We start from the raw sequence: 230,686 nt of genomic DNA, 5'->3' as shown, positions 1-230,686 counted from the left end.
GGATATGGGGTTGTGGGCGCGGTCGCGTGCCGGCCAGGGCGTGGCCGGGCTGATTCACCACTCCGACCGCGGAGTGCAGTATCGAGCCATCCGCTACACCGAACGTCTCGCCGAAGCAGACGCAGTGACTTCTGTTGGCTCCAAGGGTGATTCGTACGACAATGCGATGGCCGAGGCGTTCAACTCGTTGTTCAAGGCCGAGTGTATCCGTAACCCAGTCATGCGCCCTCGCGGTGGCTGGGGCGGTGTCGGCGAGGTCGAGATCGCCGTCGCCGAGTACATCGACTGGTTCAACCACCGCCGCCTGCACGGCGAGATCGGGCACGTCCCACCCGTCGAGTACGAGACCACCTACTGGTCGACCCACACAGTCACCAGCTACCGTGAGAACCCGGTCCCGGCAGTCGCTGGAACCAAGTAAACGAGCCCCCAGCAAACCCGGGGCGATTCAGATTGCTTCGAGACCCTCGTTCCCGGCGCCCACGCCCGATGGCCACAGAATACGAAGGTGGTTAGTAGAAGTGGGGTGTGATGCGGGTGTGCTGAGGAGATGGTTGGGCATGACTGACGGTGTCGAGGTGCGGCGTGCGGGTCGGTTCGGCCCGCGCGGTCCTGCCCGTACGATCTCCCGTGCGGTGGGTCTTGCTGTGGTGATGTTTGAGGCGGTGGCCGCGTTCTGGCTGGTGATGCTGCTCCGAACGTCGGATCTCGTGCCATCCGACCCCCGCTCAGGAGTCGGGCGCGGTGATCCGGTTGAGCTGCGGGTGCTGACCGCTGTGGATGTGCACGACTGGGTGTCGGCTCTGAGTGCTGCGGCCTTCGCTGCGGGTGTGGCCGGTGCGCTGGTGGCGCGTCTACTCCCAGCAGTCAAGGGGCGCGCGACCGGTTGAGTAGTCGGGCCTGGGCCTCGCCGGAGTTTCCCTTGTCGGAGGGTTTCTATGGCTTAGGCTTTGGTGCCGCCGCCGCGGGTGTGGCGAGGTTTAAGGGTGAGGTATTCGCTGAGCACTTCACGCTCGGCGGGTGTCACGGTCTGGGCGAAGTGCATCAGTACTGCCGCGGAGTCCCCGCTGGCGTCGAGGACCTGACGCAAGGTGCGTGAGGTGGCCTCTTCACGGGTCTGCATGGGGAAGTACCGGTAGGCGCGGCTGACTTTTTCTCGACCGACGAACCCTTTTTTGTGCAGGTTGGTGACGACGGTGAGCACTGTGGTGTAGGCCGGTTCGCGGTCGTGGAGTTCCTCGACTAGGTCGTGCACCGACATCGCCGCACCGGCTGACCACAGCACGTCCATCACTGCGCGTTCCAGTGAACCCAGCCCAGTCATTTTCACCCACCATCTCTAGATGCGGGTCAATCTTACGACGGACTACCTCAGTTAGTAGCTTGGTCCCGTTGGAGCGCATCGGCAGCGCCGCGACGCGTGCGGTGTTTGAAGGCCACGGAGAATTCGGTTCCAGGGGTGCTGCGGTGGATGTGACGTCGGGTGGTGGTCGGCAACGTGATGGTGAAGGTGGCTCCGTGTCCGGCTCCCAGGCTTTCGGCGAGCAAGGTGCCCCCATGGTCTTCGACGATAGAGCGGGCGATGGTGAGGCCGATTCCGCTGCCGCCGGCGTCTCTGGTGCGTGAGGAGTCGGTGCGGTAGAAGCGGTCGAAGATGTGTGGAAGGTGTTGAGGGGGAATGCCGTCACCGCAGTCGACGACGCTGATGCGCACCGCGTGTGCCGGGGCGGTGTCGGCTTTCACTACGACTCGCTGGCCCGGGGAGCTGTGTCGCAGCGCGTTGGTGAGCAGATTGAGCAGTACTTGGCTCATTCGTTCGGCGTCGACATGGATGTGTACGCGCGCGGCGGTGGTGACGATGCCCAGCGTGACTTCGGCGTCGGTGAACAGGTCGGCGGCTTCTTCGTAGGTCGCGATGAGCAGTTCGTTGACAGTGATCGTCGCCGGGTGGAGGGGCATCTGATGCTCGTCGGTGCTGGATACGGTCGCGATGTCCTCGGCGAGACGCTGCAGGCGGGTGGTGGCGGTGCGCACGACGTCAAAGGTCTGTGAGTCGGGAGCCCGGATTCCGTCTTCGATGGCGTCGGTGATCGCGCCGATGGTGGTCAGTGGGGTGCGCAGTTCGTGGGCAAGGTCTGACAGCATCCGCTTACGGATGTCGTCTTGTGAATCCAGCCGTTGTGCAAGTTGAACCGTCCTGGGTCTGGTGGAGACCGTGATCTCACCAGGAGAATGCCGGTATGGGTGCACTGAGGAAGTTTGATCCAGAGACGCGTGAGCGGGCTGTGAGGATGTATCACGACCACCTCGCCGAGCATGGCGGCGGAAAGCTCGCCGCCCGGAAACACGTGGGCGCATTGCTCGATATCAACCAGGCGACGTTGCGGAACTGGATCGAGAAGGACCGGCCGATCGTGACTGCGCGGGGAACGATGACGGTGGGCGAGCAGGACGCCGAGTTGGCGGCGCTTCGCAAGGAGAACGCTGAATTGCGAAGGGCCAATGAGATTTTGAAGACAGCGTCGGCGTTTTTCGCCGCGGCGGAGGTCGACCGCCGACTGCGGTGATCGTTGATTACATCGACGCTCACAAGGGTCGGTTCGGGGTCGCCCCGATCTGCCGAGTGCTCACTGAGCACGGCGTGCAGATCGCCCCGTCCACCTACTACGCCCGCACGCAAGCGGGTCCGGTCTCGGTGACACGATTGGCCGAGGCGTACGACGCTCACGCGGTCTACCAGGCGTTTCATCGCAATCGTGGCGTGTACGGCGTCCGCAAAATCTGGCACACGATGCGCCGCGAGGGCCGTGAGATGGGCCGTGATCAGGTGGGCCGACTGATGGGGATCTGCGGGATCGCCGGAGTCACCCGCGGAAAACATCGCACGATCACGACCCAGCGCGATGATCGCGCGCCGCGGCATCCTGATCTGGTGGAGCGCAAGTGGTCATTGCCGGCCAGGCCAGATCAGTGGTGGGTGGCTGATTTCACCTACTGCTGGACCCTGGCAGGGTTCGTTTACACCGCGTTTCTCGTCGATGTGTACTCGCGTCGAATCCTCGGGTGGCGGGTGATGACGAGCAAGTCGACACCGTTGGTGACCAGCGTTCTCGAACAGGCCTTGTTCACCCGACGTAGAACCGACTTCTCGTTCACTGCAACAGGTTTGATTCATCACAGCGATGCCGGAAGTCAGTACACAGCGCTGGCGTTCACCGAAGCATTACGCGACTCCGGCTTGGCCGGATCGATCGGGTCGGTCGGCGATGCACTCGACAATGCGTTGATGGAATCAGCCATCGGGTTGTACAAGACCGAACTGATCGAGCGCCAGCGATCGTGGACCGGGCGCGCAGAAGTCGAGCGCGAGACCGCCGCCTGGGTGCACTGGTACAACACCGAGCGGCTGCACTCATCGATCGGCTACTGCCCGCCCATTGAGTACGAGAGGCGCTACCGTGAGACAGCCACCTCCGAGATGGCGGTGGCCTAAACGAGGTCTCCATCCGATCCAGGACGGTTCAGCGCGTACTCGTTCGGCCGATACGCGCATCGCGGCGGTGTTCCCCGATGGCCCCGCTCGCTACTACGGAACCATTTACAACGATGAGTACTGCCGCGCTCACGACCTGATCGGCGCCCCGGCGCCGCCCACTGAACCCCGCACCATCAGCGATCCGCTCACTCAGGTCGCGAGCAGCTGGACGCGGTGCCCTACCATCATCGACCCCACTTGCGTGCCGCACGCCGAGCCCACGAGCTGATCTATGCGACGCATCTACCGCAGTTTCCGCAGCTTCGATCGCCCCAGCCAAGTGCTGATGGTCAATCAGTTCACCATCAATCTCGGCTTCTACATGCTCATGCCCTACCTCGCCGCCTACCTCGCCGGCCCGCTGGCCCTGGCCGCATGGGCAGTGGGCCTGGTCCTGGGGATACGCAACTTCTCCCAACAGGGCATGTTCCTGATCGGGGGAACACTCGCTGACCGCTGGGGTTACAAACCGCTCATCATCGCCGGATGCCTGATGAGGGTCATCGGATTCGTCCTACTGGCCCTGGTCAGTTCGCTGCCGGCGATCCTGATCGCCTCGGCGGCAACGGGATTCGCCGGGGCGCTGTTCAACCCCGCCGTACGGGCCTACCTGGCCGCCGACGCCGGTGAGCGGCGCATCGAAGCATTCGCCGTGTTCAACGTCTTCTACCAGGCCGGGATCCTGCTCGGGCCGCTGGTCGGACTAGCCCTGACCGCCCTGGACTTCCGGCTCACCTCTCTCTGTGCGGCAGCAGTTTTCGCGGTCCTGACCCTCGTGCAGATCAAAGCGCTACCCGCAACAGCACCGGCCCCGAGCAGCACCTCAATCATTCAGGACTGGCGCAGCGTCGTCCGTAACCGGCGATTCCTGCTCTTCGCTGCGGCGATGGCCAGCTCTTACGTGCTGTCCTTCCAGGTCTACCTCGCCCTGCCCCTACATGCCGACCGCATAGCAGACAACCCCACCCTCGCCACCAGTGTTGTCACCGCAATGTTCGTGGTGACCGGTCTGGTGGCCATCGCCGGCCAGCTACGCATCACCACATGGTTCGGCAACCGCTGGGGCAGCACCGGCAGCCTGAGCGTGGGAATGACGCTGATGGCTGCAGCTTTCCTGCCCCTAGTCGCCAGCACCGCAACGCATCAGCGCAACATCGCCCTCAACATCGCCGCCCTGCTACTCACCGCAGCTCTGCTCGCCGCCGCCACCGCAGCAGTGTTCCCATTCGAAATGGACACGGTGGTGGGACTGGCCCGCGGCACGCTTGTCGCCACCCACTACGGGCTCTACAACACCATCGTCGGGATCGGGATTCTGCTCGGCAACGCCGCGACCGGGTGGCTGTTCAGCGCGGCCACCACCCGCGACATGCCCGAACTGGTGTGGATCGCTCTAGTCCTCACCGGCATGGCGGCGGCGTCTGCCCTGTTGCTGTTGCACCGCCGCGGATGGCTCAGTGTCGCCGCCCCCACCGAAGCTCAGCCCACCACAACCCATTGATTACCCTAGGGGGGTAAGGTATAACGGTGGTGTGGCGAGACGCCACAGCGACAGACCCCCTGAGGGTCGTTGGCACCACTGCTGTACCGAAAGGGCACATCTCATGAGCACATCGACAGTGATCGTCTCCGGAATGACGTGTGGGCACTGCGCGGCGTCGGTGCGTGAAGAAGTCGGCGCACTGGCCGGCGTAACTGACGTCGACGTCGACGTGGCCAGCGGGCGAGTCACCATCTCTAGCTCGGCCCCGATCGAGGCCGACGCGATCCGCGGCGCGATCGAAGAGGCCGGCTACCACCTGGCGCAGTAGCCGACGAGGGGCTGAAGTGTCTGCCCCACTGGCGACTTCAGCCTCTCCCGGGCGGCGTGGGTGTCGCCACCACCGATGACAGGAATCCAACGATGAATGTTCCAACCAAGCTCGGCGTCTTCGCCGCGGCCCTGCTGATAGTTTTCGCTGCGGCGTACGCCATCGCCGCTGGTGTCGCTCCCGACAGGGCGTCGACCTCCCCGGCTGAGTCCGCCCATGCCGATCACAATGCTGCACCACAGTCGCGAACATCCGCCTCGTCTCCGGGGGCCGATCAGGTTCGCGGAGTTTCGATGGCAGCAGCCGGCTTCATCCTGGGGAATGTGGTGGCACCCCATGCGTCCGGGGTGCAGGCTCCATTGAGCTTTGAGATCCTCGATGCCGCCGGGACCGCGGTCACCGACTTCGCCACCGAGCACGACAAGCAGCTGCACCTGATCGTCGTCCGCGCGGATGGCACCCACTTCCGACACGTGCACCCCACCCTCTCGCCCGAAGGGCGCTGGACGCTGCCCTGGCAGTGGGCGACGGGAGGCAGCTACCGGATCTACGCCGACTTCGTGCCCGCCGCCACCGGCCAACCCCTCACCCTCACCAGCACCGTCGAAGTCAGCGGTGACTACCAGCCGGCCCCACCCACCGCCGAATCACGACAGTCATCCGTCGACGGGTTCGACATCGAGCTGGCCGGTCATCTGCGCGCGGGCGCCGAGTCCGAACTGACCGTCACCGTGCGCCGAGCAGGACAACCGGTTACCACCCTGCAGCCGTATCTGGGCGCTTTCGGTCACTTGGTGGCCCTGCGTCAAGGCGACCTGGCCTACCTGCATGTTCACCCTGAGGGCGTGGCACCGACCGCCGGTCAACTAGCGGGACCACAGGTCCGCTTCGCCACCACCGCCCCCACCCCGGGCCGCTATCTGCTCTACCTCGACTTCCAGGTCGACGGCGCTGTGCACACCGCCACCTTCGTTCTCGATGCCCCCACCGGCACCCCTGCCCCGACACCTGACTCCACGGCCCCCTCGGCCGATCCGCACGCCGGACACTAACTCGCTGACCAGCGCCACCCCGGGGCATTGCGCCGAGGCATTCACCCACGAGGAACTCCCCCATGACCACCTCAGCTCCGATCCACCCACCTGCGGCCACCGCCGAGCAGACAGGCGCCGTCGATGTCGAACTCGCCGTGTCGGGCATGACGTGTGCATCGTGCGCGGCACGCATCGAACGCACACTGAACAAACTCGACGGAGTGAGCGCCTCGGTGAACTACGCCACCGAAAAAGCTCACGTCAGCGCACCCGCCGGTGTCGACCCACACCTGCTGATCGAGACCATCGAACAGGCCGGATACCACGCTGCGCTGCCCGCCACTCCCACCAAAGGTGCCGCCCCCGACGATGACCCTTCGGACGACGACGGGGAGCTCGTGGCCTTGCGTCACCGACTGATCGGTGCGGTGGTTCTCTCGGTACCGGTGATCGCGCTGGCAATGGTCCCGGCGTTGCAGTTCACCTACTGGCAGTGGGCGTCGTTGACGTTGGCCGCGCCAGTGATCGTGTGGGCGGCATGGCCGTTTCATCGCGCCGCGTTGCTCAACCTGCGCCACGGTGCGGCCACCATGGACACCCTCATCTCGGTCGGCACCACCGCGGCGCTGTTGTGGTCGTTGTATGCGTTGTTCTTCGGCACCGCCGGACAACCAGGCATGACCCACGGATTCACCCTGACGGTCAGCGCCTCTGACGGTGCAGGCAACATCTACCTCGAGGTCGCCGCGGGGGTCACGATGTTCGTCCTGGCCGGCCGATACTTCGAGAAGCGGTCCAAACGGCAAGCCGGTGCGGCGTTGCGGGCCTTGTTGGAGCTGGGCGCCAAAGACGTCACAGTGATCAGGGACGGCCACCAGCATCGGATCCCGATCGGCGAGCTCGCCATTGACGACGAGTTCAATGTGCGCCCCGGCGAGAAGATCGCCAGCGACGGTGTGGTGGTGTCCGGCACCTCGGCAGTCGATGCCAGCATGGTCACCGGCGAGTCGATGCCAGTCCAGGTCGCCCCCGCCGACACCGTGACCGGCGGGACAGTCAACGCCGGCGGGCACCTGCGGGTGCGGGCGACCCGCGTGGGAGCGGACACCCAACTCGCGCAAATGGCCGCGATGGTCGAACGCGCCCAGACCGGCAAAGCCCACGCCCAGCGACTGGCCGACCGGATCTCAAGCGTCTTCGTGCCGGTGGTCATCGCCGTCGCCATCGCAGTCCTCGGCGCGTGGATCGGCGCCGGCTATCCCCTGCAAGCGGCGTTCACCGCCGCGGTCGCTGTGCTGATCATCGCCTGCCCCTGCGCGCTGGGACTGGCCACCCCGACCGCACTGCTGGTCGGTACCGGCCGCGGAGCCCAACTCGGCATCGTGATCAAAGGCCCCGAAGTCCTGGAATCCACCCGAACCATCGACACCGTTGTCCTCGACAAAACCGGCACGGTCACCACGGGCCAGATGACACTCGTCCAGGTCACCACCTCCCCCACCACCACTCGCGCCGACGTGCTCGCCCTCGCTGGAGCGGTGGAAAATGCCTCCGAGCACCCCGTCGCGGCCGCCATCGCTGCTGGTGCAGCCGCCGAAGTCGGACAGCTCGACGAGGTCGAAGACTTCCGCAGCTTCGAAGGTCGAGGCGTGCGCGGCACGGTCCAGGGACGTGTGGTCACCGTCGGGCGTCCGACGCTGCTGGCCGAACACGGCATCGCCGTGGATGACCCCCACCTCAACGAGGCGCAGACCGCCGCCGAAGAAGCCGGACAGACCGCCGTACTCGTCGCCTGGGACGGCCGCGCCCATGCGGTCCTGGCGGTCGCCGATGCGATCAAACCCACCAGCGCACACGCCATCGCCCGGCTCGCCGCACTGGGTATGACGCCCATCCTGTTGACCGGCGACAACCAGACCGTCGCCGACACCGTCGCCGCTGAGGTCGGGATCGACACCGTCATCGCCAACGTCTTGCCGGCCGACAAAGCCGCCGTCATCACCGACCTGCAATCCGACGGCAAGGTTGTGGCCATGATCGGCGACGGCGTCAACGACGCCGCTGCCCTGGCCCACGCCGATCTCGGGCTGGCGATGGGCACCGGCACCGACGCCGCCATGCATGCCGCCGACATCACCCTGGTCCGCGGCGACCTCAACGCTGCCGCCGACGCGATCGCCTTGGCACGCACCACTCTGAAAACGATCAAAATGAACCTGTTCTGGGCATTCGCCTACAACGTCGCCGCGATACCGCTGGCCGCGCTGGGACTGCTCAACCCCATGCTGGCTGGGGCCGCCATGGCGTTGTCCAGCGTGTTCGTCGTCAGCAACAGCCTGCGGCTGCGCGCCTTCACCAGCCCGCCCCACTCATCGTCCACAGTTCCACCCACCAACCCCTCGACGTATACCCCCCAGGGGTATAAGGTAGCGGCATGAACGAGCACTCTTCCCCTGAGCACGTCGGTCACGACGCCGCCGATGAACGCCACCACGGCCAACTCGCCGCAGCGTCACACAACCACCACGATCACCATGCTGAGCGCGCCCGCGCAGACCATGATCACGCTGGGCATGGGGGGCATGGTGATCACGTCGGGCAGTTCCGGCGGCTGTTCTGGATCATGCTGGCCCTGGCTGTGCCGGTCGTGGCCTTTTCGCCCATGTTCGCGATGCTCATCGGCTATGACCTACCCGATGGTGAAGTGTTGAAGTGGGTCTCACCGGTGCTGGGTACGGTGATGTACTGCTGGGGTGGGCGGCCGTTCCTGGTAGGCGCCTCTGCAGAACTGCGGTCGCGCGCACCGGGAATGATGCTGTTGATCGCCTTGGCGATCACGGTGGCCTTCGTGGCGTCCTGGGGTGCGAGCATCGGTGTGTTGCACCACGAACTGGACTTCTGGTGGGAACTGGCCCTGCTCATCGTGATCATGCTGTTGGGGCATTGGATCGAGATGCGGTCGCTGGCCCAGACAACCTCGGCCCTGGACTCGCTGGCCGCGCTGCTGCCCGATGAGGCCGAACGCGTCGAGGGCGACCACATCACCACCGTTGCTCCCAGTGAGCTGCAGGTCGGAGATGTGGTGATCGTGCGCCCCGGGGGCCAGCGTCCCGGCCGACGGTCGCGTCGTAGACGGCTCGGCCGAGCTCGATGAATCCATGGTCACCGGAGAATCGCGCACGGTGCGCCGCGGCATCGGCGATCAGGTGGTGGCCGGCACGGTGGCCACCGACTCGGGGCTGCGGGTCCAGATCACCGCCACCGGCGACGACACGGCGCTGGCCGGGATTCAGCGCCTGGTGGCAGACGCGCAGAACTCCACCTCCCGCGCCCAGCGGCTGGCCGATTCCGCCGCAGCGCTGCTGTTCTGGTTCGCGCTCGGCTCAGCGATCATCACCGCCATCGTGTGGACGGTCATCGGCCAACCCGACCAGGCGGTGATTCGAACCATCACCGTGCTGGTCATCGCCTGCCCGCACGCACTCGGCTTGGCTATCCCCCTGGTGGTGGCCATTGCCACAGAACGCGCCGCCCGCGGCGGCGTGCTGGTCAAAGACCGGTTGGCACTTGAGGCCATGCGCACTGTGGATGCGGTGCTGTTCGACAAGACCGGAACCCTGACCAAGGGTGAGCCCACCGTCATCGAGATCGCGGCCGCCGACGGCGTCGATGAGGACACCGTGCTCACCCTGGCCGCCAGCGCCGAAGCCGACAGCGAGCACCCGCTGGCGCGAGCAATTGTCGCAGCGGCCGGCGACCGCGCCCAGCCGGTTCCCGCGGCCACCGACTTCACCTCGTCACCGGCGGTCGGTGTGACCGCTCGCGTCGAGGGCGCCACAGTGCGGGTGGGCGGGCCCCGCATGCTCGAGGAACAGGGCCATCAGGAACTGGCCATCGCTGATCGCTGGCGCGCCGACGGCGCAATCATCCTGCATGTCACCCGCGACACTGAGCTGATCGGAGCTGTCAAACTCGCTGATGAGGTGCGCGGGGAATCCCGCCAAGCCGTCGAGGCGCTGCACGCCCGCGGGGTCGAGGTCGTGATGATCACCGGCGACGCCGAAGCAGTGGCGCACACCGTCGCTCACGACCTCGGTATCGACCGGGTGTTCGCCGGTGTACGCCCGGAAGACAAAGCCAGCAAGGTGGCCGAACTGCAGCACGAAGGACGCAAGGTGGCGATGGTGGGCGACGGCGTCAACGACGCCCCCGCCCTGGCCCAAGCCGATGTGGGCATCGCGATCGGGGCCGGCACCGACGTCGCGATCGCCTCGGCGGGGGTCATCCTCGCCAGCGACGACCCCCGCTCGGTGCTGTCGGTCATCGAGCTGTCGGACGCCAGCTACCGAAAAATGAAGCAGAACCTGTGGTGGGCAGCGGGATACAACCTGATCTCGGTACCGCTGGCCGCCGGAATTCTCGCGCCCATCGGGTTCGTCCTGCCGATGTCGGTCGGAGCGATCCTGATGTCAGCCTCGACGGTCGTGGTCGCACTCAACGCGCAACTGTTACGCCGACTCGACCTGCACCCAGGCGCGAGTACAGTGCGTGCACTGCAGCACAACCGACCGCGATCCACTGAGAAGGTGAGTCCATGACCGCTGCGTCCGCACCGGGACAATCCTCCACCCCGGAAGAATCCTCTGCCTCGGAACACTCTTCCCACGGTTACATCAGCGACAAGGGCAAATACCTGGCCCGCCTCAAGCGCATCGAGGGGCAATCCCGAGGTATCTATCGGATGGTCGACGAGGAGCAGTACTGCATCGACATCCTGACCCAGATTTCGGCGCTGACCAAGGCGCTGGAGGGGGTCGCGCTGGGTTTGCTCGACGACCATCTCACCCACTGTGTGCTCGATGCCGCCCACGCCGGCGGGGACGAGGCGCAGGAGAAGATCGCTGAAGCCTCGGCGGCCATCGCTCGCCTCGTTCGTTCCTGACCCACCACACCGGGTTCGTCACAGGCGTGGTTCGCCGACCCACTGCGGCACCACCGGCCCCGGCGCGCGGGCGTCGGCATCAGCGGCCATCGCCAGAACCACCCCACGATCGGCCAGCCACTGTGCCGGATCAACGTTGACTCCCGTCGGGTCGAGAACCTCGAAATGCAGATGCGGGCCGGTCGACACCCCACGGTTGCCCACCGTGGCGATCGATTGCCCCATCCGTACTCGCGCGCCCTGCTCGAGCAGATTCTCGTCGTTGTGGCCGTAGGTGGTGATCGTGCCGTCATCGTGCCGGATCCGCATCCACAACCCGAACCCCTCGGCAGGTCCGGAGGTGATGACCTCCCCGTCAGCCACAGCGACAATCGGCGCACCCAGATCATTGCCGATATCAATGCCCTGATGGCCCCGTCCGTCACCGAAGGTGGACGTGATCTCACCCGCAGTCGGCGCCACCGCACCGCCACTACCGGGCAGCAGCGGCGTCGGCGTTCCGGGTTCCTGCGGCTGGGGGCCATGCGGCTCGTTCGGATCGTGCGGCACGATCGCGGCGATCAGGGTGGCCACCAGCCGAGCCAGCGGTAACGCGTCGATGATCCGGAACCCGTCTATCGGATCAATGAGCGAAAACGTTCCGAAGCACTGCAGCGCGGCCACACTGCCCGCATCGCCGACACTGCCCGACTGGGCCTGAGCGCCCAGGCAGGACGCCGCCTGCGTGATCGGCTTCCCCAAATTCGCCGCCGCGGCACCACCCAAAGCGGCCTTCACCGAGTCCTGCACGATCGCGATCAACTCCCCGGCCACATGTCCATCGGTCGAGGCCGCCGCCGGTGCGGTGGCAATCACAGGCGCAACGCCCACGCACACCGCCGCTGCCACCCCCAGCGCTTTGGGGCCCCACTGCTGCCCCGCCTTGACCCGTAGCGATGTCAACACCATCTGCATGCGGTCGGACCTTTCCCGCGGACGTCGTAGACCCACGCACGAGTGCCATGCGTGTACCCGCGAGATCACACCACAAGTCACTTGTGCCCCACCAGTCACACGCGGCTCCACTACGAAGCGAACTAATCAGGCATTAGCGGCTTTGTTTGCGCAGTTCACCGCCCGTTTTGTGGGTGCCGGGCAGGCGACTAACTACTATCGGTGTTAGTAGAATTGTTATCGAAGCGCCGCCGGGCGGTGGCGAAGTATCACTCTTGAGGAGGAGATCGATGAGAGTCACACGAACGGGTGTCGTCGTTGCTGCCGCGGCGGCTGTTCTGACAGTGGTGGCCGCGTGTTCGGACACCTCGACTGAGGATCATTCCTCGATGTCGGGGATGGGTACCAGCGCGGCCAGTACCGAATCCTCAGCGGCGGCCACTGCCGAACACAACAGCGCGGACATCTCGTTCGCCCAGCAGATGATCCCGCACCACACCCAGGCGATCATGATGAGCGACATCCTGTTGGAGAAGGACAACATCAACCCCCAGGTCGTCAGTCTGGCCCAGCAGATCAAAGACGCTCAGCAGCCTGAGATCGAGCAGATGCAGTCGTGGCTGAAGCAATGGGGAGCCCCACTCGAGGGCCAGGGACACAACATGGACATGGGTACGTCGATGGCGCCGGGTTCCTCCCCGATGCCGTCGATGATGGGCATGATGTCGCCAGAACAGATGCAGCAGCTACGCGACGCGCAAGGAGCCGAGGCGTCGCGCCTGTTCCTGACCCAGATGATCGAACACCATCGCGGCGCCATCGCCATGGCCAAGACCGAGATTCAAGACGGCCAATCGCCCGAGGCGATCGCTCTGGCACGTCAGATCGTCACTGATCAGGAGAGCGAAATTGCGAGGATGCAGCAGCTTCTCAACAACCCCTAGCGGTCGGACCTGCCCGGGTCGGTCTCGGCTACACACACATCGCGATCACCATCGCCGAGACGACACCGGACACCGCCAGCGTGGTCGGCACCGCCACCACACCAGCCACCGCCGCGGCAGCACCCACATGATGACGTCGCGACCGGCACCGGTGACCGGAGTCCAAGCGGCTCAACCGAGGCCCCACCGACGACGAATCGCTGATCGACAACACACCCACCGGGCCCGCTACAGGTCCCGAACGGGCCAACGTTCCCAACGCCGAGCAGACCGCCCGCGCACCCACCAGCTGGGCCGCGCGGGCATCGGCGGCTTGCTCGACCAAGCCGGCGACCTCACGGCCCGCGCGGCTGAACAACGGAATCAGCGGGAACGCACGCCCGAGAGCGCGGGCCGCCAACACCACGGTGTGATGACGTTGCCGCCGGTGTGCGCGCTCATGAGCAACGACGGCATCGAGTTCCTCACCGGACAACGCCGCCTGCAACCCGGTCGTGGCGGCAATGCCGGCATCCTTGCCCGGCAGACAAAACGCCATCGGCCGCCCGTCGGCGAGCCACCACACATCGGGATAGCGCTCACTGCGGGCGCCCACCAACCGCAACGACTGCAGATACTCCTCACGAGCACCACGCATCCGCACCGCCGATCGCACCGCGATCGTCACCGCTCGGACAATCGCTGCCCCGGTCACCACCGCCAGCACGCCACCGGAGATCGCCTCCACCCGCGGGGATGCGCCGTGTGACAACACCCGCAGACACGACACCACCTCGGACAACGAATGGATGCCGAAATGGCCGGGAACCGCCAGCGTCACAACAGCTCCCACCCACAACATCGCAAACACGACCTGCGCGGCCGGCCAGGCCACCAACACCCAACGAGCATCGATACGGCCCTGCACCCGAACCATCCATCGAGGCCACAACCAGCCCAGCACACCCGCGGCAACAACTAACACCACCGCTGCACTCATGGATGCTCACCCATCGTTCGCCTCGATCCTCGACGCCCCGCCGTCAGCTCGCTGAGACCCACACTCAACACACCTTCCCGGCGACCCACCACCTGCACCACCAGCCAGTATGCCCCAGAAGTTCGTCGGTGACGCCGCAACTCAGGCACCGACCGCGCCGCCAATTACTAGGTTTTATAGTAGTTAGTTGACGCGGGTTGACCCGGCCTGCGCGTACCAGTCCGAGGAATGCGCCGTGACCGAGAACCCGAAGGAGACGCACTCGCCCCCCGACGACCACCGTCGTCAGTATCTGCATGCCATGCGAGACGTCTACCGAGCACCCACGCCATACTCGACCCACCAGTTTTTCCACCGCGCCCACCACCTCAGCGTCACCTCGAACCGACGCCGCCACCTCGCCGCACACATCGGTCTCGTCCGCCACCTCGCTGCGATCGGCGACCTCTCCGGGGCACGTCACCACCTCGGCAACGTCCTCATCTCCCTCGTCCTCCAAAAGCATTGCGGCCAAAAGCCTTCACAGCCTTCCACCCCCATCCAGAAGTCGTGACCACGACACCCCCAGAGGGTTAGGGCGGCTCCTACCCGGTCTCGCCACCACCCCGATCACCACACCACCCACGCCCGAACTCAGTCCTACCCACACGAAAGTCCTAGCCGCTTGCCTGCCTCAACCCCGTCCAACCGCACCGCTGCGGTCGTCCTCGCAGTCATCGCCACGCTGATTGTGCTAACCGGCTGCTCCACCCGGGAACAACCCACATCCCCACCACCGTCGGCAACCTCAGCAGAGAGCGCAACACTGACCCCAGAACTCGACCACCTCCACGCCCTGCACATCCGCGCCGACGGCACTATCCTCGCCGGAACTCACACCGGCGTAATCGCCCTCACCGCAGATGGAACCACCAGCCGGGTCGGCGTCTCCGACGACGACTTCATGGGACTGGCCGGGGTAACCGGCTCTGATCGGATCTTCGCCTCCGGCCATCCCGGCCCGCGGAGCTCGGCACCCAACCCGCTGGGACTCGTCGCCAGCGAAGATGGCGGGCAGACATGGACACCGAGATCGGTGGCCGGCGACATCGACTTCCACGCGCTCGCCACCAACGGACAACTACTCGTAGGCTTCGACGGAATCAACGGCCTGCTCGTATCGACCGATGACGGGAGAAGCTGGACCCCCGGCGCGCCCCTGGCCGCAGCAGCACTCGCGATCACCGACCGCGGCGTATGGGCGACTACCCCAGATGGCCTGCAACACAGCACCGACGACGCCCAGACCTTCACAACCGTTCCCGATGCGCCGGCCCTAGCTCTCCTGGCGGCCGCACCCGATGGCACGCTCTGGGGCATCGACACCGCCGACACCGTCTGGCGCAGCCCAGACGGCACACACTGGGAACAACGCAGCACCATCAATAGTGTCAACGCGCTGGTCGCCAGAAACGCCGAAAATGCATACGCCGCAAACGAACAATTGCTCTACACGCTCAGCTAACGGACTCGTGTGGAGCAACGAAGGAAGGAGGCGACTCAGATCCGGACGCGCTTTTGATCACGTCCACTCCACCCACTCCACGAGCAGGATCTGACAGACGGTGGCACCCGGCCGACCTGGGTGGTCACTCTCGACCACCTGACGGCACCCAGAAACGCCACGTCTTCGAGACGTCACTGTCGTTATCGATGAGACGAGCAGCCCCGACTACCCCACGAACTTGCTGCGCGTGTCACAGCTGCGTGAGCACACCGAACCCGCGACCTCAAAGATCGCCTTGGGCGGGGACGGTTATCGAAGGCCGCCGGCTTCGGGCTGTGGATGCGAGTGCTGCAAGACGACGGCACGATCGGCGTGTATGGGCACATCAGCGAGACACTGGTGAGCGTCTGGCAGCGAGTCCTGGCCGGCGCGCAGATCGCAACGGTAGGAAACCGCGGCTACTCCACCGGCCCACACCTGCACTACAAGGTGTGGCAGCAAGATGGACCCAAACTCGATCCTGCACCGTGGTTGAGAACCCGGGGAGTCTACGTCGTCGGACGACCCGCCTTATCGGCGCGCGGGAGGTATGAGGACGAGTGGTCCCGCAGGTGTCGCGAGAGTTGTCGCACCACGGCCCCGACGTCGGCGAGCGGTGGCGAACACGCATCGGCGGGGACTACCTGTGGGGTGTCGCCACACGGCAATAATGAGGTCGACGTGACCGCTCGGCGGTCGCCCACCACGAAGACGTTTCGAACCTTCTCTCGCGCTGTGCAGCGGGTAGAGGAGCGCACAGCATTCAACTACTATCGTGGATAGTAAACCTAGTCCAGGCGCCGAGTGAGAGGGTTCGCCACAATCGATGGGCCGCGTAAGAAGGACTCGAGCTATCGAAGAGCCACGTGATCTCTTGGCGGCTTACGGTGCGCAGCCGCAGTGCTCGAGCGCTCGTGGATGCCGCGGGTCGGTCCGGGCAGGTATTCCGCGACTGCTGATGCTCGCAGCCCTGACGGCTGTGGTGATGTTATTGACCTCGTGCAGCTCAACCGGAGGCGCCGCCTACAGCAACGAGATTCAGGCCGTTGACAGCTTCGCCGACATCGCACAGCCTTCCATTGCTGTGGCCACCGAAGGTGGCGGTCGACTCGCGCCCAACGCGGTTGTCGAACCTGGGCTTCCTATTGTTGTCACGGCCAGCCGCGGCGCGTTGACAAACGTCCGTATCCCCACAGCCAGCGGCCGTCCCTTGGCGGGCTCACTGAGCGAGGACGGCTCAACGTGGACAAGCACCCAACCCCTGGGATATTCGAAGCGGTATTCCGTTCAAGCCGAGGCCGTGGGCGTGGGCGGTCGATCGGTCGTCTCGCAGCGCTTCACCACGACCTCACCGGAGTCACTGACCAGCGCTGCCATCCTCGGCGAGAAAACCGTCGGGATCGCCCACACAGTCGGGGTGCGGTTCGCCGATCCCATCCCCGACCGAAAGAAGGCACAGGCGGCGATCACCGTGTCGTCTGACCCCCAGATGCGGGGTGCGTTCTATTGGATCAGCGACTCCGAAGTCCGGTGGAGGCCCGAACGCTTCTGGACGCCGGGCACCAAAGTCAGTGTCGCCGTCAACATTTACGGAGTCGACCTCGGCGACGGGCTCTACGGCGACGAGAACTTGTCCTACGACTTCACGATTGGCCGAGCTCAGGAAATCGTTGCCGACGACAACACCAAAACGATAGTCGTCAAACGAGACGGCAAGGTCATCCGCACGATGCCGACCTCGTTCGGCAAAGACAGCACTCCGACGCCCCGCGGTATCTACATGATCGGAGATCGCGTCGAGCACATCATCATGGACTCGTCCACCTACGGAGTGCCTGTCGAGTCCGCAGCGGGATACCGCACACCCGTTCAATGGGCGGTGCAAATGTCCTACAGCGGCATTTACATGCACGGCGCACCGTGGTCGATGTCGGCGCAAGGCAGCAGCAACGTCAGCAACGGTTGCCCAAACCTGAGTCCCACTGACGCGGAATGGCTCGTGAAGAACACCCTGCGCGGTGACCCCGTCACGGTCAAGAACACCAACGCCGACACACTGCCGGGAGTTGATGGACTCGGCGATTGGAACATCCCGTGGCCACAATGGAAGAACGGCAACGCAGACACCTAGGCGCCCCCGCCTGGCTGGAGTTCGTCGACGCTCAGCACGTTCTTCCGACCATGCACGGCCGGGGCGAGTTCACGACGGGCTCACCCGCTCACTGTCTCAGGCGCTTCTCGCGGTGTACAGAACTTCGCTCGAATGCAGCACACCACCACTCGCGACGAGTGCTACTACCGGTCACCCACTGAGCCAGGGGTTAATTCACGAGGGCCGTTGGTCAGTCATGTCGAGACCCTGTGCGGGCGAACCGGTGCCGTGAGGATCAACATCAATAACGAGCAGCGGCGGCATAGCGTCCGTCGGTACTACCTGTGCGAGGCGAGGCTGATCTGGCCGCGTGGGACGACAACCACGCCGCGCGCCGTTCGGGTCTTCTTGGCCGATCCCGGCGTTCGTTTGGCCGGCGGACCGTGCACGGAGTGTCGTCAGAGACGTCAACCCGCACTTCGCCACCTTCGGTGCCAGCTCCCTTGCGGTTACCAACATTCTCGCCGACCCGCACGTCGACACCATCGACGACGACCCTACGGTCGATCCACCGCGCTACCTCTGATGGCCGAGCATTTCGGAGAGGACCCTAAAGACCTTGTTGTTGATGCGGTCGATGACCGGTGCGGCGATGGGCTAACCCCACTTTCCGGCTTCATATCCAGCATCCGCCCAAATGTCCATAATAGGTTCGTTGACAGGATGTGCGCCAGTTGTGGGGTAAATGAGCCATTCTGAAACGAATTAAAGCGACCTTTGCCGTCCGGTGTCACGATCTCATCGGAGTCTGGGTAGGCCAGGTATCCGCACTGAGCTTCGAGGCCACCCGCCGTGGCTTCTACGTCAGTACTGATCGACTCGGCATCCGCCGCCGCACCCACCACGAGGGCGTGAGCGCCACGAGATGCGCCCACTTTCAAAGACGACGTTGTGCTGCCGCGACACCGAGCCCTACCGCGGCCCGCGTCGCTCCCGCACAATCACCTTTACGTTGGAGTACGTCCGGGGCGGTCGCCTCGGACGCTCGTCCGCGGTTCGGGGCGTGGCTCGACAATCACCTGTGTGCCCTCGGTGGCTCGGCGTGGAAGGCCACCCCGGACCGTGACGGGTCGTTTCGGCCGCTGATTGAGAAGTGTTCGCGAACTTGTCGCTGTGTAAAGGTGCGCCGGCGAAACAACCCCTGACGAGGTCAACAGGTTCGAGCAGAGAGGTTCATGTGGTCGAAACAATCTGGGTAGGAATCGATGTCGGCCGTCACGCACACCACGCCGCCGCTGTGGACGACGCGGGGACGGTGCTGTGGTCACGTCGGGTACCGAACGATCAGGCGGCCATCGAAGCGATTGTGGACCAGGCGTGCCGTGTCGAATCGGTGGTGTGGGCGATCGACATGACCGCGCCGGAATCGGCCCTCCTCCGAGGGGTGTTGTCCCGCCGCGGCCAACACATTCGCTATGTACCTGGTCGCGTTGTGCACAGCATGACCGGCGCTTTCGCCGGCGAAGGCAAAACCGACGCCCGCGACGCGGTGGTGATCGCCCAGACCGCGCGCCTGCGTGGTGATCTCGCGACGGTCGCGGTCCCTGATGACGTCGCGATCGAACTCGACCTGTTGACCGGGCATCGCCGCGACTTGGTCACCGAACGCACACGAGGCATCAATCGACTGCGCGGCCTGCTGACCCGCATCTTCCCCGGTCTCGAACGGTGCTTCGACTACTCGACGTTGACTGGTTTGGCGTTCGTCACCCGCTTCACCACACCGTCGGCGATTGATGGGGTCTCCGACGAGGAGATTTACGACCACCTACGCGGTCAAGGAGTCCGCCGGCCGACCATCCCGAAGATGATCAGCAAGGCGCGTGCCGCCGCGGCCGCGCAGACCGTCGCTCTGCCTGGTGAGGCGACCACGGCATTGCTGGTGCAGCAGGCGGCTACCTCGCTGATGGCGCTCACTCGCCAGATCACCTACCTGGATAAACAGATCGCCGAGGTGTTCCGCCGAGACCGCCACGCCCGGATTCTTGAATCCGTACCCGGTATCGGCACCCGAAGTGGTGCCGAACTCATCGCGTTCACTGGTGGCGACCTCACGTCGTTCGGCTCGGCTGCCAAACTGGCTGCCTACGCCGGTCTTGCTCCCGTCCCGCATGATTCAGGTAACCGGCGGGGCACATTGCGTAGACCGCAGCGCTACCACCGGGGTCTGCGGAAGGTGTTCTACATGGCCGCACTCAACAGCTCGCAACGCGACGGACCATCACGGGAGTTCTACCAGCGCAAACGACGCGAGAACCGCTCTCACGTGCATGCGCTCATCTCGCTGGCCAGACGGTTGATTGATGTTGTGTGGGCACTCATCCGTGATGGCCGAGAATGGACTCCGAGGGGCGCCGGCCCGCCCATCGCGGAGGCTGCCGCCTAGCCCCTGAGATCATTCAGACGCCGCTGCACGCACCGCCGCGGTGAGGTCGTCGATCGTGTTCGGTTGTAGCCGATTCTCGTCGAGGAAGAATGTGGGGGTGCCTTGGACCCCGAGAGCCAGACCGTCAGCGACGTCGGCGCGGATCCGTTCGAGCGTGGCCGGGCTGTTGTAGACCGTGTCGAAGGCCGCCATATCGAGATCGAGGTCGACGGCGAAGCTACGGAACAGGTCGTCAGCGGGGACTTGCTGTTCGCCCCAATGGGTTTGGGTGGTGAACATGCGCTGGTACATCTGCTCGAACCGCCCCTGCTGGGCGGCGGCTTCGACCGCGCGAGCAGCACGTTCGGCGTTGAAGTGTCCGGGCATCGGAAAGTAGCGGACGACGAACGTAACGCGGTCGCCGTAGGTTCGCCGCAGATCCTCGATGACCGGGTAGATGGCTCCGCAGGCTTCGCACTCGAAGTCCAGGAACTCGACGAATTGCGCCCGGCTCTGCGCAGGCGACGTCAGCCGATGACTGTCGGGCCGGGTCACCAGATCAGACACCGCGGCGGTATCGGACGGGGCGGGTGTGGAAGTGTCCTGATCGACGAGGACGGCGACTCCGATACCGACGATAATGGTTACGAAGAACGCCCACGCGAACTTGGTTGGTCTGGTCATACGTTCAACGTAGAGGCGATGTCGGCGGGAATGAGGATCGGTCTCATCAGGCCGGGGGTTGCCTTCGGGGTAGCGCCCGGAATGTATGAACCTGATGTCTGTTCTCAGTCTTCATGGGTGCGCGCTACAAGCGGATCAGATTCTGTATCCGGCAGCGAGGAGTCTCTGGCGTTTCCTCTGGGAGCGGACCATCGAGACTCCGGGCAGACGGTGAGCCGGGCAGTGACCAGCGCGGCCAGCCGGGCCCTGCGCCGGATCGGGGGGGGGTCAGCGCTCGGGTGAATGCTGCGCTCGTTCGTCGGGACTCCTGAATGCGGTGAGGGTGATCAAGATGGCAGCGCCGCCGACGATGAATGTGTCAGCGAGGTTGAACGTTGGCCACCAACCGGTGTGGAGATAGTCAGTGACCACTCCGTCGGGGAACCGATCGATGAGATTGGCGCTTGCCCCGCCGAGGATCGCTGCTAACCCCAGCCGCCCGAGGTGCCCGGTGCCTGGCGCCATCCGCCAGGAGGTGACCGCGACGATGAAGGTGATGATTCCGGTGACTGTGGGCAGCACCCATGCCGGGGCATCGGCGGCGATCGAAAACGCCGCGCCCGGATTGAATGCCAGCCGCAGCTGCACCGGCCCCGTTCCGATGACTGCGCCGTCCGCGAGCGCGCTTGTGGCCCATGCCTTGACGGCCAGATCGGTGGCCGCGAGTCCGACAGCGACGGCCAGCAGCCCGCACCGCCGTGTGAGGCGTACGCGGCGGTGCGCCACCGGAACCGCGGTGATCACTGCCCGACCGTCACTACGGACGGAGTCCGCTGGCCAGTTCCGGTCCTCGCCCGGGCTAGCGCTTTGACCCGGCCGGCGCGGACTCCGTTGGCGATGACGACGATCTCGGCGAGTTCGTGGACGGCGACGACGGCGGCGAGGCCGAGTATCCCGAACAGCGCGAGAGGGATGAGGATCGCGATCAGGGCGAGGGACAGGCCGACGTTCTGCAGCATGATCTTCCGGGCGCGGCGGGCGTGATCGAGTGCCTGCGGGAGGGTGCGGAGGTCTTCGCCCATGAGGGCGACGTCGGCGGTTTCGATCGCTACGTCCGATCCCATTGCGCCCATGGCGATGCCGAGGTCGGCGGTGGCCAGGGCGGGAGCGTCGTTGATGCCGTCGCCGACCATCGCGGTGAACGAGTTCGTTCGGAGGTCGCCGATGATGCGGGCCTTGTCTTCGGGGCGGAGGTCGGCGTGTACGTCGTCGATGCCGGCGATCTTCGCCAGCGCGTTGGCGGTGGCGGTGTTGTCGCCGGTGAGCATCGCGACCGTGGCGCCGATGCGGTGCAGGTGCTCGATTACCGCGCCGGCTTCGGGGCGAAGCTCGTCACGGACGGCGACCGCGCCGATGACCTGACCGTCGTGTTCGATCAGGACGGCGGTGGCGCCGTCGGCCTGCATGGCCGCGACCCGCTCATCGAGCGGGCCGGGCTCGATCCAGTCGGGACGGCCCAGCCGCGCGGGCCGTCCGTCGACGAGGCCGGTCAGGCCGGCCCCGGGAACAGCCTGCACATCGCGCGCGGCGGTGGTCTCGCCGTGGGCGGCGAGGATCGCGCGGGCGAGCGGGTGTTCGCTGTGCGCTTCCAGCGCCGCGGCGACGGCGAGCACCCGCTCCTGGCCCGGAGTGCGGTCGCCCAGGCTGCTCCCGGTGCTAGGAGCAGCGGTGTCGGTGGGGGTGGTGGCGATGTCGACGACGGTGGGCCGGTTCGCGGTCAGAGTGCCGGTCTTGTCGAGGGCGACGGTGCGGACCCGGCCGAGGGCTTCGAGGGCGGCACCTCCTTTGACCAGGACGCCGATCTTGCTGGCGGCGCCGATCGCCGCGACCACGGTCACCGGCACAGAGATCGCCAGCGCACACGGCGACGCGGCGACGAGCACGACCAGGGCCCGTTCGATCCACGTGGCCGGGTCACCGAGCAGGGAGCCGAGGATCGCAATGGCGGCGGCGAAGATCATGATCGCCGGTACCAGGGGCTTGGCGATCCGGTCGGCGAGGCGTTGCGCGTCGCCCTTGCGGGACTGTTCGGCCTCGACGATCTGCACGATCTTGGCCAGCGAGTTGTTCTCCGCCGTGCTGGTGACATGCACGCTCAGGGCGCCGGTGCTGTTGATCGACCCGGCGTAGACCTGCGTGCCGGGTCCGGCTTCGACAGGCACGGATTCGCCGGTGATCGCCGAAACATCCAGTGCGGTGCGGCCTTCGGTGATGGTGCCGTCGGTGGCGATCCGCTCGCCGGGTTTGACCAACATCTGGTCCCCGACGGCCAATTCCGCCGGGGAGACGGTGACCGGGGTGCCGTCGCGGAGCACGGTCGCGGAGTCCGGGACCAGATTTAGTAGCGCCCGCAGCCCGCGGCGGGTGCGGGCGACGGCGTACTCCTCAAGGCCTTCGCTGATGGAGAACAGCACAGCGAGCATCGCGGCTTCGCCGACCTCGCCGAGGATCACCGCGCCGACCGCAGCAATCGTCATCAGGGTGCCGACGCCAATTTTGCCCTTCGCCAACCGGCTCAGGGTCGAGGGGACGAATGTCCACGCCCCGATCAGCAGCGCCACCCACTCCAGGGCGAGCGCGACCGGTTCGGGGCCGCCGGACCAGCTGGTGATGTACGCGGCGAGCAGGAACACCGCGGCCGCGGCGGCAGCCTGCAGCTCCCGCACCTGCCACCAGTGCTCCGGAGCCTGCTCGTCCTCACTGGCCGGTTCGTCGTGCCCGCATCCGCATGCGTCGCTCATCGCCGCACCCCCGCCTTCGTGTCGCCCGTTGTGCAGCAGGAGGTGGTGGCGTCGGTGCCGTAGTTCGGGCACAACACAACCGCGTTTCCGGTCGCTGCCAGGAGGGTTTCGGCGGCGGCGAGCACGTCCATCAGCTCCGGTCGGGCCAGGCTGTAGAACACCTGCCGCCCCTGCGGGCGGCCTTCGACGAGCCCACAGTCCCGTAAGCACGCCACGTGCGCGGAGACCGTCGATTGCGCCAACCCCAGCTCCGCCATCAGATCCGCCACCCGGGCCTCGCCACCGTGCGCGAGGCGGGTTGCGATTGCCAGACGGGTCCCATCGGAGAGGCTGTGGAACAACGCCACCGCGGGATCGAGGTCCGCCCCAGTCGCCACCGAGCACTCATTCATCGTCATATGACGATGATAGCGGCATTGTGTGCTGTAATCGAATCATCACGAAGAAGTGGCAGCAGGCGCGGCCGGGCGAGATGGTGGGAGCTGTTGGTATGCCGTCGATGTCGACGATCGAGTCTCTGTTCTGCCGCAGCGCACCGTGGCAGGCGGCCACCGGCAGGTGGGTACTCCCGTGGGCGCTGCAAGGCATCCATCCCCGAGGCCGGGTCCTTGAAATCGGTGGCGGCGCCGGCGCGATGACCGAACAGATCCTCACCACCAACCCCGACGAACTCGTGGATGTGACCGTCACCGACTTCGACCCGGTCATGGTCGCCGCCGCCAGCGATCGGCTGCAGGGTTTCGGGGCCCGCGCTCACGCCCAGGTCGCCGACGCCACAGCCCTGCCGTTCGAGGACGGAAGCTTCGACACCGTCGTCTCGTTCATCATGTTGCACCACGTCATCGACTGGGAACGCGCACTCGCCGAGGCCGCCCGAGTGCTCGCGCCCGGCGGAATGCTGGTCGGCTACGACCTGCTCGGCAGCGCACCGGCGCGGCTGCTGCACAACCTCGAAGGGGCACCGCACCGGTTCATCCCCCGTGGCGAACTCCGCCTGCGCCTGACGTCTTTGCCTCTGACCGACATCACGGTCCGCGAGAACCCTGCGCTCGCCCGGTTCCGTGCCCGCCGTGCCGGTGACCGATGACCACGCCACCACTGCACGGGCATCACCATGGCCCTCCCTCGGACGAGCTCGCCGAGCTCGAGCAGCGTGACGTCGCGGTGGCGTTCGTCGACCTCGCCGGATACAGCGTGTTCACCGAGTTCTGCGGCGACCAGGAAGCCGCAGAACTGGCCATACGGTTGGCCTCTCAGACCTGGCAGGCAGGCTCTACGACCGGGCACGCGGCTGGTCAAGGCCATCGGCGATGCGGTGATGCTCACCGCCGACGCCCCCCAAGTGATCCTCGCCACGATCACCGCCCCCGCGGCCGCGGCCGCCGGTCAAGACGGATTCATCGCCCTACGCGCCGGGATCGATCCACTACGGCAGCGCAGTCGTCCGCGACGGAGACCTGTTCGGGCACGCGGTCAGCGTCGCCGCCCGCATCACCGCCCTCGCTGGCGCCGGCCACGCCGTGATCACCGATCCGATCTGCCCGCCACCAGCCGAGCTGGATTGCTCGCCATGCTCGCTGACCTGCTGAAAGACACCGGAGTTGGCCTGCCAAAAGGACACCCGGATAAGGCTCGCTCAGTTCGTGCCGTCGCCGTTCAACAGCAACCCGTCGTAGCGCTGAGAACGTTGCGTAGTGCTTCCAACGAGTCCGGTTGCGCTCGGTAGTAGACGTTCATGCCGCGGCGCTCGGGGGTGACCATGCCGGCTTTGCGGAGCTGCCCCAGGTGGTGACTGGTGGTGGCTTCGGTGAGGCCGACCGCGGTCGCGAGGTCGCAGGTGCAGGTCCCGTCACCGGTGTCGGTAAGCAGGATTGAGACGAGCTTGATCCGAACGGGATCGGCAAGCGCCTTGAGCCGCAACGCGATCTGCAGCGCGGTGTCGTCATCGAGCGGTGCCGCCGATACCGGTGCGCAGCAGATCGGGGCGCTGATGTCGACCATCGGCAAGGGCTTCGGCATGACCAGATCGTACGCCCCTACTTGACATATGTCGAAAAGGTGGCACCCTGCATGTGTCAGTAGTTCGATATATGTCTCACAGGTGAAGGTGATGGTCATGTCCCGTATGCAGCTCGCGCTCAACGTCGATGATCTCGATACCGCGATCGAGTTCTACTCCAAGCTGTTCAACACCACCCCGGCCAAACGCAAGCCGGGATACGCCAACTTCGCGATCGTCGAGCCGCCCCTGAAACTGGTGCTGCTAGAGAACCCCGGCCAGGGCGGCACGATCAACCACCTCGGCGTCGAGGTCGAATCGAGCGAGAAGGTGCACGCCGAGATCGCCAGGCTGTCCGGGGAGGGCCTGTTCACCCAGGAGGAGATCAACTCCACCTGCTGTTTCGCAACCCAGGACAAGGTCTGGGTGACCGGACCGGCGAACGAGAAGTGGGAGGTCTACACCGTGCTCGCCGACTCCGACACGTTCGGGACCAGCCCGAAACTGTTGGAGCAGAACGCCAACGATGACGTCGAGCAGGGTTCGGTGTGCTGCGGTGGCAGCGCCGCCGAACCGGCTGAGGTGCGCACTGCTTGCTGCTGAGGGGTCGTGGCTTGCGCTCTCGCCTACCGCGCGATGCGGTCGGCGAGGGCGCGGATCCGGTTGGTGATGTCGTCGCGGATTAGTCGCATCCGTTCGATGCCGTCGATGACCCGTTCGGAGGGTTCGTCGGTGTTCCACACTTCGAGGGCGACGCCGTCGGGTGGGGTGACGTCGGCGGTGCCGACCACCACGACGAGATCTGCAGTTTGCATCAGTTCGTCGGTGAGTTGGCGCGGCTGATGTCCGTCCACGGTGGCGCCGACTTCGGCGAGCGCCTGGGCGGACAGGTCGTTGACCTGGCCGCCGATTTTCGCGCTGGTGCCGGCCGAGGATGGGGTGATCCGGGCGGTGACTGTCGGTGTGAGATGTTCGGCCATCACCGATTTGCCGCGATTGGACACGCACACGAACAGCACCTGCGGTGTCGTGCTCACCGGCCGACCTGCTGGTCGGCGGGTACGAGTTCGTCGAGGAGGTCCTCGACGAGTCCGCGGATCTGATCGCGGATCGGGCGGACCGCGTCAATGCCTTGGCCGGCTGGGTCGTCGAGGGCCCAGTCGCGGTACCTGACGCCGGGGAATACTGGACATGCATCGCCACAGCCCATGGTGATCACCACGTCGGAGGATTCGACCGTGTCGGGGGTGAGGATCTTCGGTGACTGCGCGGAGATGTCGATACCGACTTCGGCCATCGCCGCGACAGCGGCGGGATTGATTGAGTCGGCGGGAGCAGATCCGGCGGAGCGGACCTCGACACTGCCCTGGCTCAGAGCGGTGAGGAACCCCGCGGCCATCTGTGAGCGGCCAGCATTGTGGACGCACACGAACAGCACGCTAGGTCGAGAGGAAGACATGAAACACAGGCCCTTTCAGCTGTGGAGGAAAGCTCGGAAAGTCACACACGGTCGGCCGTGAGCTCGGCAAGGAGCTCGCGAACCCGGGCATCAAGGTCATCGCGGATGGCGCGAACCTCGCCTAGTGGACGGCCTTCAGGATCGGAGACCGTCCAGTCGAGATACCGCTTACCGGGATAGATCGGACACGCGTCGCCGCAACCCATCGCTACGACCACGTCGGCGGCGGCGACCACATCGTCGGTTAGCGGTTTGGGGTACTGCGTACCCAAGTCGACGCCGATCTCGCTCATTGCTTCGACGACGGTCGGGTTGATCGAGTGCGCGGGTGTTGACCCGGCTGAGCGCACGTGTACCCGCCCAGCGGCGTGATGGGTCAACAATCCTGCGGCCATCTGCGAGCGGCCGGCGTTCTGCACGCAGATGAAGAGAACCTCGGGCACATCCTTGGGCACCGCGCCCTCAGCCTGGGCGAGGGCGCGTAACCGATCAGCCGCGAACCGGCCCGCCAAGGTCGTCAGATGCGTATGCACCCGGGAGGTACGCCGTAACACGGTGTAGGACTCGAAGACACAGCGTTCTACCGTCTGGCGAGACACCACCCCTTCGTACTTGGCGGCCAAGTCGGCGGCGGTACGGGCCAACACGGTATGAGGCATCAACAGTTCGGGCTGCTCGCGGTGTTCACCGCGACGTAGGTGTTCGTCCAACGCATTCTCAGACATCGCGAGCAGGCTCCTTCGACACATCTAGGCTAGAAGCAGTGGGAGTTGTGAAGCGTTTCCGCAACGCCAGGGACACATAGACGAGGGCGACGAGAACCGGGACCTCGATCAGTGGCCCGATGACCCCGGCGAGAGCCTGGCCGGAGGTCGCACCATAGGTCGCGATCGCGACGGCGATGGCGAGTTCGAAGTTGTTGCCGGCGGCGGTGAACGCCAGCGTGGTGGTCCGTGCGTAACCCAGCCCCATCGCGGCGCCGAGGACGAATCCGCCACCCCACATCACCGCGAAGTAGATCAGCAGCGGCAGCGCGATCCGCACGACGTCCCACGGGTGAGAGGTGATCTGCTCCCCCTGCAAGGCGAACAGGATGACGATGGTGAACAGCAGACCGTAGAGGGCCCACGGCCCCAATCGCGGGAGGAACGAGGATTCGTACCATTCGCGGCCTCTGGCCCGTTCGCCGATGCGGCGGGTGAGATAGCCGGCGATCAACGGGATTCCGAGGAAGATCAGCACCGACTTCGCGATCTGCCACGGCGAGGTGTCGATGGTCGTCTGTTCCAGGCCGAGCCATCCGGGTAGCACCGAAAGGTAGAACCAGCCCAGCACGGCGAACATGATCACCTGGAACACCGAGTTCAGTGCGACGAGGACGGCAGCCGCCTCGCGGTCGCCGCACGCCAGGTCGTTCCAGATGATGACCATCGCGATACAGCGCGCCAGACCGACGATGATCAGTCCGGTCCGGTATTCCGGTAGGTCCGGGAGCAGAAGCCAGGCCAGCGCGAACATCAACGCGGGTCCGACGATCCAGTTCAGCAGGAGCGATCCCAGGAGCAGGCGACGATCGCCAGTGACCGAGTCGAGTCGGTCGTAGCGCACCTTGGCCAGCACCGGATACATCATGATCAGCAGTCCGAGAGCGATTGGCAGCGAGATGCCGTCGATCTCCACGGCCGCCAGGGCGTCACCCAGGCCGGGAACGGTGCGGCCCAGCATCAGGCCCGCGACCATTGCTGCGCCGATCCACACCGGCAGGAACCGGTCGAGCATCGACAACTTCGCCGCGACCGCGGTGTCGGTGGTGGTCACTGGTCGGCCTCGCACGAACGAGTTTCCCCCACAACCATGGCGAGATCGCCCAGCAGGACCGACAGTTGTTGCAGTGCTTCGGTGTTCACACGGTAGTACACCCAGGTCGCGCGGCGTTCGCTCGTCACCAGACCCGCCTGACGCAGCACCTTGAGATGATGCGAGATCGTCGGCTGCGACAGCTCGAACGGCCCGGAGATGTCGCACACGCACGCCTCACCTCCCGGATGCGCGGCGACCTCCGACAGCAACCGCAGCCGAACCGGATCCGCGAGCGCCTTCAGCAGCGGGGTAACCGCTCCGGTCTCGTCACCACTCAGGCCGCGGCCTGGCAAGAGAAGCAAGTTCTTATTCGACACCCGTCAATATTGACATACATCGATTCAACGGGACAAGGCCCTCCGATACCCGGGAGCGCACTTGCGTTCCCGCATTGAGATCCCCGACTGCGGGGTTGCGTCCGGTGTGGTTACGTCGAGCCTGACTGCTGGCAGTACGGCAGTACGGCACGAGACTGCCGGCTACGCCGACACCTGATCGGAAGCGGCTACGCCGCGCTGTGAAAAGCGTGGTCCCGGATCGCTTTGCACCTCCGAGCCTATGGCTTCCAGCCCCCGCCACCAAGGCGCGAGATTCTTTTCGCCGCAAGCGGTTCACAGGGCGCGAGCGCCCCGAAAACAATCACGCTTTCCTCCTTGGTGTCGGTGACCTCCAGCCAGAGTCCTCCGGTAGCAAAGCGATCCCGCACACTCAAAGGAGCGACCATGCACCGCACACTCACCACCGAAGCCCTCATCGCAGCGATCCCCGGCCTGCTCGGATTCGTCCCCGCCGAGTCGATCGTCGTCATCGGCGCCGAGCTGGCTGTCACCTGCCGCCACGACATTGCCGAGACCGCCGACGCTGCCGAAATCATCGCCGAAGCTCTGCGCACCAACAACATCCCCTCCGCCTCCGTCGTCGCGATCTCCGAAAACCTCGAGGTTGCAGACGCAGCGGCCGGCACGATGAGCGACACCCTCGTTCGCCACGGCATCGAGACCGACCACCGTATCCTCATCGCCCGCTGTGACCAGCCCGCCGTCTACCACGACCTGATCGCCGGGGAGTTCGGCGTCAGCGACGACTACCGCGACAGCTTCGCCAGCGCCGCCCGAGTGGCCGCAGGGGCACCCATCACCGCGACCCGCGACGCCGCGCGCGACACCCTGGCCACCACCGACCCCATCACCACCCACGGCGTCGAGCTGCAACCCGACCTTGCCGCCAAGGCCGTCGTCTCAGCCATGGTGCACTGGCCCACCGAGGTCCCGCGCGAATTGTCCGCCCAGGTCGCCGCCATGATCGGCAACCACCCGGTCTACCGAGACGCATTCCTGCGCACCGCCGCCTACAACCCGCGCTCCGCCGCCGCCGTATTCACCGAACTGTCCCGCCCGCTCCGAGGCCGCGACCGGGCGAACGTACTCACCCTCGCCGCCGCCTGCCACTACATCGGCGGAAACGGCGCAATGGCCGGAATCATCTTCGACCACATCGCCGAAACCGACGCCCTGCCGAACCTCGCGAAGCTGCTCAACCAGTCGCTACAGGCCGGGACGCACCCCCACCGCCTGGTCGGCATGATCCCCGCCGCCGAGACCGTCGACGAACTGTTCGGCGGACACTTCCCCACCCCCGACGACGTGTAGCGCGGTGGGTCGGAGGCTCAGGTCAGAGAATCTGAGCCTCCACCCCCGGCGGCATCGCCTCCCGCCACCACAGATCAGTGCGCGGCGCGTCAGGACCCGACACCGCCCGCCCCTCGGCGACCGCTGCCACCTCAGACACCAGCGGCACCCACAGATCAGCCAACGCGCGCTCCACAGAAGACATACCCACCACGGTAACGGCCACCACAGCGGAACGGCTACGCCGAACAGCCCTGTTGGCCGAGCTGCGCCCGGCGCACTAGATCGACCGGCCTGCCGGCCGGACTCGATACCTGTGCGCGGCTGCGCCGCACACGAACGGGGGTTTGTTGCCCCCTTCCATTCTCGTACCTCTGGTCGGCCCGGCGACAAGGGCCGCGAAAAACTAATCCGCCCTACGGGTTTGCAGGGCTGCGCCCCGGATGACTTTTTCGCTGTGAACACCCTTGCACCGACCTCCCGCCGGCAACGAGATGGCAGGTGTCACACAAACCACCCGGCCGCAGGAGGAACCCACGATGGCACGCCAGACCCGCAACGGCACCCAGCGCGACGTCTTTACCCGCGCCAGCCGCGCACACCAGAACCGCCACACCATCCGCGCCGCCAAGCGCCAGGCCAACCGCCAGGACCGCGCCGCCGCCAGCCGCGCCCTGCACACCCACCACTGATCAACCGATACCCCCAAACCCGAAGGAGCACAACATGACCACCAGCCGCGCCGCACTGAGCACCATCCCCGCAACCCTCAACGACGGCACCATTGCCCACGTCGTTGGCCGCGTCGACGCCTCCCCGGGCACCCCGACCCCGGCACCCCGGTCGAACCGCTCACCACCGGCACCGGCGAGCCGGTCACCGACCACGACGGCCCGCTGTTCGCGCTCGTGTCGGTGACGTGGGCAACCGAGCTGACCACCATCAACGCCGACACCGGCACCTCGCGCACTGAGTACGTGCCCGGCCTGCTCGGCAACCCATCCGGTACCAGCTGGTACCTCTCTCCCGTCACCCCAGGCCAGCACGGTTTCACCCTCACCGGCCGCCACGCCGCCGGACACCGCACCGCGACCCTGCCCGCCCTGGACGGCATCGACGCTCCCCGACAGGTGAAAGTCCACGACCACCTGCTGCGGTGAGCGCCCGCAGCTCCACAACCCGCCACACCCACCACCCGGGAAGGACCCGACCCATGACCGCCACCCTCACCACACCCGACACCTACAGCCCCGCCGTCGTGCCCGCCGACTACGCCGCCACCCGAGCCGGCTTCCTCTGGACCGCCGCGAACCTCGCCGCCGACACCCGCCGCCGCACCGGTCACCGCATGCTCCTCGACGTCGACCTACTCGCCTGGACCCTCGACACCCTCACCGAGCACTACCCGCGCCGGGAACGCACCCTCACCAGGACCTACCCCGAGGTGTGCGCCGCAGCACGACGCGCCGCCGCCACCAGCAACCGCCACCTCACCCCGGCGCTACACGGGCCCGCCGGCGCCTGGATGAGCTGGCAGCAGGCCGTCATCGCCCACGCCCGCGCCGACCACCACCACCCCGGCCCCCAGCTGTGGGAGATCTTCGCCCGCGCCGCCACCGCCGCCAGCCAACCCGGCGACCTCACCGAGGGACTGACCCCAGGCCGCTGGCCCGACATCGACCGACACCGCCCCAACCACGCCCACTAACCCACCCCTCACCCCTCCACCACACCGGCCGGGAAGGCACATCATGACCACGATCGACATCACCCACACCGCCGCCGACGGCACCCTCGCCGACGGCATGATCCGAGGCGATGGCACCTACGAAATACTGCGCGCGAACGGGTTTCGCTGGTTCCGCTCCCTGGGCATGATGGGGATCCAGTCCAGCCGAGACCGCCAACCCAACGAGTACAAGATCAACCGCGCCGCCCGCGCCCTCACCGAAGCCGGCCACACCGTCACCGTCGAGATCGACCGCACCCACCGCGACCCCGCCCAGGCCGAAACCGACCGCGCCAACCGCCAAGCCGACCGGGTCGCCGCACTCGAGAACAAAGCCGCCCGCCGCGCCGCCGACGCCGAGGCCGCATGGACCGCCGAACAACGGGCAACGGCCGCACTCCCCCCGGGCGGCGAGCCGATCAAGGTCGGACACCACAGCGAAGGCCGGCACCGCCGCGCGATCGACCGCGCCCACAACGCCCTCACCGAAGCCGTAGCCGCCGACCGAGAAGCCGACCACGCCGCCCAGCGCGCCGAATCCGCCGCCCGCACCACCGCACTACGCAACAGCCCGGTCACCGTCGCCAACCGGATCCAGAAACTCGAAACCGAGCAGCGCGCCGATCAACGCGCCCTCGATGGGCACACCCGAACCCTGTTCACCGACGCCCGAGGGATGAAGCACACCGAGGAAACCACGGCCGCAACCGGCGAGTACCGCGAACGCCTCATCGCCCGCATGGCCGAACGCGCCGCGAACATCACCTACTGGCAGGGCATCCGCGACGCCCAGATCGCCGACGGCACCGCCGGCGACTACAGCCCCGACACCATCACCGCCGGTGACCTGGTCAAGGTCCGTCACCAAGGATGGACGCCCGTGCTGCGCACTAACAAAAAGACCGTCAGCGTCGAAACGCCAGCACCGTTCGGCGGCCGCATGATCCGCCACACCGTGCCCTACCCCGAGATTCAGGGCCACCGCCCCCAGAGCGAGACCACCGACACCGCCGAAGACGCCGCCACGGCCTGACGAGCCAGCCCGGACCCACCCCGCGCAGGCGGGGCGAGTCCGGTGCTTCGGGCATCGAACCCGAAGCACCGCAGGGCGCTACGCGCCCACCGCCCACCAGTGCGCCCCGCAACCAGCCATCCGCGAGTCACGTCCGAAAACCTCACAGCATCAGCCATTTCCGGCGGGGGCCCGTCGCTCGTTCCACTCACCTTCCGGGGCTTTGCCTGGCCTGCCGAATTGTCATGGCGCCCAACCGGACCGCGTCAAATCCATTTCGGTAACAACTCGCCACGCGCTCTGCCTCGCTCCCGCTCGGCGCCGCTTATATCGCGGCGACTTCTTCCCTGCACTCCATTGACACCCCCCGGCCGGGCGTATGGGCGGCAGATATCAGGAAAAGCACCACCACCAGACACCCTGAAAACAGACTGTGAACAGCGTAAATCGTTGTGCAGCAACGTAATACGCGGTACAATAGACGCACAGACCAGCACTCGCGACGACACCAGAGAAGGGCCGACATCATGAACGAGAACACCACGATCACCGTCTACACCAAGCCCGCGTGCGTGCAGTGCAACGCCACCTACAAAGCCCTCGACAAGCAGGGCCTGACCTACCAGGTGGTCGACATCAGCACCGACGACACCGCGCGTGACTACGTGATGAGCCTGGGCTACCTGCAAGCCCCCGTCGTGGTCGCCGGCGACGACCACTGGTCAGGATTCCGTCCCGACCGCATCAAAGCACTCGCCCAACAGGATTTATTGTCATCGGATGCATCATTGGCGGGGTGACGGGATTGGCCTTCTAGCTGGCTTTCCCGCCGGATGTTAACGAATGTGTCCGTGAATGTGCCGGTAGAGCCGCCTACCTTGTGTGCATCAATGATGCATCTGATACAACGGTGGTGTGACGGGTGAAGATGTAGCCGGTGCGCGAAAGGTGCTGGCATCAAATGTTGTAGAGCTTGATCCTGAACGGTCGGTGTTCGAGGCGATGGTGCAGGGTTGGGCTCAGCAACAGCGGGCACGGTTCTTGCGCGAGGCGACGATCAGGCCGCGGGTCCGGTTGGTCCAGCGCTTTGCTGAGTATACCGGGTTGTATCCGTGGCAGTGGACTCCTGAGGAGGGCGAGGCGTGGGTCAGTGACTTGCGTTCGGGGGCTACTCCTCTGCGGTTTTCGACGGTCCGCGGCTACGAGGTCGAGATCGGTCTGTTCTGCTCCTATCTGATCGACCCTCGGTACGGATGGATCTCTGAGTGCACCAGCCGGTTTGGTCGGGCGCCGTTGCAGGTCTTCCATGAAGACAACTCCATCATTCACGTGGGTGAGTACGAGGGCGATGAGGGCCGGCGGCCGATGACCTACGACGAGACCCAGGCGTTGTTTGATGCTGCTGACGGTCGGGTGGCTCAGATCCGGGCCCGCCGCCGCAAGGGTGCGCTACCCGCGCTGCGGGACGCGGTTGCGCTGAAGTACTGCTACGCCTACGGAATGCGTCGCAATGAGGTTTCGCGGTCCGATGTTGTTGATCTGCGCCGAAACTCCAAGTTCCCCGCGTTCGGGCGGTTCGGTGCGGTGACCGTGCGGTCCGGCAAGGCCTCCCGTGGTGGGCCACCGAAGCGGCGAACTGTGCTCACGGTCCCGGAGATGAGCTGGATCGTCGAGATCCTGGATCACTACCTCACCGAGATCCGTTGCGAGTTCGACCACAACAAGCACCCGGCTCTGTTTCTGACCGAGCGCGGCAGCCGCCTGGGCGTACGCGCCATCAATGCCGCATTTGCTGCTGCCCGCGATGCCGCCGGCCTCGATCCCGCGCTGGACTTGCATTCGCTACGCCACTCTTATGTCACCCATCTCGTCGAGTTCGACTACCCCGAACGGTTCATCCAAGAGCAGGTCGGGCATGCATTCTCCTCGACCACCGCGGTGTACGTCGGAGTCAGCAACGAATACCGCAACGGCCTGCTCATGCAATCGATCCATGCCCGCTATGGGCACCACTTCGACGACAGGACCACTCCATGAAACAGATCGACTACCTCTGGCACTTGCGTACCAAGATGGCTGAGCAGGGGATGTTTTCCACGACCGACCTGCAACCACACCTGGCCGACCGCGGCATCACGTTGTCACGCGAACAGGTGTACCGGCTGGTGACCGGTCAGCCGCAGCGACTGAGCATGCACACCCTGGTAGCCCTGTGCGACATCCTCGACTGCACCCCTAACGATCTGATTGAACCCCGCATCATCGACGCCGCAGTGAAGAAGACTGCCGGTCGTGATGCAGGTGTCACCCCTATCGCGGCGCGTCGCACCACGATCCGGCGTCCCCATACCGAATCATGAGCGTCGCTGTACCTCCGAAATACCCATGCTCTGACTGCGGGCGGATAGCCGCCCGGGTCAAACGGACTCCCGAGGGCGGGCTGTGCCGCCGCTGCTACAACGCCCGCCGCCACGAGAAGTGCAGCAGCTGCGGCAAACAGAAGCTGCCGTCCACGCGGACCGCCGCGGGTGAGCCGTTGTGTGTGCATTGTTCACGGCCCAAACGGCGCTGTGCCGGATGCGGCCGCGCCGACCACATCAAAGCCACCAATGAGGTAGGTGAGCTGTGCCAACGCTGCTACACCGCCCCCTCGCGCCGGTGCGGACAGTGTGGGACCCCCGCACCGATCGCGATCCGGGCCCGCGCTGGCACCGTGGATCTGTGCCATCGCTGCGCGAGCACCCCGGCGAAGGTATGTGGAATCTGCGCGCAGTCGCGCCCAGTCCACACTCAGTGGCCGCTGGGCCCGGTCTGCCAGCGGTGCTACCGGACAACCCTGTACCACCCAGGGCGGTGCGCGCAATGCAGTGACGATCGTGCGCTGATCGGGAGAAATGCTGCCGGGCAGCCGATATGTGGCCCGTGCGCTGGGTCGGAGGTCGGCTACGTGTGTAGCGTCTGCGGTCATGCGGGACCGCACCATTTTGCCCAGACGTGTCACCGATGTTCGATCATCCGGCTCACCCGTGAACTGCTGACCGGTCCCCACGGATCGGTACCAGTGGGCCTTGAGCCGCTGCCCAACTATCTAGCGGATCGGGGCCAACCGCACTCGACGCTGCGGTGGCTGAGCAAACCCACCACCTCGGCACTGCTCACCCGTCTGGCGTTGATCGACGAACCCTTGAGCCACCGGACACTGGACCAGTGCCCTCCGTCGTGGGGACGGCACCACCTGCGTGAGTTGCTCGTCGATGCCCGACTCCTGCCGGTGCGCGATGAACCACTAGAACGGCTCGAGACGTGGATAACCGAAACCGCTGCTGCTCTGCCGCCCCATCAGAGCTCTCTGATCGGGCCCTATGGACACTGGGCCATCTTGCGCCGTGCCCGCCGCAGATCCCGTCGCCGACGATTTACCCACGCTGCCGCCGACAACGCGCGTAGCCGGATCCGCACCGCCGTCCTGCTGCTAGTACACCTCGATGAATCTGGTTGTACAATAGACGATCTCACGCAGCCGATGCTGGACGCCTGGACCGGCGGCCGGCACCAGCGCACCAACAACATTGCCGGTTTCATCGGTTGGCTCACCTACCGCGGGCTGGCTAACAACCTGTCGGTCAGCCGTTATATCAACCCGCCTCCGTCGCAGACCGGCGACGAAAACGATCACCAGCGAGCGATCGCGGCCCTACTGTCGGGGGACACGTCGGCTGATCTGTCCATTCGCGTGGCTGGGTTGCTTGTCCTGCTCTACGGCGCGCGATTATCCCAGCTACAGAATCTGACCACCTCGTCGCTGACGAGCCGAAAGGCCCGCCGCTACATCACCGTGGCGCGCCACCCTGTGGAACTGCCCGATCGCCTCGCCGACCTCATCGATCAGCTCGCCGAGACGGTGTCAGCCAACCCGAACGCCCTCACCAGAGACGGCCGCGGCCATTACCTCTTTCCCGGAAGCCGGGCGCACCATCCGCTGCATCTAGCCACTCTGAGCCGAAAGCTCACCGCCGCAGACGTTCCCAGCCGCATTAGCCGCAACCATGCCATGCTCGTCCTGGGCGCTGATCTACCGGCCGCCGTCATCGCCACCCAACTGGGGCTGAGCGCCACCACCACCACCGGTTGGGCCGCACTCGCCGGGCGCGACTACACCGCCTACCTCCACAGCCACGACACGGACCGCAGACCACATGTTCGCGAGCACGGGCGCCTAGAAACCTGAGCCAGGCACCAGGGCGCTCGATCACACTAGAACAGGCCGGTTGCAACTCTACCCTCCGGTAAGGGTAGAGTCATGAATCGAAGTCGGGCAGTGCGCACTGAGCGCTTGTCGCCAGAAGCGCATTCGGCTTTCTGACAGTCCTTTGCACGCAACGACGCGTGTGCCCAAGACATCTATCGCCGCCATTGCATACCGCGCGGCGTGAGAACGGAGCCGGTGGTGGTCTCTCTACCCACGTCCTTATCGAAGTCTGTGGCCGACGAGCACTCGGTGCTCGCCGCGCTGCGCTCGCCCCGCCGTCTGCGCACCGAGGTACTCGCCGGCCTCGTGGTGGCCTTGGCCTTGATCCCCGAAGCCATCTCGTTTTCTATCATCGCCGGGGTAGATCCACGGGTCGGCCTCTTTGCGTCCTTCACCATGGCCGTCACGATCGCCATCGTCGGCGGGCGCCGCGCCATGATCTCCGCAGCCACCGGCGCGGTCGCTCTGGTCGTCGCCCCGCTGGTCGAGAGCCACGGCCTGGATTACCTGATCGCTGCGGTGATTCTCGCCGGCATCTTCCAACTCCTCCTGGGCGGCCTGGGAGTCGCGCGACTGATGCGATTCATCCCCCGCAGCGTCATGGTCGGCTTCGTCAACGCCCTGGCCATCTTGATTTTCATCTCCCAGCTCACGCACCTCATCGACGTGCCCTGGCTGGTGTACCCGCTGGTCGCCATCGGTATCGCCATCATGGTGCTGCTCCCCAAACTCTCCACCATCGTCCCGGCCCCGCTCGTGGCGATCGTGCTATTGACGGCCGCCACACTGACGTTCGGGTTCACCGTGCCCAATGTGGGCGACGAGGGCGACCTGCCCTCGAGCCTGCCCACCTTCCTGATCCCGGATGTCCCGATGACCCTGGACACCCTGACCATCATCGCCCCGTACGCCTTCACCATGGCGATCGTCGGACTCCTCGAATCACTGATGACCGCCAAGTTCGTCGACGACATCACCGACACCCACTCCAACAAAACCCGCGAAGCCACCGGACAAGGGGTGGCCAACGTCGTCACCGGCTTCTTCGGCGGCCTAGGCGGCTGCGCCATGATCGGCCAGACCATGATCAACGTCAAGGTCTCCGGCGCACGCACCCGCATCTCCACGTTCCTCTCCGGCGTGTTCCTGCTGATTCTTGTTGTCGGACTGGGCGATATCGTCGCCAAGATCCCCATGGCCGCTCTGGTGGCCGTCATGATCATGGTGGCGGTCGGCACCATGGACTGGCACAGCATCACCCCACGCACGTTGCGGCACATGCCCAAGAGCGAGACCACGGTCATGGCCCTGACCGTCCTGGTCACCGTCCTTACCCACAACCTGGCCTACGGTGTGGCCGTCGGCGTCATCGCGGCTATGGTCCTGTTCGCCCGCCGCGTCGCACACCTGACCACCGTCACCGACATCGCCCACCCCGACGATCACACCCGCGTCTACGCCGTAGAAGGGGAGTTGTTCTTCGCCTCCAGCAACGACCTGGTCTACCAGTTCGACTACGCCGGCGACCCGGACAACATCGTCATCGACATGAGCCGCTCGCACATCTGGGATGCCTCGACCGTCGCCTCCCTCGACGCGATCACCACCAAGTACGCCGCCAAAGGCAAGACGGTCACCATCACTGGTATGAACGACAACAGCGCGCAGCGACACCAGCAGCTGAGCGGACAACTCACCGGCTCGCACTAGCGGTATCGGGAAAGGGCAGCACCACGTGAGCACCGACATCGACGATGGCCACCTGCAGATCGGGGAGGTCGCCACACGAACCGAGTTGTCGGTCAAAACCATTCGCCACTACGACGAAGTCGGTTTGGTGACCCCCTCAGCACGTTCGGCCGGGGGGTTTCGCCTCTACACCACCAGTGACATCGAGCGGCTCCTGGCGATCCGCCGGATGAAACCCCTAGGCTTCACCCTCGAGGAGATGCGCGAACTCCTTCAAGCGCTCGAGACCATCGCGGAACCCACCTCCACCAAGACGCAACAGACCGCCGCGGCGACCTATCTGGCGGACTGCCACACACGGGCCGAACAGGCATGCGCCAAACTCACCAAACAACTGGCCTACGCGCGCGAACTCACCACCCAGCTCGCCGAGTACGCACCGCCAGCACCGAAGAATTGATAAGAGACCGTCGTCCAGCAGATGGTCAGAGCCATCGGTCAGGGCCGCACTAACGGCATTGCCCGCTGTACTGGGTTTCTGCTCGCACCATTTCGTCTCTTAGGGCCGGTTTCGCGGACACTGGTAGAACGGCAAGGTGTCTCTCCGCTGCACCCCCCACATCGTGCGTAGCTTCTGATGGGCTAATTGTTCTACGTGCCGTCTTCTGGACCAAAGAGACACCCGGAACACCAGTCAAGGCGACAGCGAAGTTATGCCAGCGCCAAGAACAATTTTTCCAGTTCGGCCTCGGTGAGCGGGGCCTGCCCCTCGTCGGCGCCGTTGATGCACTGGCGCATTCCCGAGGCGACAATTTTGAACCCGGCACGATCGAGCGCTCGAGACACGGCGGCGAGCTGGGTCACGACATCTTTGCAGTCGCGGCCAGCCTCGATCATCGTGATCACGCCAGCTAATTGGCCTTGCGCCCGGCGCAGCCTGTTGAGCACCGCAGTCATCGCTTCTTCATCTCCGGCCACTGGATGCGCCCCTTCCTGTTTGAATCAATCTACCCGAGGGTACCCCCTGGGGTATCAAGCCACGAACGCTACACGGTTGACATAAATACCCTAGGGGGTATCGTCTCGAGACATAGATCGATACCCATGGGGGTATACCACAGTGAAAGGAGCGCTACTGCGATGACCGACACCAGATCGACCACGACCACTGTCGGAGTTCTGGGCCGCTGGGGTGCGTCGATGGCCGGCCGGTCGCGCGTGGTCTTCGGGGTCTGGCTGCTGGTGCTGATCGGTTTGGGGGCCATCGCGCCGTCGGTGTTTTCCTCGTTAGCCGGGGCCGGGTGGCAGGCGAATGGCTCGGAGTCGGTGCAGGTCCGTGAGCTGGCGCAGCAGCACTTCGGCGGGAACTCGTCGGCGGCGGTGCAGGTCGTCATCCATTCAGACCGCGACACCGTCGACGGCCCGGCGATGCAGGAAACGATTGCGGCCGCGGCGGCGGTGTTCGACGGTGACTCCCGGTTCGGTGAGGTGCTGGCCCCACAGCCGGGGATGACGATCAGCCCGGATCAGCACACAGCCATCCTGATCGCGGGTGCGAATGCGAACACCGACGACATGGTCCGGGCGGTCGACGATGTCAAGGGACAGCTCACCGGACTCTCGGGTGATGATGTGCAGGTGTATCCGACGGGTGCGTCGGCGCTGTGGAGCGATTTCAACAAGGCCAACCACGACGCGATGATCAAGGCTGAACTGTTCTCCTGGCCGGTCACCCTGGCCATCATGGTGCTGGCATTCGGTTCGCTGGTGGCCGCCGGGTTGCCCCTGTTGCTGACCATCGCAGGGTTGGTGGCCTCAGCCGGTGGCCTGGTCCTTCTCAATCAGGTCACTCCGATATCGGTGTGGGCGATGAATTTTGCGATGATGTTCGCCCTCGCCCTGGGGATCGACTACGCGCTGTTCATCGTCTCCCGTTTTCGTGACGCCCTGAACAACCACAGCACCAGGTCGGGTGCGGTCGCTGAGACCATGGACACCGCAGGCAAAGCGGTGGTTCTGTCCGGGATCACGGTGTTGGTGAGTTTGTCGGCGGTCTTGTTGGTGCCGGCACCTGCGGTGCGGACGATGGCGGTGGGCATCATGCTTGCGGTGACGTTCGTCCTGGCGGCCACGTTGACATTGCTTCCGGCCACCCTGGGCGCTCTGGGCCCGAAGGTCAACGCGGCATCGCTCCCGTATGCCAAACGCCAGCAGCATCGTTCGCCGCTGTTCGAACGGTGGGGAAAGGCCCTGCACGACCATCCGTGGCCGTTTGCGGTCGGCTCGCTGATCGTGCTGGTAGCGCTGGCCCTTCCAGTGATCGGACTCAAGGTAGCCATGCCCTCGATCTCGGTGGTGCCCGAAGATGCGCCGGTGCGGCAGGGCTATGAACTGGTCCAGCAGCAGATGGGTGAAGGTGCTCCCGGCATGCTGCAGATCATCGCGCCTGCTGCCCAGGCGCAACAGGCGGCCACCACAGCTGCGCAAACTCCCGGCATCAACATGGTCACCCCGCCGCAACCGGCCGGCGACGGCACCGATTATGTGATGGTGCAAGCACTGCCGTCGGTGGACCCCTCCGATGCCCGCATGGCCACCGTCGTTGATGACCTGCGTACCGCCTTGCCCGCAGATGTTCTGGTCGGCGGCGCTCCGACGGAGAACCTCGATCTGCAACAGGCCCTCAACGACTACTTCCCGCTGATCGTCGGCATCATCTTGGTCCTGGGGTTCGTGCTGCTGTTGCTTGCACTGCAAGCACCGCTGATAGCGGTGATCGGCACCCTGGTGAGCCTGTTGTCGACAGCAGCAGCATTCGGGGTGGCAAAGCTGATCTTCCAGGACGGCCACCTGTCGGGGGTCCTGGGATTTACCCCGCAAGGTTTCCTCGACGGCTGGGGGCCGGTGTTCTTCTTCGCCATGATCTTCGCCATCGCGATGGACTACACCGTCTTCCTGCTGGCCACCGCCAAAGAACACTACGAACGCACCGGTGACCCCGACCGCGCGCAGATCGACGGCATGGCCCATTCGGGACGAATTATCTTCGCCGCCGCAGCGGTGATGGTCGCAGTGTTCTTCACCTTCGCCCTTGCTGACCCGTTGCCACCCAAAGAGATGGGGATCATCCTGGGTGTGGCGGTGCTGCTGGATGCGGTTCTGATCCGATTGATGCTGCTACCGGCGTTGCTGCGCCTGACCGGCCGGGCCGCATGGTGGTCCCCGGCGTGGCTGCGCCGAGTTCTGCCCTCCATCAAGTTCTCGCACTGACCGACGATCGACCAGGCACCATAGACAATGGCTGCCCGCGAAGTACACCACCACTGAAAAGGAAAACTCGTTATGGCTCTCGCTATTTCGACCGTTCTGAATCTTCCCTTCGACCAAGCTGTCTCATCAGTTCGAGATGCTCTGGCCGACCAGGGATTTGGTGTCCTCACCGAAATCAACGTCACCGACACCCTCAAAGCGAAACTCGACGAAGACATGGAAAACTACCTGATCCTCGGCGCGTGCAATCCAGCGTTGGCCCACCGCGCACTCGGGGTGGATCGCCAGATCGGGTTGCTGCTGCCCTGCAACGTCGTCGTGCGCACCGACCCCGAAGATCCCTCGAACTCGATCGTCGAAGCGATGAACCCCAACCTCATGGTCGAGGTTTCCGGGGAGCCCGAGCTCACCCCGATCGCCGACGATGCCACCGTCAAACTCACCGCCGCAATCGCCTCACTCGAAGCCGCGGCCTCCAAGTAGCCAGCAAATAGCCCATCTTGTCCCATCCCTAGGAGGATCTATGACCGCCGTTCGGTTCTACTTCGACCCTGCCTGCCCTTTCGCGTGGGCTGCCTCCCGGTGGCTTGTCGGCGCCACCGCACACCGCGATGTCGACATCGAGTGGCGCCAAATGAGTTTGGCCGTGCTCAACGAAGGAACAGATGTCCCCGAGCCGCAGCGTCACCACATGGATGTCTCCCGCAAACTGGGACGCGTCCTGGCCTCCGCGCATGATCACGTCGGCGACGCAGCGTTGGGACCGCTCTACACAGCATTAGGTCAGCGCGTGCACCACCAGGATGAACCGGTGACCACCGTGATGGTTGCCGCCGCTCTCACCGACAGCGGCCTGGACCCGAGCATGGCGACCAGCATCGACGACCCCACCTACGACAGTTCTGTACGCGTGGCACACCAGGAGAGCCAAGACAACCTCGGCGACACAGGCGGCAGCCCGATCATCTGCATCGACGGACACTGCTTTCTAGGACCGGTACTGACCGCCATCCCCGCACCAGCCGAGGGCGACAAACTGTTCGACGCCCTGGTCACCGTGGCAGCCACCGACGCCTTCGCCCAACTTCAACGCCCGCACAGCGGACCACCGACCTTTCCTGCCCACTGAGCCACCCCAGCCGGATCAGCGCACGCACCGGTGGGCCCGCGCGGCCACCAGGGTTACCACACCGCGGGGCGGGGTAGGCGCTGTGTAAGTACCGACCAATGTGGGGGTTGATCTCATGAACACTCGTCTGAACAGGCAGGGCACGCACGACACAGCCCGATCGCTGGCAGTGCCGGGCATCGTGCTCGGGGTAGGTCTCGGCGGATTCGTCGACGGCATCTTGCTCCATCAGATCCTGCAGTGGCACCACATGCTGACCAGCACCAACGACGACCGCATCGGCGTGGACTACTACCCCAACAACACCGTCCACGGCCTCGAGATCAACACCCTGTGGGACGGGCTCTTTCACACCTTCACCTGGCTCGCCGTGCTCATCGGACTGGCGCTTTTGTACTCACGGGTCACCACGCACCGTCGCCGCCTCTGGACCTCGAGGGCCCTATGGGGATGGGTACTCGTCGGGTGGGGCCTGTTCAACCTGGTCGAAGGCATCATCGACCACCACATCCTCGGGATCCACCACGTGCGCAGCGGTGAACACCAAGCACTCTGGGACATCGGCTTCCTCATCTTCGGAGCGCTCCTCGTGCTCGGCGGGTGGGCGCTGCAACGCACAGCCCGCCCCTTGACCCCCGCCCTCAACGACCCAGACACCTCCACCGCACCACCACGATGACGACAGCGCACGGCGACTCCGCGGCGCACAGCGTGCCCCTGGAGACGATCATCGGATGGGTGCTCCTGGCCGGCGTCGCCGCCGCCTACCTGATAGCGGCCTACCTACGAGGACGCGAACCCGCAGGATGGAACCACTGGCGCACGACCAGCTTCGTCGCCGGTATCGCAGTGCTCGGCGCAGCACTGCAACCCTCCGACTCGCCGACCTTCAGCGATCACATGCTCGGGCACCTGCTCATCGGGATGTTCGCACCGCTGGCCATGATGCTCGGGGCACCGCTGACCCTCACCTTGCGCTCAACACCCCCGCACGTAGGGCGATCGCTGGTACACCTCATGCGCTCGAGACCAGCACGTCTGCTCACCTGGGCACCTCTTCTCCTCCTGGCGAACCTGGGAGGACTAGCGGCGCTGTACTTCACTCCGCTGTTCGCGCTCTCCGAGCGCCACGAGATCCTTCATACGGCAATCCACCTGCACTTCTTCGTTGCCGGATACCTGTTCGCGTGGATGATCGCCGGACCAGACCCCGGCCCGGACAGACCGACAGTGCGTGCCCGGCTCGTCATCCTCGGTATCGCCATCGCCGGCCACGCCGCCATAGCCCAACTTCTCTACGCCGGGCTGTTTGTTCACGTCGACGCCCCATCCGGCGAACTCCGGGCCGGCGGAACCCTCATGTACTACTGGGGCGACATCGCCGAAATACTCCTCGCACTGGCCCTGCTCCTGACATGGAAACCCGACTACCGGGCCACACGCTCATCACGACTCCCAACCACCAGTGCCCACACGGCCGCCGCCCGATCAACGACCCGGTAATACAGAAGATCTGGGCGCGCTGAATCGCCGCGCCACGAGGCCACGCCACGTCGACAACCGGCCACGCCCGAGAAACCGAACAATCGAGCCCAGCGACCACACCTGGGCCTTTCACAGCAAGCGGTCACCTGGAGACCGCTGCCGTCGCGCGGACTGGTCTGTCCACCCGCAACGAACCCGCCGATCGGATCCAAGCGATTATTGAAGGGACCTGCCCGTTTCGTTTCGTTTCGTTTCGAGCATTGACGACGCCGATTGCTCTGCTACCGCCTGTGCCGGCAAAGTACCTACATCCACGTGATCAGTTGTTCGGCAAATGATTTGCCCGCTGCCTTCGCACACCCGCGACATCGGTACGCAATCCCGCCGGGGCGTCACACGCAACCGACAGTTTGGGCAGTCGTTCCTGATGGGCCGATTGTTCTACGTGCCACCCGCAGGGCCAAGAGACGACCGTCACGAGGCCCCACGCGCTGCGCTTATTTCGCGGCACCTCGTGACGTCTGCTTCTTGGCCCTGCGGCCCGCACGCACATGCGGCCAGGTATCGGGAAATGACTCACTTTGAACCCCCCCCGGTTAGTGGCACCAATCCCCACGGGCAATATCGTTACAAGACAACGTAATTAGGAAATTGATACGTGAAAATGGTTGCATCCCAATATAATAACTACTAGAATGAAGTAAGGAGGTGGCGGGATAATGCACACAGGAATATCGACACTCCACCAGCCTCTACGGCCGCGTGACTGGGAAAGGGGCCGAGACTCATGCCTTCCATTGACTACGCGCAGCGTGCCGTGGCCTATTGGGCCAAGTCTGAACGGGCCTACGCCGAAGGTGACCCCCGCTACGGCGCCGACCTCGCCGAACTGGCCGCCCAATGCGAACAGTGGGCGTACGAAGACCTCACCGGCGTCCGCAGCGACGTCGCCTAAACCACCGACACGCACGAGGAGACAGCAGGTGATCGTCATGGCCGACAAACCCGAGGTCACACCCTGCGATGTGCCGCAGCCGCCGGCCACCGCGATCGAACCGCTGCCCGAACTGGAAACCGTCACCGCCGCAGACGACCTCACCCTCACCGGCACCATCGGGGACGACACCGCCGAGGTCGACAACACCCTCGCCCTGGAGCTGGACATGCTCACCGCACTGTTGTGGGCACCACCGACCCGAGCCCGCCACGTCGTCGAAGCGTTGATCGGGTCGCGCGCCGACCGCGACGCCGGCACCACCACCACGGTGCTTCCCGCCGGCAGTGTGATGTTCCTCAGTGCTGTGCACCAGGACGTGTTCGACACCGTCGTTGCGTTGCTCGACGAAGGTAGCCCCGCCACACCGGTGCTGGTCAATGCGCGGTTTGCCGATCGAGGACTGACTACCCGCACTCGCAGCGTCATGCTCGAGATCGCTTCCCCGCGGCACGGCCGCCCCGTCGCCGACAGCGCCGACCTACCCCACCTCGCCGCTGCCCTCATCGACGGCTGGTACCGCCGCGGCTACCGAGCCTTGCTGGCCCGCATGACCCACGTGACCGCCGAACGCCCCACCGCCGAACTCGCGGGCCACTGGACGGCCCTCACCGGACACCAGCAGGCCGCCGAAACCCGGTGGCTCGCCATCCGCGACACCCTCGCCCGCATCTGAACGGAAAGACCACGCCGTGATGACTGACGACGACCCCGACGCCCAGGACCGCGAAATCGGCGACCTCGCCGCCGACATGCGCGAGCACGGCCGCAGCTGGGCCGACATCGCCCACGACCTCGCCCTACCCGAGGCCACCGTCAAACGCGCCGCCGACCAAGCCCACCAGCGTGCCGCCGAACTCGCCGCCCGCGACCAAATCGCGCTGTTCTGATCACGCACCCCGAGGTCGGGAGAAGCGTCTCCACCGTGGGAGAGCCGATGATCGGTAAACTGAGTACGACGAGACATCCAGGAAAGGCAGGTGCGGCGATGATCGAGTCACGATGGATCACCCGCTGGCCGGAGTTGTTCGCCGGTCTCACCGACACCCAGGTCCGTGGTGTCGTGCAGGCAATCGACAACAACGTCCTTGAGGGGTGGGACCCGCAACGCGCCGACGTGGACCTGCTCACTCGGTCGGCGCGCGGCGAACTGACCGACGCCGAAGTGATCGCCGAAGCCGTCGCCATGGCGACAGGCTCACGAGCGGCACACGCCCTCGGCTGACCGCGCACAAACTGTGGAGTTGTTCACGACGGCACCGCCTCGTCGAGGTGGTGCCGTCGGCGTGTCTGGAAGGTGAGGTTGAGTGACCGCACAGGAGGACTGGGACGCCACGTTCATCCCTGGCACCACCGTGTTGGCCAACAAACTCGGCATCACCGATCCCGACGCGCTCGCCGCGGCCGAATACACGATCACTGCGCACCGCGAAGCGATGATCGTTGACGGGCAGATCCCGATCGCCCGCACCTACGACGCCGAGCATTTGCACGCCATCCACGCCGCGTTGTTCTCCCCGATCTATGAGTGGGCCGGCGTTCCGCGCACCTATCCGTTGAGCAAAGACGGCCTGCCGTTTGCTGAGCCGAACCAGATCGGCCGGTACCTCGACCACGCCCGCGACCACATCGCCGCCGTCGACTGGACCGACCTGGACCACGGTGGGTTCGCCGTCGAGGCCGCCACCGTCTACGCCTCGATCAACATGAGCCACCCCTACCGAGAAGGCAACGGCCGCGCGGCCAAGGTGTTCATGTCCCAACTCGCCGCCGATGCCGGCTACCGACTCGACTACGGCCGCGTCACACCGCAACAGTGGGTCAACGCCGCCATGCTCTCCCACCCCGACCGCGGCGCGTTCGAGCCCGTACCCGACACCATGGTCCCGGTGTTCGCGAGGATCGCCGAACCACTCACACCACCCCAAGCCGCCGCGGCCGAGCGTGAGACCGATGCGCAGCGCGCGGCCCGGATCGCTGGCCGCGGCATGTCTCGGCAGTCCCCGGCTGCGGGCGCTACCCCAACGACCTACCGCCGCCCGCCGTTCGGCGTTCCGAGCAGCCATGGCCGACGGCCCGGCGCTGGGTACGAACACTGATGCGTCACCTCGGTTTATAGGTGCATTGCGTCTGGCCTTGATCGGTCAATCCAAATTCTGCGCGGCAGCACAGTCGCTATGCCCGGCCAGACAATCTGTGTGTTCACCACTTGATTCGCGCAAAGGCCGAAGTACTTCTGCGCACCCGCGAGCGCGATCGTCAACGCCTGAGGTTTTCTATTCCCTGGGACGTCGATGCCGAGCGATTGCAGAGGGACGAGCCGGTCGGGGTTGTCGTTAAGTCGCTGCGCTACAGGAGAGACCCAACGGTCGCCTTCTGCGTTGCTCTCGTCAACCACTTCGATGTGCGGATAGCGATCGGAAGTGTCGCCCGCGAGCCGTGCGATGGCCGCCCGTTCCCGGTCTAGTTCCATGTGTGCTGCTGCCTTATCGTCGCTAGCTGGTTGGTCCGAGAGGTGTTCCCATTGCACCTCTGCCGTGCGCAGCGAAGCGATGTGGTCGTCAGTCAGGTGGGTGAGGATTTGCCCGGTAGCGCGAAGCGTTTCGAACTCCTGCCACAGGACGTCGAACCGGGTTTCGCTCACTGCGAGTGCTTCGCTCAGCAGTGTCGCGAACCGTTCCCGTGCGGCGTCGACAAATGCTGGCTCAAGCCTGGCGTGAACGGAGTTCCATCCGAGAGTCACGCAAGCCGGCACCCGCCGCCGATGCGTCGCGGTCGCGGTCGTCGGGAGCGCGAAGAGTTCGGCGAGGAGGGCGTAGCGTTTGGCTGCGGTCGCGGCGATGCCCGCTGCGTAGAACAACCGCACACCAGCGAGAAGGGGCGTGTCTAGGAGATCGTTGAAGCCGCCGCGGTCGATGCTGCGTGACCATTGTTCAACTGCGGGGAGCCACCACCCGTCGGTGGTTTCGTTCCCCCAATAGGTCAGCGTCGCGATTGCGGCCGCTGACACTCGGCAGCGTTCATCGACCTGTTCCACGATGGTCTGGTAGGTGCCTAGGATCAGCTCGGAATGGTAGTTGCTGATGTCCAGTGCCGGGGTGGTGTCGAGGGTCGCCAGTTCGGTCGTGAGGGTGTCGTGGGCGGTGATGGCCGGGTGCTGGTTGGTGAGGTCGCGTTTGATGCGATCGACGGCGACGGTCGGCGTGAGCGGATGACGAGCTTCGCGTCGGCGCATGGCGATCACCGCGTCAGACAGGCGTACGAATGCGCCGTCGGCGGTGTCATGCAACACGCGAGCACCGAGGAGCCGCGCGAGTTCGTCAGCCTTGGGGCCGAGTCGGCCGGGGTTGATCCACCCGGGTGTGTAGAAGCGGCGGTGCGCGCGACCCAGGATCGCCCGCAGTGCATGGTCGTGCTCCGCCGACCACCCCGCGATCAACAGCCCGTGCGAAGAGGCGATTTGAGCGAGCAGCTGTTGCATGTGCGGCTGGTAGCCGCTGAGTTCGGTGCCGGTGTTGAGCATCGAGGCGGGGTCGCGGTAGTCGCCGTGCAAATGCACAACAAGGTGATCGATGGTGTGCAGTGGCGCCAGCCCGGCGGCATCGCTGTCGGTGCGCACGATCACGGGGTCGATGTGCCGTTCGCTCAACGCGTCCTCGAAGAGGTGGTCGAAGTTCATCGTGACGACCACGCGGAGAGTTCCGGCCACCATCATGTCGGCGATCGCGTGGTGTGCCGCTGACGGTGCGTGGCGCTGCGCAGCGCCATCGGGGCCACTGTGTGGTTCGAAGAATCGCCGCAGCACCGCCTCTCGTTCGTGGGGAGTGTCGGCGACTTGTTCGAGGATGCCGCTGTAGGTGAGTGGTTTGTTGTAGGTCTCGACGTACCAGTCTTCGACGTTGGTGGGCGTCAGCAACTCGGCCCGGTCGGGGTCGTCTGGTCGGCAAAGTTGTTGTGCGAGATCGACAACGATGTCCCACGCGGTGGGGAGCTTCGCTCCCATCGACACACCGGCGCCGGCCAGTACCGCGTAGGCACCGGGTGTGGAGTACATCGAGAACGCTAGCGGCAGATACAGATCGTCAGTCGAGGTAGTCGGCGCAACCATGCATGCACCTTACGGACCGCCCCGACACCTTCCCGGTGCCGGGCGCGCTGCGCAACCAGGCCCCTAGGCCACCGCTGTCCCCAGCCGACGTTTCGCCACCAGCCGGCGAACGGTGGGCCGCCGTCTCCGCGGCGGAGAACGACCACGCTGCGCGTGGACTCGGTAGCCCCGCGCGCACGCGCGCTCGCACTTAAAAGCACCCGTGTCGCGGGAGCAAGCTATCGTTTAGGTGCCCTAAACCTTGCTCACCGTCCCTGTCGTCGGTACGGTGAGGGGCACAGACTCGGGTCTGTGCGGTAGTCCCCACTGGTGGGGTCGCTGCGCTGGGCTGACCGGCCAGGCCGGGAACGATGCAGGAGAAGGGAACGCGAGATGGCAGAGCCAGACAACGCTCATCGCGCGTTCGGCCGGCGTCGGCGCCGCAACCACCCGGGCGGGCGGGATGCACGCATCGTGGTGCGAGTCAACGCTGTTGAGGACCAGGAGCTGCGCAACCGAGGCCACGCTGGAGGCGATCTCCGGCGCTGCCTGGCGGCTGGCTCGCACGGCACCGGCACTACTGCCCGAACTAAATGTGCCCACGGTGGCCCTGATCCGCTCGCTGCTTCTGAATGCAGCAGCGACGGGAGGTTCCCCCTCAGAGAGCAATCTCGTGGCTGTGATCGAGAAGTACATCGATGACAACATCCGCGACTCGTCCATGTCGCCGGCCACGATCGCAGCGGCGCACCACATCTCGGTGCGGCAGTTGTACAAGATCTGGCCCGCCGACAACACGACGGTCTCGTCCTACATCACCCGTCGGCGTGTTGAGTCTGCCTGCGCCGCTTTGGTGTCCGAGCCCAACCTCTCGATAGCCGCTCTCGCTCACCGGCACGGCTTCGTCGACCCCACCCACTTCGCACGCCGGTTCCGCGAGGCGTACGGCACGACACCCAGTCGTTTCCGCGCGGACAACCGCCGGGCCCAGCTCCCCCGCTAGCGAACCGGTTGTCGAGGTCTTCCCCCGGGGCACTCAGCTCGCTGCGGCCGATCGGGTCGCGGGTGATCGTCGCCCCGCCGCCCGAACCTCTCGGTGCTCCGGTCGCCGACAGCCCTTAGATGGCCTAACATTCCTACGACTCGAGGGTACACAGCGCACGCCTGCATCATTGCGGGCGACGCCCCTCACATGACAACGCCGTTGGGACAAGGGGATCGAACTGATGCAGGATTTGACGAGGCGAGGGTTCCTCGGATTTGCCGGCGCTTCCGTGGCGGGAGCGGTGGGTCTCGTGACGGCCCAGACCGGCTCTGCGTCACCGCTTCCGGGAACCCGCTCGCCCCGCGTCGACCCGACCGTGTGGCGTGAATACGGCGAACCATTGGTACGCCCGAGCGGCGTCGGGATCCTGCAGGGCAAGTCCGTTGCGGTGAAGGATCTCTACACGATCAAGGGACACCGGGTCGGCGCGGGCAACGAGCAATGGTTGCGAGAATCACAGCCCTCGAGGACGACGGCGCGCTCGGTGGCAGCGCTACTGGCGGCGGGTGCGTCTGTCGCAGGCATCAGTCGCACAGACGAGTTCGCATACAGTCTGGCCGGTACCAACGGCCACTACGGAACTCCGCCCAATCCGAAAGCGTCGAACCGCATTCCGGGCGGCTCCTCGTCGGGTTCGGCGAGTGCGGTCGCGCTCGGCCAGGCGACCATCGGGTTGGGCACCGACACCGGCGGATCGATCCGAATCCCGTCGTCGTACCAGGGTCTGTATGGAATCCGCACGACCCACGGTGCGGTGTCCCGTGACGGTCTCCTGCCCCTCGCGCCATCGTTCGACACCGTGGGGTGGATGACCCGTTCGCGGGCCGACCTGGTCGCGACCACGAGCGTGCTCATGCCAGGACTCCCCTCACGCGTCGACTTCCCGATCACCTACTCCGACGACATCATCGACCTCGCGAGTCCCGACGTGGCCGCCGCCGTGCGAGCCGGGATCAAGCGGTTGGGCAGCCAGATGCCGCTGCGCGCGATCCGGTTCGATACGGCTGTGCTGCCTCTGTGGGTCAAGGCATTTCAGACCCGGCAAGGGTGGGAGGCATGGCGGGCTCACGGTGAATGGGTGTCGCGGCACTGGGATTCGCTCAACCCCGACGTCCGATCGAGGTTCGAGACTGCCTCGAAGGTCACCGCATCCGACCTGGCCGCAGCCGACCGGACACTTTCCACAGCGCGCAACCGGATCAACAGCGCGCTCGGTGAGACGATCCTGCTGCTGCCGTCTGCGTCGTCGACCGCTCCCACCCGCGCGAGTGCCGCGCTTGGCGGCTCGGTCATCGAGGACACTCGAGCACGCACGTTCCAGCTCACATGCCTTGCCGGAATCACCGGTCGTCCCGCGGTGAGCAATCCACTCCCTGTTGGTGGACCACCGGTGGGTCTCTGCGCGGTCGGACCCCGTGGCTCCGACCTCGCTTTGGCGACACTCCCGGTCGTCTGAGAACGGGCGACGCGATCCGACGCCGCCCCGCTGCAGCTTGAATGATGTTCATCAGAACGTTCGGGTAAATGTCGGTGGCGAATCCGCCATCCTTTACCCCGCCGACAGGATGACGAGCGGATCGAGGAGGGCGGATTCTGTAGGGGTCCGAGGAGGCCCCGCAATCTGCACGTCATCGAATTGTGTAGACCAGTCCCAGACCGTCGTCAGCGAGGGCGACCATGAAGTCTTGTGCCCGGCGGAGAAACGCATTGGCATAGTCGGCGCTCGAGTACGGCACTGCCTCGATGATGTCGGTCTTCGTGATCGGCTCGACCATGACAATGTCTTTCGCAACCTCTTCGACCACGTCGGGAGGTAACACGTGAACGAACCCGACGTGAGCACCGTATTGCCCCACCGGGGTCACGTTTCCTTTGACGAGCTCCAAGGAGATGCGCGGCTGTAGCCGGCCGTCAGTCACAGCGAAAATGTGTTGGAGCTCTCGCCACGCCTTGTCGAGATACAGCATCCGGGGGCGGTCTTCCTCCGGTCCCCATGCATCCATGAGCGGGTCAGCCGAGAGGAACGGATACGGATTCCGTCGAGCCGCGTCCACATCACTCGGCTGCAACGGGTAGGCGTAGTAGCGAATTCCCATGTGCGGAATACTGACAGGGGAACCGGCTCGTGAACGGAGGTCGGACCCCGGTGTGGAGAACTCCAAGTGTGGCCGACGCCTTGTGGAGTGCCACCGGGGTTGATCTTCGGCGTGGATTTCTGGGTTGGTGGCTGCCGGACACATGAGGGAGAGTGGTTCCTATGTCTCACAACGAGTCACGCTTCGACCGGTCGTCGATAGCAGACATGGTCGCGCAGACCACCGGCCGGGCGATCCGTGCTGCACGCGCCTACGACTCCGAGGCGTTCGATGCCACCACCGACCTGCTTGCGTTGCACCCCGAGTCGCGTGAGGTGCATGCGCTGATGCTGCGGGAACTACTCGAGACCGCCTTCCCAGATGGGCTCACCGGCGAGGATGTGTCCGAGGTGATGACCAACACGAGCCGGGCTGTCGCATCATGGAATCCCGCAGTCAGTCCCGCAGCTCTGGCGCTGGTGCTGACCGGCGCGTTGGGAGTCGGCGATACCGCTGACTCCCATGCGCTGTCGTCCGCCGGCCCGTTGGACACCGAGACCACCGCCGCTGCACTGGTGGTCATCGCCGACCTCGCCGCGCGTGCCGAGGTCGACCCGGCAGCGTACTTGACCCGGGCTGTGGAGGAGATCCGTCGCGCCCAGACGATGGAGATGCCTTGATCGGTGGTCACCCGCAGTTGTCAACCGGGTTTGCCCACCAGCCTGACTAGAGCCCGCGCTGTCATTCGCCGGCAACGCGGACCACGATCTTGCCCCGCACATGACCGGACTGGCTGCTCTCGTGGGCACCGGCGGCGTCGGCCAGGTCGAACACCTCGGCGATCTCCGGATTGAGGTCGCCGGCGTCGCCGAGGCGGGCCAGCGCCGCGAGGTCGCCGGAGTCGGGCCGCACCCACACGTAGTGACCGCCGAAGTCGTCTCGTGCGCGTGCGTCGGTGATCGAGGCGACCGTCCCGCCGTCCCTCAGCACATCTGGCACCGAGTCGAGTGCGTCGCCACCGACGTAGTCGAGCACGACGTCGACGCCGCCGGGTGCGAGTGCGCGTACCCGGTCGGCCAGACCCTCCCCGTATGTGGTGGGCTCGGCCCCGAGGGTCCGGAGATAGTCGTGATTGGATTCTGAGGCGGTGCCGATCACTCGTGCGCCGAGAGAGCGTGCGACCTGGACCGCGAAGGATCCGACGCCGCCCGCGGCAGCATGGACCAACACTGTGTGGTCTGCCTGGACTCCCGCCCGGCGAATGGTCTGATACGCCGTGAGGCCGGCGAGGGGAACAGCGGCAGCCTCCTCGAACGACCAGCTCGACGGTTTGTGGGCGAGAGTGCGCACCGGTGCGGCGACCAGCTCGGCGAAGGTTCCGCCCGCCACTTCCCCTCCGACGACGTCTTTCCGGACATAACCGAACACCTCGTCGCCGACCTTGAACTCGGGCGTGTCCAGGCCGACCTGTTCGACCACGCCCGCGACATCCCAGCCCGGAACCACCGGGAAAACGGTGTCCATGATCTCGGCGAGGTAGCCCTCGCGGACCTTCCAGCCCACCGGATTGACACTCGAGGCCCGGACGCGCACCAGCACGGAATCGGGGCCGACCTTGGGCGTGGGGAGGTCGGTCAGTTGCAGGACATCAGGACCGCCGAAGCGGTCGTAGGTGATAGCTCGCATGGTGGCACCAACGGGTGTCTCGACAGAATGATTCCAACAGCACTGTGACTTCTGCCGGCGTCAGATCGTGACGATCGTGATGCGCGCCCGCCATCCGGCGGGAGAGGGACGTGGTCCGACGCGGCAACGACCAGTGCAAATCCAGGCCCAAAGCTGCGGGACGGAGCCCGGTCGCGGAATGAAAGATATTGTCCCGTAGTGTATTCACCCGTGAATCTCGCTGCTGCCGATGCCATCGTGACCGACTCCACTGCCCGCGCCTGCGTGTGGTGCTCATCCAGCGACGACATCGCAGAACTCCGCGGCGAACCGCGGTGCGGGCGCTGCCGAGGGGCAGAACAGATCATCGCGGCGGCCCGTGAGTTCGTCGGCTTCTATGGTCTACGACCCTTGGGCGCGTCATTGACGTCCGATGACGACGAAGAACGCGAACACCGGGTGGCGGCTCGTGAAGCCTGGGCAGTGCTGAACCGGACCCGCACACAGCCCCCGCTGCGCGCCCGGTCCGGGCAGCGCGGCATCGCACGATCCGCATCCACCACCACAAGGACAGGCGGACACACGACAGCCCCCAAGGCCAAGAACGCCGTGTCCGGAAACGCCCGGCCGGCGGATGTCTCCCGACCCGACCGCGAGGAACTCATGAGCCGCGCCCAGTCGTTGCTGGGGCAGCTGACAGAGATCGAGGAACGGCTGGCCGTCGCGCAGGCTGACCCCGGCCTGAGCGGCAAGGCGAAGGTGTCCGACTTGACCGCCAAGCGCGATTCGGTGCTGCGTACGCTGGCCGCATTGGAAAAGGCCAAGCGGGCCCTGGAGCCTGCCTGACATTTCGCGCGCCAGGACCGTTGTGTTCTCACCGCCACAGCGACACGATCAGGACGAGAATGAGCAGCTTCAGGGCCCAGTCCCCCAGGTGTACTGCTGCTGTTGATATCGCAGCTCCCTCGTGAAACACCGCGCCGGCGAGCAGCACGAGCGGAATGAGGAACAGCCCCGCAGCGAGCAACAGTGCGCCGGTGAAATCCGGATCGAGCTGCGCGACCAGGCCGGCGACGAGCACCACGAGCACAGCGTTTCGGGCCAGTTCGACGACCGGCGTCGCCCAGGTCGGCCGGTGAACCTCTGCCGTAGCCGGTGCGCCCAGAACGCTGTAGTACAGGGCGCTCGCCACGAATGCAGCGACGACCGCGACTACGCACGCCCATACGTTGACGTTGCTCATTCTTCATCCGATCGTGTGTGTGCGAAGTCTGACCACACCACCTGACGAAACTCATCGCCGGCCCCCTGGCGGCGGCGCCGCCGCGAACAGCCGGTGGGCCCCGACCAACCACGAGAATGGTGCTCGCCTCGACGAGAGCCGTGTCGACTAGGGACTGGCGGTCGGGGAAATGGCGGTGCAGGGTGCTGCGGCTGACGTCGGCACGCACGGCGATGTCGCCGAGGGCCTGTGTCAATCTAGAACTCGTATGTACCACTCCGGAGGGCTTGTCCGATGACGACTTCGATATCCACTGCCGATCCCGGGCAGACCCCGGACATGCCGATGCGCGCCAAACTGGCGATCCTCTGGTCGTACATGCGCCCGAACCGCGGGCTCCTCGCGCTGGGTGTCTTCCTCGGATTGCTCGCTACCGCAGCCGAACTCGCAACCCCCCTGGTCACCAAGTGGGTACTCGACGGGCTGGCGGTCTCGGAATCGCTGGCGGCGCCGATCACCGTCCTGGCCGTTCTGCTCGTCGCCGGATCGGTGATCAGTCTGATCCAGACGATCATGCTGGGCACACTGGCCGAACGCATCATCCTGGCCACCCGGACCGGCCTGATCGGTCACCTCCTACGTGTCGAGATCCCCGAACTCGGCCGGAGACCGAGCGGCGAGATGGTAGCGCGCGTCACCTCCGACACCCTGCTGATCCGTGAAGCGACGACATCGAGCATCGTCAATGGTGTCAACGGCTCGGTCGGGATGGTCGGGGCGCTCGTTCTCATGGCGGTTCTGGACCTCCCGCTGTTCGCGACCACGATGGCCGTCGTCATCATGGTCGGTGCCGCCGCAGCAGTGCTGATGCCCGGACTGGCCAAGGCGCAGCAAGACGCGCAAGCCGAGATCGGTTTCCTCGGTGGCCGATTGGAGGGCGTCCTCCGCTCGATCCGCACGGTCAAGGCAAGTCGCGCCGAGGCGCGAGAATCCGCCCGGATCGGCGAATTCGCGCACCGCTCGGCGAGCAAGGGTATCCGGGCCGTCCGCATCGAGGCCTGGGCGTGGACGATCACCGGCGGCGGAATCAATCTGGCGGTGATGATCGTCCTGGCGTTCGGCGCCTGGCGTGTCGCGGACGGTTCGATGAGCGTCAGCACCCTGATTGCTTTCCTGCTCTATGCATTTCAGCTGATGATGCCGGTCTCGCTGCTGACCATGAGTGTCACTGCGCTGCAGTCGGGGCTGGCCGCCGCCGCGCGAATCTCCGAGATCTCCGACCTCCGAACGGAATCTGACGATGCGGTGATCGGATCCTCACCGGCGCACGTCGACCGGACCGCCGCCGCGCTCGAACTCCACGACGTGGTGTACCGCTACGCGCCCGACGCCCCAGCCGCGCTCAACGGCATCGATCTGGTGATTCCGCGCCGCGGGCATACCGCCATCGTCGGACCGTCGGGCGCCGGGAAGACGACCATCTTCTCCCTCTTCCTGAAGTTCCTACGGCCCGATCGGGGAGAGATCCTGCTCGACGGCCGGCCGCTGGACCAGTGGACACTCAACGACTTGCGCGCCCGTATCGCCTACGTCGAACAGGACACCCCGCTCGTTCCAGGGACGGTGCGCGACAATCTGGTCTACGCGGCACCCGAGGCCTCTGACGACGACGTGTGGCGTGCCCTGGCGGCCGTGCGGATGGATGACCGGGTCCGCTCCATGCCCGATGGTCTCCTGACCGATGTCACCGCATCCACGCTGTCCGGCGGGGAACGGCAACGAATCGCACTCGCCCGAGCACTGGTCGTCGACCCCGAACTCCTCCTTCTCGACGAGGTGACCGCCCAACTCGACGGGCTCACCGAGGCGTCGGTGGCCGACGGCATCCGACGACAAGCGGCCCGCGGAGCAGTCGTCACCATCGCCCATCGGCTCTCCACCATCATGGACGCCGACCAGATCGTGGTCCTCGAAGCCGGACGGGTGCGTGCGGTCGGCAACCATCGGAGCCTGCTCGCCACCGACGAGCTCTATCGGGAACTGGTGGCCGCCATGCGTATCGACACCGACGTCGACCCCGCCGAAGCCGGTTGAATCGACACTCGCCCACCCGGATGTGCCCGGGTGGGCGAGGTCGGCTCAGAACCTGCCGGCCACCACGTTGGTGGTCTGGACTCGCGCGCGGCAGTCGCCGTCGGTGAACCGGACCCGGACGAACACCTCGTCGGCGCCGTCCCGGTCCTCGTCGAGAACCGAACTGGGAACCACGAACTGGCGGAGGTATTCGAGTCCACGGTCGGACGCCCGCAAGAATCCGTCGGTACCCACTGATGTGCCCGGGAAGTTGCGATCGTAGAGGTACTGCTCCTTCCCGTCGTCTCCCAGCACGATGTAGTGCATGCCACCGCAGCCCCGATCGTTGATGTGCGTGACGAATCCGACTGCGTCCGCCCGGGTCATCGGGTACAGACCCTGGATGATGATGCGGTTCTTGCCGGCGCCGGTGATGTTCTGATCGACGATCGTCAGCGTCGCGCCCGGGGTGCGGGCGGGTGCTGCCGATGCAGTCGTCACGAGAGGTGCCGCCACACCGACGGCTGCGGCGATCGCTGTCACCGCACCGAGGCGCGTGATGACCGTGCTGCGTCTGCGAGGAGCGTTCACGACCGCACCGCCTCGACCACCCGGTACTTCCAGTCGATCGAGATCCCGCCGGGCACCGGCTGCTGGTGGGACTCGGCGAGCGTGATCAGGTCGGCTCGCAGTGCCTGACTGCCGTCCTCGTCGAGTTTCGACGCGGCGGCGAACGTCGGGCCGTAGTAGCCCAGGAACAGGTCCGCGAACGCGGCCGCGTCCACGAATCGAACGGTCAGCGCCTCGGTGTGCGAACCGACCGATTGCACGCGATCACCGAACAACGACGCGACGTAGTCCTGATCGCCCCATCGAGTGGCGGGACGTGCGCCGGGAGGCGGGGTCACGTGGCGGCCGACGGTGGCGAGCATTCCGCCGACGAAGCCGTCCGCAGTCCAGCTGGTGACCACGATCCTCCCTCCCGGTCGGACGACGCGGGTCAGTTCACGCGCGGCCAGTTCGTGATCGGCGGCGAACATGATGCCGATCGTCGAGATGCCGGTGTCGAATACCGCGTTGCCGAACGGCAAGACCTCCGCCGGGGCTTCGACGAACTCGACGTCGAGATGCTCTGCGTCGGCACGGGTGCGGGCGATGTCGAGAAGCGCCGGCACATAGTCGATCGCGGTGACGTCGCCGCCCTGCCGAGCCGCGGCGAGTGCGGAATGACCGGTGCCGGTCGCGACGTCGAGGACCCGGTCACCGGGAATGACCGACGCCGCGGTCACGGTCGCTTCGTTGACCGGCACGGTCAGCGCGGCGATACGGTTGTAATCGCCGCTGCTCCAGACCTTCTGCTGCTTGTCGCGCAACGAGACGAGGTCCGGGGTGATGGATGTCGTCATTGGATTGTCCATTCTGTGTGTGGGACGACTTGACGTCGGTGACCGATTCGGTACCGGCGCACTGACAACAGTCGGTCACCGGGCGTAGGGGCGACATCGGTGAGGACCTCCCATCTTTCGTCGAGCGTCCTGTCCATGAATGGGTAGACCCACCTATTCGACCGTTCCGCGGCCTACACTCGGACGGTGCGTTTGTTGGAGAGAGCCGAGCAGTTGTCGCAGATCAGGGCGGCATTTGCCCGGTTTCCGACCGGCTCGGCATTCTCGGTCGCCGGCGAGAGCGGCGCGGGCAAGACGGCGCTGGTCACCCAGGTGTGTGCGACCGCCCGCGATGTGCGGGTTCTCCGAGTGGCTTGCGATCCGCTCGACACCCCGCGCCCCCTCGGACCCGTCAAAGATCTCGGTATCGGCCTCGAGCCGATGACGCTGGCAGAGGTCTGCGAAGCAACCTTCGCCCATCTCGGTGCCGAACCGTCACTGCTGGTGGTGGAAGATCTGCACTGGGTCGACGCGGCGTCGACCGATGTGCTGCGGTTCCTGTGCCGTCGTATCGAGTCGATGCCCTTGGTCCTGCTCCTGACACATCGAGACCTCGAACCGCAGGCATCGGCGCGTGCGCTCCTCGCCGAGGACGTTTGCCGCATCGAATTGCCGCCGCTCAGCGTCGCGGCGATCGCCGAGTTGGTCGAGGGTACGGGTCTCGATCCCACGCTGGTGCACGCCGCGACCGGCGGCAATCCGTACTTCGCGACCGAGGTCTCCCGCGAACCAGACCTGCCGATCCCCTCGTCGGTGCGTGACGCCGTGCTGGCGCGGACGACGAAGGTCAGCGCGACAGACTTCGAAGCACTCCAGCTGATAGCGGCGTCCCCGGAACGCGTCGCCGACACCGCGTTGCCCGTCCTGGGGATCGACTACCCCACGCTCCAGCGTCTCGCCGACACCGGACTCCTGGAGTGGCGATCCGATGGCATCGTCTTTCGACATGAGTTGGCGCGCCGGGCAATCGAATCCACCATCCCACCGGGTGGGGTCGCGCACCTGCATGCACAGCTGCTGGAGGCGCTCGAGCAGTTGGGCACCGTGCACCCGTCCGTGTTGACCCATCACGCGGTTGCCGCCCGAGACTCGGGCCGCGCCATCCGATATGCCGTCGCGGCGGCCGAGGACGCCATCCGCGGCGGCGCGCACACGGAAGCCGTGGCGTACTACGAAATCGCGAAGCGGCACCAGCGCAACGCTTCGGCGCGTGAGCGTGCGGAGTTGCTGCTGGCGCTGGCCAACGAGCAGTACATGGTCAGCCGACTCCGCGATGCGATAGCCACTGTCAACGAGACGTTCCCGCTGTGGACGGAACTGGGCGACGACACCGGTGTGGCGACAGCTCATGTCGCCGTCGGTGTCTATGAGTACTACAGTGCGCACCGGCAACGCGCCGAGTCACACCTGACCCGTGCGGCAGAGATCGCGTACGGCACCGGGGCGACCACGGTGTACAGCCAGGCCCAGATCCAGCGCGCCTTTCTGGCGTTCATGCGGGGCGACGTGTCGGGGACCGCGACTCTGTTGGCCGACACCACCTCCGCAACCGACGACGAACTGCGCCTGTGGAATCAGGTCGTCTCGGATTCGGCCGCCCTGTCCAGCGGCGAAGAACATTCGCGGACCAGGCTTCTCGCGCACATGGAAGCCGCTCGCACACTCGGTTTCGACGAACTCGCCTCGACCGTCTATTCGCAGGTGGCCAGCCTCGACGTCGAACAGGGCAGGTACCGTGCGGCCGACCGGATCCTCGACGCCGGTCTCCCGTTCACGGTCGAGCGCGACATCCAGATCTGTCGGCACTGGCAGACCGCGGTGCGGAGCCGACTGCAGCTGACGCGTGGCCACTGGAACGGTGCCCTCGAGGACGCCGGAGCTGTCATCGAAGCCGACGGGATGCCGATCGCCACGTTGTGGCCGCGCCTGGTCACGGCGCTGGTGCCGCTCCGGTGTGGCGCTCCGTTCGATGTCCACGAGATCGAGAAAGCGTGGACCCTGGCCGGTCAGATCGACGAACCTCTCCGGCGACTCGCGGTCCTGGCCGCTCTCGCGGAGATCAGCTGGATGACCGGTGCCGAGGATGCGCGGGTCGTCGCGGCGGACACTCTCGACGACGACGGAACCGAGTGGGCATCGGGAAGCGTCGCCGTCTGGCGGTCCCGACTGGGCATGTCGACCCAGACCGGTCCGATCGCGGAGCCGTATCAGTTGTCCATCGACGGCCGGCACGCCGACGCCGCCCGGTGGTGGACGGACGCCGGCGACCCGTTCTCGGCGGCGTTGTGCTGGATCGACTCCGACGATCCCGGACGCGGTGTGACGATGCTCGACGGTCTCGGCGCGGTGGGTACCGCAGATCGCGCGCGAGCGATGTTGCGCGAACGCGGCTGCGACACAGTCCCCCAGCGCCCCCGTTCGACAACCCGCGTGAACCCCGGTGGCCTGACGAACCGGCAACTGGAGGTCGCGCGTCTGGTGGCAGAGGGGTTGTCGAACACGGAGATCGCCCGGCGGTTGTACATCTCGTCGAAGACCGCGGACCATCACGTGTCGGCGGTGCTGTCCAAGCTGGGCATGACCTCGCGTCGCGAAATCCTCGCTCGGGGTGTGGAGTTGGGGCTGCGATAGTTCGAAGGCCCCGGTTGTTGCGAGAACTTGTATGACGTCGAACCCGGAATCCGGGCTCATCGTCATACGGATCGAGAAAAACAGTGGCGGCCCTCGTCGGACGGTGCTAGCGTCAGCCGCGCTGTCCGACAATGGACAGCTCGAGACCTGGAGGTGTGTCGATGGTTGCCGTCGAGATCGCTGTCGTCGACAGCAGCATCCGAGCCATCCCCAATTCTCCAGCCCGTCTCCGACCCTCGTAATCTGTTCCCTCACAGGCGACTCTGTCGCAGCACTGGGGAACTTCCGGGGTCGCGGGCTCATCCCGAAGGTCTCCACAGTGAATTCTCCAGATCATTCGTCCTCCCCTATCGAGCTCACCAGCATCGGCTGGGACGAGCATTTCTCGACTCTGTTCGCCGATCACGCTGCCGACGATGATGTGCCTGCTCGCGTCGTGCGAGTGGATCGCGGCGGGTGCGACACCCTGACAGCAGCGGGTCCGGTCCGGGCCGTCCGCAGCTCCCACCACATCGGCGACCGCGAACTGGCCGTGTGCACCGGTGACTGGGTCGTGCTGCGCCGTGACGATGAGCGGGCCCAGGTCGTGGGCGTCCTGCCGCGGCGGACGGCGATCGCGCGCGCGAGCTCGGACCGGACTTCGGAACGGCAGGTGCTCGCCGCCAACGTCGACACGGTGATCATCGCGGTGTCGGTGGCGCACCGGGTGAACGTCGGCCGGATCGAGCGCCTGCTGACGCTGGCCTACGACGCCGGCACTCGACCGGTCATCGCGCTGACCAAGTCCGACCTGGTCGACGACACCCTCGCCGGCGAAGCCGCGGTCACCGCGGTCGCCCCGGGCGCCGAGATCGTGACGACGAGCACGGTCAGCGGCGTCGGTATCGATCTGCTCGCCTCGGCCATCACCGGTACCGCCGTTCTCCTGGGTTCTTCCGGTGCCGGCAAGTCGAGCCTGGCCAACGCGCTGCTTGGACGAGAGCACATGGCGGCCAGGCAGATTCGCTCGGTCGACGGCAAGGGCAGGCACACCACGGCGCACCGTGAGCTGCTGCCTCTCCCGGGGAGCAAGGTGCTCATCGACACCCCCGGTCTGCGCGGGATCGGGGTGCAGGATGTTGCGGACGCGGCCGGCCGGACCTTCGCCGAGATCGAAGAGTTGTCCCGCGACTGCGGATTCCGCGACTGCGAGCACCGCAGCGAGCCCAGATGCGCGGTGCAGGAGGCAATCCGAGAAGGCCGGCTCGATGCCGGTCGATTGGAGCGCTACCGCAAACTGCTACGCGAAAGCGAGTGGTCGGCGGCTCGGGGCGATGCCCGTCGGTCGAGTAAGCGAAACAAGAGGGACAAGGCCATCACGCGAGACATCCGCGCGATGTACCGGTTTCGGGACCGGCAGGGCTGAGGCGACCCAGCCGGCCAGTCGTCAGTCGTCGTCGCCGGGACCGTCCAGGTGTGCGAGGGCGGCCCGCGCGGCTTCGAGTTCCTGACTGAGCTCCTCGATGCGACGCTGGGCGGCGGATCGTGCGGACTCGATCACGGCGTCGACTGCCGCGATCGCGGTCTCGTCGTCCAGCTCTCGCATCGCTCGTGCCACCCGATCCGCCGTGACCTCGGCAGGTTTCCCCTGCTTTCGGGTCCCGTGCGCAACTGACACCGTCCAGGTGCTCTCCCCCGACGCGGTGATCGTGACGGTCGTCGGCGCGGTCGACGCCTTCGACTTTCGCGGCGGTTTGCTCGTCGCGGGTGGGGGCGTCGGCTCCACCGCTTTCGGTTGTGTGTCCGACGCGGGCCGTGACTTCTTGGGTGCGTCAGCGGGAACTGTCGGGGTCACAGCAGGTTTGGCGACCGGGGCGGGATCGTCCTGGGCGGGTGCCCGCTTCGGTGTGCGCCCGCGAGCGGCCGTCGTCGTGCCCGGCGCCGGCCGGTTCCGCCGCAATTCGTCGGCCTCGAACGGTAACTGGTCGTCGATGCCTCTCGGGCTCACCGTCACTGTCGAACCGTCGATCGACACGACCCGCGCCGAGGCGCCGGCCTCCAGATTCAACGACGGCATCGCGTCGCGCAGATACACCGTGGCCCGTTTGCCGGAGGCGAGTGCGGCGGACAGCGACTCCAGATCTCCGGGCGTCAGTCCGGCTCTTGTCTGAGAACTCACCGAGACATTGTCGCACATGCGTGCGAACGGCTGCCGCGGGATCGGGGCGTTCAGACTGCGATCTCCGCAGCCTGAGTGGATTTCAAACCTACGGAGAGATGACCGTTACGAATTCGTTATCTTGTGCATCGGTGCGGCGTCGACCGGCGGCACCAGGGGAATCCCGAACGTTCGCGGCCCTAATGTTCTCAGGGACGGTATCGGGTCATCGGAGGGAAATCTTGTGACGAAGGCGAGTACCACAGCAGATGTCTCGACAGGCGCGCGCGAAGTCCCGATAGCCGATCATGCTCGTGCCGGCGTGACGATCGCCGCGCTGCTGTGTGTCACCTCGGCGGCGACCTTTCTCACCCTCTTCCCCTGACTCGTTCGTCCCCAAGACTCCGAGTGGAAAGCACCACAAGTGCTCCTTGCCGGTGTGTCACCTGCGTCGACTGCGGTCCGCAGGTGGCACACACCACTTAGCCGATCGAGAGTCATCGCGAGGTCTGATCGTCAGCTCGCCCTCACGCGGGTCAATTGTTCAGAGACCTCCCACAGCCGTGTCGCCGCCCCGTGATCACGGAACGGCCCCCAGAGTGGATGCGCGCCGGGTGGACCGCCCGCGTTCCCCGGCCACTGGGGTCCGTAGAACGCACCGTCGGGCACCTCGGGCGTTGTGGCGGCCATCAGCGCTGGGAGAGAAGCGGTTTCGACCGTTCCGACCCCCAGGCCATGTCGCGACAACCACTCGATGATCCGCCGGCCGCCGGTTGACGCCGTCCTGCCGACCTCCGGCCTGGCCGCGAGAAGACTGGTCGGAGCGACCCCGGGATGCGAGATCGTGCTCGTCACATCCCAACCCGCGGCGTGGCTGCGGCGTCCGAGTTCGAGGCCGAACAGCGCACACGCGATCTTGGACTGGCGGTATGCGCTCATCCCGTCGTAGTCGTGCTCCCAATTCAGGTCGTCCCACTGTATCGAGCCCCGCTTCGCGGCGATGCTCGTCTGCGAAGTAACCCGCGCCTTTCCGGCACGGAGTACCGGCAGCAGCGCGACGGTGAGCGCGAAATGCCCGAGGTGATTGGTGCCGAACTGGACTTCGAACCCATCGGACGTGGTCATCCGTTCCGGCGGAGTCATCACACCGGCGTTGTTGACCAGGATGTTGATCGGTGTGCCGTCGGCGCGGAGCCGTGCGGCGAGCGACTCGACGGAGGCCAGCTCGGACAGGTCGACGTGCTCGAGGGTGAGGGTGGCCGCGGGGTGTCGGTCGCGAATGCGTGTGGCGGCCGCCGCACCCTTGCTCGGATTGCGTACCGGCATGACCACTTCCGCACCGGCTCCGGCGAGGGCCGCCGCGATCTCCCAGCCGATCCCGTCGCTGGCGCCGGTCACCACCGCTCGTCGACCGGTGAGATCCGGAATGGTCAGGGTGTATCTGCTGCCTGGTGACATCTGAGCTCCTCGTCGGGCCGGGTTCGTTCTCACGTCTCCGAGTGTCGCGGCCTACCGCACCGTTAACCACGGCCTGTCGATCCGTGGCTGAGCGGTACCCGTGCACGGAACAATGGCCACATGATCGATCGACCGGGCCTCGCAGACTTTCTCCGGGTGAGGCGCGCCGCGCTGCAACCCGAAGACGTGGGACTGCCGCGTGGACAACGGCGTCGCACAGGTGGCCTCCGTCGCGAGGAGGTCGCGGCGTTGAGTCACATGTCCACCGACTACTACTCGCGGCTCGAACGAGAGCGCGGCCCGCAGCCGTCGCCGCAGATGATCGCCGCCATCGCCCAGGGTTTGCACCTCTCGCGCGCGGAGCGAGACCATCTGTTCCTCCTCGCCGGCCACCAGCCGCCGATTGCGGGCTCCGACCGCGAGCACGTCGCCCCGGGCATGATGCGCATTTTCGACCGACTCGACGACACTCCGGCCGAGATCGTCACCGAACTCGGTGAAACGTTGCGCCAGAACCGTCTCGGGGTCGCCCTCGTCGGCGACCTCACGCGGTTCGACGGTCCCGCGCGAAGCATCGGCTATCGGTGGTTCACCGACGCCGGTTGTCGCCGGTTGCACCCTGCCGAGGACCATCAGTTCTACTCGCGGATGTACGTGTCGGGGCTCCGCGGAGTCATGGCGCTCCGTGGCCCTGATTCCTACGCGGCGTCACTGGCGGAACGACTCCGCGCCGAGAGCGAGGAGTTCCGCGACATCTGGGCATGGCACGAAGTGGGCATCGCACCTCGGGAGCTCAAGCGGTACGAGCACCCCGAGGTCGGGTTCCTGGAGCTGAGTTGCCAGATCCTCGTCGACCCGCGGTGTTCGCACTCACTCCTCGTCTACACCGCGACACCGGGTAGCGCGAGCGCGGAGAAGCTCCGGCTGCTCTCCGTCGTCGCCGCACCGACAGCGACCTGAGCGGTCCTCAGGGTAGCCGGGAGACCCCAGGGAGAGCGCTCAGAAGTCGAATCCACCGCCGAAGTCGCCGCCGCCGAAATCGCTTCCTCCACCGCCGAAGTCGCCGGAATCACCGCCTCCGGAATCGCCACCGCCGAAGTCGCCGGAGTCGCCGCCGCCCTCGAGCGCACCCGCTTCGGAACCGTCGCCGGCGCCGCTCTCGAATCCCTGCGCGTCGTAGGGCACGCCCGCCATCCCGGAGAACATCGCCGAGAACAAGAACATCGACCCGAGTCCCCAGGCGCCGGCCACCAGAGCCGGTTTCCACCACGGCTCCGAGTACCAACCGGCGGGAACCGGCCGACCCGCGACACGACCGCCGGGGTAGTAATTCGGGGTCTGCGCCGACGGATTCGGCGATGCCGCGACTTGTCGTCCCTCGAACTCCACGGTGCGATCCTCGGTGACCGCACCCGCACTCTTCTGACCGTCGAGTTCGGGGATGGCCGGTCCGGGGTCGAGATTCATCGCCGCGCGGGCGGCCCGGATGTAATAGAGACCCTCGATCGCGGTCTGCTTGGCCAGCCGGGCCTGCGTCGGCGAGTTGGCCTGCTCGATCTGGGACCCTGCCGCGGTGTAGCGCTCCCCCGCGTCGGCGAGCGCTTGCTTCGACGCCGGGCCGTCGCCGACCAGCATGAACACCTGTCCCCCGAGTCGTTCGATGGCTTGCCGCGCGTCGGCCTTCGCGTCGTCCAGTGTGCGGGCCGCGTTGGCGCCGGAACGCTGCTGTGCGAAGACCACCACCCCGACGACGATCACGACGATGACGGCAATCAGTATCAGTGCTTCCATGCTTCCCTCCGGTTTGCGTGTCCGCGGCCCGCCGTTGTCGTCATCAGACCGACAATTCGGTCACCATCGAGCCTACCGATTCCCGGCATCGCGACGGCCGCGTCGCCGAGTGGGCGACGCTACCTCCGACGGTGTCCATTCTCGTCGCGGAACCCGATCGACGCCGCGCCTTCACCGGAGTGAAACGCGCGTGGCCGGGCGAGAACGTGGCGTCGTCGTACGGCGGACGCGGAACATCGGTCACCCTTGGGGGGTGACCGATCGGGACGGAGTGGGAATACACCGCTGTCGAAGCGCGGAACAAGTGGCCGAACTTCGGTGGGAGTGGGCGCGCGAGACCGATGCCACAGTCGGACCATGGCAGGGCGACGTGGACTTCGTCGCCGCGGTCGCGACCTGGCTCGGCGACGACCGGCGAACGGTCTGGACCGCCGGCACACATGAACTCGCAATCGGAATGGTGTGCTTGACCGAGCACATCCGGATGCCCAGTCCGCGCCGGGCCGCCGGCGGCCGATGGGGCTACCTCGGCCACCTGTATGTCCGGCCGACGTTCCGCGGGTCCGGGATCGGAGAGGAACTGGTGCTGCGCACACGTCCAGTCGCCGCCGGGATCTCTACCATGGCGGTGTGTTCTTCTTGTTCGGATATGGCCGTAGGCAAAAGCATCTCGGCGCGGGTCAGACCCGCGCGTGTCCCCGCTGCCACAACACCACCCAGTGGGCGAGGATGCGTGAGTACTCACAGTTCAGTGTCTTCTTCATTCCGATCGCCCGGTGGAATCGACGCAACTTCGAGGCGTGCGGCATCTGTGGCGCGGCACTGGCTGTCTGACGGCCGTCCGAGGCCGGCGAACCGGACGGTTCCGACCGCGCACCCGGTTTGCCGATGGCGAAACTGGTTACCCTCGGTAGGGTGTCCGCCTCTCCTGATTCCCCCGCACGCACGAGTGCCGCGATCGCCGGCTTCAAGCGCACTTTCGTCGATGCGCTGACGCCACTCACCGTGCCGTGGCAGGGCGCCGATGCACCCGCACCGCGCCTGCTGGTCGTCAACGAGGCACTCGCTGCCGACCTCGAGCTCGACACCGACGCCCTCCGAACCGACGACGGCATCGCGCTCCTGGCGGGTGCGGCCGCCCCTGTCGACGCCGTCCCCGTCGCGACGGCTTACTCCGGGCACCAGTTCGGCGGTTACACCCCACTTCTCGGCGACGGTCGGGCCTTGCTGTTGGGAGAGCTCGTCGATCGCCACGGTCGACGAGTGGACCTGCAGCTCAAGGGTTCTGGGCGCACTCCGTTCTCTCGAGGCGGCGACGGGTTCGCCGTGGTGGGGCCGATGCTGCGCGAGTACCTCGTCAGTGAGGCGATGCATGCGCTGGGCATCCCGACGACGCGCTCGCTGTCGGTCGTGGCCACCGGGCGCGACATCCAGCGCACCGGTGCCGAACCCGGCGCGGTGCTGGCCCGGATCGCCGCCAGCCATCTCCGCGTGGGAACCTTCGAATACGCCGCGCGTAACACCGACCTGACGCAGCAACTGGCCGATTACGCGATCGACCGTCACTATCCGGAACTCGCCGCGGCGTCGGAACCCGGCGACCACAGCCGCTACGTCGCGTTCTTCGAAGCCGTTCTCGAACGTCAGGCGGCCCTGGTGGCCCAGTGGATGCTCGTCGGCTTCGTCCACGGGGTGATGAACACCGACAACACCACGATCTCCGGAGAGACCATCGACTACGGCCCCTGCGCCTTCCTCGATGCGTTCGATCCGTCAGCGGTGTTCAGCTCGATCGACCATGCCGGTCGATACGCATACGGGAATCAGCCCGCCGTCCTGAAGTGGAACCTGGCCCGGTTCGCCGAAACCCTGCTCAGGTTCATGGCGCCGACGCCCGACGACGCGATCACTGCGGCGACCGAGGTGCTGACCACCTACGAGGCGCGCTACGAACGACATTTCATCACCGGCATGGCGTCGAAGATCGGACTGGACGATGTGTCTGCCGAACCCGACCTGATCGCCGACCTTCTGACCCTGATGCGCGACCAGCGCGCCGACTGGACGGGCACCTTCCGGGCGCTGGCCGACGAGCTCCGCGGCGACCAGGTCCCGATCACCAGCCTCATTCCCCGCGAGCACATCGGTCCATGGCTCGAACGGTGGCGAGGTGCACTGGCCGGTGCCGGCCGCGAGCCCGAGGCGGTCGCCGCGGCGATGGACCGTGTCAACCCGGTCTACATCCCACGGAATCACCAGGTCGATGCTGCCCTGCGTGCCGCGACCGAGGGAGATCTGGAACCGTTCGGCCGGTTGCTGACCGCGGTCACGCATCCGTTCGAACGTCGCATGGACTGGGCTCACTACGCGGCACCGGCCCCGCAGGCGTTCAGCGACACCTTCCAGACCTTCTGCGGTACCTGAGCGAGACGCCGTCGGATGGGCGCACTGTGAACCCGAGTGAGGACGTCGACTCCCGCGATGCACTGGTCGCCGAGAGGGAACGTACCGCCGCACTGATCGAGTCGTTGTCGACCCGCCTTGCTGCCGTCCTCGAGGCGACGAGCGACGCGGCAGCCGACGACGAGCACGATCCGGAGGGTTCGACGCTGGCGGTCGAACGCGGACACCTGGTTGCCCAGTTGGAACGATCGCGGGTTCGGCTCGACGAGATCGGTGCCGCGCTGGATCGTGTCGGCTCCGGTGCGTACGGGCGTTGCGAGACATGCGGCGCACCGATCGGTGCCGAGCGCCTCGAGGTGCTGCCGGCCGCCCGGCAGTGCGTACGCTGTGCGGCTCGGAGCCCGTCGCGGCGATGGTGAGATCCGACCAGGAATTCATGTCCGGTTCGCCGTAGACCCATGCGCGTCTGGCCATACGGGGGTAGACCGGAGGGCGGGAGAGCACGCGAACTACTCGAACCGAAGGGTGTCCGGCATGAAAGCAATCCAGATCATCAAGCCAGGAAGTCCGCCAGAGCTCCGTGAGGTCGACAAGCCGACACCCGGTCCCGGACAGGTGCTCCTGAAGGTGACCGCTGCCGGTGCATGCCACTCCGACGATTTCGTGCTCAACATGCCCGCAGAGGGTTTCCCTTATCCGTTGCCGATGACGCTCGGGCATGAGGGCGCAGGCGTGGTCGCCGAAATCGGTAGTGGCGTCACGACACTCACCGAGGGGACGGCGGTCGCGGTCTACGGCCCGTGGGGTTGCGGTGTCTGCCATTTCTGTTCGCGGGGGCTCGAGAACTACTGCACTCGCGCCGCCGAACTCGGCATCGCCCCACCCGGACTCGGCAACGAGGGCGCGATGGCGGAGTACATGATCGTCGACGACGCTCGTCATCTCGTGCCGCTCGGTGATCTCGACCCGATCGCGGCGGTCCCGCTCACGGATGCCGGGCTCACCCCCTACCACGCGATCAGACCATCGCTGCCGAAGCTCGTCGGCGGCACAACGGCGGTCGTGATCGGTGCCGGCGGTCTGGGACACATCGGGATTCAGCTGCTGAGGCACCTGACCCCGGCGCGGATCATCGCTCTCGATGTCAGCGAGGACAAGCTCGCGTTCGCGCGCGAGGTGGGCGCCCATGAGACAGTCCTCAGCGATGCCGACGCCGTGGCGAATGTCCGGTCGATCACCGGAAACGACGGGGCCACAGCCGTATTCGACTTCGTCGGACTCCAACCGACGCTCGACACCGCGATGGGGGTCGTCGGCACGATGGGTGACGTCGTGATCGTGGGCATCGGTGACGGCGTCGCCGCTGCCAAGGTGGGATTCTTCTCGCAGCCGTACGAGGTGTCGGTGCGCGCCCCCTACTGGGGCGCTCGGGATGAGCTGATCGAGGTACTCGACCTCGCTCGCGACGGTGTGCTGGAGGTCGCCGTGGAGAAGTTCTCCCTCGACGACGGGCTCGAGGCGTACCGACGACTCGCTGCGAATGAGTTGCGCGGACGGGCGGTCGTCGTCCCGGACTGACCAGAACCGCATCGCGCCGTCACAACCTACGGTACCGTAACTTAGGTGAGAGTCGAGCTGTCCGAGTCGCAGGCTGTGTACGAGCACTACCTCGTCCATCAGCAGGACCGAACCCGGGCGCGGATGATGTACGGCGTGCTCGCCGCCCGGATTCGGCCGGTCGTTCGCTTTCGCTCGCGGGACCGGCTCAGCCGCACCGTCCGCACCGGGGTGCCGATGCTCATTGCGGCCAACCACGTCTCCGAGCGGGACCCGTTGGTCCTCGCCGCAGCCGGGTTCCGCTCACCCTTGCGACGGCGGATCGGCAGTCTGCGGGTCCTCGCGAAGGACGAATTGTTCGAGGATCCGGAGCAGCGTAGGAAGATCGACACCCTGGGCGGGATCCCGGTCTTCCGCAGCAAGGACCACGGGGTGCGCGCGGCCGCGGATGCGGGGCGTCGGATGATCGGCGTCTGCGTCGAACGGATGGCCCGCGGTGACAGCATCGCGGTGTTCCCGGAGGGAACCTGCAACGAGGGTGACCCCACCCAGGTTCAGCGACTCGGTACCGGGATCGGGCACATCGCCCATCGCGCCCTGCGGAACGACGTCGAGGTGTGGATGGTGTCCGCGGGTATCGCCTATCCGAGCGGAGGCGGACGCCCCGTCGTCGCGTTGGGCGACCCGATGGACCTCCGCGCTCATCGCGACGAGACGCCGGCTGCGGTGACGCGGTGGATCCAGCGTGATCTGCAACGTGCGGTCGACGACGCGTGCGCCCTCGCGCGCTGACCCCGAACGCCCGGTGGGGGTTGACGACGTCGATCGGGTTTGGCTTGCGTGCCCGAGGGATATGCGCAGGAGATGCAACGAGATGACGCCGCCGACCCAGCTGAGCGAGATCCGGTCGCGGGCGACCGGGACGTTCGCGACGACCCCGATTCGGCCGATCCCGACGACCCGCGTAAGCCGGACTCGCCGACCGACCTGACCAAGCCGTCGATGCTCTTCGTACTGAAGAAGACCGCTCGCGAGTTCTCTCGCGACCAGTGCACCGACCTCGCCGCGGCGTTGACGTACTACTCGGTGCTGTCGCTGTTCCCGGCGCTGCTCGCGCTGGTCTCGCTGCTCGGCGTGTTCGGCCAGGGCGAGAAGACGACCGACGCAGTCCTGCAGATGGTCGACGACATCGGCCCGTCGTCGGCGGTGGACACGTTGCGAGGGCCCGTCGAACAACTCGTCGCCGCGCCCAGCGCCGGTTTCGCACTCGTGCTCGGTCTGCTCGGCGCGCTGTGGTCCGCATCGGGATACGTGGGAGCCTTCGGCCGCGCCATGAACCGCATGTACGAGATCGACGAGGGCCGCCCCATCTGGAAGTTGCGTCCCATCATGCTGCTGGTGACACTCGTGGCGCTTGTTCTCGCGGCGGCGGTGGCACTGATGCTCGCGATCAGCGGGCCGATCGCGAAATCGATCGGTGACGCCGTCGGGCTCGGCGACACCGCGCTCACCGTGTGGAACATCGTTCGGTGGCCCATCCTGCTGCTGTTCGTCATCCTGATCGTCGCGATCCTGTACTGGGCGACGCCGAACGTGCAGCAGCCGAAGTTCCGTTGGATCAGTGCCGGTGCGGTGCTCGCCATCGTGACGTGGATCGTCGCGTCGGCCGCGTTTGCGCTGTATGTGTCGAACTTCGGCAGCTACAACAAGACCTACGGGGCACTCGCCGGGGTCATCGTGTTCCTGCTGTGGTTGTGGCTGACGAACCTCGCCCTGCTGTTCGGCGCCGAGTTCGACTCGGAACTCGAGCGCGGCCGGCAGCTCCAGGCGGGTATGCCCGCCGAGGAGCACCTGCAACTGCCGCCGCGGGACACCACGGCCTCGGACAAGAACGATGAGAAGGATCAGAAGTTCATCGAACAGGCGCGGGCGCTTCGCAACTCGCAGGGGAACTGAGCCGTCGGGTGGCACCCCGTAACGTCAATGGGACCGGCCGGGCACGAGCTCGGTCGATCGGCGGAAGGGACGTGGCACGATGAGCCGCAATCAAGTGACCGGCGCGGTGGACCGCGCCACCGACAGCCCGTGGTTCGAGCGCCTCGCCCGCGCCGGGCACGCGGTCAGCGGGCTGCTCCATCTGCTGATCGCCTACATCGTCCTTCGCCTCGCCTTCGGCGGGGGTGGAAACGCCGACCAGTCAGGGGCCCTGGGCATCTTCGCCGACTCGTCGGGTGGGCGAATCGTGCTGTGGGTCGCCGCGGTTGCGTTCGCCGCCCTCGCCCTGTGGCGACTCGCCGAGGCCATTGTGGGGCCACACGCGACCGAACCGGGCGAGGACAGCGACGGTGCCGAGCAGTGGTTCGACCGCGGAAAGGCGCTGTCGCTGGCCGTCGTCTACGTCGGTTTCGCTTGGTCGGCAATCCGTTTCGCGACAGGTCAGGGGAAGTCGAGCGGTCAGGAGAACGCCGGTCTGACAGCTCGGCTCCTGCAGTCGGGCGGAGGCAAATTCGTTCTCGTCGCAGCCGGCCTGATCATCATTGGGGTCGGGATCTACCACGTGTACAAGGGAGCCAGCCGATCGTTCCTCGACGATCTCACCATCTCCGGCGACAAGGCTGCGACGGTTGCCGGCGTGGTCGGCTACTGCGGCAAAGGTGTCGTCCTCGCCGGTACCGGCATCCTGGTGATCGTCGCGGTCGCGACCGCAGATCCCTCGAAGGCCACGGGGATCGACGGTGCGGTCAAATCTCTCGCGGGCCTGCCGGCGGGCCAGGTCTTGATGGTGTTGGCAGCGGTGGGTATCGCCGCGTACGGCGTGTACTGCTACTGGCTGGCGCGGTACGCACGGATGTGATCCACACGGATGTGATCCACCTGAACCGCGAGGAGGGGGTCAGGCACCGAAGACGTTCTGCCCCTCCAGCGCCGACGCGAGGTCGCAATTGTTGGTCATGTAGCCGACGAGGGTGATCGTGTCCACGCCCTCGGCCCGCAGCCACTCGGCGAGGTCGGTGCCGCCGAACACGCTTCCGACGTTCATGTGCACCGACTTCCAACTCGGATCGACCCGTCGGGCGACCTCGGGATGCAATTGCCAGGCATCGCTCCCCTCGGCGAACACCGGAGCCTCTGACGGCAGCGTGTGGCGGACGACGACGACCGGGACGGCGTTCGCGACCGCATGGTCGATGATTCGCGCGATGTTGCGCACGCTCGTCTCGCGCGGCGGGTACTGGGTACATCGCCATCTACGCCTTCGACGGCGTATCGAGCTTCCATCTGGCCGCACCCCAGCTGGTGTTCGGCGAAGTGCGCCGGGTGTCGCCACGTACGCCGTGGACGACCACGCTGTGGAGTTTCACCGAGAATGCGGTCACCCTCGCCGAGGGCTACCGCCTGAGTGGACTGTCCGGTCCCGACGCCGCCGCCACGGCGGACATCGTCGTGGTGCCGTCCTGGCCGGAGGATCTGCCGGAGCTCGACGCCCGTCTCGACGAACTGCTGACCGCGGCGCACGCCCGCGGCGCCACCATCGTGGGCTTGTGCCTCGGGGCCGTGGCCGTTGCGGACTCGGGTCTCCTGGCCGGCCGGACCGCGGTGACCCACTGGGCTGCGATGGAGGCGCTCAAGTCCCGGCACTCCGACATTGACCTCGACTCGTTGGTCCTGTACGTCGATCACGGCGACGTGATGACTTCTGCGGGAACGGTTTCCGCGGTGGACGCATGCCTGCACCTGGTGCGGGAGCGGCTCGGCGCCGACGTCGCCAACGACGTGGCGCGCAGTCTCGTGGTGGCCCCACATCGTGACGGTGGGCAGGCCCAGTACACCCGGCGTCCCGTGCCCACGACCCCTGCGGACAACCCGATCGGTGATGTGATCGCCTGGGCGCTGGGGCATCTCGACGAATCGCTGACCGTCGAGCGATTGGCCGCACACGCATGCATGAGTACGCGGAGCTTCGTTCGCAACTTCAAGATCGCGACCGGCGCCACCCCCGCACAGTGGGTCCTCACCCAGCGACTCGACGCGGCGCGCGTGCTGCTGGAGACCACGGACCTGGCCGTCGACACCATCGCCCGTCGCTGCGGATTCGGGAGCAGCGTCACGATGCGGCAGAACTTCGCGACCGCGTTCGCGACGTCACCAGCGAGGTACCGGCAACAGTTCCGACGGACATAGCCGTCGGACGTGGCCGTCAGCCCGATGTCCGCCGCGCGTCGGCCGCGGAGTTCTCACGCGCGGCCGCGGAAGCCGCGGAATCGCGAGCGACCGCCTGGCCCAGGAGTTGTCCGCCGCTGGTGAGGAGCGCTCGGCGCCACGGAAGTACCCCTTCGATCTCGATCTGGATGGACATCGACAGCACGGTCCGGATCACGACGATGATCCCCAGGATCAGCGCGTCCTCGATGGAGGGTTTGGAGGTGATGGTGCGGATGAGGTCGGCGGCGACCAATACCTCGAGTCCGAGCAGGATGGCTGCGCCCAGGGTGTTGCGGAGTACGGAGAACGCCACCCCTCCGCCTTCGTGACGGAGCAGGGATCGCGCTCCCAGGACGATCGCGACGACGAACCCGATGATCATCGCGAGCGCACCGACCGCCTCGAACACCACGGCCACCACGGTGAAGGTCTCCTCGAACTCCATGCGGTCAGCGTACGGTCCCGAACTCGCCGGCACCGTTCTTCCGACACGGGGTCAGGACGACGGCGCAGCCGTGGTCGCCGAAACGGTTCGGTCCCCCGCCACAGCGAATCGCAGATTGTCGTCGGCCACGTGGCCGCGGAGCAGGCGACGGTCGGTGTAGTAGCTCATGGACATGACCCACGGCGCTTCCGGACCCTGCTTGGGCAGGGTGTCGAGCGCTCGTTGCACGTAGCCCGCGCCGAAGTCGAGGAGTGGCCGGGTCGGCATGTCCGGGTCGGCCACCGCCCAGACCGTGTCGTACCCCGCGGCGTCCATGTGCGCGAGGAGCTTGCAGAAGTACTCGCAGATGAGGCCGATCTTGAGCGTCCACGACGAGTTCGTGTACCCGATGGCGAGTGCGAAGTTGGGCACCCCGGACAGCATCATTCCCCGATAGACGACGGTGTCGGGCAGTGACACCCGCTCGCCGTCGACGCTGAGGTCGATTCCGCCGATGATCTTGATGTTGAGACCGGTTGCGGTGACGATGATGTCGGCGGCGAGCTCCTCGCCGCTCTCCAGCCTGATCCCGGTCTCGGTGAACGTCTCGACGCGGTCGGTGACGATGGAGGCCTTGCCCGACCGGATCGTCCGGAACAGGTCGGCATCGGGGACGACGCACAACCGCTGATCCCAGGGGTTGTACGGCGGGTTGAAATGGGTGTCCACCGGATAGTCGTCCGGTAGCTGAGATTGATTGATCTTTCGGATGATCCGGCGGGCGGTTTTCGGGAACCGTTGGCACAGTTCGAACAGCACCCGCTGCTGGGCGACGTTCTTCTGCCGCGTCAACGCGTAACCGCGTTCGTCGCCCAACACCTTCTTCAGGGTGTTCGCGATCGCGTCCTCGCGTGGCAACGGGATGATGTAGGTGGGTGTCCGTTGCAGCATCGTCACGTGCGCGGCACGCTCAGCCATCGCCGGCAGCAGCGTCACAGCAGTGGCACCGCTGCCGATCACCACGACCCGCTTGTCCGTGTAGTCGAGGTCCTCCGGCCAGTGCTGAGGATGCACGATCTGTCCCTGGAACCGCTCGCGCGCGGTGAAGTCCGGGCTGAACCCTTCGTCGTAGTCGTAATAACCGGACCCGCAGAAGATCCACCGCGCACTGATCTGGATGTGTTCACCGGTGTCGGTGCGCTCGACGGTGACCGACCAGCGTGCGTCGGCGGACGACCACGACGCCGCGATCACCCGATGGCCGTAGCAGATGTGCGGCGCGAGGTCGTTCTCCTCGATCGTCTCGTGCAGGTAGTCGAGTATCCGGGGTGCGTCGGCGATGGCCTGCTTGTCGGTCCACGGCTTGAACGCGTAGCCGAAGGTGTGGAGGTCGGAGTCCGACCGTATTCCCGGGTACCGGAACAGATCCCACGTGCCACCCGCCGACTCTCTGGCCTCGACGATGACGATCGTCCTGCCCGGGTGCTCGGTTCGCAGGTACCGGGCGGCCCCGATACCCGATATGCCTGCGCCGATGATGAGGACATCGACATTGTCCGGCGTCGTCGTCACCCGGTACTCCTCTGGTCGACTATGGTGTGCAGTCTCCAGGATGCACCACGGACGTCAGGTCGAGGTCTCGACCTCGCGCCCGGCCTGCTGACCAGGACTCACGGGGCGCTGTCGACCAGGCTCATGCCTTGTCCGCGACGCCGCCCAGTCTGTCCTCGGGCGCAAATCCGGACGGAACGCGCCCTGCGACAACGGCCTCGGCGAGCGCTTCACCGATCACGGGTGCGTGTTTGAACATGTTGTGGCCCGCCACCGCGACGACAGGTCCGGTACGCCAGAGCGCGACACCGTCGTCACCCCACGGGAGAGTGGTCACCCAGCAGTGCACGATGTCGCGAGGTGTGGGATCGAGGCCCGGCAGTGCAGTCGCCACATAGCGGCCGGCTGCTTCCGCGAGCTCACCCAACCGAGTCGCGTCGTCGAGGGTTCCGTCGTCGTGTGCGTCGATGTCGTCGGCGATGCCCAGCCCATACGCCGACCGGTCCGGATATCCCGCGGCGTAGACGGCGTCCGCACCGAAGTGTCCGCTGCCGTCCTGAAGCGTCGGGAGCCGAAGGTCGCTGTCCCGCACCGCGAACGAGACCCGAACGTGCGCGCCCAATCGGACCGGGATCGCCACACCGAGGCCCCGGGCCAGTGGTGCGGTTCCGCGTCCCGCGCACATCACCGCCGCACCATGCTCCCCCACTGTCGTCGGTGTCCTGATGGTGACGGTGCCACCGTCGGAATGCGCCGCGAGAACCTCCTCGTGGACGAAGGTCCCGGACAACCGGCCGCTCAGTGCCGCGATCGCGGAGCGCGTGTCGATGGAACCCCCGTCGACATCGAGCATCGCCTCGCCCTGATAGTCCGCCAGCACGGGCATCACCTCCCGAAGCCCTTGGGCGTCGAGCGGAACGACCGTCACTCCGGCCCGTTCGAGCAGACCGCGACGGCGAGGGACCGCATCGCCGAGCATCACGGCACCGTCGGGCGAGATCAGCGGGATCCCGAACTCGTCGGACCAGACGTCCCAGTGGTGCCGGGCCCGGACGGCCAGATCGACCAGGCGCCGGTCGTCGTGCGCGTGCCGGAAGATCCGCGACTGCCCCGCCGACTGGCCGTAACCCGGCCGGCCCACGTCGTACACGGTGACCGAAAGACCCTGCCGGACAAGACGATAAGCGGACGACAGGCCGATGATCCCGGCACCGACGACTGCGACGTCGGAGACCCTGGGCACTACTTCCCTCCGTGCCAGACCGCGTCGAAGGGGGCCTGCGAGGCCAGGCGACCGACGATGCCGTCGTGCGTGAACTGCTTGGCGGTCCGGATCGCGTCCAGTACGTCGACCCCCTTGGTGAGCTCGGCGGTCATGGCCGCGGCGAACACACACCCGGCCCCGGAGACACGCTCGTTGCCGACCTTCGGGGCGCGCAACACGGTGACGTCCGTGCCGTCGAAGACGACATCGATCGCCTCGTCGCCGGGGAGTCCGACCCCACCCTTCACGACGACGACCTTCGGCCCCAGGTCGTGGATGCGGTGAGCCGCCTCGCCGAGATCGTCGATCGACGTCAGCTCGTCCATGCCGGCCAGAGTCGCGGCCTCGAACAGATTCGGGGTCACCACGGAGGCCAGCGGCAGGATCTCCGAACGCAGAGCGTTGTCGGTGTCGAGTGCGGCCCCCGGCTCCTGGCCTTTGCAGATGAGCACAGGGTCGACGACGACCTCGCGCCACGGTCGCGAGGCCAGGGCCGCCGCGACGGTGGAGATCGTGGCCGGGGTACCCAGCATGCCGATCTTCACGACATCGGGCTCGTGCGCAGCGGTTGCCACCTCGATCTGATCGGCGATCACCTCGGACTCGACGGGTACGAAGCGATGCGCCCAGTCGTTGTTCGGGTCGAAGGACACGATGCAGGTGATGGTCCCCACCCCGTAGGTACCGAGCTGCGCGAAAGTGCGCAGGTCGGCCTGGATGCCCGCTCCCCCGCTGGCCTCCGACCCGGCGATCACATAGGACACCACTGACATCGACATCTCCTCCTGCAGACTGTCCTGGGCTCGGGTTCCTTTTGTACACCCCTGCCCGTGACACCGGTCTTCTCGCGCAGTGTCTCCAGCGCGATTAGTCCCGCGGACGCCGGGGTATCCGGCAGCGCATGAGCCAAGACACAATGCGAGCGATGGTCTACCGCGGGCCCTACAAGGTCCGCGTCGAGGAGAAGCCTGTACCGCAGATCGAACACCCCAACGACGCCATCGTCCGGGTGACCCATGCCGCGATCTGCGGCTCGGACCTGCACCTGTATCACGGGATGATGCCCGACACCCGCCCGGGGATGACCTTCGGACACGAGTTCGTCGGGGTCGTCGAGGCGGTCGGCGGCTCGGTCCAGAACGTGGGTGTCGGCGACCGGGTCATGGTCCCGTTCAACATCTACTGCGGAACGTGCTACTTCTGCGCGCGGGGCCTGTACTCCAACTGCCACAACGTGAATCCGAACGCCACCGCCGTCGGCGGGATCTACGGCTATTCGCACACCTGTGGTGGATACGACGGCGGACAGGCCGAGTTCGTGCGTGTTCCGTTCGCCGATGTCGGACCCAGCGTCATACCGGACTGGATGGACCCGGAGGATGCGCTCATGCTGACCGACGCCCTCCCCACCGGGTACTTCGGAGCCCAGCTCGCCGACATCCGGCAGGGCGAGACCGTCATCGTGTTCGGCGCCGGACCGGTCGGTCTGTACGCCGCGCGGTCCGCCTGGTTCATGGGCGCGGGACGGGTCATCGTCATCGATCACCTGCAGTATCGCCTGGACCAGGCCGCGCAGTTCGCCCACGCCGAGACCTACAACTTCGCGGAGTACGACGACATCATCGTCCACCTCAAGGAGATCACCGACAACATCGGCGCGGATCGCGTCATCGACGCCGTGGGCGCCGAGGCCGACGGCAATTTCCTCCAGCACGTGACCGCGGCCAAGTTCAAGCTCCAGGGCGGATCGCCGATAGCCCTCAATTGGGCCATCGACTCGGTCCGCAAAGGCGGGACCGTCTCGGTCATGGGCGCCTACGGCCCGATGTTCAGTGCGGTGAAGTTCGGCGACGCCATGAACAAAGGACTCACTCTCAACATGAACCAATGTCCGGTGAAACGTCAGTGGCCCAGATTGTTCGACCACATACGCAACGGCTACTTCAAGCCGAATGACATTGTCACCCATCGCATACCGCTCGAGCACATCGCAGAGGGTTATCACATCTTCTCGGCGAAGCTCGATGACTGCATCAAGCCCATCATCGTCGCCGACGCCGGCTGAGGAGGAACCGTGCCCGCATATCCCGCAGACCGCCCGAACGATCCCGACACCTCCGCCCTCGTCGACCGGATCCCGGGCTGGGGCGTCGATCTGGACACCGCGAACCGTCCGGCGGTTCCGCGCGAACTGCCCGTCGAACCGGCCCCCGGCGTCCACTGGACCGTCCCGGACGACCAGCCCGAGCGTCGACCTCGCGAACGGTCCAACGAACACGCCTTCCTCACACCGGTTTTCGGTACATCGACGCCACCGCGCGGGCTGTCCGGCGCGATCCGGCGATCTGCCTACCGCTACAGCGAAGGTCGCGCGGCGCACTGGCTGATCCTCCTCGGCGCCGACCGTGTGGCGTCGATCGAAGCGCACCTCGCGTCCCTGGCGACCGCCCGACCGGACAACCCACTGACCGAGACCGGCATCGCGTCTGAGTTCACCCACCACGGCTGGTCATCGCGCCATGGCCGCACCCGTGTCGACGGCAGTCATGCCTGGATCGATCCGCTGCTCGTGGGCGGGCCGTGGGTGGTCACCGGCGCGGTCGCCGGTGTCGCGGTTCGCCGACTGGTCCGCTCTGCTCGACGGTCTCGTCGATGACCACGGTTGGCAGGCATCGTGAATCCCGGAGCAAAGACGACGCATGTCGGCGCGGCTGAGTTCGTCCCCGACTTGCACGACCTCGACGACCTCGCATCGGCGGCGCGCGCCTGTCGTGGGTGCGACCTCTACCGCGACGCCGACCAGACCGTGTTCGGCGCGGGCGATCCCGGATCGACGATCATGTTCGTCGGCGAGCAGCCCGGTGACCAGGAGGATCGTGCCGGTGAACCGTTCGTCGGTCCGGCCGGCCGCGTGTTCGACCGCGCACTCGAGGCCGCCGGCATCGACCGCGAGATCACCTATGTCACGAACGCGGTGAAACACTTCAAGTTCACCCGGGCAGCGGGTCAGAAGCGACGAATTCACGAGAAGCCGAACCGCGGTGAGGTCGTCGCGTGCCGGCCCTGGCTGTTGGCCGAACTCGACGCGGTCTCGCCCCGCATCGTCGTGTGTCTGGGCGCCACAGCCGCACAGGCGTTGCTGGGCACCGGTTTTCGACTCACCAAGCACCGCGGCGAACGCTTCGACCTCGGAGCCGACGGAGATGTCGGTCCCGACCATTCCGAGTCCGTGGTGGCGACCGTTCATCCCTCGTCGATTCTCCGCGGACCCGCAGAACAGCGCGATCAGGCGTTCGACGCCTTCGTCGCCGATCTCCGCGTCGTCCGGGATCTCGCGAGCACCAGCTGACCGATCACGCAGCACAGCGGAAATCGCTGACAGGCGTCTGGACTGGTGTCTATAGTCGTCGACGAGGAAGCCCGCGACCGCGGGACACCTCGGCACAGCGGAGATCGACCGACTGGAGAACGATGGATCTGCAAGAGATCAGCGACCGGTTCGGCATCGCGGACACGCTGTACAGGTACTCACGCGCCATCGACACCAGGGACTGGGAACTGTGGCGTTCGGTGTTCACCCCGGAAGCGGTGGTCGACTACTCGTCGACGCCATTCGGTCAGGCGGGCACCCGGGACGAGATCGCGAGGTGGCTCGAGGAGAGTTTCGCGTTCGTGTCGGTGAGTCAGCACTTCATCACCAACATCGAGTACACCTTCGCCCACTCCGGCGAGGGTGATCGTGCCGACGTGCGTGCGATGTTCTACAACCCGATGCGTTTTGTGGGCATGCCCGAACTGAGCACGTGCGGCGGAAACTATCACCATTCGATGGTCCGGACCGCCGACGGATGGAAGAGCGCCGGGCTCGTGGAAGAGTGCCTGTGGTTCGAGAACTCGCCGGCGGGAGCGGATGACGGCTCACCGGCCGACGGCTGATGCGGGTCGGTCACGTGCCCTGTGCATCGCGTCGTTACCGAACCGTGGCCGCAGAGAACGATCCGGCACCGACCCTGCCGATCGGGCGGCACGACGCGAACACTCTCCATAGCCTGGGAAGCACATCCCAGAGCAGAGGAGTCAGGTGGACGAGTCGCGAACCTGTCTGGTCACCGGAGCGACCGGCTATGTCGGCGGCCGGTTGGCACCGCGGTTGCTGGCACGCGGACACAGCGTTCGCGCGCTGGCGCGGACGCCGGAGAAGCTGTCCGGCGCACCGTGGTTGTCCGAGCCGGGAGCCGAGGTGGTCGAAGGCGATCTGTCCGATCGCGATTCGCTGGTGAAGGCTTTCGCGGGCGTCGACGTCGTCTACCACCTGGTGCATTCCATGAGCACCGATGCCGACTTCGCTGTCGAGGAACGACGTGCCGCGGAGAACGTCGTCGCCGCGGCACAGCAGAACGGGGTCTCCCGGATCGTCTACCTGGGCGGCCTGCACCCGTCCGGCACCGAGCTCTCCGAACACCTCGCATCCCGTGCCGAGGTCGGAGACATCCTGATCGACTCGCCGATCGAAACCGTCGCGTTGCAGGCGGGCACCTTGATCGGATCGGGGTCGGCCTCGTTCGAACTGATCCGGCACCTCACCGAGCGTCTACCGGCGATGACCACACCTCGGTGGGTGCACAACAAGATCCAGCCGATCGCCGTCGACGATGCGCTGCACTACCTCGTCAAGGCGGCCACCGCGACCGTCCCGTCGTCCAGAACCTGGGACATCGGTGGGCCCGACGTCCTGGAATACGGCGACATGATGCAGGTGTATGCAGAGGTCGCGGGCCTGCGTCCGCGGATCATGGTGGTCCTGCCGTACCTCACCCCGGCCCTGGCCAGCCGGTGGGTACGGTTCGTCACGCCGATTCGCGGCAAGATCGCACGACCGCTGATCGAATCGCTCGAATGCGACGCGGTGTGCCGCGACCGTGCGGTCGACGCGATCATCGATCGTCCGGACGGCGGCCTGACCCCCTACTCGCGGGCGGTGGCACTCACCCTCGAACGGTCCGCGCGCGGCGACGGGCCGGCCTCCTGGGCCAACGCCTCCGCCGATGTGTCCCCCGCCGAGCCCCTGCCCACCGACCCGGAATGGGCCGGCGAGGAGATGTTCGAAACCGTCACCCGCAGCAGCGAGCAGGCGAGCCGCACGACGGTCTGGGACCGGCTCGAACGGGACGCGCGGCACCGCGGCGAGATCGCACATGCGCGACGGCCGGACTTCCTCCGAGTGCGCCTGCGCGACAACAGGTTCGGTAGGTCGTATCGCGAACAGCAGATCCAGGACGTCGACGGCTCGCGCGGCGTCGTGGAGACCACGACCACGGAACGCTTCTTCCCACGTGGTCTGGCCGGTCTCGCCTATTGGCGTCTAGGGCTCCCGTTCCGGGCACTCGGCATCCCCGGCGCTGATCCATTTCGGTGAATCGCCGATCCGATGGCGTGTCGGACAATCAGGCCGCGTGCGGGTTACAGTCGGCACCACTGTGGTAACTCCCGGTAAATGACTCGTTCGACTGAGCGAGAAGCGCGGACGATCCGTCGAGGAGGAATGAACGGGTGTCGTTGACCGAGCGGGTCGACCGGTTCCAGCGGGACCATCCGGCGACGGGTTTTCCACTCGCCGTCATCTACAAGTTCGTCGACGATCAGGGCGCGTACCTGGCGGCACTGTGCGCTTATTACGCCTTCATCTCGCTGTTCCCGCTGTTGCTGCTCTTCGCGACCGTGTTGGGGATCGTCCTGGCAGACAATCCCGACCTCCAGGAACGGATTCTGGACTCGGCGATGAGCCAGATCCCGGTCATCGGCGGACAACTCGAGGAGCCCGAGAAACTCAGTGGCGGTGTCACTGCGATCGTCATCGGGGTCGTGGTGTCGCTGTACGGCGGCCTCGGAGTGGCCGTCGCCGCCCAGAACGCGATGAACACGATCTGGGCGGTCCCGCGCAACGAGCGCCCGGATCCGATCGTCGCCCGCCTACGTGGACTGTTGTTGCTGTCGACGATCGGCGTCGCGGTGATAGGTCTGACCGTCGTCAACGGCGTCTCGGCCGCCTTCGAGCTCGGGATCGTCGGGCGGTGGCTCGCGATCCTCGGGTCGGTGGCCCTGAGCACGCTGGTGTTCACGGTCGCGTTCCGGATCGGCACCGCCCGGAATGTGTCGGTGCGGGACGTGCTGCCAGGTGCTTTCGCAGCAGCGGTCGGCTGGCAGATCATCCAGACCTTCGGTGCGGTCTACGTGCAGCACGTCATCGGGAACGCGAGTTCCACCAACGGCGTCTTCGCGATCGTGCTGGGCCTGCTGGCGTTCCTGTACGTGGCGTCGATCGTGATCGTGTTGTGCCTGGAGACCAATTCGGTGCGGGTCGATCACCTCTACCCACGGTCGCTGTTGACGCCGTTCACCGACAACGTCAGCCTGACGAAGGGCGATGAGGCAGCGTACTCGGCGCAGGTTCTCGCGCAGCGCAACAAGGGTTTCCAGGAGATCGACGTCTCATTCGACAATCCACGCGACGTCGAGTCCGACGTCGAGATGGACGTGCGCTCCCCCGATTCCGAACGCGGCTGACCTGTTGTGGCCCCCAGCGGGGACATTCTCCGAGCCGGAGGTCAGTGCAGCGCACCGAGTTCGACGAGGAGCACTCCGACGATGATGACGCCGATACCGGCGACCATTCGACGGGTGAGCCGCTCGCGGAACAGGAAGTGTGCCGCGACAGCCGTTGCCGCGACGCCGGCGGCGGCCCAGATACCGTAGGCGACACCGAGCGGCACACCGTTCCTCAGCCCGAATGTCAACGCGACGAACGCCGTCAGATATCCGGCCACGACGACTGCGTAGAAACGCCGACGGCCGGTTGCGGCGGCGCGCAATGCGAGGGTGCCGGTGACCTCGGCGACGATCGCCGCGACGATGAACAGATATCCCACGGTCAGGCCTCCGTGGTGCCGGCGTCGACGGGTGGCCGGTGACCGGTCTCGACCAGGACCACCCCGATCACGATGCACACGATGCCGATCCCCATCACGATCCCGAAGGGTTCGTCGAAGATCCAGGTCGCCAGAACCGCGGTGAGGGCCACACCCGACGCCGACCAGATCCCGTAGGCCACCCCGATCCCCATGCCGCGCTTGAGGACTCCGGCGAGGAGTGCGAACGCCAGCATGTACCCGACGGCGACCACGACGTACAGCGCAGGTTCTGTTTGTGCACCCTTGAGCGACAACGTCGCCGCCACCTCGGAGGCGATCGCCGCGATCAGCATCAGCCAGGTCATTTCTCTCATTCCGCTCGGCACCCTGACGGGGACTGTATGTCAACGACGCAGCGCCCCGGCCGAACGGGTCCGGGGCGTTGCGTCGTCAGCGGAGCGAGCGGGCCGTCAGCGCGTGGATCCCGCGAGTTCGCGCGACCGGGAGACGTCGGCGGCCAGCCAGCTGACCTTCGAGCCCAGTGCGGCGTCGACGCTGAAACGCCCGGCGCCGATGACTGCCAGGATCAGTGCGCCGGCCCCGAGGGCGAGGACCAACTCGTAGCCGCCGTCGGAGACCCAGATGCCGTTGTCCACGTGTGCGATGAACAGTGCGCCGATCATGTTCAGGGTCAGCAGCGCGGCGATGATCGGGGTCAGCAGTCCGATGATCAGCGCGATGCCACCCAGGATCTCGAGCCACGTGACGACGAACGCCGAGAACGATGCGGCCGGGACGCCCATCATGTCGAATCCCGTCTGCGGTCCCGTCCAGCCGTTCTGCTGGAACTTCTGCAGGCCGTGGGCCAGGAAGATGACGCCGAGAGCGACGCGTCCGAGGAGGATGCCCGCGCTGCGGACGATGGGGTTGGTCATGACTGAGCCGCCTCACTGAGAGTGTGTTCTGACTTGATGAATCAAGTGAAGGCTAGGCTATGACACTTGACGCGTCAACCTGATCACGGATGTGTTCACTTCATATACACTGCGCAGGTGTCGACTGCCCCCGAGCCGAATTGGCTCGACGACGAGGAAATGGACGCCTGGATCCAGGTGGCAACCGCGCTGGCCCACCTCCCCCACGCGCTCGACGCCCAGCTCCTCCGCGACGCCCAGATCACACACTTCGAGTACGAGGTGATGGCTGCTCTGTCCGAGGCGCCGGACCACACCTTGCGGATGAGCCAGCTCGCCGAACTGTCCTACGGTTCGCTGTCGCGGCTGTCGCATGTGGTCTCCAGACTCGAGAAGCGTGGGTGGGTTGTGCGCCACCCCTGCCCGGAGAACGGGCGGTTCACCAATGCCGTTCTCACCGAGTCGGGTTGGGAGAAGGTGGTCGCCACCGCGCCCGGGTATGTGGCCAATGTGCGCGAACTCGTCATCGATCGGCTGACGCGTGCGCAGCTTCGGCAGGTGTCCGCGATCGGCAGGCGGATCAACACGCGTCCGACCGGTTCGCCGTAGTCCCACCGCGATGCGCGCTGTCGCAGCGGCCGTCGGCGCGCGTCACGGGCCGGACCGTCAGCGCGGGTCGAGCCGGAGCTGCTGGGTGCCGAGAACGTTGAGCAACTCGATCTTTCCGGCCGCGTCGGTCCTCGGTGCCGCCGTCAGCACGAGCAGGACCTGGGTCTCGTCCTCGGTGAACAACGCCTGGCAATCCACCTCGATCGCGCCGACCTCGGGATGGAGCAGGATCTTGTGGTCCTCGAAGCGTCGACTCACCATGTGGGTGTCCCAGAGTGCGGTGAACTCGCTGCTGCGGCGCCGGAGCTCTGCCACCATCGCTCCGGCTCGTGACTCCGCACCCATCACACCGTACGCAGCCCGCAGTGAGGCGACCTGTGCCCGGCTCTGCCGTTCGTGGTCGTCGGCCGGATAGCGGGCGCGCTCGTCGTCGGGGTGCACGAACCACCGGTAGATGGCGCTGCGTTCCATTCCGGTGAGGTGGTCGGTGTCGCCGAACAACGCTCTCGCGCAATCGTTCTGGATCAACGTCTCCCCCAGCGCCGAGAGGATGAGGGCGGGCGTGCCGGTCAGTCGGTCCAGGACGCGCAGAAGTCCGGGTGCGATGTGGTCCGACGCAGCCACCCGGTCCGGTGCGCTGTGCCCGGCGACCCGGAACAGGTAGTCCCGCTCATCGGCGGTGAGGCGTAGGGCGCGAGCGAGCGCCGACAGCATCTGCGTGCTCGGTTGTGGGCCGCGGCGCTGCTCGAGTCGGGTGTAGTAGTCCGTGGACATCGTCGCGAGCTGAGCGACCTCCTCACGACGCAGACCCGTCGTGCGTCGCCGGGCGCCAGCCGGGATACCCACATCCGACGGTTGCAGACTGTTGCGTCGGCTCACGAGGAACCCGGCCAGCGCATCGCGATCCATCTCGTCAGTATCGCGGCGCCGGTACCGCGTTGCCAGGGATCGGCGATCCCCCGATGAGCGCGCTCTGGATCGTGCCCCTGCCGGATCGGAGACTCGAGGGCATGAACCTCACCGGAAACACCATTTTCATCCCCGGCGCGACCAGCGGAATCGGTCTGGCCCTTGCCACCCGGCTGCACGACGAGGGCAACACCGTCATCGTCGGTGGGCGGCGCACCGAACTCCTGGACCGAATCCGTGCCGAGCACCCCGGGCTGCACACGATGGAGATCGACGTCGCCGACCCGGACAGTGTCGATGTGGCCGCACGACAGGTCATCGCCGAGCACCCTGATCTCGACGTGCTCGTCGCGATGGCCGGGATCATGCGCATCGAGGACTGGTCGTCACCTGCGGGCTTCCTCGACACCGCCGAAGCGACCGTCACCACCAACCTGCTGGGCCCGATCCGTCTGATCGCCTCGTTCATCGAACACCTGCAGGCGCGGCCGGCCGCCACGATCATGACCGTGTCCTCCGGCCTGGCGTTCGCCCCGCTTCGGGTGACACCGACCTACAACGCCACCAAGGCCGCCATCCACATGCTGAGCGAGTCGTTGCGCCTCCAATTCGCCGGCACATCGGTGGACGTCGTCGAACTCGTACCGCCGGCGGTACGCACCGATCTGTTGCCCGGGCAGCGTGACAGCGACATCGCCATGCCACTCGACGAATTCGTCGACGAGGTGGTCGACCTCATCGGCTCACAGCCCACCGCCACCGAACTGCTCGTCGAGCGGGTGAAGTTCCTGCGGTGGGGCGAAGCGCGCGGCGACTATGCCGAGGTCGTCGCGACGCTGAACGAGCGCGACCCGCACGGTTCCTGAACTCGTTCGGAGCGTGATCAGCCGAGCCGGGTGATCGTATCGACGGCCGACTCCTCGACGGCGTCGCGGAACCCGGTCCCGGCCCAGAGGTTGATGCCGTCGGGATCGTTGGCGGCGGCGCGCCGGATGCCGCCGGTCAACGTGTTGACTGCCGGGTATTCGGCCACCGCGACGTCGGAGAACCTGTCGGTGAACAGGTTTCGCAGTGCGCGGGCAGGTCGGCCGCTGAACGCCCACGTGACCACGGACTCGGTTCGTTCCGGATCGGCGAGTGCGGCCGCATGGGCGGGCTTGGTACCGGCCTCGCTGGTTCTCAGCAGAACGGTACCGACCTGTACCGCAACGGGTCCCAGGGATCGGATCTCGTCGGCCCGGGCCGCCGTCGAGATCCCGCCCGCCGCGACGATCGGCAGTTTCACCCGATCGGCCACCTCGCCGATCAAGTCAGGCAGAGGCAGTGTGGGAGGGCTGGTCCGACGGTCGAAGACCGATCGATGACCGCCGGCGTCCGGACCCTGCACAATGAGCCAGTCGGCCCCGGCCTGCCCGGCGATCTCGGCATCCGCGGCCGTGGTCACCGTGACCCCGACGCTGCACCCATGCCGGTGTAGCTCGGCGAAGACCTCAGGCCGGGGACACCCGAAAGCGAAGGAGACAAGCGGGATCCGCTCGTCGCACATCAGCCGGATCTTGGCGTCGAAATGGTCGTCGTCGTCGCCCAGGTCGTCGACGTCGGGAAGGGTCACACCCAGATTTCGCGCATACGGCACCAGTTCGGCACGGTAGCGGGCGAGGGCGTCGGGGTCCACCGGCTCCGATTCCGGAACGAAGATGTTGACGCCGAAGACCTCGGTGCCCGCCGCCCGCACGGCCGTGATGTCGGCGCGCACCCTGTCGGGGCTCAGGTAGCCGGCGGCAAGCTGGCCGACACCGCCGGCCGACGCCGCCGCCACCACCAGCTCCGGGGTGGTCGGACCACCGGCCATGGGGGCGGCGACAACGCGGCGCGAGAGTTCGCGGAGATCGAACATTCAGCCCTTGTCCTTCGCCGCGCGGACCGCGGTGAACTGTGAGAGTCGCGCGTCTGCGACCGAATCCATCTGCTCGAGCTCCATACCCTTGGTCTCCTCGACCTTCCGGAAGACGTAGAAGAACGATGCCGCGGCGCAGAAGGCGAAGAACCCGTAGATGATCCCCAAGCCCACTGCTTCGGTCATCGGCGGGAACAGCATCGAGATGGTGAAGTTCGCGACCCAGTTGACCGCCGTGCAGACGCCCAGGGCGACGCCGCGGATCCGGTTCGGGAACATCTCCCCCAGCATCACCCACATCACCGGGCCCCAGGTCGCCGCGAAGGCGACCACAAAGAGGTTGGCGCCGATCAGTGCGACCACACCCCAGGGGTCGGGCAGCGTGATGTTCTCGCCCTCACCGATCTGCTGAGTGAACGCGATACACGCCATGAGCAGACCGATGAACATGCCCACCGATCCGCCGAGCAGCAGCCTCCGGCGTCCGAGGCGGTCGACGAACAAGATCGCCACGAAGGTCATCACGACGTTGATGACGGCGGTGATGACCGACGTCTTGAACGAGTCGGCCTCGGAGAAGCCGACGGACTGCCACAGGGTGGTCGAGTAGTAGAAGATCGCGTTGATACCGACGAACTGCTGGAAGATCGCCAGCCAGATGCCCACCCAGACGAGCGGGTGAAGTCCGAACGACGGCCCCGTGATGTCCTTGATCGACGACTTCGCCTCACGCTTGACCGTCAGCTTGATCTCTCTGACCCGCTCGAGCGGATTCTCCTCGCCGGTCACCTCCTGCAGGATCCGTGCCGCCTCGGCATCGCGGTTGCGGCCCACCAGGTATCGCGGCGACTCCGGGATCAGGAGCGCCAGCACACCGTAGACGACCGCGGGCACGACGCCGACGAGGAACATCCACCGCCACGCCTCCAGACCCCACCAGAAGTCGCTCGACGCGCTCCCGGCACTGTCGGCGAGCAGGGCGTCGGAGAGCAACGCCGCGAAGATTCCCAGTGTGATCGCCAGCTGCTGCATGGAGGCGAGGGCCCCGCGGTATCGGGCCGGTGCGATCTCGGAGATGTAGGCCGGCGCGATGACCGAGGCGATACCGATGCCGATGCCGCCGAGGACACGCCACAGCAGCAGGTCGGGAATCGTCTGGGTGAAACCGGTCCCGATCGCCGAGATGATGAAAAGTGCGGAGCCGAGCAGCATCACGCGCTTGCGACCCCAGACGTCGGCCAACCGGCCGGCGAACCAGGCGCCGAGCGCGCAACCGAGCAGTGCGATCGCGACGGTGAAGCCGGTCATCAGCTTGCCCAGTCCGAAATCCGCTTCGATCGAGTCGACCGCGCCGTTGACGACCGAACTGTCGAAACCGAACAGGAATCCGCCGACCGCGGCGGCGACCGTGACGCCGATGACCTTGGCAGTGTGTTGTTCGGCGACTTCGCGCTGCTGGTCGGTCATGGCGTCGTCCCGACCGTCGGAGAAGCCCACCGCAGAATGTGTGTCATGTCCGTGACCTCGCTGTCCGGTTGCATGGACGCCGGGTAATCGACGTTGGCGCTCAATCTACTCGCGTGAGTCGCCCTGACTGACGCTATCGGACACAGACGAACACGGATCGCAGGCGCGCGCCGGTGGTCTCGTGTCGCAGTATGGGGGGCAGTCGACGCGTGCCTGGGACAGGTCAGGCGGTCTCCCAGACACCGGGATTCGGACGGATCCGGAGTCCGGACGCGATCACCTCCGCCAGCGGAGCCGGGCGGCCGAAATGGTATCCCTGGGCCAGGTCGCACCCGACCTCGGCGACGATCGCGGCCTGCGACTCCGTTTCCACTCCCTCAGCGACGACCCGCATCCCGGCGGCGTGCGCCATCGTCACGATGCCGGCGAGGATCGACTTCGCGCTCGGATGTTCATCGAGGGCGTCGACGAAGGACTTCGCGGTTTTCAACACGCTGACCGGTAGGCGGTAGAACTCGCTCAGCGACGACGCGCCGGTGCCGAAATCGTCGAGCGACACCTGTGTTCCGAGCTCGCGTACGTCCCGCAAGAGGGTGAGCAGGTCCCCGTCGAGTGGGTCGAGTGCACTCTCGGTGATCTCCAGACAGAACGCGGCGGGGTCCAGGCCGGACCGGGTGATCGTGTCCCGGAGCCGGTCCGGGAACTGCCCGTTGGTGAGTTCGCGCCGGGAGACGTTGATGCACAACATCACCCGGCGCAGTTCGGGGACGGCCGCCACCTCGGCGGCGGCGGTCTCCAGGACGTAGTTCCCCACCCGGTCGATGAGGTTGGACCCTTCTGCGAGCGGGATGAACTCGGTCGGTGAGATGGAGCCCAGCTCCGGGTGGTGCCAGCGCAGGAGGCCTTCGAGTCCGACGAGGGTGCCGTCACCGGTCGACACGATGGGCTGATAGTGGACCTCGAGCTGGTCGGTGTCGGCGTCGAGAACGCGTCGCAGTTCCTCTTCGATTCGCTGCTGGCGCTGGAGTTCTTCCCGGTGCTGGGTCTGGAACCGTACGTAGCTGGCTCGAGAAGCCTTGCGCGCCCGGTGCAGCGCGATGTCGGCGTCGCGCAGGAGATCGGCGGCTGTGAATTCGTCCCCGGCGTTGACGGTCGCAACGCCGATACTCGCCCGGACAGTGAGCGGTTCGGACCGGGAAGTCACCGTGACGGGTTCGTCCACCGTTCCGCGGATCTTGTCGATCTGCGCCTCGATCTCGTCAGCGGAGCACGCTGTTCCGAGGGTGGATACGAGCACGAACTCGTCGCCACCCAGACGTCCCACCGCGGCGCAGTCGGGTGTGATCAGCGCCAGCCGTTGTGCGACGGTGTGCAACACCTCGTCGCCCACGGCATGACCGAGTGAGTCGTTGACCAGTTTGAAGTTGTCGAGATCGATGTAGAAGATCGCGACACAGCACGAGTCGTCCTCGACTTCCGCTTCGAGTCCTTCCATGTGCGATTCGAGCTCACGGATGATCCCGGAGCGGTTGTACAAGCCTGTCAACGGGTCGCGGACAGGGCCCCACGCGAGGTCGGTTCGTTCCCGGAAGTCGTCGGTGACATCGACAAACGACACGAGGGCGACCACGTCGGTGCCGTCGTCGGGGATCGGTCGGCAGCTGCATGACAACCAGCGTGCCCCGACGGATGTCGTGACCTTCGCGGTCGTGTTGGTGACCGGCTCGCGGGTGCGCAGACACTGCGTGATCGGGGACTCGCCCTCGGCGAACTCCAGTTTCAGCTCGTCTATCCCCGATCCCGGGACCGCCTCCTGGCCCAGCAGCATCGCCGCGGCCGGGTTCGCGAGTTCGATGTCGCCGTCCTCGCGCACGACGATCACCGCCTGATGGAGTGCATCGAGAACGACACCGAGACGCTCGACGAAGGAACGGTGCGTCGGTTCGACGACGACGAGAAAGCCGTCGTCCATGGTCGTCACCGACGTCCGGGTCGGAAACGATCGTCCGTTGTCGTAACGGCGGTGCTGCTGATCCACCGCTCTGCCGAGCGAGACCGCCGTCTGCAGATCGACGTGGACGCCGACCACGTCGTCGAGATTCCGTCCGATCGCCTCGGAGGCGAGGCGGCCGTACATCCGCTCTGCGGCAGGGTTCCACGACAGGACGGTCAACTGGTCGTCGACGGCAACCACCGCGTTGCTCACATGCTCGATGAGTATCGCGTGCCGGCGGAGAGCCGACTCGACCGCCTTGTGCGCGGAGACGTCGCGCAGGATGACCTGGTAGGCCGGGGAGTCGTGCCACACGGTGCGAACCGAGATGACCTCCATCGGTCGCGAGACACCGTGGGCGTCCACCATCACGACTTCTTCGGGTTTCGTCGCGGCACCTGGCACATCGCTCATGGCCGCGATCCGCTCGACCATCCGGGGCAACTCGTCTGGATGGACGAACTCGGCGATCGGACGGCCGAGCATTGCCTCGCGGTCGTCGATGCGCGCGAAAGCGAGCGCAGCAGAGTTGACATAGACGATCAAGCCGTCCCGGTGCACGGCGATCGCGTCGGGGCTCAGTTCGAGTAGGAGGCGATGACGTTCGGCAACGGCGGCGTCGCCGGGTGTTTCCCCAGCGCCGGGAACGACTCCGGCGGGCATCCCCGCGGACCCGTGGTCGTCACCTGCGGATCGTGCCATCGAGTCACCCCTCCCGCCTCCGGGATCATCCTCCCCCACACCACCACGGAATTTATGCGCTGCGCGGTGAAAGAATGTGTCCATCGGGGAATTTGCCCCGGTCGCCGCCTGAATTACCCGAATCGCGGAGTTCTCGTCGACCGCCCGCCATGTCGCTGACGTTGAGACGGGTGGCCGTCGTCGGGGACGCCATGAGTGCGGATGTCCGGGCGGGACCTGCGGGCCCGGCCCCAAAGAAATGTGAGGCGAATTGTCGTAGTGCGCTGCGGATTGCCTCGTCGCGCCTCACAATTCAGCAATGAGCGATGATCCGACTCCGCCGGTGGCCGACTCGACGCGGACCGATCCACCGCCGACGTCGGGCGCACGGCACGCATTGACGCTGTTCCTCAACTCGCCGTTCGCGGGTATGTCCCCGTGGATCCTCATGGCGCTGCTCGCGGGGCCCGGCCGGTTCGAGGAGGCCGCGGCGTCGGCGTTCGCGCTGTCGCTCCTGCTGGTGATCGGCGGTCACAAGCGTGGCACGAGTGTGAAGCTCCTCGAAGTCTTCGACGTCACCTACTTCGGCACGATGGCGATCATCGCGTTGTTCGCCTCCGACGGCGTCATCGACTGGCTGGAGCGCTGGGGCGGGGAGATGACCAACATCGCTCTGGTCTCGTTCGCGCTCGGGTCGATCCTCGTGCGTCAGCCGTTCACCCTCCAGTACGCGCGGGAGACCACCGAGAAGGAATTCTGGGACAGCCCGCTGTTCATCCACATCAACTACGTCATCACCTGGGCATGGGTGGCCGGGTTCGGTGTCGCCGCGATATCGGGCGCGTTCGGCGATCTGGTGCTCGACGACCCGAACAACTTCTGGACCGGGTGGATCATCCAGATCGGTGGCACGATCTTCGCGATCGCGTTCACCGAGTTCTATCCCGACTACGCGACCTACCGTGCTGCGATTCGGGAGGGATGGGCCACCGACGAGAAACCGGAGAGCATCCTGCATTTGTTCGGCTGGGTGCCGATCTACGTTCTCGCGATCGGCATCTCCGGGTTGGTCACCGACTCACTCGGCACCGTCGCGGGAGTCGTCCTCATCGTCGCGGGGGTCGTCGCGATCAACCTGTTCAAGCGGATGACCGCCGCGATGGACGCGCGGCTGGAGGCGGCGGCGGGTCGACCGGCGAACAGCTGAGCCGGATTCGACCGTCGCCACAACCCGATCACTCGATCGGTAGTGTCGAGGGCATGAAATTCGACGGCGTAGGAATCTGGAGTTCACCGCTACGGTACGGAGACACCGGGGAGGCCGCCGAAGCCGCGGCCGAGCTCGACGAATTGGGTTACACAGGCCTGTGGATCCCCGATGTGGGCGGTCCGGTCCTCGATGCGGTCGAGAACCTGCTCGGTGCCACCCGCAACGCCGTGATCGCCACCGGAATCCTCAACATGTGGATGCATGAGCCGCATGACGTCGCGGCGGCCCACGCGCGCTTCAGCGAGCAGTTCGGCCCCCGGTTCCTTCTCGGCCTCGGCATCAGCCACGCACCGCTGATCGACGCGCAGGAAGCCGGACGCTACAAGAAGCCGCTCGCGACCACCAAGGCGTTCCTCGACGGCCTGGACGACGCGCCGCAGCCGGTGCCGGCCGGTGCCCGGGTGCTGGCCGCGCTCGGACCGAAGATGCTCCAGCTCTCGGCCGACCGGACTGCCGGAGCCCACCCCTACCTGGTGACCCCGGAACACACCTCGATCGCCCGCGACACTCTCGGCGACAGGCCGCTGCTCGCGCCGGAGCAGACGGCGATCTTCGCCGCCGACCGCGACGAGGCACGCGCGATCGGCACGAAGTGGCTCAAGGGCTACCTCGCGATGCCGAACTACGCCAACAATCTTCGGCGTCTCGGGTTCTCCGAGGAGGACCTGACCTCGGCGAGCGACCGACTCTTCGACGCTCTGATCGTCTGGGGCGACGAGGCCGCGATCCGCAAGCGGATCGACGAGCACCGTGCGGCCGGCGCGGACCATGTGTGCGTGCAGGTTCTGCAGGCCGACCACCGAGGCTTCCCGCGCGAGCAGTGGCGCCGCCTTGCGGCAGCCCTGGGCTGATTTCCTGCTCCCTGAGGTGTGAGGAGCGAAAGCGTGAATTTCCGTTGCTCCCTGAGGTGTGAGGAGCGAAAGCGACGAGCCACGAAGGGGCTGGCGAGACACGTTGCGAGGCCCTTCGTGGCTCGCTTCGCTCGCACCTCAGGGATCATTGGTTGGGTTCGCTCCGCAGGGATCATTGGTTGGGCTCGCACCTCAGGGGTCAGTAGTTGGGCTTGCACCCCAGGGTGCGTCTATGGCACGTCCCGCCGCCGGAACCCGGCGAACCCGAGTACGACCAGCAACACCACGACCACCCCCACCCCACACAGCCCCCACCAGTCGGGTTGCGCGGCAGAGACATCCGGCACGTGGTGGAACGGGCTGACTCCCAGCGCCCACTCCGGGAGCTTGAAGCTCGGGCCCAGGATCGTCAGCACGAACGACACCAGGACGCCCAACCAGATCGCGGGCCGCATGTGGGGTCGGGCGCCGATCACGGCGACCGCGATGCCGACGACGGCCCAGACCGCCGGGATCGTGGCAATCGACTGGACGAAGACGTCGCCGAAACCGATGTCGAGATCCGTTGTCGAGGCGAAGATCCCGATGACCGAGCCGGCGACGGTGACGAGAACGGCGGGGACGACGAGTGCGACCCCGGTGGTGGCGCCGAAGTAGCTCGGCCGGCTGACGGAGGTGGCGAGTACCGCCTCCGCGCGGTCGTCGAGCTCCTCGGTACGGATTCGGTTGACGATCTGTACGCCGGCGACGGACGCGATGATCCCCACCAGACCGAGAATCGTCGTGACGAATGCCGACACCAGGTCCGCGGGCGACGCGGCGCCGGAAGCGAAGATCTGGGCCATCGCCGGATTAGCGGTCAGGAGACCGCGAACCGACCTGGTGAAGTAGCCGAAGACGACGCCGAGTCCGACGAAGGCGAGTGCCCACGACACGATCGGCGCGCGGTTGAGGCGGAACGCAAGAGACAGTGGCGAGCCGACGCGGCCCCGTGACGGACCAGGTCGCGCCGGAACGAGTCCCTGACCGAAGTCCCGCGCGCTCTGCAATACGAAAGCCGCCGCTCCCACGACGACCACGAAGACCACCCCGAGCAGCAGAGGCCACCAGTGATCTCCGGTTGCCGGTCGGGTCTCCTGAACCCATCCCAGCGGATTGATCCACGTGGTCCACGCCGGTGCGTTCACCGAGAAGAGGAAGCCCCTCAGCACGAACAGCACGCCGAGAAGCGACACCGCGATCGTGGTGGCGGCCCGCGCGTCCGAGCCCACCTGGGCACTCACCGCCGCGACGGCGCCGAACATCCAGCCGGTGACGGTGAAACCGAATCCCAGCAGAAACGACGATTCCCAGTCCCCGCCGCTCAGCGACGTCGCGAGACCCGCGACGACTCCGACGGCGATCGAGCACAAGCCGGCCATGATCAGCGCGGTCGACAGTCGCGCGGCGCGCCCGAGCACACCTGCGGCGAGGAGTTCCGCCTGTCCGGAGTCCTCCTGTCCGCGCGCGGCTTTGACCACGATGAAGATCGCTGCGAGGGCCGCGACGAATCCGCCGAGCGCGAGGCTGCGCCACGCGACGAAACCGTCGACGGTGGACAGGTCGTAGGCGGGCCCGAAGATGAGGCCCAGCGCGGGATTCGAGCCGATGGTCGCGGCGAACGCGGAGCGTTCCGCGGCGTCGGGAAACAACAACGGATACGCGATGACCGAGGACACGGCGAGGGCGGTCGGCAGCACGATCCACGGCAGGAAGCTGCGACCCTCGTGGTGCAGGGAGGCCCGCAACAGCGGGGCGGTGCCGATCGTCGACGCCGTCATTGCCTCACCGTTCGCCTCGGGGAAGATCGCCCGTCTCGTACAGCGACAGGAACAGACTCTCCAGCGACGGTGGTTCGACCGTCAGGGCACGCAGGCCGCAGGATGGCAGCACCGCCATGACCGATCCGATCCGATCCGAGTCCACGGTCGCGCTCAGGCGATGCCCTCCGGAACCGGTCTCGCGCACGTCGACGTCGTGCAGCTGCGCCAGGACATCCGGATCCGGAAGCGAATCCAGCTGCGCACGAACCGAAGTGCGGGTGTGTCCGCGAAGCTCGGCTAGCGTGCCGGTCGCCACGACGGCCCCGTCGCGGATGATGGAGAGCCGGTCGGCGAGGGTTTCGGCCTCGGCAAGGATGTGACTCGACAGCAGCACGGTGGTACCCCGGTCGGTGGCCTCGCGCACGACTTCCTGGAATACGTTCTCCATCAACGGGTCCAGCCCGGACGTCGGCTCGTCGAGGATGAGCAACTCGACATCGGACGCCAACGCGGCCACGATCGCGACCTTCTGCCTGTTGCCCTTGGAGTACTGCCGCCCGCGCTTGGTCGTGTCGAGTTCGAACCTCGCCACAAGATCGGCACGACGCTCCTCGTCGAGACCGCCTCGCATCGAGCCGAGCAGATCGATCATCTCGCCGCCGGTCATCGTCGGCCACAGCGCGACGTCGCCGGGTACGTATGCCAGTCGCCGATGTAGCTCCACGACATCACGCCAGGGGTCGCCGTCCAGCAGTCGGACCTCTCCCCCGTCCGCTCGCAACAAACCCAGCAGGACGCGGATCGTCGTCGACTTGCCTGCGCCGTTGGGACCGAGGAAACCGTGGACCTCGCCGCGGGCGACTTGGAGGTCGAGCCCCCGTAGCGCCTCGAACTTGCCGAAGTTCTTGCGCAGCCCCCGGACATCGATGACCGGATCGGTTCCCTGATGGTTCTCGGAGCGTTCCACGCCCATGCGTACCTCCGGCTCGACACGACCTGATGATCGTTCCACAGCAAGCGATCCGACAGGTGCGGTTCGCGCTGGTCGCCCAGCCCAGTTGAGCGGGCGGCGGAGGTTTGACCGTCGTCGCCGGCGGGGCACTCTGCGGCCATGGCGATCAAGAAGAACGACACCGTGCGCTGGAACACGTCTCAGGGCGAGACCGAGGGCACGGCCGAGGAGAAGCGGACCAAGGAATTCACCTTCGAGGGCCAGAAATTCAAGGCCAGCGAGGACGAGCCGTACTGGATCGTCAAGTCGTCGAAGACGGGTTCGAAGGCGGCGCACAAGGAGTCGTCGCTGTCCAAGAAATAGCTGTCGCAGAGATACCCGGAAGGCCTCGATCGAGTCGGCCCCATACCTAGAGCTGCTATGCTCCTTGTAGTTCTAGGTATAGGGGTTCTATGTATATCGAGAAAGACCTGGTGGCCGCTTCCGCGACGCCGCTGGTGCTCGGCATTCTCGCCGAGGGTGAGTCCTACGGGTACGCGATCCTGAAGCGCGTCCGCGAGATGTCCGGTGGCCGGATGGAATGGACCGACGGCATGCTCTACCCGTTGCTCCACCGGCTCGAGCGTGCCGGCCATGTCGAGGCGACCTGGGGCAAGGCCGACACCGGCAGACGGCGTAAGCACTACACGATCACGCCGTCGGGGCTGGCCGCCCTCGCCGAGCGCAGGTCCCAATGGGAAGTCGTGGCCGACGCGCTCGATCAGGTGTGGCGGACGGTCGCCCTGCCGCCCACCGCGGAGGGCCTGGCGTGAGCGCGGACACCGAACTCGAGAGCCAGATCGACCGGTGGCGCGGATATGTCCTGCGCCATCAGGCCATTGCCACCACCGACGCCGATGAGATGGAAGACCACCTGCGCGGTCAGATCGCCGACCTCGCCGCCGGCGGTCTCGACGACGACGAAGCGTTCCTGGTCGCCGTCAAGCGAATGGGACGAGTCGATGCGCTCTCGCGCGAGTTCGCCCGCGAGCATTCCGACAGGTTGTGGAAACAGCTGGTCCTGACCGCGGAACCGGCCGGGGATCTGGGCCGAAGACGTCACGAGCTCGGCGTCGTGATCGGTCTCGTCGTCGCGGCGGCCGCCACGGTCCGCATCGCGCTGGAGGTCATGCCCGAATGGGTTCTCGTCCGCAATGCGACTCTGCTCGTGTTGCCGTTCCTGGCAGTGTATTTCGGCTGGAAACGCCGGGTCTCGACACGAACCGCGCTCGCGGTGGCCGCCGCATTCGTCGTGACCGGCGTGGCCGTCAACATCTATCCCTTCGTCGACGAGGGGCCGACGCAGGTCATCGTCGCGATCCACGCGCCGATCGTCCTGTGGTTCCTGGTGGGCGTGACGTACGTCGGCGGCCGATGGAGATCGGGTCCCCGGCGCATGGACTTCATCCGCTTCACCGGCGAATGGGTGGTGTATGCAACGCTTCTCGGCCTGGGCGCGGCTGTGCTCACGGGACTGACCGCTGGCGCCTTCGGTGCCCTCGACATCGACGTCGACGCCGTGATCTCCCAGTGGCTGGCGCCGATCGCCGCGACCGGGATCGTGCTGCTCGCCGCCTGGTTGGTCGAAGCGAAGCAGAGCGTGGTCGAGAACATCGCACCGGTGTTGACCAAGGTGTTCACGCCGGTCACCGCGGTGATGCTCGTCGTGTTGCTGGTCGCGATGGTGACCAGCGGCGACGTCGTGGACGTCGACCGCGAGTTGCTGATCCTCGTCGACCTGATCCTCGTCCTCGTTCTCGGCCTGCTGCTGTACGCGATCTCGGCGCGCGATCCGCATCTGCGCCCGGAGCTCTTCGACCGTCTGCAGCTGGTACTGGTGGTGACCGCGCTCGCGGTCGACGCGGTCATGCTGACGATCATGGCCTCGCGTATCGCGGAGTTCGGGTTCACCGCCAACAAGACCGTGGCCCTGGGCCTCAACCTCGTTCTGCTGGTGAACCTGTCGTGGGCTGCGTATCTGCTCTTCGGTTTCGTGCGTCGCCGCCGCGGGTTCGACGCCACGGAGCGGTGGCAGACGGACTACCTGCCGGTGTTCGGGGTCTGGGCGGCCGCGGTGGTCGTCGCGGTGCCGCCGCTGTTCGACTTCTCCTGACGGCGCCGGGAGCGAAGCGAGCGGGCCGAAGGGGCGACGGCGCCGGGAGCGAAGCGAGCGGGCCGAATCGATGGACGGCGCCGGGAGCGGAGCGAGCGGGCCGAATGGAATGCAGCCGCGTAGACTGCGCGACCATGGCCATCGTCAACCGAGGGTTCGTGGGACGCCGCGACCGCGATGCGCGGCGTCTCCCACCAGGGCAGTACACGACACTCGATTTCCCGGTCCTGTCCTCCGAGCCGACACCCTCCGTCGCCCCGGAGGGTTGGATGCTGGCCGTGCAGTCGGCAGACCATCGGGCGGCCACGTTCACCTGGGAGCAGTTCCAGGATCTGCCGCACGACGACATCACCACCGACATCCACTGCGTCACACGGTGGTCGAAGTTCGACACGCGGTGGCGCGGAGTCTCGTTCGACACGCTGCTGCAGGCGCTGCCGTGGGAGCCCGCACCGTATGTGATGGCGCACTGCCACGGCGGCTACACCGCCAATGTGCCGCTCGCCGATCTCGTCGGCGGGCGCGGCTGGATCGCCGACACCTACGACGGCGAACCGCTCGCCGCCGAGCACGGCGGTCCGGCACGACTCCTGGTGCCGCACCTGTACTTCTGGAAAAGTGCCAAATGGGTTCGGCGACTTCGGTTCATGACCGAGGACGCACCCGGTTTCTGGGAGGAGCGCGGATACCACATGTACGGCGACCCCTGGCGCGAGCAGCGCTACTCGTGACGACCTGGCATCTCACGACGGTCACCTCGGTTGTCGACATCACCCCGACCGCGCGGACGCTGCGCCTCGCCCTTCCCGAGGCCATCCACGCGCTGCCCGGCCAACACGTCGACATCCGCCTGACCGCCGAAGACGGCTACTCCACCGCGCGGGCCTACTCGCTGTCCGACGTCCGCGAGACCCGCTCGGTCGAGGTCACCGTCGAACGACTCCATGACGGCGAGGTGTCGCCGTACCTGGTCGACGTCGTCGAGCCCGGTGACCCGCTGGAGATCAGCGATCCGCACGGATTCTGGTTCACGTGGCCGTCCGGCGACGACCGCCCCGTCCAGCTGATCGGCGGCGGCTCCGGTATCGCGCCGCTCATGTCGATGATCCGCAGTCGCGAGGTCGAGGCGCCGCAGACGCCGTTCTCACTCGTCTACTCCGTCCGTAGTCCCGACCGCGTCTACTACCGGGACGAGTTCCGGCAGCTGATCGACCACCGGCGCATGGATGTTCACCTCATCCACACCCGCGTCGGGCCCGAGGAGGCGACGCGACCCCCGGGCCGCCTCACCGCGGACGAACTGGCCGGACTCACGCTCGATCCCGCGACGTCGCCGACGGTGTTCATCTGTGGGCCGAACCGCTTCGTCGAGAACTGCGCCCAGTGGATGGTCGACGCCGGCCACGACCGGACCCGCATCCGGACGGAACGCTTCGGGGAGTGATCCGAAGTCCTTCGACGGTTCTCCCGAGCAAGTGCTTGATCGGCACGTAGCGTAGGGTCATGACCTCTGCGTACGACTTCACCGCCACCGGTATCGACGGCAACCCCGTCGAACTCTCGGAATTCCAGGGCAGTCCCCTGCTCATCGTGAACACCGCCTCGCAGTGCGGATTCACCCCGCAGTACCGCGGTCTGGAGGCCTTGCACCGCGACTACGCCGACAAGGGGCTGCGCGTCCTCGGCTTTCCCTGCGATCAGTTCGGGCACCAGGAGCCCGGTGACGAGGACGAGATCAAGAACTTCTGCTCGCTGACCTACGACGTGACGTTCCCGATGTTCGCGAAGGTCGACGTGAACGGTCCCGACGCCCACCCGCTGTTCGCATGGCTGCGGGACCAGAAGTCCGGCGTCCTCGGCGGGCGCATCAAATGGAACTTCACCAAGTTCCTGATCGACCGGGACGGGTCGGTCGTCGCGCGGTATGCCCCGACCACCAAGCCGGAGAAACTCGCCGGGTCCATCGAAGAACAGCTGTGACCGAGTGGACACGCCCGTGAGCACCGACACCGCCATCAGTCGCACCGGTTCGTTCGTCCGCGTCACCCTCGCCTATGTGATCGCCTTTGCCGTCGCCGCGGCCTGGCTGATCTGGGGTCCGGCCACCGGCCACCTGTGGCTCGACACGTTGATCGCCGATCTGCTGGCCACGCTGGTGATCTTCGCGTTCAGCAGGTACTACGGCAATTCCAGCTTCTACGACGCCTATTGGAGTGTGGTGCCGCCCGCGCTCCTCATCTACTGGTGGGCGGCAGGCGACCTCGGGATCGACGCGGTGCACTGTTGGGTCATCGCCGTCGTCGTCGGTGCCTGGGCGATTCGTCTCACCGCCAACTGGGCGATCGGCTGGCCGGGTCTGCAGCACGAGGACTGGCGCTATCCGATGCTCAAATCCGGGGCCGGACGCGCGGAGTTGCCCGTCGACCTGATGGCGATCCACGTCTTCCCCACCGTCCAGGTGTTCCTCGGCATGATCCCGGTCTACGTGGCGGTCACCCACACCGGCGGCGTCGTGGCATGGCTGACCGCCGTGGCGGCCGTCGTCGGACTCGCCGCCACACTGCTCGAGTACGTCGCCGACGGGCAACTGCGTCGGTTCGCCGCTCACCGGACGCCGGGCGCCGTCCTGGACACGGGCATATGGGCGTGGTCGCGCCACCCGAATTACTTCGGGGAGGTCATGTTCTGGGTGTCGATGGCCCTGTTCGGGCTCGCCGCCTCACCCGGTGACTGGTGGTGGCTGTTCGTGGGAGCGGTGCTGATGCTGGCGATGTTCCTCGGTGCGAGCATCCCGATGATGGAGAAGCGGAGTCTCGAGCGACGCCCCGGCTATCAGGACGTCATCGACCGGGTACCGCGCTTCGTCCCACGCCCGCCACGCTCGGCCGCGCACCCGCCGGATCAGGTCTCTGCGTGAGCCGACCGCGGGTCGTCGTCGCCGGTCTCGGTGACTCCGGAGTGCTGACCGCGATCCACCTCGCCTCGCACGTCGATGTCGTGGGGATCTCGTCGAAGCCGGGACTCGTCAGCGGGCAGGAACTCGGTCTGCGGATCAGCCGGCCCGACGCCTGGGCACGTGATTACCGAATCCCGTTCGGACGCTTCCGCAAACTCGACGATATCCGGACAGTCCACGGCACGCTGACGGCCGCCGATCTCGACAACCGCACCGTCACCGTCGTCGATGCCGCCGGCTCCGAGAGCGTCGAGGGTTTCGATGCGCTGGTCATCTCCACCGGGGTCCGCAACGGCTTCTGGCGACAACCGGACCTGCAGTCCGCCGCGGACATCGACGCCGACCTACGGTCGTCGCACGAGCGGTTCGCCGAGGCCGCCTCCATCGCCGTCATCGGTGGCGGGGCGGCTGCGGTGAGTGCCGCCGCCAACCTGGCGCGGACCTGGCCGGACAAGAGCATCGATCTCTATCACCCGGGCGAACGCGCCCTCCCACACCATCATCCGCGGACCTGGGCCACGGTCCTCGCGCGGCTGCGCCGGCTCGGGGTCGGCGTGCACGGCGGCCACCGCGCGGCCGTGCCCGACGGATTCGGCTGCGACGAGATCACGCCGGGGCCGGTGAGCTTCTCGACCGGGCAACCGGCGGTCGAGGCCGACGCCGTGCTGTGGGCCATCGGCCGGGTCACGCCGAACACGGAATGGCTGCCGCCGGATGTCCTCGACCCGTCGGGCTTCGTCCGTGTGACGGCCGAACTACGGATCCCCGGTGTCGAATTCGTGTACGCGATCGGCGACGTCGCGGCGACCGACGACCTCCGCAGCTCGGCCCGCAACCGGGCCGATCGCCTGCTCGCGCACAACATCCGCGCCGACCTCGCCGGACGGCCCGACCGGGTGCGGAGCTACGTTCCGCCGCGGCGAAGGTGGGGTTCGGTGCTCGGGGTGCAGGCCGACGGTCTGCAGGTGTTCGCGCCCAACGGCCGCCCGTTCCGCTTCCCCGCCTGGTCGGTCGACACGATCCTGCAGCCATGGATCGTCCGTCGCGGCATCTACGGCGGCATCCGTAAGGCGGAGTGACCGTGCCGCTCTTCTCGGCGGTCAGCTCGCCACCCGCGCATAGACTCGGCCCATGAGCAACGAACCGTTCTCGGCGAATCCATCCGGACATCCCCCGACGCCGGGTGGACCGGGACAGCCGTCGTCAGGTGCGTACCCGCCGGGAGCGGTGCCGCCCGCCGGGTCGCCACCGGGAACCACTCCTTCGTCCGCCTCGTATCCCGTCGGGAGCGAGCCCGGTACGGCGCCGGCGACCGACCCGACGACAGACGCGACGCCGGTCAAGCCGACCGCGGGCGAACGCGCGAACGCCGTCGTCAAGAAGGTGGTGATCGGACTCGTCATCGCTGCGCTGCTCGTGGTCACCTATTTCATTCTCGAGGCATTCCTGCCCCGCTGGTGGGCCGGTCAGATCGGACAGCGTGTCGAGGGTTCGTTCAGTCGCGGCATCGGCACCGGCCTGGTCCTCGGGATCGTCTGCACCTTTGTGCCGGTGCTGTTCTTCACGCTGTCCTTCGTCTACCGCGGTCGGATGAAGAACGTCCCGACGATCATGTTCGCTGTTCTCGGCGTGATCGTCGCGGTCCCCAATCTGCTCACCCTCACCGTGGTCGCCGGTGGCGGGAACGGCGCCCATGCCGGTGAGCGCATCTTCGACGTCGAGGCGCCCGGTTTCCGTGCCGCCACCGCGTGGGGCGTGATCATCGGCGCGGTTCTCGCGGTCGGCGTCGGCTACTTCATCTGGCGCTACCGGCGCCGTGGCCGCCAGCTTCGAGAGATCAAGCACCCCACCACAGATCGGACGTAGACAGATGACCGAGCAGCGGATCGTCGTGGACATCGACGACGCGGGGGTCGCCACCGCGACCCTCAACCGAGCCGACAAGCACAACGCTCTCGACCCGGCGATGTTCGACGCCCTCATCGAGGTGACCGGCACCCTGGCCGAGGACAAGCGCGTCCGCGCCGTCGTGGTCCACGGTTCGGGCAAGAGCTTCTGCTCCGGACTGGACGTGTCGAGTCTGGGTCAGGGCGGCAGCGTGAACTCGCTACTGGAGCGCGAACCGGGCGTGCTCGGCAACCACGCGCAGCGAGTGTCGCTGGACTGGGGCCGGATCCCGGCGCCGGTGATCGCCGCCATCACCGGCAACTGCTTCGGCGGTGGCCTGCAGATCGCGCTGGGCGCCGACATCCGGTACTCGACCCCCGACGCGCGGCTGTCCATCATGGAGGTCAAGTGGGGTCTGGTGCCCGACATGGGCATCACCCAGACGTTGCCGCGACTCGTGTCCGCGGATGTGGCAAAGGAACTCACGTTCACCGGCCGGATCATCGACGGCACCGAGGCCCATCGGCTCGGCCTGGTCACTCGCGTCGTCGACGATCCGCTCACCGCCGCACTCGACCTCGCGCACGAGATCGCGTCGAAGTCGCCGCACGCTGTCCGCGCCGCCAAGCGGCTCTACGACGAGTCGTGGGCGGGCACGGACCCGGCGGGAGCGCTGATGCTGGAGAGCCGACTCCAGGTCGGTCTGATGGGGTCACCCAATCAGATGGAAGCGGTACACGCCGGGATGTCGCGACGCGAAGCGCGCTTCGCCGACCCCGAGTGACTCGCTCCCGGGCCCAGTCGATTCACCGGGCCCGGGTCGGTCACGCCGCCGGGACGAAGACCGTTCAGTCGGCCAGACCGGCGTCCTTGCTGCCGTAGGCCTCCCGCAGTCGTGGTTTGACGACCTTGCCGCCGGCGTTGCGCGGGAGTTCGCCGATGATCACCAGATCCTTCGGATGCTTGAACCGGGCGAGGTTCTCGTTCAGATGCGGTTCGAGCTCGGCCAGGGTGAGATCCTCGACGCCCTCGGCCAACACCACCACCGCTACCGGCACCTCGCCCCACTTCTCGTCTGCCCGGCCGATGATCGCCGCCTCGCTGACACTGGGGTGTCCATAGAGGACGTTTTCGACCTCGGCGCAGTAGATGTTCTCCCCACCAGAGATGATCATGTCCTTCGCGCGGTCGACGACATAGAGGAAGCCCTCCTCGTCCTGGCGCACCAGGTCGCCCGAGTGGAACCAGCCGCCGCGGAAGGCTTCTGCGGTCGCTTCGGGCTTGTTCCAGTAGCCGATCATCATGTTGGGCCCGCGGTAGACGATCTCCCCCACCTCGCCGGGTTTGACGTCGTTCATCAGTGGGTCGACGATGCGCGCGGTGACGGCCGGGACGACCTTGCCGATGGAACCAAGCTTGCGCAGCGCATCCTTGCCCTCGAGGATCGTGGTCACCGGCGACATCTCGGTCTGTCCGAACGCGGTCATGTTCGCGGCGTCGGGGAAGGACTCGTTCATCGCGTTGAGGATGGTGTCCGACGCCGGTGCCGCGCCCCAGCTCATGGTGCGCAGCTTGAGGTTGCGCGGCCGCGCCTTCTGCGCGGCGCACACCGCCTGCCACTGGGCCGGCACCATGAAGATCGACGTGACGCCCTCGCGTTCGAGTGTGTCGAGCATGGTGTCGGGGTCGAACGCGCCGAGCGGATGCAGGACCGCGCGCACCCCGCGGTAGAAGATCGGTGCGAACCCGCCGATCCCGGCGATGTGGAAGAGCGGCGGCACGATCGAGGCGACATCGTCGGATTGGCCGTTGGTGGTGGCGATCGTCGTCACCGCCTGCGCCTGGATGTTCTGATGGGTGAGCATGGCGCCCTTGGGTTTTCCCGTGGTTCCCGAGGTGTACATGATGACCGCCACGGTGTCCTCGGGTACGTCGACCTCCGGCAGGTCAGCAGCGTCCTCGGCGAGAAGGGTCTCGAAGTCGAGATGGGACTCGTTGTTGCTGCCACCGACGACGATGATGGTGTCGATCTGCCCGGTCGACCCGGCGACCGCGTCGGCGACTGGCGCGAGCAGGGTCTCGGTGACAACGATCTTCGCTCCGCTGTCGGTGACCAGGTAGGCGACCTCGGCCGGACTCATCCGGATGTTCACCGGTACCGGGATGGCACCGATCAGCGTCGCCCCGAGAATCGCCTCGATGTACTCGGTGCGATTGAGCAGGGCCATCAGGACACGATCACCGAACCGGACACCCCGCCGATGGAGTGCCGCACCGAAGGCGCGTGACCGATCGTCGAGCTCTTTCCATGTCGTGTTGGTGTCGAGGTAGGTGATCGCGGTGTTGTCCGGGGTCATCATCGCGTGCCGGCGAACCTGGTTGTTCCAGTGATTGCGTCGCGAGCGATACGGCTCGGTGGTCAAATTGCTGGCGACCTCGGCACTTGCAGTCATGACTGCCTCCCATTCGTCGAGCGGACTCGACCCGTAGTGAACGCCCTCGGCGAGGGTCCGGCACTGTTGTGTCCCGTGTCACACATTAGGTCGTCGGCGTTGCCAGATTCAGGCATTCCCGCGGTTCGGGTGGTGGACGCATCCGTTGACTGTGCGTCACATTGCGTTGACTGTGCGTTTGTCCATGGCCGTGGTGAACTCCAGTCACATCCATTTCGCGTTTCGCTTGGACGCAACTCAGTGCCTGGGCGCAATTGCTGCGGCGCGACGGCCCTGTGCGGATCGGGTGGCGGCGGGGCCGGTCGGATGTGCACAGTCGATGCAGGTCGACGCACAGTCGACGTGAAGGCCTACCCAGTCGACGGAAGAGCCTGCCCAGTCGACGGAAATGCCTACCCAGTCAGCGAAGTTCGTGACTCACGGCAACCGCGCGTCACGTGCACGTCGTCGAAGATATTCGTTCGCGCGTTTGTCGCGAGTGACCGCTGCCGCCTGCTCGTAGTGCTTTCGCGCCGCATCGTACGAACCGGCCCGAACGAGCAGATCGGCTTGCGCGGCATGGAACGGTCCGAAGTCGGCGACTCCCGGTTCGCCGTCCAGACGCTCGAGGAGTGCGAGCCCGTCCTGTGGCGAACTCGCCCGTCCGACGATCGCTGCGTGGGCGGTGCGCGCACCGAGTGTCGGCGCAATCGCGACGAGGGCGGCTGCCAACGACTCCAACGACACCCAATCCACAACACCGGTGCGAGCGCGGTCGGCGTGCACGGACTGCATCGCCGCCTCGAGTTGGAACCGACCGTGCGGTCGGCCGAACGACGACGCCCGTCGGAGCATCGCTTCGCCGTCACGGATGAGCGCCGCGTCCCAGGTCGCGGGATCTTGCTCTTCAAGCGGGACGAACGGACCGGTTCGCGCCGGGGCACGTGACAGCGACAGCGCGATCAGCGCGGCGAGACCCCATGCCTCCGGTTCGTCGAGCAGCGAGGCGAGCGTGACGGCCAGGTAGAGCGACTCCCCCGCCATCGATTCGACGGTGTCGGGATCGGCCCCGTCCGCATCGTTCCACGCGATTGCGAAACACCCGTAGACGGCTTCGAGAACGGCGGGCAGCCGTTCCGGCATGGCCTCCCGGTCGGGAACGACGAACGGGATCCGCGCGTCGCGGATCCGGCGTTTGGCGCGTACGAGGCGCTGCGACATCGTCGCCGGTGCGACCGCAAAGGCGTCCGCGATGTCGGCGGCCTCGAAGTTGAGGACCGACTGCAGCATCAGCGGAGTGCGGGCGGCAGCGTCGATGGCCGGATGAGCACAGGTGAACAGCAACTCGAGCCGCTTGTCGGGGATGGCGTCGGGGTCCACGTCGTCGAACGGGGTCACGGCGGTCGCTCCATGAGAGATGGTGTCGTCGAGGACCGTCGACGTGCGGTGCGCTGCCGACTTCCAGGCGTCACGCTGCTGATTGCGCCCGACGGTGAGCAGCCAGCCCTCCGGATTCGCCGGCACCCCGTCCGACGGCCAGGTGACGAGTGCCCGTTCGAAGGCGGTGCCCAGCGCATCCTCCGCGAGAGCGAGGTCCCCGGAGGATGCGGCGAGAAGCGCCACCAGTCGCGAATACGATTCGCGGGCAGCGTGTTCGGCAGCGGTGTGCGCTTCTCGTCCGGTCACGTGTTGGGGGTCCACGATCCTTCGACGGTGTAGGTCGCGCCCGGCCTGATCTCGACGACTCCCCATTCGATCGGCGGTGCCTGACCTGCCCACTCGATGGCGGCGTCGAGGTCGGCGACGTCGATGACGACGGTTCCGCCGAGTTGCTCTTTGGTGTCGGCGAACGGACCGTCCTGCACGACGAGCCGGCCGTCGACCTTGCGCAGCGTCGTGGTGACCTCCGAGGGCTGCAGGACTTCGGCGCTCACGAGCACGCCGGCGTCTTGGAGCGCGCGGGTGTAGGCGGAGAAGGCCGCCTGGCCTTGGGCGAGGGCCTCCTCACCGAGGGTTGCGGCATCCATCTCCGGGTAGTGCAGCAGAAGCGAGTAGTGCATGATCTGACCTCTCGTCCAGCGGGCCGCTCATCGGTCCGTGTGCAGTGATGACGACCGTGCCGCGCGCCATTCGACATCTTTCCGAAGTTTCTCCGTCGTCCCTACCGCTCCCCGCCTCTTGAGGGAGGCCGGGAGCTTGCGGAGGGCCGTGCCCCCGCTCCCTGAGGAGGCCCGGAGCTTGCGGACGGTGGACCCCTCCCCGCCCCCTGAGGAGGCCCGGAGCTTGCGGACGGCCGTACTCCCCGTCCCCTGAGGAGGCCCGGAGCTTGCGGAGGGCCGTCACGAAGGGTCACCCCAACCGATCGGCACGGGCCGCCGCGTCGGGCCACATCGCGGGACATGGCAGGCCGGGGACGGTGGCGATCTCGAAGTGCCACCACTCGTTGGCGAAGGTTCGACACAGGCCCCAGCGGTGACCGGTGCGTTCGAGCCAGGCGGCGCCTCCTCGTGGGCCGACGTCGATGGCCTTGCCGCGCACGTGCGGCGATTGCTCGGGCGGCAGAACCCAGCGTCGTGCGGCTGCCGGGCTGCCGTAGGTCGCGATCGCGTCCCGCCACATCTGGCGCTGCTGGGCGTGTGTTCGCTTCCCGGAGGTGATCCACAGCGGAACCCCCTGCGCGCGAGCAGAGTTCGACGCTTGCTGGTAGGCCGTCGCCAGTACTGGATCGAGGCCGGCAGTGGGAGGTGCGGCCGTCGCCGGGCCGGGACCGAGTCCTGCGATCAGCAGGGCACCAAACACGGCGGTACAGATGATCGCCAATCGGCGGGTGGTTACGTCCATCAACCTCATGACCGCAGTAAACCGTACGACCGACACTCATCGCATCAAGCCGTGAAAAGGGGTTACCGTGTGACCCGGGTGGGCCGCGCGCGAGCCTGTGGAGGGTCGGAAAAATGAAGAAGCGTCTGGTGGTCTGTTGTGACGGCACGTGGAAGTCGTCGAAAGACCCGAGAATTTCGAATGTCGAGAAGATCGCCCGAGCCGTCACCACCGATGCCGACGACGGCGCGGTCCAGCTGGTCCACTACGTCAACGGCGTCGGTACCGGGTCGAGTTGGTCCGACCGTGTCATCGGCGGGGCTTTCGGGCGGGGTCTCGATGCCAACCTGATCGATGCCTACCGCTTTCTCGCTCTCAACTACGAGCCCGGCGACGAGATCTTCGTCTTCGGCTTCAGCCGCGGCGCGTACACCGCCCGGAGTCTCGCCGGGATGATCTGGCACGTCGGCCTGGTCACGCCGCTCGAACTTGCCGAGAACCCGACGGAGAATCTGTTCGAAACGGTCCTGCGGTACTACCGGATGAAGCGAGAGAACCGACCGGCATCTACCCCGGGCACCCGGGTGCCGGTCAAATTCATCGGCGTCTTCGACACCGTCGGTGCGCTCGGCGTCCCTGGTATCACTCGTGTGAAGCACAAGTTCCACGATGTGAACCTGGGCAGGAACGTCGAAGTGGCCCGGCAGGCACTCGCCATCGACGAACGCCGGCTGACGTTCGACCCCTGCGTCTGGGAGGTCAAGGACGAGGATCAGGGCAAGATCGATGTCAAGCAGGTGTGGTTCGAGGGCGTCCACTCAGACATCGGCGGGGGTCTGGCGATCACCGAGCCGTCGGAACTGAGTCTGTCCTGGATGGTGCGCGAGGCGACGCTCGCCGGTTTGCAGTTTTCGTACGACCGGTTCACCCCGATCCGATACCCCATCGACCCCGCGGATCGGAAATACACCACGAACAAGTCGATGAACGCCATGTACGGCATCGTCAACGTGTTCAAGCTCGCGTTCGGCCCGCTCCGCATGCGCGGCAAGACCATTCGCCACAAAGGTCAGTCACGTCTGCTCGAGGCGAAAGCGAACGATCGTGCCGCCCCGCTGTACATCGCCGCTCCTGCGTTGACTCGGTGGAACGACAACGTCGGGTCCCGCAAGAAGAAGGCAACGAACATCGGCGCGTGGACCGCTGTGGTTGAGAAGTCACAGCTGAAGTTGCCATACCGCGTGGTCGAGATACCTCCGCTCGAAGCGCCGGCCGGGCAGGCTCAACTGCCTGTTGCGCCGGTCGACACGGCACCGCCGCTGGCTACTCAGCAGTAGTCACTGCGGGGCAACGTCTTTCGTTGCAGCGATCTGGATGAGGTTGCCGCACGTGTCGTCGAAGACCGCGACAACCGCAGGTCCGATGTCGGTGGGTTCCTGGGTGAACTCCACACCGAGGCCGCGTAGTCTCTCGTACTCGGCCTGAACATCGTCGACGGCGAACTGCGCCAACGGAATTCCATCTTCGATGAGCGCATCGCGGTAGGGCTTGACCGCGGGGTGGCCGGACGGTTCGAGGAGGAGCTCCATGCCCTCGGGGTCCTCGGGTGAGACCACGGTGAGCCACCACGTGTTCTCCCCCATCGGGATGTCGTGTCGCGTGGTGAATCCCAGTATCTGGGTGTAGAACTCGTGCGCCTTGCGCTGGTCGTCTACGAAGACGGACATCAGTGTGAGCCTCATGGGAGGTCCTTTCGAGGGGTGGGCCATCGGTCGGTGATCTCGCCGAGCGGTGCGGGGTCGAAGTAGTGGAATTTGGAGCGTCCACGTTTCTCGGTGTGAACGAGTCCGGCGGACTCCAGGACGCCCAGATGCTGCGAGATCGCCTGCCGGCTCAGGTTCAGCCCACGCCGCGATGTGAGACGACCGCAGATCTCGAACAACGTCTGGCCGTCGCGCTCGACCAGCTCGTCGAGGATTGCCCGCCTCGTCGAGTCATCGAGTGCATGGAACACATCGGCCACACCTGACAATAGGCAAGTCGCCACTTGCATGTCAATGGAGAGATGCGGGCCTTCTAAGTGATCGTGCCCGGAATGGCACTCGACAAAGGGCCGCGAGAATTGGAGGGCGATATCCGAGGTTGGGCACGTCAGCCGGGTCGGCGGGCCGGCCGATAGGCATTCCGACCGCTCGTGAGCAGTGGCGAGCCCGTCAACCCTCTGCTTCGGGTCGCGGGACGTCAGTCTCCCACCTCTGCCGGCGCTCCTCGTCGCTCTGCTCCCACCACGGGGTACCGCGCTCCCCGAGCGCAACCTTCGCGGCCTGGACGCCTTGGCGTGACTCGGGTGCGCCTTTCGTCCGTTTCACGTCCCGACGCCACGCCATGAGGATCGACTGCAGTTCGGCTCGGCGTTCGTCCGGGATCAACGGATCCGTCGCCCGCCACTTCCGGCCGTTGACGATGATGTGGTGGCCGTCGGGGGTGTGTTCGGGATCGGGCATGGTTCAACGGTGCCACGGCGGAGATCGGCGGGTGTGACCCAGATCTCTCTGGGCGTGTGAACTGCGATTCTGCGGACGATGAGCGAGCACTCTCAGGGTCCGCTTATGTCTGCGTGGGTAACCTCGCCGTGTCCTTGCCGATACCGAACCGTTACCCAACCTGAGATGGACAACGCTGTGCCTCAACACCGCCTGAACGCCCAGACCACGACGCGCCCCGCCACCCGCGCCCTGCTCGACTCGACGCCGCGCGCGTCGGGGCCCGGGCGTCATCGCGCCGCCTCGCGCTCGACCACCCGCACGGCTGTGCGAACCGGCGCCTTCGCCGCGTTCGTCGGTGCTGTCAGCCTGACGGCCGGTACCGCAGCGCAGGCGACGGCCCAGCCCGCTCCCCCGCCTGCGCCGAAGATCGCTCTGCCCGACAACGTCAAGCTGCCGGCCGGCCTGGTTCTGCCGCCCGAGATCGACGACTTGGCTCGCGACGTCCTGCCGCCGTCGGTGTTCGGTCCCGGCAACCCCGGTATTCCTGGCATCAAGAAGGCTGTGAAGCCTGTCAGTGGCACCGTGACCTCCGGCTACGGCCCGCGATGGGGAACCCACCACAATGGAGTCGACATCGCCAACAAGGTCGGAACCCCCATCTATGCCGTGACCGATGGTGTCGTCCTCGAGTCCGGCCCCGCCTCCGGGTTCGGCCAGTGGGTCCGGGTGAAGCAGGACGACGGCACCGTCGGCGTCTTCGGGCATGTCGACCAGAGCTTCGTCCGTCCCGGCCAGAAGGTTCGCGCCGGTGAGAAGATCGCGACCGTCGGCAACCGCGGCCAGTCCACCGGACCTCACCTCCACTACGAGGTCTGGGACGCGAACGGCACCAAGATCGATCCGCAGGCGTGGCTCAACAAGCGAGGGGTTCATCCGTGATTGACGCCTGACCCTGCTACACAGACGATCCCCCCGACATGTCGGTGGGATCGTCTGTGTTGTATCACCTGTCGGCGTTCCGATCGGATGTGATTCGACGGTCCGAACGATCCGCTCGGCATCGTCGCTCCCGCTGGTTCCTCCGAGCCACCCGCTACCCCGGTGTCGTGCTGGGTTCAACATCGGCACGTTCGCCGCGGGCGGGACCGCACCGTGCGTGGCGGCCCAACTCGTCGGATCGACCGGGAACCTCGCCGGTTAGTGTGTGGTCAGTCGGGACCAGATCTGAGAGGACGTCCCGCGGTCGAGTCGTCATCGGCCATCGATCTCCGCATGGTGCTGCACCGGTCAGAGTTCTCAACAATGGTGCCGATGCAGGCCGCACTGCCAGGGAACGCCCTCGTAGAGTCGGTACTGCGACGCCTAGTTCGGTGATAAGGGCTTGCCCCAGGCTCCGCTCGGGCTGCCGTCGAAAGAGTAGCGCTCGGCGGTTTCCCGGTCGCGGATCACGACGAAGGAATCCGGAATCATCTCGATGTCGCCGTTACGAGTGGTCTCGCCAAGAGCAACGCCGAGAGGCTCCGAGTGGTCGAACACAAACATTGCCGCCCAAGGTGTCTCCTTCACCTCGAGGAGGGAGACTCGCCCGGTGGCAACTCGGACAGTCGCGACCTTGCCTGACACTTGAATGGACGGCGGAAATGGCTCGTCGACGGACTCGACTGTCAGCCTGACTGTGGCTGAGACCTCGCTGTAAATGCGCAAGCAAGTTTCGTCGTCGAAATGAACAAGTACGGGCCAAAATGTCTCGAACAGCGCGGAAGCAAGAGAAAGCAGTGTGCGGACGACGTCACAGACGCGGAAAGAGGCCTTCGACGAATGTTTCCGTGTCAGTGGGCGCATCCACGCGTGCGCTGATCTCTGCCAGAACCATCGTCTGCTCGTCGGAGAAAATCCAGAAGGCCTTACTGGACGACTCATTCAACTGGTCCAGCGCCCAGCTCGAGAGTTCCGTCCATCCGTAGTACCCGCCCTCGAACCTGGCCAGTCTGAGAACGATTGCATCGCGTGCAGACTCGGTTCGGACGGCGAACTTCACCGACGCAACCAAGTCCGGATCCCCGACGATGAAACCGTCGTCGAGTCGGTCCATGAGCGGCAAAAGCGATCGATGCGCGATGCTGACCCGCCACCAGTCATTCGCGAAGTGCTCTGCGGCCACGCCCCACGCCGACGAAAGCGGTAACGGACGAATGACTTCGATGGTGTCGAAGTATCGCCCATCGATCCATCCGATCACGCCGTGGTCATCGACTGTGAGGAATCGCGACGACTCGTTGACCACAGCGTGGGCGACACAGGTATAACGGTGTCCTTCGGTCAGCGCGAATGCGGCAGTGCCGCTGAGGGCGTCAGGACGGTAGAGGTCGTTACAGACGAGAATCATCGAGCACCGCCTCGAAATCTGAGAAGAGCGATCCGATCAGTTGCTGATTCGGATCTCGATTCCTATATAGACACACCGCGTTCTCGATTCCGATCTCCGCCCAGGTCTCCCAGAGGTCGTAGTACCGCGGCCAGCCGGCGTCGCCGAGGGCATTGACGGCCGATTCCAGTCGCCAGGCGAGGCGGTCAAGAGACAGACTGCCCGCTGTGTACGCCGCGACCAGCGAACGGGCCTCGTCGATCAGGATCGGCACTACTTCCGCTGTCGAATCAAGCACCGGCGACTCCGTCAATGGCTTGGCGGGCATCTCGAGGCTCGAGTGGTAAGCCCACGATGGAGACGCCTGCTGCGCGATTGCTGATGAACCAGGGGGCTCGTCCGGCATCGGACGTCACAATGACGCGATGCTCGTCGCTGAACTCAAAGACGCACTGGCGGGCTGAGTATCGGATGCGTTCTAGCTGCATGCCGATAGCCGCGGGCGCCGGGCCGGCGAGATGGCGGGCGTGCCCCACCGGTGGATCGACCTGCCAGGGGCACGCGACGACAACGGTCCACTCGTCGGTTGACACCGACCATCCCGGCGGGAAGCTCCGCACGCCACGCACTTCGCCGAGGCCATCGAGCTCTCCGGGTTCGACCACCCGCGTTGTGGTGCGGACATGCTCGATCTCGGACGGTGAACTTCCGATCAAGAGGATGCCCGGCACCCGCATCGTCCAGGGTTCGTACGGATCGTTCGGGTCTGCTGTTAGCGAGATCCGGATGCCCTCGTCCAGCGAGAACCTGGGATCGTCCATGTCGTTGTTCGATTCGACGACCGTCACTGTCGTGCCGATCAGTCGACTAGCCAGTTCTTCGAGTTCGCTCGGTGCGGAGTCGTCGCTGAACTCCCCCTCAGCCGTGTCGATCGCATACGGACACGTGGTGTTCAGATGCCACTCCATGCCACCGATGTGCAAGCTGTAGTCGTTCAGCTCGCATCGCGTTATGCGCAGCGGCAGTGCGTGTCGGACGATCTCGAGGGTCGTCACGGGGCGCCACACGCGCTGAGGGACGTATGCCGGATTACGGTGGCGATGGATCGGTGCACCTGCGGAACCGTCCTCCTGGTATCGCGGATGAAGTAGCGAACTATGGTGCGTCAGATGTGGCGTCGAGTCCATCGAATAGAACCGCGATGGTGCTCGTACCCGATCGTGTGAAGCGCACACGGAGTGACCATCTCTCCTGCTCGCGGTCGATCAACGGCACGTGCAGCGGTGAACCGCTGTCAATGGACCGAAGTGCCTCGGCTACCAGCACGCGGACGTCCGTCACAGGTTCGACCGGCGTCGACGGGCGCTGAATCATGCCGACGATGTCTTCGCCCGACATGTCAGTGGATGCGCGAATCATGAACAAGGCGTTCGCATCGCCGTCCGAGATGGCCTCGACGACATCGGTCACCCGCTTGACGAGCTGCCCTTGGACGTCCGGTTCTCGCCACCGTAACCACTCGGACATTTCGTCGATCGTTGCCGAAACAATCAGTGACTCGTCCGCGTCGAGGCCCGACATGCCCCGTTGAAGACATCTAGCGAGAAGCTCTACGCGGTCGGGGGTCCATCTCGGTGAGAAATGCTGTCAACGGCCAGTTTGATGTCCCCGCTGGTGGCCAGGTAAAAGTCCCCACCCTGTGCGGGATGTTCTAGGTGGGTGGCACCTCCGTTCGGTGTGTCATGCGGTAGGAGTCGCCGTCGGTGATGACGATGGTGGCGTGGTGTAGGAGCCGGTCGAGGATGCTGGCGGCGGTGGTGTGTTCGGGCAGGAATCGTCCCCATTGTTCGAAGGGCCAGTGGCTGGCGATCGCGAGAGATCGGCGTTCGTAGGCGCCGGCGACGAGCCGGAACAGTAGTTGGGTGCCGGTGTCGTCGAGTGGTGCGAATCCGATCTCGTCGAGGATGAGCAGATCTTGGCGTAGCAGGGTGTCGATGGTTCTGCCGACGGTGTTGTCGGCCAGTCCGCGATACAGGGTCTCCACGAGGTCGGCGGCGGTGAAGTACCGCACTTTGTGTCCGGCGTGTACTGCGGCGATCCCCAGCCCGATCAGGGTGTGACTCTTACCCGTCCCGGCTGGGCCGATCAAGGCCAGATTGTGTTGGGCTCGAACCCATTCCAGTGAGGATAGGTATTCGAAGGTATTGGCCGGGATGGAGGATGCGGCCACGTCGAACGATTCCAAGGTTTTGGTGACCGGGAACCCGGCAGCTTTTAGTCGGTTGCGGATGTTGGAGGCATCACGAGCGGCGATCTCGGCTTCGACCAGGGTTCGCAGTACTTCTTCGGGTGTCCATCGCTGGGTTTTCGCGGTGAGCAGGACCTCGGGTGCGGTGCGGCGGATCGAGGCGAGCTTCAATCGGCGTAGCGCTTGGTCGAGGTCGGCCGGTAGTGGCGGCACTGTCTGAGGTGCAACGGGTGTCGATGTTGTGGTGGTCATGACACCTCCTTGTCGCCGGCGCCGAGCTTGTAGGCATCCAGCGAGCGGGTGGGCGCGGTAGGCAGGTGCCCGAGCAGTGCTGTGCCGGCCGGTCGCGGGTTGGGGGTGCCGGCTCCGGCATCGAGGATCGAGCGCACATCGGCGGCCTTGAACCGTCGGAATGCCACCGCCCTGGTCAGGGCGGTGAGCACCTGTTCGTGGCCGTGGGAGGTGACGAGCCCGAGGATGTCGTCGAGTTCACCGCCCAGGCGGGTGTTCCCGATGGCCGCGGCACCGACCAGGAACTGCTCAGCAACCTCACCGAGATCGCAGAACTGCTTCTCTGCTGCGGTTTTGGGTCGTGGTGCACGACTGGGCGGGGTGCGTGGCCCCCCGTAGTGGGCATCGTTGAGGACGACCTCTCCGGGTGCGGCCAACAGATGATCGGCGACCACCTCACCGGAGGTAGGTTCGGCGATCAGGAGCCGTTCACCGTCCTGGATGAGGGTCACGGTGGTGCCGATGAGCCGGTTGGGTACCGAGTAGCGGGCCGAGGCGTACCGGATACAGGAGAGGCGATCGACCTTACGGGTGACCGGCGGTGGACCGACCTGGGCCCGCAGAGACGGCAACGGGCTCAATGTGTCTCGTTCGATCGTGAGTTGGTCAGCAGGCACGCACAGTGTGTCGCTGTGACGGCGGGTGTTGACCTCGACACACCAGTCCCGCGCGGCCCGGTTCGCTGCGTGCACATCCAGCTGCACGTCGTCACGACCAGCAGCGATCTTGGCTTCGGTCCACAACGGCTGCGCCAGATCCGACTGCGCGTACCCGCAGAGGTTCTCCACGATCCCTTTCGATTCCGGATCGGCGCCGTGACAGAAGTCCGGGGAAAACCCGTAGTGGGTGGCAAACCGCACATACGTGGGGGTGGGTACGACGACGTTGGCGACGACTCCACCTTTGAGGCAACCCATCCGATCAGCGAGTACCTTGTTGGGCACTCCACCGATCTCTTCTAACGCTTCGGCGATGAATCCGAGTGTGGTGATGGATGTTTCGTTGGTGGCGAACCGAACGAACCGCCACCGCGAGAACGCCAACACCGCGCAGAACATGTGCAGCCCGCCGATTACGGCCCAATCGATGACCAGGTAGTCACCCGGAGCCCACACCGCCGGGCGGCGGCCACGATGATGATCACGGCGCCACTGTGTTTTCTCCTGGGCGACGAGACGACGGAAGTTGCGGGCCGAGCCCTCATAGCCCGCGGCACGTGCTACCGGCAGCAGTCGCTTGGCGGTGATCCGGCCGTGTGACCGCTCGACTCGCTCAGCGACCAACTCGGCGACCGCATCGTAGTTGCGGGCCCGTTCCTTGCGGTCGGGTGGTTGATCGTCGGCCTCGAACCGGTCGACCACACGCTTGACGGTCTTGTGGGTGGTGCCGCACACCTCGGCTGCGGCGCGATAGCTTCCGAGTTCTCGGTAAGCAGAAATGATGTCCATACGGTCCTTCGCAGACTTCAATGGAACTCCCAGGCGGTGATGGTGATCGGTTGGCACCTTCACCGTCATCGCCTGGGCCCTCAGTTCCGGGTCGACACGACGAACACAGGGTGGGGACTTTTATCTGGCCACCAGCGGGGACCTCGACCTGGCCACCAATGGGGACTTTCTCATGGCCATGGACAAATGCTTACGAGGGTCGATGGTGTCGAGCTCCTCGGCTGACGCCCCGTGCGTCTGAATGTGGTCTTCTGCCTCGATTGGGTTGCTAGTCGTCAATCCCGGAACGACCATCGACCACCAGTGGGTGGCTACCGGGTCTCTTGAGGAGTTGTCGCGCCACTCCGCGATGCTCGCCAGGTCGACAGCCCATCGTCCGGTCTCGTCGGTGAGGTCCGCGATGGCAAGAAGACTCAGACCCCTCATTTCCGCGGGGTCAGAATCCGATGGCAGTGCCAAGATCAGTTGTCGACCCTCCGCCGCCGCAGTGGAGCGGTTCACGGCCCCGGCGAGAAGTTGATCCGCGATCGTATGTGCGGGTGACGTCGGAGTACCGTCGCCCGTCTGGACATCGTGCGAATCTTTCACTGTGGCGAAACCTCGGACAGCCAGGTGCCGACGCGCTCCAGCAGGCGGACCGTGTTTGATCGCGATACGCAACCGGTGACAGGTGCGTTCTCGAGCGCGATGTAGAGCGCTTCGGAGAGCATCCGGAAGCTGTCGTAGTCGCCGTGGAGGAACGGCCGGTCGGCGTACAGCACCGTCGCTTCAGGGGCGACGTCCGGTAGTTCCGTCACCCATCGGTCGCCGTCGGGGGCATCCAGGAGCGTGATCGTCCACTGTCTGTCGAGCGGTGAGGCCATCGGCTCGGCACGACGGTCGAGGCGACTCGGTGTGCGGCTTCGCTGTTGGTTGACGTGAGCGTGCGCGTACAGCTGCAGGTAGCAGTCCAGCCGTGCCGGCTCACCGCCCGAGAGAACGAGGGCGCGGCTCACCGCGTCCATGGTCGAGTCTGCAGTCCACCGATTGGCGCGAAGGCCCTCCGCCATCTGGGCGCATGCGGCCACCGTCGAATCCGTGAGCTCGGTCATCGGATGCCGTCGAGGGCGTTCTGCACCCAATCACACAGCAGGCCGGCGTCGTATCGGCCCAACACCTCCGTCACCTCCTCCGCGCTCAATAGGTCGAGTACGTCGCGAAGGACGTTGGCATCCAACTCCCCCAACAACAGTCGATCGCGGGGGTTCTCCAGGCGTGCCCACTGGCGATCTGAGGCTGGTGCGCCGACCCGCGACGCCAGGGTCACTGCCTGGGCTTCGGTCAACCCGGTCAACGCCACCACCTGTTGCGCATCGTCGCTTGTTTTTGGGGGGATGTCGCCCACGTTCTGCCCCAATGGGTCACCGTCTTTCATGTCGATGCGATCCCGTCCGAATCGCTGCACGGGTGGGTCTGTCGTTGCGCAAGTGTCTGCGACGCACAGTCGCGGACCCACTCATCGTCGTCCTGAGTCAGCAGCACCAGTAGGTGTGGACTGAGCTTCGGATTCTTCGCGAGCGCTGCTCGGATAGCCGGATCGAGATCCGAAGCAAGGACACCAGCCAGCTCGTCATCTTCGCCGACGGCGCGTCGCATCGCCAGGGTCAACCGGACCTCGCGATCGTCATCCTCGACCAGAACCCGAAGAACTTCGCGGGGGATGGTCTTGTTGCGTGCAACGAAGTGCCTGTATTGCGGAAGATCGGAGACTATTTCGAGCCAGAGATCCAGTAACGCCGAGTCGCGGACTGCGCGATTCTGATCTATGACCAGGTCGCTCTCGATAAGAGTCTCGTACTCACCCCGTGACTCGATCATCATCCTCCTCGTCCACCAAGGTCTGATAACCCGGGATCAACAATTCGCACTGTTATGCATACTGCTCTCGTCAACGTCATGGCATGCCCGGAGGACGGGGTGGAGACTCCGCTGCCAAGTCGAAGACCGGACCGTCGACGTCAATCACCATCGTGGGAGTGGGGCTGCCATCTCGGGCGTGTTCCTCGAGTGCGCAGATTACTTCAGCGAACATGTGCGCGATCGACCTTTCGAGCGCCTTCTGTCGTACCCGGCCTTGGTGTTCTGAGCTCAACCGTCCGGTCCAGTGCACGAACAACGTGCTGCTCGGTTGATTACCGAGGGCTCCCACGAGAAGTGCGTGGCGCAGGTCCTTTTGAGTCTCCGCCTGGGCGGCGGGATCGACGAGACCGCACTCGACAAGCCGTGTCGTGCACTCGCCGAATTCTTCACAGCCGGTGAGGTCAAGGGAGTAGTGCAGTTCTGGTCGTTGAGGATTGCCCGCCATGGCCTGTCGCGCGAATCCGACCGTGGCAACACAATCGGACGGCATCTCGACTGACTCGGCCGAGCCAGTCGAGGTTCCCTGCAGGAACGTTATTGCTATCTCCGGGAGAGGCTCTCGGTTCGGGGGGAACTCGTCGACGTACCAGCCGACCATGGCTTCATCCACTGCGGAAAAGGAGATTCGCGACAGCATCTGCCAGAACTCGCTATTTGATTGCTTCAGAGCAGTCCAGTTTCGGAGGACTGCTCTAACCGAGTCCTCCTCATCACGCAACCCTTCCGCAAACGAATCCTCGAACGCGTCGAGAGACTGCACCGGTGACGGTGGATTCAGGGGAAGGGTGGACAGATCGCGGCGCAGGTCGTCGATCGGTTGTCCGAGATCGATGTCCCAAAGGCGTGACTGCCGATTCGCGCCTGCACGTGGCCGGTTGTATCTGATCGACGACCCTAGCCAGGGCTCGCTCACCAAGTCTGGCAATTCAGACTCCCGGCCAGTCGCCGTGAAAGTTCGGTCTGCGACGACACTGGCGTTCTCGAACATGTGATGGTGGTCGCCTGTGTAGCGAGCGCGCATCCGAAGTGCCTCTCCGTGCCCGCTGCGGCACGACTGTTCGGTCCGTCACTCTCCACCGTCATTGTCCGTACTCTGTGAGAAGACCTCGAGTTCGTGACCGTTCTTCGCTCTCGCCCTGCTTGTTATCGGGGTGTTGGGAATGACGAAGAATCGAACCCACCCTTCTCTGTAAAGGCGATGAACACTGGTTGTCTCGAAGTCGAGGTCGGTTCCCTCTATCGTGATTGTGAACAGATCTGCATCGACAAGGGCTCCTGAGGGTTTTATCGTGAATCCCCATCCGTATCCTAAGTCGGCGTGTATTCGACATTCGTCGAGGATCTCTACAGACTCGAGTGCCAGATACGAGTCGAGCCCCCTACCCCTCGGTACGTCCGGTAGCTCCATCCAAATCACAGTCGAGGTCGAGTACGTTTCGAAAAACTTGGTGAGGGCCGCACTAGACACTTCGCACAGATGCCTATTCACTAGACGGATCCCGCCTCGGTAGGGCGAGATCCGCCAGTTTCGGGTGGAGGTCACGCAAACCGGCGCCTCGCTCATCACGCAGTGTTCTGACAATGGGGGCGCCCGCGACCACGGAGAACCGCACGAAACCCTTAGCGTAAGAGCGATCCATACTCGATGATCTGAAGCGCACGTTGTTGCCTTCGATGGTCAGCATGGAGAGATCGTCGGTCAGGATCGCGGCGGTCGGGTGAATCGAGAACCCCCACGTAAACCCAAGGTCAGCGTACAGTTCGTCAGTGTTGCGAACATCGACGGAGTCAAGAAAGAAGTAGCTGTCCAGCGTCTTTCCACGATCGCTGCCAGGGATTTCCACATATATGACGGTCGACTTGGAGTAGGTGTCGAAGAATGCAAGGAGAGATTGGCGCGCGAGTTCGCACACTTGGTTGATCAACTTCGACGCCTCTGTAGTGGTCGCTCTTCGTCGCACTTCGATCGAATCAGTGTCATGAGGACACTTCGAAGGCTACGTTGCCGAAGTCGTACCAAAACCGAACCTCTTGGGACTCGAGCAGTATGTGATGACCGGCCACGTTCAGAGTCAAACCTCGGTCGTTGAGTCGAAAGTCCGTGGGTATCAATGTCAAAGTCAGGCCATACCCCAACCCGATCTCAATGCGTGGTCCGTGTGTGTCTGTGTTTTCGAGCGTGTAGTAGTTGTCATACGGTTTGCCAAAGTACCCATCTGGCAACCTCAGGGTAATAACTGATGACGCGTGTATGCCGAAGAAGGTCTCGATTGCCCGCCTTGCGGATTCGGCAGTCGAGACGGTCATTCGGCCGTTCGTGTTTCGTCAGAGACTCTTCTGGCCAGAGTGATATGGAGCCGTTCCGCTGCTGGACAGCGATCTCGACGAGCCCACTGAACGGCCCCCCGTCGCGAACGCACGGGCCGGTGGGCCGACCCGCCCGTCGCTGACTTCTCTCTCATCGCTACTCCCCGCAGTCATCACCGTGTCCGGTCAATGCTAAGTCGTAAAGCCGTACTTCCCTGCTAGGTATCCACATGGACTGTGGTGGCATCGTCTCCGACGCGCGGCTTGTTTCCTGGTTGACGCACAACCAAGTTCACTCGAGTAGCTTGCGAACTTCTGTGCGCACCTCCTCGATGCTCGAGTATGGCGTCGAACCGCCCATCTTGTACAGCGACAGGACGAAGATCAGTTCCTCGTAGGCGTCGTCTTCGTACAGGTCGCGCTTCAGAATCTCGGCCTCGAGATCGGCGACCGCAAGTGGGTTTTCGGGCTCCAGCAGGACGTCGGACATCGCCCGAGTCAGTTGTGGATCGTGGATTGGCTTGTTCTGGTCGATGTGATCACACCCTCCCACCAGTCGTGACTGCCAAGCGATCTCGTAGGTTGCGCGTTCAGTACCTGACATGGGCTTGCCACCCTGCCGCATGACGTGCTGGATTGCGAAGCGTGCCACGGTGCTGCAAGCGGAATCGGCGTCTTGGAACGCCGACCACCCTTTCCGCTGTCCCCGAACCCACGAACTGGCATCTCAATCCTGGAACGGCGAGTGCGCAAGGATCTTCGTGATCTCGCGTGACGTTCGCGACCCCCATTCGGCGTCCTGGGATGCGACCAGCTCGCGCCACAAAGGGAACCACACACGACGCGGATCGGTAGCTTCGTTGTATTCTTTGGTTTTGGCTGCGGCACGCTTTGCGAGCGAACGCGCAACGTCGTCGACCACCCAGTAAACAAGTTCGTCAGGATCCCTGGTCTGTTTGTGCATCACCACTCGGCCCCTGTCCCGCGCCTCGTAAACGAGGGTTCCGTCAGCCTCGTCGTGAAAGAATGCTGATCCTTCGTCATTGTTCTGTTCGCTACCCGGCACGAAGACGCTCGAGGACGACACTCCGGCGTTGTCCGCCATCGATTCGACACAACTGTCAATAAAGTCGGATATGGCCCTTAAAAGGTGCCACCCGCTGCCGGTGAATTCCTGCCTACTCATAGTCGAATACCTCCTTGAAAAAACCCTGATTCTCGAGGTCCGTCACCCTGCCCGGGAGTTCATACTGTATTCCTCCACCTGGTTGCCCAAACGCCGGACCGGTAAGTCCTGCTTTGACGTCGAATGGCTTAAGGACTTCGAAAACCCGGTATTGAAGCATTTCGGCGCCGGCCCGCATTGCCCGCTTGGGAATAGGTGTGCCTACGTCTGCGACGAAGTAGCCATACTCGTGGCCGAACCGGTCAAAGCGTTGACCTGGTTGCATTGTGAACCGCGCCGGCGGATGCATAAATCCGTCGTTTGACGGCCAGGGCGATCGTGCAATCTCCGTTGAATGTCGATGTTCAGGAGCGGCCGGAGTTTCACATCCCTCGGTGGGTGCGAGCCCGAAGGGATCTGCGCACCCCACGGGGTTGCCTGGATAGGCGTGCGGGTTAGGTGCGGGAGTCAGTCCCAGCGGGTCCGGGCTCAGGTACCTCCCGGTCCCCGGATGGTAGTAGCGGAAACGATTGTAGTGCAGACCGCTCTCGGGGTCGGCGTATTGACCAGGGAACGCCCACGGCGTCGAGGAGCCAACCCACGTGCTCTCGCCGTAAAGTGTCCTCGCTGAGTGTCCTGCGACCTCTCCAGTTAGCGGGTCAACGAGTGCAGTTGGTGTCGCGATCTGATCAGTCACGATCGCGAAGAACTCTCGGTCGACTTCGGTCTGCGTCCAGTCTCGCGGTGCACGCGGCGTGGGCGCCGGTGAGCCCAGGTTGAGGCTCACCTCGCCGTCAGATGCGCCGTCCTCGAACTCAAGGCCTTCGGACGGCGTGATCGATTTCGTACTGCGCGTCTGCGCTAGAGGCGTGTACGCGTAGGGCGCGAACGTCCAGGTAGTGGCATTGAGGCCATCGCTGGGCTCGGCGTCCGGCATACCAGCCGTCGACTCGGTTTGCTCGACCATCTGCTCGCCGTGCCAGTGGAACCGAGTGACCGCCCCGGTTGCCGTATTGGTCTTGCTGAGTCGACGGCCCAAGTGGTCGTAGGTGTAGGTCCAGGTCGTTCCATCGGGGGTTGCCACGCTGCGCAGTCGATCGTGAGCGTCCCAGACGTAATGCCACACATCAGGTTTCCGCGACAGTCGTCGACGACTCATCGAGGTGAGGCGACCCGCGGGATCGTACCGGTACGACGTCCGTCCGTCGTCGACGAGCAGGGTGCCGGAGTATCGCCAGCGGGGGCCCTTCGAGGCTCGGCTAGCGCCTCGCACCTCAGGGATCGGAGGCGGCTGGCTAGCGCCTCGCACCTCAGGGAGCGGAGGCTGGCTGGCGCCCCGTACCCCAGGGGGCGGAGGCTGACTGCCGCTTCGCACCTCAGGGAACGGAGGTCGGCCGGTGTCTTGCGCATCAGGAGACGTGATCGCTGAGGTCCCGTACTCGGTGATGTTGCCCGTCGCGTCGTAGGTGAGTTGCTCCGAGCCGGTAGGGCTGATTGCCGCAGTTATCCGACCGAGCACGTCGACTCTGTAGTCGGTCCGGCCGCGACCGGCCAGGGTCGTCGTCGAAGCTGTCAGAATTCCGTCGGCGCGGTAGTTGTACTCGGCTCGTGCGACGGTACGCTCCGGTGCCCCACCGCCTGCACCGCTCGGACCGAGGTTCAGCGTCGCCGGATTCGCAGAGACTGTCGCAACCGACCGTCCCACCAGCCGTCCGACTGGGTCCCACGACGAGTCGATCGCCGTGCCCTCGAACCTTCGACGCTGCTCGCGGCCCGTGGCTGAGGTGGTGATGTCGCAGGTACGGCCAGCGGTCGAGATGAAGTCGAGCACTCCGCGCGGGTCGTACCCGTAGCGGGTGTGAACCGCCGTCGGCGATGTCACCGACGCCAGCCGACCCGCACCCGTCCACCCCGACGCGATCATCCAATCGGTGGATCCGTCGTTCACGCCGGTCAGTTGCGGCAATCCCGCTGCCGTGTAGGTAGAGTGCCACTGCCCGAAAACACCGACGACACTCTCGGGCCGTCCTGCGGAGTCGTAGCTGTACCCAGTGACCTCGCCATCGAACTCAGGGTTGGGCGGGTCGGCGCACCGTTCAGCGACTACACGACCAGCCGCGTCGTATTCGAACGCCACGGTCTGCCCGGCGGCGTTCGTCCGCGTGGCGAGTCGTCCGCCCGCGTCGTAGGCGTACGTGGTTGTCGCGCCGTTGAAGTCGGTCTCGGACTGCAACGACCCGTCCGCGTTGTAGGAATAGCTCCACACCAGACCGTCAGGGTTGGTGACCGCGACGAGTCTGCGTGCGGTGTCGTAGGTGAACGCGGTTCGCGATCCGTCGGCGTCGACCCGGGCGATCGGTAGGTCGTAGTGGCCGTACTCCCAACGAGTGGTCGCGCCAACGGGATCGACGTAGGCGACGCAGTTACCTTCGCCGTCGTACTCCCAACGCGACTGTCCACCATCGGGAGCGACGAGACTAGTCCTGTTCCCGATCGCGTCGTACCCGACGACCGTGATGGCACCCTCGGCGTCGACGACCTCGACCGGCCGCCCGAACGCGTCGTACGCGATCCGTGTTGTGTTGCCGAGCATGTCCGTGATCTCAGTCGGCAATCCGGCCAAGTTGTTGCGGTACCGAACCATCAGACCGTCGGGATCCGTGTGTGAGGTCAGTGCACCGTGTTCGTCGTAGGTGTATGACGTGACCCCGCCGGCATTGTCGGTCACTGTCAGCGGACTTCCGTTGTCGGTGTAGGTGATACGCGTGGTGATCGGACCTGGTTCGACGACCCTGTCCGGGCGCCCCGGACCTGCGTAAATCACCTCCGTCACTGCGCCGTCGGGGCCGACGATCCGCTCGACATCGCCGAAGGCGTTGTAGTGCAGCCGCGTCGGAGGTCCATCCGGACTGGTGAGCACCATCGGTTGCCGACTGTCGTTGTAGTCGGTCCGGGTTATCCGGCCCAGCGGATCGATCTCCTGCCGCACTCGATTGTCTGCGTCGATGCCGTACAACGTCGTTGCGCCGACGGCATCGGTGTAGGTCGTCATCGACCCCGGACCTGCCGTTCGGAGCTGGTAGTCGAACCGCCCCGACCACACTCCGTTCATGCCGGACTGGATGGTCACGCGGCCGAGGTCGTCGTACCGGTTCCAATACTCCATCCCGATCGAGTCGCGCCACCAGGTCATTCGCCCGGCGTCGTCGTAGCCGAAACGTGTTGTCGCGCCGACGGCGTTGGTCGACGCTGCGAAATGGCCGCGATGGTAGGCGAAGGTGCACAGCTGCTGGTCGACGGGGGCGCCGTCCACCCCGGCGACCAGGCGGTACCCGAGGATCCGTGCGCCGTCGCACTGGACGTCGATGCGATACCCGGCGGAATGTTCGACGGCCGAGGGCCTTCCGTGCTCGTCGAAGACGAAGCGGATCCGGTTGCGATGCCGGTCGGTCAGGGCTGAGACCGCGATGCTCCCCGCCCGCACATCGACGCCGTCCAGTTCCGGGATCGGAATGAAGAACCAGCTGACGAGCGTCCGGATGTGGGTCAGTTGATACCCGTCCGTGGCCGTCGCACGCAGCTCCCAGTCTGTGTCGTTGACACTTCGTGACACCGAGTTAGCGTGTGGCCTGGGGAAATTCGTCATGGTGCCGTCGGCGTCGACGATGGTCACCAGATCGTCAGCGACGATTGCACGGGCGTCGAAGGCGGACGGCGTCGTCGGTCCGAGCCACCGTCCCCACCGGTAACGCGAACGATGTCGATGGGTCAGACGGAGCGGAAGAACTCCGGGGAGGTCGACGTCGGTCAGCGGGAGGAAGTACTCGCCCGTCGCGACATTGACCGGTTCGCCGTTGCTGCGGCACTGCTCGGGCGACTCGTTGCCCTCGCTGGTGTCGGCGCGTTCGGTCGAGCCTGAGTCGGTGCGATCTGGATGCCCAGGGTCGTGTGGTTGGCCGGTGTCGTTGTCCGGGGTGGAGTTGGTGCCGTCGGGGTTGTCGCTACCGGGCCGGTCCGACGGATCGGGGTCGCGCGGGGACGACGGCGCGTCCGGGCCCGCCGGCCGTGGGTTGGCCGCAGCGGGGCGTTCCGGTGTGAACGGGCGGTCCGGAATCACGGCCGGCGGGATCGGCCGATCGTCGGGGCCGCTGCGAGGCGAGGGAGTGGTTTCCGGCGCGTTCCGGACGGTTGGTTCGGGGACATGATGGGTGTTCGTCGGCACCGGACGTCCGCGGTCGATGTCGCGCGGTGTGGTGGATTCCGGTGTGGTGCGCGCAGGAGGCGTGCGGTCCGGGGTGTGGTCGGAAGTGCGCGGAGGGGCCGCTGGAGCATCTGCCCGGCTCGGAGCGCCGGGACTGGTTGGCGTCGCGCTTGGCTTCGGTTGCGCGGCATCCGGTGTGGCATGCGGCGTCGACACCGGATGATGCCCGCCGACCGGCGCGATGGGGCCGGTTGCGGGTGTGTCTGCCTGGTCAGGCGTACGCGTTGGGGCGTCGACGGTGTCGGGTCGGGTTGTCGGCGCATCCGGGTGCGTCGAAGTCGGTGACGGACGTGGACCAGGCGCGTCTGTGTCTGGTCGCGCATGAGGTGTCGCCGGCGTGGCTTCGTCGGCTTTTGGCGGGTGGCCGCCGGCCGGCTCGTCATGCCGTATCGGGGTCCGGTCGACGACGGGCTCGTCGGGTTTGGCCGGCGACGGTTCGTGGTGCGTCGGGCTCGGTGCGGCGTCGCGGTCGACCGTGTTGGTGCCGGGAGTGGATTGGCCGGGTGAATGGTCGCCACCGGGCGCGGCCGCGGGCGTGGTGGTGTCGCCGCGGTTGGGTCCGGGCGGGTCGTCGTCGCCCAGGATTCTTGGTCCGGATGGATTGTCCGCGGGTCCCGGCGTCTGCGATCCCGGCCCGTCCGCAACAGGCGACGGCGCGGGCTCGGGTTTCGGCGCGGGGGCGGCAGTGTCGGGATTGGGGGCATGTGGGCCGAAGCCGTCGACAGGTCCGCCGGCGACGGGCTGGTCCGGGGACGCAGCGTCACGGCGTGGTGCAGGCGATTCAGGTGATCCCCCGCTGGGCGGAGTGTCGACGGCTCCTGCCGGTGGCGCAGACGAATCGGGCGTGGGAGCCGGATTCGGCGAGCTGGCCGGTGACGGGGGCTCGGCGGCCGGAGCCTCCGGGGCGGGACCGTCGGCCCTGGGAACTGGAGGCGCGTCGTGATCGACGGGGATGTCGGGACCGTGCCGCCCCGGCAGCTCGGCACTGGGACTGGCACCAGGCGTGTTCGGCGACGACCCGTGTGGCGCGGGCGTCGGGTGCGGCGACGCTGGCGGGGCGTCTGGGCGATGTGAAGTCGGGCTGATATGTGGAGTCGGCGGCGTCGTCGGGAGGTTGCGGCCTGACTTCGCGAGCCCGGTTATCAGGCTGCCGCCCTTGGGTCCCGGCGCGATCATCATGACCGTATTGCCGATGACGTTGCCCAGCGCCTGGGACGGATCCGTCGACCATCCGGACCCGGCGAAGTTTCGAACGAACTCGTCGGGGTGGGCGACCTGGTGCACGATCCCGGTGACCATGGTCGCCGAGTTGCGCATGTACTGGTGGGGGTTCGCGATGTTGTAAGGGTTCTGCGGGCTCAGCATGTTGAGCCCCTTGACGACCTCGGTGACCGACCCGATAAGGCCCGCTTCGAAGTGGTTGAAGCCGGTTAGCCCGGCAGTCCCGACGTCGCTGGCAGTCATGCGTGCCTGGTCGAACGCAGACGGCATGGGTGGTGCCATGTTCGCGGCGCCGCTGAGTTCGGCCTTGACCCCCGGGGCCGACGAGTTGCGATGGTCGCGTCCGACTTTCAGAACTCGCTCCGCCTCGGCTTTGTATCCGGGCCATGGGTCGGGCCCCGGATGTGTCGGCGGGGTGTCGCGACGATCGTTCTTGTAGTCGTCGAGCTCGTCGTTGTAGATGTTCGCCTTGGTGACCCACTCGTCCCGTTTGCGCTCTCCCTCTTCCCAGATGCGGACGGCCTCTGCGGCCTTCTGCTGCGCGAAAGTGACGACGCCGGCCCAACCAGAGAGCGCTGCAGCCGCTTTGGAGGCGGCGTCGCCGGCTGCGAACCACTGCGGGACCTGGCGTCCAGTGGCATCGCGGAATTCCACTGCGCCGGTGCCGGACCAGTCACCGACCGAGATCCCTCGTAAACCTTCACCCGCCGCGACGAAGTTGCCGGCAAAGCCCGTGAACTTCTCGGCGAGAGCGGTGATCCCGGGAGGGTCGCCGAGGATGAGTTCCTTGGGGTCTTTGGTTTCGTCGAGATTCTTCTCGTCGGGCATGGCGCCCAGCGAGTTCGCGACGTCGTCGCCGAAGTCCTCGACGCCGGTGGCGATGCTGTCGAGGCCGACGGCGCGCAAACCGCCGCCGAGTATCTCGGTAGCACCGTCGACCAGTCCCCCGAGCACTTCCTTGCCGCCCTCGAGGGCGTCGAAGAGGCCCACCTACTTGGCCGGTTTGTCAGCCGGCTCGGACTCGGCGCTGCTCGGCGGATCCGCGATGAATCCGTCACGCTCGAAGCCGTCGATCGTGTCGGTGACAAGTGTCGACGGGTCGACCTGGTGGCGGGCGATGGTCTCGAGGTCCTCGATCAGTGTTCCTCTGAGTTCCTGGCCCAACTGCCGATGCGCTGCCATCTCCTCGGGCGTCAGGGCCCACTGCGGGTCGGTGATGGCGTTCTTGTTGTGCTCCCACAGCTCGCCCCACGACTTGTCTTTGACGACCTCCGCCGTGAGGCTCGGGTCACCGATCAGGTCCATCGTGAAATTCTTGAGCTGGTCGCCCGCCCATTTCTCTTCACGCTCGTAGTGACTCGCTCCGAGTCCGAGGCCCTTCGAGATCTCTGCCGCGCCGGTGACGAGCGCCCGTACGCCCCATTCCCAGCGAGCGCAGTACTCCTCGAGTCCGCTCTTGGGGTCGGCGTGTCCGATGGTGCGGCCGTCTAGGTCGAGGTCGCCGTATCCGCGACCGAGCGCAGCGCTGTAGTCCGACCCGACGCCGGTGTCGGCGAGCCCGTCGATGACGCCGTTGATACCGGCGCTGGCCTTGTCGAGGGCTGAGGGCTCGACATGCAAATTGTCGGTCATCGGACTACTTCACCCTCGTCGTCGTAGTAGCAGTGCGGCGTCAGCTCGCGGCTCGGCGGAAACGTCATCGTCGACGGTGTCGCGGGGTCGACGACGAGCCCGGTGGGTTCGGGCGCCTGGTCGAGGACGCGGTCAATGAGCGCGTGACCGGGAACGTCGAGGTAGCGGACCTCGGCTAGGTCGCGGTCGGTGAACTCAGCGAACTCGCGCAGACGTTCAGGCGTTGTGAACGCCAGCATCCAGGGGATACCGGCTTCAACCAGCGTGAACAGGCGGCCGTTGAGATCGAGTGGAACGGCTAGGGTGGCATCGCGGAGGGCATCGTAGAGCCGAGGTGGATCACCGAAACCGGACAAATACGCCCGAACCTCATCGACATATGTCGTCATCACCGGACTCCCCCGCAGTCATCACCGTGCCGGTTGATGCTAGATGATGGAACTTCGATTCTCGCGGTGGTGTCCACAGGTCAGTTGACAGACGGCAGGCCACGCCAGTCTCCGCGCCAGTTCTTGTGCCTGACGGTCGTGTTTCGGCAGTGACCCCGGAGCTTCTCGGCTGGACATTCCGTTGCCGTACACGCCGGACCTGCCCGAAGTCTGGGTGAGTCCCTCCACAACTCGACAGCCCCCATCACAATTGGTGCTCGTCGTACTAGTCTGTTCGACGAGCCGGGCCCAGCACGGGTCTGCTACCGGGAGGGGGCCCCTTGAGCACGCCATTCGCCGACGACTCGTTGCTACCCAAGGCTGTCCCAGAAATGCCGGTGGGCCCGCACGGGCGAGGTATGGTTCTGCGATCTGAGCGTGCTGACTGGGAGCGTCGGGCTGCTGTGGCAGAGCAGGTGACTAGCGACCTGACCTCTGCGCTAGAGGCGCTCAACGGCATTGTTCGTTCAAACTATTTCGGCGATTGTCGCGAAGGTGAGAGCGTCTTCGCGGGGTTGACCCGGGCGACGGCTCAGCTGTCGAGCGAACTTACCCGCGGAGTGCACAGGACCTCGGCTCTCGGCGAACGATGCCGTGCGGCCGCGGCAACAATCGAGGAAGTCGATGTGGAGGGTGCGGCCGAGATTGCGACTTAGAAAGGGTGCGGTTGTTGTTGCGACCGCTGCACTGGCCGGTCTCGTGTTAATCGCGTGCACGGTACCTGGATCACCCGTTCCAGTCCCTTCGTCCGCCAATTCGTCGTCCAGCGTCCATTCACTACCTCGACAAACCGACGATGACGGACGGATACTGCCGTTCGAGACGAAGTTTCAAAACCGCTGGAGCATAAACAACGATGGCACTCGGTACGAACCCTGCACTCAGGTTCCCGTGTCTGTTGTCCGCGAGTTCGGTCTAGAGGAGTCCACGGTTTCGGACGTCGCTGCGTCGGACTTTCAGACCGCACGCGGATGCAGGTGGAGGTTCCAGGATGACCGCCTTTCTTCCCTCGCCCAGTCAGTAGGTAACTTGACCCGGCCATCGGAGGGTCTCGGTGGCTATAAGGCGATGTACGCGTCGAGTACGGCATGGTTTGCGGATACGGAAGTTGCTGGCCGACCCGTCCTAGTTGGGTCGTATATGGACGCAGAGTGCGGTGCCGTAGTTCGTTCGGGCAACGCCGTCGTCATCACATCGGTTCTTCGGTTGCAATCGGACCCACCGCCGACTCGCGAAACTTGCGCCGTGGCTGTCGAATTCCTGCGTGCGACAATCAACCAGATTCCGGTTTGAAACCTCCCAGCAGCCCAATCCGGGCAGCGACTGGAGCGCTCTGGCTGGAATCACACAGGGTTGGCGGGCGATCCGACTCGGATCGTCGCAGGACGGTCAAGCGTTAGCTGTTTGCGGCGCAGGCAGTGCACTTCGAACCTGCACCTCCGATGCGACTCTTCAGCATCCGTTCTCAGAAGGGGTTTCGCACTGTGCAGAGGAAACTGTCGCTGCGAGCAAATCGCCCTACCGTCGCCGCATGAGCACTGACGCGAACGGTAGGCAAAGACTGTCAAGATCACGCTCCGCGTCCACACCGTCCACGGTGTGGCTAGCCACCGGACTGATGATCACCGGAGCGAGCATCCAGCTCATCGGCATGTTCCACGCGCTCTCGTTGGTCGACGCAGCTAGGGAAGAAGCGTGTCTGCGGCAGTCCGTTCGCCTCGGTGACGGATCGACTTATTGTCCATGGCCATGAGAAAGTCCCCATTGGTGGCCAGGTCGAGGTCCCCGCTGGTGGCCAGATAAAAGTCCCCACCCTGTGTTCGTCGTGTCGACCCGGAACTGAGGGCCCAGGCGATGACGGTGAAGGTGCCAACCGATCACCATCACCGCCTGGGAGTTCCATTGAAGTCTGCGAAGGACCGTATGGACATCATTTCTGCTTACCGAGAACTCGGAAGCTATCGCGCCGCAGCCGAGGTGTGCGGCACCACCCACAAGACCGTCAAGCGTGTGGTCGACCGGTTCGAGGCCGACGATCAACCACCCGACCGCAAGGAACGGGCCCGCAACTACGATGCGGTCGCCGAGTTGGTCGCTGAGCGAGTCGAGCGGTCACACGGCCGGATCACCGCCAAGCGACTGCTGCCGGTAGCACGTGCCGCGGGCTATGAGGGCTCGGCCCGCAACTTCCGTCGTCTCGTCGCCCAGGAGAAAACACAGTGGCGCCGTGATCATCATCGTGGCCGCCGCCCGGCGGTGTGGGCTCCGGGTGACTACCTGGTCATCGATTGGGCCGTAATCGGCGGGCTGCACATGTTCTGCGCGGTGTTGGCGTTCTCGCGGTGGCGGTTCGTTCGGTTCGCCACCAACGAAACATCCATCACCACACTCGGATTCATCGCCGAAGCGTTAGAAGAGATCGGTGGAGTGCCCAACAAGGTACTCGCTGATCGGATGGGTTGCCTCAAAGGTGGAGTCGTCGCCAACGTCGTCGTACCCACCCCCACGTATGTGCGGTTTGCCACCCACTACGGGTTTTCCCCGGACTTCTGTCACGGCGCCGATCCGGAATCGAAAGGGATCGTGGAGAACCTCTGCGGGTACGCGCAGTCGGATCTGGCGCAGCCGTTGTGGACCGAAGCCAAGATCGCTGCTGGTCGTGACGACGTGCAGCTGGATGTGCACGCAGCGAACCGGGCCGCGCGGGACTGGTGTGTCGAGGTCAACACCCGCCGTCACAGCGACACACTGTGCGTGCCTGCTGACCAACTCACGATCGAACGAGACACATTGAGCCCGTTGCCGTCTCTGCGGGCCCAGGTCGGTCCACCGCCGGTCACCCGTAAGGTCGATCGCCTCTCCTGTATCCGGTACGCCTCGGCCCGCTACTCGGTACCCAACCGGCTCATCGGCACCACCGTGACCCTCATCCAGGACGGTGAACGGCTCCTGATCGCCGAACCTACCTCCGGTGAGGTGGTCGCCGATCATCTGTTGGCCGCACCCGGAGAGGTCGTCCTCAACGATGCCCACTACGGGGGGCCACGCACCCCGCCCAGTCGTGCACCACGACCCAAAACCGCAGCAGAGAAGCAGTTCTGCGATCTCGGTGAGGTTGCTGAGCAGTTCCTGGTCGGTGCCGCGGCCATCGGGAACACCCGCCTGGGCGGTGAACTCGACGACATCCTCGGGCTCGTCACCTCCCACGGCCACGAACAGGTGCTCACCGCCCTGACCAGGGCGGTGGCATTCCGACGGTTCAAGGCCGCCGATGTGCGCTCGATCCTCGATGCCGGAGCCGGCACCCCCAACCCGCGACCGGCCGGCACAGCACTGCTCGGGCACCTGCCTACCGCGCCCACCCGCTCGCTGGATGCCTACAAGCTCGGCGCCGGCGACAAGGAGGTGTCATGACCACCACAACATCGACACCCGTTGCACCTCGAGACAGTGCCGCCACTACCGGCCGACCTCGACCAAGCGCTACGCCGATTGAAGCTCGCCTCGATCCGCCGCACCGCACCCGAGGTCCTGCTCACCGCGAAAACCCAGCGATGGACACCCGAAGAAGTACTGCGAACCCTGGTCGAAGCCGAGATCGCCGCTCGTGATGCCTCCAACATCCGCAACCGACTAAAAGCTGCCGGGTTCCCGGTCACCAAAACCTTGGAATCGTTCGACGTGGCCGCATCCTCCATCCCGGCCAATACCTTCGAATACCTATCCTCACTGGAATGGGTTCGAGCCCAACACAATCTGGCCTTGATCGGCCCAGCCGGGACGGGTAAGAGTCACACCCTGATCGGGCTGGGGATCGCCGCAGTACACGCCGGACACAAAGTGCGGTACTTCACCGCCGCCGACCTCGTGGAGACCCTGTATCGCGGACTGGCCGACAACACCGTCGGCAGAACCATCGACACCCTGCTACGCCAAGATCTGCTCATCCTCGACGAGATCGGATTCGCACCACTCGACGACACCGGCACCCAACTACTGTTCCGGCTCGTCGCCGGCGCCTACGAACGCCGATCTCTCGCGATCGCCAGCCACTGGCCCTTCGAACAATGGGGACGATTCCTGCCCGAACACACCACCGCCGCCAGCATCCTCGACCGGCTCCTACACCACGCCACCATCGTCATCACCGACGGCGACTCCTACCGCATGACACACCGAACGGAGGTGCCACCCACCTAGAACATCCCGCACAGGGTGGGGACTTTTACCTGGCCACCAGCGGGGACATCAAACTGGCCGTTGACACTTATCGGAGCTCTGACGCACTAGATGTCGCGAGCGAGACCGGGACCAACGTCGCGACCGGTTTGATCGTCGCGTCCTGCCTCGCTCTTGCCGGACTCTGGCTACTGCTTGCGTACGCCAACCTGGGCGGTTTCCGCTGGGCACGTGTGACGGCTACGGTCATCGGCGCGGCAGGCATCGTCTCCGGGTTAGTGTCCGTCGCAACCTATGACAAGTCGATAACCGGCACGCTCGACGTGCTGCTGCTGGTGATCGAAGTAGCCGTACTGAGTCTCCTATGGCTTCCTCGCTCAACCGCCTATTTCCGGCAGGTTTCGGCGTCGGGGTGAAGTAGCAGCGCGAGCCGGTCATCCGCTGCCCGCTGGCGAATCGATGCTTCCAGGGACGTTTGGCAGAATGCGGGCATGGTCGAACAGAGCATCTGGATGCAGAAGTCCGCCGAGGATCCCAACCACTCAAGCTGGTACGTCGAACGCTTCCGCACCCTGGCACGCGAGGGCAACGACCTGGTCGGCGAGGCTCGGCTCATCGACACGATGTCGGCGCGCGGGTCCCGCATCCTTGACGCCGGATGCGGCCCGGGGCGCGTGGGCGGGTACCTCGCCGAGGTGGGACACGACGTCGTCGGCGTCGACGTCGACCCGGTCCTCATCCAAGCCGCCGAAGAAGACCACCCAGGCCCACGCTGGCTGGTGAACGACCTCGCCGAACTCGACCTCCCGGCCCGCGGCATCTACGAGCCGTTCGACCTCATCGTCTCCGCCGGCAACGTGATGGCGTTCCTCGCGCCGAGCACCCGAGTGACCGTCCTCGAGCGACTGCGCGCGCATCTTAGTGACGACGGCCGTGCTGTCGTCGGGTTCGGCGCTGGTCGGGACTACTCGTTCGACGAGTTCCTCCAGAACGCAGCCACAGCCGGCTTCGCTCAGGACCTCTTGCTCGAATCGTGGGACGTCCGGCCGTTCACAGACAAGTCGGAGTTCCTCGTGGCGGTCCTGCGAGTCGCGTAATCGGTTGCGTGGGAACGCTACTGTCGACGCGAGCAGCACGACCACGGTATCTCCGGCGGGTTCGGTTTGTTCAATCCTCCCCGACGAACGTCCCCTCGGTGATCTCGACGTTCCGACGATAGTTGCTGCCGCATCCGCCAGCGCTCGGTCAGCCGGGACGCGGCGATCTTCCACTCGCCGATCGGGGTTGGTGGGTGACACGGCGGGCGAACAGCAACCGCAAAGACGCTAGCGGACTCCGTGCGGCCACAGAGCTCGCTGGTTCGGCAGTCCTCTGTCGATTGAGCTCCGCTCGCCCTCCATGCCGCGTCATAATGTCCGAGCGGACCCGTACACGCTCCGGACCAGCGATGGACGTGGGTGCCGAAGCCTACAGACACGTCTACCGGGAGATGGTCCTCATGCGATTTGTTGGCATCGGAGTTGCGACGGCCGCAGTGTTCTGTGCACATAGCCCTGGAATCGCGGAGGCGTTGCCATCGTCGGTGCACCGCGACGGCGGTCCCAGCTATGAACACGAGCTAGGCAAAGACTCAGCCGACGGGCAGCTCTACTGCTCAGGACTGACTGCCTCCAGGACGAGTAAGGCACTGACGCGCGCGCCGAGCGTCCAACTTGGAACACCATGCGCCAAGTTGGGCGACCGGGCCCACCGACTTCAGACCGACAGCGTCGCCACTTGCCGGCACACGCCGCAAGGGCGGCGTTGGCAATGACAGACGACGGTGGGCGCCGGCGGGCCAGTAATCGGGACGAGGCGCTCGAGATGTCCTGGTCGCAACTGCTGACCGGACCCCGACGCACGCCCGATGTAACGGCTTCCGAAGCTGCCGGCACCGGCGTGTACGCGTGGTGGGGCTCTGAGTACCTACCCTGGCCACCTGACTTCACGCCAACGTCGATCACCATCCCACTGTATGTAGGTTTGGCCGCATCCCAGACTGTGGGCAAGCGGATTGCCAAAAACCATCTGAGCTCAACACGCCGGTCAGCACTCCGGCGCAGTCTCACCGCTCTGCTTGTCGACGACCTCAAACTCCGGCCGCACGTCGAGCGCTTACAAGCCCCCGGAAAGTTCACCCTTGCTCCCCTCGGCGAGCGAGCCCTCACCGATTGGATGCGGGAGCACCTGTCGGTCTCCTGGCTCGCGACCAACAGACCCGGACCGGTGGAGGCGGCGGTGATCGCGGAACTCCTTCCTCCGCTGAATGATGTCCACGCGACTGGATCTCCCTATCGAAAAGGACTTCGGGAACTGCGCGCTAGAATCTGCACAGATGTTGAGGACTAGCTCCAAGCAGTCGCATGTGACTCCGGATTCGTAGGTTCACAACAACATCCGACTCAAGACGGCTTCGGGCAGAGCCTGACTGCTCGTTGCGCTGAAGGCCTTCAGTCGAAGGTAATTGGTTGAAGATGCGGCGCCGACGTATCACTGAGTCTGACAATGAGGTCAGGGCTTCTTCGCCGATTGAACAGCGACAGCAAACCGGCACGTGAGTGCGCTACGGGAGTACTGCCGACATAACGGACGGCGGATGTCGCTTACGCCCCACGGTCGCCTTCTCGGACTAGGCGGCACCATCGTCTGCGCGGACGGATTCGGTCGTACGCAGATGGGCCGTGGCAGGGCGGGTCTACGGCCGCGACGAGCGGTCGCGGATTCGTGGGTAACAAGCCCGGGCCGGGGACGCGGATCGCCGATGTCTCGCCCAGGATGTCCGGATTACGTGATCTACTCCATCTGTGTCCGATGACCTGTCTCCCGGAATCTACGAATCCGTTCTGACGGAGCGCTTAACGAATCGCTTGGCTTCAACGGGCCTTGTGCCAGAGTTCGCCGATATCTCGCCGGCATCCGAGCCGCACGTCTACGCACGACATGTCGCGGGTGTCGTCGAACGACATCTCAGCAGCTTGCCGGAGAGCGCGCGGCAGGAAGCGGCTAACGCCATCCTGAATCACCTCACTGCTGAGGACGACGAGGCGATCTCGCGCACAGAGATGCTGGCATCGCTGCGTGCGGCGGGTACATCAGCCCCGACCCGTCCGGCAACGCCGTTGTCCGAGGTCGCGCTTCTGACCAACCGTCGTGACGAGCCCAACATGGCGAGCGAGATATCACGCGAACTCGCCAGCGCGGATCGTGTCGACCTTCTCTGTGCTTTCATCCGGTTTGCTGGCATCGCGGTCATTGGACATGAGCTGGAAGCGCTACGTGCGCGGGGCGTGCCCCTGCGAGTCATCACTACGACGTATCGTGGCGCTACCGAACGACGCGCAGTCGACGAACTCGTCACGAAGTACGGCGCCGACGTTCGCGTCCGCTACGACACTGCTACTACCCGATTACACGCTAAGGCCTGGCTCTTCCGCCGAGAGTCCGGATTCGACACCGGGTACGTGGGCAGCTCCAACCTCTCTCGATCGGCGATGGTCGACGGACTGGAGTGGAACGTCCGAATCTCGGGTATCAGCACGCCCACCCTCATTCGAAAGTTCGAAGGCGTCTTCGACACCTACTGGCACGACCCGGCATTCAAGCCGTACGACCCAGCAACGGATGCCACAACGCTCGACCAAGCCCTATTCGAGGCCGGCGGCGGCAAGAGCGGTAGGGAGACAATTACCGTCTCAGGGCTAGAGGTGCAGCCATGGCCGCACCAGGAGCGCGTTCTGGAAGCTCTCGAGGCAGCTCGCGAAGTGCACGACCACCACCGCAATCTCATCGTTGCGGCTACCGGAACCGGCAAGACCGTGATCGCTGCCCTCGACTACAAGCGCCTGTGCGAACAGGCCGGCAAGCCGCTGACCTTACTGTTCGTCGCACACCGCAAGGAGATCCTGGAGCAGTCCCTACGGAAGTATCGCGAGGTTCTCGGGGACGGAAGTTTCGGGGAGCTGTACGTCGACGGGCACCGACCGACCGACTGGCAACACGTTTTCGCCAGTATCCAATCACTCAGCGGCCGTGGCGGCGACAGCGTCGACGCGACCGCGTTCGATGTTGTCGTCGTCGACGAGTTTCACCACGCCGCCGCAGGCACATACACATCGCTGCTGCAACGAATTGCGCCTTCGGAGCTGCTGGGCCTCACCGCAACTCCCGAACGCACCGATACCCTCGACATCCTCCACTGGTTCGGCGGCCGACCTACGTACGAACTCCGGTTGTGGGACGCTCTCGAACAAGACCTACTGTGCCCCTTCCACTACTACGGTCTCGCCGACAACACAGACCTTCGTGACCTGACGTGGTCCCGCGGCGACTACCGAATCACTGACCTCGAGAATGTGTACACGGGAAACGACGCGCGGACACTCCTCATACTCAACGCCGTGCGTGACTACGTGTCCGACCCGTTCACAATGCGAGCACTTGGCTTCTGCGTTTCGATCGCCCACGCCAAGTACATGGCCGACGCCTTCTCCAAGCAGGGCATCCCCGCGTTCGCGGTATCGGCCGAGACGCCCAGCGCCGTTCGAGCGCAGGCGTTTTCCGATCTCCGAACGGGTGCCGTCGCTTGTCTCTTTGCAGTCGACCTCTTCAACGAAGGCCTGGATCTTCCCGATGTAGACACCCTGCTGATGCTTCGGCCCACTCAGAGCGCCACTATCTTTCTCCAACAGCTTGGGCGTGGGTTGCGTCGCAGTAGGCGGAAAGCGGTTCTCACGGTGCTCGACTTCATCGGCCACCACCGCGCGGAGTTCAACTTCGCTCCCCGGTTCAGCGCACTAACCGGGACACGTGGAAACCGCCTGCTCGACGAAATCTCAGAGGGCTTTCCATTCCTACCCGGCGCTAGCCGGATCGTCATGGATCGGCAGGCCCAAGAGATCGTCCTCGAGTCGATCAAACGAGCGTTGCCCACCAATCGCCGCTCGGCACTGATCGCGATGGTGAAAGAAGCGAACACTAGTGATCTAAGCGATTTTCTCGCGCAGACGGATAGCGATCTCTCGATCGTGTACTCAGGTAGCGGAACTCGGGCGTGGACGCCGCTCCTGCGCGATGCTGGACTACCGACACTGCCATCAGGTCCAGACGAGGACTCGCTTGCCAAGCGCGTCCGAGCACTCGCTCATGTCGACGACCTGGAGCGCGCAGACGTCTATCGCCGGCTGGCCGCTCCTGACGGGCCCACCTATCACGAACTCTCGCCGCGCGAGCAGACTCTCGCACGGATGCTGTTCTTCACTCTGTGGTCCGATCGGGGAGGTTTCACCAGCTACGACGCCGGGTTTAACTTCCTACGCGCACACAAGGCGATCTGTGCGGAGATCGGCCAGCTACTCGACATCACCTCTGCCGGGATCCATCACGTGCCGCGCACCGTCGACGGTCTCCCCCTTCAGACTCACGCTCAGTACCGGCGTGAGGAAGTGTTGGCTGCCGTCGGCTTCGCCAACTGGGAACGTAAGGCGCGAGGACAAGCTGGCGGCGTCACCTGGAGTGGCGATATCGGTGCGCTATTCGTGAACCTGCACAAGGACGAGCGAGAGTTCAGTCCTTCTACGATGTACCGCGACTACCCCATCTCCCGGGACACCTTTCATTGGGAGTCGCCGAACAACACAGCCGTCGACTCCCCTATGGGTCGGCGATACGTGGAGCAGCGCAACAACGGATGTGAGATCCTGCTGTTCGTTCGCGACCGACCCAATGGTGCGTTCGGTGCGGAGCCGTTCATTTTCCTGGGGCCCGTGGACTATGTCAGTCACCGCGGCGAACGTCCGATCGCAATCACTTGGAAGCTGCGTCGTCCGATGCCGATGGATGTGTTTGAGAGTGGTTCGGTGGTGGCGAGTTAACTCCTTGCCGAGCAGATTCGAGCAATACGATGCCGGAGTCTGCCATATCCACTGCACGTTCCCGCCACGGAAAGCTACGGCGGAGTGTTCAGTCAACCCTCCTATCGGGGTGGACCCTAAAACCGTCAGGTAACGGCTTAAAATCTGGCTTATCTGACGTGACGGGAGCCGAGGTGTGGAACTGACGTAGTTTCTTAATGGCGACATCACCAACGACGAAGTAACTATGTGTACCCCCGGTGAGGCGGACCACGTCGCGCCTGTACGACTCCCTCATCGGAGCACGAATCCGCGAGTCTCCATACCCCAAGCAATTCGCCTGAGCTATATATGCATGAAGATCCAGAGCGGAAGATTCGACAAGTGACTCAAAAGAGTGAACATCTCTGTTCCATTCAGGAACGATGAGTGCGTCGACCGATCCTCTTAATGCCGCCCGGTGCTCAATATTCGTCAATTCACTGCAGATGAGAAGCGAAAATCTAAATCCGTCGTGGAGGATCACAGGAGGAATCGACCAAGGGACGTCAGGCACAAGGGTCAATCCGTTAGGTTCTAGAATCTTGGACTTTTCCGGAACTGCGGGACACTGCTTATCCTGGCGATAAACACTATATTGAGAGCCGAAGTTTCGTATCGGCAACGCACACCACACCTGATTGGTAACGGAGCCCGGAGGGCCAACACGAGAAGGCTGGTGTTCAATCCCTGAAATCAACCCAATATCAGACCGACGGAGAACGGTTGCAAGGTCGCTGAACCACTTGCTAGGAATTGCAATTTCGGGAAGGACAAGATAATCGGGCCGACTTGGATGTTTCGCAACCGAAATGGCTAGTTTGTACAGGTCATCGAAACGGTCCAGCGAATCGTTTGGCAGCCCTCGAGCAGCATTAAAGGCATCAGTTTCATCCAGTTCTAGCATCGCCACTGCAATGCGGACGGAATCGCGAGATTTAAATGTGCTGCTTACGATAGAGGGTGGTCGTCCGGCAGTCCGCTTGAGCCACATTCGGGGATAACCAGGTGCACCCCGCAAACCTAGGATAACTCGCTGAATGATTCCGGATGGCGCGAGTCCATATACCCCAGGACGAGTTAGAGCGAGGCATGTCTCGAGCTCTGAGATAGTCGGAGGCCTGGTGGGGAGGACGACACCGAGGTTTCGAGAGCCATCAATTTGGAGGCCCACTAGACGAGGCACTTGCGATTTGGAGTTGAAGTCACTTCGCCGCGGAAGGGCCCGTAGGGCCTTAACCAGAAGGTCTGCTCCTTCAGATAGTTCCTCGGGAAGCACGAGGTCGTCTGATGTCGCCGGATCAAGGTCAGGAGCATTTTTGATATTGAGCAGAGACCATCTGTATGGTCTGTGAGAAAGGTCGCGTCGCATCATTTCGAGCTGATACTTTCGAACAGTTGCGATCGTCTTAAGCGGCCGTTGATCACTCTCGAAATGTTGCCTAAATAGGCCGCGAATTACATCCCAACTTTTCGTAGACAAGCGTGCAGGCCACGCAGAAATGACGGACTCAACAAGGTGGTCTCGGTAATCCTCTGACCAACGAACCAGCAGAGACTGCATCTGCAACTGACCGCGCGGCTCCGTCACTGGTACACGGCCAGCCTGCGGTCCGGAAAGTCTCATATCACAAGTTTCGCGGACTAATGTAACCGTCGTCTTTAAGACGTCCAGGATAACGCCAAGACTATCAGTATCCGCGCATGCTGCTGCTAGCGAAATCAACCGAACACTGTAGGGCTCTAGTTCAAAGAATCTCGGTAGCGTTAGCGACGCCTCCGAAATAGCGCGAATAGACTCGAGTCGCTCTTTCGCCCATCGATTCGCCGGTAGATTGCGTTCGTAAACGCTTAGGTCACGGAGTCTCAGAGACAGAGCTTGCCTACGGCCCGAAGTTAAGTCGAAATCACGCAGCTTAGTAGCAACGTTTGTTGTTGCGAAAGCGAGGGCATTAGATACTCGATCACCCACCTCCGGGAGCGGCGAGAAGGACCGCCATTCACTGGTCCTGTCCTGTAGATTCAAGCGGATAGACTCAATTACCGCTTGGCCGCTCGCGCCACTTAAGTGAAATATCTTGTTCTTAGAGTTCCCGAAGTGAATTTGAGAGGATGCCAAGTAGTGCGGAATAAATGAAAGAGATCCGGCAGATTCGTCCATTTTAGCGCTGGCACCGTCTATCACATCCCCCCGCAATCGTATGAGGCCGTCGCTCCGCTCGACTATCCATGACGAAAGGCTGCTTGGATCTGAAAATTCCTCTGTGGTTTCAATTGCGAGAAGAATGTCATCGACATACCTACCGTAGTAGACAGGATTAGTGTTGAGTGCGATCCTGTCGAGTTCAATTAAGGCCAGGTTTGCGACGACAGCGGAAGCCGGCAAACCAACAGGTATACCAACCATTGAGGAGCCCACCGTTTGTCCGGTCTGCCGTGACCATTCGATTAGAGCGGCGGTGAAGAGGCGATTCAATTTGTCCTGATAGGGACTTAATTCAAGATTGAGAATTTCTCGAACGAACGAATCATTCAAGAGGAACTCCGGGTTAAGGCGGTGGTAGTAGGACGAAATATCAGCCGTAACGGCTACTACCTCTTTGCCTTCTGCTACAGACTTCGCCATTGCACGGATACCGCCATCGCGCCATTCCTGATAGGCGAACTGGTAGGGTTGAAAGCTACCGACACCCAGCTGGTTGATACCCGCTCTGTTGGATTTCCTTAGCCTGTTTCCGCGAGAGTGGAAGGAGAGTCTACGATCCATCGCAGACCCAACGTGTAGCATCCATAGTGTAGATAAGACGTGGAAGTCGATACTACACTTCGACATGATCCTGAACTCGGCCAACGGCCTCTCGCCCTGGTTGCTGGCAACAGAACGCCATGCTTGGTTCGGGTCCGAATGGATGACCGCTTGGCGACTGGGGTCGTACTTGAGAGTTTTGGGCGCTAACGTAAAGGTGCCGACAAATCTTGAATCCTGGACCCAGGATTCACTACTCGAATTGATTCGACGACTCAATTCGTTTAGGTTCTGGTTTAGGTTTCGTTCGTAGCGAACTAGATCGGTTCTGCGAGGATTTGAAGAGTAATAGAGGTCGACCTTGGCTTTTCGGTAGGCAGTGGTTAGTTCCGCAAGTTCTGTACCGAGCATATGGTCCTGCCTCTGTTCCTCGTTGGGCAAATGGACGACTCTGGGTAGATGTCGGCCTGTATAATTCGCACCCGCTCGGCTGTGTGCATCACTGTTCGTGCGCGAGGACGGCAGAAGGTGCTAGGAACCGTAGCCGGTTGACGGGGCGTCGGTTCAATCCACAAAGCAATCTTGACTGCGCATCAATTGGCAGCACCCTGTGGCTCATCGCTCCGGTCTACAGCTGCCTCATAGAAAGCATCCGCGAGCGCCATAATGACGCCATTGACGGCGGGCCCTTCGCTAAAGAAGTAGTCGGCCATGGTGTTGTGTGCTCCTTGGTTGTCGATGACGGCTTCGGTCACCGCGGTCTGAAAGTCCTGCGACTCCATAAATTGCTTCTTTGAGTTAACCGCAGTCTGGTTGACCAGGTCCGGGTAGGCAAGCAATCGCTGGACCAGCCCTTGAACGAATTCGCGGATCTGCGACTCTGTGAACGCCTCAGCACCGAAGAGGTCGTTCATCTTGTCGATGACTACCTGCAGCGCAACGTATTTTGGCTCCTTCCGGGCGCCACTGCCAGCGGCACTGATGCCCTTCAGTTCACCGTCACCCGTCAGCGAGATGTCCGTTCTGGGTCTCGACGTGTGCTTGACGCCCACCAAAACCACGTCCGAAAGGTCTACTTCCGCCGCCCATGACGAGTCAGCAATAACCTTTTCCAACAACCGCAAGAAGATCGATAGCATCTCCATGTAGGGGTCGCCGTAGTCGACGATCTGGCTCATGAAGTCGTAAAGCCGGACGTAGGTGGAAATATCCTTGCGGAAAAGGTCGAGTTCGTTGAGGGTGACTTTGTCGTCAGTCTCGAGTGCTGCCCCGTAGCGCCGCGCAAAGTCGTGCTTGGGCGGGCTGATCGCGGCAGAGAGTGCGTTGTTGCCCTTGCGGGTCACCCAGAGTTCGGCGACCTCACGTACCTGCTCCGGCGTGTAGATCCCGGCCTGGTCGAGCTTGGTCGCGAGGTGGACCACGACGTACGGGTCGGTCTCGGTCTCCAGGGTGGCGTCCGTGAAGTACGGCTCGAACGCAGCCCGGATGTCCTCAGGCTTGTTCACAAAGTCGATGACGAACGTCTTGCGCTTCTGCTCTCCACTCGCCGTACGGTGGGTGCGGTTGAGCCGAGAGAGCGTCTGCACCGCAGTGACTCCGGAGAGCTTCTTGTCGACGTACATCGCCGAGAGCAACGGCTGATCGAACCCGGTCTGGAACTTGTTGGCAACCAGCATGATCGTGTACGTCGTGCCCTTGAACGCAGCTGCCAGGTCCGAGCCGGCGCCAGGGTTAAGGTTCGCCTCGGTGAACTCGTCGTCCTTGCCCGGCTGCGGCCCCCAATCCGCCGCCCACCCCTCGTTCTCGTCCATCGTGACTGAGCTGGAGAAGGCGACCAGGGTGCGGTAGTTGTACGAGTCGTCCAGCGCGGCTCGTTTGGCGATGTAGGCGTCGATCGCCTTCTTGTACTTCACCGCCGCCTTGCGGGAGTCAGTCACGACCATCGCCTTCGCCTTGCCCTCGAGCAGGTGGGCGACATTGGTGTGGAAGTGCTCGACGATAATTTGAACCTTTTGGCTGATGTTTGTCGGGTGCAGTTTCACCCACCGCATCAGCCCTTTGCGGGCTGCGGACTCGTCCACTTCGCCACTGTCGCCGCTTTCCGCCTTGCCGGCGATCTTCAGTGCGGTGTCATAGGTTTGATAACCCTTCAGCACATCGAGGATGTAGCCTTCCTCGATCGCCTGGCGCATCGAGTAGAGATGGAACTCAGCCGGTTTCCCGTCGGAACCTTTTCGGCCGAACAGTTCCAGGGTCTTGTTTTTCGGCGTCGCGGTGAACGCGAGGTATGAGATGTTCTCAGACTCGGCTCGCTGGGTCATCTCGGCGGCCAGAACTGCCTCTACGTCGACCGAACCTCCCTCCTCAATCTCCTTGACCTCTTCTGCCGTCAGGACGGCCTTGAGCCTGGAGGAAATCTGGCCGGATTGCGAAGAGTGCGCCTCATCGGCGATTACCGCGAACCGGCGCCCCTTCAGTGACGAGTCTTTCCGGATCTCGTCGAGAGCGAACGGGAAGGTCTGCACCGTCACCGCGATGATCAGCTCCCCGTTCTTGAGCGCGGTCGCCAGCAGTCCGGATTTCGACTTCGCGCCCGCCTTGCGGACATCCTCCGGGCTGATCGTGGCCACGATCTTCCCCGAGCCGTCGATCTGGCGGATCGCTTCCTGGAGCTGCCCGTCCAAGACAGTGCGGTCCACGACGACGATCACCGAGTCGAACACCTTCTTGTTGTCGACGTGCAGTCGGGCGAGTCGGTGGGCCGTCCACGCGATGGTGTTCGTCTTTCCCGATCCGGCCGAGTGCTCGATCAGATACCGCTGCCCGACCCCTTCGTCGCGGACCGCAGCGACGATATTCGTCACCGCCTCCCACTGGTGGAACCGCGGAAACAGCATGCTCGTCCGCGACACCGACGTCCCGGTGGCGACGTCCCACTCATGCTTGGTCTCCACGATCATCAGCCGGCCGATGATGCCGAGCCAGGAGTCCTTGTCCCACACCCGTTCCCACAGGTACGCCGTCGCCGACCGCCCGTCGGTACCGGGCGGGTTACCCGCGCCATGGTCGTGGCCGATGTTGAACGGCAAGAAGTGAGTCTTCTCACCCTCGAGGCGGGTAGTCATCGCCGCCAGATCGTTGGACACCGCGAAATGCACCAGCGCCCGGTGTCCGAACGACAGCAGCGGCTCCAGACGGCCGTTGGTCAGCGGATGCCGGTTCTTGCGGTACTGGTTGATCGCGTCATCGAGGGACTGGGTGAAATCGGTCTTCAATTCGACGGTGGCCACCGGGAGACCATTGACGAAAAACACCAGGTCGATGCTGCGCCGGTCAGCGGTGGAAAAATGCACCTGCCGCATCACCCGCACCCGCATCGCCGCGTACTGCTCGTTGGTGGTCGCGTTCAGACTGGTCTCGGGGCGGAACTGCGCCATCTTCAAACGGCCACCGCCGATGTAGGGCACCCCGTTACGCAGGATGTTCAGGGTCCCGCCACCATGCTCGAGCGGTTTGTCGAGCGCGGTGGTCAGCACGTCGAGGAACTTCGCCCCCGACCCCGCCGCCTTCAACGCCTTCTCGTACGCCGCCTGCTGGGTGTCCTCCAGCCACGCGAACAGATCCTCGGGGAACAGCGCCCGCTCCCGGTCGTACCCGGTGTCGTTCGCCGAGTACAGCCACCCGTGGGACTCCAGGTACGCGCAGATCTCGGACTCGAACACGACCTCGTTGTGAGCGGCCATCACACCATCTCCCGCACGTCGATCTGACCCGTCACTGCAGCCGTGATCAACGCAGCCCGCCGCTCACGTGACAGGTCGATGAGCCGCTCGGATTCCGCGATGAGAGTGTCGATCTTTCTGGTCTGGTCGTTGAGATACGTCGCAATGCGCTGCTGCTCAGCAACCGGCGGGAGCGGGACTCGAAACGCGGCAGCCGTCGGCTGGTAGATCGTCTTGTGAGTGGATCCAATCATCAGCGACTGGATCTCGTTCCGCATCGCCCGGAACGTCCACATCAGGTACTCCGCGATGAGGCGGTCGCCCGGGATCCAGTTCCAGAAATCCTGACTGGTTGCCATCTCAACTGGCATGATTCCGCTGAATCCGACGGAGGCCGTGCGCGAAAGCACGACTGTCCCTGCTGGCAGCAACTCGGCAGAGGAGTTGGCGAGACCGACTTCACTGATGAGATTGACCGTTTCGCCGAGATAGGTCTGCCGGCCGTCCCGCAACTGCCACACGTCCGCAAGAGTGAACCAGGGGATGGTGCAGTCGACCCAGTACTCCGGCTTACTCCGACTCGGAGTGTGCCCCGTCTTCATAGTCGCGACCTTGCGAATGTTCGCAACTGTCCAGTGCTGAGGGACCTCGGTTGTCCAGAACAACCCACTAGATTGCATCGGAGCTGCCGGGTCCAACCCACGCCCAACGGCAGACTCGATGACAGCCTGACGTCGCGCGTGGAGCATCTCAATCAGACGCTGCTGCTCCTCGATGAGCGTGTCGATACGGGCGGACTCGCGGTCGAGGTGGTCGGCGATAGCGCGCTGCTCTTCTGCCGACACGGCGGGGACCGTCATTGACTGCAGGTCGCTGACGTTCAGCCGGGGAGTTCGGACGTTTCCGGCCTCAGTACCGCCGATGCCCCGAACCAAGCTCGCCATCGTCGCTACAGTGAATTCACTGGAGAGGAAGTAGTTCAGCCACCGCTTGTCGACCGTCGGGTCGACTCGCAGCACCGCGTAGTCCGGGCTCACTACCCCATCCTCTGGGGCGATTCCGAGCGCGCCTTGAAACGCCCGCATCCGGTTGATGACGAGGTCGCCCGCCCGGCAGAGCTTGTAGTTGGACAGATCCTCGGCCGCTGCCCGGGTGGTCGTGTCCGACGACTCACGACGTCGGACGCCCCAGCTGATCGAGACCGACAAGAGCGGAAGCGTTCCGGCTTCCAACCCCGCTCGGGCGTCGGATTCCGTAAGCAGCCACTTGAGGCGGACGGAGTCGGTCATCCCTCCACCTCGCGCAGTAGGTCGAGGATCTTGGCGACCTGCTTCTCCAGGTCGGCGTCGATCTCGGCGAGGGGGCGTGGTGGGACGTACTTGTAGAAGTGACGGGTGAACGGGATCTCGTAGCCGGTCTTGACCTTGCCCCAGTCGATCCAGGCGTCGGGGACGTGCGGGGCCACTTCGGCGTCGAAGTACGCCTGGATGACCTTGGTCTTGCCTGCAGCGCCGGCGGTGGAGCCACCGTAGGTGAAGGGGACGTTCTCGGTGTCGCGCTTCTTTGAGTCCGACTTGGGCTTGCCCTTGCGGTCCACGACTGGGTTCTCGTCCTCGTCCAACAACGGACGCTCGACGGTGATGGTCCAGTAGCCGAACTCGTCGGTGCGCAGCACCTTGGAGTAGTCCGGGTCGGCGTCGGTGAAGTCGTCGTACAACTTCACGACCTCGGCGCGGTCGTCGTCGCTAATCTCGCGGCCCTTGGAGCCGAGGTTCTTACGCATCTTGGTCCAGAACGAGGTGCCGTCGATGAGCTGGACCAGGCCCTTGCGGTCGGGGTGCTTGGTGTTGTCGAGGATCCAGATGTAGGTGGCGATACCGGTGTTGAAGAACATGTTGGTCGGCAGCGCGACGATCGCCTCGACCAGGTCATTCTCCAGCAGCCACTTACGGATGTTGGAGGGACCGGACTCGGCGGCACCGTTGAACAGTGGTGAGCCGTTCATGACGATGCCGACCCGGCCGCCGCCGTCCTCCGGCCCCCGCATCTTGTGGGCCAGATGGAGTAGGAAGAGCATCTGCCCATCCGACGTCGCCGGCAGTCCAGGGGCGAACCGACCGAAGGGGCCGGCCTCGTCGCGCTCCTTCATGACCGCCTTGGCGTACTGCTTCCAGTCGACACCGTAGGGCGGGTTCGACATGCAGAAATCGAAATGGCGGCCCTTGAACGCGTCGTCGGTGAGGGTATTGCCGAAGACGATGTTGGTGGCATCGTGCCCCTTCGCGAGCAGGTCGGACTTGCAGATCGCGTACGACTGACCGTTGTACTCCTGGCCGTACAGGCTCAGCTTCGCGTCTGGGTTTTGCTCTAGGAGGTGTTCCTCGGCGAGGGCGAGCATGCCGCCGGTGCCGGCGGTGGGGTCGTATAAAGTGCGGACGATGCCGGCTTCGGTTAGGTCGGCGTCCTTTTCGGCGAAGAGCAGGTCGACGAGCAGTCGGATCGCGTCTCGCGGGGTGTAGTGGTCTCCGGAGGTTTCGTTCGCGGCCTCGTTGAACTTGCGGATGATGTACTCGAACGCGTCGCCCATGTCGGCGTTGGACACGACGTCGGGATGCAGGTCGATGCCTTTGAACGAGGTGACGACCTCGCGTAGGAGTTCCGCCTTGTCGAGGGTGAGGATTTCCTTCTTGAAGTCGAAGTACTCGAAGACGTCGACGTCGGGGGAGAAGCGGTCGATGTAGTCGGCCAGGTTGTCCGCGAGGCCGTCAGCGTCGGCCAGCAGGTTCGCGAAAGAGTAGTTGGAGGTGTTGTAGAACGGTCGTCCGGTGGCTTTCTTGACCTCGACCTTGAGCCGGTTGGGGTTGTCGTACTTCGCTGCGAGCTCGCGGACCGTGTCTCGGTCGGGCTCGAGGATGCAGTCGAGGCGGCGCAGGATCGTAAGTGGGAGGATTACGGTGCCGTACTGATTGGGGCGGTAGGGGCCTCGAAGTTGGTCGGCGATTGACCAGATGAAGCTACCTAGGCTGCTCACAGCACTCCTCTAACGTCCATTGACCAAGAAACTCCTGCTGTAGTGGTAGCAGGTTGCGACCCTGAGGGTAGCTGGGGACGAGGAATCGTCCTGCGTGGCACGGGTCCGTCACATCAACCCTCAGAGTGTCGTGCGTCGTTGCTCGGCGTCGGCTGTACGGCGGAGTTCCACGATCTCGATCGGAGGTGGGATCGCGGAGTTGCCGCACGCAGTTGCGACGCGATCGATCCTCGATCGCGAGTGTCCCGCGGAACGCTTTGATTCAGCACACCGGCACCTGCCGGTACGCGCTGGAGCCTCGGCTTGCGCAGCGTCGACACCGTCACGATCCGGTACTCCGAGACCGAAGGCCCGGCTGAAGCATCGCGCAGCGAGTGTCTAAGCCCATCACGTATGCCCTCACACCGACAACTGACTCGCCGACCGCCTCAGCTCCGAGAACGCCTTAATCCCCGTTGATGTAGCGGTAGCCACCGGCCGCAACTCCGGCCCGGCCTCCGTCTTCGACACCATCACCACGTTGTCCACGTACGGCTGGATCGTGCTGGTGTTCTGCACCGTGGCCACGATGATCAGCTGGAACCCGAACTTGCGGAACGCACTCAACGCCTGCTGCGCGAACTGCGGGTCGGACTTGGAGAACGCCTCGTCGAGCATCAGCTGCGCGAAGATGGGTCGGTTGTCGTTGCCGTGGGGGCTGGCCAGGTTGAAGCTCAACGCACCCGCGAGGCAGAACGCCATCAGCTTTTCCTGCTCGCCGCCGGAGTTGTCGCCGGCGTTCGAGTAGGTGCGGATGGTCTCCCCCGACTCGGCGTCGTGCTCCTCGCAGTAGAAGTCGAAGCGGTTGCGCACATCGAGCGCGTCACGTGTCCACTGGCGGTCCTCCGGGGTGTTGCCGGCGAGGCGTTCGCGCAGCAGCAGGATGTCGGAGTACTGCTCGAGGATCGCCTGCTCATCGCCGAAGCTGACCGCAGTGGCACGGTTGGAGATCTGGCGGGCCTTCTCGGTCAGCTCCTCGACCGCGGCGAGCTTCTTGCGTCCCGGTCGCAGCCGCAGGCGTGTACCGCGGTTAAAGGCAACCGCGCCGAGGCCGGTGTTGACGCGCTCGATCTGCTCGACGATGCGTCGTTCCTCGGCGTCGGCGGCCATGTGCAGACCGAGGATCGCGCCCGGCGCCTGCTCGGTGATGAGACGGCGCATCCGCTCGTAGGCGGCGGGCAGTTCACGCTCGTCGATGCGGCGGCAGACGGCGACGTAGTCATGGAGACGTTCGTCAAAGTCGTCGCTGTCGTTCGGGATGGCGTCGGGGAACTCCTCGTCGTAGGTGTCGAGGATGCGGGCCAGCTCATCGCGGGAGCGTCGGGCGTCGGACCGCATGCGGTCGCGCTCACGGCTGGCTGCCTTGACGATTTCCTGGCGGTACGGCTCCGGATTGAGCACGTCGAGCGTCGCGGAAAGATCCTCCCGGAAACCGTCGAGGGTCTTCTCCGCCTGGGCGGGAACGTCTTCGGGCTTCAATCGGTCGATGAGGTCGAGGAGCTGGGTGCGCCGCGAGTCCTGGCGGGCGATCTTGTCCTTGACCAACGCAGCCTGCGAAATCGCGTTGCGCACCTGCTCCCACAGGTCTTCGGCCTTGCGCTGGAGGGCTTCGACGTCGGGGTTCTCTTCGATGAGCAGGTCGTACTGGTCGGTGAGCTGATCGACCCGGTCATCGACAGAGTCGACATCGATCTCGTTCCACTGCGTGAACTGCTCGCACACACGGCGATACGCATCGCGGCGTCGTTCCTTGGCGCTTCGCTCACGATCGAGCTCGGCGCAGTCCTGGCGGGCGTCCTCGAACGCCCGCTCCTCGTAGTCGAGTTCGTCGCGAAGCGCGGCGATCTTCGACGCGACGTCGCCGACGAAGATGTACTGCGACCGGCGCAACTGCTGGCGGTCGTCCTTCACCGCGAGCTTCGCCGAATCCTTACGCAGACCCTGGTCAGTGACGGCCTTCGCGTACTGGGAGAACTCGCCGGGACTGTCGACACACATGTGGCTGCCCAGCTTCGACAGGACAGTCATCGCCTCGGCGGCGCACGGGTGCGAGGCGTCGACGGGACGCAGCTTCGAGGCCAGGGTCCCCGGCTCCAGAACGGGCATCGGTCGGGAATCGGCCTGGTGCAGCTGGATCCGGCCGCGCATGTCGTGCGAGTTCACGAAGCGCAGGGCGGCGCGGAAGTGCTTGTCCGGCACCAGCAGACGAAGACCGACGTTCCGCAGCACCTTCTCCACGGCCAGACGCCAACGCTCTTCGTCGGGATCGAGTTCGACGAGTTCGGCGACGTACTTCAGCTCGGACTCGTCGATCTGCAGTCCGTGGGCGATGGCGCGGCGCATCTCGTGTTCGGTGCGCGGGAGTGCGGAGCCGGCGTTCTCGACGCGGCCGAGTTCCTCCATCGCGGCGTCGCGGCGGGTACGGGCGGCGACCTCGCTGGCCAGCGCCTCCGCGTAGTGCGCGCGACCGGCGTCGAGCTGGCCGTCGATCTTGGCGGCTTCCTCGGTGAGTTCCTCGCGGAGCAACCAGAATCCCTCGGCCCGGGTGGGCGGAGTGAAGCCGAGCGCGGAGACCTTGTCCTCGTACGCGTTGCGTCGGGCGGTGACCTCGGTACTGAGTTTCTGTGCGCCGCCGAGCTGTTCGCGGAGCGGGGCGAGATCGCCGGTGGAGGTGGCGATCCGCGACAGCAACAGGCTGTGGTCCTGGCGGAGCTGGTCGTGCTGGGTGGTCAGCGCGGCGAGATCGCCGTCGAGGCGGGTGATCTGGTCGTCGAGGTCGGCGACCTCGGGCTCCGCGTTGCGGATCCGCAGGTTGTTGACGTAGCTGCGGATGGTGGTGTTGTCGATGGTGTCGAGGACGGAGAACGTGGCCGCCTCCCCCGCGTACCGCTCGTGCACCTCCTCGATATTGCCGAGAATGGTGCGCTTGCGGCGCGCGACGTCGAGCAGTTCGCGCGCTTCGACGAGCGGGTCGATCTGGTCAAGGGCGTCAGCGATGCCGACGATGCTGGTCGGGGCGTCCAGCATGAACTCCCGCACGAACTGCGCGAGACCGCCGACGCTCTTGAGCGACTTGGCCTTTCCGAGAAGCTGCTGCGCGGCGTCGGAGCCGCGGATCCCGATGAGCGAGTACAGCGTCGAGAGGTACTTGCCCTCACCGGGTCCGCCACGCCAGCCGCGGTCGCGGAACTTGGCCGAGTTGTAGTTATTGGCAGCCCAGTCGTTGCAGGCCTCGACGATGTCGGCGTCGCCGTCGTAGATGAAGTACGAGCTGTGCGCGTCGGTCATCTTGCCCGCGGCAAGCCATTTCAAGACGAGACCGGTGATGGCCTCGCCGGAGCTGGAGGTGTACGTGACTGCGATGGCCGCCCACGCCGGGCCGGTGCCGCGCAGGTACATGATCTCGCGGTGCGCGTTGGTACCGTCGCGCCGCTCACCCCACGCGCCGCGCACGTACTTGCCGACCGTGCGCTTGCCGCTGGAGGAGCCGGCCGCCGTCGCATCACCCGAGGCGTTGAAGTTGCGCCGATGGTCGGGCAGGAACGCCAGCGAGATCGCGTCGAGCAACGACGACTTGCCGCTACCCGACGACCCGGTGATCAGAGAACCGTTGGGACTGAACGGGATCGAGTGATACCCGTCGAACACGCCCCAGTTGATCAGCTGCAACCGGGACAGGTGGTACTGGTCGACCTGCCCGCTCACCAGTCGTCTCCTTCGTCATTCTCGCCATATGCTCCGTCGAGGTCGGCCGCGTCGTCGTCGCGCTCGGTCGGCTCGTAGGCAAGGTCCTCCGGCGGTATCTCGCCGGTGTCACCGGATCCGATGAACTGCTCGAATTGCCGTTGTAGGTCGGTGATCACCGACGCCGTCATGACCGCGGAGATCACCGGGCTCACGATGAAAGTGTCGGCGTCGTCGCGCTGCTTGCGCAGGAACTCGAGCTCTTCCATCTTGTCGAGCGCGCGTTCGATGCGCTTGTCGAAGAGTGCGAGGTCGCGGTCGATGGTGTTGGTGACGCCGGCGAACAGCTCGTGGATCTCCTCGCGGGTGATCAGGACCGGCTCGTCGCGAGCGGCGCGCACGTACTTGGCCAGGTGCAACGCCAGGATGGCGTCGTAGGTGTGGATCGTCTCGCGCTTGAGAATCTTTCGGCCCCAGCGGGAGTCGTAACCCGCCTGCTCGACGAACGCGACCTGCAGTTCGTCGACGATGCGCAGCCGGAGGTCGAGTTCGGAGAGGCGGCCGCGCAACACGTCCTGGTACTCGGAGACCCACGACCACAGCTGCGGCTGCCGGTCACCGCTGATGTAGCGGCGGGTCAACAGGTTCTGCAGCGCCCAGCACGCGCGGTCGGGCAGCTCGCTGACGTCGCCGTCGAAGCGGGGTGCGTCCGGCGTGTGGGTAGCCGCGCGGTTCGCGACGGTGGGCAGGTCGTCGAAGCCGGCGAATTCGTCGGGGGTGCCCTTCGTGGCTCGCTCCGCTCGCACCTCAGGGGGCAGAGAATCGGCGTCGCTCGCAGGGGGCAGAGCGCCCTTCGTGGCTCGCTTCGCTCGCACCTCAGGGGGCAGAGGGCCGGCCTCAGGGGGCAAAGATGTCATTCGGCGTCGACCTCCGCAGTCGGAATCGGTTCGGTGAAGGTCAGGTCGGGCACTTCGATGGCGTGGTCGTCTCCGATGAGGGACCGGAATCGCACGGTGGTCATCGGCACCTTCTCCCCCGCCGCTTGCTGTTTGGAGGCCCACGACCACAGGACGATGACGTGCGCGAGATACGGCTCCTCGAGTCCGTCGATGACGTCGGCGAGGGCGACCGGCCCGGTGGCGACCGCGGCGTTCACGGTGTCGGTGAGTTCGGTGGTGTCGACCTGGCCGGACAGCGACGCGAACGACGTGAGGTCGGCGTCGACGACGGCCGGGAGCGCCGGTGCGGGCGGTATGTGTTCGCGGATCTCGAAGGCGAGTCGGCCGATGGAGTTCACCGTCGGCGCGGCGAGGGGCAGCTCGTAGCCGATACGACGGTCGGCCAGGGACGTCTTCAGCAATTCGTTGGCCGTGGCGAGGGCGTCGTTGAGCTGACGGGCCAGGCCGCGGCTCTGCTCGAGGGTTCCCGACGCCACAAAGCGTCGGATACGGCGTGCGCAGCGCTGCCTCGTGCGTCCGACTTCGGCCATCTGCTGGGTGACGAGGCCGAAGAAGTTGTCCATCACCGACCGCAGGCCCGCGTCCATGGCTGGGAAGTTGTCGACGATCGTCTCGATGTCGTGTTTGAGGCGGGCCCGACGCTCTGGGTCCTGGATCATCTGCGAGAACGCCTGGTACGACGCGGACTGCGGCGAGTCGAGAAGCGCCTCGTAGTCGTCGAAGAGCTGCCGCTGACGGTCGCGGTAGGCGAGGTCGGAGTCGCCCGGGTCGTCGAGCAGGGCGGTGGTGATGCGGTCGAGCATCGTGCCGTACTGGCCGATGTCGGAGATGATCTGCTCCATCTGGTAGCCGATGGTGCGCGCGGCATCCTCGGCGACGCGCAGGTCGACGGGCGGGCGTCGGCCGGCGTCGAGGTCGGCGAGCTCGGCGTCGAGGTCGGACATCTGCGCCTCGATCTCCGAGCGGATCTGGTCGGGATCGTTGCTGACCTGGCCGGCGACTCGTCGGAGCTCGGCGGCGATCCCGGTGATGGATCCGCCGGTGGCGATCGAATCCTCACGACGCTGCCGGCGCATGAAGTCCAGGACCGACCGCGCCTCGCTGGTCAGATGGCACAGGTTGGGGGCGTTCGGGTCGGTGGTGTCGGTGACGCGGTGCAGCCAGCCCTGCCGGGCCCAGAGTTTGACCAGCTCGAGACCGGTGGCCTGATCGGTGAGGTCGAGGTCGGTGAGGTCGCGGTCGAGGCGCACCGACAGCTCGGTCTCCGACAGTTTGGTGCCGTAGTCGAGGTGGCGTTCCATCAAGGTGACGTAGAGGGCCGAGTTGGTGGCCGCGAAGAGCCGACCCACCGCCGACTTCTGGATCGAGCGGTTCGTTTCCCACGCGTCGGCCAGTGTGAGCTGCACGGACTCGGGGCCGCTCGACGCGCCGGGGGCCTCGACCGGAGCCGGGAAGGCTGAGAACTCCATCGCCGCCTCACGGGGATCTCGGGGACTAGAGGACCCGGGTAGTCTGCCACGCCTGGCGGCCGCGGCCCCACCCGGTGGTCGCGTGTCCAGTTTGAGGTGGATGCTCGTTTGAAGGCGACTGAGCTTGATCTCGGCTTCCGTAGCGACGAATATGTCGCAGCTGCGGTTGACCATCGAGGACTGAGCCCCGGACGGCTACTTCTTACCGCACCAGGCGACTGTCGACGGACATGATTGGGACGGTCTTAGACTTCACCGAGCGCGCGAGTGTTGCGGTAGCGCCCCATAGAGTGGTGTAACTCGGTGGCCGAGTTCGTTATCGACGTCGTGTCGTTAACGGATGCAGAGCGGCCACCGCGTGATCCTTCGAGTCAACCTTCCACAGAATCCTCGAGGAGTCATCGCGATGACCGCACCCCACATTGTCGACCCTGCAGGCCTTCTTGGCCAAGCCCTGGCCGAGGCATCACCAGATCTGATGCGTGAGCTGCTGCAAACCATGATCAACGCGCTGCTGTCGGCCGATGCCGACGCGGTCTGCGGAGCCGAATGGAACCAACGCACACCAGAGCGCACCAACCACCGCAACGGCTACCGCCACCGGCCACTGGATACCCGCGTCGGGACCGTCGATATCGCGGTACCCAAACTACGTTCGGGCAGCTACTTCCCCGAATGGCTCCTCGAACGCCGCAAGCGGGCCGAGTCAGCACTGATCACCGTCGTGGCCGACTGCTACCTCGCTGGAGTCTCGACCCGCCGGATGGACAAGCTGGTCAAAACTCTCGGCATCGACTCGCTGTCGAAGTCACAGGTCTCACGCATGGCCACCGACCTCGACGAGCAGGTCACAGCGTTCCGCCATCGTCGCCTCGACGAGGTCGGGCCGTTCACCTTCGTCACCGCAGATGCCCTGACGATCAAAGTCCGCGAGAACAAGCAGGTCGTCAAAGCCGTTGTCCTGCTGGCCACCGGCGTCAACGGCGATGGCCACCGTGAAGTGTTGGGCATGCAAGTAGCGACCAGCGAAACCAAAGCCTCCTGGAACACCTTCTTCGCCGATCTGGTCGCCCGCGGGCTGGGCGGGGTGCGTCTGGTGACCTCTGATGCCCACGCCGGACTGGTCGAGGCGATCGCGGCGAACCTGCCCGGCGCCGTGTGGCAACGGTGCCGTACCCACTACGCGGCCAACCTCATGGCGGTGTGCCCCAAGTCCATGTGGCCGGCGGTCAAAGCGATGCTGCACAGCGTTTATGACCAGCCCACCGCCACCGCCGTGCACGAGCAGTTCGACCGACTCCTGGAATACACCGAAGGCAGACTCCCCAAGGTTGCTGACCATCTCGGTGACGCTCGAGAGGACCTGTTGGCCTTCACAGGCTTCCCCGATGACGTGTGGCGACAGATCTGGTCCAACAACCCCACCGAACGACTCAACCGCGAAATCCGCCGCCGCACTGACGTTGTGGGTATCTTCCCCAACCGTGACGCCATCATCCGACTCATCGGCGCGGTCCTGGCCGAGCAGACCGACGAGTGGGCCGAAGGCCGCCGATACCTCGGCCTCGAGGTCCTCAACCGATGCCGACTGACCCTGACCACCGACACCACCACAACAACGGAGGCCACTACCGACCCGCTGATCGAACTGCCTGCCTGAAAGCCCGACGAAGGATCAGAAACGAGTTACACCACTACTTGGGACTTGACCAGTGTTGCGCTCGAGTTTGTGTTGCGCTCGCTGTTTCGCGGTCGCGCGGGCGACCGGTGGTGCGTCGTTCCGTGCGTCAGCAATGTGCTGCCAACTGTCACTGTGCGGCAGTCGATACCGTTGCCAGGGGAATGTTTCGCGGCGGTCAACCTCGCGAGCCAAGAACCCAGCAAGAGAGAGAAACCACTGTCCGATTACGCTCGCGTCTGGCGGCGGTACGAAAACCGTGCCATCAGATGGGATCAGCATTCCGCGACCTAAGACAACTACTCGGTCGACGTGGGCGGTCGGAAGCGTCAGCTCGTCGCAGGAGTCCCGGACTCTCAGCATCTCCTTCATCGCCCAGTCGTCCTCTGAAAGATCTGAGCGAAACGCCAGCACCGTCGAGAAGATTCTTGGTAGTCCGTCATCGGCGTGCTGGCCTCCTCGACGAGCGCTCGTCCACGGAGCGTCCCAAGGCCGGAGCTCGCGGAGCTTTATTGCCGACCCAATCGCGCGGTTGGTCTCTACTTTGGTCAGAGTTGACTTGACCTCTACTACAGCAAGAAGAGCCTCGGCAGGAAGGGTCACGACCTGATCAGCAATAGACAAGGGGCGCGTGTTGGAGTCGTCATAGATGATCACGTCAGTCTGGCCAGAGCAGTTGCCTGCTGCGTCTATCACTTCACCCGCGGCGACGGCAAACCGCGATGGAAGCTGATCCCGCAGGAAGTCCCGGACCGCAGATTCACGCGCTCCACCTCGATCTCCCATGTGCTGGTAGGCCTCTTCGGACTTCTTAAACGCTGTCTGGAGCGATTGGTCGGCCAAGCTGAACAGCCGCTCCGCGCGTGCGTGACCGGTCCTGGGTTGTCCTGTCGCCACACTCACACCTTCTGTAATCAAGCCAGCAATCCCCAGCCGCGCACAACCAGCTAGATTCTCGACTTCGACGGAGTTATCGAAGCGCGGGTAGAAGCAGGAGCCACATCGCTCACGGCGGTAGACAGTGATCTACATCATTCGCGTCGACCGAAGCAAGTCGCTCCGAGTCTGCGTCGAGAGACATGTGAAGTCGTGATCCTTGTCCAAACATCTAATCCAACGACTGCGCCTGTCGAGGCTTGAGTTACCCATCGTGCGTCCAGCCGCACATCGGCACTCTCGTTACCCTGGGCGGCATGGTGATGGCTGATCGTCCGGAGGTCCAGACCGCGTCGGCGCCGGTGACCGCGCTGACGGTCGTCGGCCTCGCGCAGAGCATGATCAACGGCCTCGCGCGGGTGCCGTTCCGCAAGCCCTGGTCGGGTCCGTCCGGATTGCTCGACAACGTCGGCCAGTCCGTCACCCGCCAGACCATCCGCGCGTTCATGGGCTACTCGATGGGACTGCCGATCGAGGAGTTCCGGTCGATGGAGAAGATCCTCGACGACCTGTGCCGCATCGTGATGCCGCCCTTCGTCGAGCTGACCGACGGCGTCGAACTCACCGACGACATCGTCGGCGGGGTCCCCGGGCTGTGGTGTCGCGCCAAGGCCAGCTCCGACGCCTACGTCGACGACGAGAAGGACAAGGAAGAGATCGGCGCGACGATCCTCTACCTGCACGGCGGCGGATACATCGGCACCTCGCCGATGATGTACTCCGCCTTCGCGGCGTCGCTGGTGCGCATCGCCGGACACGAGGTGTTCATCGCCGACTACCGGATGGCCCCCGAATTCCCTTTTCCCGCAGGTGTTCACGACGCCGCCGACGTGTACCGGGGGTTGCTGGGCCGCGGCGTCGACCCGGACCACATCATCGTCGCCGGTGACTCCGGCGGAGGTGGGCTCGCGGCGTCGCTGGTCGCTTACCTTCACGACCACGACCTGCCTCGTCCAGGCGCACTCGCATTGTTCTCCCCCGAGATCGATCTCGACCTCGACCACCCGTCGATCACCGAGAACGCCCAATACGACATCCTGCCCTGGAGCATCCCGGTCACTCCCTACCTGCACGGTGTCCAGCCGAACGACGCGCGGGTCTCACCCGTCAACGCCGAACCCGACCCGTCGTGGTTCCCGCCCACCTTCGTCTGCTGGGGTGGCAGCGAGATGTTCCGCGACGGGATACGCGACTTCGCGGCACGGCTCGAGGCATCGGAGGTGCCGACACACGCCATCGAAGAACCCGGCATGTTCCACGTCTTCCCCATCCTCATGCCATGGGCCGAGGCGTCGAAGCGCGTGTTCCGGGCGTTGTCGGAACTGGCGGACGGGCACGTCGAAGGTGATCCGGACGCTGCGCAGACGCACTGAGTTTGCCGCGCGGATCGTCGAGGCGTCGTCGTCGCCGGGTGTCGTGGGGAGCGAACGTAGCCCGGCCGAGATCCCTGGTCGCCGCCTCCCGGGCGGGCGGATCGTGACAGCGGTTTATGTTGGACGAACCAAGAGCCTCAACGGACCTCCGCCGTGGATACGGCCGATGTGGTGACCGACGCTGAGAAGAGGGGACAGACATGCCGTATCTCGGGCTGATCTACCTGCTGATCCTGGTGGTCGCGCTGATCGACATCATCAAGACCGACGACGCCGCCGTGCGCGGGCTGCCCAAGTTCGCCTGGGTGGTCCTGGTGGTGATGATCCCACTGGCCGGCGCGCTGGTATGGCTGGCGGTCGGACGCCCCACCGCTGACGAACGACCGCGCCGGCAGTCGGCCGCGGCCGGTGAGTTCCCGGAATACGATCACCCCAGTCGCTACATTCCGCGGGACCCGGAGGCGGACCAGGAGTTCCTCCGGCAGGTGCGAGAACGCGCCGAACAGCAACGTCGGACCGCGCGCGAGCAGCAACGAGCCGCCGACAGGACCGACCGCACCGACGACCAAGGTCTGCCACCGACCACGACGTAGCAAGCAGAGGCACGGAGGCAGAGTTGAGGTACGGCACCGCGTCGGGGGCCATGACGGTCCGCCTGAGGAAGCGGTGGGCACAGTCACCCGAGCACGAAGGCGAGCAGGAAGCCACCGGCGGTCGCGAGGCCGACCCACCATCCGCCCTCGCGGTATGCCTCCGGCATCAGCGAGTTTGCAAGCACTCCAAGCGTCGCGCCGCCGGCGAACGCCTGCACCACGCTGATCGCGGTCGGTGAGATGGCGTCGGCCACCGCGTACCCGCCCACCGTGACCGCAACCAGGACGACGGCGGTGAACAACCACATCGCCAGCGCCGAGCGGATCGAGGCGTCGTGCTCGCGACGCATCAACGACGCTCCGCTCACCGCTTCAGGGACGTTGCCGACCGCGATCGCCACCACCAGTACGAGCGAACCGCCCGCGGTGAGCGAGACACCGAGCGCGGTGTTCTCCGGGACGCCGTCGAGGAACACGCCGATCATCAGCGCGGGTCCGATGGCCGACGACCCGAGCTTGGTTTCGACGAGCCGGTCGGCGACGACGTAGACCGCGGTGCCGGAGAACAGCGCCATCGCCGCGACCCCGGTGCCGGCCTGGGTGAAAGCCGGTTCGAACAGTTCGGTCGAGACCGCCGCGATCATCGTCCCGGCGCCGAACGCCATCAGGGTCGCGAGGATCGGATTCGGCAGATTCCAGCGCAGCCCGATTGCAGCGCCGACTGCGATGGGAACGGCGGTCGCGAGACCGTACAGAACCGCGGTGAGCATGAGGACAAGGTTGCCTCGTGCATCGGTCGATAGCGAGTGGGGTGCGGAGTTTCCGGCGCGGCTTGCGTGGACCCTTCGTGGCTCGTCGCTTGCGCTCCTCGCACCTCAGGGAGCAATGGGGGGTCGGTTCTTTTGGATTGGCGAGTGGGGCACGCGGGAGTGGTGATTGTGGGTTGCGGCGCCCTTCGTGGCTCGTCGCTAGCGCTCCTCGCACCTCAGGGAGCAAATGGTGGTCCCTCGCACCTCAGGGAGCAATGGGGGGTCGCTTCTTTTCGATTGGAGAGCGCGGGTGGTCGCTTCGCTCCCCCAACATCAGCGAGCAAGAGGCGATGAAGGATCTGTAATCCAACAGGTCACAGAATTGCGGATACCTCGATGGACCGTGCTGGGGCGCGAGGGATACACTGTGTATGTCCGACGAACCGGTCAGACCCCCGACCCGACCGGTTCGTCGGACATTTTTGTCTGCTCAGCCGGGCATGCGTGTCGGTCGACCGACCAGGGTCGTGTTACACGATTCGGCGGTTTCTTTATTCCGCCGGAAACCATTCGGTAATCGGTGGCGAGTGAACTGAGTGTCGTAGCGAGCAATCGCTACTCGATAAGACCGGATCTTCGGTCGAACCACTCCGGGCAATGATGCCCGATCCCACCTTCGCACGTCGAGCCGCCTTGCGGCCGAACACTTGCAGACACCGTCTCGCCATCCCAGGAGTTCTTGTGCCCTCTTTCGACGAAACCATCACCGAGAACATCGCCGCGTCGCTGGCGGAGATCCCGCACCCCTCACTTCCCAAGGGCTCGAACATCTATGGCGGTACCAAGATCTTCCCGGACTACCAGGCCGAGAACGGTGAGTCCTACTTCACCCTCGTGCACGGCATCGCACACGAGTCGTCGGTGTCCTTCGTGGCCGTTCTTCAGGCCACACGCGCACTTCGCAAGGGCTTCGAGTCGGCCATGTACTTCTACGGTCCGGGGGCCATCAATTGCCTTGCCACACGCGGATTCCCGACGACCGGCGACTCAGGGTTCCCCGGCGAGCAGAACATCAACAACTCGCTGGAGACCTTCATCTCCGAGGGCGGCACCGTGTTCTGCTGTCGCTTCGGCCTCGCACTGCACGGCGGACGCGAGGAGGACCTGATCGAAGGTGTCATCCCGGCACACCCGCTCGACGTGCAGGACGCGCTGATCCACTACGCCCGCAAGGGCGCAATCATCAACTCCACCTACATGGTCTGAGGATCCGAAACACATGACCACCATCGGAACCGTCGCGGCGAACTTCACCCGCGACCTCGAGCAGAACTACGCGACGATCGAACAGTACGTCGGCGAAGCACGAACGCGGGGAGTCGACCTCCTGGTGTTCCCGGAAGCGGCGATCGGCGGATACCTGTCGTCGCTGGGCAACCACGGCGACACCCGGAAGAACAGCGCCCAGTCGTTGCCGCCGGCGATCTCCCTCGACGGACCCGAGATCGCTCGGGTGCAGTCCATCGTCGGCGATCTGGTGGTGGCGATCGGATTCTGCGAACTCGGCGAGGACGGCGAGACCCGCTACAACGCGGCCGCCGTCCTCGACGGGAACCACATCTTCGGCAGCTACCGCAAGGTGCACCAGCCGCTCGGCGAGAACATGTCGTACTCGTCGGGCGACGGATACGGCGTCTTCGACACTCCGGTCGGACGTATCGGTCTCCAAATCTGTTACGACAAGGCCTTTCCCGAGGCTGCCCGGATCATGGCACTCAAGGGTGCCGAGATCATCGCCAGCCTGTCCGCATGGCCGGCCGCACGGACCGCGACCGCCGAGAACCTCCAAGACGATCGGTGGACCTACCGGTTCAACCTCTTCGACACCGCGCGGGCCCTGGAGAACCAGGTGTTCTGGGTGGCTTCTAATCAAAGCGGGACATTCGGGTCGCTGCGCTACGTCGGCAACGCCAAGATCGTCGACCCGGGCGGAAACATCCTCGACACAACGCTTCTCGGGAGCGGACTGGCCGTCGCCGAGGTGGACATCGCGGAGAGCTTCACCGCCATGCGTGCCGGGATGTTCCACCTGCGGGACCGTCGGCCCGAGGTGTACGGCATGCTCGTCGAAGCCGACAGCGATTCCGACGCCGGCGCCGATTTCGCCTGGCGGGACCTCGCTCATGCCTGAGATGACCGTCCAGGTGCGCTGGCCCGACGGGCTGTTCCGCCAGTACTACTCCCCCAGCCTCGTGCTGCACGACCATCTCGCGCCAGGTACCTACCGCGTCGACGACTTCCGGTCGCGTGCCACCACCGCACTCGACGAGGCCAGCGCACGGGTCCGCGCCAAGTACGGCTTCGCCTGCACGTCCGCGGCGGCGTCGGCCGAGGAGATCTCCATCGACGCCGCTCGGCACCCCGATTCCGCAGAGGTCGAGGTGGTCTCGATGTACCCGCCGTTGCCGGGTGCGGAAGTGGTTTCGACACGGGGCGTCGCTTCGCTCCGGCCCGGCTCAACCAGCGGAGGGGACGCGGGCGTCGCTTCGCTCCGGCCCGGCTCAACCAGCGGAGGGGACGCGGGCGTCGCTTCGCTCCGGCCCGGCTCAACCAGCGGTGGAACCAGCAGTGAGGAGCTCTCATGAACGCACACGTGCCGGTTGTGGTCATCGGCGGCGGACAGGCCGGGCTCTCGGTCAGCTGGTACCTCGGACAGGCCGGCGTCGAGCATCTGGTCGTCGAAGCCGATACCGCAGTGCATGCGTGGGCCGACAAGCGCTGGGACAACTTCACCCTCGTGACGCCGAACTGGCATTGCAAACTCCCGGGTTACGCCTACGAAGGTCCGGATCCGGACGGGTTCATGACCCGCGACGAGGTCGTGGAGTGGCTGCACGGGTGGTTGCAGACGTTCGAACCGCCGCTCGTCGAACACACGAAAGTCACTCGGCTACAGCGGTTGTCCGGTGATCGGTTCGAGCTGACACTCGACGGCCCCGACGGGATCCATTCGATCACCTGCGACCACGCCGTGATCGCGACGGGTGGATACCCACTGCCGGTGGTGCCGCCGTTCGCGCCGTCGCTGGATCCGGCAGTGCACCAAGTGCACTCTGAGGAGTACTTCAATCCCGAACAACTCCCCGACGGTGCTGTGCTGGTCGTCGGGTCGGGCCAATCGGGCACGCAGATCGCTGAAGACCTGCACCTCGCCGGCCGGCAGGTACACCTCGCGATCGGGAATGCGCCGCGGGTCGCACGCTTCTACCGCGGCCGCGACTGCATGACATGGCTGTCGGACATGGGCCTCTACGACACCCCGACCCAGGAGTACCCGGGCGGACGTGCCGCACAGGAGAAGACCAACCACTACGTCACCGGACGCGATGGTGGTCGCGACATCGACCTACGACGATTCGCCGTCGAGGGCATGAAGCTCTACGGCGTCCTCACCGACGGCAAGGACTCGACGCTGCGGTTCGCGCCGACCCTGACCGCTGCTCTCGACCGCGCCGACGCCGTGTACAACTCGATCTGCGGCGACATCGACCGTCACATCGACAAGCACGGCATCGACGCGCCCAAGGGTTCTCGATACGAACCGGTGTGGGTTCCGGACGTGGATCCGGTCGAACTCGACCTCGCCGCCGAGGGCGTCACGTCCATCATCTGGGCGATCGGCTACCGGCCGGACTACCGGTGGATCGAGGCCAGCGCCTTCGACGGCGGCGGTCGGCCCATGCAGACCCGCGGGATCACGGAGGTTCCCGGACTCAGCTTCGTCGGGTTGCCGTGGATGCACACCTGGGGGTCCGGACGGTTCCTCGGTATCGATCGCGACGCGCGGCATGTGGCGGAGCACGTTGTCGAGGTGGTACGGAGTGGGCAGCCGTATCTGGCTGCTGCGCAGTGATTTTGGTTCAGATTGTCGCGGGGGTTCACGGGACCCTTCGTGGCTCGTCGCTAGCGCTCCTCGCACCTCAGGGAGCAGAGGGGCGTCGCGCTCACCGGCGAGCGGACAGTTCATTCTTCTAAGGAGTACCCATGACGGTATCCACACGAGTCGACCTGGCGTTGCTCGGTATTCGCGGTGACCCGCCGTTGCAGCGCAGTGGCGGTGCGGGGCCCAGCGACGACGGTCACCTGATGGTCGACGGCTTGCACGCCGCGATTCCGCGGAACCCGCAGAGTCCGTTCGTCTTCGACGGTGACCGAGTGTTGTACGACGGGGTCGACATCGGTGTCGAGGTCAGCGCCATCGGACGTCCGCGGTTCTACGACCTGCAGACCGCCGAGGGCGTCAGCTACGAGAAGATCGCCCGCCTGCACGGCCGCAACGTGCTGGCCACGACTGTTCTGCAGACCTGCATCCGCTACGCCGAAGATCAGCGCTGCCGGTTCTGCTCGATCGAGGAGTCGCTGAAGTCGGGCTCGACGATCGCGGTGAAGAAACCCGAGCAGCTCGCCGAAGTCGCCCGTGCGGCGGTCGATCTCGACGGCGTCACCCAGATGGTCATGACCACCGGCACCAGCGGCGGGCGCGATCGCGGAGCCCGCCACCTCGCCCGGTGCGTCCGAGCCATCAAGGAGGCGGTGCCGGAACTGCCGATCCAGGTCCAATGCGAGCCGCCTGCGGACCTCGCCGTCCTGACCGAACTCCGCGAGGCCGGCGCCGACGCCATCGGGATTCACGTCGAATCGCTCGACGACGACGTGCGGCGCCGCTGGATGCCCGGCAAGTCGACGGTACCGATGGCGGAGTACCGCGCGGCCTGGGCCGAGGCGGTCCGGGTGTTCGGCCGCAACCAGGTGTCGACCTACCTGCTGGTCGGTCTCGGCGAGGACACCGACGAGATGATCGCCGGCGCCAAGGAACTGGCCGACTTGGGGGTGTACCCGTTCATCGTGCCGTTCCGTCGTCACGCGGGGACCCTGGCCGTCGACGTCGACGATGCTCCCGCACCCGATCCCGCGATCGTCGAGAAGATCAGCCGTGAGGTCGCGGGCCATCTGAGCTTCATTGGCATGTCCGGGTCGGAGCAGCGGGCGGGTTGCGCGGCGTGTGGTGCGTGCAGCGTGCTGCCGACGGTCGGAGGCTGAGATGCTGTCCATCCCCCGCGGTTCGTCCGCGACTCCGCTGCCGGGCGAACTGTCGATCCTGTCCGGGCTGCCGCGAACGACTCCCCGGTCCGAGTTCCTCATCACCGTTGCGGACAGCCCCCGGGAGCTGGCGGCGTATCGGGCGCTGCGACACCGCGAATTCGTCGAGCGCCAGGCACTTTTCGAGCACACCGATCTCGACGACACCGACGAGGACCCACGGACCGCCGTCCTCGTCGCGACCCTGCCCGACGGGACGATCGCGGGCGGGGTGCGGGTTGCCCCCACACCGTGGGCGGGCTCGGCACACGCCGACATCGGCTGGTGGTTCGGGAGTCGTCTCGTCGTCGCCGAGGCGGGGCACACCGCCGGACTGGGCGCAGCACTCGTCCGGGCGGCGTGCGCGCACGTCGAGCAGCTCGGTGCACTGCGGTTCGACGCCACCGTCCAGGATCGGTACGCACCGATGTTCGTCCGCCTCGGCTGGCGGGATCACGGTCCCGGGCCGCAGATCGAGGGTCGGTCACATCGGGAGATGCGCTACCCGGTCGACCGAGTTCAACGCACGGTCGACGGGACGAAAGCAGTTCTCGCCGAGGCGCTCGCGCCGTTCGCGGAGATGCCCGGCGGACTGGGATCCGCCGGATTCCGCGGCGACGACGGCGTTCCGCTGCCCGGCACCGACGTGATCGCTGCTTGTGACGCCATCGTTCCGTCGATGATCGAACGCGATCCCGAATGGGCCGGCTGGTGTTCGGTGCTCGTCAACATCAACGACCTCAGCGCCATGGGTGCTCGACCACTCGGTCTGCTCGACGCCGTCGGGGCGCCCACGACGTCACACCTGACCCGCATCATCCGGGGCATCAGCTCGGCCGCGGCGGCGTGGCGAACACCCGTTCTCGGCGGACACACCCAGGTCGGCGTGCCGTCGGCGCTGTCGGTGACCGCACTGGGCACGACGGACCGTCCGCTGCGAGCCGGAGGCGGCGCCGTCGGCGACACCGTGACCCTCCATGCCGACCTCGGCGGCTCCTGGCGACCGGGTTATCACGACCGCCAATGGGACTCGACGAGCTCCCGCAGCAGCGACGAACTGTGCGCCATGGCGTCGCACCTGGCGAACGTCCGACCCGCGTCGGCCAAGGACGTCAGCATGGCCGGCATCGTCGGAACACTGGGCATGCTCGCCGAAGCGTCGGGAACCGGGGCCGAACTGGATGTGACGGCGGTGCCGCGACCCGACGATGCCTCGATGGGCGCGTGGCTCACCTGCTTCCCCGGTTACGCCATGCTCAGCACCAACCGTGCCGGCGCCCGATCCGCGGTCCCCGCGCCTGACCCGGTGACGACTGCCGACTGCGGCCGGCTGACCTCCGAACCCGGCGTGCGGCTGCGGTGGCCCGACGGTGAGACGACCGTCGCCGTCGCGTCGACCGTCACCGGGCTGGGCAGCGCATGAGTCCACACCCGGTATCGGACCCCAGCGGTACAGTTCGCCCATGAGGACGGTCACCCTCGGCGCCCTCGCCGCGCACTTCGGACGCGACGTGGAACGCGGTGTCGCCAAAGCGGTCGGCATCATCGAATCCGCCGCACGCGACGGCGTCGACCTCCTCGTCTTCCCCGACGCCTCGCTCGGCGGTTACCTCGGCGACCTGCGCCATCCCGACCCGGCCGAGCTGCCGCCCCCTCTCCACCCCGACGCTCCCGAACTCGCCGCGATCGCCGCCGCCGCCGGCGACATGACGGTGTGTATCGGTTACACCGAAGCCGTCGACGACCAGCGGTTCAACACCGCCGTCTGCGTCAACGGAGACGGAATTCTCGGTACGCACCGCAAAGTCCATCAGCCCGCGGGCGAGGAACTCGCATACGCGGCCGGTGACCGGTTCGGCGCCTTCGACACCCCGGTCGGCCGCCTCGGCATGCTGATCGACTACGACAAGACGTTCCCGGAGTCGGCGCGCACGCTGGCCCTCGACGGGGCGCGGATCATCGCGGCGCTGTCCGCGTGGCCCGCCAGCGTCACCGACCGTGCCGCTCGGCTGCCCGCCGACCGACAGTCACGCCTGTTCGACCTCTACGACTGCGCCCGAGCTGCGGAGAACCAGGTCTTCGTCGTGTCGTCGAACCAGACGGGGGTGATGGGTTCGCTGCGCTTCCTCGGACAGGCGAAGGTCGTCGGACCAGGCGGCGACGTCTTGGCCACCACCCGATCGAAGGGTGGATTGGCCACGGCAACAGTCGATGTCGATGCCGAGGTCGACCGCGCCCGACGGGTCCTGAGTCATCTCGGCGAACTCCGGCCGGACACCTACCGGTCGACGACGTCGGCGGACCAGCGATGACCGGGGCGTCGAATCCGTCACTGCGCGTCGCACTGCTCACCTACTCGACGAAACCCCGTGGCGGCGTGGTCCACACGCTGAACCTGGCCGAGGCGATGGCCCGGCTCGGCGTCGATGTCACGGTGTGGTCATTGGCCCGCGGCGGCGACGAGGGCTTCTTTCGTGCCGTCGATCCGGCTGTCCGGGTGCGGCTCGTCACCTTCCCTGATCGCGAGAACGAGACGATCACCGAACGCATCGTCCGGTCCATCGACACCCTGCGGGCTGCGTTCGATCCCGGTGCCTACGACATCGTGCACGCGCAGGACTGCATCAGCGCCAACGCCGTTGGGACGTGTATCCGTACCATTCATCATCTCGACCAGTTCACGACGCCCATCCTCGTCGACTGCCACGAGAAGGCCGTGGTCGATCCGTATGCGCGGATCTGTGTGTCGCGCGCGGTCGCCGACGAGGTCGAATCGGGCTGGGGCCTCACCCCGACTGTGATCCCGAACGGCGTTGCGTATGAACGCTTTGCCGGCGCTGCGTCGGATGATACCGATGCCTCCGAAGCGCGCCGACGCTGGTCGGATCGGCTCGGCGACTACGTGTTGGCCGTCGGCGGGATCGAACCGCGCAAGGGCAGCATCGACCTGCTCGACGCGTATGCCGTTCTGCGCACAGCACATCCGGAACTGACGCTCGTCTTCGCCGGTGGCGAGACCCTGTTCGACTACCGGGACTACCGTGCCGACTTCGACCGTCGGCGCGCGGAACTCGACGTCGAACCGCTCGTGCTCGGCAACGTGCCCGACGACGACCTCCCGTCGCTCGTCGCCGCCTGCCGAGTGTTCGCGTTCCCGTCGGTCAAAGAAGGTTTCGGCTTGGCCGCGATGGAGGCGCTCGCCGCGGGACGGCCCGTCGTCGCGCGAGATCTCCCCATCCTGCGCGAGGTGTTCGGCGAGACCGTCGCCTATGCCTCGACCGTCAGAAAGCTGGCGTCCGCTCTCGAGGCGTCACTCGCGCCCGACCCCGACCGCGTGGTCTCGGGACGTGCCCTGGCCGCCTCGCTGACGTGGGACGACGCGGCGCGCCAGCACCTCGAGTTCTACGCGCGGCACCCGCATCCGGCGGGGCGGATCGACACGCGGGAATGAGCGACTCGCGCAGGAACGAACGCGCCGGGATGCTGGCGGTGGCGCTCACGGCCATCCTGTGGGGTACGTCGGGTACCGCGGCGGCGATGGCCCCGGCGCTGAGTGCCGTCACCATCGGTGCCGTGGCCATGTGCGGTGGCGGCCTGTTGCAGGCGTCTGTCAACGCGCGGGCGATTCGACGCTCATGGTCACAGGTGACCGCGCAGTGGCGGGTCGCGCTCCTCGGCGGGATCTGCGTGATGATCTACCCGCTGTGCTTCTTCGGATCCATGCGCGTCGGCGGCGTCGCGCTCGGCACCGTCGTGTCCCTGGCGTCGGCACCGCTCGTGTCGGCGGTCATCGAACGGGTCGCCGAGGGTCGGAAGCTGACCCCGCGATGGACGGTCGCCTGCCTGCTCGGCATCGTCGGCAGCGCGGCGCTGGCTTTGTCGCGGAGCGAGTCGTCACACGGGGACGCGCTGTCGGGCAATCAGTCGGCCGCGCTGGGCGTCGGGCTCGGGTTGCTCGCCGGGATCACCTATGCCGGGTTGTCGTGGTCGATGCGTCGACTGATGAACAGCTCCGTGCCGCGCGGCGCCGCGGCCGGGACCGTCATGGGTCTGGGCGGGGTCTTGCTGCTGCCGATCGTCGCGCTCGGCGTGCCTGCGATGGTCGCGCACCCCGAGACGCTCGGTGTCCTCGCCTACCTCGTCCTGGTCCCGCAGTTCCTCGGGTACGTGTTGTTCAGCCGCGGGCTCGGCCGGATCGACAGCTCGACCGCCACCACCATCACCCTGATCGAGCCCGCCGTGGCGACAGTGCTGGCCGTCGTGGTGCTCGCCGAACCGATCACCGCGATCGGATGGGTGGGCATCGCACTGCTCGTGATGGCCTTGCTCGTACTCCTGGCTCCTCGCCTTCCTACATCGACCGGCCCGGCATCCATTAGCGTCGACTCAGAATCATCGACAGGGAGGTCGACGTATGAAGCAGTTCCGAGAGGCCGTCGAGGCACGTGACGAGCAGGCGATGAGCGCGCTGCTCGCCGACGACGTGGTCTTCACCAGTCCGGTCGCGTTCAAGCCGTACCCGGGCAAGGCGATCACGTCGGCCATCCTCCGTGGCGTGCTGCGGGTCTTCGAGGACTTCCGCTACATCCGCGAGATCAACGACGCCGGCGGACACGACTCGGCACTCGTCTTCGAGGCCGTGGTGGGTGGCAAGAAGATCACCGGGTGCGACTTCATCCACGTCGACGACGACGGCAAGATCGACGACCTCATGGTCATGGTCCGCCCGCTGTCGGGTGCGCAGGCCGTCGCCGCCGCGATGGGCGCGCAGTTCGATCAGATCGCCGCCGAAGCCGCTGCCGACTCCGAAGGGGCTGTCCAGTGAAACTCGGTCTGCAACTGGGCTACTGGGGCGCGCAACCGCCGACCCATCACGCCGAGATCGTCGCCGCGGCCGAGGCGTCCGGCTTCGACAGCATCTTCACCGCCGAGGCCTGGGGATCCGACGCCTACACCCCACTGGCGTGGCTAGGGTCGTCGACCGAACGTGTCCGGCTCGGGACGTCGGTGCTGCAGTTGTCGGCCCGTACCCCGACCGCCTGCGCGATGGCCGCGCTGACCCTCGACCACCTGTCCGGCGGGCGGCACATCGTCGGACTCGGGGTGTCGGGGCCGCAGGTCGTCGAAGGCTGGTACGGGCAGAAGTTCGCCAAGCCCCTCGCCCGGACCCGCGAATACATCGACATCATGCGCCAGGTGTGGGCCCGCGAAGCCCCCGTCAGCAGCGCCGGGCCCCATTACCCGCTGCCGTTCACCGGAGAAGGCGCATCGGGACTGGGCAAGTCGCTCAAGCCGATCACCCATCCGCTGCGCAGCGACATCCCGGTGATGCTCGGTGCCGAGGGGCCGAAGAACGTCGCGCTCGCGGCCGAGATCGCCGACGGCTGGCTGCCGCTGTTCTACACGCCACGGATGGCCGACACCTACAACGAGTGGCTCGACGAGGGCTTCGCGCGCCCCGGTGCACGACGCAGCCGCGAGGACTTCGAGGTGTGTGCCACCGCCCAGATCGTCGTCACCGACGACCGTGCGGGCACCTATGCCGCGATCAAGCCGTTCCTGGCGTTGTACATGGGCGGGATGGGCAGCGAGGACACCAACTTCCACGCCGAGGTCTACCGCCGCATGGGGTACTCCGACGTCGTCGACGAGGTGACCGCACTGTTCCGGAACAACCGCAAAGACGAAGCAGCACAGATCATCCCCGACGCCGTCGTGGACGACTCGGCGATCGTCGGCGACCTCGACCACGTACGCGAACAGATCAAGGTCTGGGAAGCGTGTGGGGTGACGATGATGCTCGTGTCGCCGGGAAGCGTCGCCGAGGTCGAACAACTCGCCGACCTCATCCGGTGATGCTCTCCCCCGCCCAGGTCACCGTCATCGATGCGGTGGTCTCATTCGACGCGCCGCTCGACGTCACTTTCGACTACCTCGCGGACCCGGCGAATCGTCCGGAGTGGCAGTCGAGTCTGCGGCGCGTCGACGACCTGCGGCCGATCGGTGACCGGGCGGGTGACGTCGGGACGAGCTGGACCGACGTCACCGTCGTACCCGGGGTGTCACCGCGGATGGAAGTGACTGTGTGCCAGGGGCATCGCGTGTGGCAGGAGATCGGGCGGTGGCGGTCGGTCGACGCGGTCCTGACGTTGACCTTCGCCGAGCGTGACGGTGGGAGCCGGGAAGGGGGCACCGATGTCCGTGCCGAGGTGGTGTTGACGGTGCCGGCGGTCGGCGGGTTGGTGCTGACCGCGGCGCGGTGGCCCGCCGCGCGAGCGGTGCGGGCCGATCTCGAGCGAGCCGCACGTGTTCTCGCCGGTCGTGGCTCTCGGTGAGTGGTCGCGGCTCGGGTAGCGTTCCCAGGGTGAACATCAAGAACGCGACACTCGTCCTCGGCACCGCCCTCGTCCTGGCCGTCGCCGGTTGCAGCTCCGACTCCGATTCCGGTTCGGGCACAACGGAACCCACGGGGACCGCGGCGACCGGCGGTGCTGAGACACCGGCAGGATCGGAGAGCTGCCCGAGCGCACCCGCGAACGCCGACGCCACACCGCAGTGGACCGAGCAGGGCACCACCGGCAGCCTGCAGATGGTCGCGTCCACAGCGACCCAGGCCCCGGACATCACCGTCGAGAACCCGTTCAGCGTCGATGCCACCCAGGTCAAGGTCCTCGTCGAAGGTGACGGCGCCGTCGTGCCAGAGACCGCTTCGGTGTCGGTCTGCTATGTCGGTGTGAACGGCCGCACCGGCGAGACCTTCGACAGCGCCTACGCAAACGGCTCCCCCGCCACCTTCCCGCTCGACGGCGTGATCCCGGGCTTCAGCAAGGCCATCGCCGGGCAGAAGGTCGGGTCCAAGGTGGGCGTCGCCATGACGTCGGCCGACGGCTACGCCTCCGGAAACCCCCAGGCGGGCATCGAGGTCGGCGACACGCTCGTCTTCGAGATCAGCATCCTCTCGGCGTCGTAAGGCGGTAGTTCCCGCAGCCTGCGAGGCAGCCTTCCCCTGCTCCCTGAGGTGCGAGCGCAGCCCCCCTGCTCCCTGAGGTGCGAGCGCAGCCCCTGCTCCCTGAGGTGCGAGCGCAGCGAGCCACGAAGGGCCCGTACCGATTTCGCGGTGCGGGCCCTTCGTGGCTCGTCGCTTGCGCTCCTCGCACCTCAGGGAGCAGAGGCAGGGGGCGTCGCTTGCGCTCCTCGCACCTCAGCCTGAATCCGTGGATGAGGTCTGGTCGGGTGAGGTCGCGGTGTTTGAGTGTCTGATTGTGTTGTGGGCGTGTGGTATTCGCTGACCTTGTGTCAGCTTTTTCACTGGGGTTCCTGGTCGTGGGTGGGCATGTGAGGGTTGAGGGGTCAGGTGGTGTGCACTGCGGCCCACAGGGCGGTGAAGGCGTGTTGGGTGGGCCAGTGGCGGGGTAGGTGCAGGACGGGTGTTCGTGCTGGTCGGGCTAGTCGGGCGGGTATCGCGATGAGTGTGCGGCGCAGCGTTGCGCCGCGGGCGGCGCGGAGTCTGGGGGTGGCGGTGAGTGCGGCGAGGGTGCGCATCAGGTTGTGGCTGATGGCGGTCAACGCCAGCCAGGCGGCGTTGGCGCCGAACATCCCGGAGGGTAGGTGTGCCAGCGGTCCGTCGATGAGGTCGGCGAACACGGTTTCGATGATGGCGTGGCGGCGGTGGGTGATGTCGGCGGTGACGGTGTCGTCGGTGGTGTTGGTGAAAAACGAGTGGTATCGCCAGGCGGGCATCAGGGTGTCGGTGTTGGCGGGGTGGTGGGCTTTGACCCGGCGCACGATGAGTCGGGCGGTGACCGGCTGTGATGACTGGGGTTGCACGGTGTGCAGGGTTTCGGCGACTTCGGCCTCGGAGATCAGTTCGCCGGTGTCGGGGTCGGTGACCGCGCCGGGGTAGTGCACCGGGGTCCAGGCGTCGTCTCCGATCGCGGTGATGGCGCGGGTGATCGCGGTGTTGGTGCGCAGGACCAGCGAGAACGTCGCTGCGAGGCGTTGGCAGGTGCGCATCACCGCGGCGGTGCCATAAGCGGAGTCGCCGCGTACGGTGATCTCCCCGCTTGCCCCACACTGCCGTGCAGTAGTGAGGGTTTCAGCGATCATCTTCGCGGCCCCGCTACCGGAGGCGCAGCGGCCGGCGCGCAGCCAGGCGTTGGCGATCACCGGTGGATGATCGGGTGCGGACAGAGTGGTGATCAGCGGGGACAGACCTTTGCGCAGGAGTTCACGTCCAGCGATCTTGGCGTGCCCGTAGGAGGCTCCGGCCTTGTGGTAGCCGTAGACCGGGCGCAGCAGCGAGTCGATGTCGACAAACACCCGGGACCCGTCGGTGGGTAGCAGGTCAGCGGTGGCGCACATCGCTGGTAGTGCCCGGGTCATCACCGCGTTGAGTTGTCGGGCATGGCCGGGGGTGAACTCGCGCAGCGTTTGTCCGATCGTGGCTGGGGCGTACACGTGGTCGAACAGGCGGGTGTGCCCACCACTGCGAACCATCCCGAGGTCGTCGATACTGTCAGCACCGCAACAGAATCCGGCGATCACGGTCAACAGTTTCGCCTTGAGGTTGGCCCCGGCCGAGGCGACCTGGGTGGTGCCGAGATCGACCCGGTCGTCCAGCAGAGACGCCAACCCGGTCGACTCGGCCACCGCCATGACCGGTACCAGCCCGGCGTGCGACACCAGGTTGTCGTCGTCGAAGACAGCGGATGTGGCGGTGAACTTGTGCGATACTTTCACTGAAAGTGCCTTCTGAGCTGGAATGTTTTGTGTCTCAACACCACCAATCATTCCAGCTCAGAGGGCATTTTCACGTTATCGACACCCCGCACCCATCCACGGATCCAGGCTCAGGGAGCAGAGACAGGGGCGTCGCTTGCGCTCCTCGGGGGCTGTCAGATCTTGCGGTGCCGCAGGTTGATCGGCAGACCGTCGGCGGGGGTCGGTCCGGTGCCGTAGGTCAGTTCCGGGCGGTAGTCGGCCGGGACGTCCCACTCGAAGCGCAGCAGCATCTGGTGCAGGATCGACTTCACTTCCATGCCACCGAAATACAGGCCGATGCACTTGTGTGCGCCGCCGCCGAAAGGCGCCCACGCGAACCGGTGGACCTTGTCTTCGCGACGTTCGGCCGAGAAACGTTCGGGGTCGAAGTGGGTGGGGTTGGGCCACCACTCCTTGCGCAGCATCGTCGCCCACGGGTGGATGGCGAGCAGGGTCCCCTTCGGGATGTAGTGGCCGCAGATCTCGGTGTCCTCGATCGCCATGCGGAAGAGCATGCCGACGGGGGCGTTGAGGCGCAGGGTCTCCTTGAACGCCAGCTCCATGCTGGGCAGCTCGTCGACGTCGTCGTAGTCGATCGTCGGCTTGTCGAGGGCGAGGGATTCTTGGCGCAGACGCTCCTGCCACTCAGGATGGCGGCCGAGGAAGTAGGTCAGCATCGACAGCGCGATGGTGCTGGTGTCGTGCGCCGCCATCATCACGAAGATCATGTGGTTGACGATGTCCTCGTCGGAGAACGTCTCACCCTCGTCGCTCTCGGCGTTGCAGAGGACGCTGAACAGGTCGTCGGCATCGTTGCCGCGACGCAGCGGGATCTCCGAGCGGAAGTACTCCTGCAGCGCCTCGCGGCCCCGGAGTCCCTGCGCCCAGGTCCAGTTGCCGACGTCCTTGCGGACCATCGCCTGGCCGCCGCGGACCGCAGCCTCGAAGGCATGCTCCAGGCGGTGGGCCTCGGACTCGCTGACGTGCGCACCCATGAACACCTCGGTCGCCAGCGACAGGGTGAGATCCTTGGTGCGCGAGTACATCCTGAACCCGTTGCCGACCTCCCAGTTGGCGAGGGTTTTCTCGATGTGCGGCGTCATGATGTCCAGGTAGCCGGTGAGCCGCGGCCGGCTGAACGCCTGCTGCATGATGCGGCGGTGCTGCATGTGCTCGTCGAAGTCCATCAGCATGACGCCCCGGCGGAAGAACGGCCCGATCATCGGTTCCCAGCCGAGCTCGCTGGAGAAGGCCTTCTTGCGGTTCATCCAGACCGCTTCGATCGCGTCCGGGCCGACAAGCGTGACCATGTTCATGCCCAGCGCACCCGACCACGAGACCTCGCCGTACTTCTCGAACCGGTCCATCGCCGACTTCAGCGGGTCGACCAGCGCCTCGAGCGTGTTGCCGAGCCACGGGATCCCCGGGTCACCCATGACCGGCTTGAGGTCGGACCCGGCGGGTGGCTCGGCCAGCGGGCGCTCCGAGCTCGGGTACATGCTGCTCGCCTTCGCCAGCACGCTTTGGATCTGCTTCTTCCGACTCGTCATGAACCTGCCACTCCCCGTTGATCCGATGTGCGTTACATCACTGTGCACCAGTGGAACGGATTTTAGCGCTTGTTTCAAGGGGATCGCGCAGACGAGGTGTTCGGGCAGGTTGTGCGAGCGTGTCGGCGCCTCTCCGGGCGGCGAGCACGCGTGGCGCGGACGATCCCAGGGCGATGAGGACCACCAGGCCCCAGAGCAGGTACGACGACCCGATGACGTGCTGCCACCAGGACCAGGACAGCTCGGCGTCGTACCGCTGCGGGATGCGCTGATGCGGCGCGACGGCGAAGATGACCAGTCCGGTGCCGAACAGCCACCACCAGATCGTCGACGCCGTTGGCCGCGTCGCGAGGTAGGTGAGCAGGATCAGCAGCGGGACCACCCACACCCAGCTGTGGTCCCAGGCGACCGGCGAGCAGAACAGCGCGGCGAAAGCGACCGCGATCAGGGCCGCCACGTCGTGCGGTGTCGTCGTTCGAGGGTCTGCCGGTGCCGCGGACACCAGACGCCACGCCACCCACGCGATGAGCAATCCGACGACCAGCGAGACGAGGAACCATGCGAGGTCGGATTCCGCACCCAGGCGTCCGAGTTCACCCTTGATCGACTGGTTGTTCGCGAAGTGTGGGCTCCCGATCCGGTCGGTGTCGAAGAGGGTCGACGTCCAGTAGGTCGTCGAGTCGTCCGGTGTCAGCAGATGGCCCAGTGCGGCGTAGCCGACCGCCGAGAGCGCAGCCACTCCCAGTGCACGCCAGTCCCGCCGGACGAAGAAGTACAGCAGGAAGACCGCGGGAGTCAGCTTGATCGAGATGGCGAGACCGACGAGGAGTCCGTTCCACCACCTGCCCCGGCCCAACAGGGCGTCGACGACGACGAGCGTCATCAGCACGATGTTGATCTGTCCGAAGTTGAGAGTGTCGCGGACCGGCTCGAGCCAGAGACCGACCGTCGCGGCCGCCGTTGCGAGCCACCACAGGTCGGAGGCCGATCGGTCGAGGAGGCGCGACAGCACGATCCGGCACACCACGAGCAGACAGCCGATGGACATCGCCGTGAACAGGGCCTGCCCGACTGCCAGCGGGACGAGGGTGAACACCGAGAACAGCGCGGCGGCCAGCGGCGGATAGGTGAAGGGCAGACTCGCGCCCTCGGCCAGCGGTGGCAGGACGCCGTACAGCTCGTCGCCGTCGAGCAGGACCTGACCACCCATGCGGTAGACGTCGAAGTCGATGCGATACGGGGCGGGCGGCTGATTCGGCAGGACGACGATCGCGACCACCGAACTGATGAGGAAGGCGGCGAGAGTCGCCCATCGTGCCCAGGGCGTCTCCAGGTAGCGATCCAGCGAACTCCGGGTGGTTCCAGCAGCAGTCACGAGCCCTCACTTCCGAGCGGGATCGTATCGCGGGGCGCGCCCTGCGCATCGGAGCGGAGTCTGGGACCGGCCGTCGTTCGGTAGGTGTCAGGCCGCGCCGGCGCTGCGTCGAGGAGCGCGTGCCGGAGTCCGGGACTCTGCCGGGTAACCGTCGAGCATGATGGTCGCGACCGCGCCGAGCGCACGGTCCCATGCCAGCGTCATGGCCGGAGTCCACGAGTCGCCGGCGATCTCGCTCATGGCGGCGATCATGCATTCCGCGACTGCCGTGTACATCGGCCGCGTGACGCCGAACCCGGCGTGCCGACGCCCCAGCGCGTGCAGCGTCGTCGTCAGCCACTCGGCGTCGTCGACATGCTTCACCACCGACACGACCACGTTCCGCAACATCTCGGCCTGGGTGCGACTGTCTCGGCCGAACATCGCACGGACCGTGGGATAGCGGTCGAACAGGATCTCGTAGAAGCGAACGGTGAGTCCCGAGTCGGGCAGGTCGACGAGGGCCAGGCTCTCTTCGAGCAGTTGCTTGTCCATGTGCGGACTTTGCTGCCCGGGCATTGCGGCTGGACTCGCGACGCGGAAGGCAGAGGTAACAGTGGTCTCACATCGAGGCCAGCCCAATGTGAGGTTCGGGATGCTTCGGTGCCGATGGTTCTCAGGTGTCCCAATCGATCGAGCCGGCCATGTCCAGAAGCCGGCGTCGGCGCGCCTCCCCCGTTGCGCCCACCCAGGCGATGAGTCCGTAGACGTGTGCACGAAAGTCCGGGTGGTCATCATGATTCTGCGACGACGCCCCGTGGCGGCGCGCGTTGTGAAGCAGGGCCCTCAGATTGTCGTAGTCGGATCTCGCGACCTGGGGTCGGTCGTTGACGACCAGGCCGGCAAGGCGTTGGCGCTGATGGCTGTACATGATCCGGACCTTGCCCGGGTGGACGGTGAAACGCTCGTCCTCGACGATCCGGAGCATCGTCCAGAGCGCACGGTCGGCGTTTATCGCGTCGCCGGAGATCGCGAGGTCGTCGCCGTACCGGGTGTACCGGAGACCGTTGCGGCGGGCATAGCCGTCCAGGCGCTGGTCGAGTGGTCGCATCACGAGGTTGGCCAGATGCGGCGAGGTCGGCGCACCCTGAGGCAGGTGCCGGTCCCGTAGTAGCACCGCATGTTCGCGATCGAGTCCGCGAAGTTCGTCCACAGGCGTCGCCGTGGTGCACAATTCGGCGAGCAGGCGCGCGATGTGTGGCTGATAGCCGACGTCCCGGAAGACCGCACGGACACGCTGGACGGTGATGGTCTCGAAGCAGTGCCGTAGGTCGACGCGCACGACCGCGGGCCGGTCCGTGTGCGGCCAGGCGAAAGCAGCCGGCGATGACCCGGGCACGAAACCGCGGGCCGCCGGGTGTGCCGGGATGCGTTCGACCAGCCGTCTGAGAAGACGCCGCTGCGTTTCTCGCATCCGCGGCTTCGGAGCTTCGATGACGCGAACACCGTCGCGTTTCTCACGGCGCCAGATGCGGTAGTGCCGCAGCGGAGGACGCGCGGTCCGCAACCACTGGCCCCGGTCGGCGAACCACTCGAGCTCCGGGACGGTGAAGTCGAGCCAGTGCGCGAACTGCTCCACATCGTAGAGATCAGGCAGGTCGTCGAGCACTGTGCCCGTCGACTCCGGCTCGTGGAGCAGGATGGGCTGACCGACCGCGGGGGCCGGGTGTGTCCATGGCAGGAGGGCCTCGATCATCACGGTCGCGGGGTGGCGCGGTTCGTGTGGTGAGAGGTCGAAGATCCGTGCGGCCACGTCCGTGGTGACGTCAGCGGGCAGAACCGCGCGCAACGCGGTGAGCACCTCCGGCCACGTCCAGGCGGAATAGGTCCGCGAAAACGCTGCAGCGACTTCGGCTGCCTCGTTCGCGTCCAGAAAAGGCTCGGTCACGGCATCGTCGTGTGTCGGCGTGAGGGGTCTCGGTGATGAACGACGGGTGTAGTGACCAGAACTGTGATGCAGCGGCGCCGGGTGGCACGTGGAGCGTGCGCGCCGGCGTCGGACGCAGGAACCAGCTGTGAATTGCACCCAGGGGTTACCCCTGAGACGGATCGCGACGATCCACTCTCACCTCGCCCGTCGTTCATCAACCGACATGCTGCCACGGCGGTGGGACAACTCGGTGGAACGACGGGACGTGCGCGGGTCACCTGCGGCGGCTGCCGCTGGTGCAGTTGGCGAGAGTGCCTCGTGGGCGGCCGTTCTGCGGCTCGTCAGTGGCCGCACTGCATCTGAGGAACCTCTGGGTTGGCGGATCTCGTGGATGCATTGGTGCTCGCGTCGCTCCTGCATCGACTGAACCGTGGTCGCTGAATGTCGTTCCCCGTCATCACGGCCACGGCGTGGCCCTTGAATTGATGACCTCGGTGCTCGGCGGTACCGGCGTCCCGGCCTACCTGTGGGTTGTACGCGACAACGCACGGGCCGTGGCGTTCTACCGCAAACACGGCTTCGAACTCGACGGTGGCACACGCTACGACCCCGACTGGGACCGCCACGAAGTACGCATGACCACCACATAGGGATAAGGGACGAGAAACAACTCACATCGAAAAGGTGCAAGAACGACGCCGAGCCACTCCTACGGCGTTCGCCGGGCGTGCTCCACATCCGCGGACGCAGAAGCGCAAGTTGCCGATTGAAAGCCGACTTGCGGCCCGAATCGCGATACGGCTGTGACGGGAGTTCACCACTGTCAACGATTTACGCACAGTCGACGAAATCGACTGCACAGTCGAATATTTCGCGATCCCGGGCTTGTGGAAACTCCTCGAAATCGAACGAATGTGGATCTCCTGATCTGAAAGTGGGCGGTTTTCGGTCAGTTTCGATGTGGGAGTTCTGGGCATGCGCCGCCCCTGGTGAGGTTCGCCATCGCGATCAAAGCGTCGGGAGTGTGAAATCCGTACGACCGCTTTGTCAATGACCGCAGATGGCAGTTCGTTGCTTCGACTCGCGCATTGCTCATCTGACACTCGACCGCGTTAAAGATCTGGACCTCACGTTTACGGATACTCGGCGCCAGGGTGCGAATCTCTGGTATGTCACAAGCCTCCGCCTTCTTCAACCACCGCCGCAACGGCGCCCAACATGACAAGTAGGCACCTGAAAGTATGTGCCGTATCTCTTCTTTCATCTGATACGCACGGGCCAGCACACTGTTGGCATCGCTGACCACGATGGACTGCAACCGCTCCTGGTTCTCGGTGAGGCTGTCAGGATTCTTCAACAACGCCCACCTCAACCGGCCACGTTCCACCTTCGACAAGCCGGCTATCCGACTCATCACCCGAGACCGGCACCGGTCCAACGCCTGATTGACCCACTGCAGCACATGAAATGGGTCCATACACCAGTACGCCCCCGGCGCCTGCTCGGCGAGGACCGCACCGATGTACTCGGCGCCATCAGCACTGATATGGGTGATCCTGCGTGCGCGCACATCACCCAGTTCATCAAAGAACCGCTCGATCGTCTCCTTTTTGGCGCCCTCACCCGCCCATACCAACTGACCTGTGTCATGATTGACCACGACAACCAGGTACCGGCGGCCCTTGCGATAGGCGATCTCATCGATACCGATGCGCCGCAACCCGTTCAAGCGTTTAGTGAGTCCGACATGGTCGTCGACCACGCGCTCGACGATACGAGATACCGTCCGCCAGGAGACCCGCAGATAGGCACTGACCGCGGTCATCGGGGCGTGCGCGCACAGCCATGCGACGGTGTCGTCGAACGCCCTGGTCATCTTCGCTTCCGGACGTGCCCACGGAACCAACTCAGTCTTCACATCATGGCGAGGACACTGCACACGCTTGGCGGGCAACTCGAGGAAGCACCGCCAACCGCCCATGTCGAGATGTCGCCACCGTCGCGGCGCCGCAGGTTGATCGTAACCAGGGCAGCGCTTCTTACATTGCGGGCACCGTGATCGTGCGTTCTTGTGCAGTTCCAGCGACACGACCACCATCTGCCCGCGGTCATCCTCATCGAACCTGACACCCACAACACGGGCACGCTCGATTCCGAGCAACTTCTGCAGTACTCTGACAGTGCGCAACGCCCACTCCTTTGGTCTTGTTCTTCGCAAATCAAAACCTAAGCGAGACTGGGCGTTGCGTGCGTTAGGCTCGCGAAAAGGAACCCACTTCGACGTCAGAAGAGCCACGAATGTTCCTGTACCTTGGAGTCATGCCAGAGCTCACCACCCTCCTCGATCAGCTCATCGAGACCGCACCGCCCGCCGACGACTCCACGGGCACAGCAACATTCGACGCGTTGAACGTGCTCCGGTTGATACGCAACGCCGTCGATCACCAGATCGTCACCCACACAGCGCAACTCGACGAACTCGAAGTCGCACACAACGCAGGTGGCACCACCCGGCGGCTCTTGATCGAGATGGGACACGCACCCGCCATCGCCTCACGCATCATGCGAAGCGTCGACGGCCTGCCCACGCTGCCCGCCCTGGCACGTCACGCCGCCGACGGACGCCTGTCATCGGAAATCGTCGATGCCATCGTCCGCGGGATGTCGCACATCGACAAACGCTGTCCCGACGGACTTTCCGACAACTACAGGAGTTCGTACGAGGTCGAACTCCTCGGCCAAGCACTCTCCGGTGCGACACCGGCGCAAGTGCTTGAACACTCCCGTACGATCGCCAACACCCTTGCCGACGCCACCGACACCGCCATCCCCGCGGCCGAGGACTCGTCGTTGAACACCGTCAACGTCCACACCACCGACGACGGCCGAATCGACATCCGCGCCGACCTCACCCAGGTCGTCGGCGAGAAGTTTCTCGCGATGATCGACGAACGTTCCTGCCCACGACCTGAACCCGACGGCGCGGACGACCGACGCACCGCTGAGCAACGCCGTGCCGACGCCTTCGAGTTGATCCTCGACCAAGCCTCATTGGGTGCGAGCATTGACAGCATCGGCAGTCCCCGCACGCAGCTGTTGGTGACCATCCCCGCCGCCGGCGCCGACCCGGCAACCCTGCCGTGGACTGGATCCGTCAGCCAGGCAACCGCGAAACGACTGTCGTGCGACGGGTCGTTGACCGAGATCGTCCTCGACAGTGAGGGAGTTCCATTGCAGATGGGGCACGCCCGGCGGTTGTTCCCGGCGCACCTACGTAAAGCCGTGATCGTCAGAGATGGCTGCTGCATCAAATGTGGTGCGCCGCCGGCGCATACGCAAGTCCACCACATCGAGCACTGGGCCGACGGCGGTCCCACCGACCTCGACAACGGGTGCCTGCTCTGCCAACGCTGCCACACCCAGGTCCACCATCACGGCTGGGACGTCGTGATGGGCTTCGACCGGCATCCCTGGCTGGTCCCGCCCGCATCGATCGACCCACAACGACGGCCCATGCCCGCCCACAACCGGCGCACCATGCGACTCGACAACGCCGCCTGACCCCCGCCGATCACACTTTCGCGTAGCACCTTCCGCACCCGGCCTGGCCGGACCACTTCCGTCCCTTGACAACTCCATAGTGGGATAGCAAACGCCGAGAGTTGGAAGCTATGCTCGCTGGGTGCGAACGTGCCAGCGTCGCCCTGCTCGCTGAAGCGCGAGCTTGCGAGCGTTACGAAAGTTTCACAGTCTCGGTCGCCGGAACCTTCGTGGCTCGTCGCTTGCGCTCCTCGCACCTAAGGGAGCGGAGGGGCGGACGCTGTGCACCCCAGGGGGCAAGGGCATCGCCATGGCTCCTCGCACGTCAGGGTGCATCGCCATCGCTCGTCGCACCTCAGTGTCTGCGGACTGGCGGCCGTCGTGGTCCCGGAGAGACCTGTCCCGAGGTTGCGGGCTGCAGGTCCGCGCTACTTCGACCCAATGTGCGCTAGTTGTATCAGGCGCAGATCCAGGTAGGTAGCGACCTGTTGGGCCGCCTCACCGCCAGCCGCGGAACTCTACCCGCGGGGGCGCACCGTCCTCAGCCAGCGCGATCGCCTGGCGCGCGCCTACCACTCTCGTGACCGACAGACCTCAACTCGACTGGTGGACCTCGATCGAAGTCCACCAGTCGAGATGAGGTTCATCGGTCGAATTGGTCACCGGCGCAACGAGTAAGTCACGTCGACTCCTCACCTCGCGGGGGTGGGGGTTCTGCGGTTCTTCGGATCTGGGAGCGACGGCACCGCTATGGCTCCACCCGTGGGCGCGCGCTTCTGTGCGTCTGCAGGTCAGGGACTTGCGCGTTCCTCAGTCTCAGGCCCCGACGTAGTCGGCGAGGTGCTCGCCGGTGAGTGTGGACCGGTCGGCGACGATGTCGGCCGGCGTGCCCTCGAAGACGATCCTGCCCCCGTCGTGACCGGCGCCGGGGCCGAGGTCGATGATCCAGTCGGCGTGTGCCATGACGGCCTGGTGATGTTCGATGACGATCACCGACTTCCCGGAGTCGACGAGACGATCGAGGAGTCCGAGGAGCTGTTCGACGTCGGCGAGGTGGAGGCCGGTAGTCGGCTCGTCGAGGATGTAGACGTCACCCTTCTCCCCCATGTGGCTGGCCAGCTTCAGTCGCTGACGTTCGCCACCCGACAGGGTCGTCAGCGGCTGGCCGACCTTGATGTAGCCGAGCCCGACGTCGACCATCCGATGCAGGATCTTGTGCGCTGCCGGGAGTTTGGCGTCCCCGTCGGCAAAGAAGGCCTCCGCCTGGGCGACCGACATCTCGAGCACCTCACTGATGTTGCGGCCGCCGAAGGTGTACTCGAGCACCTCGGCCTGGAATCGCTTGCCCTCGCACACCTCGCAGGGCGCGGCGACGCCGGCCATCATCGCGAGGTCGGAGTAGACGACGCCCGCGCCGTTGCAGTTGGGGCAAGCGCCCTCGGAGTTGGCGCTGAACAGTGCCGGCTTCACGCCGTTGGCCTTGGCGAAGGCCTTGCGGATCGGTTCGAGCAGACCGGTGTAGGTCGCCGGATTGGAACGCCTCGACCCCTTGATGGCGCTCTGGTCGATGGAGACGACCCCGTCTTCCTTGGCCACCGTCGAGTTGATCAGGGAACTCTTTCCGGAGCCGGCGACGCCGGTGAGCACGACGAGCACGCCGAGAGGGATGTCGACATCGACATCGCGCAGGTTGTTCGCGTCGGCCCCACGGACCTCGAGATGTCCACTCGGCGTCCGGACCTCGTCCTTGACGGCTGCGCGGTCCTCCAGGTGGCGCCCGGTGAGCGTGTCCGCGGCCCGCAGTTCCTCGACGGTGCCCTCGAAGACGATCTCGCCGCCGTCGGTGCCGGCGCCCGGACCGATGTCGACGACGCGGTCGGCGATAGCGATCACCTCGGGCTTGTGCTCGACCACGAGGACCGTGTTGCCCTTGTCGCGCAAGGCCCGCAGCAGGTCGTTCATCCGGGTGATGTCGTGCGGATGGAGGCCGATCGACGGTTCGTCGAAGACGTAGGTCACGTCGGTCAGCGACGAACCCAGGTGACGGATCAGCTTGGTGCGCTGGGCCTCCCCACCGGACAGGGTGCCGGCCGGGCGTTCCAGCGACAGGTAGCCGAGACCGATGTCGACGAACGCGTCGAGATGATCGCGCACCGCCGCGATCAGGGGTGCCACCGACGGGTCGTCGAGGTCGGCAACCCATTGGGCGAGATCGCTGATCTGCATCGCACACGCATCGGCGATGCTGATGCCCTTGATCTTCGACGACCGCGTTTCCGCCGTGAGGCGGGTGCCCTCACAGTCCGGGCACTTCGCGAAGGTGATCGCGCGGTCGACGAAGGCACGGATGTGCGGCTGCATCGCCTCACGGTCCTTGCTCAGCATCGACTTCTGGATCTTCGGGATCAGACCCTCGAAGGTGATGTTGATGCCTTCGACCTTGATCTTCGTGGGCTCTTTGTACAGCAGGTCGTTGAGTTGCTTCTTGGTGTACTTCGCGATCGGCTTGTCGGGGTCGAAGAAGCCGCAGCCCCGATAGATCCGGCCGTACCAGCCGTCCATCGAGTAACCGGGAATGGTCAGCGCGCCCTCGTTCAGGGATTTCGACGAGTCGTAGAGCGCGGTGAGGTCGAAGTCGGAGACGTCTCCGCGACCCTCGCATCGCGGGCACATACCACCGGTGATGGAGAAGCTCCGGCGTTCCTTGACCTGCTGGCCGCCCTTCTCGATCGTGACCGCACCCGCCCCGCTGATCGAGGCGACATTGAACGAGAACGCCTGCGGTGAGCCGATGTGCGGAGTTCCCAAGCGGCTGAACAGGATACGCAGCATCGCGTTGGCATCGGTGGCCGTACCCACGGTCGACCGGACGTTGGCACCCATGCGTTCCTGGTCGACGATGATCGCGGTCGTCAGACCTTCGAGGATGTCGACGTCCGGGCGAGCCATCGAGGGCATGAAACCCTGGACGAACGCGCTGTACGTCTCGTTGATGAGGCGCTGGGATTCCGCGGCAATCGTGCTGAAGACCAGGGAGCTCTTCCCGGAACCGGACACACCGGTGAACACCGTCAGCCGCCGTTTGGGCAGATCGACGCTGACGTCCTTGAGGTTGTTCTCGCGTGCCCCGTGGACGCGGATGAGGTCGTGCGTGTCGGCGGGGTGGACATCGGCACTCGGTGCGGCGCCGTCCTGCTCGGCGGACCTTGATGCGGATCGGGCAGGCCGGGCGGTGCGCGTTGCTGGGCTCATCGTCTCTCCATCAGGGCAACGACCACCGGTCGACGGTCGTCATGGTTCGGGGCACTCGTGTCGTTCCGGGGGTTCGGCTGCGCGGGGGGTGTGCGCGGACTCCCGGTCGATCTAACCAGGGTGGAGGGCACGGCCGCGGAGAGTTGTCCATCGACGGCGGCGACGAGTGCGTCCGACGGCGGGAATCGACCGGGTCCGCACATCTCTCAGCCGGCCTGGTCGATACGGATGAGGTTGCCCGCCGGGTCACGGACGGCGGCGTCGCGCACGCCGTACGGCTGATCCATCGGTTCCTGCACGATGTCGACGCCACTGCCCTGCAGCTTCTCGAACAGGCCGTCGAGGTCGTCGGTCGCCAGCGTCAGGGCACCGTAGCTTCCCTTGGCGATCAGTTCGAGGATCGTCTGACGCTCGTCGTCGGTGATGCCGGGGTCGGCGGCCGGCGGATGCAGGACGATCGACGTACCCGGCTGTCCGGGCGGGCCGACGGTCAGCCACCGCATGCCGTCGTATCCGACGTCCTTGCGGAGTTCGAAGCCGAGGAGGTCGCGGTAGAAGGCGAGGGCCGCTTCGCCGTCGGTGTGTGGGAGGAAGGTGTATTGGATCGTGATGTTCATGGGATCAGGCTAGGCAGTCTCATCCACGCTGTGCTTCTCGATTCCTGATCGGTCTGGTGATGTTCTTCGCCAGGCACGCCGGTATCCCATCCGTCGCGTCGGCCGACTGTTCGCGGTACACCGTCGGCGGGACCCCGACGAGTTCGGTGAACCGGGTGCTGAAGGTGCCCAGCGAGGAACAGCCGACCTCGAAGCAGACCTCGGTGACGCTCAGGTCGCCGCGCCGGAGCAGGGTCATGGCGCGTTCGATACGACGAGTCATCAAGTACGAGTACGGCGATTCGCCGTAGGTCTGACGGAACTTCCGACTCAGGTGACCCGCCGACATGTTCGCCCCGCGCGCGAGCGCCTCGACGTCGAGCGGTTGCGCGTACTCGCGATCGATGCGGTCGCGGACCTGACGCAGCAAGGTCAGATCGCGCAGGCGCTGATCGGAATCGGTTCGCGGCACGAGTAGATCGTAATGCGCTGACGATCTGCTGCGCAGACGGTTCAGACCTCGAGTACTGCGGCTATGTCGGTGCCGAGTGCGTCGAGACGATGGGCGGCCTCCGCACGGGGTACGACGCCGTCCGGGCAGTCGAGCACGACCTCCAGGTAGCACTTCAGCTTGGGTTCGGTGCCCGAGGGACGGACGACGACGCGGTCGTCGGCTGCGGTCCGCAGCAAGATGCCGTCCGTCGGCGGCAGGTCGGCCGATCCGTGTGCGAGGTCCAGTTTCTCCACCACCGGCGACCCGGCGAGGTGATCGATGGACGTGGACCGAAGGCGCCCCATCATCTTGCCGATGAGGGCGGTGTCCTCGACGCGGATCGTCATCGGTGCGGTGGCGTGCAGGCCGTGGCGGCGCGCCAGGCGGTCGAGTTCGTCGGAGAGCGTACCGCCATCGCGGGCCAGTTCCTCGACCAGCGAGATCACCCGGACCATCGCACCGATGCCGTCCTTGTCGCGGACGGTGCCGGGGTCGGTGCAGTACCCGATCGCCTCCTCGTAGCCGAAGCGGAGGCCGGGTGTGCGGGCGATCCATTTGAACCCCGTGAGCGTCGCCGTGAACCGCAGTCCGTGATCCGCGGCGATACGGCCCAGCATCCGGCTCGACACGATCGAACTCGCCAGAGTGTCCCCGACTCGGGTCGAGTCACGCGCCGCCTGCTCCCCCAGCAACCCGCCGATCTCGTCACCCGTCAATTGCCGCCAGTGCCCGTCGGGACCGGGTGTGGCGACCGAGCATCGGTCGGCGTCGGGGTCCAAGGCGATCACGACGTCGGCGTCGACGTCGCGGGCGAGAGCCAGCGCGAGATCGAGTGCGCCGGGTTCCTCCGGGTTGGGAAACGGCACCGTCGGGAAGTCCGGGTCGGGATCGGACTGCGCCGACACGACATGCACGTCGCCGATTCCCGCGGCCCGCAACACATCTCGGGCAACCGAGCCGCCGACCCCGTGCAGCGGGGTCAAGACGACGCGGACCGGTGACGGACCGGGGTCGGTCCGTAACCCTGAGGTGCGCTCGATGTAGGTGCGGACGACCTCGTCGTCGAGGTGGATCACCGCTGCGGGGACACGCGGCACCTCGTCGGCGGGCGGCGCCTGCGCGATCCGGTCCGCGATGTCGGCGTCGGCGGGCGAGATGATCTGGACTCCCCGGCCCGCGTCGTCGGTGGCGCGGCCACCGAGGTAGACCTTGTAGCCGTTGTCGGCCGGCGGGTTGTGCGAGGCGGTGATCATCACCCCGGCGTCGCAGCGCAGCGATCGCGTCGCGTGGGCGGTCACCGGGGTCGGCAGTCGGGGCGGCAGTGCGAAGACGGTGAGCCCCTGCGCGGCAAGCACATCGGTCGCCGCGTCGAAGAACTCGGCGGATCCGTGCCGGGCGTCGCACCCGACCACTACGCGCGCGTCGGGACCGACCGTGTCGAGCAGATACCGGGCGAGCCCGGCAGTCGCCCGGGTGACGACGGCGACGTTCATCCGCGACTCGCCCGCCCCGACCTCACCGCGCAGGCCCGCGGTCCCGAAGGTCAGCGGCCCGCCGAAGCGTGACGCGAGTTCCTCGGCGGCAGCGTCGTCGCCGGCCTCGGCTGCGTCGATCAGTTCGGTGAGCGTGGCTCGGGTCGACGGATCGGGATCGTGGTCTCGCCAGTGTCGTGCGGTCTCGATCGTCGTCACCGGATGCGGCGGCCGGGCTCGACGCGGTCGCCCAACGCGACGCGGGCGCCACGCAGGATCTGGGTGTCCATTCCGACGAGTGTGATCTTGTCCGTGGGTACCGGGCGCGTCCGGGGGTGCCCGCCGATCACCGCATTCGGGCCGACGCGAACCCGTTCGTCGAGCACCGACCATGCGACCGAGGCGCCGGCGCCGATGACGGCGTCGGCGAAGACCACCGAATCGGCCACCACCGCGCCCTTCTCCACGACCACCCCCGGTCCGAGGACGCTGCGCCGGACGGTCCCGAGAACGTGGGCGCCGCCGCTGACCAGACTGTCCTCGACGACCGCCCCGGCCTCGATACGCGCGGCCGGTCGTTGGGGTTGATTGGTGAGGATCGGCCGGTCGCTGCGGAAGACGTCGATCGACCCCGAGATGAGGTCGCGATGTGCCTGAAGGTAGGTCTCCGGACGACCGGCATCGATCCAGTAGCCCGGCATCGCGTGGGCGACCGTCTTGCCGCGGTCGACGAACCAGGGCAACAGATGCTCGCCGAAGTCGCCCAGGCCGGTGTCGTCCTTCGGCGAACCCTCCGTCGTCCGCCTCTCGAGATACTCCAGGCCTTCGATGAGGGCGGCCGGGTCGTAGACGAAGATCTCGGTCGCGATCGTGCGGGTGGTGGCGCGCTCGGGCTTGTAGCGGAACTCGCGGACCGTCCCGTCGCGGCGGGTCTTGACGGTGGCGTGCTGGGCGGCCTCGTCGAGCGGGCAGGTGGTGGTGACGACGGTGCACTCGGCCCCGTGCCGGCGATGGGTCTCGATGGCATCGCGGAAGTCGAAGTCGTAGACGTGGTCGGCGCTCATGACGATGACCTCGGCCGGAGCGTGGGCGGCGATGCGACCGCGGATGCGATACAGCAGGTCGGCGTTACCGGTGGCGAATCCGTCTTCGGTCTCCGCGGCGTCGGTCTGTTCCGGTGTCACGACGCGTAGCCCGCCGCTCGTGCGGTCCAGGTCCCAGGGACGTCCGCCCGCCACGATCTGCGTGATGGTCTCGGCCTCGTACTGCACGCACAGCCACACGTCGTCGATGTGACTGTGATGCAGATTGGACAGCGGAAAGTCGATCAGCTGATAGTTGCCCGCGAACGGCAACGCGGGTTTCGCGCGCCGGTCGGTCAGCACCTCCATCCGCGAACCACGTCCACCGGCCTGCACGATCGCGAGAACCTCCGAATAACGCATCACCCCAGTCTGCCGCACGCCGCCGGGTTTGCCGGGATAGCGCGCCCGTGGAGCTGTCGGTGGCATGCTCGATCACGAGGCCCGCGGGCCGGTCTGATGAGGGAGGTACGCCGTGACCCGCATTCGCCGGGCCGAGCACGCGACGAAGGAGCGTGTCGAGGTCGACTGTCTCGTCGTCGGCGGTGGGATCGTCGGTCTGGCCGTGGCACGGTCGTTCGCCCTGCAAGGGCGCGAGGTCGTCGTCTTGGAGGCTGGGGATTCCGTTGCGCGCAAACGACGTCGCGGAGTTCGGAGGTCATCCACGCCGGCATCTACTATCCCGAGGACAGCCTGAAGGCGAGGTTGTGCGTCGAGGGCCGGGAACGGTTGACGCGCTTCTGCGATGAGCACGACGTGTCGTGGGCGCGGCCGGGCAAGCTCATCGTCGCCACCGACGACACCCAGCGCGATCGACTGGACGGGATACTCCGGCGCGGACTGGCCAACGGCGTCGCCGACCTCCGGCAGGTCGGCGTCGACGAACTGCGCGACCGCGAACCAGAGGTCCACGGCGCGGCGGCACTGTTCTCTCCGTCGACCGGGATCGTCGACGTCGACGGTGTGGTCCGTGCGCTCCGGCAGGACCTCGAGGCACTCGGCGGAGCGATCGCGTTGCGCAGCACGGTGATCGGCGGTCGGGTCGATCCGGGCGGTGTCACCGTGCAGACGCGCGACGGCGAGGTGGCCGCGGCCCGGACACTGGTCAACTGCGCCGGCATCGGTGCATGGCAGGTGGCTCGGAGCCTGATGGGGTTCGACGGCCCGATCCCGCCGCGCTTTCTCGCCAAGGGCAACTACTTCGGACTGTCCGGCGTCCGAGCGCCGTTCCGGCACCTCGTGTATCCGGTACCCGCCGACGGCGGGTTGGGCGTGCACTTCACGATGGACCTCGCCGGCGCCACGCGATTCGGCCCCGACGTCGAATGGTTGACCGTGCCCGCCGAACGGGCGGTTGCCGAGGCCGAACTCGACTACGCGGTCGACGAAGCCCGCACCGACGCGTTCGAACGCGCCATACGCAGCTATTGGCCGGGATTACCCACGGGCGCACTGGTTCCTGCCTATGCGGGGATCCGGCCGAAGGTCGCGGGACCCGGCACTGCTCCCGGCGACTTCGAGATCCACGGCCCCGAAACACACGGGATCGCCGGGCTGGTCAACCTGTTCGGTATCGAGTCACCGGGCATCACGTCGTCACTGGCGATCGCCGACCACGTGGTCGGTCTGGTCACGCCCCCGACGACGTGACCAGACCGACCGGCCGACCTCAGCCCTGCTGTGCCCCGGCCTCTTTCGGATGGTGCTGGTAGGCGGCGCTCGCCTTCTCGCGGACCTTCATGGCCTGGATCGCGTCGTGGTGGCGTCGTGCGTGGTACGCCAGCGGAAAGTAGGTCAGGCGTTCGGGAAGTGTGCGGTAGGCGAACCGGAGATTGCGATGGATTCGCTCGAGGTGTCGCTGCTCGGCGTCGGTCCAGGTGAGCCCGAGGATCTCGCGCACGCGCGGATCCATGACACCGACGGTGGTCAGGTAGTTGAAGTTCTGGAACGGCACCGAAGCGGTGGCGGCCGCCTTCTTGGCAGCGGGACGCAACGGCCTGGGCACCGACTTCGGGATGACCGGCGCCGCACGCATCTGACCGATCAGTTCCAGCGCGACCGGGTGCCGGACCAGCTTGTTCTCGATGAAGTCGTCGAAGTACTCGTCGAACTCTTCCAAGGTCTCGGGGTAGTCCTTCATCGGCACCTGGACGATCTTCGCGATCCGCCGGTTGTCACGCAGGAGTTCCTTGCGCTCGTCGAGGGTGAAGTGACGGCCCAGCACCAGCGGCGCGGCGGTCTTGATGGTCGGCAGCGCGGTGGCGATCACCCAGGCATAGGCCTCCGGGTTGAGCGCACTGATGTGCTTGCCCTCGGAATTGCGCATCTGCAGCGGTTGGTGCAACTTCCGGAGTCGCTTGCCCTCCTCCAGCGCTTCCTGCCCGCCGTAGGTCCAGCGCAGCACCGAATCGGCGGATCGGATCGCACGGCCGACGGGGTCGGTGCGGAAGACCGAGTACTTGTCGACGACGTCGCCGATGACCGGGTGCATCACCTGCATCACGAACGCCGCCCCGTTGATCGGGAGGAACGTGTACATACCCGTGAGCTTGGCGGTCAGCGAGTCCGGCGGGATCAGCTCGATCTCGTCGTCGCGATGGTTGAGCAGAGGCTCACCCGTCACGACGTCACTGGTTACGGGTTCGGTCACTGTCCGTTCTTCGTGTACCGCGGTCATGGTGGCCCCCAACATCGGCTCGGAAACAAAGCTAATTCGACAACATTCGTAGTCAGATTAGCGCAGGCGTTCTCGAAAACCCACCGTTTGCCGGATTTCGGGCGCTTCGACGCCGAAGGCCGCTGTCAGGAGTCGGGACCGATGACCACGGTTCGCGAGGCGAGTTCGCGGTGGCGGACCGTGAAGATCCGCGTGCCCTTCTTACGTCCGACCCGGATCTCGCTGAGGTCGAGGCCGGCCGCCGTCAGGCGCGCGTGGGTGGCGTCGACGTCGACCGACCGCCATGCGACGCCCCAGAGTGAGACCGGCGACGAGGGCACCGGGTCGGCCGCCGGGCGAGGCGCCGCCACGACCTCGACGATCAGGTCGCCCCGCCGGAAGAACAACTGGCGGGCGTCCTGCCCGATCGGCTGGTCGAGCCGGAAATCGAGATCGAAGGTGCCGGCGAACAGGGCGACGGCGACATCCCGGTTGTCGCAGGTGAAGACCAGGTGGTCGAGACCGGTGAGGTCGCCGCGGGGGTCGGCCCCGAGGTCGGGACGCTCGGCTATCCCGACCGCGGAGATGTCACCGAGTGCGCCGAGGGCCGAATCGGCGAGCGGATGACCGCGTCGGCCGAGCAGCCGCCGGGTCGCCGGGACGTCGTCGACGGTGAAGTAGACGTCGTGGGTGTCGGATCCGCCGGCGCGTGGCCGCAGCGAGAGCACGACGTTGCCGACGCCCACGGCTCGACGGCCGTCGGCGCCGGCACCGACCTCGCGTCCGAGCAGCCGCTCATAGGTCTCGGCGGCCGACGGCAGATCGTCGCTCGCGAGGTCGACGAGGGCGTGCGGGCCGGCGGGGAGGTTCGTCACCGCTTCTTCTTACCCTTTCGACGCGCCGCGGGCGGCGGTACCCGTCGATGGATCAATTGCGCGGAGCTCGTGATATGCCATGCGCCGCACGAACACTCGTAGTACCGAAGTTCTGACGCGGTACCGACCAGGTGCCGACGCAGCCGATCGATGCCCTCACGCGCGTCGGCGGGCGAGGCGAACGGCAACTTGTCGGGCGTCGGGCACGCGGGGTAGTCGACACCGGACCGGCGCGGGCGGCGCGGTTGATCGCGAAACGCGGTGCGTGCCTCGATCTCGCGATAGAACGCTTCGAGATCGTCGTCGGAGAAGGGCACCCGTCGATTATCCCCCTGTGGCGCGGGTCCATCGCGCCGGGCGGCCCGGGTCGCGCGCGGTCTCTCGGGTCAGCGGGCCATCCACAGCCGCCGGCGGATGACCTCACGCATACGACGCAGCTCCGAGTCCGTCAACGCCGACGGCGGGTCGGTGTCGACCAGGCGGTCGACCTCCGAGAAGAAGTCCCGATCGGTGAGACCGAACTCCTCGCCGATCTGTCGGGAGGAGCCCCCGCCCAAGGAGTACCAATTCGTCTCGAACTGGATCATATGCTGCTGCTTGCTGTCCATGAAAGCCACCGAATCTGCGTTTTCGACCGAGAACCTGAACGTTCGCCGCGGAGCCATCCGGCTTCGGCCCCCGCGTGACGCACGTCACCGACGTCGTCATTTCTACACCTGTCGACCGACAGATGACAGCGGGTGGCCCAGGCTGATTCCAAAGGTGTCTCAAACGTTCATCGCGCGTTCGAGAAGACCCCGAGACGAACCTCAGACGGCGACACGATCGGGGCTCGCCGCCCGCGCCTCGCGCCTGTTCGCGCGGATGCTGCTCGCGAGGGAGGCGCCGATGAACGCCACGCCGACGAGCCCGGTGATCACCTCGTTGATCTCGACCTCGATGCTGATCAGCAAGATCGCGGCCAGCGCGCCGATCGCCCAGTGCGCGCCGTGCTCGAGGTAGCGGTACTCCCCCAGCGTGCCCTTGCGAACGAGGTAGATCGTGATGGACCGGACGAACATCGCGCCGATGAAACCGAGCCCGAGCGCGATGATGATCGGGTCCGAGGTGATGGCGAACGCGCCGATCACCCCGTCGAAGGAGAACGAGGCGTCCAGCAGCTCCAGGTAGAGGAAGAGGAAGAACCCGGCCTTGCCGGTGGCGACGGTGACCGGGTGCGGACCGTCCCGTCCCGTATCGGGCTCCATGAACAGCGAACTCAATCCGTCGACGGTGATGTAGGTGACCATGCCGAGGAGGCCGGCGATCAGGACCGTCGCGCGGCTCTCGTCGGGCGCCAGGAACTCGGCGGTGACCACCAGTGCCAGTGCGGCGAGCACGACGGCGAGTTGGTCCAGCTTGCCGAGGGTGGCCAGTGGCCGCTCGAGCCACGTGAGCCACGTCAGCGACCGCTCGGTCAGTACGAAGTTGAGGAACAGCAGAAGGAGGAACATCCCGCCGAACGCCGCGATCTGCGGGTGCGCCTCGGTGAGGATGGTCTCGTAACTGGGCTGTCCGTCGGCGAAGTGGGTCTGGCCCTCGGGCGGCGGGTTCATCGCCAGCTCGAGCGCCTCGACGGGATTGAGGTTCCCGGTGATCCAGACGATCACGAGCGGGAACAGCAGGCGCATCCCGAAGACCGCGATGAGGACGCCGACGGTGAGGAACATGCGCTGCCAGAACGCGCTCATCCGCTCCAGGATGGTCGCGTTGATGACCGCGTTGTCGAACGACAGCGACACCTCGAGGACCCCGAGGATGGCGCAGAGCGCGAGTCCGGTCCAGCCGAGGTAGAGGTAGGCGACGACCAGCGCCACGAGAGTGACGACGAGGGACGGTGCGAAGATGCGCGCGATCATCGCAACTTCTCGGCTTCCCGGGCGAGATCCAGCAAGGTGTCGGTGAGGCCGGCGAGCACATGGTGGTCGGCGCGTTCGGCCACGGCCGTGCCGAGGTCCTCGGCGGCACACCGGAGGGCGAACATCCGGTCGCCGAAGTCGGCGGCCTCGGCCGCGGAGAGGATGACCGCGTCGTCGGGAATGGATGTGCCCTCGAGCAGCGTTCTCTGCTCGTAGGCTCGCTGCCTGCACGAACGCTTGCAGTATTTCCGACGGCGCCCCAGCTCGGAGTCGACCATCGCGCGACCGCACCACGCGCAGGCGTACGGCCGACGTCGGCGCGAAACGCCGGGTCCGACACCCGGCGATGCGCCGTTCTCCACCCGGTGCGAAGTGCCTGGTTCCACACCGAGACCGTACCGCTTACGGTCCCGCTGACGGCGCTGGGCAACACGGGTCGTCGCCGGTGACGAACCTGCGCGGGAAAGCGCGTAGAATATTCCTGTTGACGACCCGAAAGTCGTGCGCAGCGTTGCGCGCGAACCAGGAATGCAACAGAGATCTCCCGGCAGACCGGGAGATCCGACGAAGTTGAGAGGAACCCTTCATGGCAGATCGAGTACTTCGGGGTAGCCGCCTCGGCGCGGTGAGCTACGAGACCGATCGAGACCACGACCTCGCGCCACGACGCATCGTCCAGTACCGCACCGACAACGGCGAGATCTTCGACGTGCCGTTCGCCGACGACGCGGAGGTCCCGTCGAAGTGGCCGTGCAAGAACGGCATGGAAGGCACCATCCTCGAAGGCGCCGAGCCCGAGGAGAAGAAGGGCAAGCCGCCGCGCACCCACTGGGACATGCTCCTCGAACGTCGCAGTGAGGAAGAGCTCGAAGTGCTGCTCAACGAGCGCCTCGACCTCCTCAAGCAGCGACGCAAGGGCATCACCAACTGATACACAGGGCGCCTGACGCCCCGATACGAACAGACCCGGCAGGATCACCTGCCGGGTCTGTTCGTCTGCACACAAGGGTCAGCGCGTCCGGAGGAGCCCCCAGCGCTCGAGCCGGCTCTGGACTCCCCAGCGGGCGACCATCGTGAACGCCTCGGACATGACCCCGCCGCTCATCTTCGAGACGCCGATCTCGCGTTCGGTGAACGTGATCGGCACCTCCCGGACGTCGAATCCGGCACGCACGGTTCGCCAGGCGAGATCGATCTGGAAGCAGTATCCGGCGGACTCGACGGTGTCGAGCTGGATCTTCTCCAGAACGATGCGGCGGTAGGCGCGGAAACCGGCGGTGATGTCGTGCACCCCCGCCCCGAGGGCGAGTCGTGCGTACGTGTTGGCCCCACGGGAGAGGAACTCTCGGCGCTTGGGCCAGTTCACGAGTCTGCCGCCGGGGACGTACCGGGATCCGATCACGAGATCCGCGCCGTCGTTGATGGCGTCGAAGAGTCGATGCAGCTGTTCGGGTGCGTGGCTGCCGTCGGCGTCCATCTCGACGATGACGGCGTAGTCGCGGTCGAGTCCCCACGCGAAGCCGGCGAGATAGGCCTTGCCCAGGCCGTCCTTGTCGACGCGGTGCATCACGTGCACGCGCGTGGTCTCGTCGGCGCGGGCGAGTTCGTCGGCGACGTCGCCCGTACCGTCCGGGCTCGAGTCGTCGACGACGAGAACGTGCGCCCCCGGCAGTACGTCCTGCAGACGTCCGATGATCAGCGGCAGGTTGTCGCGTTCGTTGAACGTCGGCACGACGACCAGTGCGCCCGTGCCGTCGGCGCCGACCACGCGTTGCGGCGCGTCGTCGGGCCGCCGCTGCCCTGCCGTGGCGTCAATCCCCGATGCCATCGAGCTCCTTCGTGTCACCGGTCGCCCGTGCGGCGACCCTGCGTGGCCTGAGTGAGAACCTAGTACGCGAGCGCAGCGCAAACAAAAGTCCGGCCACCGCCGCGATGATCGCCAGCACCTCCGGCCACGGGCCCAGGCGGGTCGCGAGGGTCATGTCGTCGTGCAGCGGAAGACGTCCGGTCAGGACGTCGGAGGTGAACACGCCGGACTGTCGGCTGATGGATCCGTCGGGCTCGATGACGGCGCTCACCCCGCTGGTGGCCGCGACGACGACGGCACGTCCGTGTTCGACGGCGCGGACCTGTGACATGGCCAACTGCTGGTAGGTCATCTCGGTCCGGCCGAAGGTCGCGTTGTTGGTGGGCACGAAGAGCATCTGGGCGCCCTCGCGCACGGACTGTCGCGCGGCCCGGTCGAAGGCGACCTCCCAGCAGGTCGCGACCCCGACGGTCACCGTCCCCGAGCGACCGGGCACATCGACCACCGTGGGTCCGGTGCCGGGGCGGAAGTCTCCGGCCATGTCCGCATATGACGAGAACAGGCGGAAGAACGGCCGCCACGGGAGGTATTCGCCGAACGGCTGGACGATGTGCTTGTCGTAGCGGTCGACCGGGCCCTGCGCGCCGTCCCAGACCAGGACCGAATTGGTGGGTCGGCCATCGGGGTTGCGGATGAGCGTGCCGACCAGGATCGGCGCGTCGACGGCCTCGGAGGCCGCGGTGATCCCGGCGGCCGCGTCTGCGTTGTCCAGCGGCGAGATGTCCGAGGCGTTCTCCGGCCACAGGACGAAGTCGGGCTGCTCTGTCTGCCCGGTGTCGATCGCCCGGCCGTAGGCCATCGTGGTGCGGACATGATTGTCGAGGACAGCGCGCCGCTGGGCGTTGAAATCCAGACCCAGTCGCGGGACATTGCCCTGGATGGCACCGATCCGGGCCGAGGACGTCGCGATGTTGCGGTCGAGGCTGGCGGGGGTCGCCGCGATGGCCGCGATCGGTGCGAGCAGCGCGATGGCCACCGCGGCGGTCGCGATGCGCACCACGCCCGAGGACCGTTCGGTGGACGGCCCCGGGCCGTCGGCGTGCTCGGGGTCGGAGACGGTCGTCGTGCGCCGGTACGCCCGGGTGAGGATCACGAGCAGCCAGGCGACCGCGGAGCCGAACAGCGCGACACCTGCTGACAACCCCGGCGCGCCGAGCACCGAGGCCAGCGGCAGCAGCGGTCCGTCGACCTGACTGAATGCGGTTCTCCCCCAAGGAAACCCGCCGAACGGAAAGGCGGAACGGAGCGCTTCGACGAGCACCCACGACAGCGTGAACCACACCGGAGGCACCGGAAGCCGCATCGTCAGGGTGGCGATCGCGCCGAACAGCGCGAGATAGACGGCGAGCACCGCGGCCAGGGCGAGCCACGGGAGTGGACCGACGTACACGCCGATCCACGGCAACAGCGGCACGAAAAACGCCAGCCCGAAGACGAAGCCGATCCACGCGCCGGTGCGCACCCGGGGCGACCCGACGAAGAGTGCGGCGAACAACAGGCCGAGGCCGAGGACCGCGAGGAACCACCAGTTGCGGGGTGGGAACGCGGCCCACATCGCGACACCCGCGGCGGCGGCGGTCCCGGTACGTGCGAGCCAGGACCGTGAGATCCGGGATCGGGAGACCCGCGGGGGACTCACCCGGCGTCCCGGTCGTACAGGGTCCGGCCCCGGTGCACGGTGCGTACGCAGCGCGGCAGCGCGGCCCCCGGTGAGACGTCCGGCAGCGCGGGCACCCGCGACCGCGGATCGGTCGACCAGCGCTGGACCTTCTCGTGGGATCCGGCGAGGACGAGCTCGTCGACCTCCCACACCGCGTAACTCGCCGGGGCGCCGGGCGTCAGGGTCCCGGTGACACCGTCGTTGACTCCCCCGGCCCGCCAGCCGCCGCGGGTCGTCGCGGCGAACGCGCCGCGCGCCGAGATCGCGTTGGTCGGCTGATGATGGTGCACAGCGGCCCGGATGGTCGACCACGGGTCGATGGCCGTCACCGGCGCGTCTGACGAGAACGCCAGGGCGACACCGGTTTTGGCCAGCATCGCGAAGTCGTTGAGGGTGGCCGCGCGGCTCGCCCCGAGACGGGCGTCGTACAGGTCGCCGGGACCGCCCCATTCGGCGTCGAACAACGGTTGCATGCTGGCGATGACGCCGCAGCGGGCGAGGACCTCGGCGTCGGCGGCGGTGACCATCTCGGCGTGTTCGAGCCGGTGCGCACAGCGGGCGAGCGCGGGCGTGCCGAGTTCGTCGGCGAGTTCGGCGAGTGCGCCGACGACCACACCGGTCGCGGCGTCGCCGATGACGTGGAAGCCCGCCTGGATGCCTGCGATCGTGCAGGCGCGCAGGTGATCGCGGATCGCCTCGGCGTCGAGGTAGCTGATACCGCTGGTGTGCGGATCGTCGGTGTAGGGCTCCGAGAGCCACGCGGTGTGGGAGCCGATGGCACCGTCGATGAACAGGTCACCGCCCAGGGCATCGGCCCGGGTGATCGACATCAGTTCGCGGGCGTGGTCGGCGTCGGTGACGGCCTGGCCCCAGTAGCGCCGGATCTCGACGGGATGGTCGAGTTCGGCGAGCGCGAGGAAGTCGTCCATGCCGCTGATGTCCGGTCCGCCGTTCTCGTGCACGGCCACCACCCCGTGGGCGGCGGCCCCGTCGAGCGCGCGGCGTTGTGCACGCTCACGATGCGCCGCGGTGACCAGCAGGCGGGCCGCGCCGCGGACGAGATGGTGGGCCTCGGCGACCAGCGGCTCCTCCGGGTGATACCCGACGGCGTCGGCCAGGTCCGGGATCAGGCGTCGCAGCGCGGTGGAAGCCACCGCGGAGTGCTCGTCGATCCGGGCGAGGTAGACCGGCCTGGTCCCGACGACGGCGTCGAGCTCGGTGGTCGTCGGGAAGCGACCGTCGTCGGGTTCGGCGCCCGCCCAGGTCGAGTCGTCCCAGCCGAGACCCCAGATGAGGTCGCCTCCGTCATGGGCGGATTCGGCGGCCACGGCCTTCTCCACCAGCCGCAGGCAGTGCGTGCGGCTCGACGCCTCGTTCAGGGTGAGGCCGTCGAGTCCGAGCCCGGTGGACGTCAGGTGGACGTGGGAGTCGACGAACCCGGGACTGACGAAGTGTCCGGCGAGGTCGATGACCTCGGCGTCGGGATGGAGTGCGCGGCCGACGTCGTCGGTCCCGACCCAGACGACGATTCCGTCGGTCACGGCCATCGCGGTCGCGTCGGGGGCCGCCGGCGAGTACACGGCGCCGCCGAGAAGCAGTTGGGTTGCCACGATCGTTCAGTGTGCCTTGCCGTCGGAGGAGGGTGGCGAGGGGTCCGGGTGCGTGTGTTCCGGGACCGCGGTGGGTTGTGCTGCGCTCGGGCGCAGATCAGGACCTGTTCAGTGGCCCTGCGGCAGACCTCGGGTCCCGTACGGGGACGACGAAGATCCCGGCTCGGGCGTGTCGGACTCCACGACCGTGCCCTCGACGACGGTTCCGCCACGTCCTGCGCCGTAGACACCGGTGGCGTACATCCCGGCCCGGTCCATCGCGGTCGCCACACGGCGGGCACCCACCGCGGCGACGGCCGGACGCATCACCCGACGGGTGGGCGGGAACAGCAGCAGGGTCCCGGCCACGGTCGACACGACGCCCGGAACGACCAAAAGGATGGTCGACACGGCGACGAGCGCGGTGTCGGCCAGCGGGGCGCGGGCGTCGACCTCGTTTCTCGACGCGCGGCGCAGCTCGTCGAAGACCTTGCCGCCCTGCCAGCGCAGGACGACGAATCCGAGGACCACGGCGGCGAGGCTGATCAACACCGCCCAGCCGAATCCGAGGGTCATGACCATCGCGACGAATGCGGCGATCTCCAGCACGGCATAGGCCGCGAACCAGCGGAGAGCCATCATGCTTCACCTGTCCTTCGGTGCCCCTCGGCACCCGTTGACGTCAGGGTCTGCGTGGACAACGAACGACGACGCGGTTTTGTCCCGGGGGGTGGTTTCGACAAGCTCAACCAGCGCTGGGCGGCTCAGCCGGCGGTGGGCGGCTCAGCCGGCGGCGGGCGGCTCAGCCGGCAGAGGCGTCCTCGCCGCGGCCCTCGATGTCGCCCTCGGTCTGGAGGTAGACGGTGCGGAGGGCGTCGAGGAGCTCGGCCGGCGGTTCGCGCCACATGTCGCGTTCGACGGCCTCGAGGAGACGTTCGGCGATGCCGTGCAACGCCCAGGGGTTGGACTGCTGCATGAACTGCTGGTTCGTCTCGTCGAGGACATAGGACTCGGTGAGCTTCTCGTACATCCAGTCGGCGACGACGTCGGTGGTGGCGTCGTAACCGAAGAGGTAGTCGACGGTGGCAGCCATCTCGAAGGCCCCCTTGTATCCGTGGCGCTGCATGGCCGAGATCCAGCGCGGATTGACGACGCGGGCGCGGAACACCCGGCTGGTCTCCTCCGACAGCGTGCGGGTGCGGACGGAGTCGGGGCGGGTGCTGTCGCCGATGTAGGCCTCCGGCGAGGAACCAGTCAAAGCGCGAACGGTCGCGACCATGCCGCCGTGGTACTGGAAGTAGTCGTCGGAGTCGGCGATGTCGTGTTCGCGGGTGTCGGTGTTCTTGGCCGCCACGGCGATCCGCTTGTACGCGGCGCGCATGTCGTCGACCGCGGGCACCCCGTCGAGGTCGCGTCCGTAGGCGTAACCGCCCCACTCGGTGTAGACGCGGGCCAGTTCCTCATCGCTGCGCCAGTCCCGTGAGTCGATGAGTTGCAGGATGCCGGCGCCGTAGGTGCCGGGCTTGGAACCGAAGACACGTGTCACGGCCCGACGCCGGTCGCCGTGCTCGGACATCGCGGCGCGCACGTGTGCCGCAACGAAGTTCTGCTCGTCGGACTCGTCGTCAGCGGCCGCGGCGAGCGCGACCGCGTCGTCGAGCATCGTGACGACGTGCGGGAAGGCGTCTCGGAAGAAGCCGGAGATGCGGACGGTGACATCGATGCGGGGACGGCCGAGTTCCTCGAGGCCGATGAGCTCGAGCGAAGAGACCCGCCGCGACATCTCGTCCCACACCGGCATGACCCCGAGCAGCGCGAGCACCTCGGCGACGTCGTCACCCGAGGTGCGCATGGCGCTGGTCCCCCACACCGACAGCCCCACCGACGCCGGGTATTCGCCGTGGTCGGACAGGTAGCGCTCGAGCAGGGAGTCGGCCATCGCGCGGCCGGTCTCCCACGCCAGCCGCGAGGGCACGGCCTTCGGGTCGACCGAGTAAAAGTTGCGTCCGGTCGGCAGCACGTTGATCAGCCCGCGCAGCGGTGACCCGCTCGGTCCGGCCGGGATGAACCCGCCGTCCAGTGCGTGCAGCACCCGCGGAACCTCGCCGGTCGTCTGACGCAGGCGCGGGACGACCTCGGTCGCCGCGAAGGTGAGCACATCCCCGACCGCGCTGGGCAGTCCCGCGGTGGCCGCGGCAACCGCTTCGGTCGACCAGTCGTCCTTCGCGCAGGCGGCGACGAGTTCGCGGGCCTGCGCCTCGACGGCGTCGACGGAACCGCGTTCGGCCGAGCCGTCTTCGACGAGTCCGAGGGCCTCGCGCAGGCCGGGCAGGGCCGATGTGCCGCCCCAGAGCTGGCGTGCGCGCAGCATGGCGAGGACGAGGTCGACCTCGGCGTCGTCGCGCGGGGGCTCGCCTAGCACGTGCAGCCCGTCTCGGATCTGCACGTCCTTGATCTCGCACAGCCACCCGTCGACGTGCAGCAGCATGTCGTCGAAGACCTCTTCGTCGGGCCGTTCGGTGAGCCCGAGATCGGAGTCCATCTTCGCCGCGGTCAGCAGTGTCCAGATCTGCTGGCGGATCGCGGGCAGCTTCGCCGGGTCGAGTGCGGAGATGTTGGCGTGCTCGTCGAGAAGCTGTTCCAGCCGGGCGATGTCGCCGTAGGACTCGGCGCGTGCCATCGGCGGGATCAGATGGTCGACGAGAACCGCATGAGCGCGGCGCTTGGCCTGCGTCCCCTCGCCCGGGTCGTTCACCAGGAACGGATAGACGAGCGGGAGGTCGCCGAGGGCGGCGTCGGTCCCGCAGTCCGCCGACATGCCGAGGTTCTTACCGGGCAGCCACTCCAGGTTGCCGTGTTTGCCGACATGCACGATGGCGTCGGCGCCGAAGCCGGTGTCGTGCGCCGCGACCCACCGGTACGAGGCCAGATAGTGGTGCGACGGCGGCAGATCCGGATCGTGGTAGATCGCGACCGGGTTCTCGCCGAACCCGCGCGGCGGCTGCACCATGATCGCGATGTTGCCGAAGGTCAATGCCGCGATGACGATGTCGCCGTCGGGGTTGTGCGTGCGGTCGACGAACAGGTCGCCCGGTGCGGGACCCCAGTGTTCGGTGACCGCCGAACGTAACCTTTCGGGCAGGGTGTCGAACCACTCGCGGTAATCGCGCGCCGACAGCCGGATCGGGTTGGCGGCGAGGGTCTCCTCGGTGAGCCAGTCCGCATCCTGGCCACCGGTGGCGATGATCTGGTGGATCAGCGCATCCGAATCATCGTCGGCGAGACCGGGAATCGCGTCCGGACCGGACTCCGGGCCGATGTCGTAGCCGGCGTCGCGCATCGCGGCGAGCAGGCGCAGCAGGCTTCGCGGCGTGTCGAGACCGACGGCGTTGCCGATCCGCGCGTGCTTGGTCGGGTAGGCCGACAGCATGACCGCGATCCGCTTGTCGGCGGCCGGGGTCCGACGCAGCCGGGCGTGCGCGGTGGCGATCCCCGCCACCCGTGCGCAGCGCTCGAGATCCGGCTGGTACCACGGCAATCCGTCGTCGTCGAACTCCTTGAAGGAGAACGGCACGGTGATGATGCGGCCGTCGAACTCGGGCACCGCCACCTGGGTGGCGACGTCGAGTGGCGACAGGCCGTCATCACTGTCCTCCCAGTCCGCGCGGGACCCGGTGAGGCAGAGACCTTGCAGGATCGGGATGTCGAGGGCGGCGAGCCGTTCGATGTTCCACGCCTCGTCGTCGCCGCCGGCCGAAGCGGTGGCCGGGGTGGCGCCACCGGCGGCCAGCACCGTGACCACGAGGGCGTCGGCGGTACCGAGCAGTTCGAGGAGGTCGTCGGGCGCAGTCCGCAGCGAGGCGCAGAAGATCGGCAGCGCACGGGCACCCTTCGCCTCGATGGCGTCACACAGGGCGGCGATGTAGCGCGTGTTCCCCGCGAGGTGCTGGGCGCGGTAGTAGAGGACCGCGATGGTGGGGGCATCGGCGGGCCCTTCGTGGCTCGTCGCTAGCGCTCCTCGCACCTCAGGGAGCGGAGAAGCCTCAGCGTGCGCTCCTCGCACCTCAGGGAGCGGAGAAGCCTCAGCGTGCGCTCCTCGCACCTCAGGGAGCAGAGAGGGCGTCCGTTCCAGCACGCCCCAGGCGGGGGTCTGCTGCGGGAGTTCGAAGCCGTTGCCGGTGAGCAGGACGGTGTCGGACAGGAAGTGGTGCAGATTCACCATGTTGGCGACGCCACCCGCGGCGAGGTAGTCGTGTGCCTGCGCGGCGACGCCGGAGGGCACGGTGGAGTGCGCCATCAGATCGGGGTCGGGCTGTTGCTCACCGGAACACACGACGAGCGGCTTGCCGGTCGCCTCGATCGCGGCGAGCCCGTCCTCCCAGGCGCGCACGCCGCCCAGGATGCGCACGACGATGAGGTCGGCGTCGGCGGCGAGTCCCGGGATGTCCTCGACCAGGATGCGCGACGGGTTGGCCCCGCGGTACGTGACAGGGGCAAGTGCTGAACCGGGCTCCGGGTCGTGGGCGGCGGAGGCCGTGAGCAGATCGGTGTCCGAGGTCGAGAGCAGCAGGATCATCGTGTCTCCTCGCCGGGTTGTCGCGCCCGGTGCGTGTCGGTGCCGTAGATGGCGGGTGCAGTGCGAGGGACTGGTCTGACTCCCGGATGGCCGGTCGATCCCGGCCCCCGATCACAGTGGCGCGACCGCGCCGGAATCGCACCGGCTTCAGCCCGCTCGCGGTGCGTTCAGCCTACGGCCACCGCACGAGCCGGTCGTAGGCTGGTGGGATGAACCAACCAGCCCGGCCCGCCGCCGACCGTTGCCCGGGGGTCTTCGACACGCATCCGGCGGCCGACGGCGCGCTGGCCCGGGTCCGGCTGCCAGGCGGTCGAATCCGTCCGGACCAGCTGGAGCTGCTCGCCCGGGCGGCGGCCGAACATGCCGACGGACACCTCGAGCTGACGGTGCGCGGCAATCTCCAGGTGCGCGGGATCACCGACGTCGAGGCCGTCGCGGAGGCGGTCGTCGCCGCCGGACTCGCGCCGAGCAGCACCCACGACAAGGTGCGCAACATCGAGCTCAGCCCGCTCACGGGCCGTATCGGCGGGATCGCCGACGCACGGCCCCTCGCTGCGGCACTTGACGACGCCTTGCGTGCCGATCCGGCCGCGGCGTCCCTGTCGGGCCGGTTCCTGTTCGGCATCGACGACGGCCGCGGGGACATCGCCGCCCGGCGGCCGGATGCCTGCGCGGTGATCCGGGCCGGCAGCTCTGTCGTGGCCGACACTCCCCTCGTGGCCGACATCGTCATCGGCGGGGTCCCGGTCGGCTCGGCCACCGGTTCGGAGTCGATCGTGCGTGCGCTGATCGCGGTGGCCGCCGGTCTGGGCGAGGTCGCGCCCGGCGCGTGGCGGGTGCGCGACCTCGACGCCGACTCCCGGCGCCGGCTCGCCGATATCGCCGCGCCGTCACTCGACCCCGTGATCGGCGACGACCCCGACGCCGCGCCGATCGTGTCCCGAGAACCGATCGTCGGCTGGTTCGACCAGGACGACGGGGCGGTTCTGCTCGGCGCGGTCGTCGAACTGGGACGGCTGCCGGCCCGGCTGGCCGAGTTCATCGCGGCTGTCCAGGCGCCGGTCGTCTTCACACCCGACCGCGAGATCCTGCTGTGCGACCTCGACGAGGGCGTGGCCGAGACCGTCGTCCGCGTGCTGGCCCCGATGGGCCTGATCTTCGACGCCGCCTCGCCCTGGGCATCCGTCAGCTGCTGCGTCGGGGCCCCGGGATGCTCGTCCGCGCACGCCCCGGTCCGGGACGACCTGATGGCCCGGGTGCAAGACGGCGACCCCGTCGACGAACGCGAACACTGGGTGGGTTGTGCCCGGGGTTGCGGATCGCCGGCCGAATCACACCTCTCGGTGCAGGCCACGCCCGACGGCGGATACGAACGGCGGCGCCGTTAGGCTCGTCAACACCATGACCGAGTACCTGCGTGACGGCGCCGCGATCTACCGCCAGTCCTTCGCCACGATCCGCGCCGAGTCCGACCTCTCCGCCTTCGCGCCCGACGTGGCGACCGTGGTCGTCCGCATGATCCACGCGTGTGGCCAGACCGACCTGACGCGCGACGTCGTCGCGACGCCCGGTGTCGTGGCCGCTGCGCGCGGTGCGCTCGCGGCCGGCGCCCCGATCCTCTGCGACGCCAACATGGTGGCCTCCGGTATCACGCGCAAGCGTCTGCCCGCGGACAACGAGGTGTTCTGCCACCTGTCCGAACCCACCCTCCCGTCGCTCGCAGAGCAGATGGGAACCACGAGAACCGCTGCCGCACTGCAGTTCTGGCTCCCACGCCTGGAAGGCGCGGTGGTCGCGATCGGCAACGCGCCGACCGCACTGTTCGCGCTCCTGGACATGATCGACGACGGTGCACCGCGGCCCGCCGCCATCGTCGGGGCACCCGTCGGTTTCGTCGGCGCAGTCGAGTCCTGCGCTGCACTCGCCGAGCGCGACGACCTCGAATTCATCACGGTCACGGGCCGGCGCGGTGGCTCGGCGATCACCGCGGCCGCGGTCAACGCGCTCGCGACCCCGCAGGAATGATGGTGGCTCCCATGAATTCTCACAATTCCTCGACGAACCCGGACGGCAACTCGACGGCCGGGAACGCGTCTCGCCAGGGCACGCTCTACGGCATCGGCCTGGGCCCGGGCGACAGCGAACTGATGACCGTGAAGGCCGCCCGCCTCATCAGCACCGCGGACGTGATCGCGTATCACTCTGCGCGCCATGGCAACAGCATCGCGAGGTCGGTCGCCGAACCGTACCTGCGCGACGGCCAGACCGAGGAACGTCTGATGTACCCGGTCACCACCGAGACCACCGACCATCCGGGCGGCTACCAGGGCGCGCTCGACGACTTCTACGCCCAGAGCGCCGAACGCCTCGCGGTGCACCTGCGTGCCGGCCGCGACGTCGTCCTCCTCGCCGAGGGTGACCCGCTGTTCTACAGCTCCTACATGCACATGCACAAGCGCCTGTCGCCGCACTTCGACGCCGAGATCGTGCCCGGTGTCACCTCGGTCAGCGCGGCGTCGGCGGCGACCGGGGTCCCGCTCGTCGAAGGCGAGGAGACCCTGACGGTCGTTCCGGGTACGGCGTCGACCTCGGAGCTGCTCTTCCGGTTCCGTTCCGCGGACGCGATCGTGGTGATGAAGCTCGGTCGCACGTTCGAGCGGGTGCGCGATGCACTCGGCGAGGCCGGGCGTCTCGACGAGGCGTTCTATGTCGAACGCGCCTCCACGACGGTCGAACGGGTGCTGCCGGCGGCCGACGTGGATCCCGCGGAGGTGCCGTACTTCTCCATCCTCGTCGTCCCCGGACGCCGCAACAATCCGATGTTCGAGCCGAAGCCGGTCCCCGGTGAGCTCGTCGTCGTCGGACTCGGACCGGGTCACGACAGCTGGACCACCCCCGAGGTGCGCGCCGAGCTCGCCACGGCCACCGACCTCGTCGGGTACACCACCTATCTCAAGCGCGTCACCCCGCGCCCGGGTCAGCGAGTGCACGCGAGCGACAACCGGGTCGAGGCCGAGCGCGCCGAGTTCGCACTGGATCTCGCCCGCCGCGGCGCTCGCGTCGCCGTCGTCTCGTCCGGCGATCCCGGCGTGTTCGCGATGGCCGCCGCGGTCGCCGAGGTCGCCGCGCAACCGCGGTGGCACGAGGTGCCGGTACGCGTGGTGCCCGGCGTCACCGCAGCCACCGCCGTCGCCGCGGCGGTCGGAGCGCCGCTCGGGCACGATTTCGCGATCATCTCGCTCTCCGACCGGCTCAAGCCGTGGTCGGTCATCGAACGGCGCATCCGCGCCGCCCTCGGTGCCGACCTGGTGATCGCCATCTACAACCCGGGGTCGGCGAGCCGCACCTGGCAGGTCGGCGCCCTCCAGCACACCCTCGCCCAGACGGTGTCGCCCGATCGCGTCGTCGTGCTCGGTCGGGACGTCGGCGGTCCGGAAGAGCAGCTCACCATCACCACGGTCGCGGACTTCGATCCCGCCGTCGTGGACATGCGGACCATGATCATCATCGGGTCGTCGGCGACGAGGGTGGTCCCGCGCGCGGCGGGTGCGCTGGTGTTCACGCCACGCAGTCACCGCCCGGTGGACAGCGCCGATGAGACTGCCGATCAGTCAGTCGAGCAGCGCCTCGAGCCAGTCCCGGGCGGCACCGACATCTGAGATGACCGGCGAGTCGGGTTCGGCGGGCCGGTCGACCATGATGACCTCGATCCCCAGTTCGGCCGCGGCCACCAGCTTCGCCGAGGTCAGTGATCCGCCGCTGTTCTTGGTGACCAGTAGGTCGATGTCGTTGTCGCGCAACAGCCTCGACTCCGAGGCATGGTCGTAGGGACCGCGCGAACGCAACACCTCGTGGCGGGGCGGAAGCGCTCCGGTCGGGGCGTCGACGACCCGGATCAGAAACCACGCCGAACGGATCCCCGCGAAGACGACGACATCCTGGCGACCGGTGGTCAGGAAGACGCGTCCGCCACGGGCGTCCACCTCCCGCGCGGCCGAGGGGAGGTCGGGTACGCGGGTCCACGTGTCGGTGTCCCCGGGCACCCACGGGTCCCGGCGCAACCGCAGCAGCGGGACACCCGCATCGGCGGCGGCCCGAGCAGCGTTGCGGGTGATGGTCGCGGCGAACGGGTGGGTGGCGTCGACCACCGCACGAATCCGATTGCTCCGCAGCCAGTCCCGGAGCCCTTCGGTTCCGCCGAACCCGCCGATTCGCACGGGACCGACCGGCAGGCGAGGGTCGTTGACCCGACCCGCGAGTGAGCTGATGAACTCGATGCCGGACTCGGCCAGACTCGAGGCCAGCGCACGCGCCTCCCCCGTTCCGCCGAGGATGAGCACATGCTCGGTGGGATCCGGGGCGGAACCGTTCACCGCGACGAGTCGCGGTCGGCGCGGAGTTTGGTCATCCGCGCATGCGAGTACAGGTAGCTGTCGGTGGCGTCCGATGTCGACGGATCCAGCACACGCCCGACGAAGATGACCGCGGTCTTGCGGATGTCGGCGGCGTCCAGGGTCTCGGGCAACCGGGACAACGGGCAGCGCACGATCTGCTCGTTCTCGCGACTGGCGAAAGCAACTGTCGCGGTGGGGCAGTCGCTGCCGTAGTGCGGGGTGAGCGCCTCCACGATCTGTTCCGCGCGATGTGCCGCGAGATGCAGTGCGAGTGTCACTCCGGTCATGGCGAGGCTCGCGAGGTCCTCCCCCGGCGGCATGTCCGTCGACAGTGTCGACACGCGCGTGATCAACAGGCTCTGGCCGACGCCCGGCACGGTGAGTTCGGTGTCGAGTGCGGCCGCGGCGGCCGCGAACGCCGGCACACCGGGCACGATCTGATGAGGGATACCGCGTGCGGTCAGTTCACGCTGTTGCTCGGCCATCGCCGAGTAGACGGCGAGATCACCCGAGTGCAGGCGGGCCACGTCATGCCCCCGTGCGTCTGCGGCCGCGATGACATCGATGATGTCCGACAACGGCATCCGGGCGGTGTCGACGAGTTCGGCACCCTCGGGACACAGTGCGAGAAGCTCCGCGGGCACCAACGATCCGGCGTAGACACAGGTCTCGCACTCCCCCAGCACCCGTGCTCCCCGCAGCGTGATCAGGTCGGGCGCCCCCGGCCCGGCGCCGATGAAGTACACGGTCATCGGACAACCTCCGCGAGACCGGCATCCGGAAGCCCCGTCGTCGGTTTGTCGACAGACCACTGCACGATCGGGAGGGCCGGACGCCAGGTGGTCATCGTGCCGAGGGGCGCGACGGTCTCCACCGACAGGCGCCGCAGGGTACCGCCCTGGTCGGCGTGCCGTCGTGTCACGAGGGCCTGGTTCTCGACGGTCACCGCGTTCACCACGAGCCGGCCCGAATCCGCCAGCGCATCCCAGGCGAGCGCGAGGATCTCCTCGTCCAGTCCGCCGCCGATGAAGACCGCATCGGGTTCCGGCGCGTCGGCCAGCTCGTCGGGAGCCGGTCCTCGCACCGAGAGCCGGTGCGCCACGCCGTGACGAGCGGCATTGCGTCGCAACCGATCGGCGCGCTCGGGGTCGCGCTCGAAGGCGACCGCGAGTCCGCGGTCGTCGGCGCGTAACCATTCGATCGCGACGCTGCCCGACCCGGCCCCGATGTCCCAGAGGATCTGCGCCCCGGCCGGCTCGAGTGCGCAGACGGTGAGGGCGCGGATCGTCGACTTGGTGATCTGGCCGTCGTGCTCGTAGGCCTCGTCCGCCCGACCGGGAAGCCGGGTCCGGTGTGGTCCGACGCAGTCGACGGCGACGATGTTCAGCGGATCGCCGGCCCTGCGGTGCCAGCCCTCCGCGGTGTCGGTGGCGATCTGTTCGGCGGGGCCACCGAGCTGCTCGAGGACGGTCATCGCCGACGCACCGAAACCGGCATCTGTGAGGAGTTCGGCGACGGCGGCGGGAGTGGTCTCGTCGCGGCTCAGGACCAGCACGCGAGCACCGTCGGTGACCTCGCCGAGCACGACGCCCGGCTCGGTGCGCACCGCGCTGACGATCCGGGTCGTCGCAAGGTCCCAGCCGAGGCGCGCGCAGGCCAGACTCGCACTCGACACGGCCGGAAACACCCGCACCCGGTCCGCACCGACGCGGGCGACGATGCTCGCGCCGACCCCGTGGAACATCGGGTCGCCGCTGGCGAGGATGTGCACGGTGTCCGGGTGGGCGTCGTCGACGCCCCACGTCTCGACGAGCTCGGCCAGGTGCTCCGACATCGGTGAGCGCCACGGCCGCAGTTGTGCACCGAGTCGGGGCGCAGCACCGTCGAGAAGCGCCAATTGCCGTGCAGCGCCGTAGATCACCCGTGCACGGCGTAACTCGTCGCGTGCCGGCTCACCGAGGCCGGGCCAGCCGTCGGCACCGATGCCGACCACCACGAACTCGGATGTGGGGACCGTCGACGTGACGGCTGCCCCCGGTGACCTCATCGGGGAAGCCTCCGCCACACCGCGCGTGGCAGCAGCCGCATACCGAAGAACACGGGACGTAGCACCCCCGGGATCCAGACCTCGCCGCGTCCCTTGCGGTACGCGTGCGCCACGGCGTCGGCAACCTGCTCGGGATTGCGCGACAACGGAGCCGGTTTCACGCCGGAATCCATCAGGTCGCGGGTCATCGCGCCGACGACGAAGCCGGGGCGGGCCAGCAACAGACGAGCACCGCTGCCGTGCAACGCATCTGCGAGACCACTGGCGAACCCGTCGAGTCCGGCCTTGGTCGAGCCGTAGACGTAGTTGGCCCGGCGCACCCGGATGCCGGCCACCGAGGAGAAGACGATGATCGTCCCGGAGGCCTGAGCGCGCAGCACCGATGCGAGCGGTGTCAGCACGCTGACGTGCGCGTAGTAATCGGTGTGCGCGATCTGAAGTGCGTGTGCCACATCGGTTTCGGCCCGGTCCTGGTCACCGAGGATGCCGAACGCGACGATCGCGATCCCGATCGGACCGAACCGTTCGGACAGCGATTCGACGAGCGCGGGATGGGTGTCGGTGTCGTTCGCGTCGAATGCCACGGTGTGTACCGCGACCGCCCCGGCCTCGAGCAGGCGTGCCGACTCGTCGCCCAGGTCGTTGGGACGGCGGGCCGCCAGGACGACCGTCCGCCCGGACGCGAGACGCGCGGCGGTGGCCACGCCGATCTCACTGCGGCCGCCGAACAGGACGAGGGCACCGACCGGGTCGGAATCCGGACCCGCTGATGCCCCTTCGCTGCGTGACGCCATGGCTAGCAGTATCGCATCGGCCCCGACACCGGTCGTGCGCGCCGTCGCCACTACCGTGGGGTCATGCCCCGCACCGCCGCCGACCTCGGATCCGATGCCCTCGCGTTCCTCACCGAACGCCACCTCGGCACCCTCACCACCCTGCGCGCCGACGGCACCCCGCATGCCGTCGCGGTCGGATTCACCTGGGATCCCGACGCCCGCCTCGCCCGGGTCATCACCTCCGACGGCAATCAGAAGGTCCGCAACACCGAGCGCGGCGGATATGCGGCCGTCACCAACGTCGACGGCCCGCGCTGGCTGACCCTCGAGGGACCCGCGACCGTCCGCCGCGAACCCGACCAGGTCCGTGAGGCCGAGCAGCGCTACGCGCAGCGATACCGGGAACCCCGGCCGAATCCCCGCCGCGTGGTGATCGAGATCAGGGTGAGCCGCGTACTGGGTTCGGCGTCGCTGTTCAGCGAGTCGCGGCCGGCCTGACCCCTAGGAGTTCGATCCGTCCAGCCGGACCAGTTCGTGCGGGCGGTTGTTGACGGACTCGCAGCCGTCGTCGGTGACGATCACGATGTCCTCGATCCGGGCTCCCCAATGCCCGGACACGTACACCCCCGGCTCCACGCTGAACGCCATTCCGGCCCGCAGCGGGATGTCGTTGCCGCCGACGATGTAGGGCTCCTCGTGCACCGACAGCCCGATCCCGTGCCCGGTGCGGTGGATGAACCGCTCGGCCAGGCCGCGTGCGGCGAGGAGATCGCGAGCCGCGGCATCGATCGACGACGCGCTCACCCCGGGCCGGACGGCGGCCACGGCCGCACGCTGCGCCTCGAGCAGCGCGGCGTAGGCATCCGCGATGTCGGCGGGCGGGTCGTCGAAGCAGTAGGTGCGCGTGGAGTCGGAGTTGTAACCCGGCTCGACCGGACCGCCGATGTCGACGACGACGATGTCGGACCGCTCGATGACCCGGTCGGAGAACTCGTGGTGGGGATCGGCGCCGTTGGGGCCGGACCCGACGATGATGAACGCCGCCTCGGTGTGCCCCTCCTCGAGGATCGCGGCGGCGATGTCGGCGGCGACCTCCCGTTCGGTGCGGCCGGGGATCAACCAGTCGCCCATCCGCGCGTGCACCCGGTCGATCGCGGCACCCGCACGGCGGAGTGCGTCGATTTCCGCGGCATCCTTGATCATTCGGAGCTCGCGCAGTACGTCGGTCGCCAATTGCGGTGTGGCGCCGGTGTGCCGGGCGAGCGGGATCACGTGCAGGGCGGGCATGGAGTCGGAGACGGCGATGCGCGGCTGCGAGGGCAACCCGGCCAGTGCCAGCGCATGGGCGTCGTCACCGTCGACCCAGTCGGCCACCTCGATGTCGAGATCGCCCACCGCCGAGGAGGACAGCGACGGGACCTCGAGGCGCGCGATGACGAGCCGTGGGTCGCCGGTCGCGGGGATCACGAGCGCGGTGAGCCGTTCGAAGGTCTCCGCCCGTGACCCGACCAGGTAGCGCAGGTCCGGTCCGGGAGCGACGACGAGCGCGTCCAGATCCGCGGCGCGGGTGAGTTCGGCGGCACGGCGAACCCGGTCGCGGTACACCTCTGCGCCGAAGAGCGGCGCGGCCCCCGCCTTCGACGTCGCCACCCGTGCTGTTCCGGTCCCAGATGCCATGCGACGAAGACTACCGCCGACTCATGACAGAGTGTGGGGGTGACGGATTCGTTGATGCTGCTCGACGGCGCGAGCCTGTGGTTCCGATCGTTCTTCGCCCTGCCGGAGAAGATGACCAGCCCGGACGGACGCCCGGTCAACGCGGTGCGGGGCTTCCTCGACACGATCGCCAATCTCGTGGTGCGCGAACGACCCACGCGACTGGTGGTGTGCCTGGACCTGGACTGGCGCCCGGAGTTCCGCACCGACCTGATCCCCACCTACAAGGCCCACCGGGTGGCGGTTCCCGACGGCGGTACCGACGTCGAGGGCAGGGACATCGACGTCGAAGAGGTGCCCGACACGCTCACCCCGCAGGTCGACATGATCATGGCCGTCCTGGCGGCTTCGGGTATCGCGACCTCGGGCGCCGTCGGTTGTGAGGCCGACGACGTGATCGGCACGCTCGCCTATGACGAGGCGGAGGATCCGGTCATCGTGGTCAGCGGTGATCGGGATCTGCTGCAGGTGGTCGCCGATGATCCGGTCCCGGTGCGCGTCCTGTACGTCGGCCGCGGCCTGGCCAAGGCCGAGATGATGGGGCCGGTGGAGGTCGCCGAGAAGTACGGCGTGCCGGTCGATCGCGCCGGGATCGGCTACGCGGAGATGTCGATGTTGCGCGGGGATCCCTCGGACGGGCTGCCGGGCGTGGCCGGCATCGGTGAGAAGACCGCGGCGAAGCTGATCAGCGAGTACGGCAGCCTCGATGCACTCGAGGCGGCTGCCGCCGACCCGTCGTCGACGGTGCCGACCCGTAGCCGGAAGTCACTGCTCGCGTCGGTCGACTACCTGCAGGCGGCGCGAATCGTCGTCTCGGTGCGCACCGACGCCGAGACGATCGACAGCGGGTCGGATGTATTGCCGGCCGAACCCGCCGACCCCGCAGCTCTCGCCGAACTCGTCGAGGAACTGGGCATCGGGGCGTCGGTGGGGCGGCTCGCCAAGGCCCTCGGCTGGCCCCAGGCCGGTTGAGGCCCCTGAGGGTGACAGCCGGCTGAGGCCCCTTGCCGGTCAGCTCGGGCGTGAGACCTCGTAGCGGCCGTCGTCGTCGATGAACGTGACGGTGACCTGCTGCTGCTGACCGCCGACGGTGACCGAGCAGGTGAACGACGCACCGGTCTCGACCCGCTGACCCGACGGGCACTGCACATCGGAGACGTCGCTGGCCTGATAATCCTCGGTGAGGATCTGCTGCACACCGTCCTGCGCAGCCTGCTGGTCGAGGTTCTTCGGTGCCCACCCGGGAAAGAGGAACGCGGTGATCAGCACGATCGCGGCGATGAGGATCAGCGCGCCGCCGCCGACGAACATCAGTGTCCGGGCGGTCTTGTTCGACTTCCCGGCCGCCATCCCGCTGAACTGATCGCCGCCACCGTACGGATTCTGACCGTACTGGTTCTGACCGTAGGGCTGTTGGCCGTAGGGGTTCTGCGCATTCGGTCCCGTGGCGCCCTGCGGGTTCTGGCCGTAGGGCTGCTGGCCGTACTGCCCCTGTCCGGGCGCCCCGTACTGGCCGGCCCCGTACTGCCCTGGGGCACCGTACTGCCCCGGTGCACCATATTGGTCGGCGCCGTACTGGGCACCCGGCTGGCCATACTGTTGACCACCGGGCTGACCGTACTGTCCGGGGTTGCCGACCTGCGTCGGCTGGGACTGGGCCGGACCGGAATGGGGAGGCTGCCCCGCAGGTCCACCCGCTTGCTGGTAAGGGTTCTGCTGATACGGATCCTGTTGCGGCTGGCCGTAACCCGGGGTCTGCGCGGCCGGGTTCGGCGCCATGGTGGTCGGGTCGGCCGGTGGTGCGCCGGCCTGGCCGGCGCCGGGGAGGTTCACGATCTCGGTCTTGCCGTCCGGACCCGACTGGTCTCCGGACGCTCGCGGGCCGGCTTGCGGATCGGGGCCGGAAGAATGTGGGCCGGGGGGATTCGGTTGGGACGGGTTGGGGTTGTACGGGTCGGTCATGAATCCCTCCCACTCGGCCGTTCACCCGGCGACGGGTGTCGGCGAACTGTGACGTCGCGGCGGTATCGAGGCGGGCACGCCGACACCGGATGCGGGATGAACGTTACCTCAGCTGCCTGGGACTATCAGCAAACATCGCACGCGCCCCGCGGGCGCGTCGTCCGGTGAACCGACACCCGCCGACCGACCGATGCATGTACCCGAGTTCGGCTGAAATAATCAGCCGAGTTCGGCCGAAACGATCAGCCGAGTTCGGCCGAAACGATCAGCCGAGTTCGGCAGCGACCACCCCGCGACGGATCGCCTTGACCGCTGCCCGGGCCGTCCCACCGAGACGGGTGTCGGACCCCACCCCGAGCCGGATCTGTTCGAGAAGATCCACGACCTGCCGGTTCCACCGCACGAAGTCCCCCGGCGAGAGGAGTTGTCCGCGTTCGCCTGCCAGGAGCAGGGCCTCGCCGAGCGAACGGCCCGATGCCCACGTCGCCACGGCGACGGAGAATCCGGTGTCGGGTTCGCGTGTCGGACTCACCCGATGCCGCTGCTCCACCGCGGTGACCCGCGACCAGATCCCGACCGTCGCCGCCATCGCGGCGCGCATCGAGCTGCTGCCCGGAAGAGCATCGACTCCGCTGTAACTGTCGCGCCGGCTCTCGTAGACCAGTGCCGCGACCACCGCGGCGAGATCGGGCGCGGAGAGATCGTCCCAGACGCCGGCCCGGATGCACTCGGTCACCACCAGGTCGCTCTCGCTGTAGATGCGGCCGAGCAGCTTGCCCGAGTCGGTCACCAGCATCGTGTGGCCGGTGGACTCGGTCGATTCGGCGACGCGCTCGAGATAGCCCAACTCGCTGAGGACACCGACGATGTGATCGAACGTGACGCCAAGGGTCGACGTCCGGTCCCCGATGCTGCGCTCGGCGTTGACGATGTCGCGCAGCAACCGGTTGCGGCGTTCGGCGAGCCGGAACAACTCGTCACCGTTCGGCAACTGATGCGCCGGATGCGCACGCAGGGTGCGTCGAAGGCGCGCGAGCTCGGTGTCGTCGGCGGCGTCGGCGCGCTTCTTCTGCCGTCCGCGCGGCATCTCGATGCCGGTCGATCGCAACGCCGACGCCAGATCGCGTCGGCCGCGACCGGTGCGACGGTCGGCGTTCTTCGGCAGTCGCATGTTGCCCAGCACCTCGGGCGGATTGACGAAGTCGCGGGTACCGACGCGACCGCACCAGGCGTCCTCGGTCAGTACGAGCGGCTTGGGATCCTGCGCCTGCGTAGCCGGTTCGATGATGACCGCCAGACCGCGGTGCCGTCCGACGGGTACGCCGATGACATGCCCGCGTTTGAGCGCGGCCAGGTCCGCGGTGATGGCGTCGTGCGTGTCGGTGCGCCTGCGGAACTTGAGATCGCGTTCGCGGCTGCGGATGTCCTCGCGCAGCGTGACGTATCCGAGAAAACCGGCATAGGGCTCGTCTTCCGAATCGGCTTCGGCCTCAGCAGGTTCCAGCCCTCGCGCCTGCGCCGTGCGCGCCAGCTCGCCGTCGAGCTTGCGCAGCGCCCGCTGGGCCTCGTCCAGTTTGCGCGCCTGTCCCACAACCGACCGGTCGGCCTGGAACTGCGCGAACGACCGATGCAGCAGCTCGCGGGCACCGTCGAGACCCAGCCGTCCGAGCAGGTTGACCGCCATGTTGTACTCCGGCGAGAACGAGCTGCGCAGCGGGAAGGTACGCGCGCCTGCGAGTCCGGCCACCTCCTCGGGTACCACCTCGGGTGTCCACACGACGACCGCGTGGCCCTCGACGTCGATCCCGCGGCGACCCGCCCGCCCGGTCAGCTGCGTGAACTCGCCGGGGGTCAGATCGACATGGGCTTCACCGTTGTACTTGACCAGACGTTCGAGGACCACCGAGCGCGCGGGCATGTTGATGCCGAGCGCGAGCGTCTCGGTGGCGAACACCATCCGCACCAGGCCCCGCACGAACAGCTCTTCGACGGTGTGCCGGAACGTCGGGAGCATGCCCGCGTGGTGCGAGGCCAGCCCCCGGCGCAACCCCTCTCGCCATTCGTGCACACCCAGCACATCGAGGTCGGTCGGCGACAGTTCGGTGAGATGGCGGTCGACGATCGCGTCGACCTCGCCGATCTCCGCGGGGGTGAGGAGCGAGATACCCGACCGCAGACACTGCGCCAGGGCGGCGTCGCATCCGACGCGCGAGAAGATGAAGCCGATGGCCGGGAGCAGGCCCTCCCGGTCGAGACGCGTGACGAGGTTCGGCCGCGACAGCGCCGGTCCCCGTCCGTCACGCCGGGGTCCGCTGCCGCGACCGCGTCCACGGCCGCGCGACGACTCCCGCTCGTCGTCGGCCATCAGGATCCGGTGCCGGATCTGGCGTTTCAGTTCCGGATTGACCCGGGGCCGGGTACCGGCCTTGCGTGCCGGACCGGTGTCGGCGGGGTCGAACAGGTCGAACAACCGTTGCCCGACGAGCATGTGCTGGGACAGCGGCACCGGCCGGTGCTCGTCCACGATCACCGAGGTGTCGCCGCGAACCGTCTGAATCCAGTCGCCGAACTCCTCGGCGTTGCTCACCGTCGCCGACAGGCTCACCACCCGAACCGATGGTTCGAGGTGCAGGATGACTTCTTCCCACACCGCCCCGCGGAACCGGTCTGCCAGGAAGTGGACCTCGTCCATGACGACGTGCGACAACCCGTCCAGAGCTCGTGACTCGGCGTAGATCATGTTGCGCACGACCTCGGTCGTCATCACGACGACCGGCGCATCGGGGTTGATCGAGCTGTCGCCGGTCAGCAACCCGACCGACTCGGCCCCGTGGACCGCCACCAGGTCGTTGTACTTCTGATTGCTGAGCGCCTTGATCGGCGTGGTGTAGAAGCACTTCGTGCCCCCGGCCAGCGCCAGATGCACGGCGAACTCACCCACGATGGTCTTGCCCGCGCCGGTCGGCGCGCACACCAGCACACCGTGCCCGCCTTCGAGCGCCTCGCACGCGCGGAGCTGGAAGTCGTCGAGCCGGAAAGCGAGTCTCGACGTGAACGAGTCGAGTTGTGTCACAGGACGTCGTCGAAGGTCGCGCGCGCCCGCGTCGACGTGCGGGTGGCGCCGGCGCCGACATGGTTCGCCGGCGCCGGGATCGGCGACGCCGGAGCGATCGGCTTCGTCGGCGGCAGCGGGCTGGCCTCGTCGTCGGAGAGGTCCGCCCAGGCCGACGCCTTCTTCGCCTTGCGCTTGTCGAAGATGCGCGCGAACTGGATCGCGAACTCGAGCAGGACGGTGAGCGCGAGCGCCAGGGCCAGCATCGTGAACGGGTCCTGGCCCGGCGTGACGATGGCCGCGAAGACGAAGACCGTGAAGATGAGGCCGCGCCGCCAGCTCTTCAACCGGGCGTAGGTCAGCACTCCCACCACGTTGAGCGCGATGATGAGGAGCGGGAGTTCGAAACTCACGCCGAAGATCACGAGCACGTTGAGCATGAATCCGAAGTACTGGTCACCGGCCAGGGCCGTGACCTGGACCTCGTTGCCGACGGTCAACAGGAAGTCGAAGGCCTTGGCGACCACCAGGTAGGCCAGCACCGCGCCGCTGACGAACAGGGTCGTCGCCATCGCCACGAACAGGATGCCGTATCGGCGTTCGTGGTCGTGGAGACCGGGGGTGATGAACTGCCAGATCTGGTAGATCCACACCGGGCAGGCCATCACGACACCGGCGGTGAGCGCCACCTTGAGGCGAAGCATGAACTGGTCGAACGGCCCGGTCGCCAGAAGGCGACAGGAATCGTCGGCGGTCAGCGAGGCACGCGACGATGGCGGCAGATCACAGTACGGACCGCGCAGCATGTCACCGAGCGAGGAGATGCCGAGGAAGCCGTGGCTGTACCAGAGGAACCCGAGGATCGTCGTGGCGATGATGGCCAGCATCGAGATGACCATACGAGTGCGCAACTCGTACAGGTGCTCGACCAACGACATGGTGCCGTCGGGGTTGAGCTTTCGTTTGCGCTGCCGGGGGTCGAGACGTCGGGGAATCGGAAGAGTGCGCACTGGCGATGCTCCGACGCGCCCCTATGCCGATTTCTTGACGTCGGCGTCGCGCTGCGTGGCGGCCTGGGTGGAGTCACCCGCGGGCAGCTCACGGCGCGACGGGTCGGCCGGCGTCGCGTCGGCGGTGGCCTGCGAGTCCTTGTCGTCGTCCTTCTGCATCTCCTTGACCTCGCTCTTGAAGATGCGCAGCGACTGTCCCAGACCTCGGGCGGCGTCCGGCAACTTCTTCGAGCCGAACAGGATCAGCAGCACAATGGCAACGATCGCCCAGTGCCACCATGACGTGAAGCCCATGAGATCACCCTTCAGTTCGGATCAGACAGTGTCCAATGCTACCTGAGTCGCGCCCGGCGGGGAGCGGGCCCGACCGGATGATCCGCCCGGCCCAGCGGTGGGCGGTCCTCAGCGATATCGCCTGCGTGCCGCGGTCGCGGTGTCGGCGACCGCCGCGGCGACGGCCGGCGCGTCGACGACCCGGACGGCTCCACCGAATCCGAGCAGGAACCGGGTGAGCCACTCCGGCGAGCCGTAGACGAGCCGGGCGCGGACCGGCAGGTCGGCGTCGGGCCGGTCCTCGACCTTCTCGACGGGTTCGAGCGGGTAGTAGTCGAGGATCCACAGATGGTCGGCGTCGATCTCGATCTCGACAGCCGGGAGATCGGGGTTCTCGGCCACCAGCACCGACTGATTCGACGACGCGGCCTCGGCCGGCGGACGGCTCGGTTCGTCCAGGGCCGACGCGGTGTCGACGCGGTCGAAGCGGAACAACCGCACGCCCTCGGCCATCCGGCACCACGCCTCGAGATAAGTGTGCTGATCCATGACCTGCAGACGGATCGGGTCGACCACCCGGTCGGTGACGCTGTCGCGGCCGGCCGAGTAGTAGCGAAGGCGCAGTGCACGAGCGTGCTTGGTGGCCTCGCGGATCGTCGTGTAGGTGGGGTTCTCCCCCGACGGATCGGGAGCCGAGTCGGACGCACCGGCGACCCCGGGCACCGTCGCACCCACCGCTTGCTCGATCTTCGCGATCGCCCGACGAGCCGCCGCCACATCGACGACTCCCGGCGTCTCGACGAGCGCTCGCAGTGCGACGAGGAGCGTGCTGGCCTCCACGGTGGTCAGCCGCAGGGGCCGGTCCATGCCCGCGGTGAACCCGACCGTCACGTAACCCTCACTGAACTCGAGTTCGATGAGGTCATCGGGGTAGTACCCGGGGAGTCCGCAGACGAAGAGGAGTTCGAGATCCTTCGTGAGCTGCGCCTGGGTCACACCGAGTTCGGCGGCGGCCTGGACGATCGAGATGCCGCGGCGGGCCTGGAAGTACGGGACCATCGCCAGCAGGCGGTTGAGGCGGGACGGTGCTGCGGCGGCCATCAGACCGTCACCCCGCTGAGGCGGTCGAGGCTCGCGATGACGAGGTCGCGCAGCTCCGGCGGGTCCAGGACGACCGCGTCGCGGCCCACACCCAGGACCATGCGTGCGACCGTGGTCAGCGAGTGGATCTCCAGGGTCACGATGTCGCCGGGATCGCCGTCGAGGTCGGCGGGCTCGGTCGCCGTCGCGGCCCGGCGGAGGCCAAACGCCCGGTCGGCCGCGACCCAGATCCGCGCGGTGCGGCCGTCGGAACCAGAAGCGGAATCGACAGCCGCCGAGACGATCTGCTGGAGATCGGTGCCCGCCGGCACCACGACGGCGTCGGCGGCACCGACCGCGGAGACGGCCGTGATCCGCGACAGCCGGAACGTCCGGGTGGCGTCGCGATCGCGGTCGTGACCGACGACGTACCAGCGGCCCCGGTGCGACACCACTCCCCACGGTTCGACGCGCCGGGTGGTCGGTGCGGCGGCCGCCGACGACCGGTGCCGGAACTCGACCGCACGCCTGTCCTGGACCGCGGCGAGAAGGCCCGCGATGACCTCTTCGGAGCCGAGTGATCTCGACGACCCGCCCGTGGTGATCCCCAGATCGTCCTCGGAACGGACGTCGAGCCCGGCTGCCCGCAGCTTGAGGATCGCCGTCTGCGACAGCGTCGAGACCTCCGGCGTGTCCCACAGCGCGGCGGCCATGGCGATCGCCGCCGCCTCGTCGGATTCCAGGGAGATCTCCGGCAATTCGTAGGAGTCGCGGTCGATGCGGTATCCCTCGCCGCCGGCCGCCATCGGCGACCGGCCGGTGACGAGCGGGATCCCGAGATCCCGCAGCTCGTTCTTGTCCCGTTCGAACATCCGGTTGAACGCCTCGTCGGACTGCCCGTCATCGGAGTAGCCGGCAACGTTGCGGCGGATGTACTCCGCGGTGACGTACTGCCGCGTCCACAGCAGGCAGATCACGAGGTTGAGCAGACGCTCGACTTTGGGGGTTGCCACCGGGTCAGGTTAGAACGTGGCCGCTCACCGCGTGCGGAGGCACGCTGCGTTCGCGGGTAACCCGGGCACTCACATCGACGCGATGAGGCGATCGACGCGCTCGTCGACGCTGCGGAACGGGTCTTTGCACAACACGGTCCGCTGCGCCTGGTCGTTGAGTTTGAGGTGCACCCAGTCGACGGTGAAGTCGCGGCCCGCCTTCTGCGCGGCCGAGATGAAGTCGCCACGAAGTTTTGCGCGGGTGGTCTGCGGCGGCTCGTTGACCGCCGTCTTGATCGCCTCGTCGGTGGTCGCCCGGGCGACCAGTCCCTTGCGCATCAACACGTCGAAGACGCCGCGGCCGCGTTTGATGTCGTGGAAGGCCAGGTCGAGTTGCGCGATCTTCGGATCCGACAGTTCCATCGAGTACCGGTTCTGGTAGCGCTCGAAGAGCTTGCGCTTGATGACCCAGTCGATCTCGGTGTCGACCTTGGCGAAATCGTTGCTCTCCACCGCGTCGAGCATGCGGCCCCAGAGGTCGACGACCATGTCCATCTCCGGGTCCGGTCGGCGGTTGGTGAGGTGCTCGACGGCGCGGGCGTGGTACTCGCGCTGGATGTCGAGGGCGCTGGCCTGCCGACCGCCGGCGAGTCGTACCGGCCGACGCCCCGTCGGGTCGTGGCTGACCTCACGGATCGCGCGGATCGGGTTGTCGAGCGCGAAGTCACGGAACGCGACGCCGGCCTCGATCATCTCCAGCACGAGCGCCGCGGAACCCACCTTGAGGAGGGTCGTCATCTCGGACATGTTCGAGTCGCCGACGATGACGTGCAGCCTGCGGTACTTCTCCGCGTCGGCGTGCGGCTCGTCGCGCGTGTTGATGATCGGACGCGACCGGGTCGTCGCCGAGGAGACGCCCTCCCAGATGTGCTCGGCGCGCTGCGACAGACAGAACGTCGCCGCCTTCGGGGTCTGCAGCACCTTGCCGGCGCCACAGATCAGCTGGCGGGTCACGAGGAACGGCAGCAGGACGTCGGAGATGCGGGAGAACTCCCCCGCCCGCACGACCAGGTAGTTCTCGTGGCATCCATACGAGTTGCCGGCCGAGTCGGTGTTGTTCTTGAACAGGTAGATGTCGCCGCCGATGCCTTCGTCGGCGAGACGCTGTTCGGCGTCGACGAGCAGGTCCTCGAGCACGAGCTCGCCCGCCCGGTCGTGGTTGATCAGCTGGATGAGGCTGTCGCACTCCGCGGTCGCGTACTCCGGGTGCGAACCCACGTCGAGATAGAGGCGGGCGCCGTTCTGCAGGAAGACGTTCGACGACCGGCCCCACGATACGACCCGCCGGAAGAGATAACGGGCGACCTCGTCCGGACTCAGGCGGCGGTGGCCGTGGAAGGTGCACGTGACACCGAACTCGGTCTCGATGCCCATGATTCGTCGCTGCACTTGACCAACCCTACTCGCGCGGGCCGCGGCGGACCGGTCGACACGCACCGGCCGCCGCGAGCCGCGGCGTTCTCATCACTGTTCGGTGGACGGCGTCTCACCAGGGGATTCGCCGGAATCGGCGGTCGCGGTCGCGGCCGCCGGGAGCAAACCTTCGACCGTGGACGTCGTGAGGCGCCGGAATGCGCGCCGCGGACGGTTGTGGTCGAGGACCGCGACTTCGAGGTCACCCGCGGCCAACGCCCGACGTTCGGTCGGGGTCCCGCCGCCGTTGTCGGCCGGAGCCGTCAGCGCGTCGACCGCGACACCGATGGCCCGTCCGAGTTCCATGTCCGGCTCGTAGCTCTCCTTGAGCGCGGCCGCGATCGGCTCGGTCGCCCCGCCCATCACGAGGAAGCGTGTCTCGTCGGTGATCGACCCGTCGTAGGAGATCCGGTAGAGCTGCGAACGCTTCGGTTTACCCGGTCGGGCGACCTCGGCGACGCAGAGTTCCACCTCGAACGGCTTGGCCTGTTCGGTGAAGACACTGCCGAGTGCGTTCGCGTAGGTGTTGGCCAGGGACAGCCCGGACACGTCGGCACGGTCGTAGCTGTAGCCGCGCATGTCCGCGATCTGGATCCCGGCCTTGCGCAGGCTCTCGAACTCGTTGTACTTGCCCACGGCCGCGAATCCGATCCGGTCGTAGATCTCGCTGGTCTTGCGCAGCGTGTTCGACGGGTTCTCCGCGACGAACAGCACGCCGTCGGAAAAGGTGAGGATCACGACGCTGCGACCCCGGGCTATGCCCTTGCGGGCGAGCTCGGAGCGGTCGCGCATGATCTGCTCGGCGCTGGCGTAATACGGGAAGGTCATCGTGCACCCCCCTGGTGCTCGGCACTCCGGCGTTCGATGACGGCACGCGCCGCCGCCTCGATGTCGGTCGCGTCCACCTCCCGCGCCCCGTCGGCCCCGACGATCGCGGCCATCGGGAAGATCTTGCGGACCAGATCGGGCCCGCCGGTCGCCGAATCGTCGTCGGCCGCGTCGTACAGCGACTCGACGGCGATCGCGAGTGCCTCGTCGGCGGTCAGGTCGGCGCGGTACAGCTTTTTCAGCGACGACTTGGCGAACACCGACCCCGAGCCGATGGCGGTGTACCCGCCGAACTCTTCGTGGCGGTCACCGGCGACGTCGAAGCTGAAGATCCGTCCGCGTTCGCTCGGGTCGTCGTGATCGATGTCGTAACCGACGAGCAGCGGGATGGCGGCCAGGCCCTGCAGGGCGGCGCCGAGATTGCCGCGCACCATCGACGCCAGCCGGCTGACCTTGCCGTCGAGGGTCAGCGGGACGCCCTCGATCTTCTCGTAGTGCTCGAGTTCGACGGTGAACAACCGCACCATCTCGATCGCGATACCGGCGGTGCCGGCGATCCCGGCGGCCGAGTACTCGTCGGTGATGTAGACCTTCTTGACGTCCCGGGTCGCGATGAGATTGCCCATCGTCGCCCGGCGGTCTCCGGCCAGGACGACCCCGCCCGGGTACGACACCGCGACGATCGTCGTGCCGTGCGGGATGTCACCGGCGCCGTCGGTGCCGCCCGCGAACGACCCCACGCGGTCGATCTGCGCCTGCGGGAGCTGTTCGGGCGCATGCGTCCGGAGGAAGTCGGTGAACGACGAGATGTCGGCACCGAAAGCGGAGCGGGACTGGGACAGCGGGGGCAGTGAACCGAACCTGTCGCTCACTGGCCGCCCTTCTGGACGTAGGCGCGCACGAAGTCCTCGGCGTTCTCCTCCAGCACGTCGTCGATCTCGTCGAGCAGGTCGTCGGTGTCCTCGGCCAGCTTCTCGCGACGTTCTTGTCCGGCGCCGGAATCGGGGCCCACGCCCTCGTCGTCGCCGCCGCCACCACGCTTGGTCTGTTCCTGCGCCATCTGCTGCCTCCTTGAAACCGATCGCCCCTTGGCGGGCTACCGCGGTCGAGGGAGAGTCGGGATCGGGTGTCGCTGTCGCGGCGGTGATCCCTGGTGTCTCGACCCTGCGGAATCGTGTGCTCCCACACTACCTGTGGGGACGACAAGTGTGGCGGAACGAGGCACAAGCCCCGCGTCACGTCAGGTGGTGAGCTGATCCACCAGTTCGGCGGCCGAGTTCACCGAGTCGAGGAGCTTGCCGACGTGCGCCGCGGTACCGCGCAGCGGTTCCAGTGTGGGGATGCGGACCAGCGAGTCCCCGCCCAGGTCGAAGATGACCGAGTCCCAGCTCGCCGCGGCGACGTCGGCACCGAACCGGCGCAGGCACTCACCGCGGAAGTAGGCCCGCGTGTCGCGCGGCGGCTCGCTGATCGCGGCGAGCACGTCATTCTCGTCGACCAACCGCTTCATCGATCCGCGCGCGACGAGCCGGTTGTACAGCCCCTTGTCGAGCCGGACGTCGGAATACTGCAGGTCGATGAGCTGCAGGCGCGGCGCCGACCACGACAGGTTCTCGCGCTGGCGGAAGCCCTCGAGGATGCGCAGCTTCGCCGGCCAGTCCAGGATGTCGGCACACTCCATCGGATCGCGCTCGAGGCGGTCGAGCACGTCGGCCCACGTCTGCAGGACGTGGGCGGCGCGCTCGTCGTCGGAGTGTTCCTGCTCGTGGAATTTCTGGCAGCGTTCCAGATACTCCCGCTGCAGGGCCAGCCCGGTGAGTTCGCGGCCGTTGGTCAGGGCGACGGTCGCCGTGAGCGTCGGGTCGTGGCTGATGGTGTGCACGGCCTGCACCGGCCGCGCGAGTTCGATGTCGGAGAAGTCGACGCCGGCCTCGATGAGATCGAGGACGAGCGCCGTGGTCCCGACCTTGAGGTAGGTGGAGGTCTCGGCGAGGTTGGCGTCGCCGATGATGACGTGCAGGCGCCGGTACCGCTCGGGATCGGCATGCGGTTCGTCGCGGGTGTTGATGATGCCGCGCTTGAGGGTGGTCTCGAGCCCGACCTCGACCTCGATGTAGTCCGACCGCTGTGACAGCTGGTAACCGGCCTCGTCGCCGGACTGTCCGATGCCCACCCGTCCCGAACCGGTGATCACCTGGCGCGAGGCGAAGAAGGTCGTCAGCCCGGCGATGATCGCGGTG

The 230,686-nt window shown here is 66.1% G+C and carries 216 protein-coding genes, 8 pseudogenes, 1 riboswitch and 1 other annotated feature (2 of these 226 only partly in view); of the genes and pseudogenes, 112 read left to right on the top strand and 112 right to left on the bottom strand.

The genetic code is table 11. The annotated features are described in order from the left end of the window. Both AC3B5T_RS20000 and AC3B5T_RS19995 read left to right on the top strand, forming a co-directional pair. Positions 1–421, top strand: a pseudogene (locus AC3B5T_RS20000) (IS3 family transposase); it begins 862 nt to the left of the window's first position. A 139-nt stretch (positions 422–560) separates the two neighbouring features. Further along, positions 561–890 (top strand): hypothetical protein, encoded by a 330-nt coding sequence (locus tag AC3B5T_RS19995; RefSeq protein ID WP_005180014.1) that lies wholly within the window; start codon positions 561–563, stop codon positions 888–890. 53 nt (positions 891–943) lie between these two features. Here AC3B5T_RS19995 and AC3B5T_RS19990 read toward each other — a convergent pair whose 3' ends face one another. Both AC3B5T_RS19990 and AC3B5T_RS19985 read right to left on the bottom strand, forming a co-directional pair. Further along, a complete protein-coding gene (locus tag AC3B5T_RS19990; protein WP_005180013.1) occupies positions 944–1,324 on the bottom strand; it encodes a BlaI/MecI/CopY family transcriptional regulator in 381 nt (126 codons plus the stop codon). 47 nt (positions 1,325–1,371) lie between these two features. Then, positions 1,372–2,145 (bottom strand): sensor histidine kinase, encoded by a 774-nt coding sequence (locus AC3B5T_RS19985; RefSeq protein WP_488357853.1) that lies wholly within the window; start codon positions 2,143–2,145, stop codon positions 1,372–1,374. A gap of 95 nt (positions 2,146–2,240) precedes the next feature. On the opposite strand from AC3B5T_RS19985, the gene AC3B5T_RS19980 reads away from it, so the two are divergent. The 8 genes and pseudogenes from AC3B5T_RS19980 (at position 2,241) to AC3B5T_RS19945 (ending at position 11,322) form a co-directional block, all read left to right on the top strand. Next, a protein-coding gene (locus AC3B5T_RS19980) for an IS3 family transposase (RefSeq protein WP_137811086.1) occupies positions 2,241–3,493 on the top strand; the annotation gives its coding sequence in 2 pieces (ribosomal slippage) (positions 2,241–2,535 and positions 2,535–3,493; 1,254 coding nt in all). Next, positions 2,525–2,656 (top strand) — a sequence feature (AL1L pseudoknot). It overlaps the preceding gene by 132 nt. A 31-nt stretch (positions 3,494–3,524) precedes the next feature. After that, positions 3,525–3,764: pseudogene (locus AC3B5T_RS19975) on the top strand (pyridoxal-5'-phosphate-dependent protein subunit beta); the annotation flags it as partial. 3 nt (positions 3,765–3,767) lie between these two features. Then, positions 3,768–5,036 (top strand): MFS transporter, encoded by a 1,269-nt coding sequence (locus AC3B5T_RS19970; RefSeq protein WP_055477279.1) that lies wholly within the window; start codon positions 3,768–3,770, stop codon positions 5,034–5,036. 103 nt (positions 5,037–5,139) lie between these two features. Continuing rightward, positions 5,140–5,346 (top strand): heavy-metal-associated domain-containing protein, encoded by a 207-nt coding sequence (locus tag AC3B5T_RS19965; RefSeq protein WP_005195294.1) that lies wholly within the window; start codon positions 5,140–5,142, stop codon positions 5,344–5,346. A gap of 92 nt (positions 5,347–5,438) precedes the next feature. Continuing rightward, complete coding sequence (locus tag AC3B5T_RS19960; RefSeq protein ID WP_007239618.1) at positions 5,439–6,398, top strand: hypothetical protein; 960 nt, start codon at positions 5,439–5,441, stop codon at positions 6,396–6,398. A gap of 62 nt (positions 6,399–6,460) precedes the next feature. Continuing rightward, positions 6,461–8,818, top strand: a complete 2,358-nt coding sequence (locus AC3B5T_RS19955) for a heavy metal translocating P-type ATPase (protein ID WP_055477280.1) — start codon at positions 6,461–6,463, stop codon at positions 8,816–8,818. Next, positions 8,815–10,978, top strand: a pseudogene (locus tag AC3B5T_RS19950) (heavy metal translocating P-type ATPase). The gene AC3B5T_RS19955 and the pseudogene AC3B5T_RS19950 overlap by 4 nt, the downstream one beginning before the upstream one ends. Further along, entirely contained in the window at positions 10,975–11,322 is a 348-nt protein-coding gene (locus tag AC3B5T_RS19945) for a metal-sensitive transcriptional regulator (RefSeq protein WP_005195356.1), read from the top strand. Before AC3B5T_RS19950 ends, AC3B5T_RS19945 begins: the two are co-directional and overlap by 4 nt. 18 nt (positions 11,323–11,340) lie before the next feature. On the opposite strand, the gene AC3B5T_RS19940 is transcribed toward AC3B5T_RS19945, so the two are convergent. After that, positions 11,341–12,276 (bottom strand): M23 family metallopeptidase, encoded by a 936-nt coding sequence (locus tag AC3B5T_RS19940; RefSeq protein ID WP_055477282.1) that lies wholly within the window; start codon positions 12,274–12,276, stop codon positions 11,341–11,343. 269 nt (positions 12,277–12,545) lie between these two features. Between AC3B5T_RS19940 and AC3B5T_RS19935 the strand changes: the two genes are divergently transcribed. Continuing rightward, a complete protein-coding gene (locus AC3B5T_RS19935; protein WP_055477285.1) occupies positions 12,546–13,199 on the top strand; it encodes a DUF305 domain-containing protein in 654 nt (217 codons plus the stop codon). 28 nt (positions 13,200–13,227) lie between these two features. On the opposite strand, the gene AC3B5T_RS19930 is transcribed toward AC3B5T_RS19935, so the two are convergent. Further along, positions 13,228–14,178 carry a M56 family metallopeptidase gene (locus AC3B5T_RS19930; RefSeq protein WP_055477283.1) on the bottom strand — a complete coding sequence of 317 codons (951 nt, stop codon included), beginning with the start codon at positions 14,176–14,178 and terminating at the stop codon, positions 13,228–13,230. 235 nt (positions 14,179–14,413) lie between these two features. Between AC3B5T_RS19930 and AC3B5T_RS19925 the strand changes: the two genes are divergently transcribed. The 4 genes and pseudogenes from AC3B5T_RS19925 to AC3B5T_RS19910 all read left to right on the top strand — a co-directional run bounded on the left by AC3B5T_RS19925 (position 14,414) and on the right by AC3B5T_RS19910 (position 17,834). After that, complete coding sequence (locus tag AC3B5T_RS19925) at positions 14,414–14,731, top strand: hypothetical protein (RefSeq protein WP_010844644.1); 318 nt, start codon at positions 14,414–14,416, stop codon at positions 14,729–14,731. A gap of 111 nt (positions 14,732–14,842) precedes the next feature. Continuing rightward, a complete protein-coding gene (locus tag AC3B5T_RS19920) occupies positions 14,843–15,682 on the top strand; it encodes a F510_1955 family glycosylhydrolase (protein WP_055477284.1) in 840 nt (279 codons plus the stop codon). 300 nt (positions 15,683–15,982) lie between these two features. Then, a pseudogene (locus AC3B5T_RS19915) lies at positions 15,983–16,225 on the top strand (M23 family metallopeptidase); the annotation flags it as partial. A 436-nt stretch (positions 16,226–16,661) separates the two neighbouring features. Continuing rightward, entirely contained in the window at positions 16,662–17,834 is a 1,173-nt protein-coding gene (locus AC3B5T_RS19910) for a L,D-transpeptidase (protein WP_006357614.1), read from the top strand. A gap of 618 nt (positions 17,835–18,452) precedes the next feature. Here AC3B5T_RS19910 and AC3B5T_RS19905 read toward each other — a convergent pair. Continuing rightward, positions 18,453–18,697, bottom strand: a pseudogene (locus tag AC3B5T_RS19905) (hypothetical protein). Between the two features lie 335 nt (positions 18,698–19,032). Between AC3B5T_RS19905 and AC3B5T_RS19900 the strand changes: the two are divergent. Beyond that, a complete protein-coding gene (locus tag AC3B5T_RS19900; protein ID WP_005193666.1) occupies positions 19,033–20,241 on the top strand; it encodes an IS110 family RNA-guided transposase in 1,209 nt (402 codons plus the stop codon). A gap of 9 nt (positions 20,242–20,250) precedes the next feature. Here AC3B5T_RS19900 and AC3B5T_RS19895 read toward each other — a convergent pair whose 3' ends face one another. From AC3B5T_RS19895 to AC3B5T_RS19880, 4 genes are all read right to left on the bottom strand, one after another. Beyond that, positions 20,251–20,904, bottom strand: a complete 654-nt coding sequence (locus tag AC3B5T_RS19895; RefSeq protein ID WP_005193670.1) for a DsbA family protein — start codon at positions 20,902–20,904, stop codon at positions 20,251–20,253. A 267-nt stretch (positions 20,905–21,171) separates the two neighbouring features. Further along, positions 21,172–21,687: a signal peptidase II gene (locus AC3B5T_RS19890; RefSeq protein ID WP_005193672.1), complete on the bottom strand. Its 516-nt coding sequence runs from the start codon at positions 21,685–21,687 to the stop codon at positions 21,172–21,174. Next, on the bottom strand, positions 21,684–23,684 hold the full coding sequence (locus tag AC3B5T_RS19885; protein WP_005193676.1) for a heavy metal translocating P-type ATPase: 2,001 nt from the start codon (positions 23,682–23,684) through the stop codon (positions 21,684–21,686). The genes AC3B5T_RS19890 and AC3B5T_RS19885 overlap by 4 nt, the downstream gene beginning before the upstream one ends. Beyond that, a complete protein-coding gene (locus AC3B5T_RS19880) occupies positions 23,681–24,082 on the bottom strand; it encodes an ArsR/SmtB family transcription factor (RefSeq protein WP_010844639.1) in 402 nt (133 codons plus the stop codon). Before AC3B5T_RS19880 ends, AC3B5T_RS19885 begins: the two co-directional genes overlap by 4 nt. A 92-nt stretch (positions 24,083–24,174) precedes the next feature. Here AC3B5T_RS19880 and AC3B5T_RS19875 point away from each other — a divergent pair, with 92 nt between their 5' ends. Beyond that, on the top strand, positions 24,175–24,771 hold the full coding sequence (locus AC3B5T_RS19875) for a class I SAM-dependent methyltransferase (RefSeq protein WP_005193680.1): 597 nt from the start codon (positions 24,175–24,177) through the stop codon (positions 24,769–24,771). Between the two features lie 569 nt (positions 24,772–25,340). On the opposite strand, the gene AC3B5T_RS19870 is transcribed toward AC3B5T_RS19875, so the two are convergent. Then, positions 25,341–25,703 (bottom strand): Rv2640c family ArsR-like transcriptional regulator, encoded by a 363-nt coding sequence (locus AC3B5T_RS19870; RefSeq protein ID WP_005193682.1) that lies wholly within the window; start codon positions 25,701–25,703, stop codon positions 25,341–25,343. A gap of 97 nt (positions 25,704–25,800) precedes the next feature. Here AC3B5T_RS19870 and AC3B5T_RS19865 point away from each other — a divergent pair, with 97 nt between their 5' ends. Next, positions 25,801–26,286, top strand: coding sequence for an ArsI/CadI family heavy metal resistance metalloenzyme (locus AC3B5T_RS19865; RefSeq protein WP_010844638.1), 486 nt, complete (start codon positions 25,801–25,803; stop codon positions 26,284–26,286). 23 nt (positions 26,287–26,309) lie between these two features. On the opposite strand, the gene AC3B5T_RS19860 is transcribed toward AC3B5T_RS19865, so the two are convergent. The 5 genes from AC3B5T_RS19860 to AC3B5T_RS19840 are packed head-to-tail and all read right to left on the bottom strand — an operon-like array spanning position 26,310 to position 29,319. Then, a complete protein-coding gene (locus tag AC3B5T_RS19860) occupies positions 26,310–26,720 on the bottom strand; it encodes an arsenate-mycothiol transferase ArsC (RefSeq protein WP_055477315.1) in 411 nt (136 codons plus the stop codon). Next, positions 26,717–27,142: an arsenate reductase ArsC gene (locus AC3B5T_RS19855; RefSeq protein ID WP_006360546.1), complete on the bottom strand. Its 426-nt coding sequence runs from the start codon at positions 27,140–27,142 to the stop codon at positions 26,717–26,719. The genes AC3B5T_RS19860 and AC3B5T_RS19855 overlap by 4 nt, the downstream gene beginning before the upstream one ends. Before the next feature lie 41 nt (positions 27,143–27,183). Beyond that, the gene (locus AC3B5T_RS19850; RefSeq protein ID WP_006360545.1) at positions 27,184–27,867 is read right to left on the bottom strand and encodes an arsenate reductase ArsC; all 684 of its coding nucleotides are present in this window, start codon (positions 27,865–27,867) and stop codon (positions 27,184–27,186) included. After that, positions 27,860–28,960, bottom strand: coding sequence for an ACR3 family arsenite efflux transporter (gene arsB, locus AC3B5T_RS19845; protein WP_005193688.1), 1,101 nt, complete (start codon positions 28,958–28,960; stop codon positions 27,860–27,862). The genes AC3B5T_RS19850 and arsB overlap by 8 nt, the downstream gene beginning before the upstream one ends. After that, positions 28,957–29,319 (bottom strand): ArsR/SmtB family transcription factor, encoded by a 363-nt coding sequence (locus tag AC3B5T_RS19840; protein ID WP_020173050.1) that lies wholly within the window; start codon positions 29,317–29,319, stop codon positions 28,957–28,959. Before AC3B5T_RS19840 ends, arsB begins: the two co-directional genes overlap by 4 nt. A 405-nt stretch (positions 29,320–29,724) precedes the next feature. On the opposite strand from AC3B5T_RS19840, the gene AC3B5T_RS19835 reads away from it, so the two are divergent. Next, positions 29,725–30,651: a DUF4192 family protein gene (locus AC3B5T_RS19835; protein ID WP_055475975.1), complete on the top strand. Its 927-nt coding sequence runs from the start codon at positions 29,725–29,727 to the stop codon at positions 30,649–30,651. Positions 30,652–30,673: 22 nt separating this feature from the next. Here the strand turns inward: AC3B5T_RS19835 and AC3B5T_RS19830 are convergent, their stop codons facing one another. Next, positions 30,674–30,835: a hypothetical protein gene (locus AC3B5T_RS19830; protein ID WP_156354238.1), complete on the bottom strand. Its 162-nt coding sequence runs from the start codon at positions 30,833–30,835 to the stop codon at positions 30,674–30,676. Between the two features lie 334 nt (positions 30,836–31,169). Here AC3B5T_RS19830 and AC3B5T_RS19825 point away from each other — a divergent pair, with 334 nt between their 5' ends. The 11 genes from AC3B5T_RS19825 (at position 31,170) to AC3B5T_RS19775 (ending at position 39,769) form a co-directional block, all read left to right on the top strand. Beyond that, positions 31,170–31,322, top strand: coding sequence for a hypothetical protein (locus tag AC3B5T_RS19825; protein ID WP_197282780.1), 153 nt, complete (start codon positions 31,170–31,172; stop codon positions 31,320–31,322). A gap of 34 nt (positions 31,323–31,356) precedes the next feature. Beyond that, positions 31,357–31,548 carry a hypothetical protein gene (locus tag AC3B5T_RS19820; RefSeq protein WP_231632718.1) on the top strand — a complete coding sequence of 64 codons (192 nt, stop codon included), beginning with the start codon at positions 31,357–31,359 and terminating at the stop codon, positions 31,546–31,548. Further along, positions 31,545–31,790, top strand: coding sequence for a hypothetical protein (locus AC3B5T_RS19815; protein ID WP_231632719.1), 246 nt, complete (start codon positions 31,545–31,547; stop codon positions 31,788–31,790). The genes AC3B5T_RS19820 and AC3B5T_RS19815 overlap by 4 nt, the downstream gene beginning before the upstream one ends. Before the next feature lie 53 nt (positions 31,791–31,843). Further along, a complete protein-coding gene (locus tag AC3B5T_RS19810) occupies positions 31,844–32,338 on the top strand; it encodes a hypothetical protein (protein WP_055475978.1) in 495 nt (164 codons plus the stop codon). A gap of 43 nt (positions 32,339–32,381) precedes the next feature. Next, positions 32,382–33,392 carry a DUF3560 domain-containing protein gene (locus AC3B5T_RS19805; RefSeq protein ID WP_055475979.1) on the top strand — a complete coding sequence of 337 codons (1,011 nt, stop codon included), beginning with the start codon at positions 32,382–32,384 and terminating at the stop codon, positions 33,390–33,392. 506 nt (positions 33,393–33,898) lie between these two features. After that, a complete protein-coding gene (locus AC3B5T_RS19800; protein WP_055475980.1) occupies positions 33,899–34,171 on the top strand; it encodes a redoxin NrdH in 273 nt (90 codons plus the stop codon). Positions 34,172–34,319: 148 nt separating this feature from the next. After that, the gene (locus tag AC3B5T_RS19795; protein WP_197282784.1) at positions 34,320–35,408 is read left to right on the top strand and encodes a tyrosine-type recombinase/integrase; all 1,089 of its coding nucleotides are present in this window, start codon (positions 34,320–34,322) and stop codon (positions 35,406–35,408) included. Continuing rightward, a complete protein-coding gene (locus AC3B5T_RS19790; RefSeq protein ID WP_055475981.1) occupies positions 35,405–35,731 on the top strand; it encodes a helix-turn-helix domain-containing protein in 327 nt (108 codons plus the stop codon). Before AC3B5T_RS19795 ends, AC3B5T_RS19790 begins: the two co-directional genes overlap by 4 nt. A 701-nt stretch (positions 35,732–36,432) precedes the next feature. Continuing rightward, positions 36,433–37,599, top strand: coding sequence for a hypothetical protein (locus tag AC3B5T_RS19785; protein WP_156354240.1), 1,167 nt, complete (start codon positions 36,433–36,435; stop codon positions 37,597–37,599). Positions 37,600–37,851: 252 nt separating this feature from the next. Continuing rightward, positions 37,852–39,330 carry a SulP family inorganic anion transporter gene (locus AC3B5T_RS19780; protein ID WP_156354242.1) on the top strand — a complete coding sequence of 493 codons (1,479 nt, stop codon included), beginning with the start codon at positions 37,852–37,854 and terminating at the stop codon, positions 39,328–39,330. Between the two features lie 25 nt (positions 39,331–39,355). Further along, positions 39,356–39,769 (top strand): MerR family transcriptional regulator, encoded by a 414-nt coding sequence (locus AC3B5T_RS19775; RefSeq protein ID WP_055475983.1) that lies wholly within the window; start codon positions 39,356–39,358, stop codon positions 39,767–39,769. Positions 39,770–40,020: 251 nt separating this feature from the next. Here the strand turns inward: AC3B5T_RS19775 and AC3B5T_RS19770 are convergent, their stop codons facing one another. Beyond that, the gene (locus AC3B5T_RS19770) at positions 40,021–40,287 is read right to left on the bottom strand and encodes a metal-sensitive transcriptional regulator (protein WP_055475984.1); all 267 of its coding nucleotides are present in this window, start codon (positions 40,285–40,287) and stop codon (positions 40,021–40,023) included. Between the two features lie 162 nt (positions 40,288–40,449). Between AC3B5T_RS19770 and AC3B5T_RS19765 the strand changes: the two genes are divergently transcribed. From AC3B5T_RS19765 to AC3B5T_RS19720, 10 genes are all read left to right on the top strand, one after another. Continuing rightward, a complete protein-coding gene (locus tag AC3B5T_RS19765) occupies positions 40,450–42,579 on the top strand; it encodes an MMPL family transporter (protein ID WP_055475985.1) in 2,130 nt (709 codons plus the stop codon). A gap of 72 nt (positions 42,580–42,651) precedes the next feature. Continuing rightward, positions 42,652–43,062, top strand: a complete 411-nt coding sequence (locus AC3B5T_RS19760; RefSeq protein WP_055475986.1) for a DUF302 domain-containing protein — start codon at positions 42,652–42,654, stop codon at positions 43,060–43,062. 40 nt (positions 43,063–43,102) lie between these two features. Continuing rightward, on the top strand, positions 43,103–43,708 hold the full coding sequence (locus tag AC3B5T_RS19755; RefSeq protein ID WP_055475987.1) for a DsbA family protein: 606 nt from the start codon (positions 43,103–43,105) through the stop codon (positions 43,706–43,708). Between the two features lie 115 nt (positions 43,709–43,823). Next, positions 43,824–44,387 (top strand): DUF2243 domain-containing protein, encoded by a 564-nt coding sequence (locus AC3B5T_RS19750; RefSeq protein WP_055475988.1) that lies wholly within the window; start codon positions 43,824–43,826, stop codon positions 44,385–44,387. Further along, entirely contained in the window at positions 44,384–45,211 is an 828-nt protein-coding gene (locus AC3B5T_RS19745; protein ID WP_055475989.1) for a cytochrome c oxidase assembly protein, read from the top strand. Before AC3B5T_RS19750 ends, AC3B5T_RS19745 begins: the two co-directional genes overlap by 4 nt. A 769-nt stretch (positions 45,212–45,980) precedes the next feature. Continuing rightward, positions 45,981–46,148: a hypothetical protein gene (locus AC3B5T_RS19740; protein WP_164905325.1), complete on the top strand. Its 168-nt coding sequence runs from the start codon at positions 45,981–45,983 to the stop codon at positions 46,146–46,148. A gap of 28 nt (positions 46,149–46,176) precedes the next feature. Next, complete coding sequence (locus AC3B5T_RS19735) at positions 46,177–46,863, top strand: hypothetical protein (protein ID WP_055475990.1); 687 nt, start codon at positions 46,177–46,179, stop codon at positions 46,861–46,863. 19 nt (positions 46,864–46,882) lie between these two features. Then, entirely contained in the window at positions 46,883–47,077 is a 195-nt protein-coding gene (locus tag AC3B5T_RS19730; RefSeq protein ID WP_055475991.1) for a hypothetical protein, read from the top strand. Positions 47,078–47,175: 98 nt separating this feature from the next. After that, positions 47,176–47,412: an antitoxin VbhA family protein gene (locus tag AC3B5T_RS19725; protein WP_055475992.1), complete on the top strand. Its 237-nt coding sequence runs from the start codon at positions 47,176–47,178 to the stop codon at positions 47,410–47,412. 82 nt (positions 47,413–47,494) lie between these two features. Continuing rightward, entirely contained in the window at positions 47,495–48,286 is a 792-nt protein-coding gene (locus AC3B5T_RS19720) for a Fic/DOC family protein (protein WP_084817259.1), read from the top strand. Positions 48,287–48,300: 14 nt separating this feature from the next. Here AC3B5T_RS19720 and AC3B5T_RS19715 read toward each other — a convergent pair whose 3' ends face one another. Further along, positions 48,301–50,295: an SIR2 family NAD-dependent protein deacylase gene (locus AC3B5T_RS19715; protein WP_084817260.1), complete on the bottom strand. Its 1,995-nt coding sequence runs from the start codon at positions 50,293–50,295 to the stop codon at positions 48,301–48,303. Between the two features lie 652 nt (positions 50,296–50,947). Between AC3B5T_RS19715 and AC3B5T_RS19710 the strand changes: the two genes are divergently transcribed. Together AC3B5T_RS19710 and AC3B5T_RS19705 are read left to right on the top strand one after the other, a co-directional pair. Further along, positions 50,948–51,277, top strand: coding sequence for a helix-turn-helix domain-containing protein (locus AC3B5T_RS19710; protein ID WP_231632720.1), 330 nt, complete (start codon positions 50,948–50,950; stop codon positions 51,275–51,277). Between the two features lie 292 nt (positions 51,278–51,569). Beyond that, on the top strand, positions 51,570–52,775 hold the full coding sequence (locus tag AC3B5T_RS19705; protein WP_488357852.1) for an amidase family protein: 1,206 nt from the start codon (positions 51,570–51,572) through the stop codon (positions 52,773–52,775). A gap of 172 nt (positions 52,776–52,947) precedes the next feature. Here the strand turns inward: AC3B5T_RS19705 and AC3B5T_RS19700 are convergent, their stop codons facing one another. Then, a complete protein-coding gene (locus AC3B5T_RS19700; protein WP_055475994.1) occupies positions 52,948–53,415 on the bottom strand; it encodes a hypothetical protein in 468 nt (155 codons plus the stop codon). 161 nt (positions 53,416–53,576) lie between these two features. On the opposite strand from AC3B5T_RS19700, the gene AC3B5T_RS19695 reads away from it, so the two are divergent. Next, positions 53,577–54,074, top strand: a complete 498-nt coding sequence (locus AC3B5T_RS19695; protein WP_055475995.1) for a hypothetical protein — start codon at positions 53,577–53,579, stop codon at positions 54,072–54,074. Positions 54,075–54,135: 61 nt separating this feature from the next. Here the strand turns inward: AC3B5T_RS19695 and AC3B5T_RS19690 are convergent, their stop codons facing one another. Beyond that, positions 54,136–55,080, bottom strand: coding sequence for an NADP-dependent oxidoreductase (locus AC3B5T_RS19690; RefSeq protein ID WP_488357851.1), 945 nt, complete (start codon positions 55,078–55,080; stop codon positions 54,136–54,138). A gap of 210 nt (positions 55,081–55,290) precedes the next feature. On the opposite strand from AC3B5T_RS19690, the gene AC3B5T_RS19685 reads away from it, so the two are divergent. After that, a complete protein-coding gene (locus tag AC3B5T_RS19685; protein ID WP_238556683.1) occupies positions 55,291–55,905 on the top strand; it encodes a hypothetical protein in 615 nt (204 codons plus the stop codon). A 28-nt stretch (positions 55,906–55,933) separates the two neighbouring features. On the opposite strand, the gene AC3B5T_RS19680 is transcribed toward AC3B5T_RS19685, so the two are convergent. Then, on the bottom strand, positions 55,934–56,302 hold the full coding sequence (locus AC3B5T_RS19680; protein WP_488357850.1) for a DUF1761 family protein: 369 nt from the start codon (positions 56,300–56,302) through the stop codon (positions 55,934–55,936). A 273-nt stretch (positions 56,303–56,575) separates the two neighbouring features. On the opposite strand from AC3B5T_RS19680, the gene AC3B5T_RS19675 reads away from it, so the two are divergent. Further along, positions 56,576–58,375 carry an ABC transporter ATP-binding protein gene (locus AC3B5T_RS19675; protein WP_488357849.1) on the top strand — a complete coding sequence of 600 codons (1,800 nt, stop codon included), beginning with the start codon at positions 56,576–56,578 and terminating at the stop codon, positions 58,373–58,375. Between the two features lie 45 nt (positions 58,376–58,420). Here the strand turns inward: AC3B5T_RS19675 and AC3B5T_RS19670 are convergent, their stop codons facing one another. After that, positions 58,421–58,945, bottom strand: coding sequence for a hypothetical protein (locus AC3B5T_RS19670; protein WP_044506721.1), 525 nt, complete (start codon positions 58,943–58,945; stop codon positions 58,421–58,423). Beyond that, positions 58,942–59,760 carry a class I SAM-dependent methyltransferase gene (locus AC3B5T_RS19665; RefSeq protein WP_488357848.1) on the bottom strand — a complete coding sequence of 273 codons (819 nt, stop codon included), beginning with the start codon at positions 59,758–59,760 and terminating at the stop codon, positions 58,942–58,944. Before AC3B5T_RS19665 ends, AC3B5T_RS19670 begins: the two co-directional genes overlap by 4 nt. A 186-nt stretch (positions 59,761–59,946) precedes the next feature. Between AC3B5T_RS19665 and AC3B5T_RS19660 the strand changes: the two genes are divergently transcribed. Both AC3B5T_RS19660 and rsgA read left to right on the top strand, forming a co-directional pair. Next, entirely contained in the window at positions 59,947–62,430 is a 2,484-nt protein-coding gene (locus AC3B5T_RS19660) for an ATP-binding protein (protein ID WP_238556684.1), read from the top strand. 319 nt (positions 62,431–62,749) lie between these two features. Beyond that, entirely contained in the window at positions 62,750–63,835 is a 1,086-nt protein-coding gene (gene rsgA, locus AC3B5T_RS19655) for a ribosome small subunit-dependent GTPase A (RefSeq protein ID WP_010842539.1), read from the top strand. Between the two features lie 21 nt (positions 63,836–63,856). On the opposite strand, the gene AC3B5T_RS19650 is transcribed toward rsgA, so the two are convergent. Next, positions 63,857–64,606 (bottom strand): DUF6319 family protein, encoded by a 750-nt coding sequence (locus AC3B5T_RS19650; protein ID WP_055476001.1) that lies wholly within the window; start codon positions 64,604–64,606, stop codon positions 63,857–63,859. 205 nt (positions 64,607–64,811) lie between these two features. On the opposite strand from AC3B5T_RS19650, the gene AC3B5T_RS19645 reads away from it, so the two are divergent. Next, positions 64,812–64,952 carry a hypothetical protein gene (locus AC3B5T_RS19645; RefSeq protein ID WP_156354248.1) on the top strand — a complete coding sequence of 47 codons (141 nt, stop codon included), beginning with the start codon at positions 64,812–64,814 and terminating at the stop codon, positions 64,950–64,952. A gap of 131 nt (positions 64,953–65,083) precedes the next feature. Here the strand turns inward: AC3B5T_RS19645 and AC3B5T_RS19640 are convergent, their stop codons facing one another. Then, on the bottom strand, positions 65,084–66,025 hold the full coding sequence (locus AC3B5T_RS19640; protein ID WP_055476002.1) for an SDR family oxidoreductase: 942 nt from the start codon (positions 66,023–66,025) through the stop codon (positions 65,084–65,086). A gap of 120 nt (positions 66,026–66,145) precedes the next feature. On the opposite strand from AC3B5T_RS19640, the gene AC3B5T_RS19635 reads away from it, so the two are divergent. Next, positions 66,146–66,985, top strand: a complete 840-nt coding sequence (locus AC3B5T_RS19635) for a helix-turn-helix transcriptional regulator (protein ID WP_488357847.1) — start codon at positions 66,146–66,148, stop codon at positions 66,983–66,985. A 39-nt stretch (positions 66,986–67,024) separates the two neighbouring features. Here the strand turns inward: AC3B5T_RS19635 and AC3B5T_RS19630 are convergent, their stop codons facing one another. Next, entirely contained in the window at positions 67,025–67,816 is a 792-nt protein-coding gene (locus AC3B5T_RS19630) for a hypothetical protein (RefSeq protein ID WP_010842544.1), read from the bottom strand. Between AC3B5T_RS19630 and AC3B5T_RS19625 the strand changes: the two are divergent. The 8 genes and pseudogenes from AC3B5T_RS19625 to AC3B5T_RS19590 all read left to right on the top strand — a co-directional run. Continuing rightward, positions 67,788–68,342: pseudogene (locus AC3B5T_RS19625) on the top strand (hypothetical protein); the annotation flags it as partial. The gene AC3B5T_RS19630 and the pseudogene AC3B5T_RS19625 sit on opposite strands and share 29 nt — an antisense overlap. A 104-nt stretch (positions 68,343–68,446) precedes the next feature. Beyond that, on the top strand, positions 68,447–68,650 hold the full coding sequence (locus AC3B5T_RS19620) for a zinc-ribbon domain-containing protein (protein WP_014926875.1): 204 nt from the start codon (positions 68,447–68,449) through the stop codon (positions 68,648–68,650). Positions 68,651–68,704: 54 nt separating this feature from the next. After that, positions 68,705–70,240, top strand: coding sequence for a protein adenylyltransferase SelO (locus tag AC3B5T_RS19615; protein ID WP_488357846.1), 1,536 nt, complete (start codon positions 68,705–68,707; stop codon positions 70,238–70,240). A gap of 26 nt (positions 70,241–70,266) precedes the next feature. Next, a complete protein-coding gene (locus tag AC3B5T_RS19610) occupies positions 70,267–70,638 on the top strand; it encodes a TraR/DksA family transcriptional regulator (RefSeq protein WP_488357845.1) in 372 nt (123 codons plus the stop codon). A 115-nt stretch (positions 70,639–70,753) separates the two neighbouring features. Then, entirely contained in the window at positions 70,754–71,797 is a 1,044-nt protein-coding gene (locus tag AC3B5T_RS19605; RefSeq protein WP_488357844.1) for an NAD(P)-dependent alcohol dehydrogenase, read from the top strand. 45 nt (positions 71,798–71,842) lie between these two features. Beyond that, the gene (locus AC3B5T_RS19600) at positions 71,843–72,568 is read left to right on the top strand and encodes a lysophospholipid acyltransferase family protein (RefSeq protein WP_488357843.1); all 726 of its coding nucleotides are present in this window, start codon (positions 71,843–71,845) and stop codon (positions 72,566–72,568) included. A gap of 72 nt (positions 72,569–72,640) precedes the next feature. Beyond that, positions 72,641–73,732 (top strand): YihY/virulence factor BrkB family protein, encoded by a 1,092-nt coding sequence (locus AC3B5T_RS19595; RefSeq protein ID WP_035717335.1) that lies wholly within the window; start codon positions 72,641–72,643, stop codon positions 73,730–73,732. 79 nt (positions 73,733–73,811) lie between these two features. Further along, positions 73,812–74,630, top strand: a complete 819-nt coding sequence (locus tag AC3B5T_RS19590; protein ID WP_014926870.1) for a DUF1206 domain-containing protein — start codon at positions 73,812–73,814, stop codon at positions 74,628–74,630. 69 nt (positions 74,631–74,699) lie between these two features. Here the strand turns inward: AC3B5T_RS19590 and AC3B5T_RS19585 are convergent. Continuing rightward, positions 74,700–75,011: pseudogene (locus AC3B5T_RS19585) on the bottom strand (isochorismatase family protein); the annotation flags it as partial. 5 nt (positions 75,012–75,016) lie between these two features. On the opposite strand from AC3B5T_RS19585, the gene AC3B5T_RS19580 reads away from it, so the two are divergent. Continuing rightward, positions 75,017–75,958, top strand: coding sequence for a GlxA family transcriptional regulator (locus tag AC3B5T_RS19580; RefSeq protein WP_055476009.1), 942 nt, complete (start codon positions 75,017–75,019; stop codon positions 75,956–75,958). A 16-nt stretch (positions 75,959–75,974) separates the two neighbouring features. Here AC3B5T_RS19580 and AC3B5T_RS19575 read toward each other — a convergent pair whose 3' ends face one another. The 4 genes from AC3B5T_RS19575 to AC3B5T_RS19560 all read right to left on the bottom strand — a co-directional run bounded on the left by AC3B5T_RS19575 (position 75,975) and on the right by AC3B5T_RS19560 (position 79,991). Next, entirely contained in the window at positions 75,975–76,424 is a 450-nt protein-coding gene (locus AC3B5T_RS19575; RefSeq protein ID WP_055476010.1) for a DUF1622 domain-containing protein, read from the bottom strand. A gap of 51 nt (positions 76,425–76,475) precedes the next feature. Next, positions 76,476–77,975, bottom strand: a complete 1,500-nt coding sequence (locus tag AC3B5T_RS19570; RefSeq protein ID WP_488357841.1) for a flavin-containing monooxygenase — start codon at positions 77,973–77,975, stop codon at positions 76,476–76,478. Positions 77,976–78,096: 121 nt separating this feature from the next. Then, positions 78,097–79,197 carry an NAD(P)/FAD-dependent oxidoreductase gene (locus tag AC3B5T_RS19565; RefSeq protein WP_488357840.1) on the bottom strand — a complete coding sequence of 367 codons (1,101 nt, stop codon included), beginning with the start codon at positions 79,195–79,197 and terminating at the stop codon, positions 78,097–78,099. Continuing rightward, positions 79,197–79,991: a PfkB family carbohydrate kinase gene (locus AC3B5T_RS19560; protein ID WP_488357839.1), complete on the bottom strand. Its 795-nt coding sequence runs from the start codon at positions 79,989–79,991 to the stop codon at positions 79,197–79,199. Before AC3B5T_RS19560 ends, AC3B5T_RS19565 begins: the two co-directional genes overlap by 1 nt. Positions 79,992–80,134: 143 nt before the next feature. Between AC3B5T_RS19560 and AC3B5T_RS19555 the strand changes: the two genes are divergently transcribed. The 6 genes from AC3B5T_RS19555 (at position 80,135) to AC3B5T_RS19530 (ending at position 85,782) form a co-directional block, all read left to right on the top strand. Beyond that, the gene (locus AC3B5T_RS19555) at positions 80,135–81,283 is read left to right on the top strand and encodes a zinc-dependent alcohol dehydrogenase (protein WP_010842559.1); all 1,149 of its coding nucleotides are present in this window, start codon (positions 80,135–80,137) and stop codon (positions 81,281–81,283) included. Between the two features lie 9 nt (positions 81,284–81,292). Next, the gene (locus tag AC3B5T_RS19550) at positions 81,293–81,874 is read left to right on the top strand and encodes a hypothetical protein (RefSeq protein WP_010842560.1); all 582 of its coding nucleotides are present in this window, start codon (positions 81,293–81,295) and stop codon (positions 81,872–81,874) included. 18 nt (positions 81,875–81,892) lie between these two features. Further along, positions 81,893–82,567 (top strand): UdgX family uracil-DNA binding protein, encoded by a 675-nt coding sequence (locus tag AC3B5T_RS19545; protein ID WP_488357838.1) that lies wholly within the window; start codon positions 81,893–81,895, stop codon positions 82,565–82,567. Positions 82,568–82,689: 122 nt separating this feature from the next. Then, complete coding sequence (locus AC3B5T_RS19540; RefSeq protein ID WP_488357837.1) at positions 82,690–83,154, top strand: nuclear transport factor 2 family protein; 465 nt, start codon at positions 82,690–82,692, stop codon at positions 83,152–83,154. Between the two features lie 145 nt (positions 83,155–83,299). Then, positions 83,300–84,634, top strand: coding sequence for an NAD(P)H-binding protein (locus tag AC3B5T_RS19535; protein WP_488357836.1), 1,335 nt, complete (start codon positions 83,300–83,302; stop codon positions 84,632–84,634). 134 nt (positions 84,635–84,768) lie between these two features. Next, positions 84,769–85,782, top strand: a complete 1,014-nt coding sequence (locus AC3B5T_RS19530) for a YihY/virulence factor BrkB family protein (protein ID WP_488357834.1) — start codon at positions 84,769–84,771, stop codon at positions 85,780–85,782. 41 nt (positions 85,783–85,823) lie between these two features. Here AC3B5T_RS19530 and AC3B5T_RS19525 read toward each other — a convergent pair whose 3' ends face one another. The 3 genes from AC3B5T_RS19525 to AC3B5T_RS19515 form a co-directional block, all read right to left on the bottom strand. Further along, positions 85,824–86,144, bottom strand: coding sequence for a DMT family transporter (locus tag AC3B5T_RS19525; protein ID WP_010842565.1), 321 nt, complete (start codon positions 86,142–86,144; stop codon positions 85,824–85,826). Positions 86,145–86,146: 2 nt separating this feature from the next. Next, positions 86,147–86,491 carry a DMT family transporter gene (locus AC3B5T_RS19520; protein ID WP_488358789.1) on the bottom strand — a complete coding sequence of 115 codons (345 nt, stop codon included), beginning with the start codon at positions 86,489–86,491 and terminating at the stop codon, positions 86,147–86,149. Between the two features lie 105 nt (positions 86,492–86,596). After that, the gene (locus AC3B5T_RS19515; RefSeq protein ID WP_488357833.1) at positions 86,597–87,061 is read right to left on the bottom strand and encodes a DoxX family protein; all 465 of its coding nucleotides are present in this window, start codon (positions 87,059–87,061) and stop codon (positions 86,597–86,599) included. A gap of 117 nt (positions 87,062–87,178) precedes the next feature. On the opposite strand from AC3B5T_RS19515, the gene AC3B5T_RS19510 reads away from it, so the two are divergent. Continuing rightward, positions 87,179–87,649 (top strand): MarR family winged helix-turn-helix transcriptional regulator, encoded by a 471-nt coding sequence (locus tag AC3B5T_RS19510; RefSeq protein ID WP_035717304.1) that lies wholly within the window; start codon positions 87,179–87,181, stop codon positions 87,647–87,649. 57 nt (positions 87,650–87,706) lie between these two features. On the opposite strand, the gene AC3B5T_RS19505 is transcribed toward AC3B5T_RS19510, so the two are convergent. Continuing rightward, complete coding sequence (locus AC3B5T_RS19505) at positions 87,707–88,558, bottom strand: helix-turn-helix transcriptional regulator (protein ID WP_010842569.1); 852 nt, start codon at positions 88,556–88,558, stop codon at positions 87,707–87,709. A 101-nt stretch (positions 88,559–88,659) separates the two neighbouring features. Between AC3B5T_RS19505 and AC3B5T_RS19500 the strand changes: the two genes are divergently transcribed. After that, the gene (locus AC3B5T_RS19500; protein ID WP_488357832.1) at positions 88,660–89,424 is read left to right on the top strand and encodes an SDR family oxidoreductase; all 765 of its coding nucleotides are present in this window, start codon (positions 88,660–88,662) and stop codon (positions 89,422–89,424) included. Between the two features lie 17 nt (positions 89,425–89,441). Here the strand turns inward: AC3B5T_RS19500 and AC3B5T_RS19495 are convergent, their stop codons facing one another. From AC3B5T_RS19495 to AC3B5T_RS19485, 3 genes are all read right to left on the bottom strand, one after another. Continuing rightward, a complete protein-coding gene (locus AC3B5T_RS19495; RefSeq protein WP_488357831.1) occupies positions 89,442–90,455 on the bottom strand; it encodes a nitronate monooxygenase in 1,014 nt (337 codons plus the stop codon). After that, complete coding sequence (locus AC3B5T_RS19490) at positions 90,456–91,922, bottom strand: sugar porter family MFS transporter (RefSeq protein ID WP_055476049.1); 1,467 nt, start codon at positions 91,920–91,922, stop codon at positions 90,456–90,458. A gap of 223 nt (positions 91,923–92,145) precedes the next feature. Further along, positions 92,146–94,617 (bottom strand): sensor domain-containing protein, encoded by a 2,472-nt coding sequence (locus AC3B5T_RS19485; protein WP_488357830.1) that lies wholly within the window; start codon positions 94,615–94,617, stop codon positions 92,146–92,148. Between the two features lie 298 nt (positions 94,618–94,915). On the opposite strand from AC3B5T_RS19485, the gene AC3B5T_RS19480 reads away from it, so the two are divergent. After that, the gene (locus AC3B5T_RS19480; RefSeq protein WP_193363191.1) at positions 94,916–95,803 is read left to right on the top strand and encodes a hypothetical protein; all 888 of its coding nucleotides are present in this window, start codon (positions 94,916–94,918) and stop codon (positions 95,801–95,803) included. Between the two features lie 53 nt (positions 95,804–95,856). Continuing rightward, positions 95,857–96,717, top strand: a complete 861-nt coding sequence (locus AC3B5T_RS19475; RefSeq protein ID WP_055476022.1) for an LLM class F420-dependent oxidoreductase — start codon at positions 95,857–95,859, stop codon at positions 96,715–96,717. A 230-nt stretch (positions 96,718–96,947) separates the two neighbouring features. On the opposite strand, the gene AC3B5T_RS19470 is transcribed toward AC3B5T_RS19475, so the two are convergent. Together AC3B5T_RS19470 and AC3B5T_RS19465 are read right to left on the bottom strand one after the other, a co-directional pair. Further along, entirely contained in the window at positions 96,948–98,537 is a 1,590-nt protein-coding gene (locus tag AC3B5T_RS19470; protein WP_055476023.1) for an ABC transporter permease, read from the bottom strand. A 4-nt stretch (positions 98,538–98,541) separates the two neighbouring features. Then, positions 98,542–99,492: an ABC transporter ATP-binding protein gene (locus tag AC3B5T_RS19465; protein ID WP_055476024.1), complete on the bottom strand. Its 951-nt coding sequence runs from the start codon at positions 99,490–99,492 to the stop codon at positions 98,542–98,544. Between the two features lie 138 nt (positions 99,493–99,630). Here AC3B5T_RS19465 and AC3B5T_RS19460 point away from each other — a divergent pair, with 138 nt between their 5' ends. From AC3B5T_RS19460 to AC3B5T_RS19415, 10 genes are all read left to right on the top strand, one after another. Then, positions 99,631–99,834 carry a hypervirulence associated TUDOR domain-containing protein gene (locus tag AC3B5T_RS19460; protein WP_004018570.1) on the top strand — a complete coding sequence of 68 codons (204 nt, stop codon included), beginning with the start codon at positions 99,631–99,633 and terminating at the stop codon, positions 99,832–99,834. Between the two features lie 89 nt (positions 99,835–99,923). Next, entirely contained in the window at positions 99,924–100,283 is a 360-nt protein-coding gene (locus AC3B5T_RS19455) for a PadR family transcriptional regulator (RefSeq protein ID WP_010842578.1), read from the top strand. After that, positions 100,280–101,623: a permease prefix domain 1-containing protein gene (locus AC3B5T_RS19450; RefSeq protein WP_055476025.1), complete on the top strand. Its 1,344-nt coding sequence runs from the start codon at positions 100,280–100,282 to the stop codon at positions 101,621–101,623. The genes AC3B5T_RS19455 and AC3B5T_RS19450 overlap by 4 nt, the downstream gene beginning before the upstream one ends. A gap of 134 nt (positions 101,624–101,757) precedes the next feature. Further along, on the top strand, positions 101,758–102,354 hold the full coding sequence (locus tag AC3B5T_RS19445) for a sulfite oxidase-like oxidoreductase (protein ID WP_055476051.1): 597 nt from the start codon (positions 101,758–101,760) through the stop codon (positions 102,352–102,354). After that, positions 102,351–103,067 (top strand): ferredoxin reductase, encoded by a 717-nt coding sequence (locus tag AC3B5T_RS19440; RefSeq protein WP_055476026.1) that lies wholly within the window; start codon positions 102,351–102,353, stop codon positions 103,065–103,067. The genes AC3B5T_RS19445 and AC3B5T_RS19440 overlap by 4 nt, the downstream gene beginning before the upstream one ends. Before the next feature lie 59 nt (positions 103,068–103,126). Beyond that, a complete protein-coding gene (locus tag AC3B5T_RS19435; protein ID WP_055476027.1) occupies positions 103,127–103,603 on the top strand; it encodes a glutathione peroxidase in 477 nt (158 codons plus the stop codon). 34 nt (positions 103,604–103,637) lie between these two features. Next, positions 103,638–104,540, top strand: a complete 903-nt coding sequence (locus AC3B5T_RS19430; RefSeq protein WP_231632723.1) for a DUF1295 domain-containing protein — start codon at positions 103,638–103,640, stop codon at positions 104,538–104,540. Beyond that, a complete protein-coding gene (locus tag AC3B5T_RS19425) occupies positions 104,537–105,658 on the top strand; it encodes an FAD-dependent oxidoreductase (RefSeq protein WP_055476029.1) in 1,122 nt (373 codons plus the stop codon). Before AC3B5T_RS19430 ends, AC3B5T_RS19425 begins: the two co-directional genes overlap by 4 nt. Before the next feature lie 52 nt (positions 105,659–105,710). Next, positions 105,711–106,445, top strand: a complete 735-nt coding sequence (locus AC3B5T_RS19420) for a hypothetical protein (protein WP_014926840.1) — start codon at positions 105,711–105,713, stop codon at positions 106,443–106,445. Between the two features lie 4 nt (positions 106,446–106,449). Continuing rightward, the gene (locus AC3B5T_RS19415) at positions 106,450–107,250 is read left to right on the top strand and encodes a crotonase/enoyl-CoA hydratase family protein (protein ID WP_014926839.1); all 801 of its coding nucleotides are present in this window, start codon (positions 106,450–106,452) and stop codon (positions 107,248–107,250) included. A 64-nt stretch (positions 107,251–107,314) separates the two neighbouring features. Here AC3B5T_RS19415 and fadD5 read toward each other — a convergent pair whose 3' ends face one another. From fadD5 to AC3B5T_RS19395, 4 genes are all read right to left on the bottom strand, one after another. After that, positions 107,315–108,919 (bottom strand): fatty-acid--CoA ligase FadD5, encoded by a 1,605-nt coding sequence (fadD5, locus tag AC3B5T_RS19410; protein ID WP_055476030.1) that lies wholly within the window; start codon positions 108,917–108,919, stop codon positions 107,315–107,317. 417 nt (positions 108,920–109,336) lie between these two features. After that, complete coding sequence (locus AC3B5T_RS19405; protein WP_055476031.1) at positions 109,337–110,584, bottom strand: RNA polymerase sigma factor; 1,248 nt, start codon at positions 110,582–110,584, stop codon at positions 109,337–109,339. Further along, positions 110,581–110,958, bottom strand: coding sequence for a YciI family protein (locus tag AC3B5T_RS19400; RefSeq protein ID WP_055476032.1), 378 nt, complete (start codon positions 110,956–110,958; stop codon positions 110,581–110,583). The genes AC3B5T_RS19405 and AC3B5T_RS19400 overlap by 4 nt, the downstream gene beginning before the upstream one ends. 289 nt (positions 110,959–111,247) lie before the next feature. Continuing rightward, entirely contained in the window at positions 111,248–111,739 is a 492-nt protein-coding gene (locus AC3B5T_RS19395; protein WP_055476033.1) for a M15 family metallopeptidase, read from the bottom strand. 113 nt (positions 111,740–111,852) lie between these two features. Here AC3B5T_RS19395 and AC3B5T_RS19390 point away from each other — a divergent pair, with 113 nt between their 5' ends. Then, positions 111,853–113,055 carry a T6SS phospholipase effector Tle1-like catalytic domain-containing protein gene (locus AC3B5T_RS19390; RefSeq protein ID WP_055476034.1) on the top strand — a complete coding sequence of 401 codons (1,203 nt, stop codon included), beginning with the start codon at positions 111,853–111,855 and terminating at the stop codon, positions 113,053–113,055. Here AC3B5T_RS19390 and AC3B5T_RS19385 read toward each other — a convergent pair whose 3' ends face one another. The 3 genes from AC3B5T_RS19385 to AC3B5T_RS19375 all read right to left on the bottom strand — a co-directional run bounded on the left by AC3B5T_RS19385 (position 113,056) and on the right by AC3B5T_RS19375 (position 114,222). Next, positions 113,056–113,460 (bottom strand): VOC family protein, encoded by a 405-nt coding sequence (locus tag AC3B5T_RS19385; protein WP_055476035.1) that lies wholly within the window; start codon positions 113,458–113,460, stop codon positions 113,056–113,058. Continuing rightward, positions 113,457–113,741 carry an ArsR/SmtB family transcription factor gene (locus AC3B5T_RS19380; protein ID WP_442902706.1) on the bottom strand — a complete coding sequence of 95 codons (285 nt, stop codon included), beginning with the start codon at positions 113,739–113,741 and terminating at the stop codon, positions 113,457–113,459. The genes AC3B5T_RS19385 and AC3B5T_RS19380 overlap by 4 nt, the downstream gene beginning before the upstream one ends. A gap of 190 nt (positions 113,742–113,931) precedes the next feature. Next, complete coding sequence (locus tag AC3B5T_RS19375; protein ID WP_055476036.1) at positions 113,932–114,222, bottom strand: hypothetical protein; 291 nt, start codon at positions 114,220–114,222, stop codon at positions 113,932–113,934. 165 nt (positions 114,223–114,387) lie between these two features. Between AC3B5T_RS19375 and AC3B5T_RS19370 the strand changes: the two genes are divergently transcribed. Then, positions 114,388–115,143: a M23 family metallopeptidase gene (locus AC3B5T_RS19370; protein ID WP_055476037.1), complete on the top strand. Its 756-nt coding sequence runs from the start codon at positions 114,388–114,390 to the stop codon at positions 115,141–115,143. Between the two features lie 423 nt (positions 115,144–115,566). Here the strand turns inward: AC3B5T_RS19370 and AC3B5T_RS19365 are convergent, their stop codons facing one another. The 18 genes from AC3B5T_RS19365 to AC3B5T_RS19280 all read right to left on the bottom strand — a co-directional run bounded on the left by AC3B5T_RS19365 (position 115,567) and on the right by AC3B5T_RS19280 (position 133,430). After that, complete coding sequence (locus tag AC3B5T_RS19365; protein WP_156354249.1) at positions 115,567–115,746, bottom strand: hypothetical protein; 180 nt, start codon at positions 115,744–115,746, stop codon at positions 115,567–115,569. A 247-nt stretch (positions 115,747–115,993) separates the two neighbouring features. Beyond that, a complete protein-coding gene (locus AC3B5T_RS19360; RefSeq protein ID WP_156354251.1) occupies positions 115,994–116,590 on the bottom strand; it encodes a hypothetical protein in 597 nt (198 codons plus the stop codon). After that, positions 116,574–116,867 (bottom strand): hypothetical protein, encoded by a 294-nt coding sequence (locus AC3B5T_RS19355; RefSeq protein WP_156354253.1) that lies wholly within the window; start codon positions 116,865–116,867, stop codon positions 116,574–116,576. Before AC3B5T_RS19355 ends, AC3B5T_RS19360 begins: the two co-directional genes overlap by 17 nt. Continuing rightward, positions 116,860–117,756 (bottom strand): hypothetical protein, encoded by an 897-nt coding sequence (locus AC3B5T_RS19350; RefSeq protein WP_488357829.1) that lies wholly within the window; start codon positions 117,754–117,756, stop codon positions 116,860–116,862. Before AC3B5T_RS19350 ends, AC3B5T_RS19355 begins: the two co-directional genes overlap by 8 nt. Continuing rightward, positions 117,725–118,150, bottom strand: coding sequence for a hypothetical protein (locus AC3B5T_RS19345; RefSeq protein ID WP_055476042.1), 426 nt, complete (start codon positions 118,148–118,150; stop codon positions 117,725–117,727). Before AC3B5T_RS19345 ends, AC3B5T_RS19350 begins: the two co-directional genes overlap by 32 nt. A 130-nt stretch (positions 118,151–118,280) precedes the next feature. After that, positions 118,281–119,069, bottom strand: a complete 789-nt coding sequence (istB, locus tag AC3B5T_RS19340) for an IS21-like element helper ATPase IstB (protein ID WP_457138401.1) — start codon at positions 119,067–119,069, stop codon at positions 118,281–118,283. Beyond that, a complete protein-coding gene (gene istA / locus AC3B5T_RS19335) occupies positions 119,066–120,577 on the bottom strand; it encodes an IS21 family transposase (RefSeq protein ID WP_488357826.1) in 1,512 nt (503 codons plus the stop codon). The genes istB (AC3B5T_RS19340) and istA (AC3B5T_RS19335) overlap by 4 nt, the downstream gene beginning before the upstream one ends. Before the next feature lie 563 nt (positions 120,578–121,140). Continuing rightward, entirely contained in the window at positions 121,141–121,647 is a 507-nt protein-coding gene (locus tag AC3B5T_RS19330; protein WP_055477349.1) for a hypothetical protein, read from the bottom strand. Next, positions 121,644–121,970, bottom strand: coding sequence for a hypothetical protein (locus AC3B5T_RS19325; protein WP_084817377.1), 327 nt, complete (start codon positions 121,968–121,970; stop codon positions 121,644–121,646). The genes AC3B5T_RS19330 and AC3B5T_RS19325 overlap by 4 nt, the downstream gene beginning before the upstream one ends. Continuing rightward, positions 121,967–122,416: a HEAT repeat domain-containing protein gene (locus AC3B5T_RS19320; protein ID WP_231632842.1), complete on the bottom strand. Its 450-nt coding sequence runs from the start codon at positions 122,414–122,416 to the stop codon at positions 121,967–121,969. Before AC3B5T_RS19320 ends, AC3B5T_RS19325 begins: the two co-directional genes overlap by 4 nt. A 73-nt stretch (positions 122,417–122,489) precedes the next feature. Further along, positions 122,490–123,476, bottom strand: coding sequence for a hypothetical protein (locus AC3B5T_RS19315; protein WP_156354412.1), 987 nt, complete (start codon positions 123,474–123,476; stop codon positions 122,490–122,492). A 45-nt stretch (positions 123,477–123,521) separates the two neighbouring features. Beyond that, the gene (locus AC3B5T_RS19310) at positions 123,522–123,863 is read right to left on the bottom strand and encodes a hypothetical protein (protein ID WP_231632841.1); all 342 of its coding nucleotides are present in this window, start codon (positions 123,861–123,863) and stop codon (positions 123,522–123,524) included. 73 nt (positions 123,864–123,936) lie between these two features. Then, entirely contained in the window at positions 123,937–124,380 is a 444-nt protein-coding gene (locus AC3B5T_RS19305; RefSeq protein ID WP_488357828.1) for a hypothetical protein, read from the bottom strand. 674 nt (positions 124,381–125,054) lie between these two features. Beyond that, positions 125,055–125,414, bottom strand: a complete 360-nt coding sequence (locus AC3B5T_RS19300; RefSeq protein WP_055477361.1) for a hypothetical protein — start codon at positions 125,412–125,414, stop codon at positions 125,055–125,057. A gap of 75 nt (positions 125,415–125,489) precedes the next feature. Continuing rightward, the gene (locus AC3B5T_RS19295; RefSeq protein ID WP_055477360.1) at positions 125,490–125,948 is read right to left on the bottom strand and encodes an Imm63 family immunity protein; all 459 of its coding nucleotides are present in this window, start codon (positions 125,946–125,948) and stop codon (positions 125,490–125,492) included. After that, positions 125,941–132,399, bottom strand: a complete 6,459-nt coding sequence (locus AC3B5T_RS19290) for a putative T7SS-secreted protein (RefSeq protein WP_488357827.1) — start codon at positions 132,397–132,399, stop codon at positions 125,941–125,943. Before AC3B5T_RS19290 ends, AC3B5T_RS19295 begins: the two co-directional genes overlap by 8 nt. Then, a complete protein-coding gene (locus AC3B5T_RS19285) occupies positions 132,400–133,041 on the bottom strand; it encodes a WXG100 family type VII secretion target (RefSeq protein ID WP_055477325.1) in 642 nt (213 codons plus the stop codon). Next, complete coding sequence (locus AC3B5T_RS19280) at positions 133,038–133,430, bottom strand: SseB family protein (RefSeq protein WP_055477324.1); 393 nt, start codon at positions 133,428–133,430, stop codon at positions 133,038–133,040. The genes AC3B5T_RS19285 and AC3B5T_RS19280 overlap by 4 nt, the downstream gene beginning before the upstream one ends. Before the next feature lie 663 nt (positions 133,431–134,093). On the opposite strand from AC3B5T_RS19280, the gene AC3B5T_RS19275 reads away from it, so the two are divergent. From AC3B5T_RS19275 to AC3B5T_RS19245, 7 genes are all read left to right on the top strand, one after another. Then, positions 134,094–134,762: a DUF3558 family protein gene (locus AC3B5T_RS19275; protein ID WP_084817372.1), complete on the top strand. Its 669-nt coding sequence runs from the start codon at positions 134,094–134,096 to the stop codon at positions 134,760–134,762. 609 nt (positions 134,763–135,371) lie between these two features. Further along, positions 135,372–136,883: an IS21 family transposase gene (gene istA, locus AC3B5T_RS19270; RefSeq protein WP_488357826.1), complete on the top strand. Its 1,512-nt coding sequence runs from the start codon at positions 135,372–135,374 to the stop codon at positions 136,881–136,883. 21 nt (positions 136,884–136,904) lie between these two features. Beyond that, positions 136,905–137,669 carry an IS21-like element helper ATPase IstB gene (gene istB / locus AC3B5T_RS19265; protein WP_488357825.1) on the top strand — a complete coding sequence of 255 codons (765 nt, stop codon included), beginning with the start codon at positions 136,905–136,907 and terminating at the stop codon, positions 137,667–137,669. A gap of 128 nt (positions 137,670–137,797) precedes the next feature. After that, the gene (locus AC3B5T_RS19260; RefSeq protein ID WP_488357824.1) at positions 137,798–138,064 is read left to right on the top strand and encodes a hypothetical protein; all 267 of its coding nucleotides are present in this window, start codon (positions 137,798–137,800) and stop codon (positions 138,062–138,064) included. Positions 138,065–138,139: 75 nt separating this feature from the next. Further along, positions 138,140–138,745, top strand: coding sequence for a class I SAM-dependent methyltransferase (locus AC3B5T_RS19255; protein ID WP_055477350.1), 606 nt, complete (start codon positions 138,140–138,142; stop codon positions 138,743–138,745). 625 nt (positions 138,746–139,370) lie between these two features. After that, positions 139,371–140,036 (top strand): GIY-YIG nuclease family protein, encoded by a 666-nt coding sequence (locus tag AC3B5T_RS19250; RefSeq protein ID WP_488357823.1) that lies wholly within the window; start codon positions 139,371–139,373, stop codon positions 140,034–140,036. A gap of 467 nt (positions 140,037–140,503) precedes the next feature. After that, complete coding sequence (locus AC3B5T_RS19245; protein WP_488358788.1) at positions 140,504–143,557, top strand: DEAD/DEAH box helicase; 3,054 nt, start codon at positions 140,504–140,506, stop codon at positions 143,555–143,557. A gap of 88 nt (positions 143,558–143,645) precedes the next feature. Here AC3B5T_RS19245 and AC3B5T_RS19240 read toward each other — a convergent pair whose 3' ends face one another. The 7 genes from AC3B5T_RS19240 to AC3B5T_RS19210 form a co-directional block, all read right to left on the bottom strand. Continuing rightward, positions 143,646–146,342 carry a reverse transcriptase domain-containing protein gene (locus AC3B5T_RS19240; RefSeq protein ID WP_231632828.1) on the bottom strand — a complete coding sequence of 899 codons (2,697 nt, stop codon included), beginning with the start codon at positions 146,340–146,342 and terminating at the stop codon, positions 143,646–143,648. A 572-nt stretch (positions 146,343–146,914) separates the two neighbouring features. Beyond that, a complete protein-coding gene (locus tag AC3B5T_RS19235; RefSeq protein ID WP_055477223.1) occupies positions 146,915–150,064 on the bottom strand; it encodes a type I restriction endonuclease subunit R in 3,150 nt (1,049 codons plus the stop codon). After that, positions 150,064–151,332, bottom strand: coding sequence for a restriction endonuclease subunit S (locus AC3B5T_RS19230; RefSeq protein ID WP_055477224.1), 1,269 nt, complete (start codon positions 151,330–151,332; stop codon positions 150,064–150,066). Before AC3B5T_RS19230 ends, AC3B5T_RS19235 begins: the two co-directional genes overlap by 1 nt. Next, positions 151,329–153,074, bottom strand: coding sequence for an HsdM family class I SAM-dependent methyltransferase (locus tag AC3B5T_RS19225; RefSeq protein ID WP_055477225.1), 1,746 nt, complete (start codon positions 153,072–153,074; stop codon positions 151,329–151,331). The genes AC3B5T_RS19230 and AC3B5T_RS19225 overlap by 4 nt, the downstream gene beginning before the upstream one ends. Before the next feature lie 399 nt (positions 153,075–153,473). Continuing rightward, positions 153,474–156,818: an ATP-binding protein gene (locus tag AC3B5T_RS19220; protein ID WP_055477226.1), complete on the bottom strand. Its 3,345-nt coding sequence runs from the start codon at positions 156,816–156,818 to the stop codon at positions 153,474–153,476. After that, entirely contained in the window at positions 156,815–157,714 is a 900-nt protein-coding gene (locus tag AC3B5T_RS19215) for a DUF4194 domain-containing protein (protein ID WP_055477227.1), read from the bottom strand. Before AC3B5T_RS19215 ends, AC3B5T_RS19220 begins: the two co-directional genes overlap by 4 nt. Next, the gene (locus AC3B5T_RS19210) at positions 157,711–159,225 is read right to left on the bottom strand and encodes a DUF3375 domain-containing protein (protein ID WP_055477228.1); all 1,515 of its coding nucleotides are present in this window, start codon (positions 159,223–159,225) and stop codon (positions 157,711–157,713) included. The genes AC3B5T_RS19215 and AC3B5T_RS19210 overlap by 4 nt, the downstream gene beginning before the upstream one ends. Before the next feature lie 406 nt (positions 159,226–159,631). Between AC3B5T_RS19210 and AC3B5T_RS19205 the strand changes: the two genes are divergently transcribed. After that, positions 159,632–160,885: an IS256 family transposase gene (locus AC3B5T_RS19205; RefSeq protein WP_488357822.1), complete on the top strand. Its 1,254-nt coding sequence runs from the start codon at positions 159,632–159,634 to the stop codon at positions 160,883–160,885. Between the two features lie 15 nt (positions 160,886–160,900). Here the strand turns inward: AC3B5T_RS19205 and AC3B5T_RS19200 are convergent, their stop codons facing one another. After that, positions 160,901–161,800, bottom strand: coding sequence for a DUF6602 domain-containing protein (locus tag AC3B5T_RS19200; protein ID WP_488357821.1), 900 nt, complete (start codon positions 161,798–161,800; stop codon positions 160,901–160,903). Between the two features lie 296 nt (positions 161,801–162,096). Here AC3B5T_RS19200 and AC3B5T_RS19195 point away from each other — a divergent pair, with 296 nt between their 5' ends. Together AC3B5T_RS19195 and AC3B5T_RS19190 are read left to right on the top strand one after the other, a co-directional pair. Then, positions 162,097–163,212 (top strand): alpha/beta hydrolase, encoded by a 1,116-nt coding sequence (locus tag AC3B5T_RS19195; RefSeq protein WP_014926788.1) that lies wholly within the window; start codon positions 162,097–162,099, stop codon positions 163,210–163,212. Between the two features lie 200 nt (positions 163,213–163,412). Beyond that, positions 163,413–163,805 carry a PLD nuclease N-terminal domain-containing protein gene (locus tag AC3B5T_RS19190; RefSeq protein ID WP_055477252.1) on the top strand — a complete coding sequence of 131 codons (393 nt, stop codon included), beginning with the start codon at positions 163,413–163,415 and terminating at the stop codon, positions 163,803–163,805. Between the two features lie 83 nt (positions 163,806–163,888). On the opposite strand, the gene AC3B5T_RS19185 is transcribed toward AC3B5T_RS19190, so the two are convergent. Next, positions 163,889–164,575, bottom strand: a complete 687-nt coding sequence (locus tag AC3B5T_RS19185) for a ZIP family metal transporter (protein ID WP_010842624.1) — start codon at positions 164,573–164,575, stop codon at positions 163,889–163,891. Positions 164,576–165,295: 720 nt separating this feature from the next. Here AC3B5T_RS19185 and AC3B5T_RS19180 point away from each other — a divergent pair. The 13 genes from AC3B5T_RS19180 (at position 165,296) to AC3B5T_RS19120 (ending at position 176,663) form a co-directional block, all read left to right on the top strand. Then, positions 165,296–165,820, top strand: coding sequence for an MSMEG_0572/Sll0783 family nitrogen starvation response protein (locus AC3B5T_RS19180; protein WP_004019804.1), 525 nt, complete (start codon positions 165,296–165,298; stop codon positions 165,818–165,820). A gap of 13 nt (positions 165,821–165,833) precedes the next feature. Further along, entirely contained in the window at positions 165,834–166,745 is a 912-nt protein-coding gene (locus AC3B5T_RS19175; protein ID WP_055477251.1) for a carbon-nitrogen hydrolase family protein, read from the top strand. Then, a complete protein-coding gene (locus AC3B5T_RS19170; protein ID WP_055477250.1) occupies positions 166,738–167,199 on the top strand; it encodes an MSMEG_0570 family nitrogen starvation response protein in 462 nt (153 codons plus the stop codon). The genes AC3B5T_RS19175 and AC3B5T_RS19170 overlap by 8 nt, the downstream gene beginning before the upstream one ends. Continuing rightward, the gene (locus AC3B5T_RS19165) at positions 167,196–168,467 is read left to right on the top strand and encodes an MSMEG_0569 family flavin-dependent oxidoreductase (RefSeq protein ID WP_055477249.1); all 1,272 of its coding nucleotides are present in this window, start codon (positions 167,196–167,198) and stop codon (positions 168,465–168,467) included. The genes AC3B5T_RS19170 and AC3B5T_RS19165 overlap by 4 nt, the downstream gene beginning before the upstream one ends. 131 nt (positions 168,468–168,598) lie before the next feature. Beyond that, positions 168,599–169,654 (top strand): MSMEG_0568 family radical SAM protein, encoded by a 1,056-nt coding sequence (locus AC3B5T_RS19160; RefSeq protein ID WP_055477248.1) that lies wholly within the window; start codon positions 168,599–168,601, stop codon positions 169,652–169,654. A 1-nt stretch (position 169,655) separates the two neighbouring features. Further along, positions 169,656–171,116 (top strand): MSMEG_0567/sll0787 family protein, encoded by a 1,461-nt coding sequence (locus AC3B5T_RS19155; RefSeq protein WP_055477247.1) that lies wholly within the window; start codon positions 169,656–169,658, stop codon positions 171,114–171,116. A 40-nt stretch (positions 171,117–171,156) separates the two neighbouring features. Continuing rightward, positions 171,157–172,005 (top strand): carbon-nitrogen hydrolase family protein, encoded by an 849-nt coding sequence (locus AC3B5T_RS19150; protein ID WP_010842631.1) that lies wholly within the window; start codon positions 171,157–171,159, stop codon positions 172,003–172,005. Continuing rightward, positions 172,002–173,144 (top strand): MSMEG_0565 family glycosyltransferase, encoded by a 1,143-nt coding sequence (locus AC3B5T_RS19145; RefSeq protein ID WP_055477246.1) that lies wholly within the window; start codon positions 172,002–172,004, stop codon positions 173,142–173,144. The genes AC3B5T_RS19150 and AC3B5T_RS19145 overlap by 4 nt, the downstream gene beginning before the upstream one ends. Then, positions 173,141–174,142, top strand: a complete 1,002-nt coding sequence (locus AC3B5T_RS19140; RefSeq protein WP_055477245.1) for a DMT family transporter — start codon at positions 173,141–173,143, stop codon at positions 174,140–174,142. Before AC3B5T_RS19145 ends, AC3B5T_RS19140 begins: the two co-directional genes overlap by 4 nt. Beyond that, positions 174,108–174,518: a nuclear transport factor 2 family protein gene (locus AC3B5T_RS19135; RefSeq protein WP_010842634.1), complete on the top strand. Its 411-nt coding sequence runs from the start codon at positions 174,108–174,110 to the stop codon at positions 174,516–174,518. The genes AC3B5T_RS19140 and AC3B5T_RS19135 overlap by 35 nt, the downstream gene beginning before the upstream one ends. Then, positions 174,515–175,549, top strand: a complete 1,035-nt coding sequence (locus AC3B5T_RS19130) for an LLM class F420-dependent oxidoreductase (protein ID WP_055477244.1) — start codon at positions 174,515–174,517, stop codon at positions 175,547–175,549. Before AC3B5T_RS19135 ends, AC3B5T_RS19130 begins: the two co-directional genes overlap by 4 nt. Beyond that, the gene (locus AC3B5T_RS19125) at positions 175,549–176,028 is read left to right on the top strand and encodes an SRPBCC family protein (protein ID WP_055477243.1); all 480 of its coding nucleotides are present in this window, start codon (positions 175,549–175,551) and stop codon (positions 176,026–176,028) included. Before AC3B5T_RS19130 ends, AC3B5T_RS19125 begins: the two co-directional genes overlap by 1 nt. A 29-nt stretch (positions 176,029–176,057) precedes the next feature. Then, entirely contained in the window at positions 176,058–176,663 is a 606-nt protein-coding gene (locus AC3B5T_RS19120; protein WP_055477242.1) for an FKBP-type peptidyl-prolyl cis-trans isomerase, read from the top strand. 380 nt (positions 176,664–177,043) lie between these two features. On the opposite strand, the gene AC3B5T_RS19115 is transcribed toward AC3B5T_RS19120, so the two are convergent. The 5 genes from AC3B5T_RS19115 to AC3B5T_RS19095 form a co-directional block, all read right to left on the bottom strand. After that, positions 177,044–178,432 (bottom strand): IS1380 family transposase, encoded by a 1,389-nt coding sequence (locus AC3B5T_RS19115; RefSeq protein WP_488357820.1) that lies wholly within the window; start codon positions 178,430–178,432, stop codon positions 177,044–177,046. A gap of 155 nt (positions 178,433–178,587) precedes the next feature. Next, the gene (locus AC3B5T_RS19110) at positions 178,588–180,003 is read right to left on the bottom strand and encodes a cytochrome P450 (RefSeq protein ID WP_197282844.1); all 1,416 of its coding nucleotides are present in this window, start codon (positions 180,001–180,003) and stop codon (positions 178,588–178,590) included. A 37-nt stretch (positions 180,004–180,040) separates the two neighbouring features. Next, positions 180,041–181,378, bottom strand: coding sequence for a glycosyltransferase 87 family protein (locus AC3B5T_RS19105; protein WP_488357819.1), 1,338 nt, complete (start codon positions 181,376–181,378; stop codon positions 180,041–180,043). Positions 181,379–181,465: 87 nt separating this feature from the next. Continuing rightward, the gene (locus AC3B5T_RS19100) at positions 181,466–181,912 is read right to left on the bottom strand and encodes a globin domain-containing protein (protein ID WP_055477333.1); all 447 of its coding nucleotides are present in this window, start codon (positions 181,910–181,912) and stop codon (positions 181,466–181,468) included. Positions 181,913–182,033: 121 nt separating this feature from the next. Then, the gene (locus tag AC3B5T_RS19095; RefSeq protein WP_055477332.1) at positions 182,034–183,305 is read right to left on the bottom strand and encodes a reverse transcriptase family protein; all 1,272 of its coding nucleotides are present in this window, start codon (positions 183,303–183,305) and stop codon (positions 182,034–182,036) included. A gap of 278 nt (positions 183,306–183,583) precedes the next feature. Here AC3B5T_RS19095 and AC3B5T_RS19090 point away from each other — a divergent pair, with 278 nt between their 5' ends. Continuing rightward, entirely contained in the window at positions 183,584–183,937 is a 354-nt protein-coding gene (locus AC3B5T_RS19090) for a GNAT family N-acetyltransferase (protein ID WP_331456861.1), read from the top strand. A gap of 299 nt (positions 183,938–184,236) precedes the next feature. Here the strand turns inward: AC3B5T_RS19090 and AC3B5T_RS19085 are convergent, their stop codons facing one another. Then, positions 184,237–185,475 carry an ISL3 family transposase gene (locus tag AC3B5T_RS19085; RefSeq protein WP_165629364.1) on the bottom strand — a complete coding sequence of 413 codons (1,239 nt, stop codon included), beginning with the start codon at positions 185,473–185,475 and terminating at the stop codon, positions 184,237–184,239. A 110-nt stretch (positions 185,476–185,585) separates the two neighbouring features. Between AC3B5T_RS19085 and AC3B5T_RS19080 the strand changes: the two genes are divergently transcribed. Next, positions 185,586–186,848 (top strand): HNH endonuclease, encoded by a 1,263-nt coding sequence (locus AC3B5T_RS19080; protein ID WP_488357818.1) that lies wholly within the window; start codon positions 185,586–185,588, stop codon positions 186,846–186,848. A gap of 795 nt (positions 186,849–187,643) precedes the next feature. On the opposite strand, the gene AC3B5T_RS19075 is transcribed toward AC3B5T_RS19080, so the two are convergent. From AC3B5T_RS19075 to AC3B5T_RS19055, 5 genes are all read right to left on the bottom strand, one after another. Continuing rightward, positions 187,644–190,079: an ATP-binding cassette domain-containing protein gene (locus AC3B5T_RS19075; RefSeq protein WP_055474562.1), complete on the bottom strand. Its 2,436-nt coding sequence runs from the start codon at positions 190,077–190,079 to the stop codon at positions 187,644–187,646. 206 nt (positions 190,080–190,285) lie between these two features. Continuing rightward, complete coding sequence (locus AC3B5T_RS19070) at positions 190,286–190,696, bottom strand: VOC family protein (protein ID WP_010841123.1); 411 nt, start codon at positions 190,694–190,696, stop codon at positions 190,286–190,288. A 19-nt stretch (positions 190,697–190,715) separates the two neighbouring features. Then, positions 190,716–191,147 carry a helix-turn-helix transcriptional regulator gene (locus AC3B5T_RS19065; protein WP_010841122.1) on the bottom strand — a complete coding sequence of 144 codons (432 nt, stop codon included), beginning with the start codon at positions 191,145–191,147 and terminating at the stop codon, positions 190,716–190,718. A gap of 41 nt (positions 191,148–191,188) precedes the next feature. Further along, entirely contained in the window at positions 191,189–192,859 is a 1,671-nt protein-coding gene (locus AC3B5T_RS19060; RefSeq protein ID WP_055474563.1) for a phospho-sugar mutase, read from the bottom strand. Continuing rightward, on the bottom strand, positions 192,856–194,085 hold the full coding sequence (locus AC3B5T_RS19055; protein ID WP_055474564.1) for a glucose-1-phosphate adenylyltransferase family protein: 1,230 nt from the start codon (positions 194,083–194,085) through the stop codon (positions 192,856–192,858). Before AC3B5T_RS19055 ends, AC3B5T_RS19060 begins: the two co-directional genes overlap by 4 nt. A 112-nt stretch (positions 194,086–194,197) precedes the next feature. Between AC3B5T_RS19055 and AC3B5T_RS19050 the strand changes: the two are divergent. Next, positions 194,198–195,372: pseudogene (locus AC3B5T_RS19050) on the top strand (NAD(P)/FAD-dependent oxidoreductase). A gap of 19 nt (positions 195,373–195,391) precedes the next feature. Here AC3B5T_RS19050 and AC3B5T_RS19045 read toward each other — a convergent pair. The 6 genes from AC3B5T_RS19045 to AC3B5T_RS19020 form a co-directional block, all read right to left on the bottom strand. After that, on the bottom strand, positions 195,392–196,399 hold the full coding sequence (locus tag AC3B5T_RS19045; protein WP_014926759.1) for an oxygenase MpaB family protein: 1,008 nt from the start codon (positions 196,397–196,399) through the stop codon (positions 195,392–195,394). Between the two features lie 125 nt (positions 196,400–196,524). Next, entirely contained in the window at positions 196,525–197,253 is a 729-nt protein-coding gene (locus tag AC3B5T_RS19040; RefSeq protein ID WP_055474565.1) for a VOC family protein, read from the bottom strand. After that, entirely contained in the window at positions 197,250–197,570 is a 321-nt protein-coding gene (locus AC3B5T_RS19035) for a hypothetical protein (RefSeq protein WP_055474566.1), read from the bottom strand. The genes AC3B5T_RS19040 and AC3B5T_RS19035 overlap by 4 nt, the downstream gene beginning before the upstream one ends. Before the next feature lie 69 nt (positions 197,571–197,639). Further along, entirely contained in the window at positions 197,640–197,861 is a 222-nt protein-coding gene (locus AC3B5T_RS19030) for a DUF3263 domain-containing protein (protein WP_055474704.1), read from the bottom strand. A gap of 201 nt (positions 197,862–198,062) precedes the next feature. Continuing rightward, positions 198,063–199,151 carry a DUF475 domain-containing protein gene (locus AC3B5T_RS19025; protein ID WP_010841114.1) on the bottom strand — a complete coding sequence of 363 codons (1,089 nt, stop codon included), beginning with the start codon at positions 199,149–199,151 and terminating at the stop codon, positions 198,063–198,065. Then, positions 199,148–199,513, bottom strand: coding sequence for a hypothetical protein (locus AC3B5T_RS19020; protein ID WP_197282733.1), 366 nt, complete (start codon positions 199,511–199,513; stop codon positions 199,148–199,150). Before AC3B5T_RS19020 ends, AC3B5T_RS19025 begins: the two co-directional genes overlap by 4 nt. Before the next feature lie 224 nt (positions 199,514–199,737). Here AC3B5T_RS19020 and AC3B5T_RS19015 point away from each other — a divergent pair, with 224 nt between their 5' ends. Then, complete coding sequence (locus AC3B5T_RS19015) at positions 199,738–200,082, top strand: RNA polymerase-binding protein RbpA (protein WP_004019027.1); 345 nt, start codon at positions 199,738–199,740, stop codon at positions 200,080–200,082. Positions 200,083–200,160: 78 nt separating this feature from the next. Here AC3B5T_RS19015 and AC3B5T_RS19010 read toward each other — a convergent pair whose 3' ends face one another. The 5 genes from AC3B5T_RS19010 to cobN form a co-directional block, all read right to left on the bottom strand. Then, positions 200,161–200,979, bottom strand: a complete 819-nt coding sequence (locus AC3B5T_RS19010) for a polyprenol monophosphomannose synthase (protein WP_051129753.1) — start codon at positions 200,977–200,979, stop codon at positions 200,161–200,163. Further along, positions 200,963–202,573, bottom strand: a complete 1,611-nt coding sequence (lnt, locus tag AC3B5T_RS19005) for an apolipoprotein N-acyltransferase (RefSeq protein WP_488358787.1) — start codon at positions 202,571–202,573, stop codon at positions 200,963–200,965. The genes AC3B5T_RS19010 and lnt overlap by 17 nt, the downstream gene beginning before the upstream one ends. An 80-nt stretch (positions 202,574–202,653) precedes the next feature. Continuing rightward, positions 202,654–204,288 carry an amidohydrolase gene (locus tag AC3B5T_RS19000; RefSeq protein ID WP_488357817.1) on the bottom strand — a complete coding sequence of 545 codons (1,635 nt, stop codon included), beginning with the start codon at positions 204,286–204,288 and terminating at the stop codon, positions 202,654–202,656. 108 nt (positions 204,289–204,396) lie between these two features. Next, entirely contained in the window at positions 204,397–204,906 is a 510-nt protein-coding gene (locus AC3B5T_RS18995; protein ID WP_058250590.1) for an FxsA family protein, read from the bottom strand. Between the two features lie 163 nt (positions 204,907–205,069). Continuing rightward, positions 205,070–208,843, bottom strand: a complete 3,774-nt coding sequence (gene cobN, locus AC3B5T_RS18990; protein ID WP_488357815.1) for a cobaltochelatase subunit CobN — start codon at positions 208,841–208,843, stop codon at positions 205,070–205,072. 78 nt (positions 208,844–208,921) lie between these two features. After that, positions 208,922–208,992: riboswitch (cobalamin riboswitch) on the bottom strand. A 60-nt stretch (positions 208,993–209,052) separates the two neighbouring features. On the opposite strand from cobN, the gene cobG reads away from it, so the two are divergent. From cobG to AC3B5T_RS18975, 3 genes are read left to right on the top strand one after another with little or no spacing between them, the layout of a single operon-like run. Next, entirely contained in the window at positions 209,053–210,231 is a 1,179-nt protein-coding gene (cobG, locus tag AC3B5T_RS18985; RefSeq protein WP_055474570.1) for a precorrin-3B synthase, read from the top strand. Positions 210,232–210,244: 13 nt separating this feature from the next. Then, entirely contained in the window at positions 210,245–210,868 is a 624-nt protein-coding gene (locus AC3B5T_RS18980; protein ID WP_055474571.1) for a precorrin-8X methylmutase, read from the top strand. 11 nt (positions 210,869–210,879) lie between these two features. Then, entirely contained in the window at positions 210,880–212,502 is a 1,623-nt protein-coding gene (locus AC3B5T_RS18975; protein ID WP_055474572.1) for a precorrin-2 C(20)-methyltransferase, read from the top strand. Here the strand turns inward: AC3B5T_RS18975 and AC3B5T_RS18970 are convergent. The 4 genes from AC3B5T_RS18970 to dprE2 are packed head-to-tail and all read right to left on the bottom strand — an operon-like array spanning position 212,455 to position 216,078. Next, positions 212,455–213,216 (bottom strand): cobalt-precorrin-6A reductase, encoded by a 762-nt coding sequence (locus AC3B5T_RS18970; protein WP_055474573.1) that lies wholly within the window; start codon positions 213,214–213,216, stop codon positions 212,455–212,457. The two genes, AC3B5T_RS18975 and AC3B5T_RS18970, sit on opposite strands and share 48 nt — an antisense overlap. Next, positions 213,213–213,989 carry a precorrin-4 C(11)-methyltransferase gene (gene cobM / locus AC3B5T_RS18965; protein WP_055474574.1) on the bottom strand — a complete coding sequence of 259 codons (777 nt, stop codon included), beginning with the start codon at positions 213,987–213,989 and terminating at the stop codon, positions 213,213–213,215. Before cobM ends, AC3B5T_RS18970 begins: the two co-directional genes overlap by 4 nt. Further along, a complete protein-coding gene (locus AC3B5T_RS18960; protein ID WP_055474706.1) occupies positions 213,986–215,284 on the bottom strand; it encodes a bifunctional cobalt-precorrin-7 (C(5))-methyltransferase/cobalt-precorrin-6B (C(15))-methyltransferase in 1,299 nt (432 codons plus the stop codon). Before AC3B5T_RS18960 ends, cobM begins: the two co-directional genes overlap by 4 nt. Then, the gene (gene dprE2, locus AC3B5T_RS18955; protein WP_055474707.1) at positions 215,281–216,078 is read right to left on the bottom strand and encodes a decaprenylphospho-beta-D-erythro-pentofuranosid-2-ulose 2-reductase; all 798 of its coding nucleotides are present in this window, start codon (positions 216,076–216,078) and stop codon (positions 215,281–215,283) included. Before dprE2 ends, AC3B5T_RS18960 begins: the two co-directional genes overlap by 4 nt. Before the next feature lie 63 nt (positions 216,079–216,141). Between dprE2 and AC3B5T_RS18950 the strand changes: the two genes are divergently transcribed. Then, on the top strand, positions 216,142–216,558 hold the full coding sequence (locus AC3B5T_RS18950) for a PPOX class F420-dependent oxidoreductase (protein WP_055474575.1): 417 nt from the start codon (positions 216,142–216,144) through the stop codon (positions 216,556–216,558). Positions 216,559–216,561: 3 nt separating this feature from the next. Here AC3B5T_RS18950 and AC3B5T_RS18945 read toward each other — a convergent pair whose 3' ends face one another. After that, a complete protein-coding gene (locus tag AC3B5T_RS18945; protein WP_055474576.1) occupies positions 216,562–217,737 on the bottom strand; it encodes a M24 family metallopeptidase in 1,176 nt (391 codons plus the stop codon). Between the two features lie 54 nt (positions 217,738–217,791). Here AC3B5T_RS18945 and AC3B5T_RS18940 point away from each other — a divergent pair, with 54 nt between their 5' ends. After that, positions 217,792–218,748, top strand: coding sequence for a 5'-3' exonuclease (locus AC3B5T_RS18940; RefSeq protein WP_055474708.1), 957 nt, complete (start codon positions 217,792–217,794; stop codon positions 218,746–218,748). Positions 218,749–218,787: 39 nt separating this feature from the next. Here AC3B5T_RS18940 and AC3B5T_RS18935 read toward each other — a convergent pair whose 3' ends face one another. The 11 genes from AC3B5T_RS18935 to dop all read right to left on the bottom strand — a co-directional run. Continuing rightward, the gene (locus AC3B5T_RS18935) at positions 218,788–219,738 is read right to left on the bottom strand and encodes a DUF4333 domain-containing protein (protein ID WP_014926740.1); all 951 of its coding nucleotides are present in this window, start codon (positions 219,736–219,738) and stop codon (positions 218,788–218,790) included. Between the two features lie 265 nt (positions 219,739–220,003). Beyond that, positions 220,004–222,811, bottom strand: coding sequence for a DEAD/DEAH box helicase (locus tag AC3B5T_RS18930; protein ID WP_055474577.1), 2,808 nt, complete (start codon positions 222,809–222,811; stop codon positions 220,004–220,006). Next, positions 222,808–223,728 (bottom strand): twin-arginine translocase subunit TatC, encoded by a 921-nt coding sequence (gene tatC, locus AC3B5T_RS18925; protein WP_010841095.1) that lies wholly within the window; start codon positions 223,726–223,728, stop codon positions 222,808–222,810. Before tatC ends, AC3B5T_RS18930 begins: the two co-directional genes overlap by 4 nt. 93 nt (positions 223,729–223,821) lie before the next feature. Then, the gene (gene tatA / locus AC3B5T_RS18920) at positions 223,822–224,094 is read right to left on the bottom strand and encodes a Sec-independent protein translocase subunit TatA (RefSeq protein ID WP_055474578.1); all 273 of its coding nucleotides are present in this window, start codon (positions 224,092–224,094) and stop codon (positions 223,822–223,824) included. A 108-nt stretch (positions 224,095–224,202) separates the two neighbouring features. Further along, entirely contained in the window at positions 224,203–225,174 is a 972-nt protein-coding gene (locus AC3B5T_RS18915) for a helix-turn-helix transcriptional regulator (RefSeq protein ID WP_055474579.1), read from the bottom strand. Beyond that, a complete protein-coding gene (locus tag AC3B5T_RS18910; RefSeq protein ID WP_010841092.1) occupies positions 225,174–226,166 on the bottom strand; it encodes a helix-turn-helix transcriptional regulator in 993 nt (330 codons plus the stop codon). Before AC3B5T_RS18910 ends, AC3B5T_RS18915 begins: the two co-directional genes overlap by 1 nt. A 69-nt stretch (positions 226,167–226,235) precedes the next feature. Continuing rightward, positions 226,236–227,594 (bottom strand): Pup--protein ligase, encoded by a 1,359-nt coding sequence (pafA, locus tag AC3B5T_RS18905; protein ID WP_010841091.1) that lies wholly within the window; start codon positions 227,592–227,594, stop codon positions 226,236–226,238. A gap of 75 nt (positions 227,595–227,669) precedes the next feature. Further along, positions 227,670–228,446 (bottom strand): proteasome subunit alpha, encoded by a 777-nt coding sequence (prcA, locus tag AC3B5T_RS18900; RefSeq protein ID WP_055474580.1) that lies wholly within the window; start codon positions 228,444–228,446, stop codon positions 227,670–227,672. Further along, positions 228,443–229,318, bottom strand: a complete 876-nt coding sequence (prcB, locus tag AC3B5T_RS18895) for a proteasome subunit beta (RefSeq protein ID WP_055474581.1) — start codon at positions 229,316–229,318, stop codon at positions 228,443–228,445. Before prcB ends, prcA begins: the two co-directional genes overlap by 4 nt. Then, the gene (locus tag AC3B5T_RS18890; protein ID WP_004019064.1) at positions 229,315–229,506 is read right to left on the bottom strand and encodes a ubiquitin-like protein Pup; all 192 of its coding nucleotides are present in this window, start codon (positions 229,504–229,506) and stop codon (positions 229,315–229,317) included. Before AC3B5T_RS18890 ends, prcB begins: the two co-directional genes overlap by 4 nt. A 180-nt stretch (positions 229,507–229,686) precedes the next feature. Further along, positions 229,687–230,686 carry the 3' portion of a depupylase/deamidase Dop gene (dop, locus tag AC3B5T_RS18885; protein ID WP_010841088.1) on the bottom strand. It continues 500 nt past the right edge of the window, so only the last 1,000 of its 1,500 coding nucleotides appear in the window; its start codon lies beyond the right edge, outside the window; it ends in the stop codon at positions 229,687–229,689.

It is taken from the genome of Gordonia sp. G4 (assembly GCF_057770005.1).
This window is presented reverse-complemented; position numbering and strand designations above follow the sequence as displayed.

Bases quoted from the DNA above. Each gene is read 5' to 3' on its own strand.
- AC3B5T_RS19995 (WP_005180014.1), top strand. From the start codon at position 561: ATGACTGACGGTGTCGAGGTGCGGCGTGCGGGTCGGTTCGGCCCGCGC.
- AC3B5T_RS19990 (WP_005180013.1), bottom strand. From the start codon at position 1,324: ATGACTGGGCTGGGTTCACTGGAACGCGCAGTGATGGACGTGCTGTGG.
- AC3B5T_RS19985 (WP_488357853.1), bottom strand. From the start codon at position 2,145: ATGCTGTCAGACCTTGCCCACGAACTGCGCACCCCACTGACCACCATC.
- AC3B5T_RS19970 (WP_055477279.1), top strand. From the start codon at position 3,768: ATGCGACGCATCTACCGCAGTTTCCGCAGCTTCGATCGCCCCAGCCAA.
- AC3B5T_RS19965 (WP_005195294.1), top strand. From the start codon at position 5,140: ATGAGCACATCGACAGTGATCGTCTCCGGAATGACGTGTGGGCACTGC.
- AC3B5T_RS19960 (WP_007239618.1), top strand. From the start codon at position 5,439: ATGAATGTTCCAACCAAGCTCGGCGTCTTCGCCGCGGCCCTGCTGATA.
- AC3B5T_RS19955 (WP_055477280.1), top strand. From the start codon at position 6,461: ATGACCACCTCAGCTCCGATCCACCCACCTGCGGCCACCGCCGAGCAG.
- AC3B5T_RS19945 (WP_005195356.1), top strand. From the start codon at position 10,975: ATGACCGCTGCGTCCGCACCGGGACAATCCTCCACCCCGGAAGAATCC.
- AC3B5T_RS19940 (WP_055477282.1), bottom strand. From the start codon at position 12,276: ATGCAGATGGTGTTGACATCGCTACGGGTCAAGGCGGGGCAGCAGTGG.
- AC3B5T_RS19935 (WP_055477285.1), top strand. From the start codon at position 12,546: ATGAGAGTCACACGAACGGGTGTCGTCGTTGCTGCCGCGGCGGCTGTT.
- AC3B5T_RS19930 (WP_055477283.1), bottom strand. From the start codon at position 14,178: ATGAGTGCAGCGGTGGTGTTAGTTGTTGCCGCGGGTGTGCTGGGCTGG.
- AC3B5T_RS19910 (WP_006357614.1), top strand. From the start codon at position 16,662: ATGCTCGCAGCCCTGACGGCTGTGGTGATGTTATTGACCTCGTGCAGC.
- AC3B5T_RS19895 (WP_005193670.1), bottom strand. From the start codon at position 20,904: ATGACCAGACCAACCAAGTTCGCGTGGGCGTTCTTCGTAACCATTATC.
- AC3B5T_RS19885 (WP_005193676.1), bottom strand. From the start codon at position 23,684: ATGAGCGACGCATGCGGATGCGGGCACGACGAACCGGCCAGTGAGGAC.
- AC3B5T_RS19880 (WP_010844639.1), bottom strand. From the start codon at position 24,082: ATGACGATGAATGAGTGCTCGGTGGCGACTGGGGCGGACCTCGATCCC.
- AC3B5T_RS19875 (WP_005193680.1), top strand. From the start codon at position 24,175: ATGCCGTCGATGTCGACGATCGAGTCTCTGTTCTGCCGCAGCGCACCG.
- AC3B5T_RS19870 (WP_005193682.1), bottom strand. From the start codon at position 25,703: ATGCCGAAGCCCTTGCCGATGGTCGACATCAGCGCCCCGATCTGCTGC.
- AC3B5T_RS19865 (WP_010844638.1), top strand. From the start codon at position 25,801: ATGTCCCGTATGCAGCTCGCGCTCAACGTCGATGATCTCGATACCGCG.
- AC3B5T_RS19855 (WP_006360546.1), bottom strand. From the start codon at position 27,142: ATGTCTTCCTCTCGACCTAGCGTGCTGTTCGTGTGCGTCCACAATGCT.
- AC3B5T_RS19850 (WP_006360545.1), bottom strand. From the start codon at position 27,867: ATGTCTGAGAATGCGTTGGACGAACACCTACGTCGCGGTGAACACCGC.
- AC3B5T_RS19835 (WP_055475975.1), top strand. From the start codon at position 29,725: ATGCACCGCACACTCACCACCGAAGCCCTCATCGCAGCGATCCCCGGC.
- AC3B5T_RS19830 (WP_156354238.1), bottom strand. From the start codon at position 30,835: ATGTCTTCTGTGGAGCGCGCGTTGGCTGATCTGTGGGTGCCGCTGGTG.
- AC3B5T_RS19825 (WP_197282780.1), top strand. From the start codon at position 31,170: ATGGCACGCCAGACCCGCAACGGCACCCAGCGCGACGTCTTTACCCGC.
- AC3B5T_RS19820 (WP_231632718.1), top strand. From the start codon at position 31,357: ATGACCACCAGCCGCGCCGCACTGAGCACCATCCCCGCAACCCTCAAC.
- AC3B5T_RS19810 (WP_055475978.1), top strand. From the start codon at position 31,844: ATGACCGCCACCCTCACCACACCCGACACCTACAGCCCCGCCGTCGTG.
- AC3B5T_RS19805 (WP_055475979.1), top strand. From the start codon at position 32,382: ATGACCACGATCGACATCACCCACACCGCCGCCGACGGCACCCTCGCC.
- AC3B5T_RS19800 (WP_055475980.1), top strand. From the start codon at position 33,899: ATGAACGAGAACACCACGATCACCGTCTACACCAAGCCCGCGTGCGTG.
- AC3B5T_RS19790 (WP_055475981.1), top strand. From the start codon at position 35,405: ATGAAACAGATCGACTACCTCTGGCACTTGCGTACCAAGATGGCTGAG.
- AC3B5T_RS19765 (WP_055475985.1), top strand. From the start codon at position 40,450: ATGACCGACACCAGATCGACCACGACCACTGTCGGAGTTCTGGGCCGC.
- AC3B5T_RS19760 (WP_055475986.1), top strand. From the start codon at position 42,652: ATGGCTCTCGCTATTTCGACCGTTCTGAATCTTCCCTTCGACCAAGCT.
- AC3B5T_RS19755 (WP_055475987.1), top strand. From the start codon at position 43,103: ATGACCGCCGTTCGGTTCTACTTCGACCCTGCCTGCCCTTTCGCGTGG.
- AC3B5T_RS19750 (WP_055475988.1), top strand. From the start codon at position 43,824: ATGAACACTCGTCTGAACAGGCAGGGCACGCACGACACAGCCCGATCG.
- AC3B5T_RS19745 (WP_055475989.1), top strand. From the start codon at position 44,384: ATGACGACAGCGCACGGCGACTCCGCGGCGCACAGCGTGCCCCTGGAG.
- AC3B5T_RS19740 (WP_164905325.1), top strand. From the start codon at position 45,981: ATGCCTTCCATTGACTACGCGCAGCGTGCCGTGGCCTATTGGGCCAAG.
- AC3B5T_RS19730 (WP_055475991.1), top strand. From the start codon at position 46,883: ATGACTGACGACGACCCCGACGCCCAGGACCGCGAAATCGGCGACCTC.
- AC3B5T_RS19725 (WP_055475992.1), top strand. From the start codon at position 47,176: ATGATCGAGTCACGATGGATCACCCGCTGGCCGGAGTTGTTCGCCGGT.
- AC3B5T_RS19715 (WP_084817260.1), bottom strand. From the start codon at position 50,295: ATGGTTGCGCCGACTACCTCGACTGACGATCTGTATCTGCCGCTAGCG.
- AC3B5T_RS19700 (WP_055475994.1), bottom strand. From the start codon at position 53,415: ATGGGAATTCGCTACTACGCCTACCCGTTGCAGCCGAGTGATGTGGAC.
- AC3B5T_RS19695 (WP_055475995.1), top strand. From the start codon at position 53,577: ATGTCTCACAACGAGTCACGCTTCGACCGGTCGTCGATAGCAGACATG.
- AC3B5T_RS19690 (WP_488357851.1), bottom strand. From the start codon at position 55,080: ATGCGAGCTATCACCTACGACCGCTTCGGCGGTCCTGATGTCCTGCAA.
- AC3B5T_RS19680 (WP_488357850.1), bottom strand. From the start codon at position 56,302: ATGAGCAACGTCAACGTATGGGCGTGCGTAGTCGCGGTCGTCGCTGCA.
- AC3B5T_RS19675 (WP_488357849.1), top strand. From the start codon at position 56,576: ATGACGACTTCGATATCCACTGCCGATCCCGGGCAGACCCCGGACATG.
- AC3B5T_RS19665 (WP_488357848.1), bottom strand. From the start codon at position 59,760: ATGACGACATCCATCACCCCGGACCTCGTCTCGTTGCGCGACAAGCAG.
- AC3B5T_RS19650 (WP_055476001.1), bottom strand. From the start codon at position 64,606: ATGTGCGACAATGTCTCGGTGAGTTCTCAGACAAGAGCCGGACTGACG.
- AC3B5T_RS19640 (WP_055476002.1), bottom strand. From the start codon at position 66,025: ATGTCACCAGGCAGCAGATACACCCTGACCATTCCGGATCTCACCGGT.
- AC3B5T_RS19635 (WP_488357847.1), top strand. From the start codon at position 66,146: ATGATCGATCGACCGGGCCTCGCAGACTTTCTCCGGGTGAGGCGCGCC.
- AC3B5T_RS19630 (WP_010842544.1), bottom strand. From the start codon at position 67,816: ATGGAAGCACTGATACTGATTGCCGTCATCGTCGTGATCGTCGTCGGG.
- AC3B5T_RS19615 (WP_488357846.1), top strand. From the start codon at position 68,705: ATGGCGAAACTGGTTACCCTCGGTAGGGTGTCCGCCTCTCCTGATTCC.
- AC3B5T_RS19605 (WP_488357844.1), top strand. From the start codon at position 70,754: ATGAAAGCAATCCAGATCATCAAGCCAGGAAGTCCGCCAGAGCTCCGT.
- AC3B5T_RS19595 (WP_035717335.1), top strand. From the start codon at position 72,641: ATGCAACGAGATGACGCCGCCGACCCAGCTGAGCGAGATCCGGTCGCG.
- AC3B5T_RS19590 (WP_014926870.1), top strand. From the start codon at position 73,812: ATGAGCCGCAATCAAGTGACCGGCGCGGTGGACCGCGCCACCGACAGC.
- AC3B5T_RS19575 (WP_055476010.1), bottom strand. From the start codon at position 76,424: ATGGAGTTCGAGGAGACCTTCACCGTGGTGGCCGTGGTGTTCGAGGCG.
- AC3B5T_RS19560 (WP_488357839.1), bottom strand. From the start codon at position 79,991: ATGTCAGTGGTGTCCTATGTGATCGCCGGGTCGGAGGCCAGCGGGGGA.
- AC3B5T_RS19555 (WP_010842559.1), top strand. From the start codon at position 80,135: ATGCGAGCGATGGTCTACCGCGGGCCCTACAAGGTCCGCGTCGAGGAG.
- AC3B5T_RS19540 (WP_488357837.1), top strand. From the start codon at position 82,690: ATGGATCTGCAAGAGATCAGCGACCGGTTCGGCATCGCGGACACGCTG.
- AC3B5T_RS19520 (WP_488358789.1), bottom strand. From the start codon at position 86,491: ATGACCTGGCTGATGCTGATCGCGGCGATCGCCTCCGAGGTGGCGGCG.
- AC3B5T_RS19515 (WP_488357833.1), bottom strand. From the start codon at position 87,061: ATGACCAACCCCATCGTCCGCAGCGCGGGCATCCTCCTCGGACGCGTC.
- AC3B5T_RS19505 (WP_010842569.1), bottom strand. From the start codon at position 88,558: ATGGATCGCGATGCGCTGGCCGGGTTCCTCGTGAGCCGACGCAACAGT.
- AC3B5T_RS19500 (WP_488357832.1), top strand. From the start codon at position 88,660: ATGAACCTCACCGGAAACACCATTTTCATCCCCGGCGCGACCAGCGGA.
- AC3B5T_RS19495 (WP_488357831.1), bottom strand. From the start codon at position 90,455: ATGTTCGATCTCCGCGAACTCTCGCGCCGCGTTGTCGCCGCCCCCATG.
- AC3B5T_RS19490 (WP_055476049.1), bottom strand. From the start codon at position 91,922: ATGACCGACCAGCAGCGCGAAGTCGCCGAACAACACACTGCCAAGGTC.
- AC3B5T_RS19485 (WP_488357830.1), bottom strand. From the start codon at position 94,617: ATGGCACGATCCGCAGGTGACGACCACGGGTCCGCGGGGATGCCCGCC.
- AC3B5T_RS19480 (WP_193363191.1), top strand. From the start codon at position 94,916: ATGAGCGATGATCCGACTCCGCCGGTGGCCGACTCGACGCGGACCGAT.
- AC3B5T_RS19475 (WP_055476022.1), top strand. From the start codon at position 95,857: ATGAAATTCGACGGCGTAGGAATCTGGAGTTCACCGCTACGGTACGGA.
- AC3B5T_RS19470 (WP_055476023.1), bottom strand. From the start codon at position 98,537: ATGACGGCGTCGACGATCGGCACCGCCCCGCTGTTGCGGGCCTCCCTG.
- AC3B5T_RS19465 (WP_055476024.1), bottom strand. From the start codon at position 99,492: ATGGGCGTGGAACGCTCCGAGAACCATCAGGGAACCGATCCGGTCATC.
- AC3B5T_RS19460 (WP_004018570.1), top strand. From the start codon at position 99,631: ATGGCGATCAAGAAGAACGACACCGTGCGCTGGAACACGTCTCAGGGC.
- AC3B5T_RS19455 (WP_010842578.1), top strand. From the start codon at position 99,924: ATGTATATCGAGAAAGACCTGGTGGCCGCTTCCGCGACGCCGCTGGTG.
- AC3B5T_RS19445 (WP_055476051.1), top strand. From the start codon at position 101,758: ATGGCCATCGTCAACCGAGGGTTCGTGGGACGCCGCGACCGCGATGCG.
- AC3B5T_RS19435 (WP_055476027.1), top strand. From the start codon at position 103,127: ATGACCTCTGCGTACGACTTCACCGCCACCGGTATCGACGGCAACCCC.
- AC3B5T_RS19420 (WP_014926840.1), top strand. From the start codon at position 105,711: ATGAGCAACGAACCGTTCTCGGCGAATCCATCCGGACATCCCCCGACG.
- AC3B5T_RS19415 (WP_014926839.1), top strand. From the start codon at position 106,450: ATGACCGAGCAGCGGATCGTCGTGGACATCGACGACGCGGGGGTCGCC.
- fadD5 (WP_055476030.1), bottom strand. From the start codon at position 108,919: ATGACTGCAAGTGCCGAGGTCGCCAGCAATTTGACCACCGAGCCGTAT.
- AC3B5T_RS19400 (WP_055476032.1), bottom strand. From the start codon at position 110,958: ATGCACTACTCGCTTCTGCTGCACTACCCGGAGATGGATGCCGCAACC.
- AC3B5T_RS19395 (WP_055476033.1), bottom strand. From the start codon at position 111,739: ATGGACGTAACCACCCGCCGATTGGCGATCATCTGTACCGCCGTGTTT.
- AC3B5T_RS19390 (WP_055476034.1), top strand. From the start codon at position 111,853: ATGAAGAAGCGTCTGGTGGTCTGTTGTGACGGCACGTGGAAGTCGTCG.
- AC3B5T_RS19385 (WP_055476035.1), bottom strand. From the start codon at position 113,460: ATGAGGCTCACACTGATGTCCGTCTTCGTAGACGACCAGCGCAAGGCG.
- AC3B5T_RS19375 (WP_055476036.1), bottom strand. From the start codon at position 114,222: ATGCCCGATCCCGAACACACCCCCGACGGCCACCACATCATCGTCAAC.
- AC3B5T_RS19370 (WP_055476037.1), top strand. From the start codon at position 114,388: ATGGACAACGCTGTGCCTCAACACCGCCTGAACGCCCAGACCACGACG.
- AC3B5T_RS19365 (WP_156354249.1), bottom strand. From the start codon at position 115,746: ATGTTTGTGTTCGACCACTCGGAGCCTCTCGGCGTTGCTCTTGGCGAG.
- AC3B5T_RS19360 (WP_156354251.1), bottom strand. From the start codon at position 116,590: ATGATTCTCGTCTGTAACGACCTCTACCGTCCTGACGCCCTCAGCGGC.
- AC3B5T_RS19350 (WP_488357829.1), bottom strand. From the start codon at position 117,756: ATGGACTCGACGCCACATCTGACGCACCATAGTTCGCTACTTCATCCG.
- AC3B5T_RS19345 (WP_055476042.1), bottom strand. From the start codon at position 118,150: ATGTCGGGCCTCGACGCGGACGAGTCACTGATTGTTTCGGCAACGATC.
- istB (WP_457138401.1), bottom strand. From the start codon at position 119,069: ATGACCACCACAACATCGACACCCGTTGCACCTCAGACAGTGCCGCCA.
- AC3B5T_RS19330 (WP_055477349.1), bottom strand. From the start codon at position 121,647: ATGACCGAGCTCACGGATTCGACGGTGGCCGCATGCGCCCAGATGGCG.
- AC3B5T_RS19325 (WP_084817377.1), bottom strand. From the start codon at position 121,970: ATGAAAGACGGTGACCCATTGGGGCAGAACGTGGGCGACATCCCCCCA.
- AC3B5T_RS19320 (WP_231632842.1), bottom strand. From the start codon at position 122,416: ATGATGATCGAGTCACGGGGTGAGTACGAGACTCTTATCGAGAGCGAC.
- AC3B5T_RS19315 (WP_156354412.1), bottom strand. From the start codon at position 123,476: ATGCGCGCTCGCTACACAGGCGACCACCATCACATGTTCGAGAACGCC.
- AC3B5T_RS19310 (WP_231632841.1), bottom strand. From the start codon at position 123,863: ATGGAGCTACCGGACGTACCGAGGGGTAGGGGGCTCGACTCGTATCTG.
- AC3B5T_RS19295 (WP_055477360.1), bottom strand. From the start codon at position 125,948: ATGAGTAGGCAGGAATTCACCGGCAGCGGGTGGCACCTTTTAAGGGCC.
- AC3B5T_RS19285 (WP_055477325.1), bottom strand. From the start codon at position 133,041: ATGACCGACAATTTGCATGTCGAGCCCTCAGCCCTCGACAAGGCCAGC.
- AC3B5T_RS19280 (WP_055477324.1), bottom strand. From the start codon at position 133,430: ATGACGACATATGTCGATGAGGTTCGGGCGTATTTGTCCGGTTTCGGT.
- AC3B5T_RS19275 (WP_084817372.1), top strand. From the start codon at position 134,094: ATGTGGAGGGTGCGGCCGAGATTGCGACTTAGAAAGGGTGCGGTTGTT.
- AC3B5T_RS19255 (WP_055477350.1), top strand. From the start codon at position 138,140: ATGGTCGAACAGAGCATCTGGATGCAGAAGTCCGCCGAGGATCCCAAC.
- AC3B5T_RS19250 (WP_488357823.1), top strand. From the start codon at position 139,371: ATGCGCCAAGTTGGGCGACCGGGCCCACCGACTTCAGACCGACAGCGT.
- AC3B5T_RS19240 (WP_231632828.1), bottom strand. From the start codon at position 146,342: ATGGATCGTAGACTCTCCTTCCACTCTCGCGGAAACAGGCTAAGGAAA.
- AC3B5T_RS19235 (WP_055477223.1), bottom strand. From the start codon at position 150,064: ATGGCCGCTCACAACGAGGTCGTGTTCGAGTCCGAGATCTGCGCGTAC.
- AC3B5T_RS19230 (WP_055477224.1), bottom strand. From the start codon at position 151,332: ATGACCGACTCCGTCCGCCTCAAGTGGCTGCTTACGGAATCCGACGCC.
- AC3B5T_RS19215 (WP_055477227.1), bottom strand. From the start codon at position 157,714: ATGACATCTTTGCCCCCTGAGGCCGGCCCTCTGCCCCCTGAGGTGCGA.
- AC3B5T_RS19210 (WP_055477228.1), bottom strand. From the start codon at position 159,225: ATGGAGTTCTCAGCCTTCCCGGCTCCGGTCGAGGCCCCCGGCGCGTCG.
- AC3B5T_RS19205 (WP_488357822.1), top strand. From the start codon at position 159,632: ATGACCGCACCCCACATTGTCGACCCTGCAGGCCTTCTTGGCCAAGCC.
- AC3B5T_RS19195 (WP_014926788.1), top strand. From the start codon at position 162,097: ATGGTGATGGCTGATCGTCCGGAGGTCCAGACCGCGTCGGCGCCGGTG.
- AC3B5T_RS19190 (WP_055477252.1), top strand. From the start codon at position 163,413: ATGCCGTATCTCGGGCTGATCTACCTGCTGATCCTGGTGGTCGCGCTG.
- AC3B5T_RS19185 (WP_010842624.1), bottom strand. From the start codon at position 164,575: ATGCTCACCGCGGTTCTGTACGGTCTCGCGACCGCCGTTCCCATCGCA.
- AC3B5T_RS19175 (WP_055477251.1), top strand. From the start codon at position 165,834: ATGACCACCATCGGAACCGTCGCGGCGAACTTCACCCGCGACCTCGAG.
- AC3B5T_RS19170 (WP_055477250.1), top strand. From the start codon at position 166,738: ATGCCTGAGATGACCGTCCAGGTGCGCTGGCCCGACGGGCTGTTCCGC.
- AC3B5T_RS19165 (WP_055477249.1), top strand. From the start codon at position 167,196: ATGAACGCACACGTGCCGGTTGTGGTCATCGGCGGCGGACAGGCCGGG.
- AC3B5T_RS19160 (WP_055477248.1), top strand. From the start codon at position 168,599: ATGACGGTATCCACACGAGTCGACCTGGCGTTGCTCGGTATTCGCGGT.
- AC3B5T_RS19155 (WP_055477247.1), top strand. From the start codon at position 169,656: ATGCTGTCCATCCCCCGCGGTTCGTCCGCGACTCCGCTGCCGGGCGAA.
- AC3B5T_RS19150 (WP_010842631.1), top strand. From the start codon at position 171,157: ATGAGGACGGTCACCCTCGGCGCCCTCGCCGCGCACTTCGGACGCGAC.
- AC3B5T_RS19145 (WP_055477246.1), top strand. From the start codon at position 172,002: ATGACCGGGGCGTCGAATCCGTCACTGCGCGTCGCACTGCTCACCTAC.
- AC3B5T_RS19140 (WP_055477245.1), top strand. From the start codon at position 173,141: ATGAGCGACTCGCGCAGGAACGAACGCGCCGGGATGCTGGCGGTGGCG.
- AC3B5T_RS19135 (WP_010842634.1), top strand. From the start codon at position 174,108: ATGAAGCAGTTCCGAGAGGCCGTCGAGGCACGTGACGAGCAGGCGATG.
- AC3B5T_RS19125 (WP_055477243.1), top strand. From the start codon at position 175,549: ATGCTCTCCCCCGCCCAGGTCACCGTCATCGATGCGGTGGTCTCATTC.
- AC3B5T_RS19110 (WP_197282844.1), bottom strand. From the start codon at position 180,003: ATGACGAGTCGGAAGAAGCAGATCCAAAGCGTGCTGGCGAAGGCGAGC.
- AC3B5T_RS19100 (WP_055477333.1), bottom strand. From the start codon at position 181,912: ATGGACAAGCAACTGCTCGAAGAGAGCCTGGCCCTCGTCGACCTGCCC.
- AC3B5T_RS19080 (WP_488357818.1), top strand. From the start codon at position 185,586: ATGTTCCTGTACCTTGGAGTCATGCCAGAGCTCACCACCCTCCTCGAT.
- AC3B5T_RS19075 (WP_055474562.1), bottom strand. From the start codon at position 190,079: ATGAGCCCAGCAACGCGCACCGCCCGGCCTGCCCGATCCGCATCAAGG.
- AC3B5T_RS19070 (WP_010841123.1), bottom strand. From the start codon at position 190,696: ATGAACATCACGATCCAATACACCTTCCTCCCACACACCGACGGCGAA.
- AC3B5T_RS19055 (WP_055474564.1), bottom strand. From the start codon at position 194,085: ATGCGTTATTCGGAGGTTCTCGCGATCGTGCAGGCCGGTGGACGTGGT.
- AC3B5T_RS19045 (WP_014926759.1), bottom strand. From the start codon at position 196,399: ATGACCGCGGTACACGAAGAACGGACAGTGACCGAACCCGTAACCAGT.
- AC3B5T_RS19030 (WP_055474704.1), bottom strand. From the start codon at position 197,861: ATGGACAGCAAGCAGCAGCATATGATCCAGTTCGAGACGAATTGGTAC.
- AC3B5T_RS19025 (WP_010841114.1), bottom strand. From the start codon at position 199,151: ATGATCGCGCGCATCTTCGCACCGTCCCTCGTCGTCACTCTCGTGGCG.
- AC3B5T_RS19015 (WP_004019027.1), top strand. From the start codon at position 199,738: ATGGCAGATCGAGTACTTCGGGGTAGCCGCCTCGGCGCGGTGAGCTAC.
- AC3B5T_RS19010 (WP_051129753.1), bottom strand. From the start codon at position 200,979: ATGGCATCGGGGATTGACGCCACGGCAGGGCAGCGGCGGCCCGACGAC.
- lnt (WP_488358787.1), bottom strand. From the start codon at position 202,573: ATGTGGGCCGCGTTCCCACCCCGCAACTGGTGGTTCCTCGCGGTCCTC.
- AC3B5T_RS18995 (WP_058250590.1), bottom strand. From the start codon at position 204,906: ATGGCTCTCCGCTGGTTCGCGGCCTATGCCGTGCTGGAGATCGCCGCA.
- cobN (WP_488357815.1), bottom strand. From the start codon at position 208,843: ATGATCCTGCTGCTCTCGACCTCGGACACCGATCTGCTCACGGCCTCC.
- cobG (WP_055474570.1), top strand. From the start codon at position 209,053: ATGAACCAACCAGCCCGGCCCGCCGCCGACCGTTGCCCGGGGGTCTTC.
- AC3B5T_RS18980 (WP_055474571.1), top strand. From the start codon at position 210,245: ATGACCGAGTACCTGCGTGACGGCGCCGCGATCTACCGCCAGTCCTTC.
- AC3B5T_RS18975 (WP_055474572.1), top strand. From the start codon at position 210,880: ATGAATTCTCACAATTCCTCGACGAACCCGGACGGCAACTCGACGGCC.
- cobM (WP_055474574.1), bottom strand. From the start codon at position 213,989: ATGACCGTGTACTTCATCGGCGCCGGGCCGGGGGCGCCCGACCTGATC.
- AC3B5T_RS18960 (WP_055474706.1), bottom strand. From the start codon at position 215,284: ATGAGGTCACCGGGGGCAGCCGTCACGTCGACGGTCCCCACATCCGAG.
- dprE2 (WP_055474707.1), bottom strand. From the start codon at position 216,078: ATGGCGTCACGCAGCGAAGGGGCATCAGCGGGTCCGGATTCCGACCCG.
- AC3B5T_RS18950 (WP_055474575.1), top strand. From the start codon at position 216,142: ATGCCCCGCACCGCCGCCGACCTCGGATCCGATGCCCTCGCGTTCCTC.
- AC3B5T_RS18945 (WP_055474576.1), bottom strand. From the start codon at position 217,737: ATGGCATCTGGGACCGGAACAGCACGGGTGGCGACGTCGAAGGCGGGG.
- AC3B5T_RS18940 (WP_055474708.1), top strand. From the start codon at position 217,792: ATGCTGCTCGACGGCGCGAGCCTGTGGTTCCGATCGTTCTTCGCCCTG.
- AC3B5T_RS18935 (WP_014926740.1), bottom strand. From the start codon at position 219,738: ATGACCGACCCGTACAACCCCAACCCGTCCCAACCGAATCCCCCCGGC.
- tatC (WP_010841095.1), bottom strand. From the start codon at position 223,728: ATGTCGTTGGTCGAGCACCTGTACGAGTTGCGCACTCGTATGGTCATC.
- tatA (WP_055474578.1), bottom strand. From the start codon at position 224,094: ATGGGCTTCACGTCATGGTGGCACTGGGCGATCGTTGCCATTGTGCTG.
- AC3B5T_RS18915 (WP_055474579.1), bottom strand. From the start codon at position 225,174: ATGGCCGCCGCAGCACCGTCCCGCCTCAACCGCCTGCTGGCGATGGTC.
- prcA (WP_055474580.1), bottom strand. From the start codon at position 228,446: ATGACCTTCCCGTATTACGCCAGCGCCGAGCAGATCATGCGCGACCGC.
- AC3B5T_RS18890 (WP_004019064.1), bottom strand. From the start codon at position 229,506: ATGGCGCAGGAACAGACCAAGCGTGGTGGCGGCGGCGACGACGAGGGC.